Annotated in this window: 196 protein-coding genes and 1 tRNA gene (2 of these 197 only partly in view); 72 read left to right on the top strand and 125 right to left on the bottom strand. The window is 66.3% G+C overall.

Annotation, left to right across the window (positions count from 1 at the left end; all coding sequences use genetic code 11):
• From hisD to hisS, 5 genes are all read right to left on the bottom strand, one after another.
• Positions 1-224, bottom strand: partial view of a histidinol dehydrogenase gene (gene hisD, locus ACZK1G_RS09960; protein ID WP_049444886.1) — the 5' end (the start) only. The gene continues 1,072 nt to the left of window position 1, outside the view; 224 of the gene's 1,296 nt are visible here — the first part of the coding sequence; its start codon is at positions 222-224; its stop codon lies off the left edge, out of view.
• Positions 221-1,132: an ATP phosphoribosyltransferase gene (gene hisG / locus ACZK1G_RS09955; RefSeq protein WP_010482592.1), complete on the bottom strand. Its 912-nt coding sequence runs from the start codon at positions 1,130-1,132 to the stop codon at positions 221-223. Before hisG ends, hisD begins: the two co-directional genes overlap by 4 nt.
• Before the next feature lie 34 nt (positions 1,133-1,166).
• Positions 1,167-1,475, bottom strand: a complete 309-nt coding sequence (locus ACZK1G_RS09950) for a YerC/YecD family TrpR-related protein (RefSeq protein WP_005416326.1) — start codon at positions 1,473-1,475, stop codon at positions 1,167-1,169.
• 410 nt (positions 1,476-1,885) lie between these two features.
• Positions 1,886-2,152 (bottom strand): hypothetical protein, encoded by a 267-nt coding sequence (locus ACZK1G_RS09945; RefSeq protein ID WP_233490858.1) that lies wholly within the window; start codon positions 2,150-2,152, stop codon positions 1,886-1,888.
• Between the two features lie 26 nt (positions 2,153-2,178).
• Positions 2,179-3,576: a histidine--tRNA ligase gene (gene hisS, locus ACZK1G_RS09940; protein ID WP_049444882.1), complete on the bottom strand. Its 1,398-nt coding sequence runs from the start codon at positions 3,574-3,576 to the stop codon at positions 2,179-2,181.
• 127 nt (positions 3,577-3,703) lie between these two features.
• Between hisS and ACZK1G_RS09935 the strand changes: the two genes are divergently transcribed.
• Entirely contained in the window at positions 3,704-4,456 is a 753-nt protein-coding gene (locus ACZK1G_RS09935; protein ID WP_010482595.1) for a Crp/Fnr family transcriptional regulator, read from the top strand.
• A gap of 101 nt (positions 4,457-4,557) precedes the next feature.
• Here ACZK1G_RS09935 and thrC read toward each other — a convergent pair whose 3' ends face one another.
• From thrC to ACZK1G_RS09905, 6 genes are all read right to left on the bottom strand, one after another.
• Positions 4,558-5,844: a threonine synthase gene (thrC, locus tag ACZK1G_RS09930; RefSeq protein ID WP_101765368.1), complete on the bottom strand. Its 1,287-nt coding sequence runs from the start codon at positions 5,842-5,844 to the stop codon at positions 4,558-4,560.
• Between the two features lie 29 nt (positions 5,845-5,873).
• A complete protein-coding gene (locus ACZK1G_RS09925; protein ID WP_101765367.1) occupies positions 5,874-6,788 on the bottom strand; it encodes a homoserine kinase in 915 nt (304 codons plus the stop codon).
• The gene (gene thrA, locus ACZK1G_RS09920; RefSeq protein WP_101765366.1) at positions 6,785-9,289 is read right to left on the bottom strand and encodes a bifunctional aspartate kinase/homoserine dehydrogenase I; all 2,505 of its coding nucleotides are present in this window, start codon (positions 9,287-9,289) and stop codon (positions 6,785-6,787) included. The genes ACZK1G_RS09925 and thrA overlap by 4 nt, the downstream gene beginning before the upstream one ends.
• 84 nt (positions 9,290-9,373) lie before the next feature.
• On the bottom strand, positions 9,374-9,508 hold the full coding sequence (locus ACZK1G_RS09915; RefSeq protein WP_005413160.1) for a hypothetical protein: 135 nt from the start codon (positions 9,506-9,508) through the stop codon (positions 9,374-9,376).
• Positions 9,509-9,646: 138 nt separating this feature from the next.
• Positions 9,647-10,597 (bottom strand): DMT family transporter, encoded by a 951-nt coding sequence (locus tag ACZK1G_RS09910; RefSeq protein WP_101765365.1) that lies wholly within the window; start codon positions 10,595-10,597, stop codon positions 9,647-9,649.
• A gap of 161 nt (positions 10,598-10,758) precedes the next feature.
• Positions 10,759-11,457, bottom strand: a complete 699-nt coding sequence (locus ACZK1G_RS09905; protein WP_014036997.1) for a helix-turn-helix transcriptional regulator — start codon at positions 11,455-11,457, stop codon at positions 10,759-10,761.
• 103 nt (positions 11,458-11,560) lie between these two features.
• On the opposite strand from ACZK1G_RS09905, the gene ACZK1G_RS09900 reads away from it, so the two are divergent.
• Entirely contained in the window at positions 11,561-12,367 is an 807-nt protein-coding gene (locus tag ACZK1G_RS09900) for a DUF6491 family protein (RefSeq protein ID WP_233490857.1), read from the top strand.
• On the opposite strand, the gene ACZK1G_RS09895 is transcribed toward ACZK1G_RS09900, so the two are convergent.
• From ACZK1G_RS09895 to ACZK1G_RS09885, 3 genes are all read right to left on the bottom strand, one after another.
• Positions 12,364-13,416, bottom strand: coding sequence for a linear amide C-N hydrolase (locus tag ACZK1G_RS09895; RefSeq protein ID WP_014036995.1), 1,053 nt, complete (start codon positions 13,414-13,416; stop codon positions 12,364-12,366). The two genes, ACZK1G_RS09900 and ACZK1G_RS09895, sit on opposite strands and share 4 nt — an antisense overlap.
• Positions 13,417-13,483: 67 nt before the next feature.
• A complete protein-coding gene (locus ACZK1G_RS09890) occupies positions 13,484-13,897 on the bottom strand; it encodes a DUF6691 family protein (protein ID WP_101765363.1) in 414 nt (137 codons plus the stop codon).
• Positions 13,894-14,331 (bottom strand): YeeE/YedE family protein, encoded by a 438-nt coding sequence (locus ACZK1G_RS09885; RefSeq protein WP_049445875.1) that lies wholly within the window; start codon positions 14,329-14,331, stop codon positions 13,894-13,896. Before ACZK1G_RS09885 ends, ACZK1G_RS09890 begins: the two co-directional genes overlap by 4 nt.
• An 86-nt stretch (positions 14,332-14,417) precedes the next feature.
• On the opposite strand from ACZK1G_RS09885, the gene ACZK1G_RS09880 reads away from it, so the two are divergent.
• The gene (locus tag ACZK1G_RS09880) at positions 14,418-14,741 is read left to right on the top strand and encodes an ArsR/SmtB family transcription factor (protein WP_049445873.1); all 324 of its coding nucleotides are present in this window, start codon (positions 14,418-14,420) and stop codon (positions 14,739-14,741) included.
• 3 nt (positions 14,742-14,744) lie between these two features.
• Here the strand turns inward: ACZK1G_RS09880 and ACZK1G_RS09875 are convergent, their stop codons facing one another.
• The 5 genes from ACZK1G_RS09875 to ACZK1G_RS09855 form a co-directional block, all read right to left on the bottom strand.
• On the bottom strand, positions 14,745-15,173 hold the full coding sequence (locus ACZK1G_RS09875; RefSeq protein ID WP_049445870.1) for a BLUF domain-containing protein: 429 nt from the start codon (positions 15,171-15,173) through the stop codon (positions 14,745-14,747).
• A gap of 83 nt (positions 15,174-15,256) precedes the next feature.
• Entirely contained in the window at positions 15,257-16,390 is a 1,134-nt protein-coding gene (locus ACZK1G_RS09870; RefSeq protein ID WP_049445868.1) for a hybrid sensor histidine kinase/response regulator, read from the bottom strand.
• Entirely contained in the window at positions 16,387-16,962 is a 576-nt protein-coding gene (locus tag ACZK1G_RS09865) for a chemotaxis protein CheB (RefSeq protein WP_101765362.1), read from the bottom strand. The genes ACZK1G_RS09870 and ACZK1G_RS09865 overlap by 4 nt, the downstream gene beginning before the upstream one ends.
• Entirely contained in the window at positions 16,962-17,786 is an 825-nt protein-coding gene (locus ACZK1G_RS09860) for a CheR family methyltransferase (protein WP_101765361.1), read from the bottom strand. The genes ACZK1G_RS09865 and ACZK1G_RS09860 overlap by 1 nt, the downstream gene beginning before the upstream one ends.
• A complete protein-coding gene (locus tag ACZK1G_RS09855; protein WP_101765360.1) occupies positions 17,783-20,887 on the bottom strand; it encodes a response regulator in 3,105 nt (1,034 codons plus the stop codon). The genes ACZK1G_RS09860 and ACZK1G_RS09855 overlap by 4 nt, the downstream gene beginning before the upstream one ends.
• Positions 20,888-21,038: 151 nt before the next feature.
• Here ACZK1G_RS09855 and ACZK1G_RS09850 point away from each other — a divergent pair, with 151 nt between their 5' ends.
• Positions 21,039-22,202, top strand: a complete 1,164-nt coding sequence (locus ACZK1G_RS09850; RefSeq protein WP_424143697.1) for a two-component system sensor histidine kinase NtrB — start codon at positions 21,039-21,041, stop codon at positions 22,200-22,202.
• Complete coding sequence (locus tag ACZK1G_RS09845; RefSeq protein ID WP_014036985.1) at positions 22,192-22,551, top strand: response regulator; 360 nt, start codon at positions 22,192-22,194, stop codon at positions 22,549-22,551. The genes ACZK1G_RS09850 and ACZK1G_RS09845 overlap by 11 nt, the downstream gene beginning before the upstream one ends.
• A 66-nt stretch (positions 22,552-22,617) precedes the next feature.
• On the opposite strand, the gene ACZK1G_RS09840 is transcribed toward ACZK1G_RS09845, so the two are convergent.
• The 3 genes from ACZK1G_RS09840 to ACZK1G_RS09830 form a co-directional block, all read right to left on the bottom strand.
• Positions 22,618-26,307 carry a TonB-dependent receptor gene (locus ACZK1G_RS09840; protein ID WP_197621922.1) on the bottom strand — a complete coding sequence of 1,230 codons (3,690 nt, stop codon included), beginning with the start codon at positions 26,305-26,307 and terminating at the stop codon, positions 22,618-22,620.
• Positions 26,304-32,387, bottom strand: coding sequence for a CshA/CshB family fibrillar adhesin-related protein (locus tag ACZK1G_RS09835; protein WP_101765358.1), 6,084 nt, complete (start codon positions 32,385-32,387; stop codon positions 26,304-26,306). Before ACZK1G_RS09835 ends, ACZK1G_RS09840 begins: the two co-directional genes overlap by 4 nt.
• 462 nt (positions 32,388-32,849) lie before the next feature.
• Positions 32,850-33,416: a TetR/AcrR family transcriptional regulator gene (locus tag ACZK1G_RS09830; protein ID WP_101765357.1), complete on the bottom strand. Its 567-nt coding sequence runs from the start codon at positions 33,414-33,416 to the stop codon at positions 32,850-32,852.
• A 170-nt stretch (positions 33,417-33,586) separates the two neighbouring features.
• Between ACZK1G_RS09830 and ACZK1G_RS09825 the strand changes: the two genes are divergently transcribed.
• Positions 33,587-34,417 carry a universal stress protein gene (locus ACZK1G_RS09825; protein WP_049445979.1) on the top strand — a complete coding sequence of 277 codons (831 nt, stop codon included), beginning with the start codon at positions 33,587-33,589 and terminating at the stop codon, positions 34,415-34,417.
• Here the strand turns inward: ACZK1G_RS09825 and ACZK1G_RS09820 are convergent.
• Positions 34,365-35,258 (bottom strand): AraC family transcriptional regulator, encoded by an 894-nt coding sequence (locus tag ACZK1G_RS09820; RefSeq protein WP_049445858.1) that lies wholly within the window; start codon positions 35,256-35,258, stop codon positions 34,365-34,367. The genes ACZK1G_RS09825 and ACZK1G_RS09820 overlap by 53 nt on opposite strands.
• A 145-nt stretch (positions 35,259-35,403) precedes the next feature.
• Between ACZK1G_RS09820 and ACZK1G_RS09815 the strand changes: the two genes are divergently transcribed.
• The gene (locus tag ACZK1G_RS09815; protein WP_049445978.1) at positions 35,404-35,964 is read left to right on the top strand and encodes a GNAT family N-acetyltransferase; all 561 of its coding nucleotides are present in this window, start codon (positions 35,404-35,406) and stop codon (positions 35,962-35,964) included.
• A 7-nt stretch (positions 35,965-35,971) separates the two neighbouring features.
• Here ACZK1G_RS09815 and ACZK1G_RS09810 read toward each other — a convergent pair whose 3' ends face one another.
• Positions 35,972-36,436 (bottom strand): GNAT family N-acetyltransferase, encoded by a 465-nt coding sequence (locus ACZK1G_RS09810; RefSeq protein ID WP_049445856.1) that lies wholly within the window; start codon positions 36,434-36,436, stop codon positions 35,972-35,974.
• A 164-nt stretch (positions 36,437-36,600) separates the two neighbouring features.
• On the opposite strand from ACZK1G_RS09810, the gene ACZK1G_RS09805 reads away from it, so the two are divergent.
• Positions 36,601-37,491 (top strand): dihydrodipicolinate synthase family protein, encoded by an 891-nt coding sequence (locus tag ACZK1G_RS09805; protein WP_101765356.1) that lies wholly within the window; start codon positions 36,601-36,603, stop codon positions 37,489-37,491.
• Positions 37,492-37,525: 34 nt separating this feature from the next.
• Here the strand turns inward: ACZK1G_RS09805 and ACZK1G_RS09800 are convergent.
• Positions 37,526-37,602: transfer RNA gene (locus ACZK1G_RS09800), tRNA-Arg, on the bottom strand.
• Between the two features lie 183 nt (positions 37,603-37,785).
• On the opposite strand from ACZK1G_RS09800, the gene amaB reads away from it, so the two are divergent.
• From amaB to ACZK1G_RS09765, 7 genes are all read left to right on the top strand, one after another.
• Positions 37,786-39,318 (top strand): L-piperidine-6-carboxylate dehydrogenase, encoded by a 1,533-nt coding sequence (gene amaB, locus ACZK1G_RS09795; RefSeq protein ID WP_014036960.1) that lies wholly within the window; start codon positions 37,786-37,788, stop codon positions 39,316-39,318.
• A complete protein-coding gene (locus ACZK1G_RS09790) occupies positions 39,318-40,121 on the top strand; it encodes an SDR family NAD(P)-dependent oxidoreductase (protein WP_197621921.1) in 804 nt (267 codons plus the stop codon). Before amaB ends, ACZK1G_RS09790 begins: the two co-directional genes overlap by 1 nt.
• 179 nt (positions 40,122-40,300) lie before the next feature.
• Positions 40,301-40,585 (top strand): DUF4190 domain-containing protein, encoded by a 285-nt coding sequence (locus ACZK1G_RS09785; protein ID WP_010484694.1) that lies wholly within the window; start codon positions 40,301-40,303, stop codon positions 40,583-40,585.
• 5 nt (positions 40,586-40,590) lie between these two features.
• Positions 40,591-41,361 (top strand): class I SAM-dependent methyltransferase, encoded by a 771-nt coding sequence (locus ACZK1G_RS09780; protein ID WP_101765355.1) that lies wholly within the window; start codon positions 40,591-40,593, stop codon positions 41,359-41,361.
• An 8-nt stretch (positions 41,362-41,369) separates the two neighbouring features.
• A complete protein-coding gene (locus ACZK1G_RS09775) occupies positions 41,370-42,425 on the top strand; it encodes a quinone-dependent dihydroorotate dehydrogenase (protein WP_014036956.1) in 1,056 nt (351 codons plus the stop codon).
• A gap of 8 nt (positions 42,426-42,433) precedes the next feature.
• On the top strand, positions 42,434-43,495 hold the full coding sequence (murB, locus tag ACZK1G_RS09770; protein WP_101766398.1) for a UDP-N-acetylmuramate dehydrogenase: 1,062 nt from the start codon (positions 42,434-42,436) through the stop codon (positions 43,493-43,495).
• A 32-nt stretch (positions 43,496-43,527) separates the two neighbouring features.
• A complete protein-coding gene (locus ACZK1G_RS09765; RefSeq protein ID WP_101766399.1) occupies positions 43,528-44,415 on the top strand; it encodes a DMT family transporter in 888 nt (295 codons plus the stop codon).
• A 139-nt stretch (positions 44,416-44,554) separates the two neighbouring features.
• Here ACZK1G_RS09765 and ACZK1G_RS09760 read toward each other — a convergent pair whose 3' ends face one another.
• From ACZK1G_RS09760 to ACZK1G_RS09745, 4 genes are all read right to left on the bottom strand, one after another.
• Positions 44,555-45,559 (bottom strand): aminoglycoside phosphotransferase family protein, encoded by a 1,005-nt coding sequence (locus ACZK1G_RS09760; protein ID WP_101765354.1) that lies wholly within the window; start codon positions 45,557-45,559, stop codon positions 44,555-44,557.
• A 99-nt stretch (positions 45,560-45,658) separates the two neighbouring features.
• The gene (locus tag ACZK1G_RS09755) at positions 45,659-46,693 is read right to left on the bottom strand and encodes a heparan-alpha-glucosaminide N-acetyltransferase domain-containing protein (protein ID WP_049445838.1); all 1,035 of its coding nucleotides are present in this window, start codon (positions 46,691-46,693) and stop codon (positions 45,659-45,661) included.
• Entirely contained in the window at positions 46,690-47,280 is a 591-nt protein-coding gene (locus tag ACZK1G_RS09750; protein WP_101765353.1) for a TetR/AcrR family transcriptional regulator, read from the bottom strand. Before ACZK1G_RS09750 ends, ACZK1G_RS09755 begins: the two co-directional genes overlap by 4 nt.
• A gap of 97 nt (positions 47,281-47,377) precedes the next feature.
• The gene (locus tag ACZK1G_RS09745; protein WP_197621920.1) at positions 47,378-48,181 is read right to left on the bottom strand and encodes an APH(3')-II family aminoglycoside O-phosphotransferase; all 804 of its coding nucleotides are present in this window, start codon (positions 48,179-48,181) and stop codon (positions 47,378-47,380) included.
• A 128-nt stretch (positions 48,182-48,309) separates the two neighbouring features.
• Between ACZK1G_RS09745 and ACZK1G_RS09740 the strand changes: the two genes are divergently transcribed.
• The 4 genes from ACZK1G_RS09740 to ACZK1G_RS09725 all read left to right on the top strand — a co-directional run bounded on the left by ACZK1G_RS09740 (position 48,310) and on the right by ACZK1G_RS09725 (position 52,018).
• The gene (locus ACZK1G_RS09740) at positions 48,310-48,447 is read left to right on the top strand and encodes a hypothetical protein (protein ID WP_233490854.1); all 138 of its coding nucleotides are present in this window, start codon (positions 48,310-48,312) and stop codon (positions 48,445-48,447) included.
• Positions 48,448-48,500: 53 nt separating this feature from the next.
• Entirely contained in the window at positions 48,501-49,229 is a 729-nt protein-coding gene (locus ACZK1G_RS09735) for a GNAT family N-acetyltransferase (protein WP_101765351.1), read from the top strand.
• Positions 49,230-49,258: 29 nt separating this feature from the next.
• A complete protein-coding gene (locus ACZK1G_RS09730; RefSeq protein ID WP_101765350.1) occupies positions 49,259-49,975 on the top strand; it encodes an SDR family NAD(P)-dependent oxidoreductase in 717 nt (238 codons plus the stop codon).
• A 96-nt stretch (positions 49,976-50,071) separates the two neighbouring features.
• Positions 50,072-52,018: an EAL domain-containing protein gene (locus ACZK1G_RS09725; protein WP_101765349.1), complete on the top strand. Its 1,947-nt coding sequence runs from the start codon at positions 50,072-50,074 to the stop codon at positions 52,016-52,018.
• Here ACZK1G_RS09725 and ACZK1G_RS09720 read toward each other — a convergent pair.
• Positions 52,015-52,626 (bottom strand): TetR/AcrR family transcriptional regulator, encoded by a 612-nt coding sequence (locus tag ACZK1G_RS09720; RefSeq protein WP_049445826.1) that lies wholly within the window; start codon positions 52,624-52,626, stop codon positions 52,015-52,017. The two genes, ACZK1G_RS09725 and ACZK1G_RS09720, sit on opposite strands and share 4 nt — an antisense overlap.
• 104 nt (positions 52,627-52,730) lie before the next feature.
• Here ACZK1G_RS09720 and ACZK1G_RS09715 point away from each other — a divergent pair, with 104 nt between their 5' ends.
• Positions 52,731-53,807, top strand: coding sequence for an MBL fold metallo-hydrolase (locus tag ACZK1G_RS09715; protein WP_101765348.1), 1,077 nt, complete (start codon positions 52,731-52,733; stop codon positions 53,805-53,807).
• Between the two features lie 79 nt (positions 53,808-53,886).
• Here the strand turns inward: ACZK1G_RS09715 and ACZK1G_RS09710 are convergent, their stop codons facing one another.
• Positions 53,887-54,183 carry a hypothetical protein gene (locus ACZK1G_RS09710; RefSeq protein ID WP_197621919.1) on the bottom strand — a complete coding sequence of 99 codons (297 nt, stop codon included), beginning with the start codon at positions 54,181-54,183 and terminating at the stop codon, positions 53,887-53,889.
• Between the two features lie 230 nt (positions 54,184-54,413).
• Here ACZK1G_RS09710 and ACZK1G_RS09705 point away from each other — a divergent pair, with 230 nt between their 5' ends.
• Positions 54,414-57,533, top strand: a complete 3,120-nt coding sequence (locus ACZK1G_RS09705) for a discoidin domain-containing protein (protein ID WP_197621918.1) — start codon at positions 54,414-54,416, stop codon at positions 57,531-57,533.
• 59 nt (positions 57,534-57,592) lie between these two features.
• On the opposite strand, the gene ACZK1G_RS09700 is transcribed toward ACZK1G_RS09705, so the two are convergent.
• The 9 genes from ACZK1G_RS09700 to ACZK1G_RS09660 all read right to left on the bottom strand — a co-directional run bounded on the left by ACZK1G_RS09700 (position 57,593) and on the right by ACZK1G_RS09660 (position 68,229).
• Complete coding sequence (locus tag ACZK1G_RS09700) at positions 57,593-58,567, bottom strand: ABC transporter substrate-binding protein (protein ID WP_101765347.1); 975 nt, start codon at positions 58,565-58,567, stop codon at positions 57,593-57,595.
• Positions 58,568-58,583: 16 nt separating this feature from the next.
• Positions 58,584-60,329 (bottom strand): amino acid ABC transporter permease/ATP-binding protein, encoded by a 1,746-nt coding sequence (locus tag ACZK1G_RS09695; protein WP_080347527.1) that lies wholly within the window; start codon positions 60,327-60,329, stop codon positions 58,584-58,586.
• Positions 60,326-60,877, bottom strand: a complete 552-nt coding sequence (locus ACZK1G_RS09690; protein WP_049445818.1) for a GNAT family N-acetyltransferase — start codon at positions 60,875-60,877, stop codon at positions 60,326-60,328. The genes ACZK1G_RS09695 and ACZK1G_RS09690 overlap by 4 nt, the downstream gene beginning before the upstream one ends.
• Positions 60,874-62,094, bottom strand: a complete 1,221-nt coding sequence (locus ACZK1G_RS09685; protein WP_101765346.1) for a M20 aminoacylase family protein — start codon at positions 62,092-62,094, stop codon at positions 60,874-60,876. Before ACZK1G_RS09685 ends, ACZK1G_RS09690 begins: the two co-directional genes overlap by 4 nt.
• A gap of 4 nt (positions 62,095-62,098) precedes the next feature.
• Entirely contained in the window at positions 62,099-63,442 is a 1,344-nt protein-coding gene (locus ACZK1G_RS09680; RefSeq protein WP_101765345.1) for an LLM class flavin-dependent oxidoreductase, read from the bottom strand.
• An 18-nt stretch (positions 63,443-63,460) separates the two neighbouring features.
• Positions 63,461-64,456 (bottom strand): MsnO8 family LLM class oxidoreductase, encoded by a 996-nt coding sequence (locus tag ACZK1G_RS09675; protein WP_101765344.1) that lies wholly within the window; start codon positions 64,454-64,456, stop codon positions 63,461-63,463.
• A 14-nt stretch (positions 64,457-64,470) separates the two neighbouring features.
• Positions 64,471-64,848, bottom strand: coding sequence for a DUF3088 family protein (locus ACZK1G_RS09670; RefSeq protein ID WP_219626372.1), 378 nt, complete (start codon positions 64,846-64,848; stop codon positions 64,471-64,473).
• A gap of 142 nt (positions 64,849-64,990) precedes the next feature.
• Positions 64,991-65,572 (bottom strand): FMN reductase, encoded by a 582-nt coding sequence (gene msuE / locus ACZK1G_RS09665; protein WP_101765343.1) that lies wholly within the window; start codon positions 65,570-65,572, stop codon positions 64,991-64,993.
• 80 nt (positions 65,573-65,652) lie between these two features.
• On the bottom strand, positions 65,653-68,229 hold the full coding sequence (locus ACZK1G_RS09660) for a TonB-dependent receptor plug domain-containing protein (protein WP_101765342.1): 2,577 nt from the start codon (positions 68,227-68,229) through the stop codon (positions 65,653-65,655).
• 316 nt (positions 68,230-68,545) lie between these two features.
• On the opposite strand from ACZK1G_RS09660, the gene ftrA reads away from it, so the two are divergent.
• Positions 68,546-69,547 (top strand): transcriptional regulator FtrA, encoded by a 1,002-nt coding sequence (ftrA, locus tag ACZK1G_RS09655; RefSeq protein ID WP_101765341.1) that lies wholly within the window; start codon positions 68,546-68,548, stop codon positions 69,545-69,547.
• 79 nt (positions 69,548-69,626) lie between these two features.
• On the top strand, positions 69,627-70,871 hold the full coding sequence (locus ACZK1G_RS09650) for a hypothetical protein (RefSeq protein ID WP_101765340.1): 1,245 nt from the start codon (positions 69,627-69,629) through the stop codon (positions 70,869-70,871).
• 18 nt (positions 70,872-70,889) lie between these two features.
• Here the strand turns inward: ACZK1G_RS09650 and ACZK1G_RS09645 are convergent, their stop codons facing one another.
• The 3 genes from ACZK1G_RS09645 to ACZK1G_RS09635 form a co-directional block, all read right to left on the bottom strand.
• Entirely contained in the window at positions 70,890-71,390 is a 501-nt protein-coding gene (locus tag ACZK1G_RS09645) for a hypothetical protein (protein WP_032129310.1), read from the bottom strand.
• A 90-nt stretch (positions 71,391-71,480) separates the two neighbouring features.
• Positions 71,481-72,068: a TetR/AcrR family transcriptional regulator gene (locus ACZK1G_RS09640; protein WP_101765339.1), complete on the bottom strand. Its 588-nt coding sequence runs from the start codon at positions 72,066-72,068 to the stop codon at positions 71,481-71,483.
• Positions 72,069-72,176: 108 nt separating this feature from the next.
• Positions 72,177-73,121 carry an AraC family transcriptional regulator gene (locus ACZK1G_RS09635; protein ID WP_101766397.1) on the bottom strand — a complete coding sequence of 315 codons (945 nt, stop codon included), beginning with the start codon at positions 73,119-73,121 and terminating at the stop codon, positions 72,177-72,179.
• Between the two features lie 108 nt (positions 73,122-73,229).
• Here ACZK1G_RS09635 and ACZK1G_RS09630 point away from each other — a divergent pair, with 108 nt between their 5' ends.
• Positions 73,230-74,069 (top strand): oxidoreductase, encoded by an 840-nt coding sequence (locus ACZK1G_RS09630; protein ID WP_101765338.1) that lies wholly within the window; start codon positions 73,230-73,232, stop codon positions 74,067-74,069.
• A gap of 48 nt (positions 74,070-74,117) precedes the next feature.
• Here ACZK1G_RS09630 and ACZK1G_RS09625 read toward each other — a convergent pair whose 3' ends face one another.
• Together ACZK1G_RS09625 and ACZK1G_RS09620 are read right to left on the bottom strand one after the other, a co-directional pair.
• Positions 74,118-75,887 (bottom strand): oleate hydratase, encoded by a 1,770-nt coding sequence (locus ACZK1G_RS09625; protein ID WP_101765337.1) that lies wholly within the window; start codon positions 75,885-75,887, stop codon positions 74,118-74,120.
• Between the two features lie 141 nt (positions 75,888-76,028).
• The gene (locus ACZK1G_RS09620; RefSeq protein WP_101765336.1) at positions 76,029-76,553 is read right to left on the bottom strand and encodes a GNAT family N-acetyltransferase; all 525 of its coding nucleotides are present in this window, start codon (positions 76,551-76,553) and stop codon (positions 76,029-76,031) included.
• 166 nt (positions 76,554-76,719) lie between these two features.
• Between ACZK1G_RS09620 and ACZK1G_RS09615 the strand changes: the two genes are divergently transcribed.
• From ACZK1G_RS09615 to ACZK1G_RS09585, 7 genes are all read left to right on the top strand, one after another.
• Complete coding sequence (locus ACZK1G_RS09615; RefSeq protein WP_101765335.1) at positions 76,720-77,175, top strand: SRPBCC family protein; 456 nt, start codon at positions 76,720-76,722, stop codon at positions 77,173-77,175.
• 10 nt (positions 77,176-77,185) lie between these two features.
• Positions 77,186-77,518: an ArsR/SmtB family transcription factor gene (locus ACZK1G_RS09610; RefSeq protein ID WP_049445795.1), complete on the top strand. Its 333-nt coding sequence runs from the start codon at positions 77,186-77,188 to the stop codon at positions 77,516-77,518.
• Between the two features lie 2 nt (positions 77,519-77,520).
• Entirely contained in the window at positions 77,521-77,979 is a 459-nt protein-coding gene (locus tag ACZK1G_RS09605; protein WP_101765334.1) for an SRPBCC family protein, read from the top strand.
• Positions 77,980-78,114: 135 nt separating this feature from the next.
• Positions 78,115-78,534 (top strand): helix-turn-helix domain-containing protein, encoded by a 420-nt coding sequence (locus tag ACZK1G_RS09600; RefSeq protein ID WP_049445792.1) that lies wholly within the window; start codon positions 78,115-78,117, stop codon positions 78,532-78,534.
• A complete protein-coding gene (locus tag ACZK1G_RS09595; RefSeq protein WP_049445790.1) occupies positions 78,531-79,397 on the top strand; it encodes an alpha/beta fold hydrolase in 867 nt (288 codons plus the stop codon). The genes ACZK1G_RS09600 and ACZK1G_RS09595 overlap by 4 nt, the downstream gene beginning before the upstream one ends.
• On the top strand, positions 79,390-79,767 hold the full coding sequence (locus tag ACZK1G_RS09590) for a DUF4180 domain-containing protein (RefSeq protein WP_101765333.1): 378 nt from the start codon (positions 79,390-79,392) through the stop codon (positions 79,765-79,767). The genes ACZK1G_RS09595 and ACZK1G_RS09590 overlap by 8 nt, the downstream gene beginning before the upstream one ends.
• Positions 79,768-79,864: 97 nt before the next feature.
• Positions 79,865-80,629 carry a COG4705 family protein gene (locus ACZK1G_RS09585; protein WP_101765332.1) on the top strand — a complete coding sequence of 255 codons (765 nt, stop codon included), beginning with the start codon at positions 79,865-79,867 and terminating at the stop codon, positions 80,627-80,629.
• On the opposite strand, the gene ACZK1G_RS09580 is transcribed toward ACZK1G_RS09585, so the two are convergent.
• On the bottom strand, positions 80,626-81,408 hold the full coding sequence (locus ACZK1G_RS09580; RefSeq protein ID WP_101765331.1) for a 3-hydroxybutyrate dehydrogenase: 783 nt from the start codon (positions 81,406-81,408) through the stop codon (positions 80,626-80,628). The two genes, ACZK1G_RS09585 and ACZK1G_RS09580, sit on opposite strands and share 4 nt — an antisense overlap.
• Before the next feature lie 61 nt (positions 81,409-81,469).
• Positions 81,470-81,949: a tetratricopeptide repeat protein gene (locus ACZK1G_RS09575; RefSeq protein WP_158297993.1), complete on the bottom strand. Its 480-nt coding sequence runs from the start codon at positions 81,947-81,949 to the stop codon at positions 81,470-81,472.
• 229 nt (positions 81,950-82,178) lie between these two features.
• On the opposite strand from ACZK1G_RS09575, the gene ACZK1G_RS09570 reads away from it, so the two are divergent.
• Both ACZK1G_RS09570 and ACZK1G_RS09565 read left to right on the top strand, forming a co-directional pair.
• Positions 82,179-82,520 carry a hypothetical protein gene (locus tag ACZK1G_RS09570; protein ID WP_143572903.1) on the top strand — a complete coding sequence of 114 codons (342 nt, stop codon included), beginning with the start codon at positions 82,179-82,181 and terminating at the stop codon, positions 82,518-82,520.
• Positions 82,517-85,723 carry a zeta toxin family protein gene (locus ACZK1G_RS09565; RefSeq protein WP_080347525.1) on the top strand — a complete coding sequence of 1,069 codons (3,207 nt, stop codon included), beginning with the start codon at positions 82,517-82,519 and terminating at the stop codon, positions 85,721-85,723. The genes ACZK1G_RS09570 and ACZK1G_RS09565 overlap by 4 nt, the downstream gene beginning before the upstream one ends.
• Positions 85,724-85,812: 89 nt before the next feature.
• Here the strand turns inward: ACZK1G_RS09565 and ACZK1G_RS09560 are convergent, their stop codons facing one another.
• Positions 85,813-86,292 (bottom strand): hypothetical protein, encoded by a 480-nt coding sequence (locus ACZK1G_RS09560; protein ID WP_233490849.1) that lies wholly within the window; start codon positions 86,290-86,292, stop codon positions 85,813-85,815.
• Positions 86,293-86,371: 79 nt separating this feature from the next.
• The gene (locus ACZK1G_RS09555; RefSeq protein ID WP_049445776.1) at positions 86,372-87,106 is read right to left on the bottom strand and encodes a hypothetical protein; all 735 of its coding nucleotides are present in this window, start codon (positions 87,104-87,106) and stop codon (positions 86,372-86,374) included.
• A 762-nt stretch (positions 87,107-87,868) separates the two neighbouring features.
• Between ACZK1G_RS09555 and ACZK1G_RS09550 the strand changes: the two genes are divergently transcribed.
• Positions 87,869-88,444 (top strand): 5' nucleotidase, NT5C type, encoded by a 576-nt coding sequence (locus ACZK1G_RS09550; RefSeq protein WP_101765329.1) that lies wholly within the window; start codon positions 87,869-87,871, stop codon positions 88,442-88,444.
• A gap of 98 nt (positions 88,445-88,542) precedes the next feature.
• Here the strand turns inward: ACZK1G_RS09550 and ACZK1G_RS09545 are convergent, their stop codons facing one another.
• Positions 88,543-89,382: a type 1 glutamine amidotransferase domain-containing protein gene (locus ACZK1G_RS09545; RefSeq protein WP_101765328.1), complete on the bottom strand. Its 840-nt coding sequence runs from the start codon at positions 89,380-89,382 to the stop codon at positions 88,543-88,545.
• Between the two features lie 96 nt (positions 89,383-89,478).
• Here ACZK1G_RS09545 and ACZK1G_RS09540 point away from each other — a divergent pair, with 96 nt between their 5' ends.
• Complete coding sequence (locus ACZK1G_RS09540; protein ID WP_101765327.1) at positions 89,479-90,402, top strand: LysR family transcriptional regulator; 924 nt, start codon at positions 89,479-89,481, stop codon at positions 90,400-90,402.
• Positions 90,403-90,949: 547 nt separating this feature from the next.
• Entirely contained in the window at positions 90,950-91,306 is a 357-nt protein-coding gene (locus ACZK1G_RS09535; protein ID WP_101765326.1) for a hypothetical protein, read from the top strand.
• Positions 91,307-91,454: 148 nt separating this feature from the next.
• Here the strand turns inward: ACZK1G_RS09535 and ACZK1G_RS09530 are convergent, their stop codons facing one another.
• Positions 91,455-92,075 (bottom strand): hypothetical protein, encoded by a 621-nt coding sequence (locus ACZK1G_RS09530; RefSeq protein ID WP_158297992.1) that lies wholly within the window; start codon positions 92,073-92,075, stop codon positions 91,455-91,457.
• Between the two features lie 406 nt (positions 92,076-92,481).
• Between ACZK1G_RS09530 and ACZK1G_RS09525 the strand changes: the two genes are divergently transcribed.
• Entirely contained in the window at positions 92,482-92,637 is a 156-nt protein-coding gene (locus tag ACZK1G_RS09525) for a hypothetical protein (protein WP_158297991.1), read from the top strand.
• 230 nt (positions 92,638-92,867) lie between these two features.
• Entirely contained in the window at positions 92,868-96,644 is a 3,777-nt protein-coding gene (locus ACZK1G_RS09520; RefSeq protein ID WP_197621916.1) for a hypothetical protein, read from the top strand.
• Positions 96,645-97,045: 401 nt separating this feature from the next.
• Here ACZK1G_RS09520 and ACZK1G_RS09515 read toward each other — a convergent pair whose 3' ends face one another.
• The 16 genes from ACZK1G_RS09515 to ndk form a co-directional block, all read right to left on the bottom strand.
• Positions 97,046-97,861, bottom strand: a complete 816-nt coding sequence (locus tag ACZK1G_RS09515; protein ID WP_158297990.1) for a hypothetical protein — start codon at positions 97,859-97,861, stop codon at positions 97,046-97,048.
• Positions 97,858-98,292, bottom strand: coding sequence for a hypothetical protein (locus tag ACZK1G_RS09510; protein ID WP_158297989.1), 435 nt, complete (start codon positions 98,290-98,292; stop codon positions 97,858-97,860). The genes ACZK1G_RS09515 and ACZK1G_RS09510 overlap by 4 nt, the downstream gene beginning before the upstream one ends.
• A gap of 527 nt (positions 98,293-98,819) precedes the next feature.
• Positions 98,820-99,863, bottom strand: coding sequence for a restriction endonuclease (locus ACZK1G_RS09505; RefSeq protein ID WP_197621915.1), 1,044 nt, complete (start codon positions 99,861-99,863; stop codon positions 98,820-98,822).
• A 3-nt stretch (positions 99,864-99,866) separates the two neighbouring features.
• A complete protein-coding gene (locus ACZK1G_RS09500) occupies positions 99,867-104,771 on the bottom strand; it encodes a DEAD/DEAH box helicase (protein WP_101765322.1) in 4,905 nt (1,634 codons plus the stop codon).
• Between the two features lie 732 nt (positions 104,772-105,503).
• Positions 105,504-107,069, bottom strand: a complete 1,566-nt coding sequence (guaA, locus tag ACZK1G_RS09495) for a glutamine-hydrolyzing GMP synthase (RefSeq protein WP_005413109.1) — start codon at positions 107,067-107,069, stop codon at positions 105,504-105,506.
• Between the two features lie 111 nt (positions 107,070-107,180).
• Positions 107,181-108,638: an IMP dehydrogenase gene (gene guaB / locus ACZK1G_RS09490; protein ID WP_005409308.1), complete on the bottom strand. Its 1,458-nt coding sequence runs from the start codon at positions 108,636-108,638 to the stop codon at positions 107,181-107,183.
• A 518-nt stretch (positions 108,639-109,156) separates the two neighbouring features.
• Positions 109,157-110,035: a bifunctional methylenetetrahydrofolate dehydrogenase/methenyltetrahydrofolate cyclohydrolase FolD gene (gene folD, locus ACZK1G_RS09485; RefSeq protein WP_014036908.1), complete on the bottom strand. Its 879-nt coding sequence runs from the start codon at positions 110,033-110,035 to the stop codon at positions 109,157-109,159.
• 227 nt (positions 110,036-110,262) lie between these two features.
• Positions 110,263-112,095 carry a monovalent cation:proton antiporter-2 (CPA2) family protein gene (locus tag ACZK1G_RS09480; RefSeq protein WP_101765321.1) on the bottom strand — a complete coding sequence of 611 codons (1,833 nt, stop codon included), beginning with the start codon at positions 112,093-112,095 and terminating at the stop codon, positions 110,263-110,265.
• A gap of 217 nt (positions 112,096-112,312) precedes the next feature.
• Entirely contained in the window at positions 112,313-113,449 is a 1,137-nt protein-coding gene (moeB, locus tag ACZK1G_RS09475; RefSeq protein ID WP_101765320.1) for a molybdopterin-synthase adenylyltransferase MoeB, read from the bottom strand.
• A gap of 116 nt (positions 113,450-113,565) precedes the next feature.
• Positions 113,566-114,963 carry a ribosome biogenesis GTPase Der gene (gene der / locus ACZK1G_RS09470; RefSeq protein WP_014036905.1) on the bottom strand — a complete coding sequence of 466 codons (1,398 nt, stop codon included), beginning with the start codon at positions 114,961-114,963 and terminating at the stop codon, positions 113,566-113,568.
• A gap of 17 nt (positions 114,964-114,980) precedes the next feature.
• Positions 114,981-116,189 carry an outer membrane protein assembly factor BamB gene (gene bamB, locus ACZK1G_RS09465; protein ID WP_101765319.1) on the bottom strand — a complete coding sequence of 403 codons (1,209 nt, stop codon included), beginning with the start codon at positions 116,187-116,189 and terminating at the stop codon, positions 114,981-114,983.
• Positions 116,189-116,827 carry a YfgM family protein gene (locus ACZK1G_RS09460; RefSeq protein WP_032960761.1) on the bottom strand — a complete coding sequence of 213 codons (639 nt, stop codon included), beginning with the start codon at positions 116,825-116,827 and terminating at the stop codon, positions 116,189-116,191. The genes bamB and ACZK1G_RS09460 overlap by 1 nt, the downstream gene beginning before the upstream one ends.
• A 65-nt stretch (positions 116,828-116,892) precedes the next feature.
• Positions 116,893-117,765, bottom strand: a complete 873-nt coding sequence (locus tag ACZK1G_RS09455) for a RodZ domain-containing protein (protein WP_101765318.1) — start codon at positions 117,763-117,765, stop codon at positions 116,893-116,895.
• Between the two features lie 18 nt (positions 117,766-117,783).
• The gene (gene pilW, locus ACZK1G_RS09450) at positions 117,784-118,569 is read right to left on the bottom strand and encodes a type IV pilus biogenesis/stability protein PilW (protein WP_101765317.1); all 786 of its coding nucleotides are present in this window, start codon (positions 118,567-118,569) and stop codon (positions 117,784-117,786) included.
• Positions 118,556-119,761, bottom strand: coding sequence for a dual-specificity RNA methyltransferase RlmN (gene rlmN, locus ACZK1G_RS09445; protein WP_101765316.1), 1,206 nt, complete (start codon positions 119,759-119,761; stop codon positions 118,556-118,558). Before rlmN ends, pilW begins: the two co-directional genes overlap by 14 nt.
• 10 nt (positions 119,762-119,771) lie before the next feature.
• Entirely contained in the window at positions 119,772-120,197 is a 426-nt protein-coding gene (gene ndk, locus ACZK1G_RS09440; protein ID WP_005409295.1) for a nucleoside-diphosphate kinase, read from the bottom strand.
• Positions 120,198-120,518: 321 nt separating this feature from the next.
• Here ndk and ACZK1G_RS09435 point away from each other — a divergent pair, with 321 nt between their 5' ends.
• The 3 genes from ACZK1G_RS09435 to ACZK1G_RS09425 all read left to right on the top strand — a co-directional run bounded on the left by ACZK1G_RS09435 (position 120,519) and on the right by ACZK1G_RS09425 (position 124,892).
• The gene (locus ACZK1G_RS09435; RefSeq protein ID WP_014646856.1) at positions 120,519-121,172 is read left to right on the top strand and encodes a TetR/AcrR family transcriptional regulator; all 654 of its coding nucleotides are present in this window, start codon (positions 120,519-120,521) and stop codon (positions 121,170-121,172) included.
• 39 nt (positions 121,173-121,211) lie between these two features.
• Entirely contained in the window at positions 121,212-123,584 is a 2,373-nt protein-coding gene (locus ACZK1G_RS09430; protein ID WP_014036899.1) for a 3-hydroxyacyl-CoA dehydrogenase/enoyl-CoA hydratase family protein, read from the top strand.
• 99 nt (positions 123,585-123,683) lie between these two features.
• The gene (locus tag ACZK1G_RS09425) at positions 123,684-124,892 is read left to right on the top strand and encodes an acetyl-CoA C-acyltransferase (RefSeq protein WP_101765315.1); all 1,209 of its coding nucleotides are present in this window, start codon (positions 123,684-123,686) and stop codon (positions 124,890-124,892) included.
• Between the two features lie 571 nt (positions 124,893-125,463).
• On the opposite strand, the gene galU is transcribed toward ACZK1G_RS09425, so the two are convergent.
• The 8 genes from galU to cmk all read right to left on the bottom strand — a co-directional run bounded on the left by galU (position 125,464) and on the right by cmk (position 133,750).
• Entirely contained in the window at positions 125,464-126,342 is an 879-nt protein-coding gene (gene galU, locus ACZK1G_RS09420) for a UTP--glucose-1-phosphate uridylyltransferase GalU (RefSeq protein WP_049445751.1), read from the bottom strand.
• The gene (locus ACZK1G_RS09415; protein WP_049445750.1) at positions 126,339-128,252 is read right to left on the bottom strand and encodes a polysaccharide biosynthesis protein; all 1,914 of its coding nucleotides are present in this window, start codon (positions 128,250-128,252) and stop codon (positions 126,339-126,341) included. The genes galU and ACZK1G_RS09415 overlap by 4 nt, the downstream gene beginning before the upstream one ends.
• A gap of 3 nt (positions 128,253-128,255) precedes the next feature.
• On the bottom strand, positions 128,256-129,245 hold the full coding sequence (locus tag ACZK1G_RS09410) for an MraY family glycosyltransferase (RefSeq protein ID WP_049445748.1): 990 nt from the start codon (positions 129,243-129,245) through the stop codon (positions 128,256-128,258).
• A 3-nt stretch (positions 129,246-129,248) separates the two neighbouring features.
• Complete coding sequence (lapB, locus tag ACZK1G_RS09405; RefSeq protein WP_005416232.1) at positions 129,249-130,427, bottom strand: lipopolysaccharide assembly protein LapB; 1,179 nt, start codon at positions 130,425-130,427, stop codon at positions 129,249-129,251.
• A 6-nt stretch (positions 130,428-130,433) separates the two neighbouring features.
• The gene (locus ACZK1G_RS09400; protein ID WP_014036895.1) at positions 130,434-130,718 is read right to left on the bottom strand and encodes a lipopolysaccharide assembly protein LapA domain-containing protein; all 285 of its coding nucleotides are present in this window, start codon (positions 130,716-130,718) and stop codon (positions 130,434-130,436) included.
• A 77-nt stretch (positions 130,719-130,795) separates the two neighbouring features.
• Positions 130,796-131,101, bottom strand: a complete 306-nt coding sequence (locus ACZK1G_RS09395; protein WP_049445746.1) for an integration host factor subunit beta — start codon at positions 131,099-131,101, stop codon at positions 130,796-130,798.
• An 87-nt stretch (positions 131,102-131,188) separates the two neighbouring features.
• A complete protein-coding gene (gene rpsA, locus ACZK1G_RS09390; protein ID WP_005416230.1) occupies positions 131,189-132,874 on the bottom strand; it encodes a 30S ribosomal protein S1 in 1,686 nt (561 codons plus the stop codon).
• A 198-nt stretch (positions 132,875-133,072) separates the two neighbouring features.
• Positions 133,073-133,750: a (d)CMP kinase gene (gene cmk, locus ACZK1G_RS09385; protein ID WP_014036894.1), complete on the bottom strand. Its 678-nt coding sequence runs from the start codon at positions 133,748-133,750 to the stop codon at positions 133,073-133,075.
• A gap of 197 nt (positions 133,751-133,947) precedes the next feature.
• Here cmk and ykgO point away from each other — a divergent pair, with 197 nt between their 5' ends.
• The 6 genes from ykgO to ACZK1G_RS09355 all read left to right on the top strand — a co-directional run bounded on the left by ykgO (position 133,948) and on the right by ACZK1G_RS09355 (position 138,442).
• Positions 133,948-134,073: a type B 50S ribosomal protein L36 gene (gene ykgO, locus ACZK1G_RS09380; protein WP_005409283.1), complete on the top strand. Its 126-nt coding sequence runs from the start codon at positions 133,948-133,950 to the stop codon at positions 134,071-134,073.
• 172 nt (positions 134,074-134,245) lie between these two features.
• Positions 134,246-134,548: a hypothetical protein gene (locus tag ACZK1G_RS09375; RefSeq protein ID WP_424143753.1), complete on the top strand. Its 303-nt coding sequence runs from the start codon at positions 134,246-134,248 to the stop codon at positions 134,546-134,548.
• Between the two features lie 39 nt (positions 134,549-134,587).
• Positions 134,588-135,625, top strand: a complete 1,038-nt coding sequence (locus tag ACZK1G_RS09370) for an agmatine deiminase family protein (protein WP_032130076.1) — start codon at positions 134,588-134,590, stop codon at positions 135,623-135,625.
• Between the two features lie 159 nt (positions 135,626-135,784).
• Complete coding sequence (locus ACZK1G_RS09365; protein ID WP_005409280.1) at positions 135,785-136,672, top strand: carbon-nitrogen hydrolase; 888 nt, start codon at positions 135,785-135,787, stop codon at positions 136,670-136,672.
• Between the two features lie 14 nt (positions 136,673-136,686).
• Complete coding sequence (locus ACZK1G_RS09360) at positions 136,687-137,217, top strand: GNAT family N-acetyltransferase (RefSeq protein ID WP_049442793.1); 531 nt, start codon at positions 136,687-136,689, stop codon at positions 137,215-137,217.
• A 4-nt stretch (positions 137,218-137,221) separates the two neighbouring features.
• Entirely contained in the window at positions 137,222-138,442 is a 1,221-nt protein-coding gene (locus ACZK1G_RS09355) for a TraB/GumN family protein (RefSeq protein ID WP_101765314.1), read from the top strand.
• A gap of 90 nt (positions 138,443-138,532) precedes the next feature.
• On the opposite strand, the gene ACZK1G_RS09350 is transcribed toward ACZK1G_RS09355, so the two are convergent.
• From ACZK1G_RS09350 to ACZK1G_RS09340, 3 genes are read right to left on the bottom strand one after another with little or no spacing between them, the layout of a single operon-like run.
• Positions 138,533-141,616, bottom strand: a complete 3,084-nt coding sequence (locus ACZK1G_RS09350) for an efflux RND transporter permease subunit (protein WP_197622153.1) — start codon at positions 141,614-141,616, stop codon at positions 138,533-138,535.
• Positions 141,613-145,134, bottom strand: coding sequence for an efflux RND transporter permease subunit (locus ACZK1G_RS09345; RefSeq protein WP_197622154.1), 3,522 nt, complete (start codon positions 145,132-145,134; stop codon positions 141,613-141,615). Before ACZK1G_RS09345 ends, ACZK1G_RS09350 begins: the two co-directional genes overlap by 4 nt.
• On the bottom strand, positions 145,131-146,276 hold the full coding sequence (locus tag ACZK1G_RS09340; protein WP_014036886.1) for an efflux RND transporter periplasmic adaptor subunit: 1,146 nt from the start codon (positions 146,274-146,276) through the stop codon (positions 145,131-145,133). The genes ACZK1G_RS09345 and ACZK1G_RS09340 overlap by 4 nt, the downstream gene beginning before the upstream one ends.
• Positions 146,277-146,481: 205 nt before the next feature.
• Between ACZK1G_RS09340 and ACZK1G_RS09335 the strand changes: the two genes are divergently transcribed.
• Both ACZK1G_RS09335 and ACZK1G_RS09330 read left to right on the top strand, forming a co-directional pair.
• The gene (locus ACZK1G_RS09335; RefSeq protein WP_005413034.1) at positions 146,482-146,871 is read left to right on the top strand and encodes a c-type cytochrome; all 390 of its coding nucleotides are present in this window, start codon (positions 146,482-146,484) and stop codon (positions 146,869-146,871) included.
• 9 nt (positions 146,872-146,880) lie between these two features.
• Entirely contained in the window at positions 146,881-147,342 is a 462-nt protein-coding gene (locus ACZK1G_RS09330; protein ID WP_005416218.1) for a c-type cytochrome, read from the top strand.
• Positions 147,343-147,698: 356 nt separating this feature from the next.
• Here the strand turns inward: ACZK1G_RS09330 and ACZK1G_RS09325 are convergent, their stop codons facing one another.
• Positions 147,699-149,579: an ATP-binding cassette domain-containing protein gene (locus tag ACZK1G_RS09325; RefSeq protein WP_101765312.1), complete on the bottom strand. Its 1,881-nt coding sequence runs from the start codon at positions 149,577-149,579 to the stop codon at positions 147,699-147,701.
• A gap of 224 nt (positions 149,580-149,803) precedes the next feature.
• On the bottom strand, positions 149,804-150,679 hold the full coding sequence (locus ACZK1G_RS09320) for a LysR substrate-binding domain-containing protein (protein ID WP_049442799.1): 876 nt from the start codon (positions 150,677-150,679) through the stop codon (positions 149,804-149,806).
• A 102-nt stretch (positions 150,680-150,781) separates the two neighbouring features.
• Between ACZK1G_RS09320 and ACZK1G_RS09315 the strand changes: the two genes are divergently transcribed.
• The 4 genes from ACZK1G_RS09315 to dbpA all read left to right on the top strand — a co-directional run bounded on the left by ACZK1G_RS09315 (position 150,782) and on the right by dbpA (position 154,278).
• A complete protein-coding gene (locus ACZK1G_RS09315; RefSeq protein WP_049442800.1) occupies positions 150,782-151,861 on the top strand; it encodes a YeiH family protein in 1,080 nt (359 codons plus the stop codon).
• Positions 151,862-151,935: 74 nt separating this feature from the next.
• The gene (locus ACZK1G_RS09310) at positions 151,936-152,478 is read left to right on the top strand and encodes a CbrC family protein (protein WP_080347441.1); all 543 of its coding nucleotides are present in this window, start codon (positions 151,936-151,938) and stop codon (positions 152,476-152,478) included.
• Between the two features lie 44 nt (positions 152,479-152,522).
• Positions 152,523-152,795, top strand: a complete 273-nt coding sequence (locus ACZK1G_RS09305; protein ID WP_101765311.1) for a hypothetical protein — start codon at positions 152,523-152,525, stop codon at positions 152,793-152,795.
• A gap of 106 nt (positions 152,796-152,901) precedes the next feature.
• Positions 152,902-154,278 (top strand): ATP-dependent RNA helicase DbpA, encoded by a 1,377-nt coding sequence (dbpA, locus tag ACZK1G_RS09300; protein WP_049442802.1) that lies wholly within the window; start codon positions 152,902-152,904, stop codon positions 154,276-154,278.
• Positions 154,279-154,452: 174 nt separating this feature from the next.
• Here dbpA and ACZK1G_RS09295 read toward each other — a convergent pair whose 3' ends face one another.
• From ACZK1G_RS09295 to ACZK1G_RS09280, 4 genes are all read right to left on the bottom strand, one after another.
• Positions 154,453-154,989, bottom strand: a complete 537-nt coding sequence (locus tag ACZK1G_RS09295; protein WP_014036878.1) for an adenine phosphoribosyltransferase — start codon at positions 154,987-154,989, stop codon at positions 154,453-154,455.
• A 590-nt stretch (positions 154,990-155,579) separates the two neighbouring features.
• The gene (locus ACZK1G_RS09290; protein WP_197622244.1) at positions 155,580-157,145 is read right to left on the bottom strand and encodes a protein adenylyltransferase SelO; all 1,566 of its coding nucleotides are present in this window, start codon (positions 157,143-157,145) and stop codon (positions 155,580-155,582) included.
• A gap of 32 nt (positions 157,146-157,177) precedes the next feature.
• Positions 157,178-157,867: a glutathione S-transferase family protein gene (locus ACZK1G_RS09285; protein ID WP_049442804.1), complete on the bottom strand. Its 690-nt coding sequence runs from the start codon at positions 157,865-157,867 to the stop codon at positions 157,178-157,180.
• Between the two features lie 155 nt (positions 157,868-158,022).
• A complete protein-coding gene (locus tag ACZK1G_RS09280) occupies positions 158,023-158,232 on the bottom strand; it encodes a cold-shock protein (RefSeq protein ID WP_005416210.1) in 210 nt (69 codons plus the stop codon).
• A gap of 302 nt (positions 158,233-158,534) precedes the next feature.
• On the opposite strand from ACZK1G_RS09280, the gene ACZK1G_RS09275 reads away from it, so the two are divergent.
• Positions 158,535-159,023: a YaiI/YqxD family protein gene (locus ACZK1G_RS09275; protein WP_049442805.1), complete on the top strand. Its 489-nt coding sequence runs from the start codon at positions 158,535-158,537 to the stop codon at positions 159,021-159,023.
• A 13-nt stretch (positions 159,024-159,036) separates the two neighbouring features.
• Here the strand turns inward: ACZK1G_RS09275 and ACZK1G_RS09270 are convergent, their stop codons facing one another.
• Positions 159,037-159,906 (bottom strand): pseudouridine synthase, encoded by an 870-nt coding sequence (locus ACZK1G_RS09270; protein ID WP_101765309.1) that lies wholly within the window; start codon positions 159,904-159,906, stop codon positions 159,037-159,039.
• Between the two features lie 124 nt (positions 159,907-160,030).
• Between ACZK1G_RS09270 and ACZK1G_RS09265 the strand changes: the two genes are divergently transcribed.
• The 3 genes from ACZK1G_RS09265 (at position 160,031) to ACZK1G_RS09255 (ending at position 163,921) form a co-directional block, all read left to right on the top strand.
• Complete coding sequence (locus tag ACZK1G_RS09265) at positions 160,031-160,579, top strand: YaeQ family protein (RefSeq protein ID WP_101765308.1); 549 nt, start codon at positions 160,031-160,033, stop codon at positions 160,577-160,579.
• Positions 160,576-161,760, top strand: a complete 1,185-nt coding sequence (locus ACZK1G_RS09260) for a BaiN/RdsA family NAD(P)/FAD-dependent oxidoreductase (protein ID WP_101765307.1) — start codon at positions 160,576-160,578, stop codon at positions 161,758-161,760. The genes ACZK1G_RS09265 and ACZK1G_RS09260 overlap by 4 nt, the downstream gene beginning before the upstream one ends.
• A gap of 91 nt (positions 161,761-161,851) precedes the next feature.
• Complete coding sequence (locus ACZK1G_RS09255; RefSeq protein WP_042359143.1) at positions 161,852-163,921, top strand: EAL domain-containing response regulator; 2,070 nt, start codon at positions 161,852-161,854, stop codon at positions 163,919-163,921.
• Positions 163,922-164,029: 108 nt separating this feature from the next.
• Here the strand turns inward: ACZK1G_RS09255 and fabV are convergent, their stop codons facing one another.
• The 6 genes from fabV to queA all read right to left on the bottom strand — a co-directional run bounded on the left by fabV (position 164,030) and on the right by queA (position 171,771).
• Entirely contained in the window at positions 164,030-165,289 is a 1,260-nt protein-coding gene (gene fabV, locus ACZK1G_RS09250) for an enoyl-ACP reductase FabV (RefSeq protein ID WP_101765306.1), read from the bottom strand.
• Positions 165,290-166,006: 717 nt separating this feature from the next.
• Entirely contained in the window at positions 166,007-166,987 is a 981-nt protein-coding gene (secF, locus tag ACZK1G_RS09245) for a protein translocase subunit SecF (protein WP_101765305.1), read from the bottom strand.
• A 15-nt stretch (positions 166,988-167,002) separates the two neighbouring features.
• On the bottom strand, positions 167,003-168,859 hold the full coding sequence (gene secD / locus ACZK1G_RS09240; protein WP_197622134.1) for a protein translocase subunit SecD: 1,857 nt from the start codon (positions 168,857-168,859) through the stop codon (positions 167,003-167,005).
• 61 nt (positions 168,860-168,920) lie between these two features.
• The gene (gene yajC, locus ACZK1G_RS09235; RefSeq protein ID WP_014036867.1) at positions 168,921-169,265 is read right to left on the bottom strand and encodes a preprotein translocase subunit YajC; all 345 of its coding nucleotides are present in this window, start codon (positions 169,263-169,265) and stop codon (positions 168,921-168,923) included.
• Between the two features lie 134 nt (positions 169,266-169,399).
• Complete coding sequence (tgt, locus tag ACZK1G_RS09230) at positions 169,400-170,530, bottom strand: tRNA guanosine(34) transglycosylase Tgt (protein WP_101765303.1); 1,131 nt, start codon at positions 170,528-170,530, stop codon at positions 169,400-169,402.
• 173 nt (positions 170,531-170,703) lie between these two features.
• The gene (queA, locus tag ACZK1G_RS09225; protein ID WP_049442811.1) at positions 170,704-171,771 is read right to left on the bottom strand and encodes a tRNA preQ1(34) S-adenosylmethionine ribosyltransferase-isomerase QueA; all 1,068 of its coding nucleotides are present in this window, start codon (positions 171,769-171,771) and stop codon (positions 170,704-170,706) included.
• Between the two features lie 211 nt (positions 171,772-171,982).
• Here queA and ACZK1G_RS09220 point away from each other — a divergent pair, with 211 nt between their 5' ends.
• Positions 171,983-173,479: an aminotransferase class III-fold pyridoxal phosphate-dependent enzyme gene (locus ACZK1G_RS09220; protein WP_101765302.1), complete on the top strand. Its 1,497-nt coding sequence runs from the start codon at positions 171,983-171,985 to the stop codon at positions 173,477-173,479.
• A 141-nt stretch (positions 173,480-173,620) separates the two neighbouring features.
• On the top strand, positions 173,621-174,214 hold the full coding sequence (locus ACZK1G_RS09215) for an LOG family protein (RefSeq protein WP_014036864.1): 594 nt from the start codon (positions 173,621-173,623) through the stop codon (positions 174,212-174,214).
• Positions 174,215-174,233: 19 nt separating this feature from the next.
• On the opposite strand, the gene ACZK1G_RS09210 is transcribed toward ACZK1G_RS09215, so the two are convergent.
• Positions 174,234-177,074, bottom strand: a complete 2,841-nt coding sequence (locus ACZK1G_RS09210; RefSeq protein WP_101765301.1) for a bifunctional diguanylate cyclase/phosphodiesterase — start codon at positions 177,072-177,074, stop codon at positions 174,234-174,236.
• A 247-nt stretch (positions 177,075-177,321) separates the two neighbouring features.
• Here ACZK1G_RS09210 and ACZK1G_RS09205 point away from each other — a divergent pair, with 247 nt between their 5' ends.
• The 5 genes from ACZK1G_RS09205 to ACZK1G_RS09185 all read left to right on the top strand — a co-directional run bounded on the left by ACZK1G_RS09205 (position 177,322) and on the right by ACZK1G_RS09185 (position 181,508).
• Positions 177,322-177,840 (top strand): RNA polymerase sigma factor, encoded by a 519-nt coding sequence (locus ACZK1G_RS09205; RefSeq protein WP_229298213.1) that lies wholly within the window; start codon positions 177,322-177,324, stop codon positions 177,838-177,840.
• The gene (locus ACZK1G_RS09200; RefSeq protein ID WP_101765300.1) at positions 177,837-178,841 is read left to right on the top strand and encodes a hypothetical protein; all 1,005 of its coding nucleotides are present in this window, start codon (positions 177,837-177,839) and stop codon (positions 178,839-178,841) included. Before ACZK1G_RS09205 ends, ACZK1G_RS09200 begins: the two co-directional genes overlap by 4 nt.
• 40 nt (positions 178,842-178,881) lie before the next feature.
• The gene (locus ACZK1G_RS09195) at positions 178,882-179,478 is read left to right on the top strand and encodes an IMPACT family protein (RefSeq protein WP_101766394.1); all 597 of its coding nucleotides are present in this window, start codon (positions 178,882-178,884) and stop codon (positions 179,476-179,478) included.
• Positions 179,471-181,243 (top strand): ABC transporter transmembrane domain-containing protein, encoded by a 1,773-nt coding sequence (locus tag ACZK1G_RS09190; RefSeq protein WP_101765299.1) that lies wholly within the window; start codon positions 179,471-179,473, stop codon positions 181,241-181,243. Before ACZK1G_RS09195 ends, ACZK1G_RS09190 begins: the two co-directional genes overlap by 8 nt.
• A gap of 70 nt (positions 181,244-181,313) precedes the next feature.
• Entirely contained in the window at positions 181,314-181,508 is a 195-nt protein-coding gene (locus tag ACZK1G_RS09185; RefSeq protein ID WP_049442817.1) for a hypothetical protein, read from the top strand.
• 218 nt (positions 181,509-181,726) lie between these two features.
• On the opposite strand, the gene ACZK1G_RS09180 is transcribed toward ACZK1G_RS09185, so the two are convergent.
• From ACZK1G_RS09180 to ACZK1G_RS09170, 3 genes are all read right to left on the bottom strand, one after another.
• Positions 181,727-182,851, bottom strand: coding sequence for a prephenate dehydrogenase (locus tag ACZK1G_RS09180; RefSeq protein WP_101765297.1), 1,125 nt, complete (start codon positions 182,849-182,851; stop codon positions 181,727-181,729).
• The gene (gene pdxY, locus ACZK1G_RS09175; protein ID WP_101765296.1) at positions 182,848-183,756 is read right to left on the bottom strand and encodes a pyridoxal kinase; all 909 of its coding nucleotides are present in this window, start codon (positions 183,754-183,756) and stop codon (positions 182,848-182,850) included. Before pdxY ends, ACZK1G_RS09180 begins: the two co-directional genes overlap by 4 nt.
• Before the next feature lie 544 nt (positions 183,757-184,300).
• Positions 184,301-185,500: an MFS transporter gene (locus ACZK1G_RS09170; RefSeq protein ID WP_101765295.1), complete on the bottom strand. Its 1,200-nt coding sequence runs from the start codon at positions 185,498-185,500 to the stop codon at positions 184,301-184,303.
• 72 nt (positions 185,501-185,572) lie between these two features.
• Here ACZK1G_RS09170 and ACZK1G_RS09165 point away from each other — a divergent pair, with 72 nt between their 5' ends.
• Positions 185,573-186,370 (top strand): AraC family transcriptional regulator, encoded by a 798-nt coding sequence (locus ACZK1G_RS09165; protein WP_075674721.1) that lies wholly within the window; start codon positions 185,573-185,575, stop codon positions 186,368-186,370.
• Between the two features lie 100 nt (positions 186,371-186,470).
• On the opposite strand, the gene dnaJ is transcribed toward ACZK1G_RS09165, so the two are convergent.
• The 4 genes from dnaJ to hrcA form a co-directional block, all read right to left on the bottom strand.
• The gene (gene dnaJ, locus ACZK1G_RS09160; RefSeq protein ID WP_014036853.1) at positions 186,471-187,595 is read right to left on the bottom strand and encodes a molecular chaperone DnaJ; all 1,125 of its coding nucleotides are present in this window, start codon (positions 187,593-187,595) and stop codon (positions 186,471-186,473) included.
• Between the two features lie 154 nt (positions 187,596-187,749).
• Entirely contained in the window at positions 187,750-189,672 is a 1,923-nt protein-coding gene (gene dnaK, locus ACZK1G_RS09155; protein ID WP_049446494.1) for a molecular chaperone DnaK, read from the bottom strand.
• A gap of 182 nt (positions 189,673-189,854) precedes the next feature.
• Positions 189,855-190,370: a nucleotide exchange factor GrpE gene (gene grpE, locus ACZK1G_RS09150; RefSeq protein ID WP_014036851.1), complete on the bottom strand. Its 516-nt coding sequence runs from the start codon at positions 190,368-190,370 to the stop codon at positions 189,855-189,857.
• 63 nt (positions 190,371-190,433) lie between these two features.
• Positions 190,434-191,498: a heat-inducible transcriptional repressor HrcA gene (gene hrcA, locus ACZK1G_RS09145; protein WP_008266321.1), complete on the bottom strand. Its 1,065-nt coding sequence runs from the start codon at positions 191,496-191,498 to the stop codon at positions 190,434-190,436.
• 115 nt (positions 191,499-191,613) lie between these two features.
• On the opposite strand from hrcA, the gene recN reads away from it, so the two are divergent.
• The gene (recN, locus tag ACZK1G_RS09140; protein ID WP_101765294.1) at positions 191,614-193,275 is read left to right on the top strand and encodes a DNA repair protein RecN; all 1,662 of its coding nucleotides are present in this window, start codon (positions 191,614-191,616) and stop codon (positions 193,273-193,275) included.
• Between the two features lie 93 nt (positions 193,276-193,368).
• Here recN and ACZK1G_RS09135 read toward each other — a convergent pair whose 3' ends face one another.
• Entirely contained in the window at positions 193,369-194,286 is a 918-nt protein-coding gene (locus tag ACZK1G_RS09135) for a LysR family transcriptional regulator (protein WP_101765293.1), read from the bottom strand.
• A 97-nt stretch (positions 194,287-194,383) separates the two neighbouring features.
• Between ACZK1G_RS09135 and ACZK1G_RS09130 the strand changes: the two genes are divergently transcribed.
• Positions 194,384-195,649 (top strand): SGNH/GDSL hydrolase family protein, encoded by a 1,266-nt coding sequence (locus tag ACZK1G_RS09130; protein WP_101765292.1) that lies wholly within the window; start codon positions 194,384-194,386, stop codon positions 195,647-195,649.
• Positions 195,650-195,713: 64 nt separating this feature from the next.
• Here the strand turns inward: ACZK1G_RS09130 and fur are convergent, their stop codons facing one another.
• Positions 195,714-196,121: a ferric iron uptake transcriptional regulator gene (fur, locus tag ACZK1G_RS09125; protein WP_005409235.1), complete on the bottom strand. Its 408-nt coding sequence runs from the start codon at positions 196,119-196,121 to the stop codon at positions 195,714-195,716.
• Between the two features lie 103 nt (positions 196,122-196,224).
• Here fur and ACZK1G_RS09120 point away from each other — a divergent pair, with 103 nt between their 5' ends.
• Positions 196,225-196,617, top strand: coding sequence for an outer membrane protein assembly factor BamE (locus tag ACZK1G_RS09120; RefSeq protein ID WP_014036847.1), 393 nt, complete (start codon positions 196,225-196,227; stop codon positions 196,615-196,617).
• 35 nt (positions 196,618-196,652) lie between these two features.
• Here ACZK1G_RS09120 and ACZK1G_RS09115 read toward each other — a convergent pair whose 3' ends face one another.
• Both ACZK1G_RS09115 and ACZK1G_RS09110 read right to left on the bottom strand, forming a co-directional pair.
• The gene (locus ACZK1G_RS09115; protein ID WP_049445420.1) at positions 196,653-196,910 is read right to left on the bottom strand and encodes an RnfH family protein; all 258 of its coding nucleotides are present in this window, start codon (positions 196,908-196,910) and stop codon (positions 196,653-196,655) included.
• 3 nt (positions 196,911-196,913) lie between these two features.
• Positions 196,914-197,339, bottom strand: a complete 426-nt coding sequence (locus tag ACZK1G_RS09110; protein WP_032959119.1) for a type II toxin-antitoxin system RatA family toxin — start codon at positions 197,337-197,339, stop codon at positions 196,914-196,916.
• A 57-nt stretch (positions 197,340-197,396) separates the two neighbouring features.
• On the opposite strand from ACZK1G_RS09110, the gene smpB reads away from it, so the two are divergent.
• Positions 197,397-197,900 carry an SsrA-binding protein SmpB gene (smpB, locus tag ACZK1G_RS09105; RefSeq protein ID WP_005409231.1) on the top strand — a complete coding sequence of 168 codons (504 nt, stop codon included), beginning with the start codon at positions 197,397-197,399 and terminating at the stop codon, positions 197,898-197,900.
• Positions 197,897-198,328, top strand: coding sequence for a GNAT family N-acetyltransferase (locus tag ACZK1G_RS09100; protein WP_049445423.1), 432 nt, complete (start codon positions 197,897-197,899; stop codon positions 198,326-198,328). The genes smpB and ACZK1G_RS09100 overlap by 4 nt, the downstream gene beginning before the upstream one ends.
• Before the next feature lie 28 nt (positions 198,329-198,356).
• On the opposite strand, the gene ACZK1G_RS09095 is transcribed toward ACZK1G_RS09100, so the two are convergent.
• Positions 198,357-198,929: a hypothetical protein gene (locus tag ACZK1G_RS09095; RefSeq protein ID WP_049445426.1), complete on the bottom strand. Its 573-nt coding sequence runs from the start codon at positions 198,927-198,929 to the stop codon at positions 198,357-198,359.
• Positions 198,930-199,098: 169 nt separating this feature from the next.
• Positions 199,099-199,560, bottom strand: a complete 462-nt coding sequence (locus ACZK1G_RS09090) for a hypothetical protein (RefSeq protein ID WP_101765291.1) — start codon at positions 199,558-199,560, stop codon at positions 199,099-199,101.
• Between the two features lie 275 nt (positions 199,561-199,835).
• Here ACZK1G_RS09090 and ACZK1G_RS09085 point away from each other — a divergent pair, with 275 nt between their 5' ends.
• Entirely contained in the window at positions 199,836-200,468 is a 633-nt protein-coding gene (locus ACZK1G_RS09085; protein WP_101765290.1) for a DUF4388 domain-containing protein, read from the top strand.
• The gene (locus ACZK1G_RS09080) at positions 200,443-201,144 is read left to right on the top strand and encodes a LuxR C-terminal-related transcriptional regulator (protein WP_158297988.1); all 702 of its coding nucleotides are present in this window, start codon (positions 200,443-200,445) and stop codon (positions 201,142-201,144) included. The genes ACZK1G_RS09085 and ACZK1G_RS09080 overlap by 26 nt, the downstream gene beginning before the upstream one ends.
• Before the next feature lie 848 nt (positions 201,145-201,992).
• On the opposite strand, the gene ACZK1G_RS09075 is transcribed toward ACZK1G_RS09080, so the two are convergent.
• The 20 genes from ACZK1G_RS09075 to ACZK1G_RS08980 form a co-directional block, all read right to left on the bottom strand.
• Complete coding sequence (locus tag ACZK1G_RS09075) at positions 201,993-202,925, bottom strand: SOS response-associated peptidase family protein (RefSeq protein ID WP_478448290.1); 933 nt, start codon at positions 202,923-202,925, stop codon at positions 201,993-201,995.
• Between the two features lie 82 nt (positions 202,926-203,007).
• On the bottom strand, positions 203,008-203,361 hold the full coding sequence (locus ACZK1G_RS09070) for a hypothetical protein (RefSeq protein ID WP_478448288.1): 354 nt from the start codon (positions 203,359-203,361) through the stop codon (positions 203,008-203,010).
• Positions 203,362-203,463: 102 nt separating this feature from the next.
• Positions 203,464-211,881 carry a PLxRFG domain-containing protein gene (locus ACZK1G_RS09065; RefSeq protein ID WP_478448287.1) on the bottom strand — a complete coding sequence of 2,806 codons (8,418 nt, stop codon included), beginning with the start codon at positions 211,879-211,881 and terminating at the stop codon, positions 203,464-203,466.
• 1,151 nt (positions 211,882-213,032) lie between these two features.
• Entirely contained in the window at positions 213,033-214,529 is a 1,497-nt protein-coding gene (locus tag ACZK1G_RS09060; protein ID WP_478448286.1) for a hypothetical protein, read from the bottom strand.
• Between the two features lie 28 nt (positions 214,530-214,557).
• Entirely contained in the window at positions 214,558-216,447 is a 1,890-nt protein-coding gene (locus tag ACZK1G_RS09055) for a hypothetical protein (RefSeq protein WP_478448284.1), read from the bottom strand.
• A 14-nt stretch (positions 216,448-216,461) separates the two neighbouring features.
• The gene (locus ACZK1G_RS09050) at positions 216,462-216,809 is read right to left on the bottom strand and encodes a hypothetical protein (RefSeq protein ID WP_478448282.1); all 348 of its coding nucleotides are present in this window, start codon (positions 216,807-216,809) and stop codon (positions 216,462-216,464) included.
• Positions 216,806-218,287, bottom strand: coding sequence for a hypothetical protein (locus tag ACZK1G_RS09045; RefSeq protein ID WP_478448280.1), 1,482 nt, complete (start codon positions 218,285-218,287; stop codon positions 216,806-216,808). Before ACZK1G_RS09045 ends, ACZK1G_RS09050 begins: the two co-directional genes overlap by 4 nt.
• Positions 218,284-219,024, bottom strand: a complete 741-nt coding sequence (locus ACZK1G_RS09040) for a hypothetical protein (protein WP_478448278.1) — start codon at positions 219,022-219,024, stop codon at positions 218,284-218,286. The genes ACZK1G_RS09045 and ACZK1G_RS09040 overlap by 4 nt, the downstream gene beginning before the upstream one ends.
• 1 nt (position 219,025) lies before the next feature.
• Positions 219,026-219,496 carry a hypothetical protein gene (locus tag ACZK1G_RS09035; RefSeq protein WP_164166164.1) on the bottom strand — a complete coding sequence of 157 codons (471 nt, stop codon included), beginning with the start codon at positions 219,494-219,496 and terminating at the stop codon, positions 219,026-219,028.
• A gap of 15 nt (positions 219,497-219,511) precedes the next feature.
• A complete protein-coding gene (locus ACZK1G_RS09030; protein ID WP_478448276.1) occupies positions 219,512-219,985 on the bottom strand; it encodes a hypothetical protein in 474 nt (157 codons plus the stop codon).
• 8 nt (positions 219,986-219,993) lie between these two features.
• Positions 219,994-221,859: a hypothetical protein gene (locus ACZK1G_RS09025; protein ID WP_478448274.1), complete on the bottom strand. Its 1,866-nt coding sequence runs from the start codon at positions 221,857-221,859 to the stop codon at positions 219,994-219,996.
• 35 nt (positions 221,860-221,894) lie between these two features.
• On the bottom strand, positions 221,895-222,527 hold the full coding sequence (locus tag ACZK1G_RS09020) for a hypothetical protein (RefSeq protein ID WP_478448272.1): 633 nt from the start codon (positions 222,525-222,527) through the stop codon (positions 221,895-221,897).
• Positions 222,528-222,723: 196 nt separating this feature from the next.
• Positions 222,724-224,037 (bottom strand): hypothetical protein, encoded by a 1,314-nt coding sequence (locus ACZK1G_RS09015; protein WP_478448270.1) that lies wholly within the window; start codon positions 224,035-224,037, stop codon positions 222,724-222,726.
• Position 224,038: 1 nt separating this feature from the next.
• Positions 224,039-224,719: a phage adaptor protein gene (locus ACZK1G_RS09010; protein ID WP_100449861.1), complete on the bottom strand. Its 681-nt coding sequence runs from the start codon at positions 224,717-224,719 to the stop codon at positions 224,039-224,041.
• 1 nt (position 224,720) lies between these two features.
• On the bottom strand, positions 224,721-225,278 hold the full coding sequence (locus tag ACZK1G_RS09005; RefSeq protein WP_053504716.1) for a hypothetical protein: 558 nt from the start codon (positions 225,276-225,278) through the stop codon (positions 224,721-224,723).
• A gap of 53 nt (positions 225,279-225,331) precedes the next feature.
• Positions 225,332-225,778 carry a hypothetical protein gene (locus ACZK1G_RS09000; RefSeq protein ID WP_053463307.1) on the bottom strand — a complete coding sequence of 149 codons (447 nt, stop codon included), beginning with the start codon at positions 225,776-225,778 and terminating at the stop codon, positions 225,332-225,334.
• Positions 225,779-225,849: 71 nt separating this feature from the next.
• A complete protein-coding gene (locus tag ACZK1G_RS08995) occupies positions 225,850-226,959 on the bottom strand; it encodes a N4-gp56 family major capsid protein (RefSeq protein WP_046430114.1) in 1,110 nt (369 codons plus the stop codon).
• A 77-nt stretch (positions 226,960-227,036) separates the two neighbouring features.
• Complete coding sequence (locus ACZK1G_RS08990; RefSeq protein ID WP_046430111.1) at positions 227,037-227,252, bottom strand: hypothetical protein; 216 nt, start codon at positions 227,250-227,252, stop codon at positions 227,037-227,039.
• A 5-nt stretch (positions 227,253-227,257) separates the two neighbouring features.
• Positions 227,258-228,244: a hypothetical protein gene (locus ACZK1G_RS08985; protein ID WP_189719641.1), complete on the bottom strand. Its 987-nt coding sequence runs from the start codon at positions 228,242-228,244 to the stop codon at positions 227,258-227,260.
• Positions 228,231-228,500 carry the end of a portal protein gene (locus tag ACZK1G_RS08980; protein ID WP_189719642.1) on the bottom strand. It continues 1,902 nt past the right edge of the window, so 270 of the gene's 2,172 nt are visible here — the last part of the coding sequence; its start codon lies beyond the right edge, outside the window — the gene reads right to left on this strand; it ends in the stop codon at positions 228,231-228,233. The genes ACZK1G_RS08985 and ACZK1G_RS08980 overlap by 14 nt, the downstream gene beginning before the upstream one ends.

Raw genomic sequence — 228,500 nt, 5'->3', positions numbered from 1 at the left:
GCTTCAGCAGCGGCGAATTCGGCTTCGGAAACTTCAAACGAGGCCAGCTCGACACCATCGAAGCGCGCGGTGATCGCACGCAGCGCATCGTCGCCCTGTGCACGCACCTGCGCGATCAGCGCGGCCACGGCATCGCGGGTCTGCTGCGCCACGGTCTGCACCGGGCGGGTCAATGCCGCGCTGCGCGCAGCCTCATCAAGTCGGGACCAGATCAGACGGTTCATGCCAGCGACCGCTCCACGCTCAACACCATCAGGCCCTGCGCACCGGCGCGCTCGAGTTCTTCCATGCGCTGCCAGCTCAGCGGGCCGGGACACATGGTCTGCAGGCGCAGCGCGCCGCCATCGGCCGGCAACCGCACCAGCGGCTCGGCATCGGCCAGCAGCTGCGCCAGCGCGTCGACGCGATCTTCGCTGGCACGGAACATCAGCAGCTTGCGGTCCTGCCGCTGCACCACGCCGTCGAGGCGGCGCAGCAGCATCGCGCGCAGCGATGCACGTGCGTCATCCGGCACGCGCACCGCGCCGGCCAGCACCGCCTCGCTGTCGAGCAGGTTGTGCACCGGGGTCAACTGGTTGGCGCGCAGCGTGGCGCCGCTGGAAACAAGGTCACAGATCAGGTCGGCGGTGCCCAGGCGCGGGGCGATTTCCACCGAACCGGACAGCTCGACCACCTGTGCATCCACGCCCTGCTCGGCCAGCCACTGCTTGAGGATGGCCGGGTAGCTGGTGGCGATGCGGGTGCCGGCCAGCTGCGCCGGACCCTGCCACTGCCATTCCTCGGGCACCGCCAGCATCAGCCGGCACTGGCCGAAGCCCAGCCCGCGCAGCGCCTGGTAGGCGTCAGGCAGGCCGATCTGACGGCGTGCTGCGGCCTGTTCGTCCAGCTCGTTGCGGCCGACGATGCCGAGGTCGCAGACGCCGTCGGCGATCAGGCCGGGGATGTCGTCGTCGCGCACCAGCAGCAGGTCCACCGGCAGCGATTCGCCGTAGCAGAACAGCTTGTCGCGGCTCTCGCGCCAGCTCAGGCCGCAGGCGCTGAGCAGGTTGCGGGCGGGTTCGGCCAGCCGGCCACTCTTCTGGATGGCGATACGCAGCCGGTCTCGTGCCGGCGCTGCCTGGGTTGCACTCATGGGGGAGGTCTCGAAGTTCGGAACGGGGCGCGGATCAGCGCGAAGCAAGGCGGTCGATGGCGGCGGCATAGCCTCGATGGCCATGCTCGAGCGTGCGTGCCACCCGTCCGGTGGTGGTCACGCTGACGCCCGTGCGCTCGTGGATCTCGCGGTACGGCACGCCCTGCTGCAGCAGCGGCACCACCTTCCAGCGGTCAGCCATGGCTTCCAGCTCGGCCGGGGTGCACAGGTCACGCAGGAAGGCCTCGACCTGTTCCGGCTCGCGCAGGGCGGCAAAGGCCCGGGCCAGGGCTTCCAGGTCGGCCTTCGGGTCTTTGGCGGCAATCTCGGGGCGGGCTTTCACGGGGTCGTTTCCATGCATCAATGTAATAGCGCGTTAGTACATTAGCGCATTCTTGCGCAGTGCGTCAAATCGAGGCTTGAGGGGGCGGCAGGGCTGCTGCCCTGCACCCGCCAAGAGCCAGGGCAAAAGCAAATGCTGATTTCCTGAGCGTTGGCGGGGAGCGTCCGGTGGCAGGGGACGCCGTAAACCCATCCATGGGGGCTTGGTCGCGGCATCCATGCCGCTCACACCCCTGCCACCGAACCCTCCCCGCCTTCGACAGTTGGCCGCGATCTGCTGGATCTCGCTGGGAAAGTGATCGAGAACGGCTTTCGTAGAGTCGAGCCATGCTCTACTGCACTTCGTCCAGAAACGCAGAACGCCCACCAAGGGGCGGGCGTTCTGCTTTCAAATCAACGACCTGGCCCGACTCAGGGCGGACAGCGCACCTCGGCCTGCAACGCCCCGCGCCGCAGGCATTCGCCGAACAGGCTGCCCTGCCGACTCGGCAGGGACTGGATGTTCTGCAACGCCCCTGCGCCCGCCGGGCACTTCCGCAAAGCCAAGGCCTGCAGGTCAGCCTCAAGCTGCGCACGGTCGATCACGTGGCAGCGGTCAACCTGCAGCCGGTACTGTGCCGGGCCCATCCGGGCACTGCGCAGCACAGGGTCACTCTGGCAGCCCGCCAGCAGGAGCACGGTGAGTACCCCTGCGGCAGCAGGCTTCACACCATCGCCCTGGACTGCTCCAGCTCCACCAGCAGGGTGCTGGCCAGCTCGTCGCGCGACACTTCGAACTGCTGTTCGCGCAGCAGGTCCTTCACCGCCACCACGCCGCGCACCAGCTCGTCTTCACCGGCCAGCACCACGAAGCGGATGCCGGCCTTGGCCGCGTACTGGAACTGCTTGCCGATCTTCTTCGGCTCCATCTGCACTTCGGTGTTGATGCCACCGGCGCGCAGGCGGCGCGCGATGTCCAGCGACTGCGGCATGCCCTGCTCGTCCATCAGCGCCACCAGCGCCTGCACGCTGCTGGCTTCGATGCCGTCGATCAGGCCGGCCTCGCGCAGCTGCCAGAACAGGCGCGACAGGCCGATGGAGATACCCACACCCGGCAGCTTTGACTTGCTGTAGTGGCTGGCCAGGTCTTCGTAACGGCCGCCCGAGCAGATCGAGCCGATCTGCGGGTGGTCAGTCAGCGTGGTCTCGTAGACGGTGCCGGTGTAGTAGTCCAGGCCGCGCGCGATGGAGAAGTTCAGGCAGTACGCGCTTTCCGGCACGCCCAGCGCCTGCACCAGCTGCAGCACTTCGCGCAGTTCGGCGACGCCGGTACGCAGGATCTCCGAAGAACCGGCGTCGGCTTCCAGCGTGGCCAGCTGCGCCAGCGCATCGGCATGGCCCTGCGAACGCACGGCGACGAACGCCAGGATCTTCTCGACCTGTTCGGCCGGGATGTTGAAGCCCTCGCCCACCAGCGTCTCGCGCACGTAATCGGCGCCGCGCTTGTCCAGCTTGTCCACTTCGCGCAGCACCGCCAGCTGGCGCTCGCCTTCGGCCACGCCCAGGCTCTCGAAGAAGCCGCGCATCAGTTTGCGGTTGTTCAGCTGGATGCTGAAGTCACCGATGCGCAGTTCCGAGAACACCGCGTGGATGACCGCCAGCACTTCGGCGTCGTACCGCACGCTCAGGCTGTCCTTGCCGATCACGTCGATGTCGCACTGGTAGAACTCGCGGAAACGGCCGCGCTGGGCACGCTCGCCACGGTAGACGCGCTGCATCTGGTAGCGGCGGAACGGGAAGGTCAGTTCGTGTTCGTGCTCGGCCACGTAGCGTGCCAGCGGCACGGTCAGGTCGAAGCGCAGCGCCATTTCCGGCAGCGAACGGTCGCCCGATTCGGCCGCGTTCGCCAGCGCGCCGGTGGACTGTACGAAGTACACCTGGCGCTCGGTCTCGCCGCCGGACTTGGTCAGCAGCACGTCGGACAGCTCGAACACCGGCGTCTCCACCGGCAGGAACCCGAAGCGCTCGTAGTTGCGGCGGATGACGTCCAGCATGCGCTGGAACGCAATCTGCTCGCGCGGCAGCAGTTCAAGGGTGCCGGGCGGGGTACGGGGCTTGATCACGGGCGGAACTCCTGCTGGAACGGGACGTGGGAGGGGGCGACATTCTAGCGCCCCCGCCACGGGCAGGGTCGAACGGCCGCTTGAAGTATCATAAGGCCCTCCCCGCCCGCGATACGCCCCCCGCAACATGTCACGGCCTTCCGGCGCTCCGCCCGCCACCAACGATCCCGCCTCGCCGTCCTGCACCACGCTGGACTGCCTGCACTGCTCGGTTCGCCACCTTGCGGTGTGCTCGGCGCTGTCGCCCGATGAAGTGCAGGCGCTGGAACAGGTCACCGTCTCACAGCAGGTCAGCATGGGCAGCACGCTGGCCCGCACCGGCGAAGAGCGTGACCATGTCTATACATTGACTGCCGGCGCACTGCGCCTGGTGCGCACCCTGGCCGACGGCCGCCGCCAGATCAACGGCTTCGTGCTGCCCGGCGACTACCTGGGCCTGAGCGGCAGCGACCACCACCGCTACGACATCGAGGCCATCGCCGACAGCCGCGTATGCCGCGTCGCGCTGCCACAGATGAAGGCCCTGCGCAGCCGTTTCCCGCACCTGGAGCGCAAGCTGCTGCAGCGCGCCTGCCAGGAACTGGATGCCGCACAGGATGCTGCGCTGGCACTGGCTCGCCTGCAGCCGGCCGAGAAGCTGGCCGATTTCCTGTTGCGCCTGGCCGCGCGCGAGGCCAAGCTGGGTGGCGACGGCCTGCGCGTATCGCTGCCGATGGGCCGCGGCGATATCGCCGACCATCTGGGCCTGACCATGGAAACGGTCAGCCGCACCTTCACCAAGCTGCGCCAGCAGGGGCTGATCGCCCTGCCCCACCTGAACGTGGTGGAGATCCTCGACGAGGACGGGCTGCGCACGTTGGCCGGTGAAGGATTGATCTGACTGCATCGCGGTCCGTGGGGTTGCCGGCCAGCGGCCGGCACTACCCGACTGCATTTCCCTGGTAGTGCCGACCGCTGGCCGGCAACCGCGTCCCTCTCCGATCAACGCAGCAGCACGTCGCGCAGCGCCGCATAGTCAGCCGCCAACGGTTCGGCGTGCGCCGGCCGCTGCAGCAACGCATCCAGCGCAGGCGGCACCGCCACCGCTTCGCCGATCAGCGGCTCGACCACGGCCTCGAACTTGGCCGGATGCGCCGTGGCCACCACTGCCCAGTCGCCCTTGGCACCGCGCGCACGCAGGTCCTGCAGCACCTTCACCGCCGTCGCCGTATGCGGGCAGAACAGCTCGTCGCGGCTGGCATGCGCTGCCGCAATCGTCGCGCGGATGGTCACGTCATCCACCGCGAACGCACGGAACGCAGCACGCAGTTCCGCGTCGTCGCCGTGGTAGAGCCAGCGCAGTCGCTCGAAGTTGCTCGGCGCACCCACGTCCATTGCATTGGCCACCGTCGCCACACTGGCCTGCGGCTGGTAGTCGCCACCATTGAAGTACGCCGGCAGCACGGCATTGGCATTGGTGGCCAGCACGATCTGGCCGATCGGCATGCCCAGCGCGCGCGCCAGCACCGCCGCCATCGCGTTGCCCAGGTTGCCGGTCGGCACCACCAGATTGAGCCGGCGACGATGCGCGGCGTAGTGGGTCAACGCTGCATGCGCGTAGTAGCTCATCTGCGGCAGCAGTCGGCCCAGGCTGATGCTGTTGGCCGAGCTCAACGGCACCTGCGCCTGCAGTTCGCGGTCGGCCAGCGCCTGCTTGACCATCGCCTGGCAATCGTCGAACGCACCGGCCACACGCAGGGCCTGGATGTTGTCGCCGAAACAACCGAGCTGGTGTGCCTGGCGCGGAGATACGCGACCATCCGGATACAGCACCACCACGCGCACGCCCGGCTGGCGATGGAAGGCCGCCGCAACGGCGGCACCGGTATCGCCGGACGTGGCGACCACGATCGTCAGATCGCGGTCCTTGCCGGCCTGCAGCCGCGACAGCGTACCGGCCAGGAAGCGCGCGCCGATGTCCTTGAACGCCGCCGTCGGCCCATGGAACAGCTCCAGCACGTGGTCACCATCGCCGAGCGCACGCAGCGGCACCGGGAAGTCGAACGCTTCGCGGCAGATCGCCGGAAGCGCAGCCTCAAGTGCGTCGCCAGCAAAGAACGGTGACAGCAGATCGGCGGCGGTATCGGCCAGGCTCACCCCGGCCTGCAGTTCGCGGGCGGCCGGCAGAAGCGCGGGGACATACAGCCCGCCATCGGGCGCCAATCCGGCGGCGATCGCCGCGCTGAGGCCGACGGCCGGAGACTGGCCGCGGGTCGAAACAAATTGCATGGCTTCGGTATCCAGTAATGGGGAAGGATTCAGCACAAGCGGGCTCCCGGTGCATCCAGCGGCGATACCCAGGCGTCACTGTCGAAGCCGGCCGCAGCGAACGCTGCCTGCACCGGCGCCGCAGCGGCACGCGCCTGGTCGGCATCCTCGAACCAGGCGAACACGCTGGGTCCGGCACCTGAGATGCCCGCGCCCATTGCATGGGACGACAGCGCCGCATCACGGGCGGCTTCGAAGCCGGCAATCAATCCGGCCCGTCGCGGTTCGACCAGCACATCGCGCAGGCCCGCGCGTACCAGCGCCGCGTCACTGCGATGGCAGCCACTGAGCACCAGCGCGAGGTTCGCGCTCTGTGCCACGAACTCGCCCAGCGCATAGCTGCCCTGCAGGGCCTGGCGGGCACGGCGCGTTTCCAGCACCGCGTGCGGATGCACCAGCAGACTGTGCCAGCTGGCGGGCACCGGGATCGGCAACAGGCGATCGCCCGTACACAACGCCAGGCCACCCAGCAGCAGCGGGCCGACGTTGTCACCGTGGCGGCCGCCACTGGCCACCGCCTCACCGTCCAGCGCAAACGGATACAGCGCCTCGCGCGACAGCGGCACATCCAGCAGCGCGTTGGCGGCAATCAGCGCCGCGACACTGGACGCTGCTGAACCGCCCATGCCGGAACCGAACGGGATGCCCTTCTCGATCTCGACCGCGAAACCGAAATCCAGGCCCAGGCCTTCGCGCAGCGACATCAGCGCGGCCCCCGCGGTGTTGCCGGCGGCGTCCAGTGGCAGCGCGACCGCGCTGCCTCGGATCGCGTCGATCCGCACCACCGGTTCCTCGATGCGGCGCACGCTCACGGTATCGCCGACACCGGCAATGGCATGGCCGAGAATGTCGAAGCCCACTGCCACGTTGGCCACCGAGGCGGGCGCGAACGCACGTGCGATCACAGCCGCGCCCCTTCACCGGCGGCGACCCGCAGCAGGTCCGCGAACACACCCGCTGCCGTCACTTCCGGACCCGCACCCGGCCCCTGCACCACCAACGGGTTGTCGCAGTAGCGACGGGTGCGGAACTGCACCACGTTGTCGGTCAGCCGCAGGTTGGCGAAGGCATGATCGGCCGGCAGTTCCTGCAGGCCGACCGAGGCGCCGTCGGCACCCAGCCGTGCCACATAGCGCAGCACCGCCCCCCGTGCCCGCGCATCCTGCAGGCGTTGCAGCAGGCTGGCGTCGGACTCGCCCAGCCGCGCCATGAAGTCATCCACGCTGCCCTCGCGCAGCAGCGCCGGCACCAGGCTTTCCACGTCCACCTGCTCAAGGCTGAGCGCGTGGCCGGCTTCGCGGGCCAGGATCACCAGCTTGCGCGCCACGTCCACGCCCGAAAGATCATCGCGCGGGTCCGGCTCGGTGTAGCCCATCGACCGCGCCTGCGCGACCAGCTGCGAGAACGGCAGGCTGCCATCGAAGCGGTTGAACAGCCAGGCCAGCGTGCCGGAGAAGATGCCTTCGATGGCCAGCACCTCGTCACCGGTATCGACCAGGTCACGCAGCGTGGTGATCACCGGCAGGCCCGCGCCCACCGTGGCCTCGTAGCGGAAGCGCGCACCACTGGCCGCCGCAGCCGCGCGGATGCGCTGGTAGCGTGGCAGCGGCCCGGCGCCGGCCTGTTTGTTCGGGGTCACCACGTGGATGCCGGCTGCCAGCCAACCCTCATAGCGCTCGGCCACCTCGGCACTGCCACTGCAGTCGATCACCACCGCATGCGGCAGGTGCGCGGCCAGCAGGTGTTCGGTGAAGCGATCCAGATCGCTGGACTCGCCCGCTTGCTGAAGGGCTTCGCGCCAGTCGGCATGCAGCCCATCCGCATCCAGGCGCATGCGCGAACGCGAGGCCAGCGCGCGCAGGCGCAGGTCGACATTGGCCTTGGCCAGCAGCTGCGGGCGCGCAGCCAGCAGCTGGTCCAGCAGCGCGGCGCCGACGTTGCCCGGCCCGATCACACCCACCGCGAAGGTCTGCGGCGACAGCCAGAACCCAGCATGCGCGGCGCGCAGGGCGCGGGTGGCATCGGCACTGTCCACCGCCACCGAGATGTTGCGTTCGGACGAACCCTGCGCGATCGCCAGGATGTTCACCTGCGCACGGCCCAGTGCCTCGAACAGGCGCGCCGCCACGCCGGGTTGACCGGCCATGCCGTCACCCACCGCCGCCAGTACGCTGACGCCCTCGCTGACCTGCACGCGCTGCACCTGGCCCACCGACAGCTCGTGCGCGAACGCATGCAGCAGCGCCTCGCGGCCGCGCGCAGCTTCGGCGGCGCGTACCACGCAGCAGATCGAATGTTCCGACGAACCCTGCGAGATCATCACCACTGACACCTGCGCCTGGCGCAGGGCGGCGAATACGCGCTCTGCAGTGCCCGGCACGCCGATCAGACCGGTGCCTTCCAGGTTCAACAGGGCCAAGCCGGGGCTCAGGGTCAGGCCCTTCACCGGCCCGCGCGGCGAGCGCTCGGCACTGATGCGCGTGCCCGGATGCGCCGGCTGGAACGTATTGCGGATGAAGATCGGCAGGCCGAGCCGGATCGCCGGCGACATCGTCTGCGGGTGCACCACCTTGGCGCCGAAGTAGGCCAGTTCGCAGGCCTCGTCGTAGCTGAGCGATTCGAGCTGCACGGCTTCGGGCACCAGCCGCGGGTCGGCTGACAGCACGCCGTCGACGTCGGTCCAGATATGCAGTTCATCGGCGTTGAACAGCGCGGCGAAGATCGCACCGGAGTAGTCGCTGCCGTTGCGGCCCAGGGTGGTGATGCGGTCATCGCGATCACGCGCGACGAAACCGGTGGCGACCAGGCGCGGCTGCGGATGCTGCAGCCGCCACTTGGCGAGGCGGTCGGCGCTGGCTTCCCAGTCGACATCGACGCCCAGTTCGCCATGCCCGACCACCAGCACCTCGCGCGCATCGAGCACAGCGCAGTCTTCGCCCAAGGCACGCAGGTGGGTGCCTAACAGCTGTGCGGAGAACACTTCGCCCAAGCCCTGCACGCGGTCCAGCACCTCGCGCGGCAGCTCGCCGATCACCGCCAGCGCCGCCAATACTTCGGCCAGCTGATCGAAGCGGGCGTCGATCCACTCGACGGTCTCGCCCACCTGCTCGCCCAGCAGCGCCACGGCGGCGCCGCGATGGCGCGCGCGCAGCGCATGCCAGGCCTCGCGCCAGCCTTCATCGCCCTTGGCCGCCAGCTGCGCCAGTTCGATCAACGCGTCGGTGACCCCCTTCATCGCGGAGACGACAGTGACCTGCAGCGATTCGGGGCGGGCCAGCAGCAGGCCGGCAACATGGCGATAGCGTTCGGCATCGGCCACCGAGGTGCCGCCGAACTTGTGCACGACAGTGGACGGCGCAGCCAGATCGGCCGGGGCAACGGGATGGGCGGGGGCGTGGGAAGACATGCAGACCTCGGTAGGAGGCCCCGTCGCATGCAGGTGTCGAGTTTCCCCGCCACCTGGATGGTGCGGGGCCGTGGTTTTCGGGAGTTACACGAAGACGACGGGCCGCACCAGGGCAGTGGTGACGGTGGTGGTGGTAATGGTGGTGGTGGCGACCGGCGCAGTCGAACGGCCCGCGGTGGCGGGGGCGATCAGGCTGGCGTGGGCGGCATCAAGAACCATGACGCACAGAAAACACCGTGCGCCGGGCCGCTGTCAAGTGCTGCGATGCAAAAAATCGTTGCCGCGATCATCGGCCAACGTGCCGGCATTTGGTTGCATCTGAGACCAAGCGACCATCAGTACGCTTGACGGCCGCATTCAGCCGGCACGTTCGGCGATCGCCCGCGGCGTGCGATGGGCATGCGCGCACAGCATCACGCCGGCCACCAGGAACACGATCGCCAGCGCTTCCAGCAGCGAAGGCCAGCGTCGCTGCCAGGCAAACGCGTACAGCAAAGCGAACAGGGTCTCGAACACGATCATCTGCCCGGTCAGGGTCAGCGGCAGCAGGCGGCTGGCGCGGTTCCAGAACGCGTTGCCGAGGATGGAGGCCACCACTGCCACGCCCGCACTGATCGCCCAGAAGCCACCCCACTGTGCCGTCGTGTGGCTGCCGGTATGGCCGATGAAGGCCATCGGCACCAGCAGCAGGGCCAGGCCGCCGGTGGTGACGCCGGTCAGCAACGACCAGTCGTGGCTGGACAGATCCGGCCGGCGTGCCAGCCAACGACTGTTGCCGATCGAGTACAGCGCCCACGAGAACAGCGCACCGAATGCACAGAGCAGGCCGATCAGGCGCTGCCGCCACGGTGTTGCGAGGTGTTCGGACATCAGGGCTTCCCAGCCCACCAGCGCCACGCCGAGCACGCACAGGCCCAGCGCCGGCAGCAGCTGCTTCAACGGCACCGCGCCCTGCTCGCGCACGCCGACCAGGGTGACCACCACCGGAATCAGGCCGACGATCAGCGATGCCGCCGCGCCACCGGCCCACTGCACGGCCGTGGCCAGCAGCAGGAAATACACCAGGTTGCCGGCCAGGCTCAGCCACAGCAGCCCGAACCATTCGGCACGGCCCAGCCGCGGTGCCAACCGCTTCCAGCGGGGCAGCAACAGAGCGACGGCAATCAGGCCATAGACCAGGTAGCGACCGGCCGACAGTTGCAACGCATTGAACGACTGCAGCACGGCGGGCGCGAGAAAGACCACGCCCCACAGCGCGCCAGCGGCAACGCCATTGGCGATGCCCAGGGCCATCGGATTGTTGCGCATTCGGGTTCTTCGGGGGGAGAGAACAGGCCGCGCAGTGTAAGCGCTCGCCAGCGGGCCGCTCTTGACCCAGGCTACTGCCCTCCCGCCTTTGTAGCGTCGAGCCATGCTCGACTGCCGTTCGCGAGGTGGTCGGTGCAGAAGCAGTCGAGCGTGGCTCGACGCTACAGTCCGGCGCTCCTGCGCCAGGCGGCCGGCGTCTGCCCGCACTCACGACGCAGCGCGCGGGTCAGTGCACTCTGCTCGGAATAGCCTGCGGCCAGCGCGATATCGCTGATCGGCGCCGCACTGGTACGCAGCTGGTGCTTGGCCCAACGCAACCGGCTGGCACTGAGCCAAGCCTGAGGACTCAGCCCGAACTCGCGCTGGAACAGCGCATGCAACCGGCTCTCGCTGACACCGACAAAGGCGGCCATGCGTGCTACCGGCCACGCCTGGCCCGGATCGACCTGCACCGCCGCGCACAGGCCCTGCATGCGCGCACCACTGCCCGCCGGTGCGAACACCTGGAGCAGCTGCGGCAGCAGGGGCGGCAACGGTTGGCCCTCACGCACCTGCGCCAGGCGCTGCCGCAGCGCCAGTGGCAGATGCAGCCAGCGCTGGCGGCACAGGTGCTGCTGGGTATCGTCATCGAGCACACCGGGCGCGCAATCGACAATCACGAAACCATTGGGACCGTCGGCCATCTGGTCATGCGCTTCGCCGGCTGCAACGAACGCCCCCTGCAGCAGGTCCAGGCGCCCACCGCGCCCCTCCATCTCGAACTGCAATTCGCCCTGCAGCGGCAGCACCCACTGCGCATAGTCGTGGCGGTCCAGGCCGGTGGCCTGGCCGTAGTGCCGCAGGTGGAAGATCGCGCCCATGTGACGAGTGTGCGCGTGCTGACATTTCCCTGCAACGCGGCCCCGGCACCGGCCATGCTATGTTCCAGACGGTTCCAGACGCAGGGATGGCAGGATGAACAGCATGATCCGATTGCTTCCGCTGGCACTGGCCAGCGTCTTCCCCCTGGCCGTCCTGGCCCAGGCTCCATCCACGCCACCGGCCGCCGAGCGCATCGCACCTGCACCGCACTGCCTGGACGCACGTGACGTACGCCAGGTCGAGCAGGAGACGCCGACCGCCATCGCGGTCCGTGACGGCAAGGGCCAGGCCTACCGCATCGATTTCAGCGCAGCCTGCCCGGGCGTCAACGAAGCCAGCGCACTGCGGCTGGAGGCACCTTCGGGCTGGGCCTGCGGCCGTCCCAGCGAACAGGTGATGGTGGATGGCCGCCGCTGCGGCGTCGGCAGTGTCACCCCCATCGACAACCGAGAGTTCGCCAGCACCGCACGCCAGAGCAGCCGCCTGTACGCGGCCACCCTGCCGCAGGTGAACGTGACCGCCACGGGCAAGTCCAGCCGTGGCGGCAGCAGCCCGCGCCATACCTTCCAGGCCTCGCCAGCATTCTGCTTCGCCACCCGCCATGTGCGCAGCTGGAACGAGGATCCCCAGGGCGTGGTGGTGGAGACCAATCCGCGCCGCAATGGCGGCAACCGCTACTACCGTGTCGAACTGGCCGGCAGCTGCTCGATCCTGGCCGGGGCCACCTCGGTGGAATTCCAGTCCGGGTTCCAGAACGGCCTGATCTGTGGCAACCCGGGCGATCGCATCGTGGAGACGCCGTCCGGAATCCCCGGCGACATGCGCGCCAGCACGCCGCGCTTCGCCCGCCCGGGCTGCAGCGTGCTGGCGGTCTATCCGAAGGACGCGCCGGACCAGGCCTCGCGCTAGCCGTCGACGCCGAGGAAGGCGAACGGTGCACTGGGTACGAAGTGGCCCAGTGCATCGCCGGCGAACGTATTGCGCTGGTCCTTCCCAAGGTCGAGCTTGAGCACCTGGCCGCCGAAATCGACCTTGTTCAGATCGACCCAGAAGGTGTTGGGGGTCAGCGCCGATTCGAAGAAGTACAACCGCCGCTTGTGGTCGGCCACCGTGCGCCAGCGCGTCGATGAGATGTTCGGCTCGCCCGGCGTGGTGATGCCGTACGGCACCGACGCATTGCGGATCACGCTGAACACGCTGGCCAGCGCTTCCACCGGATCCTCGGCCTTGGGAATGGCGTTGATGTAGAACGACGCACGCGCGAAGCGGTCGGACGAGCGGTTGGTACCCGGCAGCATCACCGTGCCACCGATCTGCTGCCAGTAGCTGTTGAGTGCCAGCTGCTGCTCGAAGATCGGCGAGTTGGTCATCACCTGGTAGCGGCGGTCATGGTGGATCACCTGGCGCCCGCCGATGTACTCGACGATGGCACTGTCGCCGGTCGCATCGGACAGCGACAGGTGCAGCGTTGCCTGGCGGTCCTCGCCCGGCACCTTGTCGGTGACGATCGAGTACGGCTCACGCTTCAGCGCCGCCACCGCCTCGTCCACGGTCGCGAAATTGTCCAGCACATACTGCGCCCACAGCGAGATCGCCAGGCCCGGCTTGTTGCCGCGCTGCTGCGGATACTCCGATTCGACCAGCCACAGCAGGTTGGCCACCAGGCCTTTCTCGTTCATACCATCGGTGGTCGATACGTCGTAGCCAGTGGCCACCACCGAACCATAGCGTGCCGTCCAGGCCAGCGACTTCGGCCCGGCCTGGCCGGTGCGCGCGATGCCGCGCGGCAGTACATAGAGGTTGGTCGCCACGTCGACCTTCCAGTCCATCGAGCGCGCGGTGATCACATCGCCGTTGTCGCCCAGGTACACCGCGCGCGTGCAGGCCAGCGCCGGTGCCACCGCAGCGGCCAGTGCGACCGCCAGCATTGCCCTGCCCGTCCACTTCATCCGAACCATGTCGTTGCGCTCCTTTCCCCGTGAACCCTGGATCTGACCGCACGCAGGGTGACACAGGGGTGAAGCCTCAACGGACGACGCGATCGTGCAGCCAGAAACCTGCAAGCATCGCAGGCACGAACCACAGTGCTTCACGCGATGCGACTGCCAGCCCGGCGATGGCCGGTCCCGGGCAGTAGCCCGCCCATCCCCAGCCGATACCGAACAGTGCGGCACCCAGCAGCAGGCGGGCATCGACATCACGCGCACTGGGCAGCTGGAATCGCACCGCGAACCACGGCTGCGCGCGGCGCAGCACCCAGCGCTGCCCGACCGCACTGACCAGCAGCGCCGAGCCCAGCACCCACATCAGGGTGGGATCGAAATCACCCGCGATGTCGAGGAAGCCGAGTACACGGCGCGCGTCGGTCATCCCCGAAAGCGCCAGCCCCGCGCCAAACAGCGCACCCGCCACCACCGCGGCGCCTGTCGCGCGGCTCATGCCAGGCCTCCGCCGTGGCGGATGAGGAACGTCGTCAGCATCGCGCAGGCCATGAACACCAGCACCGCCAGCAGCGAGCGCTTCGAGCCGCGGGCCATGCCACAGACGCCGTGACCACTGGTACAGCCACTGCCCAAGCGGGTGCCGAAGCCCACCAGCAGGCCGGCGCCGATCAACTGCCAGGCAGGCAAGGCGTCGCGCAGCAGTACCCGCGGCGACGCGTCGGGCAGCGATTGCCACCACAGCACCAGCCCGGCCGCTGCAAGCAGGCCGGACAGGAAGGCCCAGCGCCATCCGCGCTCGCCATTCGCTGCGCGCAGGATGCCTGCGGCGATCCCGCTGATACCGGCCACGCGGCCGAGGGTGGCGAGCAACAGCACCGCGGCGGCGCCGATCAGCGCCCCGCCAGCCACCGCAGTCCAAGGCAGGTTCATGCCCTGCCCTCATTCACGCCATTCATGGGATTGCCCTTTTATTTAGATTTATCTAAATTAGACGCTTCTAAACAAAAAGGTCAACCATGCCCGGCACCCCGCTCGACAGCGCCGCGATGGCCGAGCACGCCGCACAGGCTGCTGCGCTGCTCAAGCGCCTGGCCCATCCTGCCCGCCTGCGCGTGCTGTGCCGCCTGGTCGAAGGCGAAGCCCCGGTACCGGAACTGCAGGCGCTGACCGGATTGAGCGCATCCGCGCTGTCGCAGCACCTGGCCGTGCTGCGCGAACTGGACATCGTGGCGACCCGGCGCGAAGCGCAGGCCATCCACTACCGCATGCAGGAAGGGCCCGCATTGGGCGTGCTGCAGGCGCTGCATGCCGCCTATTGCGGCGGCGGTACCTGGCGCTGACGCTCAGCCGGCGTGCAGCGCTGGCTGCACAACGTTGTCGAGCAGATCCACCGGCGTCGGTGCGGAGCGATCGCCCTGCAGGGTACGGGTAAAACCCGACCAGTCACTGGATGACAGCTGGCGCAACAGCGCCTCCTCCACCGGCAGCGCGCGCATCGACCAGTACGGAAACTGGCGCTGTCCCAGGCGGCCGCGCGCCAGTTCAATGATGTCGATATGGCTGCCGGCCTGCAGGATGCGTTCGTAGACCGAGTCGATGCCATCCGGCGGCCCTTCAATGTACTGCAGGAAACGCCTGCCGTCGTGCAGCAGCACGCCGGTCACCCCGGCCATCTTGTTGAAGCGGGCCGCATCGTCCACCAGCGCCTGCAGCCGTCCAGCGGAGAGATCCGGCAGCGCCCGGCTGACATAGGCGATCGCACGCAGTGGCATGGTGCTTCCTTGGCAATATGTACCGCAACGGTAGCAGTTGCGGACGAGCCCGTCTCAGATCCACGCCACGCTTGCTGAAGAATTCAGCTTGCCGCGGTTCCCGGGCTTTCAGAGCGCCGTGGCAGCGTCGCCTCGAACACCACCTGCCCGGCCTCGTTGCGCGCGCCGATGCGGCCGCCGTGGGCGCGGACGAACTGATCAACGATGTACAGGCCCAGCCCCAGGCCATTGCTGGGGTGGAAACTGGCCTTGAACGGCTCGAACAATCGCGGCAGCAGCGCGTCGTCGATCCGCCCGGCGTTGCTCACCCGCAGCAGCACGCTGCGCGGATCGCGGCCGTCCACCTCCACCCTCGCCTCGCTGCCATGGGTGAGCGCATTGCCGACCAGGTTCGCGGCGACCTGGCCGAGCCGATCCAGATCACCCTGCAGGCGGGTATCGCCCTGCATGTCGAGATGGACCCGCGCGTGGCCGTGGGCGCTGCCCGCTTCGGCCACCACTGCACGCGTCACCTCCGCAAGATCGCAGGCACTGGCCTGCAGGCGCAGTCCGCCGCTGCGGATCCGCGAAAAGTCCAGCAGCTGCTCGACCATCCGCGCCATGCGCAGGGTGCTGGCTTCCAGGTACTTCAGGGTCTGCTGCGCACCGGCATTGTCCCCGGGAAGCTCCAGCGCCAGCTTGTCGGCACACAGCAGGATCGCCGACAGCGGCGTGCGCAGGTCATGGGTAAGCACGGCCGCCATCGTCTCGTTGAGCTTGAGCGAACGTTCCAGCGCCTCGTTGCGCGCTTTCAGCAGCTGGCGCTGCTGGTAGAGCTCGATGAAGACGTTGACCTTGCTCAGGATCACCTGCGGGGCGACTGGCTTGTGCAGGAAATCGACCGCGCCGGTTTCGTAGCCCTTGAAGGCACGCACCGGGTCATCCGGCGAGGCGGTCAGGAAGATGATCGGCACATCGCGGCTGCGGTGCGAACCGCGCATCAGCTCGGCCAGGGTGAAGCCGTCGATCTCCGGCATGTGCACGTCCAGCAATGCCAACGCCACCTCGTGCTCCAGCAGCAGCTCCAGCGCCTGCGCACCGGAGCCCGCAAGCAGCAGGTTCACGCCCTCGCGCTGCAGCAGCGCCTGCATGGCTACCAGGTTCTGCGGCACGTCATCGACGATCAGCAGGTTGACCGGGGTCTGCGACTGCGCAGGGTCCGGTGGCAGCAGGTTCATGCAAACAACTCCTTCAGGCGACGGCACATCAGTTCAAGGGGCAGCACGGCATCAGCGCCAGCGTGCTGCAGGGCGGAGGCCGGCATCATCGATGCCTCGGCCTCCTCGGGACATTGCAGCCAGGCGCGGCCGCCAGCGGCGCGCACCGCAGCCACGCCTTCGCTGCCGTCACTGCTGGCACCGGTCAGCAGCAGGGCCAGCACCTGCGCGCCGAACACCGCCGCTGCCGACTCGAACAGCGGATCGATGGCCGGGCGCGAAAACAGCACCGGGGCGTCGACCGACAACGCCAGCGAATCGGCGTCTTCCACCAGCAGGTGATAGTCCGGTGGCGCGAAGGTCACCGTGCCACGCTGCAGCGGCTGCTTGTCCTCCGCCTCGCGCACCGGCAGCGCGCAGTAAGGCGCCAGCACTTCGGCGATGCGGCTGCTGCGGTCCCGCGGCAGGTGCAGCACTGCCAGCACCGGCGCGGGCAGCGCCGCCGGCAGCGCGCCGAGCACCGCCTGCAGGGCCGCGACCCCACCGGCAGAGGCGCCGATCACCAGCACGGCCGGGCGTGTCGGCAACGCCATCAGGCGAACTTCCGGTACAGGCGATGCTCGCGCGAGCAGACTTCGAACGCACCGTGGTGGCGACCGAACTGCAGCGATTCCTTGCTGCCCAGGCCAAGGAAGCCGCGATGCACCAGTGCTTCGCGGAACAGGCCCACCGCGCGATCCTGCAGGTCGCGGTTGAAATAGATCAGCACATTGCGGCACGACACCAGGTGCACTTCGGAGAACACGGTGTCGGTGGCCAGGCTGTGGTCGGCGAACACCACGTTGCGGCGCAGCTGGCGGTCGAACACCGCGCCATCGTAGGCCGTGGCGTAGTAGTCGGAGAGCGAAGCGGTACCGCCGGCCGCCAGGTAGTTGCGACTGAACTGGGCCATGCGGTCGATGCCATAGGCACCGGCTTCGGCGGTGGCCAGCGCTGCCGGATTGATGTCGGTGGCATAGACGATGCTGCGCTCGAGCAGGCCTTCCTCGTGCAGCAGGATCGCCAGCGACCACACTTCTTCGCCCGTACTGCAACCGGCCACCCACAGCTTCACCGACGGATAGGTGCGCAGCACCGGCACCACCTGCTCGCGCAGCTCGCGGAAATAGGCCGGGTCACGGAACATCTCCGACACCTGTACGGTGAAGAACTGCATCGCCTGCGCGAACAGGTCCGGCTCGTGCAGCAGGCGGTGCTGCAGGTCGGCCAGCCGCTCGCACTCGTAGCGCTGCATCGCCTGGCGGATGCGCCGCCGCAGCGACGACACCGCGTAGCTGCGGAAGTCGTAGTGGTAGCGCTGGTACAGCGCTTCCAGCAGCACTTTCAACTCCAGGTCGAACAGGGCCTGCTCGTTCATTGCCGCGAGCACCAGACCCGGCACAGCGAGACCAGCTTGTCGACATCGATGGGCTTGGCGATGTAATCGTTGGCACCGGCCTGCAGGCAACGCTCACGGTCGTCCGGCATCGCCTTGGCGGTCAGCGCGATGATCGGCAGGTCCTGCAGGTGGCGCTGCGCGCGGATCTCGCGCATCGCGGCCAGGCCGTCCTTCTCCGGCATCATGATGTCCATCAGCACCAGATCGACTTCGCGCTCGGCCAGGCGATCAACCGCTTCCTGGCCATTGCGCGCGATCTCCAGCGTCACGCCGAGGGGTTCGAGCACGCTGCACAGCGCGAAGATGTTGCGGACATCGTCTTCTGCCAGCAACACGGTACGGCCGTCGAGCACGGTGTCGCGCCGGCGCGCCTCGCGCAGCAGGCGCTGCTGGTCGGTCGGCAGGCTGGCCTCGACGCTGTGCAGGAACAGGGTCACCTCGTCCAGCAGGCGTTCGGGCGAGCGCGCGCCCTTGATGATGATGCTCTTGGAATAGCGACGCAGGCGCTGCTCTTCCTCGCGGCTGAGCGCGCGGCCGGTGTAGACGATCACCGGCGGGAAGCCGACGTCATCGTTGCCGGCCATGTGCTCGAGCAGGTCGTAGCCACTGCCATCCGGCAGCGACAGGTCCATCACCATGCAGTCGAAGGTAACCGTGCTGAGCTGTTCCAGCGCGCCGGCCAGGGTACCCACTGCAACGATCTGCAGCTGATCGCGGCCCAGCAGCAGTTCCAGGTTGTGGCGCAGCTCGCTGTCGTCCTCGACGATCAACAGGCGCCGCATGTCGCGCTGGCTGGTCTGTTCCAGCTGCTCGATGGCCGTCACCAACCGCTCGCGCGTGGTCGGCTTGATCGCGAAGCCGATCGCACCCAGCTCGCGTGCGACCTGGCCGCGCTCCATCGCCGAAACCACGTGGACCGGGATGTGGCGGGTGTCCGGATTTCGCTTCAGGCGCTCCAGCACGCTCAGGCCGGACACATCGGGCAGGCCGATATCGAGCAGGATGCCGTTCGGGCGCAGCTCGCTGGCCAGTGCCAGCGCTTCTTCCGCCGTGCTGGCCACCACGCAGTCGAAGTCCAGCTCGTGGGCCAGCGCCACCAGCGCTTCGGCGAAGGTGGCATCGTCTTCCACGGCCAGGATCAGCCGGCCTGCACGCTGGCGCCGGCCACGGTCGTCGGCCACGCTGGCCGTCGCCGTGACCGCGCCGGACGCAATCACCGGCGCAGCGGGCGCGGGTACATGCACAGGCGCAACCGCTGGCGCCACGACGGCGGCAGCGGGCGCCGCGTCCGATTCAAGCTTAGGTGCCCCCTGCAGCGGCAGCTCCAGGATGAAGCAGCTGCCACGGCCCGGCTCACTGTCGACCTGGATGGTACCGCCCATGCGCTCGGCCAGATCGCGCGAGATCGACAGGCCCAGGCCGGTGCCACCGTAGCGACGCCGGGTGCTGCCGTCCGCCTGGCGGAAGGCCTCGAAGATCACCTGCAGCTGCTCGTGGGCGATGCCGATACCGGTATCGCAGACTTCGAAGCGGACACGGCCATTGCCCCCTGCACGGACCTGCAGGCTGACCTTGCCGTGTTCGGTGAACTTCAGCGCATTGGCCAGCAGGTTCTTCAGGATCTGCTGCAGGCGCTGGTTGTCGGCCACCAGCTGGCTTGGCGCCAGCGCATCGGCCTCGATCTGCAGGGCCAGGCCCTTCTGCCTCGCCATCGGCTCGAACGTCTCGCGCAGGCGCTGCAGCACGCTGTCCACCACCACGACTTCGTCGGCCAGCTCGACATGGCCGGCCTCGATGCGCGACAGGTCCAGGATGTCGTTGATCAACGCCAGCAGGTCGTTGTTGGACGACAGGATCGCGCGTGCGTACTTCACCTGTTCTGGGGTGAGCGTGCCGTCCTTGTTGTCGGCCAGCAGCTTGGCCAGGATCAACGAGCTGTTCAGCGGCGTGCGCAGCTCGTGCGACATGTTGGCCAGGAATTCGGACTTGTAGCGCGAGGTGGCAGCCAGCTCGTTGCTGTTGCGCACCAGCTGGCCCTGCGCGACCAGCAGCGCCTGCTTCTGCGCTTCCAGCTCGTGGGTGCGCTCTTCCAGCTGCACGTTGCTCTGTTCCAGCTCGGCCTGCTGCTGCTCCAGGTGTCCCTGCGACTGCATCAGGCTGCGGCTCTGCTCTTCCAGCTCCTCGTTGGCCACGCGCAGCTCTTCCTGCTGCGCCTGCAGTTCCTCGCCTTGACGCTGCGATTCCTCCAGCAATACCACCAGCTGCGCGCGCAGCAGCGAGGCGCGCAGCGCCATGCCGATCGTTTCGGTGCAGCGCTCCAGCAGTTCGTCGTCGAGGTCGCGCTGCGCGCCGATGCGCGCGCGACCCAGCTCGATCACACCGACCACGGCGCCGTCGCTGCTGATCGGCGCCAGGATCCGCTCGCGCACCGGCACACGCCCGAGGCTGGTCTGCAGGTCGAGTACCGCGGCGTCATCGCCATACAGGTGGCGGATCCGCTCGTCACGCGCCACCTGCCCGGCCAGGCCTTCCTGCAGGGCCAGCGACGCTGGCGTGCCAGAAGGCAGCGCCATGCCACCGGTCAACTGCAGCCGCCCACCTTCCAGGCGATAGACCGCGCCCACATCGGCATCCAGCTGGCCGGCCAGGTGCGTTGCCGCCGCTTCTGCGATCTGCTCCGGCCCGAGGTCGCCGCGCAGGCTCATCGCCACCGCATTCTCGGCCTCCTGCAGCCAGAGCGCACGCATCGCCTGGCGCCGGGCCTGGATCGCGCGCGAGACGATCAGCGCGATCATCAGGAAGGCGCAGCCACCGATGGTGCGGTTGACGAACGAGAACGACGAGTTGTTGCTGGCTGGCGCCACGTTGAAGCCGATCACCAGCAGGACACAGGCGATCATCGCGACCACGAACGGCGCGCGCGCACTGCGCTGGAACACCGTGACGCCCACGGCGAGGAAGTAGGCCAGCCAGACCGCGTATCCCAGCGGCACCACCAGTTCCAGCGCGATGGTCGCCGACAGCAGTACGGCAGAGGTCATCCAGATCCAGCGGTCACGCGTAGTCGCACCAGGACGCATGCAGGTCGGTTCCAGAAGACAAAGGGTGGGTGATGGTACTCCCTGTCGCATTCAGCCGCACAGGACCAATGGCACGTGCCTGCCGTGCACGCATCCTTCACACTGCACTGCCTAGCTTCACGTCCCTCTCAGGGGTAACACTTATTTCCACGTGGACGCTGCCGCTTCTACGACGTCCGTGCTGACGGACCCTTCCCGACAACTGCGACTGTTGATCGACAGCGTGCGCGACCATGCGCTGTACCTGCTTGATCCCGAAGGCATCGTCTGCAGCTGGAACCCGGGCGCGGAGCGCATCAAGGGCTATTCAGCCGATGAAGTGGTGGGTACGCACTTCGGTCGTTTCTACCTGGCCACCGACCGCGAGGCCGGCGAACCGCAGCGCCTGCTCCGCCTCGCGGCGCAGCAGGGCCATGTTGCCAGTGAAGGCTGGCGGGTACGCCGTGATGGCTCGTCGTTCCGTGCCAGCGTGGTCATCGAGCCGGTCGTCGAAGCCGGCGAACTGCTTGGCTTCGTCAAGATCACCCGCGACATCACCGAGCAATGGCAGGCACAGCGACTGCTGCGGGATGCCCAGCGCGCGCTGCGCAACACCCAGCAGTTCGAGACGGTTGGCCGGCTCAGCCGCGGCCTGTCGCACGAGTTCAACAACCTGCTGACCACCATCGGCAACGCACTGGACCTGCTGTCGCTGCGCGTCAGCGGTGACGATGCCCGCGCCGCCGAGCTGCTGGACGCTGCGCAGGCGGCCACCGACCGCGGCGCCCTGCTGACCCGCCAGCTGCTGGCCTTCAGCACGGGCCAGACCTTGATCCGCGAACCGCTGGACATCAACACGCTGGTACGGCAATGGCTGCCGGGCCTGCAGCGCGCCTGCCCGCCCACGGTGACGCTGGACGCCTGCCTCACGCCGGGCCTGCCGCAGGTGTGCACCGACGCGATGCAGCTGCAGGCTGCCCTGGCCAATCTGGTGGCAAATGCCGTGGAGGCCACCATCGATGGCGGGCGCATCCTGATCGGAACCGCGCTGGAACATCGGCTCGACCCGGATGCGGACACTACGCTGCAACGCGGCTATGTCACCCTCAGCGTCTGTGACGAAGGCCATGGCATGGCCGCTGACATCGCCGAGCGCGCCAGCGAACCCTTCTTCACCACCAAGGACATCGGCAAGGGCAGCGGCCTGGGCCTGAGCCAGGTGTTCGGATTCACTACCCAGAGCGGCGGCTTCGTCGATGTGTCCACCACGCCCGGTGTCGGCACCACGGTCAGCCTGCTGCTACCCGCAACGGAGGACCCAGCCCATGACCGATGAACCGATCCGCGTACTGATGGTGGAGGACCAGAACGATCTGCGCGAGATGATCGGCCTGGCCCTGCGCGATTTCGGCATCGAGGTGGCCACCACCGCCGATGGCCACGAGGCGGCGGAGCTGCTCAAGGGCGAAGCGCGCTTCGACGTGGTGTTCAGCGATATCAGCATGCCCAACGGCATGTCCGGCATCGAACTGAGCGAGCACGTCGCCCGAGAGCAGCCGCAGGCACGCATGATCCTGTCTTCCGGCTATGCGCGCTCGCAGCTGCCGCCGCTGCCGGAGCAGGTGGAGTTCCTGCCCAAGCCCTATCGCCTGCGCCAGCTGGTCGAGCTGTTGAAGCAGGACTGACGGCTCGCCGGGCATCGCCCGGCGGTGCGGTTCCTGTAGAGCCGAGCCTGCGCTCGGCTGCTCTCCTCAATACCGCCCCACCAGGTTCAGGTACCAGCCGCGGTGGGTGTAGTCGAATTTCGTCAGGTCATCGCTGAAGTCGGTGAAGTTGTAGCCCACGCCGACGCGGAAATTGCGCCCGATATCGCGGTCGACACCGGCCAGCCACCCCTGCCGGGCGCCGCCGTCACGCACATCCAGCAGGCGGTACTCCAGCAGGCCATGCCACTGGTAGGACAGGTCGTAGCGCAGCTGCCCCGCAGCGAAGTTCGTGGCTGAATCGAACCACGGTCCGCTGCCGCGCCCGTAGCGCACCTCGCCTTCGCGGCGTGCCAGCTTGCCGGCCACTTCCCAGCGCAGGTCGATGCGGTAGACGCCTTCCAGCGAAAGCACCTGGGTGCGCTGGTCATAGTCCACGCCGTTGACCTGGCCCATGCTCGACAGGTCATACAGATAGCTGTAGCGGCCGAACAACGCCCAGCGATCGTTGTCCCACGGACGGTAGGCGAAGCCCAGGTTGCCCTCGATGAAACGCGCGCCGGCCACCGGATTGATCGCATCATCGGTGTCGGCATAGTTGAAGCGCGCGGCAATACGCCAGCTGTCGTTGAGCCGATGACTCAGGCGATTGGTACTCACCCACTGCGTGCGCCGCTCCGCGCCGGTATCGCGACGCCACTCCAGCTTGCTCTGCCACTCAGTGCCCGGCGAGGTGCGACCACCGGACAGGCTCACCGCCTTGCGGTCGACCTGGCCACTGCTGGCGTCGAGCTTGCCGTTGCTCAGCGTGAAGCCGGCATTCCAGCCCACCGCCGGATAGAAGTCCATGCCGAAGGTGTGCGCCAGCCCGGAGTCCTGCCCGGATTTGAGGAACTGGCTTTCATTGAACACGTTGACCTGGTCGGACAGGCGCCAGCGCTGGCCCAGCGTCCACCCATCCTGCGCATTGGGGCTGAACAGAGGGTCGTACTCGCTGCGGTCGGTGGACTGGGTGAACGCACCATAGAAGCTGTGCTGTGGGGTCAGCCGGTACTCGGCATTGACCTGTGCGGCACTGCCGCGATCGCCGTCACTGACTTCGGCGCCGATCGTGGACAGATTGGCGAAGGTCCAGGTGCCACCCGCCACCACCGCGTCATTGTCGGCATAGCGGCCATGGTCGTCATCCACCGTCAGCTGGCCTCCACCGTACACATCCAGCGAGGTTCCGATGCGATGGGTATAGCGTGCAGCAGCCAGTACACCTGCGACGTTGCTACCGCTGCCCCGGTCCTCCTGCACCCGACGCAGTTCGGCTGACAGGCGATCGTTCTCGCCGATCCGCCATTCGGCGGTGGCCTGCGCCTGGATCAGCGACTCCGCGCCCCGCCGTGCCTCGCTGTAGCGGGCATACACACTGAAATCGTCGGTCATATAGCCGAGCAGTTCGGCACCCTGCTCGCGCACGCGTTGGCCGGTGTCGAAACGCCCGACCGAATAGCCGCCATCAACCTGGCGCCACCAGGCACCGGCACTCCAGTCACGCCGGGTCCAGCCCAGCTCGCGCAGATTGACGCGGGCCTCGACGGCGGTCGCCTCGCCTTCGCGCGGGCCTTCAGGATTGAGGCGACTGAAGCTGAGGCCGCCGTTGTCGGAGAAGAACACGGGTGCACTGGTGGCCTCGCTGCGGCTGTGCTCGACCTTCAGGTAGGTGCCTCGCCCGGCCTGCAGGGTCAGGTCCGCCCCCTTCAGCGAGTAGTCCTGGCCGGCGCGCTGCTCGTCCACATAGGTCGCACCCACTGCCACGTGATCACCGAACCAGTGCTTGCCACGTACGCCTGCAGTGATGTCGTCGCTGTCGAACCCGGTTGGCACCCATTCGTAGTCGACGATCAGGCGCTGCTCGTAACCGTCCAGTGGCACGTCGCGACTGATCCGGCGCAGGTTCTCGCGACTGAGCTGGGCCAGCGGCCGGGTCAGCAGGATGCGGCCCTGCAATGCGTCGATCTCGTAGTCGGCGCCGCGCACCATCGGCACGCGCTGCTCGACGCGGCCGGTGGTACGGTCACGGATCTCCAGCACCACCTGGTCCGAGCCACTGAGGATGCTGGCATGGCGCAGGTAGTACAGGCTGCCGCCGGTACCGATGAACTCGCTATGGCCGGGCGCGGTTTCGGCCTGCGAACCGAACAGGCGCAGCTCGCTGCGCGCATCGCCCCAGGCATTGGCACCACGGGATCGCCACGACAATGCCGCCCCGTACAGCGAACGCACGTACTGCGCGTACTCGGTGCCGCTCAGGCCGGTGTTGTAGTTGCCCCACAGCGCCTGGTTCTTGTCCCAATCCATGCGCAGGTAGAAGCGCCCCATGCTGTCGACATCACGCTGGGTCAGCGAATCATCGCCATAGGTCGGGTAATACAGGTCCGGGTCGAGGCTGCGGAACAGATCGCGCGGATCGGCGGTGGTGAAACCAGTAAACAGGTCGTCCAGCGGACGGTTCTGGGTGTCGGCCTGCGCGGTCAGCAGGTAGCGGCCACGGGTCTTGGCTTTCAGGTAGAAAGCCAGGCGGCCGTCACTGAGCACGTCATCGTTGCGCCCCCCCCTGGCCAGGTCCTGCCCTGCCCCACTGGCCTTGTTCTGGTACACGGTGATATCGGCCAGGCCGACACCGAACAGGTACTGGCCACTGACATCCACCTCCAGCGTGCGCGCGATGGCCGGTGCATCCGGTCGTTCAACGCGCACATCGAAGGCGTGGCGGCCGATCGGCATCAGGTACTCGGCGGCGAACTTGCGGTCCTGGTCCAGCGGATAGCTGTCGCCGTTGATCTTCAGCGCCGCGCCCAGCGGCAGGTCACGTCCGCGCAGGCGCACGCGTGAACCGTACACCGGGATGTTCTGCTGGCGCAGGCCATTGCTGTCGAACACCTGCTGCAGCAGCGACAACGACGCTGCCTGGTTGGCATCCACCGCGGTCCCGCGGCGGTCCTCCAGCGCGTCACGCAACTGCTGGTTGCCGCGCTCGAACTCCGCCGGGGTCACCAGCTGCATCGACTGCGCGGTGGTTTCATCGACATTGCCCTCCGCATCGAAGGCACGCAGCACGTAGACCAGGCGGTCGCCGCGACGCAGTGGCGTCGATGCCGGCAGCGTGCCATCCCAGCTGCCCTGCCCGACCGCAGCCACCGGCAACTCGAACTGCGCCAGTGGCGCGACCCGGTCGGTATCGCTGCCACGGTAGAGGCTCACTTCCAGGCGCTTGATGAAGGCGGTGTAATTGCCACGCACGTAGAACTCGACCGGCCGCACGATCCGGCCTTCGTCAAAGGCAACCATGCCCGGCGCCGACACCGACAGCTCGGGCTCGCCCATCGCCGGGTCTTCAGTGGCCCAGATCGCGCCCCCTTCCGGCAGGCGGATCATGAACTCGCCGCGGACCGTCGCTTTGCCGGGTTCATCGATCGCCAGGCTGACCCGGCGGTCCGGCTGCAGCACCTGCGACGACGACCGCGTCGAGGTGCCTTCGGTCACCGGCTCGTCGTAGCTGCGCGAACGCAGGCGGAACAGCAGTTCGCCTTCAGCGTTGCACTGGCTGCCATCGCAGCGGATCGGTGCCGGCTCGGCGGCAGGCGGCGCGGCCTGGACGGCGCCGGCAAGCCCGAGCAGCATTGCCTGGTACAGGGCCGCACGCGGCAGGCAGGCCGCACGGCGGGCAGCGGTGTGATGCGCGCTCATCGGCGGGCCTCCTGTTGGCGGGCCGCCGCACGGGTGGCGGCGCTCTCCTCGTTGCGGACGCGCAGGCGCTGCTGCACGGCGGGGCTGAGCTGGCTGCGCAATGCCTCGAACACGGCATCGGCACGACGCAGGCCCAGCGCCTGGTTGTAGGCATGGCTGCCGCGCACATCGGTGTGCCCGACCAGGCTGACCTGGCCACCACCCATCTTCTCCAGGCGCGCAGCGATCGCCGCCAGCAGCGGCTTGAATTCCTCACGCACGATCGCCTTGTCGGTGTCGAACAACACGTTGCCCAGCAGCGCGCCACCGGCATCAACACCCGCCAGCAGGGAATGCGGGTCCTGCACATCGGTGCGCAGCTGCACGGTCAGGCCAGCGCGTGCACGCTCGGTCACCTCGGCCTGCAGGGCATCGCGCACCACTGCGGCGCGGGCAAAGGCCAGCACCTGGCTTTCGCCATTGGCGGCAATCACCACGTCACCGCCCTGGTAGCGGTCCACCACTTCGGCCATCTTCACCAGCACCGGGCGATAACTGGCGCGCAGCTCGCTGCTGCCCGGGGCAAACAGCACCTCGCCCAATGCCAGTTCCATGCGTTCGGCCGCTGCCTGTGGCGATGGCGGCAGGCGCACGCCGAAGCTGAAGCGCGTCGGCACACCCTGGGTCACCCGCCGCAACAGCGGATTCTCGGTGGTCAGCTCGGCACCGGCCGGTATCGTGGCCGGGTCCAGCTTGATGATGAAGTTGCGGCCCAGCCGCGCATCGCCGCCGTGCACGTCGGCCAGGTGGTAGCGGCCGAACGGATCGGTCTCCACCAGCAGGCCTTCCACCGTGGCCAGGCGTACCCCGGGAATGCCCTGCTCCTGGATGCCCTCGTTGCCGATCACATAGGCCACCTCGTAGCCGTCGGCCACGCGTGCGACCTCACGGCGCACGGTCGGCGCGGCGGCGGTCAGGCCCTTGCCGGCATCGCCACTGCGCTGCACCCGCGTGGCGCCCTGCGCATCCATCCGCAGGCGATGCCCCTGCGCGCTTTCCAGCACGAAGTCATCGCTGAAGGCCAGCTCGCGCAGGCGCTGGCGCAACACCACCTGGTGCGCTTCGGTGGTATCGGAGGTCGACGCACGTCCATGCACCACGCCGATCTGCACGCCGTGCAGCAGGGGCGCACTGGCATCGGCCAGCGGTTGCGGGCCATCGCCCCGATCCAGCGTGGTCGAGCCCGCCACATATACGGAGGCCGCGAAACCGCCCTGCGCGCGTACACCGGTCAGCTCGGCGCTGTCCTGCCAACCGTCACCATCGCGGTCATCGAACACGGTGCCGAACACCAGGCTGTCTTCCAGCAGCGGGTCGGCATCCATCGCCACTTCGGCAGTCGCCACGTTCGACAACGGGCTGCCGTCATCGGCCGTCGCCACCGCCTGGTTCACATGGTTGCCGGCGCGCACGCCGGCGCCCACCCGCAGCAGGTAGGTGATGGTGGCACTGCGGCCAACCGCGATATCCACCGCACCGATGCGCAGCGGCGACTGGCTGCTGGCCAGCGCGAACGCACCGTCATCGTCGGCCACGCGCATCGAGCCATCCACGTAACTGAAGCCCGGCGGCGGCGTATCGACCACCACGCCATCGCGCCAGTGACTGCCCCCCACGTTCTCCACCACCAGCTGGTAGCGCACCAGGTCGCCCACCTTCACCCGGCGCGGGCTGGCGGTCTTGGTGATGCGCAGCGAGAAATCAGAGATCACCTTGTGGTGCGTTTCGCAGGTCGTGCACTCCGGTGGCGGCGAACCGTCCGGGTACTGACCGCGCAGGCGGTTCAGCACCTGGGTACGCGCCTCCTGGTTGACGATCGCCTGGTAGACATACTCGTGGCGGCCCACTGCGGTACCTGCCGGCACCGTGCATACGATGTCAGTGCCCTGCTGCATGCACCCGGCAGGCAGGCTTTCGATGCTCAACCCTGCATCCGGTGTATCCACCAGCTGCAGCGGCTGCCGCAGGGCGGCGCGTTCAACGGTCGCAACCAGGGTGTAGCGCAGGCGGTCGCCCGGGCGCACGTCGGTGCCGCTGGCCGGGCCGGACTGCTTCTCCAGCACCACGCGCGGGTCGGCCAACGCATGTTCGGTGCTGCAGTCGCCGCTGCAGGTGGGCGTATCACCGCCACTGCCGAGCACCGCATTGCGCACGCTGCCAGTGGCCTGTGCATTGACCCGCGCGCGATAGCCCAGCGTATAGGTGCCCGGCACGGTACCGGCCGGCAGCGTGCACACCAGCGGATTGCTGCTGTTGCAGGTGAACGGACCGGGCTGGGTGATCGACTGCAGGTCCAGGCCGCGGCCCAGGGTGTCGGTCAGGGTCACCACATCCAGCGTCTGCGAATTGGCGACCGTCACCTCGACGGTGTAGTCCACTGCATCGCCGATATCGATCGGCGCCGCCGTGCTGGACTGCTTGTGGTAGGTCACCACCGCCGACAGCACCGGCGTGGTGGTACCGCAGTTGCTGGTACAGGTATTGGTGCCGGTGCCACTGCCCAGCACCGCGTTGCTGACACTGCCCTTGGCCTGTGCGTTCACCTTCGCGGTGTAATCCACCGTATAGGTGCCCGGCGCGGTACCGGCCGGCAAAGTACACACCAGCGGGTTGGCCGCATTGCAGCTGAAACCCTGGCTGGCAGTCACCGCGCCGAAGTCCAGGCCCGGGCCCATGGTATCGGTCAGCGTGAACACCGCAGTGCTGCGCGACCGGCTGACCACGGCAGTCAGCGTGTAGGCGATGCTGTCACCCACTTTCACCGCACCGGCCGCGGCCGAGGTTTTCCGGTAGTCGATCTCACTGCCGGCTACCGGCGTGGTGGTATCGCAGTTGGCCGCGCACGACGGATTGTCACCACCGCTGCCCAGCACCGCGTTGGTGACCTGGCCACTGGCCTGCGCGTTCACCACGGCGGTGTAGGACAGGCTGTAGCTGCCCGGCACGGTGCCGGCAGGCAAGGTGCATACCAGCGGGTTGGCGGCATTGCAGCTGTAGGCACCAGCGCTGGTCACCGCGCCGAAGTCCAGCCCGGTACCCAGGGTGTCGGTCAACTTCACCACGGCGGTGGTGCGCGAATTGGCCACCACCGTGGTCAGGGTATAGGTCAGTCGATCGCCCACGGAAACCGGACCGGTGCTGCTCACCGATTTGGCATAGCTCACCCCCGGCGTTGCGACCGGCGTGGTGGTATCGCAGTTCACGCTGCACGACGGGGTGTCGGTGCCGCTGCCGAGCACCGCATTGCGCACGCTGCCACTGGCCTGTGCGTTGACGGTGGCGCCGTAGGTGAGGCTGTAGGTACCCGGCACGGTGCCCGCTGGCAGCGTGCAGACCAGCGGATTGGCGGCATTGCAGGTGAAGGCTCCCGCACTGCTCACGCCCGCAAAGTCGAGGCCGTTGCCCAGGGTATCGGTGAGGGTGACCACGCCGGTGGTACGCGCACGGCTCACGGTTACGCTCAGTGTGTAATCGATGCGGTCGCCGACCCGCACCGGGCCGCCGGTGGATGCCTGCTTGGCATACACCACCTGCGGCGCCGCCATCGGCGTCGTGGTATCGCAGCTGCCCACGCAGGACGGGTTGTCGGTGCCACTCGGCACCACCGCATTGCGCACCTGGCCGCTGGCCTGCGCATTGACGATGCCGGTATAGGAGAACGCATAGCTGCCCGGCACGGTGCCCGCCGGCAGCGTACACACCAGCGGATTGCCCGGCGTGCAGGTGAACCCACCCGCGTTGGTCACGCTGCCGAAATCCAGGCCGGTGCCCAGCGTATCGGTCAGCGTGGTCACCGCCCGGGTACGCGCATCGGCCACCACCACGGTAACGGTATAGGCGACGCTGTCGCCCACCGCGACCGGACCGGTCGTACTGCTTGCCTTGGATACCGAGATCTTCGGCGCCGCCACCGGCGTGGTGGTGGTGCAGGTGCTGCTGCAGGTCGGCGTATCGGTGCCGGTGCCAACCACGGTGTTGACCACCTGGCCGCTGGCCTGGGCGTTGACGGTAGCCGCATAGCTCAGGCTGTAGGTGCCCGGCACGGTGCCGGCCGGCAGCGTGCACACCAGCGGATTGGCGGCGTTGCAGGTGAACGAACCGGCGTTGCTGACACTGGCGAAATCCAGGCCGGTACCCAGCGTATCGGTCAGGGTCAGCACAGCGCGGGTATTGCCATCGGCCACGGTGACGTCGACGGTGTAGCTCACCGTGGCACCCACCGCGACCGGGCCAGCCGTATTGGAGCGCTTGGCATAGCTGACGCGCGTCACCGGCACGGTCACGTCACTGCGCGTGCAGTGGTCGGCGTCGGTGCAGCTGCTGCCCGGCGTCGGCGGCGTGCCGTTGTTGAACGGATCGTGGCCACCGCCCACGCTGGCGTGGTTGGTCAGCACGCCCGACGCCGAGGCGGTCACGGTGACCGGCAGCGTGAACACCGAGCTCGAACCGGCACTGCCCGCCGCGGCCAGCACCTGGTTGCTGGTGCAGGTGATGTCCTGGCCGCTTGCCGTGCAGCTCCAGTTGCCGCTCACATGCGCGCCCGTCCAGTTCGGCACGATACCCGCCGGCAGCTGGTCGCGCACGATGATCGGGCCGGCGGGCACATTCGGTGGATTGCCGGTCGGCACATCGCTGGTGTTGCTCACCGTCAGCGTGTACTCGGTGCCGGCCTGACCGTAGTTCCAGACACCCCCGGTGGCGTTGTTGGTCTTCACCACCTTCAGTGCGGGTGCGGTGATGGTGATGCGGTGATCTTCCACTTCGCCGTCGTCGGCCACGCCGGTCGGGCTCTGGATCTGCGTCGCGTTGGTGGCGTAGCGCAGCCGCACATAGCTGGTACCTGCGCTGACCGAAGTGGGCACGGTCCAAGCCAGGTTGGCCTGGCCACCACTGCAGGCAGCGGTCGTGCTGCGTTCGCTGGCGTCGAACGTGCCATTGCGGTTGAAGTCGATCCAGCCCGCCACGCTGCCATTGCCCACGCAGGCCACCGGCTGGTTGATCTGGGTACCGGCCTGCATCACCGTCAACCGGTAGCTGGTCGGCCACGCATCTTCTTCGCGGCTTCCCACCTGCGGGAAGTTGTCATCGCCCAGTGCATCAGCGCTGTAGCTGCTTTTCTGCTCGGTATCCGGGCCCAGGCTGCCGAGGAAATCGGTCAGCGGCGGCGCCAGGCCACCCGGCGTATAGGCGGCGGTGTTGATGTTGAAGTTGCTGCTGCCCTGCGGAATACCGTCGGAGCGGAACTGCAGATCGTCCACCACGTGCATGGCGTCGCCGTAGCTCTGCGGTGCATCGCCGAAGTCGGCATACGGCACCAGCAGGCCGATGGCGATGGCGGTGGTGCCGCCGCCGCGCATCGAAAAGCCCATGTTCACTGCCAGGTTGCCTGGCGCATGCGCGGCGTTGTCAAAACTGAGGAAGGTAACCGCGGCCGTGTTGTCGTCGTTGCCCGGACCGAAGCGGATGACCTGGTTGCCGCCGCTGGTCGACTTGTTCACCAGGTAGGGAGTGCTGTTGGCCAGGTTCTTGCGGACCTCCACCACGTTCCACGTGCCCTGCGCGCTGGCTTCGACGAACTCGCCGCTGTTGTTGATCGACTCGGCGTCGGCCATCACCACGCCACGCAGGCGGTACGGCGCACCGCCCATGGTCGAGGTGCAGGTGATGCTGAAGCTGGACGTGCCGGCCGTGCGCGCGATGCCCGCGATCAGCTGGTTGGCGGTGCCGGTGCCACCGATGTTGTACAGGTCGTCGAGGCTGTCGCCACGCCAGTTGCCCGGGCGATAGCTGCGCAGCACGTTGGTCTCGGCGGTATTCAACCGGCAGTCCACGCGCAGGTTCACCCCGGCAGCGATCGGCATGTCGATGGACGAGGTGGCACCGTCGTTGAGCACGATGTTGTCGACGCCATTCGCGCCGCCGCCCCAGGTCAGCCACAGCACCGTATTGCGGTAGGGGCTGCTGCCGCCGGTCGCATAGGCCGCCGCCGACGCCAGCGATGGCAGTGCCATCGCCAGCAGCATCAGCACGACGATCGCCATCCAGCGGCGAGGGTGCAGGTGCTGCAGGTTTTTTTCAGGATGAACGCATCCACCGCCCGCGCGAATGCGCGACGTCGTCGACTGCCACATGGTGATTTCCCCGGTCGGCCCGCACGGGGCCGCAGTTCGGTGGGTAACCTGGGACGAACTCATGCGCCTGGCGACACGCGCGAACGCGCGTTCTGCCGGCTCCATGGCCACTACAACCGTCCCTGTACCCCGTTGGTCAGGTGTAAAGTTCTACGATTACGATACCGCACTGCAACAATAGCGTGATGAACGTCTCATTTAGTTTTGCAAAATCGAGCACGCTTTCACGACCACAGTTGTAGCAACCCGATGGCGGCACGCAGTGCACCATTCCGGCAGTACGAATGCCCTTTCCGGCAAGACGCCACGCAAATTCGGCGCACGTTGCAGTGCCCATCCATCACGACGCGATACGCGCCGCGGGCATCGCACTCAGGCCTTCATCGCCCCATGACGGAACGACGCCAGCAACGTTGATGCCGCCATCGCCGGTGCCAGCCGACCGCGCGCCAGTGACCAGGTGATGCCGTAGAAACAGGTCCAGTAGAAGTCCGCCAACCACACTGCACTGAATCCGACGTTGAACACGCCGGCGTGCTGGCCGCGCAGGAAAAACGCCTCGAAACGCTCGCCGATCGGCGCCCAGCGCTCGGGCAGCAGGTGCAGGTCGCCCTGCCGCTGCTGCTCTTCCATCATGCGCGCGAACAGCAGCGTCACCAGTTCCCAGTCCGCCAGCAGGGCGTGGGTCACCTGCTCCAGCACCTGCATCGCATCGGCATCCCCGTCGAACCACGTGGCTGCGGCTTCCAGGCGCTCGAAGCCCGCAGCAAACAACGCCTCGTCGATCGCTTCGCGGGTGGGTGCGAAGCGATACAGCGTGGCCCGGCTGATACCGGCGCCACTGGCGAGCTCGCTGAGTGTGCAGCGCGGATGGCTGACCAGGGTGGCAGCAAGGGCGTGGTGCAGGTCGCGGCGTGTACGTGCTGCGGCAGGTCGCATGGAGGGGCCTGGAGGCGGGGTCCACTCACGCTAGCATGAATCATCCATTAATAAACTGAATCACAAATGATTCATCCGAATCATGGATGCGCTACAACGAAGGCGCGTCCGGTGCACCCGGGTCGGTGCATGGCAGGGAACGCGTCACAGGCATCGAAGGAGACAACGCCATGCTGCATCCACTACGCGACATCGCTGTGCTGTTCGATGCCAGCGACACCGGGGTGCGCGTATTGAACATCGCCGCCCATCTGGCGCAGGCCCAGCAGGCGCACCTGGTTGCAGTATCCACCGCCCAGCACCCCACCGACATCGCCAACGGTTTCGCCCGTGGCGCAGGCATCGCCGCCGCGCTCGACCACGAAGCACGCACCGACGCCGCCTGCACCGCGCAGCTCATGCAGAACCTGCGCGCAGCCTGCGAGCCACTGCAGATCAGCACCGAACTGCGCATCGTTTCGGACTATCTCGGTGGCGCCGATCTGGCCCTGCAATCGCTGTACTGCGACCTGATCATCGCCGGCTATCCGCACACGCCCGGCGCGCCCTCCGGCTGGCGTCCGCTGGGCACGCTGCGCCAGACCGGCGTGCCGATGCTGCTGGTGCCACCGCACTGGCAAGGCGAACAGGTCGGCAGGCGCATCGTGGTGGCCTGGAATGCCAGCAAACAGGCCCGTCGCGCCGTAGCCGATGCCCTGCCGTTGCTGGCCCGCGCGCAGGCGGTGCACCTGCTGATGGTCGACACGCCCAAGGCCGAGGCCACGCCCGGTGCCGAGATGGCCCAGCACCTGGCCCGGCACGGTGTCGAGGTCGAGATCCAGGCGATCAGTTCCACACAGGGCGGTGTTGCCGCAACCATCCGCCAGCATGTCCTCGATGCCGAGGCCGACCTGCTGGTGCTGGGCCCTTACAGCCGCAGCCGGGTGGTCGAGCGCGTGCTCGGCGGGGTTACCGAGGATCTGCTGTCCGAAGTTCCGGCACCGCTGTTCGTATCCCACTAGCATCGCCCTGCCCCACACGGCGGTAGCCGGTCAGCGACTGCCCAGTGTGCCGCCGGAAGTAGCGGCACAGGTAGGACGCATCTTCGAAACACAACCGCTCGGCGATGCGCCCGATCGGCAGCTCGCTGTAGCTCAGCAGCGCCTTGATCTCCAATACCACCTGGCGGTCGATCAACGCCTTGGGCGTTTCATCGAAGCACTCGCGGGTGAGCTGGGAAAGATAGAACGGCGTGATGCACAGCGCGTCGGCGTAGGACTGCACGTCGCGCTGGCAGGTGCTGCGCTGGCCGACCAGCTCCCAGAAACTCCAGGCCAGGCGCTCGCGCCGGCTGACTGGCGCTGCTGCCACCTTCTGCACCGGCAGCAGCGTGGCGAACTTCAGGAAAAACGTCTGCAACAGGTTGCGCAGCATCACGTGCCGATAGCGGCCCCCCGTGTGCTGCGCGTCCATCAGCTGCTGCAGCCACCCCTGCAGCAGCGGCACCTCCAGCGACGACGGCACGCAATGCGGATGCTCATGCAGGAACTTGAAAAGTGCGTTGGGCAGCACGTAGGCCACCTCCGACGCCAGCGCCTTCGGCATCAGGCAGACCACCGCCAGAAAGCCGCGCGATCGCTGCCGCAGCAGCGCCAGCGTGTCCTCGGCCAGCACCAGCACATCGTGCCGCTGCACCGCCACCTCACGGAAGTTCAACGCGAAACGCGCACGCCCGGACACGCACACCAGAACCGCCAGATACGCGCGCCCGAATGACAGCGGAACACCCTGCCCCTCGGCCAGCGTACTGACCTCCAGGCGCATCGATTCGTCCTGATCCAGAAGCTGGGGTATGCGGTCCATGGGCCGATCCGGCTGGATTCCGGGGCACAGCATACGGGGCAACGCCAGTGAGTTGTGAAAAATACCGAAACCATCAAGATCCCGCCCTGTGCCCTTCGCCCGGCCCGGCCTAGCCTGTGCGCTCTCTTCCTGCCCCTGAATGGCCATGCCCCTGCACACCGAACGCCTGATCCTGCGCCCCTGGCGCGACACCGACGCCGCCGACCTGTACGAATACGCCCGCGACCCGCGCGTCGGGCCCATCGCCGGCTGGCCGGTGCACACCAGCGTGGAGGAAAGTGCCGACATCATCCGCACCGTCTTCAACCGGCCCGAAGTCTACGCACTGCAGAGCCGCGAGGACGGCCACGCCATCGGCTGCGTCGGCATCCTGATCGGTGCCGACAGCAACTTCGAGATCGGCGAGCGCGAAGGCGAGATCGCCTACTGGATCGGCGTGCCGTACTGGGGCCGCGGCCTGGTACCCGAAGCGGTGCGCGAAGTGATGCGGCATGCCTTCCTCGACCTGCACCTGGACGCACTGTGGTGCGGCTACTTCGCCGACAACCTGCAATCACTGAGCGCACAGAGCAAATGCGGTTTCCAGCATCACCATACCGAAGTGAACAAGTTCAACAGCTTCCTCGGCGACTACCGCACCGAACACATCAGCCGCATCACCCGCGAGCAATGGCAGGCGCAACAGGCTGCCGTGCTGCGCGCGTGATCACGACTCAGCCGGCACGGTGCTGCATGAACAGAAGTTCCGGTGTCGAAGCATCTTCCATCGGCTGGAAGCCCAGGTGGCGGTACAGGGTCACCCCCGCGACGTTGTCACGATAGACACGCAGGGTCAGCCGCTCCACCCCGGCCGACTGCAACGCCTGCGCCATCAGCGCCTGCATCAGGACACGTCCCAGTCCACGCCCGCGTGCCTGTGGCGAAACGATGATGCGGCCCAGGTGCAGCGTGCCGGAGGTCGTTGGCCAGTACTGGCCGAAACCAAGGCAGTGGCCATGCGCATCCAGCAGCACCCACCCCGGGCGCTGCTGCAGTTGCAGTGCCTGCGCGAATGCGTCCGGCGCGAGCGGATACGCCACGCCGGGACCGGCCCAGCGCTGGGTTGCGCTGGCCGAATCCAGCCACGCGCCGATGGCGGCGTAGTGCGGAGGCTGCACGGGGCGAAGGTACTCAGTCATGGCGTGCGCGCAAGGAAGGATGGCCGCCATGGTGCGCGATCCTCGCGGCCGAATCACGTTGCAGGGCAGCGCTTGAATTTTGTCCTAGGACAATAAACAATGCCGATCGTCCACGGTCGCCACACCTGGCGACCTCTCCTTTCCTTCTACCCCCGGGGTTCGCCATGATCCACGGCCTCAGCGCCTTTCCTCTTACGCCGATGACCGAATCGAGCATCGACCTGCGCGCCTTCGCCGGGCTGGTCGAGCACCTCGCAACGGCCGGCGTGGACTCCATGGGCGTGCTCGGCTCCACCGGCAGCTACGCCTACCTGGAAAAGGCCGAGCGCATGCGGGTGCTGCGCGAAGCCCTGTCCCACTCGGGCGCCGTCCCGGTCATCGCTGGCATCGGTGCGCTGCGCACCCGCGATGTGCTGACTCTGGCAAAGGATGCTGAGGATGCCGGTGCGGCCGGCCTACTGCTGGCGCCCGTGTCCTACCAGCCATTGAGGGAACACGAGGTCTACACGCTCTTCGAATCGGTGTGCACGGCAGTGCGCACTCCGATCTGCGTCTACGACAATCCCGGCACCACCCACTTCCGTTTCAGCGATGAACTGCATGGGCGGATTGCCGCCCTGCCCAACATCGCCTCGATCAAGCTTCCACGCCTGTCCGGCGATCCTGCCGAAGCCGCAGCGCGCGTCACCGCACTACGCGCCCAACTTCCGGCGCACGTCACGCTGGGCATCAGCGGCGACGCGGCCGCCGTACACGGGCTGGCCGCCGGCTGCGATGGCTGGTATTCGGTAACCGGCGGGCTGTTCCCCGGGGCGGTGCAGCAGATCACCCGCGCGGCCGGCAAAGGCGACATGGCGACGGCCCAGGCCATGTCGGCGAGGCTGGCGCCACTCTGGGCACTGTACGACCGCTTCGGCGGCATCCGCGTGATGGCGTGCGCAGCGGCGCTGATGGGCCTGTGTACCGAGGATTGCCTGCCACGGCCCTTGCTTGGGCTGCACGGTGAAGAGCGGGCGCGTGTGGCGGGGGTGCTGCGCGGCCTGGCGCTGCTGTAGCGCTCGAAGACGGGCGTCCCGGGCGGTGCGTGGGTGGTGACCCCGGCCCGATTCGAACGGGCGACCTTCCCCTTAGGAGGGGGACGCTCTATCCAGCTGAGCTACGGGGCCATGCAGCCGGGAAGTTTACAGGCAACGCACCCTGCCCTCCAAGCATTCATGTCCGGACCGGCTCCGCTGGCGCGTTGCACCATGGCCGGACAGGGCGCTCTGCTACCATCGGCGATTCAGTTCATCGCGTCCCCCACCTGCCCGCGATGGCGCCAAACAACGTAACGAAACACAGGAGTCTGCATGTCTTCCGAGCTGCTCAAGTCCCTTGGCCTGGACGCGATCAACGCTGGCACGTACCTGGGCAACGGGGAGTGGTCGAGCGCGACCAGCGGTGAGCTGATCACCCCGGTCAACCCGACCACCGGCGAGCCGATCGCGCAGGTCCGCGCGACCACCGAGGCCGAGTACGAGACCGTCGTCGCCCGCGCCCAGGAAGCCTTCAAGGCCTGGCGCACCACGCCGGCCCCGCGCCGCGGTGAAGCCGTGCGCCTGTGCGGCGAAGCGCTGCGCAGGCACAAGGACGCCCTGGGTTCGCTGGTTGCCCTGGAAATGGGCAAGAGCAAGCCGGAAGGCGATGGCGAAGTGCAGGAGATGATCGACATCGCCGATTTCGCCGTGGGCCAGAGCCGCATGCTGTACGGCTACACCATGCATTCCGAGCGCCCCGGCCACCGCATGTACGAGCAGTACCACCCGCTGGGCCTGGTCGGCATCATCTCGGCCTTCAACTTCCCGGTTGCGGTGTGGAGCTGGAACTCGTTCCTGGCCGCCATCTGCGGCGACGTGTGCATCTGGAAGCCGTCCAACAAGACGCCGCTGACTGCCATCGCCTCGCTGAAGATCTGCAACGACGCCCTGCGCGAAGCCGGCTTCCCGGACATCTTCTTCCTGATCAACGATGCCGGCACCGCGCTGTCGGAAAAGATGGTCGATGACCGTCGCGTGCCGCTGATCAGCTTCACCGGCTCGACCCAGGTCGGCCGCACCGTCAACGAGAAGGTCGCGCGCCGCCTCGGCCGCTGCCTGCTGGAACTGGGCGGCAACAACGCCATCATCCTGGACGAAACCGCCGACCTGAAGCTGGCCGTGCCGGGCATCGTGTTCGGCGCCGTCGGCACCGCCGGCCAGCGCTGCACCACCACCCGCCGCCTGATCGTGCACCGCTCGATCTACGCCGACGTGCTGGCCACCCTGGTCAAGGCCTACAAGCAGGTGGAAGGCAAGATCGGAGACCCGACCGACGCCGCCAACCTGATGGGCCCGCTCAACAGCGACGGCGCCGTGCAGCAGTTCCTCGATGCGATCGCCCAGGCCAAGGCCGCCGGCGGCACCATCGAAACCGGTGGCACCCGCATCGACCGCGCCGGCAACTTCGTGCTGCCGGCGATCGTCTCCGGCCTGAAGAACAGCGACGCCGTGGTCCAGCACGAAACCTTCGCGCCGATCCTGTACGTGATGCCGTACGACAGCATCGACGAAGCCATCGACATGCAGAACGGCGTGCCGCAGGGCCTGTCGTCCTCGATCTTCACCCAGAACCTGAAGACTGCCGAGAAGTTCCTGTCGGCCGCCGGCAGCGACTGCGGCATCGCCAACATCAACATCGGCACGTCCGGTGCGGAGATCGGTGGTGCCTTCGGTGGCGAGAAGGACACCGGCGGTGGCCGCGAGTCCGGCTCGGATGCATGGAAGGTCTACATGCGCCGCCAGACCAACACCATCAACTATTCGGATTCGCTGCCGCTGGCCCAGGGCATCAAGTTCGACCTGTGATGGCAAACGACGCGGACACGTCCGTGGGTCGGAGCCCCTCCGGGGCTCCGATCCTCGATTTCAGCGGCCGCCGCGTGCTGATCGCCGGCGGCAGCAAGGGCATTGGCCGTGAAATGGCGCTGGCGTTTGCCGGCGCCGGCGCGCAGGTCTCGGTCTGCGCGCGCGGCCAGGCCGGTCTGGATGCCCTGCGCGCCGATGCACGGGCGCAGGGCTTCGAACTGCACGCGTTTTCCGCCGATCTGGCCGACCCCGGCCAGATCCAGGCTTGGCTGCAGGCCGCTGCCGACGCGCTCGGTGGCATCGACGTGCTGGTCAACAACGCCACCGGCTATGGCATGGCCGACGACGAGGACGGCTGGGCCGCCAGCCTGCAGATCGACCTGATGGCCGCCGTGCGCGCCTCGCGCCTGGCACTGCCGTGGCTGCGTGCCTCCAGCGACGCCTGCATCCTCAACCTGTCTTCGATTGCCGCGCAGCAGCCGCGTCCCGATGGCGCGCCCTATGCCGCCGCCAAGGCCGCGCTTTCGCACTACACCACCTCGCAGGCGCTGGCGCTGGCCAAGGACCGGATCCGGGTGAATGCGATCGCGCCGGGCTCGATCGAGTTCGATGACGGCCTCTGGGACCGCCGCCGCACCGATGACCCCGCGCTGTACCACGGCACCCTGGCGAAGATTCCGTTCGGCCGCTTCGGCCACCCGCGCGAGATCGCCGACGCCGCCCTGTTCCTGTGCTCGCCGCTGGCGCGCTGGGTCACCGGCAGCGTGCTCAACGTGGATGGCGGCCAAGTGTTGATGGGCTGACATCGGCACTCCGGTAGCTGCCAACCTTGGTTGGCATGCCTTTCGTCGACCAAGGTCGACGCCTACCGTGGCTGAAATGCCTTTCGTCGACCCAGGTCGACGCCTGCCATCATGTCCGCCGGGCATGGGATTGCCGGGGCAGACGCACTATCATGTGCACACTGCCAAGGAGGACCCCGATGAGCGTGGCACCCCGACAGACAAGCGCCCTGGCCGTGGTCAGCCTGGTCATGGGCATCGCCAGCTGGACCGTCCTGCCCTTCGTGGCCAGCATCGTCGCCATCATCACCGGCCACATGGCCCGCGCCGAAATCCGCCGCCGCCCGCACGAACTGGAAGGCGATGGCCTGGCCGTCACCGGTCTGGTGCTGGGCTGGGTGATGGTCGGCGCCGTGATCGCCGCCATCCTGGTCTTCATCCTGTTCTTCGGCGGCCTGGCCTGGCTCGCTGCGATGTCGAACTGACTGCCATGACCGCCTCCGACAGCACTGAACGCTTCAGCAGCCGCGTCGCCGACTACGTCCGCTACCGGCCCGATTACCCACCCGCGCTGCTGGAGTGGCTGCACGGCCCGATGGGCGTCAGCCGCAAGGCACTGGTCGCCGACATCGGCGCCGGTACCGGCATTTCCAGCCGCCTGTTTCTGGCCAGCGGCCATCCCGTTGTCGCGGTTGAGCCCAACGCCGCCATGCGGGGCGCGGCCGAGCAATGGCTGGCACCGCAGTACCCGCAGTTCCGTGCGGTGGACGGCCGCGCCGAGGCCACCACACTGGACGATGCCAGCGTCGATCTGGTCAGCGTCGCGCAGGCCTTCCACTGGTTCGACACCGTGGCGGTCCGCGCCGAGTGGCAGCGCATCCTGCGTCCCGGCGGCCAGGCATTGATCTACTGGAATTCGCGCCTGCTCGATGCCAGTCCGTTCCTGATCGGCTACGAACAGCTGCTGCTGGACTACGGCAGCGACTACACCGCCGTGGCCGAGCGCTACCAGGACGACGCCACCATGCAGGCCTGGTTCGGCCCCGGCCTGCGCGGCATGGTGGAGTTGCCCAACGTGCAGCACCTGGACTTCGATGCCCTGCGCGGGCGCCTGCTGTCCTCCTCCTATGCCCCTCAATCCGGTCATCCGCGCCACGCGCCGATGATCGACGCTCTGCAGCACCTGTTCGCCGCCCACGCGGTCGACGGCCAGGTTGCTTTTGAATATCGAACCCGAGCCTTCCTCGGCACGCTGGACTGAACCGACGCATGTATTCGCTTGCCCGCCCCTTCCTGTTCTCGCTCGACGCCGAGCGCGCCCACGGCCTCGGCCTGTCCGCACTGGACCTGGCCTATCGCACCGGTACCACGCCGCTGCTGGCCGCACGCATCGCGCCGATGCCCAGCACGGTGTTCGGGCTGACGTTCCCCAACCCGGTCGGCCTGGCCGCCGGCCTGGACAAGAACGGCGAGCACATCGATGCATTGTTCGCGCTGGGCTTCGGCTTCGTTGAAATCGGCACCATCACCCCGCGCCCGCAGGCAGGTAATCCGCAGCCGCGCCTGTTCCGCCTGCCGGAACACAACGCGATCATCAACCGCATGGGCTTCAACAATGCGGGCGTGGACGCACTGGTGCGCAACGTCGAGCGCGCGCGCAACCGCCGCGGCCTGCTCGGCATCAACATCGGCAAGAACAAGGACACCCCGAACGAACAGGCCGTGGACGATTACATCGCCTGCCTGGACAAGGTGTACCCGCTGGCCGACTACATCACTGTCAACATTTCCTCGCCCAACACCGCAGGCCTGCGTGAACTGCAGGAAGAAACCGCGCTGCGCCAGCTGGTCAGCCAGCTGCGCGACCGCCAGGAAGACCTCGCGGCCCAGCATGGCCGCCGCGTGCCGATGCTGGTGAAGGTGGCGCCGGACCTCAGCGAACGCGACATCGATGCCGCCGCCCGCGTGCTGGGCGAACTGCAGGTGGACGGCGTGATCGCCACCAACACCACCATCGACCACAGCAAGGTGGCCGGCGACCCGTTGGCCAACGAGGCCGGTGGCCTGTCCGGTGCGCCGGTGCTGGAGCAGTCCACGCTGGTGCTGCGCCGCCTGCGTTCGCGCCTGCCCGAATCGGTGCCGCTGATCGGCGTCGGCGGCATCCTGTCCGGCGCCGATGCGGTGGCCAAGATGGCGGCCGGTGCCGCGCTGGTGCAGTGCTACAGCGGCCTGATCTTCCGCGGCCCGGCGCTGGTTTCCGAATGCGTGGAAGCGATCCGTCGCCGCCGCGAAGCGCCGAGCCGCGGCGCGGTGGCCCCGCTGTGAGCGCGCCCATGGATACCGTCGACGGCAACGCCCCGCTGCGCTGGACGCTTACCCGCAATGCGCCCCTGCAGGCACTGAACACCTTCCATGTGCAGGCCAGCGCCGCGCAACTGCTGGAACTGCACGATGCCGCGCTGCTGCCGGAGGTGCTGGCACTGCCCGAGGTGGCCAACGGCCCGCTGCTGGTGCTGGGTGCCGGCAGCAACGTGCTGATCGCCGAGGACCTGCCGGGCACCGTGCTGGTGTTCGGCAACCGTGACATCAGTTTCCTTGAACACCGCGCCGACCACGCGGTGGTCCGCGCCGGTGCCGGCGTGCCGTGGCATGGCCTGGTGATGTGGTCGCTGCAGGAAGGCCTGTCCGGCCTGGAAAACCTGGCCCTGATTCCCGGTACTGCCGGTGCCGCGCCGATCCAGAACATCGGCGCCTATGGCGCGCAGGTCGGCGAGTTCATCCAGGCGGTCGAAGCCTGGGACTGCCAGGAACAGGCCTGGGTGCGGCTGGACAACGAACAATGTGGTTTCGCCTACCGCGACAGCGTGTTCAAGCAGCAGCCCGATCGCTACCTGATCACCGCCATCGAACTGAAGCTGCCGCTGCTGCATGACCTGCGCATGGACTACGCCGGCATCCGCGAGGAACTTCAGGCGCAGGGCGTGGAGCTGCCCGGTGCGGTGGACGTGGCCAATGCGGTGATCGCAATCCGCCGCCGCAAGCTGCCCGACCCGGATGTACTGGGCAACGCCGGCAGTTTCTTCAAGAACCCGGTACTGCCGCTGGAACAGGTCGACGTGCTGCTGCAGCACTTCCCCGACCTGCCGGTGTTCCCGTCCGAGCAGGACGACAAGCGCAAGGTCTCGGCGGCCTGGATGATCGAATCCTGCGGCTGGAAGGGCTTCCGCGACGGTGATGCCGGCGTGGCCCCCAGCCATGCACTGGTCCTGGTCAACCACGGCAACGCCACCGGCGCTGAACTGCTGGCACTGGCGCGCCGCATCTCGGCCTCAGTGCTGGAAAAATTTGGCGTGCCGATCGAACCGGAGCCACGCCTGCTCGGCGCGCAGTGGTGAACAACCCCGTCCTTTCCCCCAGCGCCACCCCGATGCGGGCGGCGCTGCTGATGCTCGGCAGCACGATGGCGTTCGGCCTGATGGCGGTAGCGATCCGCTATGCCACGCGCTACGTGCCAACCCAGGAAGTGGCGTTCTTCCGCAATGCCTTCGGCCTGCTGGCGCTGCTGCCGATGCTGGTGCGGCCCGGCCGTGCGCCCTTGAAGACGCAGCAGCTGCCACGCTATTTCGTGCGCAGTGCGATCGGCCTGGGCTCAATGCTGTGCGCATTCTGGGCGCTGGGCCATCTCCCGTTGGCGCAGGCGGTTTCGCTCTCGTACTCCACGCCGCTGTTCGTCACCATTGCCGCCGTGCTGTGGCTGGGCGAAACCGTGCGCGTGCGCCGCTGGGCCGCGGTCGTGGTCGGCTTCATCGGCGTGCTGGTGATCGTGCGCCCCGGCACGGCCGGCTTCACCGCCGGCAGCCTGGTGGCCGTGGGCGCGGCGGTGCTCAGCTCGCTGGTGGCGATCCAGATCAAGCAGCTCACCCGCGTCGACAGTGCCGATACCGTGGTGCTCTATACCTACGTGTTCTGGGTGCCGCTGTCGCTGGTCCCAGCGTTGTTCGTCTGGGTCTGGCCGACCGGATCAGCCTGGCTGTGGCTGCTGGCCACCGGCGTGCTCGGTACCATCGGCCAACTGCTGTGGACCCGCGCGCTACGGCTGGGCGAAGTCTCCGCCCTGACTCCGATCAGCTTCCTGCAGCTGCCGCTGGTGACGCTGTTCGGCTGGTTGCTGTTCCACGAGAGCGTGGACCGCTGGACGATCATGGGTGCCGGCATCATCCTCGCCGCCAACGCCTACATCGCCCACCGCGAAGCCGTGCTGTCGCGCCGCGCCGCGAGCGCGGCCGCCTCTGCAGCGGCCAAGCCCGCCGAGTAGAGCCACGCCCTGCGTGGATGATCCCTGCACCTGATCAACGATGGCGGCCCGAAGAGCCGCCGAGCGCAACTGTAGAGTCGAGCCATGCTCGACTCATCGCGCGCAGCGCGACGCTTCATCGATGGCAGGTGACGAGCATTTACAGCGCGCGATACACCCGCTCTGCCGCGTCGAACACATTGCCCGGTGCGAACTGTTCGCTGAGGAAATGCAGCGACTGCCGGCGCAGCTGCGGCGAACGATCCTCGCCATCGCTGCCCAGCAGAACCTGCTGGAACTCGATCAGGTCCTGCAGGATGCGCCAGTGCCGGTACCAGGCAATCCAGCGCGGGTCGCCGTGGTCGCTGCCATAGCCCTCCTCGAAACCCAGCGGATTCTCGCGGCCCCAGCGCCCGCCCACCGCGGCGCCGATGAACATCAGGTCGCGCTCGCGCGGTGCCAGCGACAGGCCATCCCAGTCGATCACGTGCAGGCCGCCGTCGTTGCCCATCAGCAGATTGCCGGCATGCAGGTCGGTATGGCACAGGTGCAGCGCCACCGGGACCTCCTGCAACGCCGCGTGCAGCTGCACTGCCTGTGCGTGCAGCGCCGCGATGCGCGCGTGCTGCTGGTCCCATACGGAAACGAAGGCACGGCCCAACCCATCCCTGGCGGCGGCCAGGCCCTCGCCGGCCAACCATTGTCCGACCGTATCAAGCGCCGCGGTTTCCATCCGCAGGCTCGGCAGTGCCTCCTGCAGCGCCGGCGGCGGGCGCGCCTCGTGCAGGCGCCGCAGCACCTCGCCCAATCGTTGCCACTGCGTGCGACTCAACGCGGCCTCGAAGCCGGACTGGCCTTCCACGTACGGAAACAGGGTGAACTGCAGGCCCCAGCGCTGCACCGACGCTCCACCGGTCAGGGCCGGCCAGGGCGCGACGATTTCCTCGATACCCAGCGTGCCGCGCAGCCAATGCAGGGTGTCCCAGACGGCGGGGGCAACCTGGTAACTGCGGCATTTCAACCACCATTGCCCGCGCCGTGCATCGATGCGATACACGCTGGCGTTGGCATCGGCGCCAACCGGGCGTGGCACCACGGCGTTGGCGGTGATGCCATAGGACTGCTGAAGGACTTCGCCGAGATGCTGCGCCGAAGCGGATGACATGGATGCAAGCGGAAAGTATTACCTGCCACCACTATCGCAGATGCGCGGGCCGCGACACAGACATGTCCGTCACAACATCGTGCCTGCGCGACCAATGTGCTAGCCGGCAATGCGCCGCATCACCGCTTCCAGCGGCCCCCGCGCGAACCGCCAGGACCACAGCCACGCTGCGCCCGTGGCCAGCATCAGGAACAACAACGCCCACAACAGCACGGCCGGCAGCGAAGCACTGCCATCGAGCAGGCCCAGCCATTCCAGCGTCCCCATTCCCAGCAGGATGTGGCCGACGTACAGGGTCAGGGTCATGCGCCCTGCCGCAGTGAGCGGCCCCAGCCAGTCCCCCGGATACCGGCGGCTGACCCACAGGCACATGGCAATCGCGCTGCAGGCCGCGCCTGCGCCGGTCAGCACGTAGGCCGGTCCCGGCGGCATCGGTTGCGTCCCCAGCCACGCCTGCCAGGGCGTGCCGTGCGCCAGGTGCTGCACCCCCTGGCCCGCGCCGAGCAGCAGCACGCCCAGCAGCAACAACGCATGCTGCACCCGCGGCTGCGACAGCTGCAGGCGTGCCAGCAGCATGCCCAGCAGGAAGAAGCACATCCAGGGCAGCAGGGGATGGAAGCCGTTGAACAGCAGGTTGCGCACGGCACCCGGCCAGTGCCAGAGACCGGCGTATTCCAGCGTCTGCCAGTTCCAGCCCTGGCTGTAGTCCCACTGCAGCAGTGCCCAGAACGAACCGGCCGCGAGGCCGGCGATGCTGGCCAGCAACACCTGCGGCGACGCGCGCAACCACAGCACCGCCAGCGCGAAATACACCGCGTAGTAATGCAGGATGTCGGCCGGGAACAGGGTCAGATTGAGCAGGCCCAGCACAAGCAGGAACAGCGCGCGCCGCCAGGTCTGCACGCTGGCCTGCATCCAGCCAGAGCGCTGCGTGGCCAGTACCAGGCCAAGTCCGGCCAGGGTGACGAAGGTCGCCGAGGCCTTGCCTTCCAGAAGACGGAAGAAGCCTGCCAAGCCACCCGTGCGCTCGGCAGGCACGGCCATCGCCAGGCGGAAATTGACCAGCACCATGCCGGCCAGCGCCAGATACCGCGCCAGATCCAAGCCGTGCAGCCGCCGGTCATCGGCGCTCATGCACGTGATCCCAGCAGCCGTGCCAGCAGTTCGAGGTCCAGCACGGCGTCCTCCACGCTGCCGGCTTCACCCAGGCCCTGGCGCAGCGCATCGCTTTCGATGGCATCCAGCAACACCTGCGCCTGCAGTGCCGGGGCCAGCGCAGGGCGCCGCCGCTCGCGCCGCGCAATGCCCTGCAGCGCATCGCCCAGCACCTGTTGAAGCTGCCTCCGGTTGGCCGCGAAGGCCTCGGCCACGGCGCGGTTGCGTGCACTCTCGGCCAGCACCTCGACCGCGAGCGTTGCCCACTCCGGTTGCCGGCACAACGCGTGGAAGTCCTGCAGGAATGCCAGCACCTGCGCGCGCTCGCCGTCGGCCGCCGCCAGCCGCTGCAGCATCGGGGCCAGTTCCTCGCTTTCGGCCACGGCCACCGCAAGGATGATCGCCTCCTTGCCCGGGAAGTGGTTGTAGAGATTGCCCAGACTGACACCGGCCGCCTGCGCGATGTCGCGCATGCTGGTCTGGTGGAACCCCTTGGCGAGGAAGCACTGCAGGGCCGCCTGCAGGATCAGGGTCACGCGCTGCTCATTGCGGTCGATTCGGCTCATGGCGCAGATAGTGAACGAACGTTCGTCCATTTTAAAGAATGAAGAGGTCCGCCGGCAGGGCAGCGTTCAGCCCCGCCCCAAGCCGGCCTGCGCGGCTTCAGAAGAACTCGTCGAGCAGACGGTAGAACGCCGGCCGCCGTGCGTCGGCCACAACGCCATAGCAGCGGAACAGCGGCGCGACCCACCGGGTGTCGCCGAAGTTGTGGACCAGGCTGCGCGCGGCCAACGCCAGATCCTGGTAGCGATCGGCCACGCCCAGCCGGCCACAGTCAATGAAACCGCTGAAACGGCCTTCGGCTGCCAGCAGGTTCGGCAGGCAGGCGTCGCCATGGCTGACCACCAGATCCTCGTGATCGGGCCGGGTGGCGCGCAGTTCGGCGAACACCTGCTGCGAGCTCTGCCCCAGGCGTTCGTCATCGAAGTCATCGGCGTCGACCAGGCCCGCCTCGACACGTGCCTGTGCGGCCTGCAGGCGCGAGGCCAGCCGCTGGTCGAACGGACAGCTCGCCACCGGCAGGGCATGCAGACCCCGCAGCGCACCGGCCAGCAGCTCCACCAGGTGCTGGGGCGCGAGCGCCAGCGACGAGGCCAGATCGTGGCCAGGCAACGCACTCATCAGCAGCCAGCGGCGCCCCGCCTCCTCGGCGGTAGCGATCACCGTCGGCGCCGGCTGGCCGTGCGCCTGCAGCCAGCGCAGGCGCGCGATCTCATCGCCCAGCTCACTGAAGGTGTCGATCACTTCCGACTTCAGGAAGGCATCGGCCTGCCCTGGACGATGCACGCGGGCAACGTCCGCACGCGATACACCGATCGACTGCCGTTCAATGCGCGCGTCGGCCAGCGCTTCCTGCCAGGCGTGAGGCAGGGGCATGCCATCCATGCGTGCGTGGGTTGCTTCCATGCCGGGGAACGCCTGTTGCCGATGACTGCACGGATTCTCGCTCATCCGGCATGCCCCCCGTCAACAGCAGTGATGATGGAGCTGTGCCTGGCGCGCTGAACATTCCCGTTACGGAACGGCATGCATGGATGGACGAACGGCCACGCACCGTCCACATTGTCGCCGACTGCCACGGGCCCTGCTGCGTGCTGTCCAACGATGCGGTGGCGATGCTGGACGAGGCCGGACTGGCGGCGCAGCATCTCGCTGCCGGCTACCCCGAATGAAAGACGTCCGGCCTGCAGGTGGATCTGCCCCGGCCCTGAGCGAGACCACTGTCATGGATGATGCGTTTGCCCCGATGATTGATGCCAGCTGGCGGCGCATCTGCGCGGGTGAGCGCATGCTGCAGGACGATCCCCTGTTGTACCTGGCCTGCAGCGATGATTTCGACGAGGGTGAGGACGGCATGCTGCTGCAACCGCTTGCTGGTCCTGCGCGCGCGGTGCTGCGCCCAGTCCTGGTCGAACGCCTGCAACTGCACGCACGCGCACATTGGACACTCGCACAGCTGCGGCAGCGGCTGATCGACGTCGGCCAGCGCACGCATGGCGCCGACCGCCTCTTCTATTTCCCTGCTGCAGAACTTGCGGCACTGGCCGAGCACCCTGCACCGCCCCACATCCGCCGCCTCGCTCCAGCCGACACTGCTGTGTTCAACGCGTTCCAGGCCAGCGCCAGCAAGGAGGATCTCGATGCCGCCTGGGTCGAGCTCGACCATTGGCAGGTGTTCGGTGCCTTCGACGGCGAGCAGCTGGTCGCGGCCGGCAGCCTGTACCCGTGGGGCCTGGATCCGGCACTCGCCGACATGGGCGTGCTGACACTGCGCGAAGCCCGTGGTCGTGGTCATGCACGCCGGCTCGTGCAGACGATGGCCGTATCCGCCCAGGCCTCCGGGTTGCAGCCGCAGTACCGCTGCCAGCTCGACAACACGGCCTCCATCACCACTGCCGAACGCAGCGGCCTGCGCGCGTTCGGCGACTGGGACCTCATCCTGGCGGCCTACTGATACCGCCACTGCACAACCAGGGAAGCAACATGAAATTGATGATCATCGGCGCCAGCAGGGGCCTGGGACGCGCGTTCGTGGAAGGCCTCTGTGCCCCGGGTGACACTGTGATTGGTGTCTCGCGCACCCGCCCGCACGGCATCGCCTGCCCTGACGGCGTCACCCTGCAATGGATCGAAGCAGACCTGTCCCAGCCCACCGCAGCGGCCGACCACATCGCAGCACAGGCACCGGCCGATATCGATGTACTGATCCACAACCTGGGTATCTGGGAAGACAAGGCCTTCAGCGACGAGTACGCCTTCCTCGATGAAAGCGATGCAGCACTCACGCAACTGGTCGACGTCAACATCACCGCGACCCTGGTCCTGCTGCAACGCCTGCTGCCCCGCGTACTGGGCGCAGCGCGCCCGCAGCTGGTGCTGACCGGTTCGACCTCGGCCCTGCCGCGCAGCGGCCGCCCGGAAGTGGCGTTCGGCGCCTCGAAGTTCGCCCTCAACGGCATCGCCGATGCGCTGCGCGAGGGCTTCCGCGATCGCCGCCTGGCGGTGACCAGCCTGCAGCTGGGCTACCTCAACACCGACGATGCACTGTCGGTGCCGGTTGCAGAGGCCGCAGCGCGCGGCGACGGTGAGCTGGTGCCGGTCCATGATGTCGTGGCGATGGTGCGCGCACTGCTGCAGCTGTCACCGTCCGGCTTCGTGCGCGAACTGGTGCTTCCGGCCATCGCAGACCCGCGCTACTGACCCGGCCGACCGGCGCAGGGCAGCATCAGTGGCCGCGCGCGCGGCCGTGGTTTACCCTGCTCGTCACTGGCCGTCGGTCACAGGCGGGAACCTGCTATGGATGCGCTTTCACGGGTCTCGGCCCAGGTCCTGGACAGCGCCCTGCCCAGCCTGCCGCTGTACCTGCTGCAGGCCACGGCGGTGATCGGCATGATCGGCGTGCTGCTGATCGCCACCCGTCGCGCCGGGCACGCCATTGAAGGCCGTCGCCTGTATGTCGGCGTGGCACTGGGCCTGATCTACCTGTTCAATTCCTGGTTCGTGGCCCGTTACACCCAGGGCGTGGTCAAGCTGCACCTCGGCTTCGACATCCTGCTGGTCAGTGGCCTGCTCGGCGGATGGCGTGGCGGCCTGGCCTGCCTGGCCGCCGCCCTGCTGGCCCGCTACCAGTTCGTCGGCACCCAGTTCTTCCTGCCTGCCAGCCTTGAGGCCGCGTTGCAGATGATGGCCGGTGTCTGGCTGCGCAGGCGCCTGCACCCACGCATGCTCAACGAGCTCTCGCCGCGCATGATCCTGCAGGCGTGGTCCGTGCGCATCGGAATGACCGCTCTGGGCCTGGCGCTGGGTGTGGCGATCATTGGCGCCGACCAGCTGCCGGTGGCCGAACTGGCGATCCAGCGCCTGTTGGCACTGCCGGTCTCGCTGCTGATGCTCGGCGCGGTGTTCGCGCTGGTCTACAACGATGCCCAGATCGATGCACAGCGCCAGCGCGAACAGGCCTGGCTGCGCGTCGACCCGATCAGCGGCCTGCCCAACATGCGGGCGCTGGGCGAACGGCTGCAGCATTTCTGGCGCGACAACGACGGCCTCGGCAAGGCCTGCCTGGTGGTGGTCGAAATGGGAAACCAGCGCGACCTGCGCCTGCGCTACGGCCCGCTGCAGGACAACGGGCTATGGCATCGCGATACGCCGGCGGAGGTCCACCGTTTGCTGCCATCGCTTCCAGTGGACGATGTGGAGGTCTACCAGTTCGGCGACGCCGCGCTGGCGATCCTGGTACGCGGCATGTCCTTGACCGAGCTGCGCATCCAGGCCCGTATCACCGAGCTGGCCTGCAATCTTGCCGACCGCGTCGGCCGCGACTGGCCGGGCTTCCGACCACTGTTCCGCTGCGCGGTGGTCGAGCTGAAACCACCGACCGCCACCGATGAAGGTCACCTGCCGTTCCGGGCGATCACCCTCGCACTGAGCGCGATCGAGTCGGGCGTGGTGTTCTTCGATGACCCGATCCAGCGCGACAGCGAGATCGATGCGCTGATCGAGGTCGCGCTCGAGCGCTGGCTGCAGCAGGGTGACGCCCCGCTGTGCTACCAGCCCAAGCATCGCCTGCACGATCGCCAGCTGGTTGGCGCCGAAGCACTGCTGCGCATGCGCGATGGCGAAGGCCGGCCGATTGCCCCCATGCGGGTGATCTCGCTGCTGCGCCGGCAGGGCCGGCTGGCAGACCTGGAATGGGCAACGCTGCAGTCGGCGGTGCACTTCCTGCAGCACTGCCGGCAGGACGGCGCGGCGCTGACCGTCGCAGTCAATGTGTCAGCCGAATCCCTGCGCCTGCCCGACTTCGGCCTGCGCCTGCAGGAGCTGCTGCAGCTGCACGACATCCCCGGTGCGATGCTGCGGCTGGAAATCGTCGAGTGGACCGAGATCGTCGAGCGCGACGTGGTCGATGCCAACATCGCACAGCTGCTGGCAGCCGGGACCACCCTGTCGCTGGATGATTTCGGCGCGGGCTATTCGACCCTGATCCTGCTTTCGCAGCTGGCCATCGCCGAGGTCAAGATCGAGCAGGCGTTGATCGCCACGCTGTCCGACGCCAAGTCGCAGTCGATCGTGCGCTTCATCGTCGAAGTCGCGCACCGCTGCGGTGCGATCGTGGTGGCCGAAGGCACTGAAACCCTGGCGCAGGAACAGCAACTGCGCGCACTTGGGGTGGATGTCGGCCAAGGCTATCTGTACTCGGCAGCGCTACCGGCCGACGAGTTCCGTCGCTTCGCCGCCAACTAGACGGCGTAGAAACCCAGGAACATGGCCACCGCCGATTCGGCGACGCGTGCGCGTTCCTGTGCGTTCAACGGCGGCTGCCCCATCGTCACCTGCGGCCAGAACGCGAAGCTCTTCACCAGCCCATGCAGCTGGTGGCCGGCGAATTCCGGATCGACCTTGCGCAGCCGGCCATCGGCGATTGCGGCGCGGATCCATGCGCTCTCGCCACTTTCCTTCTCGCCCATGCGGCAGACGATGGCCTGCGCCCGTTCCGGTGAGTGGATGATCTCGGCCATCGCCACCCGCGCCAGGTCGATGAAATTCCCGTCGCTGAGCAGGTCAAGCTTCTGGCCCAGCAACTGCAGCAGCTGCGCCTGCAAAGGCTGGTCCGCGCGATACGGCAGTGCGTCGCTGGCCACGCTGCGCTCCCACAGCTCCTCGAGGATCATCGAGAACAGCGCTTCCTTGCTCGGGAAGTGGTTGTAGACCGTGCGCTTGGAGACCCCGGCCACCTCGGCGATGCGGTCCATGCTGGTCGCCTCGTAGCCCGATGCACGGAACTCCTCCACCGCCGCGCGCACGATGGCTTCGCGTTTGCGGTCGGTCAGGCGTTGCGGGGCACGGGACATGGCGGAAACCTGGCAGCTGAACGGATACCTCAATTTTACACCCGGCAGTGTACTTTTGAAAAACAAGAAACTACACTGTGCAGTGTACCCAGCGGACGTCACCCATGAAGCGCCTGCTCCTTGTCCTTTTGCTTGGAATCCTCGCCGTGACCGCCTACACCTTCTGCAAGTCCTGGTCCCTCCCCGACTTCCCCGATTCGCCGCAGTACCGCGACGGCAAGTTCCGCAATGCCCTGCCGCGTCCTGCGATGGGCCTGCGCGACGGCGCGGAGATCTGGTGGACGTTCCTGTTCAACAAGCCCAAGGGCACCGTGCCCGCTCACCCGATTCCGGTGAAGCCGCTGGACCGCACCACCCTGGATGTTGCACCGGATCGCAGCCTGTTCCGGCTGGGGCACTCCACGATCCTGCTGAAGCTGCGCGGCCAGTACTGGTTGACCGACCCGGTGTTCTCCGAACGCGCCTCGCCGGTGCAGTGGATGGGGCCGGCGCGCTTCCATGCACCGCCGATCAGCATCGACGAACTGCCACCGATCGCCGGCGTGATCCTCTCGCACAACCACTACGATCATCTCGACCATGCCGCGGTGATGCAGCTGGCCGGCAAGACCGCGCGTTTCATTGCGCCGCTGGGTGTGGGCGACCAGCTCATCGCCTGGGGCGTGGATGCCTCCAAGGTGGAACAGCTGGACTGGTGGCAGTCGACCGAAGCCAGCGGCCTGCGCCTGACCGCTACCCCGGGGCAGCATTTCTCCGGCCGCGGTTTGGGCGACAGTGACCGCAGCCTGTGGGCGTCATGGGTGATCCAGGACGGCGACTTCCGCATCTTCTTCAGCGGCGACACCGGCTACTTCGATGGCTTCAAGGCCATCGGCGAGAAGTACGGCCCGTTCGACCTGACCATGATCGAAACCGGTGCCTACGATCCACGCTGGGCGTTCGTGCACATGCAGCCCGAACAGACCCTGCAGGCGCACCTGGATCTGCGCGGCAGGTGGCTGCTGCCGATCCACAACGGCACCTTCGACCTGGCCCTGCACGAATGGCAGCAGCCATTCGAGCGCATCACCGCCCTGGCGGCCGCAAAGAACGTGCCGGTGGCCACTCCGATGATGGGCGAAGCGCTGGACATGCAGGCGCCGCAGGCGGGTACGCGCTGGTGGGAGATGGTGGAGCTGTAACAGCGGGTGCGCGTGACCTGCCGGAAACCATGTAGAGCCGAGCCATGCTCGGCTGCTTCCGAAGAATGTGCCGTGGACGTCAAACAGGCTCAGCTCTTGAGCCACCGCAAGTGGAGGCGCTGGCAGGATTGCTGACATCGACATGCACGGTTATCAATTTGGCTTCCGGTACCGCACTCTGAACCTGCACGCATGCGGCACGCGCGACATCGTCTGCGGCTGTGCCCTCTCGCTGGAATCGCAACGCCAACACGCCTGGCGAACCACTGCCCAGCAGCGCATCGTCGCATCCCACCTCTGCAAGAGCTCGCTCAAATGCACTGAGATCTTTTCCGGTATCAGGCACTCGGTACATCAGCGTGAAACTGAATTCCATCATCAATCCATTTCAGATCGGTGGTCGTTGCCAATCAGGATAGGGGCCAACCGGCAGCCGTCCAGAGCCACATCCGTCAGCCAACCATCGATGGTGATCGCGCCTTGAACCGGTGAACGAGGCTGCCGGCCCAGTATCCGCGACCTATTGCAGTGCGTCATGTAACCGATTACATCCCTTGCTAGCGTAGCGCTCGCCCGATTCCGGCCGAACCTGCGAGGCTGTCCGTAATGACGTTGCGCGCCGAACGCTCCAAGGTCTCCACGCCGCCTTTTCCGTTGCACCCTGCCGCTGCCCTGCTGTTGGCCGCGCTGGCCTTCAGCGCACAGGCACAGACCCTCCCCTCGCGCAGCCAATGGCAGGCCAGCGCTTCCTCGCAGCAGGTACCGGCGATGGCGATCAGCCACCTGATCGACGGCGACCCGAAGACCGTCACCGGCGGTGCCTTCAGTCCGGGCCACTGGTTCCAGATCGATCTGGGCGCACCGACGCTGCTGGCGGGCGCACGGCTTACCTGGGATGTCTCCAATCCAGAGGGCTATTCACTGCAGACCTCGCTGGACGGCACGCAGTGGCAGACCGCGTACACCATGACCGATTCGCTGGGCGACGTGGAAACGCTGTACTTCGCGCCACGCCAGGCGCGCTACCTGCGGTTGGCCAGCCCGCAGCGCACGTCCGACTGGGGCGTGTCGATCTTCGAGATGGAGCCGCTGGACAGCACGCTCAGCGCACGCATCAGCGGTGTCGATGCAACGCAGGCAGCGGCGCTCTGGCAAGGCGGTGGCACCGTCGCGGTTCCAGCCGGAAAAAGTGGATCCCATACGCTCGAGATCATGCTGCCTCGCGTCCAGTCCACAGCCGGTCTCGCGGTCGACTGGGCCGACGGCGGGCGCGGCGCCGCCCGCTTGCAGGCGCAGGACGCACAGGGCCGCTGGCAGGATCTCGCACACGATGCACAGGCGGCCAGCCATCGGCAGAGTTGGCTGGCCGCTGATACGGCACAACCTCTACGTGCATTCCGCCTGAGCGTGGACGGTGCAGCCCCGCAGATCGCGCGCCTGCGCCTGCTTGGCCCGAAAGCCGTGATGACACCGATGAAGCGCTACCAGATCGCCGCCAGCGGCGCGCAGCGTGCGCTGTTCCCGGCGTCGCTGCAGATGCAGCAGACCTACTGGACCGCCGTTGGCGTGCACGCAGGGCGGCAGAAATCCATCTTCGACGAATACGGCAACCTGGAAGCATTCAAGGGTGCGCCGCTGGTACAGCCACTCTGGCGAAGCGCCGACGGGCGCGCTGCAGGTGCCGCCGGGCAGCCCGTACAGCACGCCCTGCGCGATGGCTGGAAGCCTATGCCTTCGGCCACCTGGTCGCCGCAGCCCGGGCTGGAGTTGCGCAGTGAGGTGTTCGCCATAGAGCGCGATGGCCAGCCGGTGACCTTCCTCCGCCATCGACTGCACAACACCGGCAGTACCCGGATCGACGGCACGCTCAGCCTGGTCGTCCGCCCCATGCAGATGAATCCGCCGTGGCAGAACGGCGGGCTGTCGCCGATCCGCGAGGTGCGCATCGACGGACAGGCCGTGCGCATCAATGGCCGCACGCTGCTGCACTCGCTCACGCCGGTGGCTGCGTCCGGCGTGGCGCCGTTCGGGAAGGACGGCGCAACGGAGATCACCGCGGACATCGCTGCCGGCGAACTGCCTTCCTCGCAGCAGGCACGTGATGACCAGGGTCTTGCCGCCGCCGCGCTCAACTACCGCGTGTCGCTGGCGCCGGGAGCCAGCGATGCCATCGTGGTCGCGTTCCCGCTGGGCACCGCCGCCACCGATGCCAACGGCGTGCTGCCCGAAGCGCCTGCGCTTGGCCTGGCCACGCTGCCCCGTGATGCCAATGCGGCGTTCGATACGCTGGCCACGCAGGCGTCCGCAGATTGGCAGGCGCGGCTGGGCCAGGTCGGCCTGCGCCTGCCCGATCCCTCGCTGGTCGACATGCTGCGCGCACAGGCTGCCTACATGCTGATCAACCAGACCGGCCCGGCCATGCAACCGGGCCCGCGCAACTACAACCGCTCCTTCATCCGCGATGGCATGGCCACGTCGGCGGTGCTGCTGCGCATGGGTGAAGCCCGCGTCGCGCGTGATTACCTGGCCTGGTACAGCGCGCACGGCGTGCATGCCAATGGCCTGGTTTCGCCGATCCTCAACGACGATGGCAGCGTCAACACCGGCTTCGGTTCGGATATCGAGTACGACAGCCAGGGCCAGTATGTGGCGCTGGTTGCCGACGTTGCACGCCTGGATGGTGGGCCCGAGTCGGTGCGTGACTACCTGCCGAAAGTGAAGGCCGCACTGCGCTTCCTGCAGGAACTGCGCGAGCGCACGCTGGTGCCCGGTTACAAGGCCGACCAGCCCGCGCCGGAGCGATTCGCGGGCATTCTTGCGCCGTCGATCAGCCATGAAGGCTATCCGTCGCCCACCCACAGCTACTGGGATGACTACTGGGGCCTGAAGGGGTGGCACGACGGAGCGTGGCTGGCCGAGTCGCTGGGTGACCACGAGACCGCCGCCTGGGCACGTCAGCAGTACAAAGCGCTGTACGACGCATTGCACGCCTCGATCCGCGCCACGATGGCGTGGAAGGGCATCGACTTCATCCCGTCCTCGGCAGATCTGGGCGATGGCGATCCCACGGGCGTGTCGATCGCACTGGACCCGACCGGCGCGCAGAACGTGTTGCCGGCGGATGCGTTGCGGACCACCTTCGCCCGCTACCTGGAAGACGTGCGAAAGCGCAGCCAGCCCGGTGCGCTGTACGCCTACACGCCGTACGAGATCCGCAACGTGCTGAGCTATGTGCATCTTGGCCAGCCGGACGTGGCTGACGAGCTATTGCAGGGCCTGCTTCACGACCGGCGCCCGCGTGAATGGCAGGTGCTGGCCGAAGTAGTGCATTCACGGCTGCGCTTCCCGCGCTACCTCGGCGACATGCCGCATACCTGGATCGGTGCCGAATACGGCCGCACGCTGTTCGGCATGCTGATGCGCGAGGACGATGACGCACTGTCGCTGCTGCCGGGCACACCGCCCTCGTGGGTGGCGGGGGATGGCTTGGCGGTGGAGCGCCTGCCGACCGCGTATGGCACATTGCAGATGCAGGCACGACAGCGCGACGGGCTGCTGACGGTGGCGCTTGGCGAGGGGCTGCGCAAGGACACCGCCGTGCGCATGTGGTGGCCGAACCGGACCGCGCCGAAGTCTGTGCGCGTGGATGGACGCAGCGTTTCCGACTTCGATGCCGAAGGTGTTCGGCTGGCAAAGCCGTTCAAAACGCTGGAGGCGCGTTGGTAGAGCAGCCGAGCATGGCTCGGCTCTACAAAAGCAGCGGTAGCGCCGGGCCATGCCCGGCGTCAGAGCGTCGGTAACCCTGGCGGGTTGGTCTGCGACTGCGGCACGGCCTCCTCGGCCACGTTCCAGCGCGCCAATGCCTGCGCATAGGTACCGCTGCTGATCTGGGTGTTCAATGCCTGCGTCACCGCGTCGGCCAGGCCGCTGCCCTTGCGCGTGGTCACCGAGATCGCTGCGGCGTTCGGCCAGCCTCCGGGGAACAGGCCCACACGCCGCACCTTGCCGTCCCGCGCCGAATAGGCACCAGTAGCATTGGGCTCGAACGAGACATCGGCTCGGCCGGTGATCACCGCCAGCCGCCCAACCACGGCGTCATCGAAGTACTGGTACTCCACCGGCTTCAATCCCGCCGCGATGTTCTGCTGGTCCCACTGCCGCAGGATCTGGTCCTGGTTGGTGCTGGCACCGACCACCACCTTCAGCCCGGCCACGTCAGCCGGCTTTTCGATCTTCTGGATCGGCCCATCAGTGCGCGTGTAGATTCCCAGCAGATCGTAACGGTAGCTGGAGAAATCGAACTTCTTCTTGCGCTCTTCGGTCACCGTCACGTTCGACAGCACGGCATCGTACTTGCCTGATTCCAACCCCAACGGCCAGTCCGCCCACGCCACCGGCACGATCACCAGTTTCAGGCCCAGCCCATCGGCGATCAGCCGTGCGATGTCCGGCTCGATACCGACCACGTCCTTGCTGTCGGCGCCGTAGTCGGCCAGCGGCAGCTGCCCCGGATGCGTGGCCACGGTGAACGTGCCGGGCGTGACGAAGCGGTAGCCGGCGGGAATCAATGCCTGCGCCTTCGGATCGAAGGTGCCCTTGAGCACCGCCGTGTTCGCACCGGCCAGGCTGGTCGCGGCCACGGTGCTCGCGTCCGGTGCCTGCCGCACGCGCGAGTAGACGATGCCGGCGATGCCGATGACCAGCACACCCACGATCAACAGGGTGCTGCGCGAGGGGCGACGCGGTGCTGCAGGGCTCATGGTGTTCCTTTCGAAGTTACAGGGTCTTGGCCAGGAAATCGGCGGTGCGCTGCTGGCGCGGACGTTCGAACAGCGCCTCGGGCGTGCCCTGCTCGATCACCCGCCCCTGGTCCATCATCACCACGTGGTCGGCCACGCGGCGGGCGAAGCTCAGTTCGTGGGTGACGATCACCAGGGTGGTACCGGAGCTGGCCAGCTCCTCGATCACGCTCAGCACCTCGGCCACAAGTTCCGGGTCCAGCGCCGACGTGGGTTCGTCGAACAGCAGTACCTTCGGTTGCAGGGCCAGCGCGCGCGCAATCGCGATGCGCTGCTGCTGGCCGCCGGACAGCTGGCGCGGGAAGGCATCGGCCTTGTCGGCCAGGCCGACCCGTTCCAGCAGCGTGCGCGCCTGCTGCTCGGCCTGCGCGCGCGGCACGCCCCGCACCGCGATCGGTGCCTCGATGATGTTCTCCAGCGCGGTCAGGTGCGGGAACAGGTTGAAGCCCTGGAACACCATGCCCACCTCGGAACGACGGCGGCGGATCTCGCGCTCCGGCAGCTCGTACAGGGTGTCGCCATCGCGGCGGTAGCCGATCAGCTGGCCGCCGACGGTCACATAGCCACTGTCGGCACGTTCCAGATGGTTGATCAGCCGCAGCAGCGTGGACTTGCCGGCACCGGACGGGCCGATCAGTACCGTCACGCTGCCCGCGCGCAGGTCCAGGTTCACGTCCTCCAGCACCGGCTGGTCGCCGAACACCTTGCCTACGCCATGCAGCGACACCGATGCCCCCTCACCCGCTTCAACCTGCGCGGCAATGCGCGGGCGATTGACCACGCGCGGTGCGGAATCACCTGTGGCGCGCGTCGGTGACGAGACACGCGATACCGAGCGCTCGCGCTGCAGCTGGCCGCGCGCGAAGCGCTGCTCCACCCGTCGCTGCAGCAGCGACAGCACGGTCAGGATCACCAGGTACCAGACCGTGGCCACCATCAGCAGCGGCACCACTTCCAGGTTGCGCCGGTAGATCACCTGTACCGTGTAGAACAGCTCCGGCAGCGCCAGCACGTAGACCACCGAGGTGCTCTTGGCCAGGCCGATCACATCGTTGAACGCCGCCGGCAGGATCGAGCGCATCGCCTGCGGCAGGATGATGCGACGCACCTGGCGGCCACGTGGCAGGCCAAGCGCCGCTGCGGCCTCGTACTGGCCATGGTCGACCGACAGAATGCCGCCACGGATCACCTCGGCCGAGAACGCGGCCTGGTTCAAGGTGAGACCCAGCACTGCGGCGGTGAACACGCCGATCAGCTGCGTCGTCGGGTACGAGAATAGACTGATGCCGGTGAACGGAACCCCCAGCTCGATGGTGCTGTACAGGTAGCCCAGGTTGTTCAGCAGCAGCAACAGCACCAGCAGCGGAATCGAACGGAACAGCCACACATAGCCCCACGACACCGCCGACAGCAGGGGCGAGCCGGAGACGCGGGCCAACGCCAGCAAGGTGCCCAGCGCGAAACCGAGGCCGGTACCGAGCGCGGTCAGCAGCAGCGTACGGCCCAGGCCTTCCAGCACCGGGCGTGCGAAGAACCACTCGGCGAACGTGCCCCAGCCCCAGCGCGGGTTGCCCAGCACCGATTGCAGCCCGATCAGGATCAGGGCCAGTGCCAGCACCGTGCCGACCACCTGCAACGGATGCCGGGCCGGCACGATCTTCAACGCCGGTGCTGGCGCCGGGCGTGCGGCAATGCCATCCAGCGCGGTCGAAGGCGTGCTCATGCGTGGGCTCCATGCAACACGGCCTGTGATGGCACAACGACCGGCGCCGATACGCTCAAGTGCTTCTCGAACGGCAGATGCGCGATGGTTTCCGGGTCGGCCTGCAGGTCGAACAGCGCGGTGTAGCCATGGCTGAGGTACAGGCCGACCGCTTCAGGCTGACGGAAGCCGGTCGTCAGGAACACCCGCCGGTACCCTTGCCGCGCCGCCTGGTCTTCCAGCTCCTGCAGCACGCGACGCGCGATGCCCTGGCGGCGCAGCCCCGGCAGCGTCCAGATGCGCTTGAATTCGGCGGTATCCGGATCGCGGTGCGGCATGAAGGCACCGCCGGAGATCGCCACACCCTCGCGCAGCAGCAGCACGAACGCCCCTACCGGCGCCGCGAACGCCTGCGCCGGGTAGCGCTGCAGCTCCTCGCGGGCACTGCCGCCGATGCGCCGGCGCACGTCGGCGTAGCGGCTGTCGTACTCCTGTTCCAGCCCATCGAACAGAGGCCGCGCCAGTGGATCGTCCACCGAGGTATAGAGGAAGCGTTCGTTGCTGCTCATGCCACGTCCTTCACCAGATAGTCTTCGGCCAGCCGCGCCCACAGGCTGGCGGCCGGTGCGATGGCGGTGTCGTTGAACACATAGCGCGGGCTGTGCAACGGTGCGCTGTCGCCGTTGCCGACGAACACGAAACTCCCGGGCCGCGCCTGCAGCAGGAAGGCGAAGTCTTCGCTGGCCGTGCGCGGCGCGAACTCCGGCACCACCTGTTCGCTGCCGAAGCCCTGTACGGCCACGTCGCGGATGTAGGCGGTCTGCCGTGGATGGTTGATCACGCTGGGGAAGCCACGCGGAAACGCGATCTCGGCGCGCGCGCCGAAGGCGGCCGCGGTCTGCTCGGCGATCTCGGTGACCCGGCGCCGCAGCGTGTCGCGCACTTCCGGCAGGTAGGCGCGCACGGTCAGCTTCAGCTCGACGACGTCCGGGATCACATTGGCGGCCTGCCCGCCGTGGATCGAACCGACGGTGACCACGCCCATCTGCCGTGGATCCACATTGCGCGACACCACGCTCTGCAGCGCGGTGACGATGTGCGCTGCCGCCAGGATCGGGTCGACGCTGCCCTGCGGCTCGGCACCGTGGCCGCCCTTGCCGATCACTTTCAGTCGCGCCCAGTCCACCGATGCCATCGCCGGACCGTCGACGAAGCCGAAGTGCCCCACCGGCACACCCGGCCAGTTGTGCAGGCCATAGATCGCATCCACCGGGAAGCGCTCGAACAGGCCATCGGCGATCATCTTCGAAGCGCCCGAACCGGTTTCCTCGGCCGGCTGGAACACCAGCTGCAGGGTGCCGTCGATGCGGCCGTGATGGGCCAGGTAGTGCGCCGCGGACAGCAGGATGGCGGTGTGCCCATCGTGGCCGCAGGCATGCATCAGCCCCTCGGTCTGGCTGGCGTACGCCAATCCGGAATCCTCGTGGATCGGCAGTGCATCGATGTCGGCGCGCAGGCCCAGGCGACGGCTGCCCTGCCCGCGCTGCAACGTACCGACCACGCCGGTGCCGCCGAGGCCGGTGGTGACCTCATAGCCCCACTGCTGCAACAGCTCGGCCACGCGTGCGCTGGTGCGGTGTTCCTCGAAGGCCAGCTCCGGGTGCCGGTGCAGGTCATGGCGGATCGCGATGGCCGCCTCGGCGCGCGCCGCGATGTCGGGCAATATACCCGTCGTTCGGGAATTCCGCTGGGCATGGCCCGGTGCTACCGCGCTTTCTCCGCTCATCGCCTTACCCTGCCTTCCGCGCCGGCTCGGCGTCGGTCGAGTGGCGGCTGGCCTTGTACGGCAGGCCCAGATGCGCGCGCAGAGTCTGCCCTTCCAGCTCACGCTGGTGGTAGCCGCGCACCTGCAGGATCGGCAGCACCTGGGTCACGAAATCGTCCAGGCCTTCGCGCTGTGCCGCGAAACCGAGGATGAAGCCGTCGCTGGCACCGGCATCGAACCACCGGATCAACTCGTCGGCCACATGTTCCGGCGTGCCGATGAAATTCGGTCGCGGGCTCACCGCTTCCAGTGCCACCTGGCGCAGGCTCAGGTCCTTCTCGCGCGCGTCCTGCTTGATGCGATCGGTGGTGGAACGGAACGAGTTGCTGCCGATGTCACCCAGCTCCGGGAACGGTGCGTCCGGATCGTACTGGCTGAAATCGTGGTGGTCGAAGAAGCGCCCCAGGTACGCCAGCGCATCCTCCAGCGTGGCCAGCGCGGCGATCGCCTGGTACTTGGCTTCAGCCTCCTCCGCGGTGCGGCCGATGATGGGGCCGATGCCCGGGAAGATCTTCACGTCGTTGCCGCTGCGGCCGTGCGCGATCGCCGAGTTCTTCACCTTCTGGGTGAACGCGCGGGTTTCTTCCAGCGACGGCGAATGGGTAAACACCGCATCGGCATACTTGCCGGCCAGCGCGATGCCATCGTCGGACGAACCGGCCTGGAAGATCACCGGCTGGCCCTGCGGCGAACGCTGGATGTTGAGCGGCCCTTCCACCTGGAAAAAGCGTCCCCTGTGGTCGAGGCGACGGAATTTTTCCGGCGCGAAGAACGTGCCACTGTCGCGCTCGCGCACGAAGGCATCGTCATCCCAGGAATCCCACAGCCCCTGCACCACCTCCAGGTACTCGTCGGCAATCTGGTAGCGCAGTGCATGCTCGGGGTGTGGGCGGCCGTAGTTGCGGCCAGAGCCCTCCAGTGGCGACGTCACCACGTTCCAGCCGGCGCGGCCGCCGCTGAGCAGGTCCAGCGAAGCAAACTGGCGGGCCACGGTGAACGGGTCGCTGTAGGAGGTCGACAGCGTGCCGGCCAGGCCGATCTTCTTCGTTGCCGTGGCCAGCGCCGACAGCAGCGAGATCGGTTCGAAGCGGTTGAGGAAGTGCGGGATCGACTTCTCGTTGATGTACAGGCCGTCGGCCACGAAGCCGAAGGCGATGCCGTTGTCCTCGGCGGTGCGCGCAATGTCGATGTAGAACTGCAGGTTGACGCTGGCGTCAGCCGGATTGGAGGGGTGCTTCCAGGCATGCATGTGGCTGCCGGGGCCCTGCAGCATGATGCCGAACGGAATGTGGCGCGGGGTCGTGCTCATGGGAATCGCTCCTGCAGGTCAGGCCACCGCCGCGCGCGGCGCGGGCGACAGCAGTTCAAGGGATGTCAGGCGCGCATCGAGGTCGGCCACCGGCGCATCGAGAATGAACTCGCCCACGCCGAAACGCCGGTGCAGAGCGTCCAGTTCGTCACGCACGTGCTGCGCATCACCGGACAGCACGCTCGGGCGCGTTTCCTCGATGCGGAAGTCGGCCACGCCCACCTGGCGCGCGTACTCGGCAGCCGCCTCGGGGCTGGGCAGGTTCACCGTCTGGCCGGGACCAAGGTGCAGCTTGTAGACGCGCAGCGCACCAATATGACGCGCTGCGGCTTCGGCAGTCGGCGCGGCGAAGGCCACCGTGGCCAGCAGCGGTGGCTGCGTGGAAGCGCTGCGGTAGGCATCGAATGCCGCCTCGATGTGTTTCGGGTCACCATCGAAGTGCGCGGCGTAGACGAAACGCCAGCCCAGCTCGGCCGCCTGCTTTGCGCTCTGCGGGCTGGCGCCGAGCAGGAAACGTTCCGGCGCCTGCTGCGGAACCGGCCGTGCCTGTGCGTTGGCATGCGCGTGGTCTTCACTCAGCGTGCCGGACAGGAAACCTTCCAGGTCGCGCAGTTGCTGGTCGAAGTCGGCGAACGCCGGGCGCCCGGCTGCCAGCGCGGCAGTCGAGGCCGGCAGGCCACCCGGGGCCTTGCCAACGCCAAGATCCACACGCCCCGGCGCCAGCGCCGACAGCAGGTTGAAGTTCTCCGCCACTTTATAGGGCGCGTAGTGGCGCAGCATCACCCCACCACTACCGATGCGGATGCGCCGGGTCTGTGCCAGTACCCACGCAGCCAGTACTTCCGGCGCCGGGCTGGCCAGCGTTGGTGCAGCATGGTGTTCGGCAAACCAGTAGCGGTGGTAGCCCAGCTGCTCGGCGCGCTGCGCCAGCTGCAGGCTGTTGCGCAGCGCCTGCTCTGGCGAGGCACCCTCGGCCACTGGGCTCTTGTCCAGCACGCTGATCTGATAGCTCATGGTCACGTCCTCGCTCAGGGGTGGGCCACGGGAATGCCAAGCAAGCCGTTCAGCGCGGCCAGGATCGGCTCGGCACCGGAGATGTACTGGCGGTCCTGGTGCGCGCCACTGGCCAGTTCGCTGCGCACGCCTTGAGGCAGCACCAGCTTCGGCAGCGACTGGTCCTGCTCGCCGATCTCGGCGATCACCTCCCGGCGCGGCCGGGCAAAGCCGATGCGGCGTACGTCCAGCTGCGCGTCCAGGCCATCGATGCTCGACAGCGCGCCCTCCAGCAACAGGCTGTGCCGGCAGAAGAAGCGCTGGCCGGGAATCTGGCCGTCCTCGAACTCACGGTCGAGCAGGAACAGGATGGGTTTGCTTGCTGCGTCGAAAGTCACTGGGGTCGTCCTCATCGGGGCCGGCAATGCGATGCCGCTTCGATATCGATGCTAGAGATGTCGGCGGCCGCGGCAGCGATGCCTGGCGACAATCGGCGGTCAGATCCGGCCATGCAAATGCGGCGTGGCCATAAGCAAAGCGCTGCCGGTTATGGCGTCAGGCGATGCGTCGCAGCGGCGCCGCCACGGCCAGCGCCTGCGTAGCCAGATGGCCGGCTGCGCGCTCGGTCGCCAGCGCGATGCGTGCCTGCAAGGCTGCACTGTTGATGCGCTCGCCCTCGAAGTCGGCGGGCGTGGCATACACGCCGATCGGCAGCGTGTGCGCCTGCAGGAAACTGAACAACGGCCGCAGCTGGTGGTCGATCACCAGCGCATGGCGCTCGCTGCCACCGGTCGCTGCCAGCAGCACCGGCGTATCCACCAGCGCCTCCAGCCCGATGAAGTCGACCAGGTGCTTGAACAACCCAGGATACGAGCCGCGATACACCGGCGCGGCCACCACCAGCAGCTCTGCCGCCTCGATAGCCTGCAGTGCCTGCTCCACTGCCGGCCCCGCCTCATCGCGCGACAACGACTGGCCCAGTGAACGCGCGATCGGCGCCAGCTCCACCAGCTCCACGCTGGCGTGCACCCGCTGCTGCAGCGAGTCCAGCAGATGCCGCACCAGCAACAACGTGCGCGACGTCGCCGAGCTGGTCGGCGACCCGACCAATGCAACCACCCTCAATGCAGAAGACATGAACTGCTCCCGTGTAGAGCCGAGCCATGCTCGGCTGCCTTTCGCTTTTGTAGAGTCGAGCCATGCTCGACTGGTCCAGATCAAAACCGGTAACTGACCCGCCCATACCAGTACGCACCCACATTGCTCAGCACATCGCCGCTGTCCCAGGTGGTCTCGATGCTCGCCACATCGGTGGCACTGCGCGCGTACTCCGGAACCTTGCGCGTGCGCTTGTCGAACACGTTGTTGATGCCCAGCGCCGCACTCCAGCCCGCACCCAGCTCCACGCCGCCGGACAGGTTGGTCACCAGCACCGGCGGCTGCTTGTACTCCACGCCGTTGTTCAGCCGCTTGATCGGGCCGTAGTAGGTGAAGTCCAGGTTCGAACGCCAGCGCCCGTTCTGCCAGCCCAGTCCCGCCACCTGCGTGTAGCTGGGCGTGCGGAAGCGCAGCGCGTACTCGCTGGATCTGGTCAGCAGGTTGATGTTCGGCAGGCCCTGCAACGCCGCTGGAATGTCGCTGACCTTCTGGATCGTGGTACGGCCGACATTGGCCGCGTAGCTCCAGCGCAGCTTGCCCCACGCGGTTTCCTGGTTCGCCTCCAGGGTCAGCTCGACGCCGCGTGTACGGGTATTGCCCACGTTGGTGAAGTAGCTGGCGTAGAACGCATCACCCGGCAGGATGCTGATGCCGGCCGAACCCAGCAGCGCATCGATGGTGTTCTTCTGCGCCGCACTCAGCACCGTCCCGCTGTTGTCGGTGATGCGCGCCGGATCCTGTGCGTTGTAGCCGATCTGGCTGGACTGGCCGAGCTGGCCGCGGATGTCGATCTGATAGGCATCCACTGCCAGGTGGAAGGCCGGGCTCGGGTCCCAGGTCACGCCCAGGCTGTAGTTGGTGGCCTTCTCCGGCTTCAGCGGCGTTGCCCCCAGCGCAAGAGCCGCCGGCGAAGACACCTGCGCCACCAGTGTGGTCCCGCACGGGCAGCTGCCGGTGGCCTGGTAGTACTGCGCGCCCAGGCTGGGCGCGTGGAAGCCATTGCTGACCGTTGCCCGCACACCCAGCGCGTCGGTGAAATCGAAGCGCGTGGTCAGGCGGCCGGTGGAAACGCTGCCGAAATCGGAATGGTCTTCCCAGCGCGCGGCAGCATCCAGGTACCAGCGCGAGGTGATGTTGGTGGCGGCACCCACGTACACCGCCTTGCTGGTGCGGGTCGCCTTCACCGCGTCGGCGGTGGAATAGCCGACGAAGGCTGCCGCACCGAAGCCGGTGTACGACTCCCACTGCCCTGCTCCGCGCTCGTACTGCTCGTGCTGATACTCGGCGCCCGCGCTCACCTCCAGCGGCGAGGCAAATGCCGCCACCTCGAAGCCGCGCCGCAGGTCCAGGTTGGCAATGCCCTGCTGGTAGTCCAGCTTGCCGTCGTAGAAGTCGGTGGGCGAGCCGGGGTACGGCAGCGAGTAGTTCACCGAATTACGGGTATAGGTGCGCACCGTGCTGCGGTTGCCGGTCAGGCTGGCGTCGTAGTCCCAACCCGCGATCTGGCCTTTCACACCGGCCGTACCGGTGTACTGCTTCTCCTTGGTTTCCAGCACCGGCAGGAAGCCATCGGGAAACACGCTCAGCACGCCGGGGGCCTTGTAAGTAGTGAAGATCGTCGCCGGCAGGCGGAAATTCTGGATCGCCTGCGCGGTGCGGTCACTGGCCGTGGCGTTGGCGTAGAACTGCGCGCTCTCACCCAGACCATGGCCCACGTTCACCGCGAAGGCCTTCAACGCATACGACGGCGAGCTGAGGATGGTATTGGCTTCGGCATTGCGGCTGGCCTCGGCCGGGTTCGGCGCAGCACCTGCTGGCAATCGATTGTTCGGCCGCAGCGCCACCAGATTGCCGCTGCCGTCCACCGCCGGGTAGCTCAGGTAGCCATCGATGTAGCGGCGGGTGCGGATCGCATGGTGCTGGCGGGTGGTCTCACCGGACAGGTTGACGAAGCCATCCTCGCCCCACGGCAGGCCGACGTTGGCGCGCACGCTGGTACGCGAACCATCACCATCGATGCTCTGCCCGCTCTCCACCGATACATCGCCACCGTGCGCCTGCGATTTCAGGATCACGTTGACCACGCCGGTGATCGCGTCCGAGCCGTAGATGGCCGAAGCGCCATCGCGCAGCACTTCCACATGGTCGATGGCCGAGACCGGAATCAACGCCAGGTCCGCCCAGGCATGGCCGGGGAACCCGCCCCCATTGGCCCCGCTTACATAGGCGCTGGCATTGCGGCGCTTGCCGTTGACCAGCACCAGCGTGTAGCCCGGCGACAGGTTGCGCAGCTGATAGCCGCGGATGAGGCTTTCCTGATCGCTCTGGTAACCGCCGATCTGGCTCAGCGACGGCAGGCTGCGCTGCAGCGCTTCCAGCAGGTTGCCCTGCCCGGTGGCAGCGAGGTCCTCGGCGGAGATCACGTCAATCGGTGTGGAACTGTTCTTCACCGTGCGCGTGCTGGTGCGTGAGCCGGTCACCACCACCGCATCCAGCGTGGATGCAGCAACGTTGGTCGCCGCCGCGGTGGTGGCAGGATCCGCATCGGCTTCCGCGGCATGGCTGGGCGTCGCAGCGAGGGCGGCAGCGATCAGGACAGCGAGAGTACTCAGGGCTGGGGCGTAGGCGGCAGGCATGGGGGCTCGTGGGGGTGGGCCGGAAACACGCTTCCATTCAAGGGCCTGTTCACCCACCGCGACAGGCGCGATCGCGTCACCCAGCCGTAACATCCGGCCACCCACATGACCGCTGGTAATGACGTTAGGCGGCCTGCACACACGGGGTCGGATCCCTTTCCAAAGGAAAGGGCTCCGACCCCAGGCACGCATCCCTTCACGGGGTCAGAGCCCTTCCTGCGGAAGGGATCCGACCCCAGCCTCCATATGCCCGCCCAGCATCACCTCATGCCCGCGCACCACTCAGCGCCCCGCACCGCCGCCGTAGCATCAAGCCATGCCCAGCCCACCCGCCGATCCCGCCGCGCCGCTCGTCGCCATCGTTGCCTGCCACGGCCAGGGGCTGTTCGAGTTCGGCTGTGCGGTGGGCCTGTTCGCGCCGATAAGGCCCGAGCTGGGCGTGGCCTGGTACCGCACCCAGCTGTGCGCAGGCGAGCCCGGCGCACTGCTCATGCTCGGCAACACCCAGGTGCAGCTGCCCTACGATCTCAGCACCGTTGATGACGCCGACATCATCGTCATCCCCGGTTGGCGCGAACCCAGCGAACGTCCACCGCAGGCCCTGCTCGATGCACTGATCCGCGCCCACGCACGTGGCGCACGCATCGCCTCGATCTGCTCCGGTGCCTTCGTGCTGGCCTGGGCCGGCCTGCTCGATGGCCGCCAGGCCACCACCCACTGGCGCCTCACCGAAGCGCTCGCGCGCGAGTTCCCGCGCATCGACGTGCGCGAGGATGTGCTGTATGTGGACACCGGCAGCATCATCACTTCGGCCGGCTCGGCCACCGGCATGGACATGATGCTGCACATGGTGCGCAAGGATTACGGTGCGCGCGTGGCCAACCTGGTGGCCGAACGGCTGGTGTTGGCACCGTGGCGTGATGCCGGCCGCAGCCAGCGCGTCAGCCGCGCCATTCCTCATGGCGAGCCCACGCGCCTGGCAAAACTGATGGAATGGATGCGCCGCAACCTGCGCGAACCACACTCGCTTGGCAGCCTCGCCGAGCAGGCCGCACTCAGCCAGCGCACCCTGCAACGGCAGTTCCTGGAAGCGACCGGCCTGTCACCCATCGACTGGCTGATCCGCGAGCGCGTGGCCTTCGCCCGTGAGCTGCTGGAAACCACCGACCGGCCCTTGCAGTGGATTGCCGAGCAGGCCGGTTTTGGTTCTCAGGAATCATTCCGTCGGCATTTCCGCAGTCAGGCCGACGCCAGCCCGACCGAATACCGCAGCCAGCATCGCAATGGCATCGGTGTCGACCGCCTGGTTGGCTGCTGAGCGCCCTCGTTCCCGACTTTCCACGCCATCACCACCGCTGCACTATAGGGGCATGCCCCACACTGCCGATGGAACGGTGATGACCAACAGCTCGTACCGGAATTACCGCGTTGGCATCGGCGTGTCGCTGCTGCTGGCCGCGCTGATCGCCACGCTCTCGCTGATCGCGGTGGCTACCCCCAACCTGGGCTGGGGCGTCGTGGCGCTGGCCACCGTCGCGATCTGGGTCGGCCTCCCGCTGCTGCTGGTCCTGCTGCTGGTGTGGCTGCGCTACATGGTGCGGCAGCGCGGGCGCATGCCCGGCCGTGTACACGCGTTGATGTTCGCGCCGACCACCGCGGCCCTGCTCATCGTCCCCGTGTGGCTCTCCCTGCAACGCAGTTGGGACAGCGTTGCAGGTGGCTCGCGTGCGCCCATCGCGGAGATGCATATCAACCTCAGCGGGCACCCCCTGTGGCTGGACACCTCACCGTACGCGTCCACCGGCTCCGGCGCTGGCCCGGATCTGCCCATGCAGGGCGACACGCCCGAGCGCTTCATGGCCTTCCACCGCTACCCCAACACGCAGTCCGACGCAGACCGCGCGTTCCCGTACGAAGACGCACGCCTGAAGCGCTCCGTTGACCACTACCGCTACGCCACGCCGTCCGGAGATCGCGCCGTCACCGATGTGCCACTGGTCCGCCAGGCGTATCCGGACACCACGCCGTTCAACACCGGATGGCGCCGCACGGGCACACCAGAGCTCGTGCACCTCTATTACCACTACAGCGATCATGTGGAGGTCGCGCCCACGCTGGCACGTCTCAGCGGTCTCACCGCCGACGAGCTGGAGCGCAGCCGCTTCGAAGGCCTGGTGCTGTTCAAGATCCACAACTACGGCAGCGCGCCGATCGTGCGGATGGAAGTCAATGGCACCGCACTGGATATCGGCGACAGGGCCATTGCGAGTATCCCGGTCGCGCCCGTCGATTGCACCGCCTACGGCTTTCCTGCCGGTGTCGCGCTGATGTCGCTCGACCTGCCGCTGCAGGTGCGCTGGCAGACCGTCGCTGCGCCCACGCAATGGCACAGCGCGCGCGTGCAGGTGCCCACCTTCCGGCAGCCGCAGCCACTGCAGGGTCAATCAACCTTGCAGCGCGTCCTGCTGTACGTGCTGCCCGATGATGCGCTGGCCGCAGAGCGCTACGCCGAGGTGTTTGACGGCGATTCGCGGCGCGGCATCAAAGCCACCGGCCTGCCGGCCAATGCTGCGGCCCACGCGCGATGTGGCAGCGCCCGCGCCACCTACGGCGAAGGCGCCGACACCGTGCTGGCTGACTGACGCCCGGCGGCGGCGCTGTCAACCACGCGCGCGTACGCTGCGCTCATGAATCATCCAGCACTGCGCCAGAAAGCCGATCGCAAACACCACCGCACACCCCAGCAGCGTCTGCTGTATCACGGGCGCCAGCGGTGCGGCGGCAACAGGGTGGCCCACCGGCAAGCGGGTCAGCGTTTCGTTCACACCCGGCACCAGCGACAGCAGGAAACTGAAGGACAGCGCGAACGTCGACAGATAGCGCGCCGAGCGTCCCAGCCAGCGTAGGCGTGCCGCCAGAACACCGCCGAACGCCACCAGCAGCACGATCACGCCGAAGGCATGGCCTGGATTGAGCCCGCCTGTGCTGGAGACGGTGAACGAGGTCGCCACCGACAGCACCAGGCCAATCAGATAAACCTTGCCCGAGCGCGTGCCGGGATCGATTGCCCGGTGGCGGATGAAGCCGTACAGGCCGGCCAGGATCGGCACCAGGCTGATGGCGGTATGGATCGCTCCGAGAAGGGAAAGGGGATGTGCCATGGGAATCTCCATCAGTGATGTAAACCTACTAGTAGGTAGGCATGCAAATCAATAAAAGGCCCGCGTAACCGCAGGCCCATCACACGAACGTCAGGCGGCCGCGCTCACCCGCGCGATGGCCAGCCGGGCCAGCGTCGCGAACGTGGCCGCATCACCGAAGCCGCGCGCAGCCAGCATGGCGCCATGCACCGCTGACATGAACGCCTTGGCCTCATCGGCCGCCGAGCCCTGCAACTGCAGTTGGCCTATGGCAGCGCCCTTCTCCAGGGTCACCGCCAGCCAGCCACTCAGGTCCTCGAAATGGCCGCGCACTTCCTCGGCGATCTCTGCCGGAATCATCGGCGCTTCGGCGGCCAACATCGCGCAGATGCAGAACGACGACGTGCCACCTGCGATGCAGCTGGACCAGTAATCCACATAGGCGTTGAGCTCCTGCAGCGGGTCATCCAGCTGCCGGTCCAGCAGCGCCAGGCCTTCGCGCGCCTCGGCTCGGTAAAGCTCAACCACCGTGCGCACCAGGTCCGCCTTGCTGGGGAAATGGTGATGGATGCTGGCCTTGCTGATGTTCACCCGTGCCGACACGTCGGCATAGCTGAAACCGTTGTAACCACAGGCTTCCAGCAGCGATCGGGCATGCGCCAGGATCTCCTGGGCCTTTGGCGAGAGCGACTCTTTCATGAGTCTTAACCTACTAGTAGGTAGGCATCCTGTCAACCACTCAGATTCCCTGGTAGTGCCGGCCGCTGGCCGGCATGTCGAGAACGCCGGGGAAACCCCGGCGGCCACTCAATGCGAAGACACGTACAGCGCATCCGCTGGTGGCGGTGGCAGCGCAAAACTCCGCCGCATCCGCGCCACCTCGGCCGCCGGCGGCAACGCGAACAGACGCTTGAACTCGCGGTTGAACTGGGACGGGCTGGCATATCCCACCGCCAGCGATGCAGCCTCGGCGGTCATCGCCTGCCGCAGCATCAGCAGCCGCGCCTGGTGCAGGCGGGTGGACTTCACGTACTGCATCGGCGACGTACCGGTAATCGCGCGGAAGTGGTCGTGGAAGGTCGCCACGCTCATGCCCGCCTCGGCCGCCAGCCGGCCCACGTCCAACGCAGTGGCATATGAGGCGTGGATCGTACGCAGCACCCTGCCGATGCTGCCGAAGCGGCCGCGCATGGCCAGCGCCTCGCGCATTGCGCCGCCCTGTGCCCCGGTCAGCACGCGGAAGTACACCTCACGCACCAACGCCGGCCCGAGCACGGCAGCCTCCAACGGGTCAGCCAGTGCCTCCAGCAGGCGTAGCACCGTGGCCTGCATCGGCGCCTGCATCGGGCTGGACATCATGCTCTGTGCCGGTGCCTCCGATGTGTCCACCTGTTCCCCCAGTTCAATCAGCAGGTCTGCCGCCAACTGCAGATCCAGATGCAGGTAGATCGCCAGCAGCGGCGCCTCTGCAGAAGCATCGGTTTCCATCGTGAACGGGACCGGCACCGAAACTGCCAGGTAGTGCTGCGCGTCGTACTGGTAGACCTGCTCGCCCAGGTAGCCGCGCTTCACGCCCTGGCAGACGATCACGATGCCGGGGTCATACAGCACCGGCGTGCGTGCCAGAGGCCGGTCGGAGCGCAGCAGCCGCACCCCCGGCAGCGGCGTGAGCGTATAGCCCTCCTCCACCGCCAAAGTCTGCAGCAGGCCGACCATGCGCGCCTGCATCTGCCGTCGCAGGGAATCGACCACCGGCACAGGCACCCCAGAGAAATAGGCAAGAATGGCCGAATCCTAGGCCTGTGGTGGGCACCGTTCAAGCACTAACGTGCAAGCCCTGTCCACCATGAGCGCCTCCCCATGTCCCCGTCCCGCCTTCTCCTCATCACCGGCGTCAGCAGCGGCTTCGGCCGTGCCCTCGCCCAGCAGGCACTGCTGGCCGGCGATCGCGTGGTCGGCACCGTGCGCAACGAAACCGACCGCCAGGCGTTCGAAACGCTGGCGCCCGGCCGCGCATTCGGCCGCCTGCTGGACGTCACCGATGCCGATGCCATCAATGCGCTCGTCACCGATATCGAAACCAACGTTGGCAGCATCGACGTGCTCGTCAACAACGCAGGCTACGGACACGAAGGCATCCTCGAAGAATCGACGCTGGCCGAGCTGCGGCACCAGTTCGAGGTGAACGTGTTCGGCCCGGCCGCGCTGATCAAGGCCGTGCTGCCGCACATGCGCGCGCGCCGCCGTGGCCACATCCTCAACATCACCTCCATGGGCGGCTTCATCACGATGCCCGGTATCGCCTGGTACTGCGGCAGCAAGTTTGCACTGGAAGGCATCAGCGAAGTGCTTGGCAAGGAGGTTGCGCCGTTCGGTATCCATGTCACCGCCGTCGCGCCGGGCTCCTTCCGCACCGACTGGGCAGGCCGTTCGATGGCGCGGGCACCGCGCAGCATTGAAGACTACGACGCGCTGTTCGATCCCATCCGCAGCGCGCGTGAGGCAAAGAGCGGCCACCAGCTCGGTGATCCGGTGAAGGCTGCGCAGGCCATGCTGCAGGTCATCGACAGCGACGCGCCGCCCAGCCACCTGCTGCTGGGCAGTGATGCACTGCAGCTGGTACGGGCGAAGCTGGCGTCGATGGCCGGCAGCATCGATACCTGGGAACATCTGAGCCGTTCGACCGACGGCGCGGTTTGAGGCCCGGAGGCAGCTGATGTCTTCATCAACTGCCTTCATTCCACCCGCTCAGTCCTCCTGCACCAGCTTGAACTCGCGAAGCAGGCCACCGATCTGGGTCTTGTCCAGCTTGTTCATCAGCAGGTTGCGCAGGAACGCCGGGCCAGGAATATCCAGCTCCTTGCCATCGCGCAGGCGACCGGTCGCCGCCAGCAACGAGCGCACGTCATAGGTGGAATTGAACACCTCCGGCACGCCGCGTTCGATCCCCAGCAGGGTGTACACCGCTTCCATCGGCGTGCGCACCGAATACTCGGTGGTAAAGATGCAGTCGCGCTGCTTCGATTCGGCAAACTGGCCGATGAAGGCGAAGTTCACCGCCCCCTCCGGCACCACGTCCGGGCGGTCACCGGCCTGGCGCGGCATGAAGAACGCGGTGATGTACGGCATCATCACCGGCACCGTCTTCGCGCCGGTCGCCGCCAGTTCATCGATTTCTTCCACCGGCACGCCGAGGTGATACAGCCACTCGCGGGTGATCTCCTCGCCGGTGCAGTCCTGCATCGGCTTCTTTACGTAATCGCCAGGCGTATCGACGAACAGTGAGTACACCCAGACCACGATCTGGTCCTTGGGCTGATTCTTGAAATGCGGCTGGCGGTTCACTGTCCAACTCATCAGCCAGCGCGAATCGCGCACGCTGACGATGCCGCCGGTCACCACCTTGCCACTGAACGGGTCGCGCTTGGCGATCTTCTGGATGTAGGCCGGAATGCGTGCATCCAGCGTGGTGACCGTCGCCGACTCCCACTTGGTCTGCGGAATGTGCGCACCGAACACGTCCGGGCGCCCGAACGCTGGATCCCTGGCAGCAATGCGACGCCACAGGTCCCAGGCAGGCGCCGGCCCCTCATTCAATCGCGCAGCCGTGTGGTGATCGCCATTGTCCGAGTTCTCGGTCAACGAACCGATCGTCATGAACACAAGGTCATCCGCGCCCAGATCCACGTCACCGGCTACACCGTCACGCGTCCAGTGGATGCGCGTGGCCTGCTTGCGGCCAGCCGCCAGATCGAAGTCGACATCGGTCACCTCGGTCCCGTACTGGAACACCACGCCCTGGTCCTGCAACCACTTCACCAGCGGCAGCACCAGCGATTCGTACTGGTTGTACTTGGTGAACTTCAGCGCCGAGAAATCCGGCAGGCCACCGATGTGGTGGATGAAGCGATGCAGGTACAGCTTCATCTCCAACGCCGAATGCCACTCCTCGAACGCGAACATGGTGCGCCAGTACAGCCAGAAGTTGCTGTCCAGGAAATCACGGCCCAGCACCTCGTCGATGCGCTTGTTCTCCATCTCCTGCCGGGTGGCCAGGAACAGCGCGATGATGTCCTTCTGCGCCTGCTCGGTCAGGGTGAACAGGCCGTCGGTGTGCGCATCCTCGCCGCGATTGATCGTGGCGCGCTGCAGGGAGTAGTTCGGGTCGTCCTTGTTCAACCAGTAGAACTCGTCCAGCACGCTGGCATCTTCAATCTCCAGCGACGGAATCGAGCGGAACAGATCCCACAGGCACTCGAAGTGGTCTTCCATCTCGCGGCCGCCGCGGATCACGAAGCCCTTTTCCGGCACCTTCAGGCCATCCAGCGCGCCGCCGGGAATCTGCTGCTGCTCAAGGAGGGTGATGCGCTCACCGGCCATGCGGCCATCGCGCACCAGGAACGCGGCACCGGCCAGCGAGGCCAGGCCCGAACCGACAAACCATGCCCGCTTGCCATCGACACCGGCGGGCTTGCGCGGGCGCGCGAAGGCTTCGTAGTTACCACTGCTGTAGTACATGCGCTGCTCCTTCCTGGAGGGGGTCATCAGGAACCCGCAGTGGAATGACACAGCCATTCCATGCAGGTCATGGCCCTACTCTAGCGCCGAACCGATGTACCGTTTCCTGCACGCACGCTGCGACCGAATGACGCAGCCACTTCAGAGCTGTCGCCCCAGCAGCATGCCCGGCCAGCCATCCACGTTGAACGGCGCGATGCGCGTATAGCCGCAGGACTCATAGAAGCGCACCAGATCACCGTTACCACCGCCGTAGCAGTCCACGCGCAGATGGTCGAGCCCGGCAGCGCGCGCCTGCTCATCGGCAAAGGCCATCAGGCGCCGGCCGATGCCACGCACGCGCACGTCACGCGATGCCACCAGTACCCGCACATACAGTTCCGGGCCGGTGGGCGCAGGCACATACGGCATCGACTCGCCCAGCGCCAGGAATGCGCGCACCACGCCGTGCTCGTTCCGGGCAACCCATGCACCGGGCAGCGCGCAGGCTTCGGTCACCTGGGTGATCCGGCGCGGCATCATCGACCACGGCTCACTGCCCCATTGCTGCAGGTTGCCGATCGACACGAACCATTCGATCACCTCATCGAACAGCGCCAGCACCGCGGGGGCATCGGCCTCGCTGGCACGGTGGATGTTCAAGATGTCCTTTCCAGCTTCAGTCATGCATGCACTCCCTGACGTTCCGTAGATCCAGTAGTGCCAGGCCATGCCTGGCAGGTGCCCAGTGTATTGATCCAGTCCACCGTTCACCGGATTTGACATGCAGGTATTTACCTGCATATAGTCCAATCAAGGGCGGCGCCTGCCGGCCCATCGCGAGGAACCCGCAGTGGTGGATATCGCACACAGGGTCGGCATCAAGGCCCCCGCAAGACAGGTGTACCAGGCCCTGGCAACCCCCCAAGGCGTCGCCGCCTGGTGGGCCGAAGACACCCAGGGCGACCGCGAGGTCGGCGGCACGGTCAAGGCGCGCTTCACGAACAACGGCCAGGAAATCGGCGCGATGGAAATGAAGCTGGAACAGCTCATTCCAGGCGAGCTCGTGCTCTGGCGGTTCCTCGCCGGTCCCGCCGAATGGATCGGCACCCACGCGCGCTTCGTGCTGAAGCAGGAGGGCGACTATTGCATCGTCCTGTTCACCCACGAGGGCTGGAAAGAGCGCGTCGAGTTCACCTCCCACTGCAGCACCAAGTGGGCGGTGTTCCTGATGAGCCTGAAGGCCCTGCTGGAAACCGGCAAGGGCCAGCCCAATCCACACGACGTCAGGATCGACAACTGGAACTGAAGACATCCCCATGGCGGTAGACAACGTGCGCGACGCAGACAAGGTCTTCAAGGCACTGGCCGATCCCACGCGCCGGACGCTGCTGGACCTGCTCTGCGAGCACAACGGCCAGACCCTGGGCCAGCTGTGCGACCACCTGGACATGGCCCGGCAATCGGTCACCCAGCACCTGGGCCTGCTGGAAGACGCCAATCTGATCAGCACCGTGCGCCGTGGCCGCGAGAAGCTGCACTTCATCAACCCGGTGCCCCTGCATGAAGTCTACGAGCGCTGGGTACGCAAGTTCGAGCAGCAGCGCCTGAGCCTGCTGCATGACCTGAAACGAGAACTGGAAGGAGAATGACGATGTCCGCAGAGTCCACCCGCTTCATCCACGTGATCTACATCGCTTCCACCCCGCAGAAGGTGTTCGAGGCCATCACCCGCCCCGAGATCGCCAGCCGTTACTGGGGCCACGAAAACGTCTCGGACTGGAAACCCGGCTCGCGCTGGCAGCATGTACGTGCCAACGAAACACGCTCGGTCGAACTGGTGGGAGAAGTGGTGGAAAGCACTCCACCCTCGCGGCTGGTCATCACCTGGGCCGCCGCCTCGCAGGCCGAGAACCCGGACGCCTACAGCCGCGTCACCTTCGATATCGTGCCCTACCAGGACATGGTGCGCCTGACCGTCACCCACGACGAACTGGAACCGGGCAGCGGCATGGATACCGGCATCCGCCAGGGCTGGCCGATCGTGCTTTCCAGCCTGAAGTCGCTGCTGGAGACGGGCAAGGGCTTGGATGTGTTTGCGAAGCCAGCGTAGTCGTCGGGATGGTTGGCCCGCGCGAGCGGCACCGGGCAGATGGCCCCCCGGTCGCCGCCGCCGCGCAATACCAAATCGCTCCCACAAATTGCATTTCATGGAACAATAGGGAGCACATGGTTCTCGAGTTCCGATATGTCCCCCGCGTTGCTAACTGTCGAACAGGCTGCCCAGCAGCTCAGCCTGCACCCCAAAACCGTCCTGCGGCATATCCGTAGCGGCCAACTGCGCGCGACCCGCATCGGTAAGTCCTATCGCATCACCGCTGAAGACCTCGACGTGTTCACCGGCACCGTGCGTGAGCCCTCCGCTGCGCGCCCACAGCTGACCACGGTAGTGGATATTCCCGGATGCGGTGCGGCACGTGCCGCCGACTTGGTCCGTGCCCTGCATGCGCGCGTCACCGGCCGCGAGGCCGACGATGAGCCGCTGCGCATGGAGACGATCTATTCGCCTGAGCACGATGTGCTCAAGCTGATCGTGATCGGTGGCCTGGCAGGTTCCACGGCGCTGCTGGTCAGCCTGCAGCGTCTGCTGCAGGACCACAGCGCATGAAGCGGCAGCGCCCCGGCATTCCCACGCAGCGCGTACTTGCCGCCTACCGCCAGGTGCTTTCGGACTGGCCGGTACCACACGAATCGCACCATCTCGCCACCCGCGCCGGTTCGACATTTGTGGTCAGCTGCGGCTCCGAACACGGCCCTGCCCTGGTGCTGCTGCATGGCACCCTCAGCAATGCCGCCAGCTGGATGTTCGATGCCGCACGTTGGAGCGAGTACTACCGCGTGCATGCCGTCGACATCATTGGCGAACCAGGTCTCAGCGAAGGCACGCAACCAGCGCTGGACAGCGATGCGCATGCGCAATGGCTGGATGATGTCCTCGACGCACTCGGCGTGCAAAGCGCTGCATTCGTGGGCCTGTCGTTCGGCGGTTTCCTGGCAATGGATTACGCGTTGCGAAGGCCTGCCCGGGTCAACGCACTGGTCCTGGTCAGCCCCTCGGGTATCGGGCGCCAGCGTGCATTCCTGCTCAAGGCGCTCCCATTGTTGCTGCTTGGCCGATGGGGGCGCGAGCGCCTGCGCCGTGCGGTCATGGGCCCCGCGCCACTGCATGCACCTGCACGTGCGCAGCCGCTGCTCGACCTGCTGGCATTGATCCGTGCCGAGGTCCGGCCACGTCCGCTGCGCATTCCCCGCATCAGCGACGAGCGCTTGGCTACGTTGCATCCACCGGCAGCCCTTGTCATGGGCGCGCGTGATGCCCTCATCGACACCCCTGCCGCCGCCGAACGCATGAAACGGCTCGTCCCGACGGCGGACGTCACCCTGCTGGCAGACGCCTACCACTACATCCCCGGCCTGCGCGAAGACATCCTCGCCCGGCTGCGTCGACTGCAGAGCCTCCAGCATGAATGATTCCATTGAGTACATCGGCACCACCCGTATCCTGCGCACCGAGACGCAGGGCCCCGCACTGGACGGCAACGGCCTGCGTGATCTGGTCGGCGACGCCCTCGGGCACCAGGCCGAGTGGATTGCCGTGCCGGTGCAGCGCCTATCGCCGGACTTCTTCGAACTGCGCTCCGGCATGGCCGGTCAGTGGCTGCAGATGCTGGTGAACTACCGCCTGCACTTCGCCGTCCTGGGCGATGTCAGCGGCTACCGCGCACAGAGCGAATCGCTGGACGCGTGGATCACCGAATGCAACCGCGGCCGCGACGGCTGCTTCGTGGCCGACTGGGGCGCCCTGCTGGCGCGCCTTTCGGCCCCCGCCTGCGCCGGCTGAACGCCGCCCCCACGCTCACCCTCGCCAAACCTGGTTCCGACTGCACTCCGACGCCGCCCGCCACAGCATCACCCGCGGGCTCCCCAGGCGACGTTCGATGAGTGCTTCAGACGCAGATTCCCTGCACAGCAAAGTGGCGGCGGTTACCCTCGGCTTCTGGGTGATGAAGATCGCCGCCACCACCCTCGGCGAGACCGCGGGCGACCTGCTGTCGATGACGCTCAACCTGGGCTACGTGGCCAGCTCGGCCATCCTGCTGGCGATGTTCGCCGTCCTGCTGGCCGTGCAATTGTCCGCGCGGCGCTTCCATCCGGTGCTGTTCTGGTCGGTAGTGCTGGCCACCAGCACCGCCGGCACGACGATGTCCGACCTGATCGACCGCACGCTGGGGCTGGGCTACGCCACTGGCGCCAGCCTGCTCGCCGGCTGCCTGGCGCTGGTGCTGCTGGCCTGGCGCCTGTCTGAAAAGTCGATCTCGGTCAGCAACATCGCATCGCGCCGCGCCGAAGGCTTCTACTGGACCGCCGTGCTGTTCTCCAACACGCTCGGCACCGCCTTGGGCGATTTCCTCGCTGACGATTCCGGGCTGGGCTTCACCGGCGGCGCGCTACTGATCGGCAGCCTCATCGCGCTCACCGCGCTGGCCACCCGCATCAAAGGCATCAACCGGGTCATCCTGTTCTGGATCGCCTTCGTGCTCACCCGCCCGTTCGGTGCCACCTTCGGCGACCTGCTCACCAAGCCGCTGGAAAAGGGCGGCCTCGGCTTCGGCACGGTGGGCTCGTCGCTGGTGCTGTTCACCATTCTCGCCACGCTGGTCGCGCTGCCGATGCTGCAGCGGCGCGCGCAACCCGCCAATTAGCGGGCCGTCCAGCCCCCATCCACCGGCAGCGCCGCGCCGGTGATCTGGGCCGCAGCATCCGAGGCCAGGAACACCACCATCTCGCCCAGTTGCTCGGGCGTCACGAACTGCAGCGAGGGCTGTTTCTCGGCCAGCAACGCGCGCGCGGCGGTCTCTTGATCCGTACCCTCGCGCTCGGCCAACGCAGTGATCTGCTGCTCGACCAGCGCGGTACGCACCCAACCCGGGCAGATCGCATTGGCGGTGATGCCGGTGCCCGCGTTCTCCAGCGCGGTCACCTTGGTGAACCCCACCACGCCGTGCTTGGCCGCCACATAGGCCGACTTGTTCACCGAGCCGACCAGCCCGTGCACGGATGCGATGTTGATGATGCGACCGGCGCCCTGCTGCTTCATATGGGGCAAGGTCGCCGCCGTTGCATGGAACACCGCCGAGAGATTCAGCGCCAGGATCGCATCCCACTTCTCTACGGGAAACTCGTCGATCGATGCGGTGTGCTGGATACCCGCGTTGTTCACCAGGATGTCGATGCGCCCCATCGTCGTAACAGCGTGGGCGATCATGTTCCGCACCGCCTCACCACGGGACAGGTCTGCGCCATCATGCGCCACCCGTACGCCGAACTCGGTTTCCAGTTTGGTACGGATACGTTCGATCTCCGCCGCATCGCCGAAGCCATTCAGCACAATGTCGGCGCCCTGCCGCGCCAGCGCCGTGGCGATGCCAAGACCGATACCGCTGGTGGAGCCGGTGACCACCGCAACCTTTCCACTGAACATGGGCAAGCTTCCATCGGGCGTAGGCAGCCAGTGTAACGTCACCGGCCCCCGCACCCACGTTCTACGCGTCCACGCCCAATGAATACGCCAACAGGAACTCCCTGGCGTACTCATTCCCACCCTGCGCCGAAGCGCGGATCAGGTACACCGCACGTGGTACGTCCCTGGCCACACCCTTGCCATGGAACAGCGCCAGGCCAAACTCGTACATGGCCGACGGATAGCCGGCCTCCGATGCCCGCTCAAAATGCGCGGCCGCCCGCGTGACGTCCTGCTCAACGCCGTCACCCATCAGCAGGCACAGCCCCATCGAGTAGATGGCCGGGATGTAACCCTTCTCTGCGGCTCGCTTGAGGGTCGCCAAGCTGTCCGCCTCGGCGTGTGCGTCGTCCTTGCCAGCAGGTATCGAAGAAGAAAGGAACAACGCTTCGGCACAGCCACGCGCAAGAGGCGGAGCGAGCAGCCGCCGCGCCGCCGCAATGTCACCACGGTCGAGCACCGCATCGAAGTCAGTCGTGAGCTGGGTGGGCATGTTCGTCATGGCGCAGGCTTCCTTCCTGTTTGCGGGCATCCATTCGCCCCATTGGGATTATGCATGCGCAATGCCGTGCATTCCTCCAGCCCACGAGGAATGGCGACCCAATGATCTGACTCGTGGGCCAAATCGACACAACCCATTTGCCTATACGTTGTCGCAAATAGCATTGGACCCACCAAGGCATGTGGGGATATTCTCGAATCTACGTGGATCTGCCCAAAAGGTGACAATCTTGACCCTTTCCTCTCCGCCCGTTCCAGCCAAACTCCGGGAAATGCTCAAGGACTATCCGGAACATATCGAACGACTGCAGGAAGTACTGAATCGATCAGCCGAACGATCACGACAGATTCCTTTAATGCCGTTCGACGACGCGATCTCTGCATTGGAAGGCAGGCTCGGAACGTTCATCATGGAGGCACGGAGTGAGCTTGCCGCTGCCGAAGCGGCTGGGAATCCCCAGGATATTGCCAATGCACTTGAAAAAGAACGGTTAATGCTTAGGGCGCGCCTACAAAGCCAATGGATAGGAGATGAGTCGATGTATTCCTATTTTCAGGAGCTAGAGCGTTGAGTTCAGCCGATTGGAGCCTCGCGCCCCAGGCGCATGCGCAGGTGTTTGCGGACAAGGTGCTTCCCCATAGTGGTCTGGACAGTACCACTCCTCAGGAGCACCCCAAGGCAATTGTACTCGCTGGACAGCCAGGCGCAGGTAAGAGCGGGGTTGCCGGTGCTGCGATTCGAGAGCTTGCTGGTGATGCCATTCCCATCGATCCCGACGCGCTGCGGGAGATGCACCGTGACGCTCCGCAGCTTGTCCAGCAGCACCCATACACCTGGTCAGGGCATACTCACAGCGATGCCAGCCAATGGGCCAAAGAGCTGCGATCCCTGGCAGTCGAGGGCCACAGGAATCTCATCCTCGATACGACACTAGGAAATGGCGACGCCGCAGTTAATCTGATCAAGAATCTCCAGGCCAAGGGCTACGAAGTGGAGATTCGGGGAGTTGTCGCACATCGGTTGGAAAGCGAGCTTGGTGTCGACCGAAGGTTTACTGACAAGCTGGACGACGAAGGCTTCGGCCGCTACGTCCCCGAAGACGTGCGCAAACACGTTTACGAAGCCTTGCCCGGAAATCTGGACAAAGTCCAGGCCGAGACCGGCATCCAGATTCGACTCTACAGTCGCGAAGGCGCTCAGGTTTATGACAGCCATAGCGATACCCGCCTACCGGGCGCAGCGCTGGAAGCCGAACGCGAAGCTCGACTGAAAGACCCTCGAATCACCCAATCATTGCGCGATGGCTGGCGCGCACAAGGCCGCTGGCACGCCGAGCTTGGGGATACCCTGCCCCACAACACAAAGGTCAGCCCACCAACAGCGGCAGCCGTTCTCGATGAGCGCGCAACGCTCAAGGTTGTTGAAGGCATAACGCCCAACATCCAGGAAGCACGCGGCATCGACCACACCATCCGCGTGCGTCCAAACATGGTGCGGGGTGCCGTCATCGGTGGCGCCGCAGCGACGGTCCTTGAAGCCGCCACGGAAGGAACAAGGATTGCCGACCTGTACGCGCGCGACAACCGGACGGGCGCGGAAGCCGCGCTGTTGGACTTCGGGGCACGCAGCGTCGGCGGTTGGACCGGCGCGGTGGTGGGCGCCAAGGTTGGTACGCTGCTGGGCATCGAGTCCGGCCCCGGCGCTATTGTCACCGGCATCATCGGTGGCGGGTTGGGCGCGTGGGGTAGCAGTGAGATCGTCGACTGGATCGAGAAATACCAGATCAATAACCAAGCCGACAGCACCGGCAGAATCTGGACGTTTGACCCGGCGCATCCTGAAAAGGGCTGGACGCACAGCGAGCGGGAAATCATAGGCACCGTCGGCACCCTTGCGGATCGCCCGATATACGGCGCAACCACGTTGCTCACGGCCGATGCCGAACTGACCCAGCAACTGAACTACCAGGCGTCAAGCCGGGCTGTCGGGCTGCGGCTGTCCGAGCCGGATCAACCGATCAATCCCTTCAGCATTGCAGGCGACGCCAGCGATACACCCAGCTCCCTTCCGCGTTCCTGGGAGCGCAACCCGGAGAACGGCGAATGGCGGCGCGAGGTCGTCCATCAGGTCCTCGAGCACGGCATCAAGAACACCACAGTAGAAGTGGCCGATGCCACCAAGGCCGCCCAGCTTGATGAAGCCGCACAGGGCATCATGGCCTTCAACGCCGCCCGCAGCTCGGCGGCCTTTGCCAAGCAGTTTGAGGAGGCCTACTCCGCACAAGGGTGGTCCCAGTACGGACCGATTCCGGATGAAGTGATGTGGGCCCGCGAGCATCCCGATCACGTACTCGCCTCCGACGGGCGCACCTATCAGCGCCAAGGCGATGGTGAGTGGCTGCATGACGGCTGGATCTACGACTCGCTGGCCGAGGGCAACATCCGCGACGAGTTGAACCGAACCTATCCGCAGATTCACGCCATCCAACAGATGGAGGCGCCCGTACCCGGCGCCCACGAACGTAGTATCGAGGCATTGACCGCCAACGAGCGCGATGCCCACGACCAGGCCATGCAGGAAGCCAATCGACTGGGTGTCGCTGCACCGCAGGCGCAGCAGATGGCCGCCGCTTCCGTGGCTGAGGTTCGCGGCGAGCACGCCGAAGAGCGCCTGACCCCGCAAGCGGTGATCAATGCGCACACTGATGGGCATACTGCACCGCCACCCAGCGCGCCGCCTCTAGCGCAGGAACACCGCACCTCTACGCCTGCAGCTCCAATGCCATCGGATCGTACGGAAGCCGTACAGGAACCTGCTCGCCGTGAAGCACCACGACCGGAGCCGACCGCAGTCGCAACGCCGCCGGCATCGAAAGAGTCAAGCGAGCGGCAAGCGCATACCGAGGCAAATCCTCCCGCGCCCCCGATGCCGGCTGTACCTGTGCCATCACCCGGCACTCCCTCCGCTGAGCGATCTCCCGCCCAGCCGGAAGTGAGTACATTACCTCCGCCGGATGTCGAGCACCCCGATCCCAAGCAGGAGGCCGTTGCGACTCACACCCACTCCTCGGTCTCGTCGATCCAGACCGAAGTAGCTGACGCCGCGCCGGTTACTGCTCGCCTCCACGAATTGGAAGCAACGCCCGCGCCGATCCATTCGGAGTCAGACGTTCCAGCCAACCCCGCAGCAGCCGAGCCCGCTGCACCCGAGCTGGCAACAGACGCCGCGCCCAAGGTCTCGGAGCACGAGCCTCCTTACACGTCGCCACCCGTGGAAGCACCGGTAGCACCGCCCCCGAGCGCAACGGCCCAGCGAGAACCCGAAGCACCGCCCGCGCCCCTGCTACCCACCCAGCCTGAGCATCCCGATCACGCCCTCTACCAACAGGTACGCGAAGGCGTGGCGACGCTGGATGCAAAGCACGGTCGCACCTTCGACGAAGCCAGCGAGCGCATGACCGCCAGCCTGCTGGTGCTGGCCAAGGACAACGACTTGGACCGCGTCGACCACGTGCTGCTGAGTAACGCCACAGCAGACAAGCCCGCCGGTCATACGCTGTTTGTGGTCCAGGGCGAGCCCAGCGATCCCGCACACCAGCGCGCCGCAATGCCGACCGAGCTGGCCGCGCAGACCTCAGTCGAAGAATCAATGCAGCAGTACGACGCCGTCAGCCGCGAAGCGCAGCAGCGCGCCATCGCCAACCAGCTTGAGCAGCAGCTGGAAGACCAGCGCGTGCAGCAGGATATCCAGATCCGCGCCGCCAGCATGGGCTGATAGGGTGAAACACTGCCGAAATCATTCACAACAACCCGCCCTCCTGGCCCCTCTGTTTGCCAATCAGCGCCGCTGATATCGCCGCACAATCAGAAGAACAGACTCGCTCGCTCAACGGTCGCGAGCGGATTGGCCTTCCGCAGCGCCTCCAGAAAGAGCAGAAAGTCGCGGTTGAACAGCGTCAGGTTGTTGGTGAACGTCACGCACTTTCTGCCCGACGCTTTGCTGAAGCACACCTGCCAGACATAGCGCCCGTAGATCCTGTCAGAGGTGCGTGTGACCGAGGTGATCTGCGAGAGCGGAACGGCCGTAGGCACCGGACCACGCCGCAGGTAGAAGGACTCCGCATCAAAGAAGTAGTGCTCGCGATCCTCTTTTCCATCCACCATCACCAGGGTCATGGACCTACCGGAAATCCGGCGAGGTGGATTCAAACGCAGCGCTGATCCCAATGCAGAACGCGCGGTCGCTGACATTCGCCGAAGGGTGAACCAGAGGATCACCAACGGAAGTGCCGCGAGGACAATGAAGCCTACGGTCTTCAAAACAGTTTCCAGCGTGCTGGGCACACAGATCTCCAGGATGAACTTTCAGGCGATGCCCAAGTAGATCCACGCCACGCGTGGATGGCTGTCCCTCAACGCCCCATCACTTCCAATGATCCGGCCCCAAAAACGGCAGGCTCAACACAAACACCGGAACCGCCACCGGCACCAGAGCCGCGCCCAGCACCTTCCCAGCCGCCGTCCCCACACCCGGCTTGTCCTCCCTCTCCGGCAGGATCCGCTGCGCCCGCGCACTGATCGGTTGCGCCAGCTTCCCCTTCTCCGCCAGCGCAGCAGCATCCGGCAACCTCACCCGCTCGCCGTCGCCCTCGAACAGCGCGCTGTAATAGCTGCCGCCCTTCTTTGAAAGATTGCAGGCACGGTCAAACGCCAACGCGTAGCGGCTCCGGTCCTGCGGCAGGTAGTAGCGCGCACGCTCATCCACATACTTCGCCTCGCGCGGGAGCACTTCAATCCGCTCCAGCTTGAACTGCGCGGCCTGTTCCGGCGTCACCTGCTCCGGCCGCAGCAGCAGCGCATAGCTGCCGTGCACCTTGGCCTTGTTGGCCGGGTCGCGCCAGTCCTCATGGAAGTACATCTGCGCGCAGGCCACTGCCTCGCGCAGCGGGCTGTCCATCAGCGCCCGGTACTCACGGAACGGCGCGGCATTGAAGCGCATGGGCTCCTCAAAGCGCGGCAGCAGGTACAGCTGGCCGTCGTCGGCCACGAATGCGCCGGTGATTTCGCGGCTTGAGGCGTGCTCCTCCGGGCCACTGGCACAGCCGGACAGCAAGCCAAGGCACAGGGCGGAGAGAATGAAGTGGATGGACGTTCGCATGTCGTGTTCGAGGGCTTCCCTGGGAAAACGGCCCCGCCCGGAAGGACGAGGCCAGTCCGCCATGGTGCCACGGCAGCCCCGCCATGCCCAATCGAACGACTGGAGATCGAGCGGCTTCAGGCCGCTCGCGCTGATCAGCCGCAACCAAGGGCATGTACAGCACACACGCGCTCCGGCATGATGATCGCGCGGGTCGGCGTGCTATATTGAGTCTGCCTGAGCATCCATCTTCTGTGGCGTCCTTGGATTGAGTCCGGACCGAGCGCAACAGGTATATCCCCGTTCGGCCTATCCGTAGCACTCGGGGATTATCCAATCACCAGCGCGCCAGATTGCTCCTTGGTTGGCGAAATGAGCCAGTGAGTGCGGGCCGTGCGTCTTGGCCAGGAGCCAGAGCAGCCACTCGGCAGGCATTTGAAGAAGCGCCGCGATATATGCCGCATTTCAAGCTTGCCGATTACGGCATCAGCCGGGCGGCGTCGCCGTGATGCGATGCCCATCTCGGTTTCAATTCCGGCCGGTAGTGTCCGTAGTGTGTGGTTACGGCGCGGCGCACTGTCCCGCTGCAGCAGCGCCTGATGGACCCAAAAGGCACTCTGGCGTTCCGCGTTGGCGGGGGTTGCAGGCCATCACCCTTTCGCCCTGGACCGACGCCAGCGGCATCGCAATTGCTGCCATGTCTGTCGCAATCACCAAGCACTTTGCCCCGCTACTGGGGAACCGATGAAGAAGAAAGCCCACTCTTGAGAGGAGAACGCTGTAATGAACGCTGATGATGTGAAGTCAATACCGATGATGGACCCACTCGCGAAGCAGCGCACAGATGGATCGAGTGCATCCAGACGCACCATCTACGTAGATCTTGATGGCGTAATGGCCGACTTCGACGCGGCATTCCCCGCTCTGTTTGGCTTGGACCACCGCGTGCTTGCCGACGATGAAATGTGGGGGCACATCAACAACCACCCGTCATTCTTCCGCGACCTTCCGCCGATGCACGGTGCAGTGGAGTTCTTCCACAGCATCCACCACTTGAACCCGGTGATTCTCACGGCCTGCCCGAAATCGAACTATCCACTCGCTGCCATGCAGAAGCGGCAGTGGGTTCGCGAACACCTGTCAGCGACCTGCCTGGTGTTGCCTGTGCTTGGCGGAAGGCATAAGCCTCTCTTCATGCACCAACCGGGCGATGTTCTGATCGATGATTTCGAAGCGAACTGTGATGCCTGGACAGCGGCGGGAGGCGTGGCGATCAGGCACTCCGGCGATTGGGCCGTAACGCGTCACGCGCTTTCCGAGATTGAAGATCTGTCAGGGGCAGCGCTCGCGAAGGGTTGACGCCCTCTCTGCCGACCACGTTGGCACTTCCATAGTCAGTCCGAGGAGCTGCCCCCCCTCGGCCCACAAGGCTGACAGCCTTCTTTCTAGAACCCGCCTTACTTCAACCGCTCCACCAACCGCTGCCCCACCTCCAGCGCCGAAGCCGGGTTCTGCCCGGTGATCAGCTCGCGGTCCACCACCACATGCCCCGTCCACGGCGTGGTGTTGCTAGTGAACTTCGCACCCGCCCGCTGCAACGCGGTCTGCGGGTAGAACTTCATCTCACCGCCGCCCAGCAGCGGCTTGGCCTGCTCCTCTTCCTGGTTGCTGATCACCGTCATCTGGTAGCCGCGGTAGATCCACTTCGGCGTAGCCGGCGTCGTACCCGCTTCCAGCTTCGCCACGAAACCCGCCGCATCCGGCAGCGTGGACAGCAGCGCGATCGGCCCATGGCAGACCAGCGCGGTGGTCTTGTTGCGCTGGTGGAAGTCGGCCAGCAGCCGGCCCAGCGCCGGGCTCTTCAGCAGGTCCTGCATCGGCGCGTGGCCACCGGGAATGTAGACCGCATCGAACCGCGCGTAGCCCTGCTGCTCGATGCGCGCCAGGCTGACCACCGGCGAGGCGGTGGGCGAGGTCAGCGCCAGTTTCTCCAGCAGCTCCTTGTGCAGCTTCAGCTGCGCGGCATCGTTGCCGAAGTACGCCGCCGTCACCGAGGATGCATCCACCGTCGGCGCCCGCCCCTGCGGCGTGGCGAACGTCACCTCGTGGCCCGCGTCCAGCAGCAGCTTGACCGGCTGCATCAGCTCGTTGAGATAGAAGCCGGTGGGCAGCACCTTGCCGTCCTTCAGGTCCAAGTGGTTTTCGTCGGACAGCACCACCAGCACGTTGGCGGCCTGCGCGCCGGTTGCGGCCAGGGTCAGGGCCAGCGCTGCGGCCAGCCGGGTCATCAGGTTCATGGGGAGCTCCTATCGGGGAATGGCCGCCACTTTATTCATCGCCCCAGCGGCGATAAATTGGCCCCATCGCAAAACATCTGTTCCCCGGAGAGCCAAATGAGCCGCAAGTTCGACTACCTGGGCGATGTGGAGGTGTTCCTGGCGGTGGTCGAGCACGGCTCTTTCACGGCCGGCGCGGTGGCGCTGTCCACCACGCCCTCGGTGCTGAGCCGCGCGGTCACCCGCCTGGAAGCGAGGCTGGGCCGCCAGCTGCTGCAGCGGACCACCCGCCGCATGGGCCTGACCGATGCTGGGCGGCTCTATCTGGAACAGGTGCGCACCGCCTTCGGCCTACTGGACGACGCCGAGCGCGACGTACTGGCCCAGGACGGTGCGCTGGCCGGCCGCGTGCGCCTGAGCGTGCCCACCACCTATGGCCACTACCGGCTGCCGCCCGTGCTGGCGCGCTTTGCGCAGCAGTACCCGCAGGTGCAGGTGGAACTGAACATCACCAACCGCAACGTGGACCTGGTGGCCGAAGGCTTCGACCTGGCCATCCGCCTGGGCCAGCTGCCGGACAGCGGGCTGGTGGGGCGGAAGCTGGAAGATGCGCCACTGCTGTTGGTGGCTTCGCCGGACTACCTGCAGCGCCGTGGCACGCCGCAGACGCTGGACGACCTGCAGCAGCACCTGTGCCTGCCCTTCGTGATGCCGCGCACCGGGCGGCTTGCCCCGTGGATCTTCCGCGACGGCGAGCGCGACGTGGACTGGCTGCCGCGTTCGTCCATCGAGACTTCCGACGATGTGCTGGGCGTGGTGTCGCTGGCCGAACAGGGCATCGGTATTTGCCAGAGCTACGAGTTCATCGTGCGGGAGCGGTTGCTGCGAGGGGAACTGGTCGAGGTGTTGCCGGAGTTGCGCGGGCGGTCGAGGCCCTTTTCGGTCATCTATGCGCCGCATCGGCGTCAGTCGGCGGCGGCGCGGGCGATGATTGAGTTGCTGGTGGGGGATGCGGGGCATGCTGACGATGCCGTTGATTGAAGCTATGAGCTTGCTAACGGTGTCGGCTTTGAACCGCTTTTCGGGGTGTGCGGTCGGTCAGGTGCCACTACCTGCCGAAGCGGACTAAGAACTGTTGCAAAGCAAGCTGTCGCGGTATTCGCTTATGGCATGGGCGATTGCGCCACTTTGATTCGCCATCAGCAAAGCAGCTGCGCGAATGCGTCTGCTGGCGTCGCGTGCTGCACGAATGGTGCGTGCAACAATAGTTCTTCGCTCTCGGATTCCGCGATTCCTTCGCGAATTTCTATTGGCATTCGAAGCGGCGGCGTAAACACCATGACGTGCCACCGACAACGGGTGGCTCCGGGTCTGCAAACCCGCGATGAGCAACGACTGTTGTTTACGCTTGCCCGTCGGCACCGTCCTTAACCGGTGCCGGCGGGCAATCCGTCGGCCTATCTGGCGGGCGGTGCGTGGGGGTCTTCGGACCCACCGGTCATTCGTTGCTTCGTCCCGGTTTGCAGCCACGCATCGTCCGCCACCCTTCGCGGTGGCGCTGTTAAGCACAGCCACGGAAGCCGACGCCATGAACGAATCCGACACCTTCTCCTCGTACACCGTTGTTGAGCCCATCAACGACGACACTCCCCTGCCCGACCTGAACTCCCTCCTCGGCATCCTCAAGCGCATGCGCGGCTGCGAGGGGGCGGATGGGCATCCCTGGCCAGAAGCGGATGTTTCACCCGGTCGCCGCGTCAGCCTGGCCCGGAGCGAGCGCGCGATGGTAGGAGCGTTGACGGTGCTGGAGCTGCTGCACGCAGCGGACCGTTGCCGGGTCGCTGCGGACCCGGAGCGGCACTTGGATGAGGGGGTGGTGGATGGGTTGTTTTTGGCTTGCCGGGGATTGGTTGAGTGGGCATGTCGGGAGGTTCGGCCGGAGTGACCTACTTCCCGGTGATCTACTTCCCGCAGCATGCCAACGGCAGACTTCGTCGGGCGCCACATCGAACAACGTACGCGTCGCACCAGTAGCTGACGTTAAACGATTGAGTTACGTCCCGCCGCGAAGCGGCGCCGGCTTTAATTAGTTCTTAGGACGCGTACTTTGATAAGAATGGAAATTCATGAGCGCAAACCTTAACGTGATTGGCGATGTTCTCATCTCCGCTCGCATGGGGAGAGATGCAAAGGTAGTAGTTCATTCCATCCTCCTTAGCAAAGATGATCCACTCGCCGGTCAGTTTTTCGGCAGCGCCACGATCAACAATTGATTCTTCCACGACACGATGAGATAGCTCATCAATCATTTCTCGTGTGACCGTACTGCTCTTTACAGGGTCGAAAACCTCCTCTACCAACTTAGCCAGGCCGTCTTTACCAAAGTGATTCAGTATGTTGTGTGCGAATGCACTTGGAAGAGCAGGAAGGAAGTGCTTGTGCCAAAGCCCCTTCAAGAGAGAGCCCCTGAACTCAGTAGCGGGCTTTGTTTGCTGCGATGGGGCCAGACCCTCAAGGCTCTTGATTTCGTTGATTACCTGCTCTGGACTTATCCCGCTAACTTTGTCGAGCAGATAGAGGTTAACGACCAGGAGCGATGTGTACCTGTGAGGAATCAACGTGTCGAGCTCATAAAACGCCGCAAGCCCCTTGATCTTCTCCGGACTCAGGTGTTCAGTCTCATTGCCGTTGTGAACTCGAATTCCGATTTCCACGATGTGATTTCCCTCGAATAGCGCAGTAATAGACGGACCCGTGATTCCGGCCATACGACTTACCCACAAAGCGCCGTATAGCGGACTTTCCCCTAGATGCAACTCGATCTTAGGACGGCCGGATCCAGCTCACAAGCAAACGTACAACCGGACCCAGTATTAGAGCTCAGCGGACGCATCAATTTCTGCTTTTGGTCGGCAGCCGAAATTAACATACTTCCCAACGGTCGGCCTGGGCCAGGTGTCTGCTTTCGGCCAATAGCATACATTCGGCTATCACGACCCACGGGAAAAGGCAAAACTGGGCTGGAACCACACTGGCTGCTTCTGAGTCGCAAATTGGGCTGAATGGACATTCGTTCAGGATGGCCCTTTCGACGCCGCCGATCATTGCCGAGGAAACAGCATGGGCAGCACAACCGGCGAAGCCGATGCCAACGTCACCGCCAATCGGCTCAAGAAGTTCTTCGGCGACGTGAAAAGCAAACGCTTCTTCTTCACGAACGGACTGGATAACGCGGCGCTAAAGCATCTCGGGACGATTCAGGTGCTCCGCACCTAGAAGAAATCGCGCAGATGGCGACCCAACAGCCTCTCCGCCGGATCGCGCGAGTTCGCGCTCGTGCCGTGGCCACCGGCGCTGGAGCACCAGCTGAGCAAGCCAGTCGCAGGCATCATGCGTGGCGATGGAACAACTGGAAGTTCGTCGCGGCCGTGGCGGACCTGCTATCGCTTGACCACTCTCTATTCTCCCGCATGCTCTCCTATACTTGATGAAAGGGGGGAAGAACGATGTTCGAAATTACTGGCGCACAAGTCGCCGACCTCAATGACGCCGATCTACGGACACTCGTCGCACGTCTCGCTTTGGCAGAATTGCGGGCGCAGGGTTGCCCCAGTTCGTCGGTGACCGCTGGCGGCAATCAGGATGCGGCCGATGGCGGGCTTGATGTCCGGGTCGAGTGCCCGTCCGCACTGCCGATGCCGGATTTCGTGCCGAGCCAGCACACAGGGTTTCAGGTAAAGAAGCCCGACATGCCGGCGAGTGCAATCCGCAATGAGATGCGTCCTGGCGGCGTACTACGGCCGGTCATCGCCGAACTCGCCGCTCGCTCGGGCGCCTACATCATCGTCAGCGCGCAAGGGTCGGTCGCAGACAAGCCGCTGAGCGATCGTCGCCATGCGATCCGGGCGCAGCTCGATGATCTGCCTGAGGCCGGGCAGTTGCATAGCGACTTCTACGATCGCGACCGGCTGGCTACATGGGTCAATCACTATCCTGGGATTGCCGCCTGGGTCCGCATGCGACTCGGCATCGGTATGTCGGGCTGGAGCAGCATCGGCGATTGGTGCGGCGTCGGCGTGAGCGAGGAGACACCCTATCTCTTCAATGACAAGGCTTGCCTAACTGATGAGCGAACGAGCGACCGCGAGCACCTCACCATCGGCGAGGGTCTCGCCCGGCTTCGCGTCTCTCTGACCCAAGCTCGCCAATGTGTCCGGTTGATCGGCTTGTCCGGTCTCGGAAAGACTCGTCTCGTGCAGGCACTGTTCGAGGATGGTGTCGGTGTGGCGCCGCTGGACCCGGGGCTTGCCGTTTATACCGACTATTCGGTCGAGACTGACCCGACCGCCCGGGACATGGCGCGCCAGCTAGTTATCGCACGGCAACGTGCGATCCTGATCGTCGATAACTGCAATCCGGCGACGCACAGCGAACTTGCCCGCATCTGTTCGGAAGCGGGGAGCCAGGTCAGCCTCCTCACGGTCGAATATGATGTTCGCGACGATGAGCCCGAGCGTACCGAAGTCTTTCGCCTGCAATCAGCACCGCCCGAAATGGTGGAACTGTGGCTGGAAAAGACCTTCCCCAATGTGACGCAGGTGGACCGGCGCACGATATCGGAGTTCAGCGACGGCAATTTCCGCGTGGCGCGCGCCCTCGGCGAAACCCTCGGGAAAGGCGAGACCCTGGGAAAGCTCAAGAGCCGTGACCTCTTCGAGCGGATTTTTCACCAGCGCAACGAGCCCGACCGGGATCTCCTTTCCGCCGCCGAAGACCTTGCGCTGCTCTATTCGATCGATGGCGAAGACACGTCGGAAAGCGGCGAACTTGCGCGGGTTGCTGCTATTCGCGGCGCTTCCGTGGCGACGATGTATGCGGCGTTGAACACGCTTCGTCAGCGCGGGATCGCGCAGCTGCGCGGACGGTGGCGTGCGATCCTGCCGCACGCGATCGCCAACCCGCTCGCCGGGTTCGCCCTCGAACGCATGCCCCCGGCCGATTTCGACCGCTTCTGCGCGTCGCTCACGGCACGGATGCAGAAGTCCCTTTCACGCCGCCTCGGCTATCTGCACGACAGCGCCGAGGCACGCGCCGCGGTCGTGCGCTGGCTCGGTGCCGACGGTCTTCTTGGCGATCTCCCGGCGTTGGGCGAAGACGGCCTCCAGATCATCACGAATATCGCTCCGGTCGCACCCGACGCCGTGCTCGCAAGGATCGAGCGAGACGTAACTGGGACGCGCGGCGCTGAGATACTCGATCCGCAGTCGAGCGACCGGTGGCAGTGGATACGGTTGATCAAGCTCCTCGCTTACGATCCACCGCTATTCGACCGCGCGGCGACATTGCTTGCCCGGTTCCTTTCCGCCGAACCGCCCAATCACAACAAGAACTCGGCATCGGACATGTTCGCCGAGCTGTTTCACCTGCACCTATCCGGCACCAAGGCTTTGCCGGACCAGCGGCGATCGCTTGTGCGCCGGTTTGCGCAATCTGGTGATCCGGCTTTGATGCGCTGCGCCGGCGTCGCCCTCGATGCGCTGCTGAAGGCGCACTATTTCAGTTCATCCAGCGACTTCGACTTCGGCGCCCGGTCACGCGACTATGGCTGGCACCCGCTGACCAATGGCGACATCTGGGCCTGGTACAACGGCGCGGTCGACTTGGCGGTCGAGCTTTCGCCAATCATCGAAAATACCCGGGACCACCTTGCCCATAGCGTAAGGGAGCTGTGGCATTTCGGCGCCTGTCACGATGCGCTCGAACGGGCAGCGATCCACTTCTCTTCCGAGCGGCCCTGGATCGAGGGGTGGAGCGGCTTCCGCACAGCGCTGCGCCTCGAGGGCGACGCTATGCCTGATGAGGTGCGCGCGCGTCTCACCGCGCTCATTGACCGCCTGAAACCCACCGATCTTCTCCATCAGGCCCGTGCGGTGGTACTGGGGCGCAGCAGTTTCGGCTGGGATGTCGCTGACGGTGATGTCGACGACGGCGATGTCATGAAGCCGCGTGAGCGCGCCTCCCAGCTCGCGAAGGAGATAGGAACCGCGCTCGCGCACGACCCGGAGACGCGCGCTGCCTTCATCGCCGAACTGCTCGTCGAACGACATCCGCAGCGCGCCTACGAGTGCGGCACCGGCCTGTCGGATGGCGCCGCCGATCTTGATGCGATGTGGCGGGAACTGCTCGGCCTCTTTTCTGCCGCCGATGTGGAAAGCCGGAATGCGACGGTGCTGGGCGGGTTCATCCATGGCGCACACGCCAGGGATTCGGCCTTCGCCGACGCCGCGCTGGAGGATGTGATCGAGAATCCCGATCTCGCCGCGAGCTTGCCATATCTTCAGGCACGTGTTGCTATCGACACTCAGGGCATTGCGCGGCTTCGGCGCGCGATTGAACGTGGCGTCCTGTCGGCGCGGACTTTTCACAGCATCGCCAATGGCAGCGTCGGCGAGTCTCCACCCGACGCGCTTGGCCCGCTGCTCACCAACATCGCCAGTCTCGCCGACGGCGTGGAGATCGCGCTCGATATCCTTCACATGCACTTCTACCGCGATCGGGAGGAGGGCCGACAACGCGCTCCATCCTTGATTGCCGTCGGCCGTGAGCTGCTGCTGCGCGCCGAATTCGGGAAGAAGAAGTCGCTTCGCGATTTCGGGCTGCATACCGTCATACGGGTCTGCTGTGCCGGACCTGATGGTGCGGCGACGCTGCGCGAGATCTGTGCGCGGGTCCGGGTCGGGCTGGAGACCGTCTATCTCTCGTCCTACGATATCGGTTATATCCTGAAGTCGCTCTTCGAAACGCACCCCCTCATCGCTCTCGACGAATTCCTGCTTCCTGAGCTCCGACCGAGCAATCGGGGACTGTTTGAGGGGGACTTCGGGTCTGGCACGCCGGTGGAGGATGTCGGTGCCGAGACCCTTGTTCAGTGGGCGAATATCGATCCGGATCGGCGCTATCCGCTGCTTGGCAAAAGCATCTCCATGTTCAAGCGGCGGCAGGGCGAAGAGGAGAATGATGTCTCCACGCTTTTCCTGGAAATACTGGGCCACGCGCGAGACAAGCGGGCGTTTCTCGGTGATACGTGGTCGCGGCTGCATCCGCGCAGCTGGTGTGGCTCGCTCGCCGATATTCTGGTTCGGCGTCGCACAGCTATCTCAACGCTGGGTGACGATGTCGGAGGCGAGGTTCGGCAATGGGTCACCGACATTCTGCCCGAACTGGAACGCTGGATCGAACATGAGAGCAAGCGCGATCGGGAAGGCGAGCAGAGTTTCGAATAGCTGCTGGTCCGAGCCTCCTCAGCGGGGTTCGGACGCCGATCGCGGCTCCCGCGGAGTATTAGGCCGGACCCGCCGCCATTTGAATTTCTACTCGACGGCCTTCGCGCTGGGCGAATGGCCGGTTCTGGCACACCGCTGCCGAACGGCTGCTCAGGGTCGCATCACGCCCAGCTTCTCGAGCTAGGCGAACGCGTTGGCCGATTCCCCTACCAGGAGTTGGCCATGGCAATTTTTCACACACCTCAACCCTTCGAGCCCTGCAACAAAGGAAATTTAGTCGACCAGAAGGCCCCACTGAATAGGCGCGCCGCATCCGACAAAGCGTCCGCTTCCGTCCCGTAGCGGACGTTCAACACCGAAGCTAAGCCGAGGCGCGAAACGGCTTAAGCCTTGCCAAAATTTTAGTTGCCGTTCTCGCCATTGATGATCGGGTCCATAATAGACCTATATCTGCTTTCAGGAAGTTCGCGATCAATTGTTAGGATGGCTTCACTCTTTATCCAGCGCATGAGCTTGCGAGGTGATAGATTTTCGGACGCGACTGCAGCCCTTTGAGGAAGGTCCTCAAGACTATGAAGTTCCCCTACAGAGTTGCGTGCCACATCAGAAATTATGAGTAGACGAGACACCAAGAGTGACCAGGCAGCCAGCTCTTCCTGCCTTGCAAGATTACCTGCGACGGAGTATCGAAAGTCAGACGCGACGAAAGTGGGTTCGTTTGGGAGTTGTTTCTTAACCCACCATAGGATGTTTAGACCTGACGTCCATGCACCGCCGCGAACCTTGCAGCGATAAACATATGACCTGCCTAGGTTGAGGCATGCAAATTCCTTCCTCGACGGAATCGGCCTCCTTAGCTCTGAAAGGGTCGAGATTTTTCCGTCGAATTGCCCGTAGTCAGCCGCCAGTTCCCCGACCTCATCCGTTCTGAGGAGCTTTGTATCTTTAGTGACTTGAAGCGGGTCTTCGGCAGCTTCTTTACGCAAAATATCTTGAACGCAGGATTCATTAGGAAAGACTACTCGATGCTTGCTCGCATAGTTCTCAGCACTAGCCAAAGAAAGATCTTTCCGAAAATGCCTTCCGCATGTCGTTGCAGAGGAATCCCGAAGTGTCACGCGATGTTCCGTGCAGTAGCCGAGTGACAGCCCTACGGATCCATTCTGAAGTGGATTGAACCAACAGTTTTCGCAGGAAGTTAGACGGCGCGTGGTCATGGGACGATTTCGGCAGTGACAGAGTCGACGGCATTTTGGTCTGACAATTCGCTGAAATCAGCCAAATGTTCTAGATGTTCCTCAACATAGCGTCGGGCTTGCGCAACCTCGAGAGAGTCCGGCCAAGCGGCATCTCCCTTGCCAGAACCCTTAAGTAGATCTTGAAGTTCTTTCCTCGAACGATGCTTGACGCCTTGATCCTGCCACTCTCGAGGCAAGGTCTCATAAGTTTTGCCAGTCTTCCCTGCAAAAATCCCGGCAATTTCTTTAGATTCCGTGAAGGAGAGGTAGGGCGTCAGCCTTCCCGGGCCATCTAGGAATAGAATATGCCTTACAAGCGACTTGGCTGAGCCGTGAGACGCCGGCCTTACGCCGTCCTTCGCGTCGCCGCGAAACAGAGGATCCTTCGATATTTTCCACTTCTTCGACATGTCTATATCTATCCTGCGACGCCCAACTGCCTAATAGATGGGCCTCGGGTCCGGAGAATCGAGTTTCCCACAATGCACAGGGATGGGCGGGCTTCCCCTTGATATAGGGTGATCTTAGGGCAGCGGGGGGCGGCTAACAAGCAGCCGTATTGCCCAACCTAGCGCTAGGCCCGGCGGCCAGCGCAGGCAGACGTATAGATGTCCGCACGGGGCCAAGAGCGAACTCTAGCATTCTTGGTCGCGCTGTCTGGAGTCGGCATATCTGCATTCCGCCAGAAGCGGACGCGTGCCGCCGACAAGCAGCCCCTAGCCAAGTGCGAAATCACCATCACCATACTACAGAGCGTAACGACGCCCATGCGAATCTTCTGACAAAGCTGTGCCGTCGAACTGATGCCGCAAGTTAGGCATGCGTGTGCCGCGTGGTGAGCCAGATACGGCTGGGTGACTCATGCGACCAGAGCATCACGATCTTCCCGCCTGAAGAGGATCGACCATGCTGCGAAACGGCGCGACAGCAGGATCGCTCAGCCCCTTAGGGGGAGCGACAGTGAAGGGTCATAATACCCGCTAATCTGCCCCAGCAACTGCGGCACATAGATGCGACGCAAGGGTAGAAGACCCTTGTGGCGCGAATCGAACTGCTCGTAGTGGGCAAAGATGAGCTCCACGAGCTCGTCGCCGTCAATCAACCGCAAGTTCGGCTTGCTCTGCTCGAAGTTGCGGGACGATGGGCTAAACGTGCCCAAGGTCACGAACAAGCCGTACTCGCCACTGGACAGCTTTCCGTAAAGCGCAGAAACATCTTTGTCCGTCACAGTTCCAGGGCTGCTTTTGACCTGCCCCTTGATAATTGGCGGTTCGATGCCTAGGTGATCCTTGTGGGCAATGACGTCCACGCTAGGCTCATTCGTCCTCGTCTGGCGCGCGTGGTAGCCCATGCACTGCAGCAGGTGGACGACAAAGCCCTCAAGAGGCAATCCTTTCAGCTCCTGGGCCAGACGCTTGAGGACGAAATCCCGAGTAGTGTCCTCAATATCCTCAGTCACGGCGGAGACCGTCGCGTCCTGATCCACTTCAATCATCGCGGGCGGTTTTCCTTCAGCGATTGCGCGGAACTCATCTGCATAGTTCTTGACCTGGAACAAGCTCAGAGCTGAACCTATTTCGTATAGCGCGCCCTGGGTAAACTCAAGACGAGGGACATGTTTGAGCCACTTCACTTTCCGCCGATGCGGATAGCCCTTCTCACCGTTCGGGTCGAACTTATAGTCGCCTTCGATCCGGCCGACATGAACGTACTTGTCCTGCTTGGAGGGATAGACCACCAAGTCGCCCACCTTCATTTCGTGAAGGAACCGATAGGGCACCCCAGCGACCGTTGCAATGCCGCCTTTCTTAGTACTGGGGTAGGCTTCCACCAGTCGCAACTTGAATGACTCTCGATCGGCGGCCAACGTAGACAGATCCCCCATGCGCTCCCAGCCGATGGCAATGCAGTTTTGCTCGAGGAAAAGCAGGCCGGCATCGCCGGTACGTCCGGCGTGGATGCCCCAGACGGTATCACCCATCAGTCAGTTCTCCAGAATTTCCAAGGCGGGCAAGGAAGCGACGATTTTTTGAGTTTCCAAGCTGACGGTGACGACCCGCTGGAAGATTTCCAGCGGGTAGCGAGGGTTGCTCATGGTTTCGATGGCCCAGTCGTTGGCGTCGTTGACGATTCCACTGGCCTTGTCCACGCGCACGGCTTGACGCTCCATGACCCATTCCAGCGCGGCCTTGCCGTTGACCACGTAATCCCAAGCAGCCTCAGGGATGCCAGCTAGAGTGATCTTGCTATTGTAGATCACAGCGCTACGGTCATTAACAGATTTCCCAGTTTCCGGGTCCCTCATCTTCGCGAACCTCATCTTCTCGACGCGGTAATCGGCTTCCGTCAGCACCCCCTTGGCTTCGATGGTCAGCGGGTAAATTTCCACCGTTTCGTAGCCCAAGTGCAGCGCAGCAAGCTCACGACCGGCCTTACTGAAACGCCAGAAATCTCCAGCGGCTCGTACACGCGGGATACGCGGCAACTCCTTGCTCAGGTTATCGGCGTATCGCTCACGATAGTCGGGTGAGTGCAGCAGGCCATAAATGTAATAGAAAAGGTCTTCTTTGCTAATCGATTCACCGAGATAGACGGATTGGAAGTGCGCGAGGCCGGAGTTGGTGATGGCGTCACGGCGCTGCGGGCGCGCGGTGGACTCACCGGAGAACAGGCCGTCATCGGACCCCTGAACTGCTTCGTCGTAGAGGTAGAGAGGGAACGCCTGACCATTGAAGTGAAGCTGCACGTCATTCCATGCATTTGTAGCAATACAGCTGAAGGACTTGGCACCATTCCCAGAGATGCTGATTGCAATATTCTCAGCATCTGACTGAGGGAAGAAGCGCAACATTTGTCCAACGCCCTCATTGAACCTGCGGCTGTAGTAAGCCCATTGCTTTGTGAATGGGCGATAGAGACATGTCGCAACAGAGCTAGCGTCATACTCAACCGCGCGCAGATTCACGAGCTCGTTCTTCAGCGAGCGCGACCAGCTGATCTTTGATGGCGATGTTTCAATGAAGGAATCAACCAGCGACTCCCGCCTGGCCTTTTCAACCCCACCATGAGCAGCCAAGAACTCTTCAACTTGACTATTGTAGAAGCCAATCATCCCAGCCATATTCTGACGAACCGAGCTAAGGCTTGAGTTGTAGCACCATGCGTCTCTGTTCGTCTTCAAGCCGAATGATTGGGACGAAAAGAGCTTTGAATCGTCAGTGTACTTCCCACCCATAGGAATGAATTTGTCGAACCTGCTGTCCCTTTGTTTTAGCCAGTCTCCGTGATCATCCGGGGTAATTTGCTGCCACTCAAGAACCCCGGCCACACTAACATAGGCTTCGATTTTCTCCAGCTTTTCTTCGCGGCTTAGATAGTCACCAATATCGTGAACATAGATGCGACCGCGTTCGCCAGCGTTCGGGTTCTTAACCAACAGAGAGATAGCGATTGGAGCGCGACTGCCGCTACCGAAAATTTTTCCACCTTCCCTGCGCGATGCCTCGCCACTGGTGCGCTGGTTGCCGCGCAGGTGAAACACGTAGAGACAGGAGAACTCGTCAGCCAGACATTTGCGCAGGCCGTCCGCAGTACTCGCTTCCAGAAACCCCGCATTGGTAACAAAGCCGATGACGCCGGCATCGCCAACACGATCACTGCCCCAGCGAAGCGCGCGAATATAGCTATCGTAGAGGGAGTTCTTCAGGGTTGCGACAGAGCGAGCAGCATAGGTGTCGCGAATGCGTGCATCGAGAGCTGGATAGTCAATGTTGGCGTTATTATCGTTGGCGCTTGACTGCCCTACCGAATACGGCGGATTTCCCACGATCACGCGAATGTTCAGCGTCTTCTGCCGCTTGCGTCGCCTGCTGTTATCCACCAGCAACCTATCTACCAAATCCTCCTTTTCGTACATTTGGAAGGTGTCGGTCAGGCAGATTCCCTCGAATGGCACGTAATCGCCGCCCACCAGACTGTGATAGGTCGCCTCTATATTGATGGCTGCGATGTAGTAGGCCAACAGCACCAACTCATTGGCGTGGATTTCGTGCCGATACTTGTGCGCCAGCTCCTCTGGTTTGATCAAGCCGGACTGCAGCAAGCGGGTGATGAAGGTGCCGGTTCCGGTGAACGGATCCAGAATGTGCACCCCCTTGCTGCCCAGGGTCTGGCCGAACTCCTGTTGCAAGAGGTGGTTGACACTGTGCAGGATGAAGTCAACAACCTCCACTGGGGTGTACACGATGCCCAGGCGCTCGGTCATCTTCGGGAACGCGTTGCGGAAGAACTTGTCGTAAAGCTCCACCACAATTTTCTGCTTACCGGTTGCGCTGTCGATGCCCTCAGCCCGTAGCTTCACGCTGTCGTAGAACTCCTGCAGGGTGCTGGCTTCCTTGCCCAGGTTTTGGGCGTCAAGCACGTCCAGCACCGCCTGCATGGCCTTGGACATCGGATTGTGGCTGGCAAAGCAGTAGTCTGCGAACAACGCGTCGAACACAGGTTTGGTGATCAGGTGCTGAGCCAGCATTTCGATAATGTCGCCATCGCTAACCTTGTCATTGAGGTCGTCACGTAGCTCAGCCGCGAACGCACCGAACGCCTTGCAGGCCTCGACCTGGGCTTCGTCTTCCAACAGAGCTTTGATGCGGTCAATGTGGGTCTGAGCAATTCTGGCGATATCATTTGCCCAGTCCTCCCAGTGGTGGCGGTTGCCGCACTTATCCACCACTTTGGCGTAAAGCGCGCGCTCGATCTCGCCGACCTCGAACTCGAATTCACCTTGGACTTCAGCGATGTAGTCAATCCCGGCCTCGCCGATGCTGTGCTTACCCTTAGCATTCGAGGCCTTACTGGTTGTCAGGCGAGCTCCCTTCTTCTGCACCGTGTCCGCAATGGCGATGACTTCCATCTTGTTGCGGTCCGGGCCGACCAAGTCCAGTTTGTTGACCATCGCATCGAAACGGTCGTCATGACTGCGCAGCGCCTGCAGTACCTGCCATACCACGGCATAGGTCTTGTTGTCGTTGAGCGCCTCGTGCGGCTCGATCCCTGCCGGGATCACCACCGGTAGGACCACATAGCCGCGCTGCTTGCCGGGTGCGTTACGCATCACGCGACCAACGGACTGGACCACATCCACCTGGGAGTTGCGCGGGGTCAGGAACAACACAGCGTCTAGCGCAGGCACGTCCACACCCTCGGACAGGCAGCGTACATTGGATAGTACGCGACAGGTGCCGGCGGGGGTCTCGGCCTTCAGCCAGTCCAGCTTGGCTTCCTTCTCGCTAGCATTCATTCCGCCGTCGACGTGGTCGGCTTGGCAGATCAGGCGGGCGCCTTCCTCAATGTCCTCAGCCTTCTGATAGGCCTCCACCACGGCCTGGAACATCCCGGAGATTTCCTTGGAGCTGACTTTGTGGGTCTTGCCGCCCTTGCCCGGCTCAATGACTTGGCAAAAGGCAACGGCTCGCTTCATCGGCTCAGACTTGTCGTTCCTATCCTCGACCATGTCCAGCTTAGCCAAAGCCTTCCAGCAGCCGACGATCTTTGCCGCGTCATCCACCCGCAAACTGTTGTTCTCATCCTTCAGCAGGGCCTGCAGCTTGCGGTTGATGTGGCCCTCCTCCACCGCCAGCACGATGACCTTGTAGTCCACCAGTAGGCCGCGCTTGACCGCCTCGGAGAAGTTGATGGTGAACAGCGCCTTGCCGTACCACTCTTCGTTGTCCATCGAGTACAGGGCAACGTTGTCGCGCTCGGCGATGGCCTTAGCCTCGTTGCCGTAGATGCGAGGGGTGGCGGTCATGTACAGACGCTTAGCCGCATGTAGGTAGTCGGCGTCGTGGACGCGCACAAACGCACTCTCAGCATCACCATCGAACGTAGCACCGGTGGTGCGGTGGGCTTCGTCGCAGATGATCAGATCGAAGTTGGCCAGGCCGTGATCGTGCTGGGCATGATGGATCACATCGATCGAGTGGTACGTACTGAAGACGACCGTCATGTGCTCGTCGTCCTGGCGCTGCGCCACACTCAAGGCGAGCCTGCGGGCGTCGGTGGTGGCCGGATAACGCAGCTCATGGGCGAAGGTTTGGACTGCGTCGTCCTCCTTCCGGGCCTTCTTCTTGCCGACCTCGGCATCGGAGCACACGGCAAAGCTGTGCAGCGGCGTGACGCTTTCCTGCGTCCATTCGGTCAGTGACTGGGACAGCAGGGACAGGCTGGGCACTAGGAACAACACCCGCTTGCCTTTACCGGCGAGGCTTTCGGCAATCTTGAGACTGGTGAAGGTCTTACCCGTGCCACAAGCCATGATGAGCTTGCCCCGGTCCGCCGCCTGCAATCCAGCAACTACCGCCCTCACTGCGGTTTCCTGGTGCGGGCGCAGGGACTTCTTTGCCTTGAGCGCCTGGATGGCGACCTTGGGCTGGTAGCACGACCAGTCGATCTGGCTGGCTTCCAGGTCGTGTAGGTCAATCTTGCTAACCGGTGGCTGTTGGTCCACCAGTGCGTTCTCTGCGTGCTCGGACCAGTGATTGGTGGTGCTGACGATGACGCGATGCGCGAACGGCTTGCGTCCCGACGCGGTAAAGAAGCTGTCAATGTCCTCCTTGCGCAGCTTGTAGTTGGCGTCGTAGAACTTGCACTGGATCGCGTGAATTTCGCCGCTGCCGGCGGCCTGGGCAACTAAGTCAATGCCGTCGTCTTTGGCGCTCAAGCCGTTGGCCGGCGCCCACTCTGCCCAAGTCCAGACGTTGCTATAGAGATCCCGGTAAGTGGCCTCGGTCCGGAGATAGGCCAAGATGACCTCCTCGAAGTAGGTCCCCTTCTCGCGCTCGCTAACTGCGGTGCGGCGGAAGGTGTCGAGGAGTTTGGAAAGTGCGGTCACAGATTGCGTTCCTAGTGCGGACTATTCGGCTTGGCCAGGGGCTATCACAGCGCTCCGTGCAACCGCCAAGCACTTGTGCACCAGCCCCCTCGCTCAAGGATTCTAGGGCATATGTTCCCGCAACTGGGTGATCTTCTGGTTTCTCGATGAAACCTGCACGGCTAGTTCCAGCATGGCCGACGGTTGGGTTACCTCGCTACGACGGGACTATGCAAATCCACGCAGTGGATCAGTCCGGAAGCGACGCGACAATGATCCACTACCTGAACGCATTAGGATATCGGGAGCCCAGCATGTCGGCGATCTCTGGGAGGCTGAATCCTGCCGACCGCAAGGCGGAAGCAAGGCGCCCTAGGGAAAGCGGCATGGCGCAAGTCAAGATTAGAAAGCGACTTGGTGTATCTCAGAAGACGATCTCTGACGACCTCAGAGACTGAATCGCCTAGGCCGCAGTAGGCAGGCACCATCCTCACTGGATGTCCGCTATCGGCAAAATGCGGACGTTGAGAAGTTTTAGCGACGGTCAACCTCAGACTGGTTTCTGCCCCTCGCCAAAAAACGCTAAGCGGCGACTTCCCATTGCGCGATTCCGAGGAATCGGTGGCTTGTGCAAACTGCGCCCAGGGCACGACCGCTCAATACTGAGTCTAGGCCCTTGCAGTGTCGACGGGGAACGCGTGAGCACGCACGGCAAACAACAAGGGCGCCTCTCGGCGCCCTCGTTCTTTCAACTCACTCCCACTCAATAGTCGCCGGCGGCTTCCCCGAGATGTCATAAACCACCCGCGACACCCCCCGCAACTCATTGATGATCCGGTTGCTCACCGTACCCAGGAACTCATACGGCAGATGCGCCCAATGCGCGGTCATGAAGTCAATCGTCTCCACTGCCCGCAGCGCAATCACCCACTCATAAGCACGCGCGTCACCCACCACGCCCACCGACTTCACCGGCAGGAACACGGCAAACGCCTGGCTGGTCTTGTCGTACAGGTCCGCCTTGCGCAGCTCGTCAATGAAGATGGCATCGGCCTTGGCCAGCAGCTCGGCGTATTCGCGCTTCACTTCACCCAGAATGCGCACGCCCAGGCCCGGACCCGGGAACGGGTGGCGGTAGACCATGGTGCGCGGCAGGCCCAGCTCGACGCCCAGGCGGCGCACTTCGTCCTTGAACAGCTCGCGCAGCGGCTCCACCAGGCCCAGCTTCATGTGCTCCGGCAGGCCGCCCACGTTGTGGTGGCTCTTGATCACATGCGCCTTGCCAGTCTTGCTGCCGGCCGACTCGATCACGTCCGGGTAGATGGTGCCCTGCGCCAGCCACTTGGCATTCTTCAGCTTGTTCGACTCTTCGTCGAAGATCTCAACGAACAGGTTGCCGATGATCTTGCGCTTGGCTTCCGGGTCGCTCACGCCTTCCAGCGCAGCGAAGTAACGGTCGGCGGCATTCACGCGCACCACCTTCACGCCCATGTGCTCGGCGAACATCGCCATCACCTGGTCGCCTTCCTGCCAGCGCAGCAGGCCAGTATCCACGAACACGCAGGTCAGCTTCTCGCCGATGGCCTTGTGCAGCAGCGCGGCCACGACGGACGAATCGACGCCGCCGGACAGGCCCAGGATCACTTCGTCATCGCCCACCTGTTCGCGCACGCGGGCGATCTGGTCGTCGATGATGTTGGCGGCGGTCCACAGGGTCTGGCAGCCGCACACATCCACCACGAAGCGGCGCAGCAGCGCCTGGCCCTGCAGGGTGTGGGTCACTTCCGGGTGGAACTGCACGCCGTACCAGCGCTTTTCTTCGTTGGCCATGGCGGCCACCGGAATGCGGTCGGTGGTGGCGGTGATGGTGAAGCCCGGCGGCGCAACAGAGACGTGGTCGCCGTGGCTCATCCAGACATTCAGCTTCGGCTCGCCGCCGTGGTCGCTCAGGCCCTTGAACAGTGCATCCGGGTTGATCACGTTCACTTCGGCGTGCCCGAACTCGCGCTGGTCAGCGGCTTCGGTGGCACCGCCCAGCTGCGCGGCCAGGGTCTGCATGCCGTAGCAGATGCCGAAGATCGGCAGGCCGCTGTCGAACACTTCCTGCGGCGCGGCCGGGGCACCCGGCAGCGTGGTCGATTCCGGGCCACCGGACAGGATGATGCCCTTGGCGCCAAACGCGGCGATCTCGGCCGGGTTGTGGTCCCACGCCCAGATTTCGCAGTAGACGCCCAGCTCGCGGATGCGGCGGGCGATCAGCTGCGTGTACTGCGCGCCGAAATCGAGGATGAGGATCTTGTCGTTATGGATGTTGGTCATGGCGCCCCGGCAATGCAGTAGGGAAAACGAGAATCTGAAAGAGAAAATGCGGCGGCAGATAGAGAAAGAGGAACGGGAAGTGCTTCCTCGTTCCTCTTTGCTCGGCCCGCGTCAGGCGCGGTAGTTCGGCGGCTCTTTGGTGATCGTCACGTCGTGGACGTGGCTCTCACGCTGGCCGGCGCCGCTGATCTTCACGAACTTGGGCTTGCTGCGCATGTCTTCGATGGTCGCGCAGCCCACGTAGCCCATGGTGGCGCGCAGGCCGCCCATCAGCTGGTGGATGATGCCGCCCACCGGGCCGCGGTACGGCACGCGGCCTTCGATGCCTTCCGGCACCAGCTTGTCGGCGGTGGCGGCGTCCTGGAAGTAGCGGTCCTTCGACCCCTTCTCCATGGCAGCCAGCGAACCCATGCCGCGGTAGCTCTTGTACGAACGGCCCTGATACAGCTCGGTCTCGCCCGGCGATTCCTCGGTACCGGCCAGCAGGCCGCCGACCATGATGGTCGAAGCACCGGCGGCCAGCGCCTTGCCGATGTCGCCCGAGTAGCGGATGCCACCGTCGGCGATCAGCGGGATGCGGTCCTGCAGCGCTTCGGCCACCAGGTCGATGGCGGTGACCTGCGGCACGCCGACGCCGGCAACGACGCGGGTGGTGCAGATCGAGCCCGGGCCGATGCCGACCTTCACTGCGTCCGCGCCACTGTCCAGCAGCGCCAGTGCGGCTTCGCCGGTGCAGATGTTGCCACCGATGACCTGCACGTTCGGGAAGTTCTTCTTGACCCAGCTGACGCGGTCCAGCACGCCCTGCGAGTGGCCGTGCGCGGTATCGACCACGATCACGTCCACGCCGGCGGCAACCAGCGCTTCCACGCGGCGATCGGTATCGCCACCCACGCCGACGGCAGCGCCGACCAGCAGGCGGGTCGACAGATCCTTGGCAGCGTTCGGGAAGTCGGTGTTCTTCTGGATGTCCTTGACGGTGATCAGGCCACGCAGTTCGAACGAATCATTGACCACCAGCACCTTTTCGATGCGGTTGCGGTGCAGCAGCTGCAGCACTTCGTCGGACGCGGCGCCTTCCTTGACCGTGATCAGGCGATCCTTCTTGGTCATGATGTGGCGGACCGGATCGTCCAGCTCGGTCTCGAAGCGCATATCGCGGTGGGTCACGATGCCGGCCAGCAGGCCGTCGCTGCCCACCACCGGCACGCCGGAGATGTTGTGCGCCTGGGTCAGGGCCAGCACGTCGCGGATGGTGGTTTCCGGGCCGACGGTGATCGGGTCGCGGATGACACCGGCCTCGAACTTCTTGACCTTGGCCACTTCCGCGGCCTGCTGTTCCAGGCTGAGATTCTTGTGGATGATGCCCATGCCACCGAGCTGTGCCATGGCGATGGCCAGGCGGGCTTCGGTGACGGTATCCATGGCTGCGGACAGGATCGGAAGCTTCAGCTTCAGGTCGCGAGTCAACCGCGTTTCGAGGTTGACGTCCTTGGGCAGGATGGTCGAATGGGCGGGGACGAGCGAGACGTCGTCGTAAGTGAGTGCTTCAGCCTGGATGCGCAGCATCGGCATACCCGAGATGTGGGGAAGCGCGACATTTTACCCTGTTTTCGCGCCCTGTGGCAGGGGGTAGATGCGACGCAGTGTCGCGCGGGCGGTGATTGGTTCAGGGGGGCCGCAACCTGCTCTCAGGGCATGGAACCTGCTCTCGGTGGGTGCGGACCGTTGGTCCGCACTGGAACCGCCTTTGGTAGGTGCCAACCTTGGTTGGCACAAACAGGGAGAGGCCTTCACCCCATCTGGAGTCCAGCGCCGGACGGATCGTGCCAACCAAGGTTGGCACCTACCAACAGCCGGTCGTCGGCCTGCCTGTGGTGGGTGCGGACCGTTGGTCCGCACTCTCTCTCAGACACCAGTGCCCCAGCAGGAGCCCCAGCCCTCTGGCATTGTGCCGACCAACGGTCGGCACCCACCAGCAGCACATCTCGCGAGCAGACCCAAGGGCCAGATCCAGCCGCTTTAGGTGGGTGCGGACCGTTGGTCCGCACTATCCCTCAGACATCTGAGACCAGCCCCAGCCGCCGTCAGCTAAGCGCTTCCGCCGCTTCCAACGTGTTCTGCATCAACGTGGCCACGGTCATCGGGCCGACACCACCCGGCACCGGGGTGATCCAGCTCGCCCGCTGGGCAGCCGCTTCAAACCCGACGTCGCCCACCAGGCGGCCGTCATCCAACCGGTTGATACCGACGTCGATCACCACCGCGCCCGGCTTCACCCACTCGCCCGGCACGATGCCCGGGCGGCCCACCGCCACCACCAGGATGTCGGCGTTGCGCACGGCCTGTTCCAGCACGTCCTTGGGGGTGAACTTGTGGCAGCTGGTCACGGTACAGCCGGCAATCAGCAGCTCCAGGCCCATCGGGCGGCCGACGTGGTTGCTCACGCCCACGATGGTGGCGTTGCGGCCACGCACCGGTTGGTCGGTGTGGCCCAGCAGCGTGGTGATGCCGCGCGGGGTGCACGGGCGCAGGCCGAACTCGCGCAGGGCCAGGTGGCCGACGTTTTCCGGGTGGAAACCGTCCACGTCCTTGCGCGGGTCGATGCGCTGGATCAGCCGGCGCGCGTCCGGAATGCCCGGCAGCGGCAGCTGGATCAGGATGCCGTTGATCTTCGGATCGGCGTTGAGCTGGTCGATCAGGTCGAGCAGTTCGGCTTCGGTGGTACCGGCCGGCAGATCGTAGTCATGCGCTTCGATGCCGACCTTCTCGGCGGCACGGCGCTTGTTGCGCACGTACACGGTCGAGGCCGGGTCGCCACCGACCAGCACCACGGCCAGGCCCGGGCGGCTGCCACCGGCGGCCACGCGCGCGTCGACGCGCACCTTCAGGCTGTCGAGCAGGTCCTCGGCGATGCGGCGGCCATCAAGGATGCGGGCAGGAAGCTGGGGGGCGGAATCGGTCATCGGGAGCGGGCGTGGGGCGGCGGGGACGCTATTGTCCCCGATTCAGGCCCCCTCGCCCACCGCGGAATGGGGTCCTGATGGGGTCGGATCCCTTTGCCGCAGGCAAAGGGCTCTGACCCCGGGGTGACGCAAATTGCCGCCCGCCGGTAGTGCCGGCCGCTGGCCGGCAACCTCATGACGTCGGAACGTTGCCGTATCTGCCGCCCAGCGGCCGGCACTACCGGGCTTTATTCTTCCTCTTCCGGCACATCCTGCGGGTTCAGCGTCTTGCTCTCCCGCTTCGGCGCAGTGAACGGCGTCGGCGTCGGTACGCCCTGCGGGCTGTTGCCGTAGATCATCCGCGCCCCGGCATTCAAACCACCGCCGGCAATCTCCAGCTCGAAACGCTCGGCATCGCGGCGACGGATCTGCTCGGCAATCTCCACCGCGTCGTCTTCATCCGCCCCCAGTTCCACCAGCGCGGCCTGGCCAAACAGCACTGCCGATTCAAAGGTCTCGCGAATCTGGAAATCGACACCGGCATGGATCAGCCGCAGCGAATGCTCGCGGTCGAACGAGCGCACCATCAACTTGGCCTGCGGGAATTCATGCGCCACCAGTTCAACGATGCGGTCGGCCGCCTCGGCCTTGTCCACGCACACCGCAATCGCACGCGCGGTCGCGGCACCTGAGGCATGCAATACATCCAGACGCGTGCCATCGCCGTAATAGATCTTGAAGCCGAAGCGCGCCGCGCTCTGGATCATCTCCACATCGTTGTCGATGATGGTCACGTCCACGTCGCGCGCCAGCAGCGACTGGCTGGCGACCTGGCCGAAGCGGCCGAAGCCGATCAGCAGCACGCTGCCGGACAGGCCATCGGCCTCGTCCACGCCATCCATGTTCACCGTCGGCTTCGGTGCGATGCGCTTGTAGACCAGCACCACCAGCGGCGTCAGTGCCATCGACAGCACCACCACGGCGGTGAAGTTGGCATTGATCTCCAGGTCGATCACGCCGGCCGAAGCCGCAGCCGAGAACAGCACGAAGGCGAACTCGCCGCCCTGCGCCATCAGCACGCCGCGATCCAGCGCCTGCGCGTGGTCGCTGCCCATCACGCGCGCCACCACGTAGATGCACAGCGCCTTGGCCGCCATCAACGCCAGCACCAGGCCTAGGATCAGCTGCCAGTGCGCGGCCACCACGCTCAGGTCCAGCGCCATGCCCACGCTGAGGAAGAACAGGCCGAGCAGGATGCCGCGGAACGGCTCGATGTCCGCCTCGATCTGGTGGCGGAAGGTCGACTCGCTCAGCAGCACGCCGGCCAGGAACGCGCCCATCGCCATCGACAGGCCGGACAGCTGCATCAGCAGTGCCGCACCCAGCACCACCAGCAGCGCGGCGGCGGTCATCACCTCGCGCGCCTTCGACTCGGCCAGCACGCGGAACAGCGGGTTGAGCAGGAAGCGGCCGACCAGCACCAGGCCGACGATGGCACCCACACCGATCGCCACCGACAGCCAGCGCGAACCCTCGCCATCGGCGCTGCCTGCGCTCGGACCCATCCACGCCACCAAGGCCAGCAACGGCACGATCAGCAGGTCTTCGAACAGCAGGATGGAGACGATCTTCTGCCCCGACGGCAGCGCGATGTCACCGCGCTCGGCCAGCAGCTGCATCACCACTGCGGTGGAGGTGAGCACGAAGCCGGTGGCGCCGATGAAGGCCACCTGCCACGGCAGGCCGAACAGCTTGGCGATGCTGGTCAGCACCACCGCACAGGTGACGATCTGCAGCGTGCCCAGCCCGAAGATTTCCTTGCGCAGGCTCCACAGGTGTGAGGGCCGCATCTCCAGACCGATCACGAACAGGAACATCACCACGCCGAGCTCGGCGGTATGCAGGATCGCCTGCGGGTCGGAGAACCAGCCCAGCCCGAACGGTCCGATCGCCAGGCCAGCGGCGAAGTAGCCCAGCACCGAGCCCAGGCCGGCCCGGCGGAACAAAGGCACCATCACCACCGCCGCGCCCAACAGGGCGACGACCTTGACCAGCTCGCTGGTCGCTGCTTCTACCGCCATGCGGTGTTTTCCCCAAGATCCAGAATCGGGTTCAACAATAGAGCAATGCCGATGACGGCAATAGCACGCATGTTGCGCCGGATTGTCTTGGATGTGGAACGATGCTGGGAGCGACCCCCAGCATCATCCCGAAACCCGATACATCCATCCACGCATGGCGTGGATCTACCGACGCATTAGTAGATCCACGCCATGCGTGGATGACGCCCGGCTAGGCTCATCCACCCCGACAGAACGCGGCGTAATCGATATACCCCGGGAACGGCACGCCCGGCGCGCACACCGGGCAGTACGGGTCCGGCCGGATGCCGGTCTCGCGGAAGCGCATGCCCAGCGCATCGAAGCGCAGCAGGCGCCCCACCAGCGGCTCGCCGATGCCCAGCAGCAGCTTCAGCACCTCGGTAGCCTGCAGCACGCCGGCCAATCCCGGCAGCACACCCAGCACACCGGCCTCGGAACAGTTCGGTGCGAACTCCGGCGGCGGCGGCTCGGGGAACAGGCAGCGGTAGCACGGCGCCACGCCGCGCTGGCGGCCGGCGTCAAACACGCTTACCTGGCCATCAAAGCGCTCGATGGCGGCATACACCAGCGGCTTGGCGTGCTTGATGCAGGCGTCGTTGAGCAGGTAGCGCAGCGGGAAGTTGTCCGACCCATCCAGCACCACATCCACGCCGGCCAACAGCGCATCCACGTTCTCGGAAGTGACCCGCTCGGGCACCGCCTCGACCTCGATCGACGGGTTCAGCGCCAGCAGCCGCTCGCGCGCGGAATCAACCTTGAGCTGGCCGACGCTGGCTTCGGTATGCACGATCTGCCGGTGCAGGTTGCTGCGCTCCACCCGGTCGTGGTCGGCGAAACGCAGGTGCCCTACCCCTGCGGCGACCAGGTAGAAGCCAGCCGGCGCGCCCAATCCACCCGCGCCCAACACCAGCACGCGCGACTGCTGCAATCGGCGCTGGCCGGCCTCGCCCACCTGCGGCAGCAGCAGGTGGCGCGAGTAGCGATCAAAGAAGTCGCGGTCGGCGGCGCTGGCCAGCGGCTGCACCAGCGGCAGCGCCTGCTCGCGCCAGGCCACGGTACCGCCCGTCACGGAAGCCACGTTCGAGTAACCCGCCGCGATCAGCACCTGGGCCGCATCGGCCGAGCGCTTGCCGCTCTGGCAGATCAGCAGGATCTCCTGGTCGTGCCGCGGCAGATGCACGGCCGGGTCGGCCTGCAGCTCGCCCTTGGCCACGCCGCGCGCGCCCTCGGCCATGCCGCCGGCCCGTTCGTGCGCCTCGCGCACATCGATCAGCACGGCGCCGTGGGCCAGGCGCTCACGTGCCCGTGCGGGGGAAAGCTCGTGGATGCTCATGGCCGCATTATCGCGCAGACCCTGCACCCGGGGTCAGATCCCTTTTCCGGAGGAAAAGGGATCTGACCCCATTCCCCACAACGAAAAAGGCGGCCCTGCGGCCGCCTTTCTCTGAATCACTTGCCCTTGACGTGCTTCATCAAGCGCCGCTTGGCCTTGACCTGCCGCTCGGTGAGGACGTTCTTCTTGCCCTCATACGGGTTGGTACCCTCGCGGAAGATGAAGCTCACCGGCGTGCCAATCAGCTTGAAGCGCTTGCGGAAGAAGTTCTCCAGGTAGCGCTTGTACGATTCCTGCAGCTCCTTCAGGCGCGTGCCGTGCACGATGAAGGTCGGCGGGTTGGCCCCGGCCGGGTGCACGTAACGCAGCTTGGAGACATGGCCGCGGATGGTCGGCGGCGGGTTGGTCTCGTAGGCCACTTCCAGCGCCTTGTTCACTTCGCTGGTGGTGAAGGTCTTGTTCGCCGATTCGTGCGCGCGGTGCACCGCACGGAACAGCTCACGCAGGCCCGAGCCATGCTTGGCCGAGATGCGCACGGACTCGGCCCACGGCACGAAGCCCAGCTTCAGCGACAGCATGGTTTCCGCCTGCTCGCGCTGGTACTCGGTCAGGCCATCCCACTTGTTGATGGCGATCACCAGCGCGCGGCCGGCGTCGAGCACGGCACCGAGCACGGTGGCGTCCTGGTCGGTCACGCCTTCGGTGGCGTCGAGCATCAGCACGGCCACCTGGCACTGCTCGATCGACTGCATGGTCTTGACCACCGAGAACTTCTCGACGACCTCGTCCACGCGCGAACGACGGCGCAGGCCGGCGGTATCAATCAGGCGGTATTCTCGGCCGTCACGCTCCAGGTCCACGGCGATCGAGTCGCGGGTGGTGCCCGGCACGTCGGAGGCGATCATGCGCTCCTCGCCGAGGATGCGGTTGACCAGCGTCGACTTGCCCACGTTGGGGCGGCCGACGAAGGCGATGCGGATGCGGTTCGGATCGTTGTCCAGCTCTTCGCCGCTGCCTTCTTCCGGCAGGCGCTGGATCACTTCGTCCAGCAGGTCGTCCAGACCCTGGCGATGCGCGGCCGACACGGTCAGCATCTCGCCGAAGCCGTAACGGGCGAACTCCGAACGCACGGTGTCCTCGTCGGTGCCGTCGATCTTGTTGATCAGCAGCAGCGTCGGGCGCGACAGCTTGCGCAGCCAGGCCAGGATCTCGTCGTCCATCGCCGACGTTCCCTCACGGGCATCGACCACGAACAGGATCAGGTCGGCTTCCGCCGCAGCGGCGCGGGCCTGGCGGGTGGTAGCCCCTGCCAGTCCCTCTTCCTCTTCCGCGATACCGCCGGTGTCGACGACGAGGAAATGATTGTCCTCGTCCAGACGACAGACACCGTAATTGCGGTCGCGGGTGACGCCGGGCTGGTCATGGACCAGCGCGTCACGGGTGCGCGTAAGCGCATTGAAAATAGTCGACTTGCCGACATTCGGCCGTCCAACCAGGGCGACCAAAGGCAGCATCGCGATTACTCCAATTTTTAATTTGCCAACCGGAAGGCGGTCAGCTTGCCATCAACGTTCTGCACCAGCAGCACCCCGTCTGCGACGACCGGCTGGGCCAGCAGGGCGTCGCCGCCACTTTTTGCCCGTGCCGCCATCGCACCATCGGACGCCTGCAACCAGTGCACGTATCCCTTGTAGTCGCCGACCACCACGTAGTCGCCGTGCAGCGCCGGGCCGGTCAGCGAACGACGGGCCAGTGCGGTCTGCGACCACATGGCAGCGCCGCTGGCCTTGTCCAGGCCGAACACGCCGCCCTTGTTGTCGGTGACGAACACATTGCCCGACGACACTGCCACGCCACCGGCACCGCCATGGTCGCGCGCCCACAGCGGGCGACCGGTCGGGCCTTCGATGGCCATGGTCTGGTTCTTGAAGCTGCTCACGTAGAGGGTGTTGCCCTCCAGCACCGGAGCGCCGTCGACGTCCGCCATGCGCTCCAGCTCGGTGCGGCCTTCGCCGTTGCCGAGGCTCTGTTCCCACAGGGTGCGGCCATCCTGCTGGGCCAGGGCCGCAACCGCGCCCTCGTCCTTGCCGATGAACAGCACGCCCGGGCCGGTCACCACCGGCGCATTGCCGCGCACGGTCAGCGCCGGCAGTTCGCTCGGGTTGAACCACTTCTGGGTGCCGTTGCCGGCATCGAAGGCGGTGACGCGGCCGTCGTTGCTGCGCACGTAGACCATGCCCTGGGCAACGGCCGGCGCGGCGATGACTTCACCCGGAACACGGGCGCGCCACTTCTCGCTGCCATCGTTGATGTCCAGCGCGATGACCTGGCCATCCAGCGTGCCGATCACGACCAGGTTCTCACCGACACCCGGGCCGCCGGACAGGCGCAGCTTGGCCTTCTTCTTTTCCTTCTTCGGCTCCCAGGTCCAGACCTTCTTGCCGGTCTGCAGGTCGATGGCGTGCACACCACCGGTGATCGCCGCAGCGAACACGTGGCCGTTGGCCACCGCCGGGCCCTGGCGCACGCCGATGCGGCGCTCGCCCTTGCCGAGGTTGACCGACCAGGCCTTGCTGACCTTCAGGGTCGGCTCGAACTTGACCAGCTCAGCCGGTTCCTGTGCCTTCTTCGCGGCCGCGTCCTTGCCAGCGAACCAGCCCTTCATGGTGCTGCAGCCGGTCAGGGCCATGCCCATCAGGAGCACGGTGGCGACGCGGGTGATCATGACCTTCTGACTCATCAAACCGACTCCGCAGGGGCGGCGACGGTGCCGCCGGCGTCCATAACCTTGGTTTCCAGCAGGCGCCGCTGCGGCGCTGCCACGTCCAGCGTCTTCAGCGCCTTCTCATACTGTGCACGGGCGTCATCGCGCTTGCCCTGCGCCATCAGCGCATCGCCATGGATTTCCAGGCTGCTGCTGTCGGTGGCGCTGCCCAGCAGCTTGATCGCCTCGTCGCTCTTGCCGGTAGCCACCAGCAGGCGGGCCACACGCTGGTCGACCACGCGCTGCAGGTCACCCTCGACCTTCACATTGCGCAGGGTGGCCAGTGCTTCTTCGTTCTTGCCGGCGTCGACCTGGGCCTTGGCCAGCTGCAGCGCCGCGAGGTCGCCGTAGATGCTGGACGGGCCGGCTTCGAGCGCCTTGACCGCCTTGGCGGCGTCGTCAAGCTTGTTCTGCTGCAGGCCCTGCAGGGCCTTCTGGTACTCGACATTGGCCGAGGCCAGCTTGCCGCCCTGATCCTTCTGGTACCACTGCCAGCCGGCAATGGCACCGATGGCGATGACTACGCCACCGAGGATGCTGGCGCCATTCTTCCGCAGCCAGCTGCGGACGCGTTCACTTTGTTCGTGCTCGTCGAGCAGATCGTCGATCGCCATGCGTACTCTCGCCCCGCCCGTCGGGAGGGACCATTGGGATTAATCGAAGGTGGTGAAACCGCGCCTCAGTGCGAAACCGGGACTACGGAGCCTTCAGAGGATACCTGAAAGCGTGCCACGTTGGCTCGCTGGTAGGGGGTCAGATCGACGATAGCGCCGTTCTGCTGAACCTGGACCGCCGAGGCGTTGCCCAGGGTCACCCGGGTCACCTGGCCCGGCGTGAAGCTGCGGGTCTCGCCGGACTTGATCAGCGCCTTCTCGACGGTGCTGCCGTCCGGGCCGCCGATGTCGACCCAGCTGTCGCCGCTGAACTGCATTTCCAGCGCGTTGCCGGCAGCCGCCGGGGCCGGCGCCGGGCGCGGCACCGGGGCCAGCGAGGCCACGTACGGGGTCGCCGCCGGCTTGCTGGCCGGGGCAATGGTCGCTTCGGCCGGCGCGACAGCCTCGGCACCGGCTGCGGACGGGGTGACCGGCACGGCGGCCGGGATCACGTCCAGCGAGGCGGTGCTCGGCGACGGGGTCGCGCTGCCGTCGAAGTGGCCACGGGTGGCGAACCACACCGGCACCGCCAGCACGGCGGTGATGCCGACGTACAGCACGCGCCGGCCGAGGTTCTCGGCGATGCGGCGCGCACGCGGGGTATGGGTATGGCTGACCAGGGTGGGCGGAACCACCGGGCCGACCTGGGCCTGTTCCAGCAGCTGGCCCACGTCCACGTCCAGCAGGCGCGCGTAGCTGCGCAGCTGGCCGCGCACGAACACCGGCGCCCCCAGCTTCTGCCATTGTTCCTCTTCCAGCGACTTGACCACCTGGACCGGCATGCGCAGGCGCGAGCCGACATCTTCGAGAGTCAGTCCGGCCGCTTCGCGGGCCTGGCGCAGGCGGGTGCCGCAGCCGGCCGCAGTCTCGAGAGCGCTCACAGTCTGGTCATCAATCACAATGCATCAACCCTGGAGTTAGGAGCCCGCTTCCTGCGGAAATTCCTGTCGAATCCGCTGCAGATAACGATCAGATGCCGCCCGATCGCCCAGCCTCGCTTCGATTTGAGACGCAAGTTGTAACACGGAACGCGTTGCGGGTGCAGCCGCAATCCTACGTTCGGCGAAGGCCCGGGCCTCCATGTAGCGGCCCTGGCGGAAGCTCAGCTGGGCCATCGACTCCAGCGCGACCGGGTTGGCCGGCGCCGCGACGAGGGCCGCACGCAGGTCGCGTTCGGCTCGTTCGAGCTGGCCCGCGTCCAGCGCGCAGCTGCCGGCATTGGCCTGCGCCTCGCCCGGAGTGGCATAGCCCGGCGCCTGCAGCGCCCGGTCGAACCAGGCCAGCGATTCGGCCGGCTGGCCCTGCTGGCACAGCCAGGCGCCATAGTTGTTGAGCACGTCTCCGCGCTGCGGCGCCAGTTCGGCGGCCTTGCGGAAATTCTCGCCCGCCTGGCGGGTGCGGCCACGACGGTCATCGATGCCGGCCTGCAGCACCAGCGCATCGGGAGCCTCGGGCGCCAGCTTCAGTGCTTCGCGCACCTTGCGCTCGGCGGCGTCGAGATTGCCGACCTGCATGTCGCGGGTCGCCAGGGTCAACAGGTCGCGCCAGCGCACTTCGCGCCGCACGCTTTCCGGGTCACCCACCGAGTAGACCGGCGCCTGGCTCGGCCCGAGCTTGGCCTTGGGATGGGATTTGCAGCCGCCGACCGCAACGGCCAGCGCGCCTGCGAGAAGCACCAGCCAGAGGCGGTCAGGCCGCGGCATCACTCCCCTTCCCCGCCTGCAGCGTCTTGTTGAACTCCGCCTGGCGGCGGGTGCGGTCCATCACCTGGCCCTTGAGCTGGCCACAGGCGGCGTCGATGTCGTCGCCACGGGTGCGGCGGACCATGGTCAGCACGTTGCTGTCGAGCAGGATCTTCTGGAAGGCACGGATGTGCGCTTCTTCCGAACGCTCGTAGCGGGTACCCGGGAACGGGTTGAACGGGATCAGGTTGACCTTGCCCGAATCCTTGGCCTGCACCGCGTTGTCGAACTGGCGCATCAGGCGGGCCAATTCGCGGGCATGCTCGGGCTTGTCGTTGATACCCTTCATCAGGGTGTATTCGAAGGTGACCGATTCGCGGCGCTTGTTGGCGCGCAGGTAGCGTGCGCACGAGGCCATCAGCTCGGCGATCGGGTACTTCTTGTTGAGCGGCACCAGGGTCTCGCGCAGCGCATCGTTCGGCGCATGCAGCGACACCGCCAGCGACACGTCGCTTTCGGCAGACAGGCGATCGATCTGCGGCACCAGGCCGGAGGTCGACAGGGTCACGCGCTTGTTGGCCAGGCCGTAGCCCAGGTCGTCGCGCATCACGTTCATGGCGCGCACGACGTTGTCGAAATTCATCAGCGGCTCGCCCATGCCCATCATCACCACGTTGGTGAGGCGGCGCATCTGGTGCGGCACGTTGCCCAGGTGGCGTGCGGCAACCCACACCTGGCCGATGATCTCGGCGGTGGTCAGGTTGCGGTTGAAGCCCTGGGTGGCGGTGGAGCAGAACGTGCAGTTCAGGCCGCAACCGACCTGCGAGGACACGCACAGCGTGCCGCGGGTCTTGTCCGGGATGTACACGGTCTCGATGGCGTTCTTGCCATCCACACCCATCGCCAGCAGCCACTTGTGGGTGCCGTCGGCGGAGGGCTTGTCGAACACGATGTTGGGAACCAGCACCTCGGCATGGGCCTGCAGCTTGGCGCGCAGGACCTTGCCGAGGTCGGTCATTTCATCGAAGTCGGTGACGTAGCGATGGTGGATCCACTTCATCACCTGATGGGCACGGAACTTCTTCTCGCCGAGAACCTCGACGAAGAACTTCTCCAGGCCCGCGCGATCGAGGTCGAGCAGGTTCTGCTTGCCAGCCGTGGGTGCCGACTTCGGCAGCGGCTGGATGGCGGGGGACTGTACGACCTCGTTCACGGCATTACTCTCAGCGCGAAACGACTTCGGTGGCGGCGAAGAAGTAGGCGATTTCAATCGCGGCATTCTCGACCGAGTCCGAGCCGTGGGCGGCGTTGGCATCGATGGATTCGGCGAAGTCGGCGCGGATGGTGCCCGGCGCGGCTTCCTTCGGGTTGGTGGCGCCCAGCAGGTCGCGGTGGGCCAGGACGGCGTTCTCGCCTTCCAGGGCCTGGATCATCACCGGGCCGGAGATCATGAACTCGACCAGCGCGTTGAAGAACGGACGCTCGCGGTGCACGGCGTAGAAGCCTTCGGCTTCACGGCGCGACAGCTGCTTGTACTTGGCGGCCACGACCTTCAGGCCGGCCTTCTCGAAGCGGGCGTAGATTTCGCCGATGACGTTCTTGGCAACGGCGTCCGGCTTGATGATCGAAAGGGTGCGCTCCAGCGCCATGGGATGTCTCCAATGGAATCGGGCCGCTGATGGCCCGAAGGGTAACATGAAAAAAACCCGCGTCGGGACGCGGGCTTAGCCTGATAAACGTAGGCGAATTGTAAAAGATCCCGTGCAGTAGTGCCAGCCCATGGCTGGCAGGCAGGATGCGGGATATCGAGCGCCGGAGCCTGCCCATTCAGGATCATGCGTTGCCAGCCATGGGCTGGCACTACTGAATCCCTTGTAACCGGGCGACAGGATTTTGCTGCACTGCAAAATGCCATACGGTACCGTCTGGTCCTAGTATCAAACAATCGTTTGATTAAGGTCTGCCCGCCGATGGCCAAACCCGCCCACTTCTCGACCAAGGACCGCATTCTCGGCGCGGCCGAGGAGCTGTTCGCACAGCACGGCTTCGCCGGCACTTCGCTGCGCCAGGTGACCAGCCAGGCCGACGTCAACATCGCTGCGGTCAACTACCACTTCGGCTCCAAGGAAAACCTGGTCAACGAGGTGTTCCGCCGCCGCATGGACGAGATGACCGGCGCCCGCCTGTCGCAGCTCGAGCGCGCCCGCAGCGAACACCCCGGGCAGCTGCGCCCGGTGCTGGCCGCCTTCGTCGAACCGGCACTGGCGCTGGCCCAGGACCGCCAGAACGGCGGCGCCTTCGTGCGCGTGATCGCCCGCGCCTACGCCGAGAAGAACGACAACCTGCGCAAATTCCTGTCCGACCACTACGGCCACGTGCTGCGCGCGTTCGGCAAAGCCATCGGCGAGTGCGTGCCCGACCTGAGCAAGGAAGAGCTGTACTGGCGCCTGGACTTCCTGGCCGGCTCGCTCACCTATGCCATGGCCGACTTCGGGCTGATCAAGCGTCCCGCCGGTGTCACCGAAGCGGCGCATCGTGCCCATGCCGCCCACGAACTGATCCATTTCGCCGAAGCCGGGTTCCGCGCCGCCGCTCGCGCCAGCGCCCTGCCCGCTTCCCTTTGATTCCACCCAGTAACTGCTGACCAACAAAGGCCCTACACCATGTCCAATTCCCTGCTAGTCCGCCGCGCCGCCGTGCTGGGTGCCGGCGTCATGGGTGCCCAGATCGCTGCCCACCTCACCAACGCTGGCGTCGACACCGTGCTGTTCGACCTGCCCGCCAAGGAAGGTCCGGCCGACGGCATCGTGCTGAAGGCGATCGCCAACCTGGGCAAGCTGAGCCCGGCACCGCTGGCCAGCAAGTCGCTGGCCGAAGCCATCACCCCGGCCAACTACGAGTCCGGCCTGGAGCAGCTGAAGGACTGCGACCTGATCATCGAGGCCATCGCCGAGCGCATGGACTGGAAGCAGGACCTGTACAAGAAGATCGCGCCGTTCGTGGCCGACCACGCGGTGCTGGCCTCCAACACCTCGGGCCTGGGCATCAACAAGCTGGCCGACGTGCTGCCCGAGCAGCTGCGCCATCGCTTCTGCGGCGTGCACTTCTTCAACCCGCCGCGCTACATGCACCTGGCCGAGCTGATCCCGGCCACCACCACCGACGCCGCCGTGCTGGAAGGCCTGGAAGAATTCCTGGTCACCACCCTGGGCAAGGGCGTGGTGTACGCCAAGGACACCCCGAACTTCATCGGCAACCGCATCGGCGTGTTCTCGATCCTGTCCACCATCCACCACACCCAGCAGTTCGGCCTGGGCTTCGATGAAGTGGACGGCCTGACCGGCCCGCTGGTCGGCCGCCCGAAGTCGGCCACCTACCGCACCTCCGACGTGGTCGGCCTGGACACCATGGCCCACGTCATCAAGACCATGGGCGACACCCTGCCGAATGACCCGTGGCATGAATTCTTCAAGTCGCCGAAGTGGCTGGACGCGCTGATTTCCAAGGGCGCGCTGGGCCAGAAGACCGGCGCCGGCATCTTCCGCAAGGTCGGCAAGGACATCGTGGTGCTGGACCTGGAGAAGCAGGACTACCGCCCGGCTGACCGCGCTGCCGCGCCGGAAGTGGTCGAGATCCTGAAGATCAAGAACCCGGCCGAGAAGTTCGCCAAGCTGCGCGAGAGCCAGCACCCGCAGGCACAGTTCCTGTGGGCAACCTTCCGCGACCTGTTCCACTACAGCGCCTACCACCTGGCCGACATCGCCGAGACCGCGCGCGACGTCGACCTGGCCATCCGCTGGGGCTACGGCTGGTCGCTGGGCCCGTTCGAAACCTGGCAGGCCGCCGGCTGGAAGCAGGTCGCGCAGTGGATCGCCGATGACATCGTCGCCGGCAAGAGCATGAGCAACGCCCCGCTGCCGGACTGGGTGTTCGATGGCCGCGACGGCGTGCATGCCGCCGAAGGCAGCTACAGCCCGTCGCGCAACGCCAAGCTGCCGCGCTCGTCGCTGCCGGTGTACCAGCGCCAGCGTTTCCCGGATCCGCTGCTGGGCGAGAAGTTCGCGCCGGGCGAGACCGTGTTCGAGAACGACGGCCTGCGCATGTGGCACGACGGTGATGGCATCGCCGTGGTCAGCTTCAAGACCAAGATGAACACCGTGTCCGACCAGGTGCTGGACGGCCTGCAGGAATGCGTCAGCCGCGCCGAGAAGGACTTCCAGGGCCTGGTGATCTGGCAGCAGAAGGAACCCTTCTCCGCCGGTGCCGACCTGGCCGGCGCGCTGGGCCTGCTGCAGGCCGGCAAGGTCGACCAGTTCGAGGAAATGGTCGCCAACTTCCAGCGCACCAGCCAGCGCATCAAGTACTCGCTGGTGCCGGTGGTGGCTGCCGTGCGCGGCCTGGCCCTGGGTGGTGGCTGCGAGTTCCAGATGCACAGCGCCAAGACCGTGGCCTTCCTGGAAAGCTACATCGGCCTGGTCGAAGCTGGCGTCGGCCTGCTGCCGGCCGGTGGTGGCCTGAAGGAACTGGCCGTGCGGGCCTCGCAGGCCGCGGGCCCGGGCGGCGACGTGTTCGCCGAACTGAAGAAGACCTTCGAGACCGTGGCGATGGCCAAGGTGTCCAACTCGGCGGTCAACGCCAAGGAACTGGGCCTGCTGCGCAGCACCGACAAGGTGGTATTCAACAGCTACGAGGCGCTGCACATCGCCAAGGCCGAAGCGCGCGCCCTGGCCGAAGCGGGCTACCGTCCGCCGCTGCCGGCACGCCGCATCCAGGTCGCCGGTGACGTCGGTATTGCCACCTTCAAGATGATGCTGGTCAACATGCTGGAAGGCCGTTTCATCAGCCCGTACGACTACGAGATCGCCGAGCGCATCGCCACCGTGCTGTGCGGCGGCAAGGTCGACCGCGGCACCCTGGTCGACGAAGAGTGGCTGCTGACCCTGGAGCGCAAGCACTTCGTCGAACTGGCCCAGCAGGAAAAGACCCAGGCCCGCATCGCGCACATGCTGAAGACCGGCAAGCCGCTGCGTAACTGATTGATGGCGGGTGCCGACCCCTGGTCGGCATCCCTCTGCCTCTGGAGGGTGCCGACCGTTGGTCGGCACTCCGGCTAAAAAATTCGAGAGATCACTGCAATGACCAAGCAAATCCAGGACGCCTACATCGTCGCCGCCACCCGTACCCCGGTCGGCAAGGCGCCCAAGGGCATGTTCCGCAACACCCGCCCCGATGACATGCTTGCGCACGTGCTGCGCAGCGTCGTTGCCCAGGCCCCGGGCGTGGACGTCAACCGCATCGATGACGCGATCATCGGCTGCGCCATGCCGGAAGCCGAGCAGGGCATGAACGTGGCGCGCATCGGCGTGCTGCTGGCCGGCCTGCCGAACACCATCGCGGCGCAGACCGTGAACCGCTTCTGCTCTTCCGGCCTGCAGGCCGTGGCGCAGGCCGCCGACGCGATCCGCCTGGGCAACGCCGACCTGATGCTGGCCGGTGGCACCGAGTCGATGTCGATGGTGCCGATGATGGGCAACAAGATCGCCATGGCGCCGAGCGTGTTTGACAACGACCACGTCGCCATCGCCTACGGCATGGGCATCACCGCCGAGAAAGTGGCTGAAGAGTGGAAGGTCTCGCGCGAAGACCAGGACGCCTTCGCCCTGGCCTCGCACCAGAAGGCCATGGCCGCGATCCAGAGCGGCGAGTTCAAGGACGAGATCAGCCCGTACGAGATCGTCTCGCACCTGCCGGACCTGGCCGACGGCCAGCGCATCATCACCCGCAACAAGATCGCCGACACCGACGAAGGCCCGCGCCCGGACTCCTCGGCTGAAGGCTTGGCCAAGCTGCGGCCGGTGTTCCGCAACGGCCAGTTCGGCGGCACCGTCACCGCCGGCAACTCGTCGCAGATGAGCGATGGCGCCGGCGCCGTGCTGCTGGCCTCGGAGCAGGCGATCAAGGATTACGGCCTGACCCCGCTGGCCCGTTTCGTCAGCTTCTCGGTGGCCGGCGTGCGCCCGGAAGTGATGGGCATCGGCCCAATTGCCGCGATTCCGAAGGCACTGAAGCAGGCCGGCCTGACCCAGGACCAGCTGGACTGGATTGAACTGAACGAAGCGTTCGCCGCGCAGTCGCTGGCCGTGATCCGCGATTGCGGCCTGGACCCGGGCAAGGTGAACCCGCTGGGCGGCGCGATTGCCCTGGGCCACCCGCTGGGCGCGACCGGCGCAATCCGTACCGCGACCCTGCTGCACGGCCTGCGTCGTCGCCAGCAGAAGTACGGCATGGTGACGATGTGCATCGGCACCGGCATGGGCGCGGCGGGTATTTTCGAAGCGCTGTAAGGTTCAAGGCTTTGCCGGCTGATTGCTGGTTGGCTGTGGGGCCCGGGTGGGTGAGGCTGCCCGGGATACGCCGTGAACCCGTCCCTGGGGGCTTGGCAGCGGCATCCATGCCGCTGACAGTCCCGGTCAGCCTCACCCCCACCCGCGCCATCCATCATTCCGCGCGGCGGAGGGGTGAGCAAAGGCAGGATCAAGAGCTGGGGTCAGAGCCCTTTGCTACGCAAAGGGATCCGACCCCGACTCGACGCTCGCGGAAACAAAAAAGGCAGCCACCGGCTGCCTTTTTGCTTTTGCTCTTGACCTTGATTCCGCCCTTCCCGTCCGCGCCCGCAGGAAACTGTCGAGAGGCGTGGGCAGGCCGCTGCAGGACCGTTGGCGCCATGGATGGCGCCATCGAGCCCCCATGGGTGAGGGCGCTTTGCTTGCGAAGCACTGCTTCGCAAGCGCCCGAACGCACAGCCGCCAGCGGCTGGGCCGGACCCCAGAGGGGGGTTTACGGCGTGTCCTGCAGCGGCCTGCCCGCGCCTCCCCCACTTTGGCAGGAAGGCGCTGGCGGAGCGCTTGATAAACCTTACTCCGCCAACATCGCCGCCAGCTTCTCCCGCGCCGGGCCCGCCAGCTTCGGGTTGTCCAGCGCGAAGCGGATCGTCGCCTCCACCAGCCCCAGATGCGTGCCGCAGTCGAAGCGGGTGCCCTCGAAGCGGTAGGCATCGACCTCTTCGGTCTTCAGCAGCTGCGCGATCGCATCGGTCAACTGGATCTCGCCGCCGGCACCGCTGCCGGTCTGCTCCAGCAGCTCGAAGATCTTCGGGCTGAGCACGTAACGGCCGACCACGGCCAGGTCGCTCGGCGCGTCCTCCGGCTTCGGCTTCTCGACGATCTGCGAAATACGGCCCTTGCGGCCATCGAATGCCTCGGTGGCGACGATGCCGTAGCTGGCAGTCTTCTCGTGCGGCACGTCTTCAACCGCGATCACGCTGGCGCCACTGGCTTCGTTGAGGTCGGCCATCTGCTTCAGCGCGCCGGCACCGCGGTTCCAGATCAGGTCGTCGGGCAGCAGCACGGCGAAGGGCTCGTCGCCGATCACCGCCTTGGCACACAGCACCGCGTGCCCCAGGCCCAGGGCCTCGGCCTGCGTGACAAAGATCGCGCGGACGCCGTTGGGCAGCACGTGCCGGATCAACTCCAGCTGTTCCTGCTTGCCAGCGCGCTCGAGCTTCTGCTCCAGCTCGTAGGCCTTGTCGAAATAGTCGGCGACCGCGTGCTTGTAGCGGTTGGTGATGAACACCAGCGTGTCGCAGCCGGCTTCGATCGCCTCATCCACGGCGTACTGGATCAGCGGCCGATCAATGATCGGCAGCATCTCCTTCGGCACAGTCTTGGTTGCTGGCAAAAAACGCGTCCCCAGCCCTGCCACCGGGAAAACTGCTTTGCGAATTCGCTTGCTCATTGGTGCCTGTTGGCCTCACGTGCCGGAAAAGGCACGACTTTAGCGGATGAAATGTAAGCATCCTGTTCGATTGGCGAGAACTCCGGCATCGTCGCAAACAGGATTTCCTGGATGCTGGCGGTGTCGTAGCTGGCAATCGCCTCACGCAGGCGTGGGACGTTGCCCAGCACCATATCCCGAGAGAATGTACGCACGCCGGCCTCGAGAATCTTCGGGTGCGCGGTCGAGCGGTAGTCTTCGTCCGAATAGAACAGCGTCTCGTGCAGCTTCTCGCCCGGACGCAGGCCGGTATAGATGATCTGGATATCCTTGTACGGCTGCTTGCCGGTCAGGCGGATCATCTGTTCGGCCAGCACGCGGATCGGCACCGGCTCGCCCATGTCGAGGGTGTAGATCGCGCCATGCGACGCCGAGGCGGCCGCCTGCAGAATCAGCTGACAGGCCTCGGGGATGGTCATGAAGTAACGGCTGACTTCCGGGTCGGTGACAGTGACCGGCCCGCCACGCAGGATCTGCTCGCGGAACAGCGGCACCACGCTGCCAGCCGACGCCAGCACGTTGCCGAAGCGCACCGTGACGAAACGGGTATGCGTGGACTTCTGGTCCAGGCTCTGGCAGATCATCTCGGCGTAGCGCTTGCTGGCACCCAGCGCATTGACCGGGTCGACCGCCTTGTCGGTGGAGATGAACACGAAATGCTCCACGCGCGCTTCCAGGCAGGCGCGGGCCACATTCTCGGTCGCCAGGATGTTGTTGCGCACCGCTTCGCGCAGCTGGCGCTCCAGCACCGGTACATGCTTGTAGGCGGCCGCATGGAAAGCCGTATCGACCGGGTGCAGCGACAGCGCATGGCGGATCACCGCCGGGTCACCACAATCGCCCAGCACTGCCTCGATCTCGACATCGGGGAAGCTGCGACGCAGCTCGCCTTCGATGGTCAGCAACAGCAGTTCACTGATCTCCAGCAGGATGATGCGACCGGCGCCATGCCGCGCGCACTGGCGACACAGCTCCGAGCCGATCGAACCACCGGCACCGGTGACCATCACGGTGCGCCCGCCCAACCAGCCGCGGATCAGGTTCCAGTCCGGCATGATCGGCTTGCGGCCCAGCAGATCCTCGATCGCCACTTCCTTCAACTGGCCCGGCAGCGACTGGCCCTGCAGGATGTCACTGAGCTTGGGCACGGTACGGAACGGCACGCCGGTGCTTTCGCAAATCGCGACGACACGCTGCATGCCCGCGGCGTCCAGCGACGGCATGGCAATGACCAGCAGCTTTGCAGCAGTCTCGCGGACCACCGTCGGCGCGTCATCCAGGGTGCCGAGGATCGGCAGGCCCTGCAGCTTGGCACCACGCAGGTGCGGTGCATCGTCGAGCAGGCCGACCGGCTCGAAGTTGCCGGAACGGCGCAGGTCGCGCACCAGGGTTTCGGCAGCCTGGCCGGCGCCGAGGATCAGCACGCGGCGGGCGCTGGAATCGGACTGCAGTGCCTGGTAGTCCTTCCAGGCGCGGTACAGCAGGCGCGGCGCGCCGAGCAGTGCCGACAGCGCGAACGGATAGATCACCAGCACCGACATCGGCACGCCGTCGAAGCGCTTCCACATCAGCACCAGGACGATCGCCACCATGCCGATGAAGCTGGCCTTGAAGATGTTCAGCAGGTCGCTGACGCTGGCGAACCGCCACAGGCCGCGGTACAGGCCCACGCGCCAGAACACCAGGCCCTGCAGCAACAGGACCAGGGTGGTATCGACGTTCCACAGGGGCAGTGCCGGGGCGTTGGGCAGGATCGAGTAGCGCCCTGCATGGAGCAACTGCCAGCATGCCCAGACCATGAAGAGGTCGTGGCAGACGATGGCCGAACGCGGCATCAGGCCGAGGATTCTGTCCCGCCAGGGTGAAGCCATAAGTCAGGTATTTCCTTGTCGGTGGCGCATTCCATTGCGCAGGAGGAGCCAGAGGACGCTCAACGCGATGAACCACGTGATCGCCACGGCAGCCTCCCACCTCGGCTGCAAATTGGAGCAGACATTGAACACTGTAATACTGAACAGGCCCAAAGCAAAGTACATCCCTGTCACCTGGGGGTGACTGGCTCCTGCCTGCACCGCGCGCTGGTAGACGTGCTGGGTATGGGGTTCCATCCAGCGTTGTCCGGAAATGATGCGCGCCAGCAGTGTGAAGCCGGCGTCCACGAGGAACGGCGAAACCGGCACCAGCAGCAGGATCCAGTTGATATCGGTGCGCACGCTGGCGAGCGCCAGCACGGCGGCGACCGCATACCCCAGCGCGCCGCTTCCGACATCGCCCATGAAGATCCGGGCCCGAGGGAAGTTGAACGGCAGGAATCCAAGGCAGGCCAGGCCCAGGGCCACGGCGGCCAGCGAGTACGGCCACGGCAGCACCGGCGCCAGCCCCAGCATCGCCACGACGGCCTGGCTGGCAGCAATGCCATTGATGCCGTCCATGAAATTCCAGATGTTGATCAGCGAGGCGGTGAACAGCAGCACCAGCACCGCCAGCAGCCAGCTGCCACCATTCATCTTGACCAGGCCGGCCAGCAGCGCTGCGGCGATGAAATGCACCAGCAGGCGACGCATCGCCGGCAGGGGCCTGTGATCGTCCCACCAGCCGATGCCGGCCACCAGCACCAGCCCAAGGCTGGCCACCAGCACCGTCGGCGTGCTTTCGGGCCAGGCCCAGATGGCCACGCCGGCAGTCACCAGCAGGCTGATGACGATGGCGATGCCGCCACCGCGTGGGGTGGCGACGCTATGGCTGCGGCGTTCGCCGGGCTGGTCCATCAACTGCTGGCGCAGCGCATAGCCGCGTGCAGCCCAGGTCAGCAACGCACTCAGCAGGGCGAGCCCCAGCAGCGCGCCCATTACAAGCCAGGGCATGGATCAGAGCACCGCGTAGTTCAGCAGCGGCTTGACCGTCCCCCACTCCTTGCAGCTCGGACACTGCCAGTGGTGGGTACGCGCACCGAAGCCGCAGCGCGTGCAGCGATAGGCCGGGTTGCGCACCAGCAGCTGGTCGGTGATGTGCTTGAGGTCATGCAGGGTGGCGGTGGAATCGGCTCCCTCGGCGAGGGTCAGGTCGATCAGCGCGGATTCGCCACGGACCGACGGGCGATCCTTGAGCTGGCGGCCGAGGTAGGCACGGGCCGGCGCCACGCCTTCCTGCTCTTCCATCAGCCGGGTCAGCGCCAGTACCGGGGCGATTCCGCGGTAGTGCTCGGTCATCTCCGACAGGAACGCGCGTGCGCCTGCCAGATCGCCAACCTTGCGATAGTTCTGCATCAGCGCCGGCAGCAGTTCCGGCAGGTATTCGGGGTCGTTGCGCGCGGCACGCTCGAAGGCGCGGACGGCGGCCTCGGGATTGCCCGCGTCGGTTTCCAGCCGGCCCTCGATGATGCCGGCGCGCACCGACATCGCGTCGGCCTGGTAGGCCCGGGCGATCGCCGCCCTCGCCTCTTCCAGCTTGCCGGCGCCACGGAAACGTTCGGCCAGTTCGCATTCGAACTGCCCGATCAGCTTGCCCATCGGCTCGCCGGTGACGTCCTCGAAACGGGTCGCGTTGTCGATCGCCTTTTCCCAGTCGCGCTCGGCCTGGTAGATGCCGATCAGGTGCTTGAGCGCCTGCGGTGCGCGCTGATCCAGCTGCGCCAGCTCGGTGAACACGGTCTCGGCGCGATCCAGCAGGCCGGACTTCATGTAGTCCTCGCCCAGGGCCAGCAGGGCCTGCACGCGCTGCGCATCACTCAGGTCATGGCGATTGACCAGCCCCTGGTGCAGGCGGATGGCGCGGTCGACTTCACCACGGCGGCGGAACAGATGGCCCAGCGCGACCTGGGTCTCGAAGGTTTCCTTGTCCAGCTCGGCGATGTGCAGGAACAGTTCGATGGCCTTGTCCGGCTGCTCGTTGAGCAGGTAGTTCAGGCCACGGAAATAGGTGCTCGACAGGCGGCTGACCTGGCTGTCACCGTGGCGTTGACCACCACGCCGTCCGATCACCCACCCGGCCAGGGCGGCCAGCGGAACGAACAGGAAGAACCAGAACCACTCGGTGACGAAATCCATCTTCGATCAACGTCCATCAAAAGATTGGGGGGAAGCAACCGGTGCCGGCGAGGCGACAGCGGACTTGTTGGCGCGGCGCAGCTGGCCATAGAGCGGAATGACCACGCTCACCAGCACCAGCCCGGCACCGACCACGACACCGACCAGCAGCGCGGCGATCAGGGCCACGCCCACCGAGGTGTGCAGCTGGGTAAACAGCAGGTTGATCGACATCGCGGTCATGTTGACCGCACCGATGATCAATCCAAGGATCAGCACCGCCAGCAGGACCAGCAGACGAAAAACCTTCATGCGACAGCTCCAGTGGCAGGAGTCCGTAGCTTATCCGACTCGCGGCTGGATTCGCACGCGGTGGCGCGACGGAAGGCTCAGGCCGGATCTGCGTCCAGCGGCAGCACACTGCTGACCCGCTCGCGCAATTCCTTGCCCGGCTTGAAATGGGGGACATGCTTGCCCGGCAGGGCAACCGATTCGCCGGTCTTCGGGTTGCGGCCCAGGCGCGGCGGACGATAGTGCAGCGAGAAGCTGCCAAAACCGCGGATTTCGATGCGATCCCCGGCGGCCAGCGATCCGCCCATCATTTCCAGCAACGACTTCACCGCCAGATCGACATCATCGGCCTTCAGGTGCGCCTGGCGGCGCGCAAGGATTTCGATCAGTTCGGATTTGGTCATTACCGGCTCACATCAGGGGCATCTCAGCCTGAAACGGCCCGGGCAATGCCCGGGCCGTCCAGGAAACAACGAACAGCGTAAGGCCGATTACTCGGACTTGTTGCCGTTCAGCTGTGCACGCAGCAGCGCGCCCAGCTGGGTGGTGCCGCTGGAAGCCGAAGAGGACTGGTATTCCTCCAGCACTTCGCGCATTTCCGCGTCGTCCTTGGCCTTGATCGACAGCTGCAGGGTACGGCCCTTGCGGTCCATGCCCACGAACTTGGCTTCGACCTTGTCGCCGACCTTCAGGTGCTGGGTGGCGTCGTCAACGCGCTCGTTGGCGATGTCGCGGGCCGAGACGTAACCTTCGATGCCGTCAGCCAGCTCGATGATCGCGCCCTTGGCGTCGACTTCCTTCACCACGCCTTCGACCTTGGAGCCCTTCGGATTGGCAGCCATGTACTGGCCGAACGGATCCTGCTCCAGCTGCTTCACGCCCAGGGAGATGCGCTCGCGCTCCGGATCGACAGCCAGGACGACGGCGTCCAGGGTATCGCCCTTCTTGAAGTTGCGAACGACGTCTTCGCCGGTGGTGTTCCAGCTGATGTCGGACAGGTGGACCAGGCCGTCGATGCCGCCGTCCAGGCCGATGAAGATGCCGAAGTCGGTGATCGACTTGATCTGGCCCGACACCTTGTCACCCTTCTTGTGGGTGGCAGCGAAGGTTTCCCACGGATTGGCGGCAACCTGCTTCATGCCCAGCGAGATACGGCGACGCTCTTCATCGACGTCCAGCACCATCACTTCGACTTCATCACCAACCTGGACAACCTTGGACGGGTTGACGTTCTTGTTGGTCCAATCCATCTCGGAGACGTGCACCAGGCCTTCGACGCCCGGCTCGATCTCAACGAACGCACCGTAATCGGTGACGTTGGAGACCTTGCCGAAGACGCGGCTGTTGGCCGGGTAACGACGGCCGATGTTGTCCCACGGATCCTCGCCCAGCTGCTTCAGGCCCAGCGAAACGCGGTTGCGCTCGCGGTCGAACTTCAGCACGCGGACGTCCAGCTCGTCGCCGACGTTCACGACTTCCGACGGGTGACGCACGCGCTTCCATGCCATGTCGGTGATGTGCAGCAGGCCGTCGATACCGCCCAGGTCCACGAACGCGCCGTAATCGGTCAGGTTCTTGACGACACCCTTCAGGATCGCGCCTTCCTGCAGCTTGTCCATCAGCTGCTCGCGCTCTTCCGAGTGCTCGCTTTCGACGACAGCGCGGCGCGAGACCACGACGTTGTTACGCTTGCGGTCCAGCTTGATGAGCTTGAACTCGAGTTCCTTGCCTTCCAGGTAGGCCGGATCGCGCACCGGGCGCACATCGACCAGGGAACCCGGCAGGAAGGCGCGGACATCCTTGATGTCCACGGTGAAACCACCCTTGACCTTGCCGCTGATGCGGCCGGTGATGGTTTCGTTCTTTTCCAACGCTTCTTCCAGCTCGTCCCACACCATCGCGCGCTTGGCCTTCTCGCGCGACAGGACGGTTTCGCCGAAGCCGTTCTCGATCGAGTCGAGGGCGACCTTGACGATGTCGCCTTCGGCGACGTCGATTTCGCCAGCGTCGTTACGGAACTGTTCGATCGGCACGATGCCTTCGGACTTCAGGCCAGCGTTGATCACCACGACGTCGCCGCGGACTTCAACAACGGTACCGCTGACGATGGCGCCCGGCTTCAGCTTGGCCAGGTTGGCCTGGCTGGCTTCAAACAGTTCGGCAAATGATTCGGTCATTAGATTTACTCTGTTGGACACATGGGTCGGTGGCGTCCCCTTCAGGGGAATGGCGACCGCCCGCCTGTTGGTCGACCCCGGAAAAGCAGGTCGTGTGTAGTAGGAAAACCGCCACGCATCATTGCGCGACGGAGCTGGTACAGCACTGCTATGCGCGACCACCGCCGATGCTGCTGGCAGCGCTCCCGCGCGAACGGATCAGGCAGCCGGAACCGGAAGCAGATCCATCACTCTGGCAACGACATCATCGATGCCGATGCCTGTGGTGTCGATGAGGACAGCATCGTCTGCCGGCTTCAGGGGCGCCACGGTACGCTGAGCATCACGGGCGTCGCGGGCCATGATCTCGCGCAGGAGGTCATCAAAGTTAACAGAAACCCCCTTGTCTTTCAACTGCTTATGCCGGCGCTCGGCGCGCTCCTCGGCACTGGCGGTCAGGAAGACCTTGTAGGAGGCGTCCGGGAAGATCACCGTGCCCATGTCGCGGCCATCGGCGACCAGCCCGGGCAGCTCCCTGAATGCGCGCTGGCGCTCCTTCAGGGCAGCCCGGACCTCCGGAATGGCGGCAATGGCCGAGGCCAGCGCACCGGTGGTCTCCAGGCGCAGTTCGTCGGTGGCATCGGTGCCGTTGACCATGACCCGCATGGCATCACCCTGCTCGACAAACTGAACGTGGGTGTCGAAGGTGCAGCGGACCAGCGCCGAGGCGTCGGAGGTATCGATGTCGGCCCAGCTTGCGGCGACGCCCACTGCCCGGTACAGCGCGCCCGAATCCAGGTAATGCCAGCCCATCCTGCGCGCGATGATGCGGCTGATGGTACCCTTGCCGGCCCCGGATGGGCCGTCGATGGTCAGGACGGGAGCGAGTGGATTCATGGGGGTCCCAGAGCGTGTGAAGAGGCCATTCTAGCCCCTGCCAGACGCCCCCAGCGGGATCTTTTGTGCAACCACTTGAAACCATGAGGAAAAGCCCGGTAGAATGGCGGGCTTGAACGAGCGTCAACTGCCGATTGTCTTTCGCATATCGCGGCCACGCTCCACCCGAACAACTACTGTTTACGCCGAGGTATGCCATGAAAGTCCTGTCCTCCCTGAAGTCGGCGAAGGCCCGTCACCGTGACTGCAAGGTCGTGCGTCGTCGTGGCAAGATCTTCGTCATCTGCAAGTCGAACCCGCGTTTCAAGGCGCGTCAGCGCTAAGCCTCACAGCCTTCCGGCTGCGGCTGGCCCTACGCGGGGCCGACCCGATGCAAGAAACCGCCTTCGGGCGGTTTTTTGTTTATGCGGCTTTTTCCTGCCGTTTTTGCTGTAATCGCCTTTCTTGACCACTGGGGAGTAGATCGAGATGAAGCGTTACCTGTCCGCCCTGGCCATGATGGCCACCCTGGCCGCCGCCACACCGGCACTGGCCGATACCCTGCTTGTCGATCGTGCCCGCGAGAAGCCGGCCGGTGCCGTGCCCGTGCGCGGCCAGAGCATGCAGCAGGTGCAGGCGCAGTTCGGCGCGCCCAACGAGCAGCTGCAGCCGCGTGGCGGGCAGAAGCGGCAGTGGCCGACCATCAACCGCTGGGTGTACCCGCAGTTCACCGTCTACTTCGAGAAGCAGAAGGTGATCAACGTGGTGGCCAACCAGGCGGACCCGAACGAAATCGGCCCGAAACCGCCGATCCGTTGATCCCTTTACCCGCCGTGGGCGGGCCTGTGTAGCGAGACCATGAACCAGACCCTTCGTTTTCCTGCCGAGTGGGAAGCCCAGAGCGGCGTCCTGATTGCCTGGCCCACCGCCGACACCGACTGGGCCGACCGCCTGGGCCAGGTGGAAGAGACCTACATCGCCCTGGTCGCGGCCATCACCCGCTTCCAGCCGGTGCTGATCTGCGTGGCCGACGATGATGTGGAGACCTATGCGGAGATGCGGCTGCGTTCCAACCGCATCGACATGGACAAGGTCCACTTCACCACGGCGGCCTACGACGATACCTGGCTGCGCGACTCCGGCCCGATCACCCTGCGCCGTGCCGACGGCGGTTTCCAGCTGCTGGATTTCCGCTTCACCGGCTGGGGCGGCAAGTTCGATGCCACCCTGGATGACCAGCTGGTGGGCGTGCTCGACCAGGCCGGCGTGTTCAATGACGCACCGGTGCGCAGCATTCCGTTCGCGCTGGAAGGCGGCGGCATCGAGACCGACGGCGAAGGCACCCTGCTGACCACCTGGAAGTGCCTGCACGAGCGCCACCCGGACCGCGACCGCGCCAGCCTGAGCGCCGACCTGGCCGACTGGCTGCAGCAGGACCGCGTGCTGTGGCTGGACCACGGCTACCTGGAAGGCGACGACACCGACGCCCACATCGATACCCTCGCCCGCTTCGCCTCGGCTGACAGCATCGTCTACCAGGCCTGCGACGACGAGAGCGACTCGCACTACGCCGAACTGCAGGCGATGGGCAATGAGCTGGCCGCGCTGCGCACCAAGGATGGCCAGCCGTACCGCCTGTTCCCGCTGCCGTGGGCACAGCCGGTGATCGACGAAGGCCGCCGGCTGGCTGCGTCGTACGCCAACTACCTGATCGTCAATGGCGCGGTGCTGATGCCGGCCTACGGCGACCCGGCCGACGACCTGGCCCGCGATGTACTGGCCCAGGCACACCCGGGCCGCGAGATCGTGCAGGTACCCTGCCGCTCGCTGATCTGGCAGAACGGCAGCCTGCACTGCATCACCATGCAGCTGCCGGCCGGGCTGTTGAAGGCGTAAGCGGTAGTGCCGGCCGCTGGCCGGCAACCATGCAATGCCTGATGGATCCACGGGATTGCCGGCCAGCGGCCGGCACTACCAGCACCCATTCAGCGCGCAACACGCCGTCGCCGTCCATCCGCGCTAACATGCAGGTTTTCCCCCGCAGGAACGCCCCGCATGAACTCGCGCAGCCCCCTTACCGTCGCCCTGATCCAGGAGCGCAACCACGGTGATGCCGCCGCCAACCTGGCGGTGATCGAAGCACGCGTGGCCGAGGCGGCTGCCCAGGGTGCCAAGCTGGTGCTGCTGCAGGAACTGCACAACGGCCCGTACTTCTGCCAGCACGAGTCGGTGGACGAGTTCGACCTGGCCGAGCCGATTCCGGGCCCGAGCACCGAGCGCCTGGGCGCGCTGGCGAAGAAGCATGGCGTGGTGCTGGTCGGCTCGCTGTTCGAGCGCCGCGCTGCCGGCCTGTACCACAACACCGCCGTGGTGTTCGAGAAGGACGGTACCCTGCTCGGCAAGTACCGCAAGATGCACATCCCGGATGATCCGGGCTTCTACGAGAAGTTCTACTTCACGCCGGGCGACATCGGCTTCAAGCCGATCGACACTTCGGTGGGCCGCCTTGGCGTGCTGGTGTGCTGGGACCAGTGGTACCCGGAAGCGGCACGCCTGATGGCGCTGGCCGGCGCCGAACTGCTGCTGTACCCGACCGCGATCGGCTGGGACCCGGACGATGTGCAGGACGAGAAGACCCGCCAGCGCGACGCCTGGGTGCTGAGCCACCGTGGCCACGCCGTGGCCAACGGCCTGCCGGTGCTGAGCTGCAACCGCGTCGGCCACGAAGCCTCGCCGCTGGGCGCTTCGGGCATCCAGTTCTGGGGCAACAGCCACGTGCTGGGCCCGCAGGGCGAATTCCTGGCCGAGGCCGGCACCGACGCCACCGTGCTGCTGTGCGACGTCGACCTGCAGCGCAGCGAGCATGTGCGCCGCATCTGGCCGTTCCTGCGTGATCGCCGCATCGATGCCTACGGCGACCTGCTCAAGCGCTACATCGACTGAGCCGGAGCCCGCGCATGGCCGTCCTCATCCGTGATGCCGGCCCGGCCGACATCGACGCGATCACCGCGATCTATGCGGTGGAAGTGACCGACTTCGTCAACACCTACGAGTACGACATCCCGGACGCGACCGAGATGCTGCGCCGCATGCGCGACATCGTCGATCGCGGCTTCCCCTACCTGGTCGCCGAGATCGACGGCCAGGTCGCCGGCTATGCCTACGCCAATACCTACCGCACCCGCGTCGCCTACCAGTGGACCGTGGAGAACTCGGTCTACGTCGATGCCGCATTCCAGGGCAAAGGCGTCGGCACTGGCCTGCTGCAGGCCTTGATTGATGCCTGCGTGACGCGTGGCTACCGGCAGATGGTGGCGGTGATCGGCGAACCGACCAACACCGCGTCGATCAAGCTGCACGAACGCTTCGGCTTCGAGCTGGTGGGCGTGTTCCGTGGCCTTGGCCGCAAGCACGGCCGCTGGCTGGATACCGTGCAGATGCAGCGCGCGCTCGGCGATGGCGCCGACACCGCACCTTCCAATGAATGAACCCATGACTGAAACCCTTCCCGAAACCGGCGACGACCTGTTCGCCGGCCAGCCGGTGCGCGTGGTCGAACGCGACGGCGTGCGTTACACCCTGCTGGGCACCGCCCACGTCTCACGCGCCAGCGTCGAGGCCGTTGAAAAGGCCATCGACAGCGGCCGCTTCGATGCGGTGGCCGTCGAGCTGGACCCGCAGCGCCTGCAGGCGCTGAGCGACCCGGACACACTGGCCAAGCTCGACCTGGTCGAGGTGATCCGCAAGGGCCGCGTCGCCCTGTTCGCCGCCAACCTGGCTCTGTCCGCCTACCAGCGCCGCCTGGCCGAGCAGCTCGACATCGAGCCCGGTGCCGAACTGAAGCGTGCGGTGGAACTGGCGCGCGAGCGCAACCTGCCCGTGCACCTGATCGACCGCGAGGTCGGCCTGACCTTCCGCCGTGCCTCGCAGCGGCTGGGGTTCTTCGGCAAGCTGAAGCTGGTCGCCGGGCTTGGCGCCGGCCTGTTCTCGTCCGAGGAAGTGGGCGAGAACGAGATCGAGAAGCTCAAGCAGGGCGACATGCTGGAATCGAGCTTCGGCGAGTTCGCCAGCGAGAGCCCGGCGCTGTACGAGACCATCATCGGCGAGCGTGACCGCTACATGGCCACGCGCCTGCGCGAAGAACACGATCCGCAGCAGCGTGAAGTGCTGGCGGTGGTCGGCGCCGGTCACCTGGCCGGGCTGGCCCGCTACCTGGAAACCGACACCGAGGCACCGGCACCGCTGCGTGCCGAGCTGGAGGCGGTGCCGAAGAAGCGCAACATTCCGTGGTTCACGCTCGGCATCCTGGCGATCGTGGCGACCGGCATCGGCGTAGGCTTCTACCGCGGCGGTCTGGGCGTGGGCACCGAGCTGCTGGCAACCTGGGCGATGTATACCGGCGGCCTGGCGGGCCTGGGCTGCCTGCTGGCCGGCGGCCATCCCCTGAGCATCCTCACCGCGATCGCGGTGGCCCCGTTCAAGCCGTTCCGCCTGAGCATCCCGACCGGCGCGTTCTCGGCACTGGTGGAAGCGCGGCTGCGCAAGCCAGCGTATGAGGACTTCCTGAAGCTGCGCGACGATGCGCAGAGCCTGAAGGGCTGGTACCGCAACCGTGTCACCCGCGTGGTGCTGACCTTCATGCTGACCAACCTGGGCAGCATGCTGGGCCTGTGGCTGACCACGTTCAAGGTCTGGGGCAAGGTGGCGGGCTGATGGTCCCCCCGGGCATGGCCCGGCGAAAAAAAAGGGGGAGGCCGCCCCACTACGACCGGCCTCCCCCACACCACAACACGTTGTCGCGCATTACAGCCGGGCAGCGCCCGGCGCTACCATTTCCAGGCCGCGCGCACGGCGGATCAGCCGCGTCACGGCAGTGCGCAGGTCATCGAGCACCGCGTAGATCGTCGGCAGGAACAGCAGGCTGACCACCGTCGAGAACGCCAGGCCGCCGGCAATCGCACGCGCCATCGGCGAATACTCCGGGCCATTGCCGAACATCTGCGTATCGGTCAGCGAGATCGGGATCATCGCCAGGATTGCCGTGCCCATGGTCATCATGATCGGGCGCAGGCGTTCGCGTGAGCCTTCCACCAACGCCTGGGTGCGGCCCATGCCGCTGCGCCGCAGGTTGTTGATGTGCTCGATCATCACGATTCCGTTATTCACCACCACGCCCATCAGCACCAGGATGCCGATGAAGGACATGATCCCGAACGAGGTACCCGTGATCCAGAACAGCCAGAACACGCCGAAGATCGAGAACAGCACGCCGCTCATGATCGCCGCCGGGAACAGCAGCGACTCGAACACCGCCGCCATCACCACGTAGATCATCACCAGCGCGATCAGCAGGTTGAACACCATCTGCTGCATGGCTTCGTCATCATTGCCGTAGTCGCCACCGTCGAAGGTGAAACCGTAACCAGCCGGGAAGTTCATCGGCTTGAGCACGGCTTCGATCGCCTTGCGCCCGTCCGGTGCGGTGACCTTCTCGGCCAGGTTGGCCTTGATGGTCAGCGTGGTCTGGCGGTTGGTGCGTCCGATCTGGGTGGCCGACGAACCGACGTCCACGGTGACCAGACTCAGCAGCGGCACGCTGCGGCCATCGCCGGTGCGCACGCTGAAACCGGCCAGGTCTTCCGGGCTGCTCTGCTCGGCGCCGGCGAAGCGCACCCACACCGGCACTTCATTGTCACCGCGGCGGAACTCGCGCATCGGTGCGCCGCGCAGCGCCAACCCGACGAAGCTGGCCACCTGCTCGGCGTTGAAGCCGAATGCCGCGGCACGCTCGCGGTCGACACGCACCTTCAGCTCGCCGCCCTTCTCGCCGTTGTCGATGCGCACGTCGCGCAGTTCGGCACGCTGCGCCAGCAACGGCACCACTTCCTGGCCGATCTCCTGCAGCATCGAGCTGGAATCACCCACCAGCTGCACCTGCACGCCCTGGTTGCTGCCGCCGCCATCGCCGCCCTGGTTGCCGACGAAGTAATCGGTGCGGGCCGACTTCGGCAGGCCCTTGCGCAGTTCCTCCTGCAGCGCCTTGATGTCCTTGGCGTACTTTTCGTCCAGGGTGACGACCGTGGAGCTGCCTTCCTGCTCGCTGTACCAGGAGTACACCTGCTTCACGTGCAGGCGTTCGCGGTTCTGGTCGATCCAGTTCTCCACCCGCGCCACTTCCTCGGACATCTGGCGGTAGGTGTAGGCACCCTTCCACATGTAGCCGATGAAGATGTCCTTGCCACCCTCGCCACCGAACATGTCGATCTTGGTCAGCTTCATCGGCACCAGGCTGACCAGCACCACCAGCAGGATGCCGAACAGGCTCCAACCGCGGTGATGCAGCGACCAGTCCAGCAGCTGCGCGTAGCGCCGCTGCAGGCGCGCGATCAGGCCGGTCTGCGAGTGCACCAGCTTGGGCGTGGCCATGCGTGCGGACAGCATCGGGATCAGGCTGACCGCCACCAGCCACGAGGCCAGCAGCGAGACCGAGATGGTGATCGCGATCTGCGCCATGAAAATGCTGATGTTGTTGGTCTCGCCGAACAGGTTCGGCACGAACACGATGCAGTGGCACAGCGTACCGGCGCTGAGCGCGATGGCCACGTTGCGGGTGCCGATGATCGAGGCCAGCCGTGGCTGCCCCGGCATGCGCTCGCGCTCCTGGTAGATGCTCTCCACCACCACCACGGCATTGTCGACCAGCATGCCCACCGCCAGCAGCAGGCCCATCATGGTCAGGATGTTCAGTGTCACCCCGACGAAGTACATGAAGCCGAGGGTGATGGTGAAGCAGATCGGAATGGCCAGGGTCACCATCAGCGTCGACGGCCAATGGCGCAGGAAGAAGAACAGCACCGTGATCGACAGGATCAGGCCGACCGCGCCGGCCTCGGCCAGTTCCAGCAGCGAGGACGTCACCGCCTTGCCCTGGTTGTCGATCACCTTGATCTGCACGTCGCGCATGGACGGCTGCGCGCGGATCGCCTCGACTTCGGCCAGCGCCGCACGCGAGACGTCCACCAGGTTGGCACTGCGCTCCTTGAAGATATCCAGGCCCACCGCCGGGTTGCCGTCCAGGCGGCGCCCGTAGTTCATCCGCGCCGGCTTCAGGCGGACATCGGCGATATCACCCAGGCGCAGGCCCTTGGCGTTGATCACCAGGTCGCGCATTTCCTGCAGGTCGGTGATCTCGCCCACCGGCTGCACGCGCACGCGCTGGCCGTTGTCGTCGATCTGCCCGGCCGAGATCGAGAAATTCAGCGTGCGCAGGCGCTCGCTCAGCTCGTTGATGCTCAACCCATGCGCGTTGAGCCGGTTCGGATCGATGGCGATCTCGACCTCGTTCGGCGGCGCACCGGTGATGTCGACCCTTGCCACACCCGGGATGCGCTCGATGCGCCGCTTGAACTCACGGTCGAGCATGTCATAGGCGGTGGTCAGGTCGGTGGTGCTGGCCAGGCGCACCTTCAACACGGGCTGGTCACTGCTGGACCACTTGAACACGTTGTAGCGCTGCAGGTCGTCGGGCAGGTCGCTGCGGATCGCGTCGATACGCTCGCGCGCGTCGGACGCGGCAATGGCGATGTCGCGGTCCCAGTCGCTGAACTCGATGTAGATCAGCGCCGCCTCGGAGGTGGCCGACGAGCGCATGCGCTTGATGCCGGTCATCGTCGCCAGCGATTCCTCGACCGGGCGGATGATGGTTCGTTCCACTTCTTCCGGGGTCGAGCCGGTGTACGGAATCTGCACGAACAGGAACGGCGCGGAGATGTCCGGCAGCGCCTCCAGCGGCAGCCGGAACGAAGCGATCAGGCCGATCACCACCAGCGACACGAAGCACATGATGGTGGTGACCGGGCGGCGGATGGAGAACTCGGCAAAACTCATGCCGGTTCCTCCACACCTGCCGTGCCGCCCTCGTCGCCGTGCAGGCCCTCGCCGGCATGCTTGCGGCCACGTTCGCGGTAATACGCATCGCCACGACGGTCCATCAGGTCGTACACCACCGGGATCACCAGCAGCGTCAGCAGCGTCGACACCAGCAGGCCACCGATCACGGTGATCGCCATCGGCGCACGCACTTCGGCGCCCTCGCCCATCGCCACCGCCAGCGGCAGGAAGCCGAACAGCGTGCACAGGGTGGTCATGATGATCGGGCGCAGGCGCGAGCGCGCACCTTCCACCAGCGCCTCGTGCTTGGCCACGCCGGCCTCGCGCAGCTGGTTGACCTTGTCGATCAGGATGATCGCGTTCTTGGTCACCAGGCCGACCAGCAGGATCAGGCCAATGAACACCACCACCGAGATGGGCTTGCCGGTCAGCATCAGCGCCAGGATCGCGCCGACCAGCGCCAGCGGGATGGTGAACAGGATCACGAACGGGTGCAGCAGCGATTCGAACTGCGAGGCCATCACCAGGTAGACCAGGAAGATCGCCAGGCCGAAGGCGAAGATCAGCGACTTCGCCGCCTGCGCCAGCTCTTCGCCCTGGCCGCCGATATGCAGGCCGACGCCCGCGCCCAGCGGCTGCTCGGCCACCATCTGCTGCACTTCACGCATGGCCGCGCCGAGGTCGATGTCGCGCAGGTTGGCCGACACCACCGCCACCCGGGTCTGGTCGGCCCGGTGGATCTCGCTGGGGCCAGTGGTGGCGACCACGTCGGCTACCGCGTCCAACGTGACCGGGCGGGTGCTGCCCGGGTTGACGATCAGCCGGCGGATGCTCTCCACGCTGGCGCGGTCGCCTTCCTGCGCACGCACCAGCACGTCGATCTTGCGGTCGCGGAAGCTGTAGCGGGTGGCGACGTCGCCGCGCACCTTCTTCACCACCACGTCGGCGATCTGGCGGGTGGTCAGGCCCAGCGCACCGGCACGCTCCTGGTCGAAGCGGATCTGGATTTCCGGGAAGCCCTCTTCCACCGTCGACTTCACGTCGGCGTAGTGGGCATTGCCGCGCAGCATCGCTGCCAGGCGCTGGCCGGCCACTTCCAGGGTGGCCATGTCCTGCCCGCGCAGCTCGATTTCCAGCGGCGTGGAGAAACTGAACAATGCCGGCCGCGCGAAGTCGACCTGGGCACCCGGGTGCTGGCTCATGGTACCGCGCAGGCGCTCGGTGATCGCCGCTTCCGTGTGCGCATTGCCGCCGCCTTCCATCACCACGGTCAGCTTGCCGATGTTCTCACCGCTTTCGGTCGGGCTGGCATCCAGCCGGGTGCCACTGCCGCTTACGCCATACAGCGAGGCCACGCCTTCGCCCTTGCCGTGTGCCAGCTGCAGCTCGCGCACCAGCGCATCGGTCTGCTTGAGCGGCGTACCGGCCGGCAGCTTCACCGTCATTTCGAAACGGTCCTGCGCCAGCTGCGGGATCAGGTCCGCACCAAGCATCGGCACCAGCGCCATGGTCGCTACGAAAATGATGGCGGCCACGCCCAGCACCTTGCCCGGATGCGCGAGCGCACTCGGCAGCAGGCGCAGGTAGCCACGCTCGGCGCCGGCATAGGGCTTCATCGCCAGGTCGCTGGCCTTGCGCATCACCGGGCCGATCACCGCGACCACGCCGCGCCACAGGCGCACCACCAGCCAGGCCAGCGCATAGAAGCTCCAGCGCACGCTGGCGACCACGCCACGGAGACCCAGCGCCACCGGCTTCTGCCAGCGCTTCTGCGGCTGCCACGCTGCGTTCGGCGCTTCTTCCGGGAACGCCAGCGGCGGCCGTCCCTTCAGAGAGCTCAACATCGGGATCAGGGTCATCGACACCAGCAGCGAGATCGCGATGGCGATCGCGACGGTCAGCGCCTGGTCGCGGAACAGCTGCCCGGCGATGCCGTCGACGAACACCAGCGGCAGGAACACCGCGATGGTGGTCAGGGTCGAGGCGACCACGGCCATGCTCACTTCGCGGGTGCCGGCAATCGCCGCCTGCAGGATGCCCAGGCCACGCTCGCGGGCCTTGGCGATGCTCTCCAGCACCACGATCGAGTCATCCACGACCAGGCCGGTGGCCAATGCCAGGCCACCCAGCGACATCACGTTCAAGCTGAGGCCGAGCTGGCCCATGAAGAAGAACGTGGCGATGATCGAGACCGGCAACGACAGGCTGATCACGAACGTGCTCCAGCCATCGCGCAGGAACAGGAAGATGATCAGGATCGCCAGCAGGCCACCGATCACGGCATCCTTCTTGACGTCGGCGATGGCGTGCTCGATGAAGCGCGACTGGTCCTCGATGGTTGTCAGCTCGACGTCCGACGGGAACGTGCCCTTGATCTGCTCCAGGCGCTTGCGCAGCGCTTCGGCGGTGGACACGGTGTTGGCGTCGCCTTCCTTGTAGATGGCCAGCTCGACCGATTCCTTGCCGCCCAGGCGGATGATCGCTTCACGCTCCTTGTAGCCCTGGCGCACCGTGGCCACGTCCTTCAGGCGCACCGGCACGCCGTTGGCAACCACGCTGGAGCCACCACCGGACGATGCGCTCTGTGCCGCCGACGCCGCCGCGATGGCGGCCGCCGAACCGGTCGACGCGGCGATGTTGAACATCTGCTGCAGCGCCGAGTCCGCCGCGCTGCCATTGGCGGCCTGGGTGGTGACCAGCAGGTTGCGGATTTCCTCCAGGTCGGCGAACTGATTGACGGTACGCACCAGGAAGCGCTGCGAACCCTCCTCCAGGCGGCCACCGGAAATATTGATGTTCTCGTCCTTCAGGCGCTTGATGACGGTGTCGATCGGCAGGTTCAGCTGGGCCAGCTTCTGCTGGTCGATGTCGACCTGGATCTCGTCCTCCAGGCCACCGCCGACCTTCACTGCTGCCACGCCAGTGACCGGCTCCAGTTTCTTCTTCAGGTCTTCATCGGCATAGCGGCGCAGGCCGGTCAGCTCGCGCACCGCATCGGCATCGCTGGTCGGCGCCGCCTTGTTCGACAACACCAGGCGCATGATCGGCTCGGTGGACGGATTGAAGCGCAGCAGCACCGGGGCCTTGGCCTCCAGCGGCAGGTTCAGCGCTTCCATCTTGTCGCGCACCTCCAGGCTGGCCTGGTCCATGTTGGTGCCCCAGGCGAATTCCAGCACCACATCGCTCTGGCCGGTGCGCGAGACCGACTTCAGCTTGCGCAGGTTCTTGACCACGCCAACCGCCTCTTCGACCGGCTGGGTGATCAGGGTTTCGATTTCAGTCGGCGCTGCACCGGTGTATTCGGTGCGCACGGTCAGCGTCGGATAGCTCAGGTCGGGCAGCAGGTTGACCTTGAGGTTGCCCAGCGCGATCAGGCCGAACAGCAGCAGCGTGACCGTGCACATGGCGATGGTCACGCGGCGGCGGGTGGCGAATTCCACCAGGCCGCCGCGCATGCTGGCGGCGGCGCCGTCGCTCGCCGGCGAGGCACCGTGGTCGTGGCCCGGCGCGGTCATTGCTTGCTCCCGGCCTTGTCTGCCGGCTTGGCGGCCGCAGCGACCGTCTTCGCCTTCGGGTCGGCAATCACCTGCACCGTGGTGCCGTCGCGCAGGGCGACCTTGCCGGCGGTGACCACCTGATCACCGGCCGCCAGGCCATCACGGATCTCCACCCACGGGCCCTCGGCGTAACCCAGCTTGACCGGAACGCGTGCGACCTTGCCTTCGCGCACGCGGAACACCGCCGGCTCACCGTCGTCGAGCAACGCCAGGCGCGGTACGACCAGCGCATCGGCACGCTGGTCGTAGTCGATGCGGATGCGACCGAACATGCCGGGCTGTAGCGCGTGTGCAGCGCCATCGAAGGCGCTGACCACGCGAAACGTGCCGCTGCCCGAATCCACCACCGGCGCGATGCGATCGACGGTGCCGGTGAAGCTCTGCCCCGGCAGCGCATCGGCCGCCAGCGTCACCGGCTGGCCGGCGCGCAGGGTGGCCAGCTCGCGCTCGGGCACGTTGAGGGTGGCTTCCAGCCGCGAGTTGTCGACGATGCGGAAGATCGGCGTGTTGATCTGCACGAAGTTGCCGGTCTTGATCGAGCGCGAGGCGATCACGCCGGAGATCGGCGCCACCACCGTGGTGTAGGACAGCTCCAGCGTGGCCAGGCGGTACTGCGCGCGGACGTTTTCCAGGTCGTAGCGCAGCTGGTCGACATCGGCGGCGCTGACCATCTGCTGGCCAACCAGCTTCTGTGCGCGCTGGTAGTTGTTTTCCAGCTTGCGCATCTGCGCTTCGCTCTGCGCAACGGCCAGGCGTGCGCGATCCGGGTCCAGCCGCACCAGCGGTTGGCCGGCGGTGACCCGCTGCCCTTCCTCGACCAGCACCGCCAGGGCTACGCCGGAGGTCTTGGCGACCACCTGCGACTCGGCGCGTGGCTCCAGCGCCGCAGTACCGGTGTAGCTGGCCGCGACGGCACGATGGCTGGCCACCGCGACTTCGACCGGGACGGCGTCGACCTTCTTCTCCTCCTTGGTCTCGGCAGCCTTGGCTTCGGAATTGGGCCCTGCGGCGCAACCGCCCAGCAGCAGGGAGGTGGAGATCAGCAGTGCGGCAGCGCAGATTCCGCTGCGACGGCCGGACAGGAAGGTTGGGTGCGACATCGTCAGATCCCTGGAGGATGCGTGGACAGGTGTGGTAGCAAAGTAATGCACCACTTCACGGCAACACCATATCCCAAAGGTCATGGTGCCTTCACGCCGCTGGTCGGCCTCCCCCCATTTCAGCTAGATGAAACCTGAGGCTATACTCGGGGCGTTCCGTACCCCACGCCGGAACGACCAGACCCGAATCCCCGGAAACGACACCATGCGCCCGCAGCCGCTCGCCGCTTGTCTCGCTCTGGCCGTCCTCCTGCCCCTTGGGGCCGCCGCACAGCCCGCTCCTGCTCCTGCCACACCCGCTCCGGCCCCGGCTCCCGCCGCTGCGCCGGCGCCCGCCGCACCCACCGGCAACTTCGATAATGGCCGCGTGCTGGCCTACACCTGCCAGGGCTGCCACGGCATCACCGGCTACAAGAACGCCTACCCCAGTTACCGGGTGCCGAAGATCGGCGGCCAGACCCAGCAGTACCTGGCCCAGGCCCTGACCGAGTACCGCCAGGGCAAGCGCCGGCATCCGACGATGCAGGCGCAGTCGATGAGTTTCAGCGAACAGGAGATCGCCGATCTCTCTGTTTACCTGTCCACCGTCAAGTAAGGCCCGCCCATGTCGAAAGCCGCGCATCCGATGCGTCACGCCATCGCCCTGTCCGTTGCCCTGCTGCTGGCCGCCTGTTCGCAGTCGCAGGTGGAAAACAGCGAGAAATCCGCCGCCGACCCGGGCCATGCCAGCGGCGAACACGGTTCTTCGTCCTCCGCCGGCCTGCCGGCAGGCCGCGAGGCCGCCGGTGAAGCCCGCGCCAAGGTGAAAGGCAAGGCCACCAACCAGAGCTGCATCGACTGCCACGGGGCCGACGGCAATGCGCCGATTGATCCGACCTATCCGAAACTGGGTGGCCAGTACGGTGACTACCTGGCGCACGCGCTGCAGGCCTACCGCGCCGGTGACCGCCAGCATGCGCTGATGACGCCGCAGGCGAAGGACCTGAGTGATCAGGACATTGCCGATCTGGCCGCATATTTCGGCAGCCGGCCGAGCCAGCTGCGGGATCTGCACGGGGTTAAATGACCGCTCTGCGCGGATCATGACTTCTGCAATCTGATGCGTTCATGGGCGTTACTTTTCTTGATGACGCACATCCTTGTGCGTCACCCTGCGGGCCGGCTATGCCGTTCCACCCTGCTCCTGCAGTGCGGTGCGCGCAAAGAAAAGTAACCAAAAGAAACGCTCCGCCGCCCGCGAGCCGATGCTACGCACCGGTACCCTGCGCTCCTCGGCCCACCGAGGGACGCCGCGGGAACTCGCTGCGCTCAGACACCCGCGCCTCTTCGCCCTCGCCGGACCTGCGGTGCTCGGCTCGCTTCAAGGCGGAATCAGATCAAAAGCCACAGCCGCCCGCCGGGCGAGACGGCCGTGGCAGACGCTCAGCCTTCCAGTTCTTCCCAGCGCGCGTACGCGGCATCCAGCTCGGCCTGCACCTTGGCCAGCTGCTGGGTGTGCGCGGTCACTTCGGCACTGCTGCGGGTGTAGAACGACGGGTCGTTCATCGCCGAGGTCAGCCCTTCGACATCGCCTTCCAGCTTCTCGATGGTCTTCGGCAGCTGCTCCAGTTCGCGCGCTTCCTTGTAGGCCAGCTTGCGCTTGGGCGCAGCCGGAGCAGCGGCCGTGGCGGCCGGTGCAGCAGCCGCCGGCTTGGCTGCCGGGGCCGCGGCAGGCGCAGCCACGCTGGCTGCATAGCGCTGCCAGTCGCTGTAGCCACCGACGTACTCACCGATCACGCCGTCGCCTTCCATCACCAGCGTGGACGTCACCACGTTGTCGATGAAGTCACGGTCGTGGCTGACCAGCAGCAGGGTGCCGGTGTACTCGCCCAGCAGCTCTTCCAGCAGCTCCAGGGTTTCCACGTCGAGGTCGTTGGTCGGTTCGTCCATCACCAGCAGGTTGGACGGCTGCGCGAACAGCTTGGCCAGCAGCAGGCGGTTGCGCTCGCCGCCGGACAGGCGGGTGATCGGCGCGCGCGCGCGCTCGGGGGTGAACATGAAGTCCTGCAGGTAGGCATGCACGTGCTTGCGCTTGCCGTTGAACTCGAGGAAATCACGGCCTTCGGCGACGTTCTCGATCGCGCTCCAGTCTTCGCGCAGCACCGCGCGGTACTGATCGAAATACGCGATTTGCAGGTTGGTACCGGCGTTGACCTCACCCTTGGCCGGCTGCAGTTCGCCCAGCAGCAGCTTCAGCAGCGTGGTCTTGCCACTGCCGTTGGGACCGATCAGGCCGATGCGGTCGCCACGCAGGATGGTGGTAGTGAAATCGCGGACCATGGTGCGCTCGCCGAAGGCGAACGAAATGTCCTTGACGTCGATGACCTTCTTGCCGGAGCTGACGCCCTGCGCGGCTTCCATCTTGACGTTGCCGCTGAGGTCACGGCGCTGCGAACGTTCAGTGCGCATCGCCTTCAGGCGACGTACGCGGCCTTCGTCGCGGGTACGGCGCGCCTTGATGCCCTGGCGGATCCAGACTTCTTCCTGCGCCAGCAGCTTGTCGAAGCGGGCGTTTTCCTGCGCCTGCGCATTGAGGCGTTCCTCGCGGCGGCGCTCGTAGTTGGCCCAGTCGCCCGGCCAGCTGGTGACCTGGCCGCGGTCGATCTCGACGATGCGGGTGGCCAGTGCACGCAGGAAGCGACGGTCGTGGGTGACGAACACCACGCTGCCGCTCCAGCCCTTCAGGAACGCCTCGAGCCAGTCGATGGCCTCGATGTCCAGGTGGTTGGTCGGTTCGTCCAGCAGCAGCACGTCGGGGCTGGACACCAGCGCACGGGCCAGCAGCACGCGGCGCTTCATGCCGCCGGACAGGCGGCCGAACTCGGCCTCGCCGTCGAGGTCGAGCTTGGTCAGGGTTTCGCTGACGCGCTGGTCCAGGCCCCAGCCGTTGGCGGCGTCGATCTTGGCCTGCACGTTGCCGAGCGCTTCGCCGTCGAAGACCTCGGCATGGCTGAGGTGGTGGAACTCGGCCAGCCACTGGCCCAGTTCGCCGAGGCCATCGGCGACGACGTCGAACACCGAGCCGGCGGCGCCGTGTGGCACTTCCTGCTCCAGGCGGGTGACGCGCACGCCCTGCTGCACGCGGACTTCGCCGTCATCGGGCTTGTGGTCGCCGGACAGCAGCTTGAGCAGGGTGGATTTGCCGGCGCCGTTGCGGCCGATCAGGGCGATGCGTTCGCCCGGCTCGATCGACAGTTCGGCCTTTTCCAGCAACAACGGGCCGCCGACGCTGAAGTCGACGTTCTGTAGGGTAATCAGAGGCATCCGGATATTGTACGGGTTGGGGGCGTCGGCCGGGTTGCACCCGGCACCCGCGGTAGTGCCGGCCGCTGGCCGGCAACCTCAACGGCAACGGCAGAAGCTGGTCTGTCGGAACGGCATTCTGCTCTGGTGGGTGTCGACCTTGGTCGACACGGTAGATCCACGCCATGCGTGGATGAGCGCTACAAGAAGGGTCGATGGAGGGAATCGACTGGGAATCTGATGGCTTACCCCACCTCCCCCAGCAACGCCTGCAACCCCGGCAGCCATTGCTTGCCGGGGTGGCGTACCAGCCACAGGGTGCGCTGCAGGGCGGGCAGCGGGGTCTCCAACACGCGCAGGCGGCCGAGGGCCAGGGGCTCTTCCAGCGCGTGGCGGGAGAGGCAGGCCAGGCCGAGGCCGGCGATGGCGGCCTGCTTGATCGCTTCGGTATTGCCCAGCTGCAGGGTCTGGGCGAAGCCGCGCAGGTGCGGCAACAGCGCCTGCTCCACGGCTTCGCGGGTGCCGGAGCCGGGCTCGCGCAGCAGCCAGCGGGCGCGGCGCAGTTCGTCCAGCGACCAGCGCGCGGCAGCGTCGGCGGCGCCGACGATCACCAGAGGATCCTGCTGCCAGGCGGTCACCTGCAGGCCACGTTCATGGCACGGGCCTTCGATCAGGCCGGCGTCGACGTCCAGGCGCTGCACGGCGGCAACCACGCCGGCACTGTTGTCGATGCGCAGGTCGACTTCGGCCTGCGGCGCCTGCCGCAGCAGATCGGCGATGCGCGGCGGCAACAGGTAGTTGCCGATGGTGGTACTGGCCGCCAGCACCAGCCGCAGCGGTGCACCCTGCGACGGGTCGCCGCCAGCGGCCAGCTGCCGCTCCAGGTCGGCAGCATTGACCAGCAACGTGCGCGCCGGTTCCAGCAGCGCGCGGCCGTGGCCGTTCAGGGCCAGGCGGCGACCGATGCGGTCGAACAACGGCGTGCCGAAGTGCGCTTCCAGCTCCTGCAGGGCGGCGCTGCTGGCCGACTGCGAAAGTGCGATGGCCTGACCGGCGGCAGTGGTGCTGCCGTGGTCGGCGATAGCGACGAAGACCTGCAACTGGCGCAAGGTCAGGCGCATGGCGCTTACCTTCTTGATGGGTAGGTTTCACCCATATTATTCGTTTTACAGGTCATCGTCCCAGGTGCACGCTTGCCCTATCACTCCAGCCCTACCCTTGCCATGAACGCCCCCGCTCTCTCCTCCTGGTCCCTGCCCGCCCTGCGCCAACGCTGGCAGCCGCGCCTGCCCGGCCTGCTGCTGGTGGGCCTGATCGCCGCGGCGTCGCTGTACCTGGCCGAGCTTCCCTGGCTTCAGGCGCACGGCCTGAGCGCGCTGACCGTGGCCATCGTCGCCGGCATCGTGGTCGGCAACACCTTCTACCCGCGGCTGGCACCGAGCAGCGCGGCCGGTGTCGGCTTCTCCAAGCACTGGCTGCTGCGCGCCGGCATCGTGCTGTACGGCCTGCGCCTGACCTTCCAGGACATCGGCCATGTCGGCGTCACAGGCGTGCTGATGGACGTATTGGTGGTCGCCAGCACCTTCGGCCTGGCCTGCTGGCTGGGCATGCGCGTGTTCAAGATGGAGCGCGAAGCGGCCATGCTGATCGGCGCCGGCAGTGCGATCTGCGGCGCGGCGGCGGTGATGGCCGCCGAACCGGTGGTGCGCGGCCGCGCTGCGCAGGTCACCGTCGCGGTCTCTACGGTAGTGGTGTTCGGCACGCTGGCGATGTTCCTGTACCCCGCCTTGTATGCGCTGGTGCAATCGCACGGCTGGCTGGCGATGGACGCGCAGCAGTACGGCCTGTTCACCGGTGCGACGGTGCATGAAGTGGCACAGGTGGTGGCGGCCGGCCGCGCGGTCAACGAAACGGCGGCCGATACCGCGGTGATCACCAAGATGGTGCGGGTGATGCTGCTGGCGCCGTTCCTGGTCGCGCTGTCGCTGTGGCTGGCGCGTGGCGGCAAGGCCAGTGCCGATGGCAGCAAGGCGCGCATCGTGGTGCCGTGGTTCGCGTTCGGTTTCGTGGCGGTGGCCGGGTTCAACTCGCTGCACCTGCTGCCGGCCGGCCTGCAGGCGGGGCTGGTGCAGCTGGATACCGTGCTGCTGGCGATGGCGATGGCCGCGCTGGGCCTGACCACCCACGTCTCGGCGCTGCGCCAGGCCGGGCTGAAGCCGCTGCTGCTGGCGCTGATCCTGTTCGCCTGGCTGCTGTTCGGTGGCCTGGCGATCCATCAGGGTGTGTTGGCGGTGCTTGGCTGATCGCCACTCCCCGCTTGCCGAATCCATCCGCAGATCGTAAAAGAACGCACCCTGCGCTGGTCGACACGGACGACATGACCATCCATCACCTTCCGAGCTTCCGTTACCATCCGGACCCGGTTGCGACGGGCAACGTGGCGCCCTCCACTACCACCTGCAGGGTCTGCCAGCAGGCGCGTGGGTATGTGTATCTGCACGATGCCATCCACGCAGGGCGCGTAGATTACTCAGAGCAGATCTGCCCTTGGTGCATTGCCGATGGCCGCGCCGCGTCGGCGTTGCATGTGGCGTTTGCCTGCCGCCTGGATATCGACGAAAGCGTCCCTGAAGCCGCGCTGGAAGAGCTGTCCCTGCGCACGCCGGGCTATGCCAGTTTCCAGGGGGAAACGTGGCTGGCACATTGCAGCGATGTCTGCCGATTCCTGGGCGACGCCACCCTGGAGCAGGTGACTCAGGCCTCGGCAGCGAGCATCGCGGCATGGTGCGCGATCAACGACGCCGACGAGGCGGCCTGGTGGGATCTGGCCAGCGACTACACGCCCGGTGCAGATATCGGCTTCTATATGTTCGAGTGCCTGCACTGTGGCCTGGTTCAGTTCCATGTTGACTCGGCCTGAACCTTCTCCTGCGCAGGCCCGACATGGGCCGCTAGACTTGAGGCATGCCCGCCTCCGCCGCCCTGCTGCAGATCCCCTTGCGCCTGCTGGATGACCGCTACGGGCCAGGCAATGTCGATGAAGCCGAAGACATGCTGATCGGGATCGTGCAGGCGGAGATGGGCGAGCAGGCAACCTGTTCGTTCGACTTCGACACGCGGCACGCCAACCCGTGGTTCCATCAGCTGCTGCTGGAACCCCGGGTCGCCGGAAAACCGGCCACCCAGGAGCAGCTGCAGGCGATGGCCGTACGGCTGATGGCCCTCGGGCTGCACTGAAGGATGGACAGTGTCATCCACGCATGGCGTGGATCTACTGGATCGCACGCCCTGAGCGGGTGAAAAAGGCCGAGGGGACCAGCCTTCCGGACGGGTACAATGCGCCATGACTGACTTCTCGACCCTGCCGCTGAGCCCGGCCCTGCAGCCCGGCCTGGATGCCCTCGGCTACACCACCCTCACCCCCGTGCAGGCGCAGAGCCTGCCGGCCATCCTCGATGGCCGCGATGTGATCGCACAGGCGCCGACCGGCAGCGGCAAGACCGCCGCCTTCGGCCTGGGCCTGCTGCAGGCCATCGACCCCAGCCTGATCCGCGTGCAGGCGCTGGTGCTGTGCCCGACCCGCGAACTGGCCGACCAGGTCGGCAAGCAGATCCGCAAGCTGGCCACCGGCATTCCCAACCTGAAGCTGCTGCTGCTGGTTGGCGGCGTGCCGCTGGGCCCGCAGCTGGCGTCGCTGGAAGGCCACGATCCGCATGTGGTGGTCGGCACGCCCGGCCGCGTGCAGGAACTGGCACGCAAGCGCGCGCTGAACCTGGGCGCGGTGCGCACGCTGGTGCTGGATGAGGCCGACCGCATGCTCGACATGGGCTTCGAAGAGCCGATCCGCGAGATCGCCGGCCGCACCCACAAGGATCGCCAGAGCCTGCTGTTCTCCGCCACCTTCCCCGACAGCATCCGCGCCATGGCGCGTGACCTGCTGCGCGACGCAGTGGAAGTGACCGTGGAGGGTGCCGACCAGGCCCCGGCCATCCGCCATCTGTTCTGCGAGGTGGAACCGGCGCACCGCCAGAAGGCGCTGGCTGGCCTGCTGCTGAAGTACACGCCGGAATCGGCGGTGGTGTTCTGCAACACCCGCAAGGACGTGGACGAAGTGGCCAACTCGCTGCAGCAGTTCGGCTTCTCGGCACTGGCCCTGCATGGCGACATGGAACAGCGCGACCGCGAGGAAGTGCTGTTGCTGCTGGCCAACCGCAGCTGCAACGTGCTGGTGGCCAGCGACGTCGCCGCACGCGGCCTGGACGTGGAAGAGCTGGCGGCGGTGATCAACTACGAGCTGCCGACCGATGTGGAGAGCTACCAGCACCGCGTCGGCCGTACCGGTCGTGCCGGTGCCAGTGGCCTGGCGATCAGCCTGGTGGCCGGCCGCGAGAAGACCCGCGCCGAAGCCATCGAAGCGCAGATGGGGCAGCCGCTGGACTGGCAGAAGACGCCGCTGGCGACCTCGCGCCCGGCCGAGCTGCCGCAGGCGGCGATGCGCACCCTGCGCATCGACGGCGGCAAGACCGACAAGCTGCGCCCGGGCGACATCCTCGGCGCACTGACCGGCGACGCCGGGCTGTCGAGCAAGTTCATCGGCAAGATCGCGATCTTCCCGACCCGCTCCTATGTGGCGATCGCGCGTGAGCAGGCCAACAAGGCCGTGGCGAAACTGGAAGCCGGCAAGATCAAGGGCCGTCGTTTCCGCGTGCGGATGATGTGATTGAAGCAGCGTTGCCAGCCACGGCTGGCAACGACCTGGCCTGGTAGCGGCCAACCTTGGCTGGCCCGTCCATGGCGTCGGTTGCGAAAGGCGATGCCAACCAAGGTTGGCAACCACCGGCTCCCGGCCATTCGCTCTGGTAGATGCCAACCTTGGTTGGCACCCGCCCTTCGATCAGAACACCAGTTCGGTATGCAGCGGCAGTTCCGCTTCCCAGCGGGCGCGGCCGCCGAGGCCGTCGAGCTCGACCAGCACGCCGGCACCGACCACCTCAACGCCCAGGCGGCGCACCAGCGACAGCGCAGCGACCAGCGTGCCGCCAGTGGCCAGCACGTCGTCGATGATCGCGACGCGGGCGCCGGCCGGCAGCGCATCGGCATGCACTTCGATGCAGTCGCTGCGGTATTCCAGCGTGTATTCCTCGCGCAGCACCTGGCCCGGCAGCTTGCCCGGCTTGCGCACCGGCACGAAGCCCACGCCCAGCTCCAGCGCCATCGCGGCACCGAGGATGAACCCACGCGATTCGATGCCGACCACGGCGTCCAGCTTCTGGTCGCGCCAGCGGTCGGCCATCGCGGTGATCGCGCCGCGGAAGTCCTCGCCGTGGGCGAGCAGCGGCATGATGTCCTTGAACAGGATGCCGGGCTTGGGGAAGTCGGCGATGTCGCGCAGGCGGGAGGCCCACTGCGGAGCGACGATGGCGTCGGTCATGTCACATTGGCTATCTGATGGCGGCATAGGGTACCTGTTCCGGGCGCCGCCTGCCTGATGGGGGTGTCGGCCGGGCTGCGCCCGGCACCTGCAGAGGCCACCGCGCAAGCAAAGGCGAAAGCAAAAGCCGCATTCCGAGGGATGGCGGGGTGGGTCCGGTTGCGGGGGACGCCGTAAATACATCCATGTAGGCTCGGTCGCCGCATCCATGCGGCTCACGCCCCCGCAACCGGACCCACCCCGCCTTCGACAGTTTTCTGCGATCTGTCGTAGATCCACGCCATGCGTGGATGGGTCTCTATCGAAATCAAATATTTCGAGAATTGAACGAAAAGCATCCACGCATGGCGTGGATCTACCGTGTCGACCAAGGTCGACACCCACCCACAGCAGCGGGAATCTGTCGGAGGTGGGGTGGTGTCGGAGTGCGGGGTGTCAGCCGCATGGATGCGGCTGCCAAGCCTACAGGGACGTACTTGCGGCGTCCCCGCACTCCGACACCGCCCCGCCAAACCACGGAATCCAGCTTTTGCTCTGGTCGTTGACCTGGCCTCTGCGGGTGCAGGGCGCAGCCCTGCCGAAACCCACCCTCAGGAGCTGCAGGACAGCATCGAGCAACCGGCCCGATTGTCCGCCCACGCCGGGCGCTTGCCGGCGAAGTGCTCCAGCCCGGCGCGCTCGGTGTACGGGTCGCGCAGCACGTCCTGCAGTGCGTGAACGCCATCGAGGTCGCCCTGCTCTGCACGATCGATGGCTTCCTGCGCCAGCCAGTTGCGCAACACATACAGCGGATTGGCCGCGGCCATCTTCGCCTGGCGTTCGCTGGCCGACAGCGGATCGCGGCGCAGGCGCGCCGCGTAATCCTGCAGCCAGTGCTGCAACGGCGCCTGCACCGCCTGCTGGCGCGCCTGGTCGTAGTACACCGCGTCCAGCAGCGCCGCATCCGGTGCCGCCGGATCGATACGCATCAGCGCGCGCCAGGCCAGGGTCATGTCCATCGCACCCTCCTGCATCAGCTGCTGCCAGCGCTGGTAGAGCTGCAGGTCGTCATCGTCGGCCGCACCCAGCCCCAGCTTCGCTGCAGCGTCGCGGCGCGTGCAGGCCACGAAGGTGGACTGGTACGCCGCCAGGCCCGCCTGCAGCGGTGCGACATCGGCAAACAATGGCGACAACGCCTGCGCCAGTCGGCTCAGGTTCCAGTACGCCACCTGCGGCTGGGTACCGAAGCGGTAGCGACGACCTTGTGCGTCGGTGGTGTTCGGTGTCCAGTCCGGATCGAAGTCCTCGACCCAGCCATAGGGGCCGTAATCCAGCGTCAGGCCGAGCACGGACAGGTTGTCGGTGTTCATCACGCCATGCACGAAGCCGACGCGCATCCAGTGCGCGATCATCTCGGCCGTGCGCACCGCGACCTGCGCAAACCAGTCGCCGTACAGCGCCTCGCCCTGACCCTCCAGCTCGGGGAAATCACGGGCGATGCAGGTGTCCACCAGCTGTTGCAGCAGGGCGGTTTCACCGCGCGAGGCCGGCAGTTCAAACGAACCGAAACGCAGGAACGACGGCGAGACCCGGCACACGATGGCACCAGGCTCGGCACGCGGGTGGCCGTCATAGAACATGTCACGCACGACGTCCTCGCCGGTACCGACCAGCGACAACGCGCGGGTTGTTGGCACACCCAGGTGGTGCATCGCCTCGCTGCACAGGAATTCGCGGATCGACGAGCGCAGCACTGCGCGCCCATCGGCGCCGCGTGAATACGGCGTCGGTCCGGCCCCCTTCAGCTGCAGCTCCCAGTGGTGGCCATCCGGTGCGACCAGCTCGCCCAGCGAGATCGCGCGGCCATCGCCGAGCTGCCCGGCCCAGTGGCCGAACTGATGGCCACCGTAGTTGGCGGCCCATGGCTGCATGCCTGCATACAGTGCGTTGCCACCGAATACACGCGCGAAACCTTCGCTTTCGACGTCAGCGGCATCGAAACCCAGCAGCGTGGCCACCTCCGGCGACCAGGCCAGCAGCGTGGGCGCCGCCACCGGGGTCGGCATCACCGGTGACCAGGCCACGCCCAGCACGTCGCGGCAACGCGGGCCGGACTCGGGGTCGCCCGGGAGGGTATGCAGCAGGCGGTTGTCGAAACGGGGGCTGTCGGTATCCATGGTGCTGAAGATGGGGGCGACGGCCGCCCGCCTCAATTGCCGCTGAGCGCCTGCAGGTGGCCGCCGTGGGCCTCGGCACGCTGGTAGGCCGGGCGCTCACCGATACGCTTGAGGAAGCCGCGCAGCGCCGGCTTGTCGTCGAGACCACCGCCACGCGCGGCAGCGGCCTGGATCGGGAAGCTCATCTGGATGTCGGCCGCACTGAAGCGCTCGCCGGCGAACCACGGGCTTTCGGCCAGACGGCGCTCCATCCACTCCAGGTGCAGCCGCCGCTGTGGACCGATGAAGCCGCGCTCGGCCTTGTCGGCAATGCTGCGTGCGATCGGGCGCGCGAAGAACGGCATCGGCGCGTTGCGGATGCGGCCCATCACCAGGGTCAGCAGCAACGGCGGCATCGCCGAGCCTTCGGCGTAGTGCAGCCAGTAACGGTAAGCGATGCGTTCAGCCCCGTCGGCCGGCATCGGTGACGGCGACAGCTGGCGTTGCGTGTCGTAACGGTCAGCGAGGTAGTCGAGGATCGCGCCGGACTCGGCCAGTACCAGCTCACCATCCTGCAGTACCGGCGACTTGCCGAGCGGATGCACGTTGCGCAGTTCCGGCGGCGCCAGCAGCGTCTTCGGATCCCGCGGATAGCGGCGCAGTTCGTAGTCCAACCCCAGCTCCTCCAGCATCCACAGCACGCGCAGCGAACGGGAGTTTTCCAGGTGGTGGACGATGCGCATGGGGGGTGATCCCTTGGGGAGACGCGCATCGTACCGCGCCGGCTGCATGTCCTTTGTAGAGTCGCGCCATGCTCGACTCTACAGAACGGCGGGCAATAAAAAACGCCGGAAGCTTTCGCTTCCGGCGTTCTGGCTACCCAACGGTAGCAGACGGATTAGACCGCCTGCACCTGGTCAGCCTGCATACCCTTCTGACCCTGGACGGCGATGAAGGTAACCTTCTGGCCTTCCTGCAGGGTCTTGAAGCCGGTGCCCTGGATCGCGCGGAAGTGCACGAACAGGTCCGGGCCGCTTTCCGGGGTGATGAAGCCGAAGCCCTTGGCGTCGTTGAACCACTTGACGGTGCCGGTCTGACGTTCAGACATTTTACTAACTCCTGAAACACATGTTGAAAAAAATCGCAGCCACCGGGTATCGGGGCCGAGACTGAGTTGCAGGCGTTGGTAAAGCGGATCGATGAGCGGATCGTGAGATCAACTGCACCAGGCCACGATTCACGGTGACCCTAGCAAACACAGTGGGTCGCACGATACGCGTGTTTTCTGCAAAAAGCGATAGTCCCGACGTTCATGGGAATACGTCACCCGCTAGGCGTGACAAGGGTTGGCAGCCTTTCGCGCCTAACTCCGAGTCCCCATTCAGGTTTTTCCTACCCTACACTGGGTAAATGACTGAAGCTGAAACCCCCGCTGAACACGCCTCCCCCCGCATCTGGGTGGATGCCGACGCCTGTCCCACCGTCATTCGCGACATCCTGTTCCGTGCAGCTGAACGGGTCGGGATCGAACTGACCCTGGTCGCCAACCAGTGGATCCGTACCCCGCCCTCGCGCTGGCTGCGCTCGATCCAGGTGCCGCAGGGGCTGGACGTGGCCGACAGCACCATCGTCGAGCGGGTCGCCGCGGGCGACCTGGTGGTCACCCAGGACATCCCGCTGGCCGCGCTGGTGCTGGAGAAGAAGGCCGTCGCGCTGAACCCGCGCGGCCAGTTGTACACACCTAACAACATGGCCGAGCGGCTGTCGATGCGTAATTTCATGGAGGAACTGCGCGGCGCCGGGGTCCAGACCGGTGGACCGCCGCCGCTGGGACCCCGCGACCGGCAGCTGTTCGCCGCCGAGCTGGACCGCTGGCTGGCGCGACGCCCGGCCCGCTGAGCGCCTGGCCGGCCTAAGCCAGCAGGCTCAGGCTGCGGCCGCTGCTGAACACCCGTCGTTCGCCGCTCAATGGGTCGTCGAAGGCCAGGGCCCGCGCCAGCAGCTGCAGCGGCGCCTCGGCGACGTTCGGCGGACGCTGCCGAAGCTGCGGGTACAGATCGTCACCCACGATCGGCGCCCCCAGCATCGCCATGTGCACGCGCAACTGATGCTTGCGGCCGGTCTCCGGCAGCAGCCGGTAGCGCCAGATCGGCCCTTCGGCCTCGATCAGCTCGATCCGGCTGCGCGCATTGGGCTCGCCGGACACTTCGGCCATGCGGAAGAACGGCTCGCCCGGCACCAGGCGGCTGTCCCGCTGCAACGGGAACTCCCGCGCGGGCAGCGCCGGTGCCAGGGCTTCATAGGTCTTTTCGATGCGCCGCTCACGGAACAGGCGCTGGTAAGCATCGCGCGACGCACGCTGGGTCGAGAACAGCACCAACCCGGCCGTCAGCCGATCCAGCCGGTGCAGCGGCACCAGATCGGCATTGCCGGTGCGGGCGACCAGCCGCGCCAGCAGCGTCTCGCGCACATGCCCACCCGCGGGTGTCACCGGCAGGAAGTGCGGCTTGTCGGCGACCAGCAGGTGCGCATCCAGATGGACGAGGGTTTCGGTGAAGGGGATCACCGGCTCGTCGGCCACCTCGCGGAAGTACTGGATTTCCAGCCCCACCTGCCAGGGCATGTCCGGCGCCAGTGCCCTGCCCTGCGCATCCTGCACGCGGCCACGGGCGAAACGGTCCTGCCATTGCACGCGGTCGATGCGCGGGAAACGCGCGCACAGGCCATCGAGCAGGCTGGGCCAGTGGCCGGGCGGCAGCTGCAGGCGGCTGGGCAAGCTCATGGCGTCCACTCCGGCCACGGAAAAGAGCGCAAGAGTGCCACCGTTGACGGCATGCAGACAGCCCAGCCACGGACACCCCCGGAGCAAACCTCTATCATTGTCGTCTTTAGTCCACGGATCCCCCATGGCTCTTACCGCCACCATCCGCAAGGCCGAACTGCAGATCAGCGACATGGATCGCGGCTATTACGCGACCCACAACCTGACCCTGGCCCAGCATCCGTCCGAGACCGACGAGCGCCTGATGGTGCGCCTGCTCGCCTTCGCGCTGAACGCCGGCGACCGCCTGGAGTTCGGCCGCGGCCTGAGCACCGATGACGAACCCGATCTGTGGGAACACGACTACACCGGCGACATCCTGCAGTGGATCGACCTGGGCCATCCGGACGAATCGCGCATCCGCAAGGCCTGCAACCGCAGCCGCCAGGTGCAGGTGGTCAACTACGGCGGCAACGCCTCGGAGATCTGGTGGGGCAAGCAGGGCAAGGGCCTGGCGCGCTTCGACAACCTCTCGGTGGTCGATCTGGACGGCGAATTCGTCGAGCGCTGGGGCCAGCAGATCCAGCGCGCCATGCGTTGGAGCGTGCTGATCCAGGACGGCGAAGTGCAGCTGCTCAACGACCAGATCCAGCTCGATGTGATCCCGAACTGGCGCAAGCGCGCCAAGGCATGAGCACCATCCGTTGCGATGTGGTGGTCATCGGTGCCGGCGCAGCCGGGCTGATGACCGCGATCACTGCCGGCCAGCGCGGCCGCCAGGTGCAGGTGATCGACCATGCCAACAAGGTCGGCAAGAAGATCCTGATGTCCGGCGGTGGCCGCTGCAACTTCACCAACACCGGCACCACGCCGGCCAACTTCCTGTCGGCCAACCCGCACTTCTGCAAGTCGGCACTGGCCCGCTACACGCCCTGGCACTTCATCGAGCTGGTGCACAAGCACCGCATCGCCTATCACGAAAAGGAACTGGGGCAGCTGTTCTGCGATGTCTCGTCCAAGCAGATCGTGAAGATGCTGGTGGACGAATGCCAGGCGGCGGGCGTGCAGATCCGTACCGACTGCAGCGTGCAGCGCATCGAGCATGGCAGCGATGGCTTCCGCGTGCACACCACGCAGGGCCTGTTCCACTGCGCCTCGCTGGTGGTTGCCAGCGGTGGCCTGTCGATTCCCAGCATGGGTGCCAGCGGCTTTGGTTATGAAGTGGCCCGCCAGTTCGGCCATCAGGTATTGCCGACCCGCGCCGGCCTGGTGCCGCTGACCCTCAGCGGCAAGCACCAGGAGCGGCTGGCCGACCTCAGCGGCGTGGCGCTGCCGATCGAGGCACGCTGCAACGGCAAGAGCTTCCAGAACTTCATGCTGCTGACCCACCGTGGCGTAAGCGGCCCGGCCATCCTGCAGATTTCTTCGTTCTGGCAGCCCGGCGATGCGCTGGAGCTGGACCTGCTGCCCGGCCAGGATGCCGGCGAGTGGCTGCGCCAGATGAAGCGCGACCGCCCCGCCGCCGAGCTGCGCACCGTGTTGGGCGAGGTACTGCCGAAGCGGCTGGCGCAGCGCCTGTGCGAGCACTGGCTGCCCGACCGCCCGGTGCGCCAGCTGGACGAGCCGGTGCTGCGCCAGGCCGCGCAGCTGCTGGGCGCATTCCCGCTGGTGGCCAGCGGCACCGAAGGCTACCGCACCGCCGAGGTCACCCTGGGCGGCGTGGACACCGCCGAAGTGTCATCCTCGACGATGGAATCCAAGCGCGTACCCGGCCTGCACTTCGTTGGCGAGGTGCTGGACGTGACCGGCTGGCTGGGCGGCTACAACTTCCAATGGGCCTGGGCCAGCGGCCATGCAGCGGGCGGCGTGGTGTGAACCACTTCGCCGTTCGACGCGCGCAAGGGGTGCGCGCATGGACGGTTCGCCGCGCATCGTGTATCTAGATTCGCAGATTGGGGAGCAGTGCATGCAGAACGCGAACGACATCACCATCCGCCTGCTGATCGTCGATGACAGCGGCGAGAATGCCGAAGCCATCGTCAGCACCCTGCGCAACAGCGGCATCGCGGTACGCCCGTGGCGCCCGCAGGACGCGGCTGAGCTGGCCCAGGTGCTGACCAGCCAGGCCATCGACCTGGTGCTGGCCTCGCCTTCGCAGGGCATCCCGCTGCAGCTGGCGGCCCAGCACATCGCCGCCAGCGGCAAGGACATCCCGCTGGTGCTGCTGGCCGAGCGCATCGACGAGGACGAACTGGTGCAGGCCAGCAGCCATGGCATCCGCGCCCTCGCCCTGCGCCAGCGCCCCGAGCACCTGCTCGCCGTGGTCCGCGACCAGTGGGTGGACCTGCAGGCGCGTCGCGGCCTGCGCCGCATCGAGGCGCAGATGCGCGAGACCGAGCGCCGCTGCGACGCGCTGATCGCCTCCTCGCGCGACCCCATCGCCTACGTGCATGAAGGCATGCACATCCGCGCCAACGACGCCTACCTGGAGATGTTCGGCTACGAGCATTTCGACGACATCGAAGGCATTTCGCTGCTGGACATGGTCGCCGCCCAGCACGTGGAGGGCTTCAAGCAGCTGCTGAAGGGCCTCAGCCGTGGCGAGGCGCCGCCGCCGCAGTACCAGCTCGACGCGCGCCACGAGGACGGCAGTGCGTTCCCGGCGACGATGGAGTTTGCCGCTGCCACCTACGAAGGCGAGTCCTGCCTGCAGGTGGTGCTCCGCCGCCGCATGGAGTTCGACCCCGAGCTGGCACGCGAGGTCGAGGACCTGCGCCAGCGCGACCAGGTCACCGGCCTGCTCAATCGCCCGACTTTCATGCTGCAGCTGGAAAGCGCGGTGGCCCAGGCCGGGCGCAGCGAGGGCCAGTTCGGCCTGCTGCTGATCGAGCCGGACCACTACGCGCGCCTGCTGCCGGACATCGGCCTGGCGTCGGCCGACACCCTGATCGGCGCGCTCGCTGGCCTGCTGGCCGAGGTGGTCGGCGAGGACGCACAGCTGGCCCGCTTCGGCGAGCACAATTTCGCTGTACTGCAGGCCGGGCCCTACGCGCAGACCGTGGCGCTGGCCGAGCGCATCCGCGAAGCCTACGCGGCACACGTCTTCAGCATCGGCGCACGCTCGGCCACGGTGACGGTCAGCATCGGTGGCGTGCAGGTGGGCGAGAAGATCGCCAGCATCGGCCAGGTGCTGGCGCGCGCCAGCGAGTGCACCCAGGCCGCCGCGGAGCTGGGCAACACCTGCCGCATCTTCGACCCGGCTGCCGCCGACCGCGTCGAGGAGGAACGTGTGCAGCGCTGGGTTGCGCGCATCCGCGAGGCGCTGGCCGGCGACGGCTTCCAGCTGCACTACCAGCCGGTGCTGAACCTGCAGGGCGAGCCGCTGGAGCTGTACGAGGCCTACCTGCGCCTGGAGAACAACGGCGAGCTGCTGAGCCCGACCGCGTTCCTGGGCATCGCCGAGGAACACGGCCTGCTGGCCGACATCAACCGCTGGGTGGTTTCGCAGGCCATCGCGGTGCTTGGCCAGCGCGCACGCGAAGGCAACGCCACCCAGGTGCTGGTGAAGGTGACGCCGGAGTCGTTCGACGATCCGCAGATGATCGCCACCCTGCGCCGCGAACTGCAGGCACAGGGCGTGCCCGGCGAACGGCTTTGGCTGCATGCGCCGGAGGCGAAGGTATTCACCCACCTGCGCAGTGCGCAGCAGTTCCTTGCCGAAGTGGCACCGCTGGGCTGCCGCATCGGCCTGGAGCAGTTCGGTTCGGGACTGGATTCGTTCCAGCTGCTGGCCCACTTCCAGCCGCAGTTCCTCAAGCTGGACCGCGGTTTCACCAGCGACCTGGCGGCCACGCGTGAGAACATCGACCGCATCAGCCAGATCACCGCGCGCGCGCAGGAAGCCGGCATCCGCACCATTGCCGAGTTCGTCAGCGATGCCAATTCGATGACGCTGCTGTTCAGTGCCGGCGTGGATTACGTGCAGGGCGACTTCGTCGGCCCCGCGCTGCCGGAGATGGGCTTCGAGTTCGGGTGACCGAGGGTAGTGCCGGCCGCTGGCCGGCAGCCTCTGGTACCCGGGGTTGCCGGCCAGCGGCCGGCACTACCAAACGAGAAGGCCGGCATTCGCCGGCCTTTTCGTTGATCAGGTCATGTCGACCAGATTTTCGATCTTCACGTCCGGATTGACGTCGGCCTCGTAGTCGACGCCTTCCACGCCAAAGCCGAACAGGCGCAGGAAGTCAGCCTTGTAGCCGGCCAGGTCGCTGATCTCGTACAGGTTCTCGTTGGTGACCTGCGGCCACAGCGCCACCACCTTGCCCTGCACGTCCGCAGCCATTTCCTTGTAGTCGGCACGCAGGCGGCCTTCCTCGTCGACCAGCGCGACGGTATGGCCCTCGCCGTCAACCAGATCGTGACGCAGGCGATCGACCGCCACGCCCTCGGCCTTGCCGCCGTAGAGGATGTCGTACAGCACGTCGAGCTGTTCAATGCAGCCTTCGTGAGTGCCCTTTTCCTTCATCACCTTGAACAGCAGCGACAGGTACAGCGGCATGGTCGGAATCGCCGAGCTGGCCTGGGTGACTACCGCCTTCAGCACCGATACGCGTGCGTCGCCGCCGATCCTGGCCAGCTTCTCGCGCAGGCCCAGCACCTTGGTGTCCAGGTCCTTCTTGGCGGCACCGATCGAGCCATTCCAGTAGATCGCCTGGGTGATCTCTTCGCCCACGTAGGTGAAGGCAGTGGTGGTGCAGCCGTTGGCCAGCACGCCGGCATCGGCCAGCGCATCGATCCACATCTGCCAGTCCTCGCCCCCCATCACCGCGACGGTGCCGGCGATTTCTTCCGGGGTCGCCGGCTGCAGGTGGGTCTCGGTCAGCACTTCCTTGTCGGTATCCAGGCCACGCAGGGTGATCGGCTCGCCGATCGGCTTCAGCGTGGAGCTGATGATCTCGCCGGTCTTCGGGTGCTTGCGGCGCGGCGCCGCCAGGCTGTAGACGACCTGGTCGACCTGGCCGAGATCGGCCTTGATCATTTCGATGGTCTTCGCCTTCACTTCATCGGAGAAGGCATCGCCGTTGATGCTCTTGGCGTACAGGCCGGCTTCCTCGGCGTACTTGTGGAACGCAGCCGAGTTGTACCAACCCGCAGTACCCGGCTTGGTCTCGCTGCCCGGGCGTTCGAAGAAGATGCCGAGGGTAGCGGCGCCGCTGCCGAAGGCGGCAGTGATGCGTGCAGCCAGGCCGTAGCCGGTGGAGGCGCCGATCACCAGCACGCGCTTCGGGCCGTTCTGGATCGGCGGGCGCGCGCGGATGTAGTCGATCTGCTGCTTGACCGCGGCCTCGCAGCCGGTCGGGTGGGTGGTGACGCAGATGAAGCCGCGGACGCGCGGTTTGATGACCATGGATACCTCGGGTTGGCAGATGCGGCGCACGGGGCGCTCAGCAGGAATACGGGTGCGCGCCTGCGCGCGCGAACCGCAGGATCGTAGTGCGCGGGGCACGAATGCACAACCGACGGCGGCGTAGGGTGGAGTTTGTTTTGCAGGGTTGCACCCTGCACCGGCCGAAGCAACGGCCAGGGCGGAAGCAACGTCAAAAGCTGGATTCCTGAGGATCGGCGGGGTGGGTCCGGTTGCGGGGGACGCCGTGAACCCATCCATGGGGGCTTGGCCGCGGCATCCATGCCGCGGACACCCCCGCAACCGGACCCACCCCGCCTTCGACAGTTTTCCGCGATCTGTCAGGACAGTTCTTGGGGTCAGATCCGTTTTCCTCTGGAAAACGGATCTGACCCCATCTGGATTGCTCGATATCTGACCGATGTGTCGACCAAGGTCGACACCTACCGACAGCACACGGAATCTGTCAGAGGTGGGGCGGTGTCGGAGTGCGGGGTGTCAGCCGCATGGATGCGGCTGCCAAGCCTACAGGGACGTACTTGCGGCGTCCCCGCACTCCGGCACCGCCCCGCCATCCCACGGAATGCACGCTGTTGCTGTTGCTGTTGCTGTTGCTGCCGGCCAGCGGCCGGCACTACCGCAGGTGCAGGGCTGCAAGCCCTGCCAACAAAAAACCCCGCTTGCGCGGGGTTCTCTGTGTGTTGCGTGCAGCGCGAATGCTTACGGGCGACGGGCCAGGGCCTCGACGTCCTTGGCCTTCGGCAGCAGGTCCTGCTTGCTGACGCGCAGGAAACCGATCGTCAGCATCGGCACCGCCACCAGGATCGAGGACAGCACCACGATCACCGCACCGATCATGTGCGTCTCGGCCAGGCCTTCCATCGAGCTGCCGCCGTACATGTACAGGGCAAGTGCCGACAGGAAGAACATCACCGCGGTGATCACCGTACGCGACAGCGTCTGGTTGATCGAACGGTTCAGCACTTCCATCGAGTCCACGCGCAGGCTGCGGAAGTTCTCACGGACGCGGTCGAAGACCACGATCAGATCGTTGATCGCAAAGCCCATCACCGACAGCAGGCCGGCCAGCACGGTCAGGTCGAACTCACGGCCCAGCAGGGACACGTAAGCCACCGTCACGATCAGGTCGAACATCGCCACGATGCTGGCGGTGACCGCGAACTTCCATTCGAAGCGCACCGCGATGTAGATCAGGAAGCCGGCCAGCATGAAGATGGTGGCATACAGGCCATTCATCGCCAGGTCCTTGCCGATCTGCGGACCCACGAACTCGTTGCGGAGCACGGTGGCCTGATTGTCGGCGGTGGACAGTGCCTTTACCACGGCGGCGGCGGTGGCCTTGTCCTCGTGCGCGGCGTCGCCGGTACCGGCAGCGTGCTCGCCATGCGGGGCCAGGCGGATCAGCAGGTCGGTGTTGCCACCGACGCTCTGCACCTGCGCGCCCTCAAAGCCGCTCTGCTCGAGCTTGGTGCGGACCTGCTCGACGTCCACGGCCTTGTCGAAGCGGGCTTCGATCAGGGTGCCGCCGGTGAAGTCCAGGGCGTAGTTGAAGCCCTTGACGCCGATGATGGCGACCGAGGCCAGGAACACGATGACCGTGACGACCATCGCGACATGGCGCCAGCGCATGAAGTCGATCTTGGTGTCGTTCGGGAGGATGTGCAGCGGAAACAGTTTCATGTGCGTGTCGTCCCGTCAGATGGCCACGTTCTGGAGCTTCTTGCGGCGGCCGTAGATCAGCGTCGCCAGCGCACGCGACACGGTGATCGCGGTGAACATGGAGGCGAAAATACCGATGATCATGGTCAGCGCGAAGCCCTTCAGCGGACCGGTACCGAATGCGAACAGCGCCACACCGACGATCAGGCCGGTCAGGTTGGCGTCGAGGATGGTGCCCGAGGCACGCTCGTAACCGGTCACGATCGCGGTCTTGCCCGGCACGCCGGCACGCAGCTCCTCACGGATACGCTCGTTGATCAGCACGTTGGCGTCCACCGACAGGCCGACCGACAACGCCAGGCCAGCGAAGCCCGGCAGGGTCATGGTCGCGCCGAACAGCGACATCACCGCCACCACGATCAGCAGGTTGAACAGCATCGCGATCGAGGTGATCACACCGAACATGCGGTAGTAGACGCTGAAGAACACCAGGGTGAACAGGAACGCGAACACCACCGCGCGCATACCGTTCTTGACGTTCTCGGCACCCAGGCTCGGGCCGACCACGCGCTCTTCGACGAAGTCCATCGGCGCGGCCAGCGAGCCCGACTTCAGCAGCTTGGCCAGGTCTTCGGCTTCCTTCTTCTGCAGGCCGGTGGTCTGGAAGTTCTTGCCGAACACGCCGTTGATGTTGGCCACCGAGATCACTTCCTCGTTGACCTTGAAGCCACGCACTTCCTGGCCGTCGACGACGGTCACGGTCGGCACGCGCTCGGTGTAGACCACCGCCATCGGCTTGTTCACGTTGGCGCTGGTGAAGTCGAACATGCGCTGGCCACCGACGTTGTTCAGCGTCACGCTGACGGCCGGGGAGCCACTGTTCGAATCCGTCACCGCCTGCGCGCCGACCATCTGGTCACCGGTGACGATCACGCGCTTGTTCAGCAGGATCGGACCACCGCCGTCACGACGCTGGTAGACCTTCGCTTCCGGCGGGATGCGGCCGGCGGTGATGGCGTCCTGTGCGTTGCCTTCAACCACCGCACGGTATTCCAGGGTGGCGGTGGCGCCGATCATGCGCTTGGCTTCGGCAGTGTCCTGCACGCCCGGCAGCTGCACGACCACGCGGTCGGCACCCTGGCGCTGGATGATCGGCTCGGCCACGCCGAGCTGGTTCACGCGGTTGCGCAGGGTGTTGATGTTCTGCTCGATGGCGCCATTGGAGATCTGCGCGATCTCGGTATCCGGCACGGTCACCGTGATGCGGTTGCCGCTGACGTCGTAGCCGAGGGTCGGCTGCGCCTTGACCAGGGCGGTACGCGCACGCTGCGCGGCGTCATCGCCGGCGGACGGGCTCAGGTTGGCGACGATGCTGTTGTCAGCGCGGCGTTCCACCGACTGGTAGGCGATGCGCGCGTCACGCAGGGTGCTGCGCACGTCTTCGGTGTAGGCGTCCAGGCGCTTGTCGAGGGCGGCCTTCTGGTCGACCTGCAGCACGAAGTGCACGCCGCCCTGCAGGTCCAGGCCCAGCACCATCGGGCGGCCACCGAGTTTGGCCAGCCAGTCCGGCACGGTCGAGGCCAGGTTCAGGGCCACGGTGTACTTCTCGCCGACGGTGTCACGCAGGACGTCGCTGGCAGCGGACTGCGCCTTCAGGTCCGGCAGGCGGACGATCAGGCTCTCCCCTTCCTTCTCGACACCGATGGTGGTGATACCGGCCGTCTTCAGGTCGGCCAGCACACGGTCGCGCAGCGCATCGTCGATCTGGCCGCCACGGTTGGCGGTGATCTGGAGGGCCGGGTCCTTCTGGTAGATGTTGGGCAGCGCGTACAGCGCACTGAGCGCCAGTACGATCAGGATGACGACGTACTTCCAGCGTGGAAATTCGAGCATTGCTTGGGTCCCGCGCGGCGCCATCCCCGGCGCCGCGGTTGTGCTTCGGAAAGGGAGTGGCTTACTTGGCCGAATCCAGGGTGCCGGTCGGCAGCACGCTGCCGACAGCGCCCTTCTGCACGCGGATGCGCACGTTCTCGGCCACTTCGATGGTGATGAAGTTGTCGCCGATGTCGGTGACCTTGCCGGCGATGCCACCGTTGGTCAGCACTTCGTCACCACGCTTGATCTTCTCCAGCATGGACTTGTGCTCCTTCTGCCGCTTCATCTGCGGGCGGATCATCAGGAAGTACATGATGGCGATCAGGATGATCGGGAACAGCAGCGTGGTCAGGCCCATGCCCTGCGGTTGGCCGCCGGCGGCCTGGGCGTGGGCGGCGGGAATCAGGAAGGCAAGCAGGTTCATCGTTGGTCCTTTGGTTGGGCGGCGCTCCGGCCCTTTCACGGGCACGGGGTGTCGACCGCGGATCTGGGTCAGCCTTGAAGTATGCCACGGCCCCGGGCGTTCGTCCTTGGGCCGTTTGGCAGGGGGCACTCGGGTTACAGCGGCGGGGCCACCGCCCCACGTACCGCGTAGAAGGACTCACGGAAGGCCAGGAAGGTTCCCGCCTCGATCGCCGCGCGAATGTCGGCCATGAGCTTTTCGTAATAGAACAGGTTGTGCAGGGTGCCCAGCATCGGCGCCAGCATCTCGTTGCAGCGGTCCAGGTGGCGCAGATAGGACCGGGTGTAGCCGCCGGTGCAGGCCACGCAGCCGCAGCCCGGCTCGATCGGGTCCATGTCGCGCGCGTACTGGGAGTTGCGGATGCGGACGGTGCCGAACGAGGTGAAATAGTGGCCGTTGCGGGCGTTGCGGGTGGGCATCACGCAGTCGAACATGTCCACGCCACGTGCGACACCCTCGACCAGGTCCTCCGGCCGGCCCACGCCCATCAGGTAGCGCGGGCGGTCGCCCGGCAGTTCCGGGTCCAGGTGGTCGAGCATGGCGTTGCGCTCGTGCTCCGGCTCGCCCACGGCCAGGCCGCCGATGGCGTAGCCGTCGAAGCCGATCGCCTGCAGGGCCTCGGCCGAGCGGCTGCGCAGGTCGGTGTGCACCCCGCCCTGGACGATGCCGAACAGGGCCGCGTCGTTGCCCAGCTCGTCATGCGCATTGCGGCTGCGCTGGGCCCAGCGCAGGCTCAGCTCCATCGAACGGCGGGCGACATCCTCGGTGGCCGGGTACGGGGTGCACTCGTCGAAGATCATCACCACGTCCGAATCGAGCACCTTCTGGATCTTCATGCTCTCTTCCGGGCCCAGGAACACACGGGCACCGTCGGTGGGCGAGGCGAAGGTCACGCCCTGCTCGGTGATCTTGCGGCGGTGAGCCAGCGAGAACACCTGGAAACCACCCGAATCGGTCAGGATCGGGCCATCCCAACGGCAGAAGCCGTGCAGGCCGCCGTGGTCGGCGATGATGTCCAGGCCCGGGCGCAGGTACAGGTGGAAGGTATTGCCGAGGATGATCTCGGCGCCCAGCGCACGCACCTGGTCCGGCAGGATGCCCTTGACCGAGCCATAGGTTCCCACCGGCATGAAGGCCGGCGTTTCCACCGTGCCACGCGGGAAGGTCAGGCGGCCACGGCGGGCACGGCCGTCGCGGGTCTTGAGCTGGAACTGCAGTCGGGACATGGAGCGGTCATTCAGGCAAATAGTCGCTCATTGTCTCCCAAAACCAGGGCGACCGCCCATTCAGGCCTGAACGGACCGGCAGTAGAGCCATGCCATGCGTGGCTTTCCTGCCACCCAGGTTCCGGCAAGTGCGCACCAACGGTGCGCACCCACCACAACCGGATGCAGGTGCCCTACCCCGCCTGCGGGAACAGCAGCATGGCGTCGCCGTAGCTGAAGAAGCGGTAGCGCTGTTCGATCGCGTGCTGGTAAGCCTCGAACACGCGCTCCTTGCCGGCAAACGCGGAGATCATCATCAGCAGGGTGCTTTCCGGCAGGTGGAAGTTGGTCACCATCGCGTCCACGCTGCGGATGCGGTAGCCCGGGGTGATGAAGATCTGCGTTTCACCCGCGAACGGCAGCAGCTCGCCATCGCGCATTGCACTTTCCAGCGCGCGCACCACGGTGGTGCCGACGCCGATCACCCGGCCGCCGGCGGCGCGCGTGCGCCGTACCTGCTGCACCAGTTCGGCACCGACGTTCAGCCACTCGCGGTGCATCACGTGGTCCTTCAGGTCGTCCGCGCGCACCGGCTGGAAGGTGCCCGCACCCACGTGCAGGGTGACGTGGCCGAAGTCCACGCCCTTGTCCTTCAGCGCGGCCAGCAGCGGTTCGTCGAAATGCAGGCCGGCGGTCGGCGCAGCCACCGCACCCACTTCACGCGCGAACACGGTCTGGTAGCGCTCGCGGTCGTCCACGCCCGGCTCGCGCTGGATATAGGGCGGCAGCGGCAGGCGGCCGGCGTGCAGCAACCACTGCTCCAGCGACTCGGGCACATGGAACTGCAGCACGTAGAACTCGCCGTCACGACCCAGCACCTCGGCTTCACCACCGGCATCCAGCGCAATGCGGCTGCCGGCCTTCGGCGACTTGCTGGCGCCGACCTGCGCGCGTGCCTGCTGGGCGCCGAGCAGGCGCTCGATCAGGATCTCGACGCGGCCGCCACTGGCCTTCTGCCCGAACAGGCGCGCCGGGATCACCCGGGTGTCGTTGAACACCAGCAGATCGCCCGGCTGCAGCAGCGACGGCAGGTCACGCACCTGCAGATCGGTGAAGGCATCGGGCGCGGGAGGCACCAGCAGCAGGCGGCTTGCGGAACGTTCGGCCAGGGGCGCCTGCGCGATCAGTTCAGCCGGCAGGTCGTAGTTGAAATCGGACTTCTTCAAGGCAGTGGGCGGCAACAGGTCGACAATGGCGCGCATTGTACGTCCAGCGTCTGCGAGCCGGCGTGCTTCGCGGCGAACGTCGCGCAAAATGCTGCTATGCAGCAGGTTTTTGCGGGGTTATCGCGCAAAAAAACAAGTGCTAGCATCGAGTCGGAAGTCCGCTGCACGAGCCTGCCCCCAAGCGCGCGTGATGACGCGCGTTTTGCTTTTGAAGGCCCGTGCGACCCATCGTTTCAGGAGATCTGCAATGAGCTTCATCGAACGCCTCGCCCCCCTGCGCACCCAGCCCGGCACCCGCCTCACCTCCGGCCTGGACGATGCCACCCTGACCGCCCTGTCCGCCAACCACCCGCAGCTGATCGCCGCGGTGGACGCCGCCGCCGAGGAATTCGCGCGCGTGCAGGCCGACCTGGGGCCGCTGCTGGCGCAGGACGAACAGGCGCAGATCGACGCGATGCAGGACGGCTTCGTCAATTTCTATGCCGATGATGCAGTGACTCCGTACGTGGCGCTGGCCGCGCGCGGCCCCTGGGTGGTCACCCTGAAGGGTGCGGTGCTGTACGACGCCGGCGGCTACGGCATGCTCGGCTTCGGGCACACCCCGGACGCCGTGCTGGAGGCGATGGCCCGCCCAAAGGTGATGGCCAACATCATGACCCCCAGCCTGTCGCAGCAGCGCTTCATCACCGCCCTGCGCGCCGAGATCGGCCACCGCCGTGGCGGCTGCCCGTTCGCCCGCTTCATGTGCCTGAACTCCGGCTCCGAGGCCGTTGGCCTGGCCGCGCGCATCGCCGACGTCAACGCCAAGCTGCAGACCGACCCGGGCGCGCGCCACGCCGGCGCCACGATCAAGCGCGTGGTGGTCAAGGGCAGCTTCCATGGCCGTACCGACCGCCCTGCCCTGTATTCCGATTCCAGCCGCAAGAGCTACATGCAGCACCTGGCCAGCTACCGCGGCGAGGATTCGGTGATCACCGTGGCGCCGTACGATGAGGCCGGCCTGCGCAAGGTGTTCGAGGACGCTGCACGCAACCAGTGGTTCATCGAGGCGGTGTTCCTGGAACCGGTAATGGGCGAAGGCGACCCGGGCCGCTCGGTGCCGCCGTCGTTCTATGCCGTGGCCCGTGAACTGACCCGTGCGCACGGCAGCCTGCTGCTGCTGGACTCGATCCAGGCTGGCCTGCGCGCGCATGGCGTGCTGTCGGTGGTCGATTACCCGGGCTTCGAAGGCCTGGATCCGCCGGACATGGAGACCTACTCCAAGGCGCTCAACGCCGCGCAGTACCCGCTGTCGGTGCTGGCGGTGACCGAGCATGCCGCGCAGCTGTACCGCAAGGGCATCTATGGCAACACGATGACCAGCAACCCGCGTGCGCTGGACGTGGCCTGCGCCACCCTGGCGCAGCTGACCCCGCAGGTGCGCGCCAACATCGCCGAACGCGGTGCTGAGGCCGTGCGCAAGCTGGAACAGCTCAAGAGCGAGCTGGGCGGCCTGATCACCAAGGTGCAGGGCACCGGCCTGCTGTTCTCGTGCGAGCTGGCCCCGCAGTTCAAGTGCTACGGCGCCAACTCCACCGAGGAATGGCTGCGCCAGCACGGCATCAACGTGATCCATGGCGGCGAGAACTCGCTGCGTTTCACCCCGCACTTCGGCATGGACAGCGACGAGCTGGACCTGCTGGTGGGCATGGTCGGCCGCGCCCTGCGTGAAGGCCCGCGCCGCGAGCAGGCCGCTGCGGCGTAAGCAGTTTCTGTAGGGCCGAGCCATGCCCGGCCCTACAGACAGCAACCGCAAAGGTCCATAATTGAGAGACACCCCGTCCCCTGACCGCTCTGCGGTCGGCGACGGGGCGTTTTCGTTTCCGGCCAAGAGACAGGAAGATCCATGAAGTCGATCTGTGTGTACTGTGGTTCCAACGCTGGCAGCAAGCCTGCCTACACTGAACGCGCCATTGCCCTGGGCGACCGCATCGCCCGCGACGGCCTGCGCCTGGTGTATGGCGGCGGCAACGTCGGCCTGATGGGAACCGTGGCCAATGCCGTGCTCGCCGCCGGCGGCGAGGTGACCGGCGTGATCCCGCGCCAGCTGGCCGACTGGGAAGTGGCCCACCGTGGCCTGACCGAACTGGAGATCGTCGGTTCGATGCATGAGCGCAAGTCGCGCATGTTCGACCTCGCCGATGGCTTCGTCGCCCTGCCCGGCGGCTTCGGCACCATGGAAGAGATCTTCGAGATGCTGACCTGGCGCCAGCTCGGCATCGGCAACAAGCCGTGCGCCTTCCTTGACGTGGAAGGCTTCTACGCCCCGCTGATCGGCATGATCGATCGCATGGTGGAAGAGCGCTTCCTGCATCCGGACCAGCGCCAGGACCTGTGGTACGGCTCGGACATCGAGGAAATGCTGGAGTGGATGCAGAACTACCAGCCGGCCCAGGCCTCGAAGTGGATCGACGAGAAGCGTCGCTCCGCCCTGCGCTGAGGCGCCCCGGCGCGGTGGCTCAGGCCACCGCGCGCTCCCACGGTGCCGGACGGCCCAGCAGGTAGCCCTGGCCGTAGTCGCAACCGAGTTCGCGCAGCGTCTGCCGCTGCGCCTCGGTCTCGATGCCTTCGCCGATGGTTTCGATGCCCAGGGTGCGGGCCAGCGACAGCACGCCCTCCACCAGCGCGCGCGTGCTCTGCACTTCCGGCCCATGCAGGCCGGCGATGAAACTCTGGTCGATCTTCAACGTGCTGATCGGGAAACGGTGCAGGTAGGACAGCGCCGAGAAGCCAGTACCGAAATCGTCCAGCTGTACCTGGATGCCACGTTCGCGCAGGCCCTGCAGGATGCGCAGCGTGTGCGGGCCATCGTCCAGCAGCGCCACCTCGGTGATCTCCAGGCGCAGCCGGCGCGGATCGGCGCCGCATGCATCGAGCAGACCGAACAGGCGGCCACTGAATTCGGCCGAACGGAAATGGCGTGGCGATACGTTCACCGAGACATAGCCGTGGCCGCCTTCGGCCAGTCCCGCGATGACCTGTTCGTAGATCAGCCAGTCGACCTGTTCGATCAGGCCGCTCTCCTCACCCAGTTCCAGGAACGCGCCCGGCAACAGCAGGCCACGACGCTCGTGCTGCCAGCGCAGCAAGGCCTCATGCCCCACCACCTCGCCATCGGACAGGCGCACGATCGGCTGGTAGAACGGGACGAAGTCGCGGTTGTTGATCGCACGGCGCAGGTCGGCTTCCAGATCGAGGCTGCGCATGGCCTGCTCGCGCATGTCCTCGTCGAAGATCGCGCAGCGGTCATGGCCCTGCGCCTTGGCCCGGTACATCGCCGCGTCGGCGTCGCGCAGCAGTTCTTCTCCGGTCCGGTAGCGCGGGTTCCACAAGGCGATGCCCAGGCTGCCGGAAGGGAACAGCTCGCGCCCGGCGATCCACATCGATTCCTGCAATGCCAGCAACAGCCGCTGGCCGAAATCCAGCGCCTGTGCCAACCCCTGCGGACACTGCAGCAGCACCGCGAACTCATCGCCGCCCAGCCGCGCCACCACGTCCTCGGTGCCGGCCATCGATACGATGCGCTTGGCCACCTCCACCAGCATGCGATCGCCGGCGGCATGGCCGATGCTGTCGTTGACCAGCTTGAAGCGGTCCAGGTCAAGGAACAGCACGGCGAACACCGGCCCACCCTCACGCTTGGCCAACGCCAGTGAATCCTGCAGGCGATCGAGCAGGTGCAGGCGGTTGGGCAGGCCGGTCAGTGCATCGTGCATGGCCTGATGGGTCAGGCGCTGCTCGGCACGCAGGCGCTCACCGATCTGCCCAAGCAGCTTTTCGTTGACCTCGGCCAGCTCGCGGGTGCGTTCCTCCACGCGCTTCTCCAGCTCTGCATGCGCCGAACGCAGCCGCTGCTGGTCGCGCTGGCGCGCCAGCCCGGTTCCGATGTTCTGCGCAACGAAAGTCAGCAGCCGCTGATCGTGCACGCTGAACGTACTGTTCTCGCTGTAGCTCTGCACCACGATCGCACCGACCACCTCGTCGTCGCGCAGCAGCGGCACGCCCAGCCAGCAATGCGAACGTGCGCCCGATTCGCGTACTTCGCCGCTGGCCAGCAGTGCGTCGATCTGTTGCCGCGAAGCCAGCAACGGGCGCCGGTTGCGCACGACATACTCGGTCAGGCCGCGGCTGAACGGGCGTGGCGCGCGGCTGGCGTTGTGTTCGTCCACCGAATAGACGAAGTCCAGGCCATTGCCGGCCCCGTTCACCAGCGCGATATAGAAATTGCGCGCGTCAAGCAGGCGCCCGACCACGCCATGCACCTGCCCGTAGAACTGGGCCAGGCTGTCGGCCGACATCGCCATCTCGGCGATGTTGTACAGCGCGGTCTGCAACTGTTCGGCGCGGCGGCGCTCGGCCACTTCATCCTGCAGGCTGCGATTGGCGCGCTGCAGCTCCAGCGTGCGCCGCTCCACCTGTTGTTCCAGCCGGACCTGCGCCTGGCGCCGGTCCATCGCGGTCTGCACATGCTGCGCGACAAAGCCCAGCAGCGCCCGCTCGGCCTCGCCATAGCGGGCCGCCAGCTCATAGCTCTGCACCACGATGGCACCGCAGACCCGGCCATCGCGCAGCATCGGCACGCCCAGCCAGTCCAGACTTTCAGGGCCACGCTGCGGGTCGTGCTCCTGCTCGACCACGCGCGCCAGCAGCTCGCGCGAGGGGCCACTGAGCGGCTTGCCGTGGCGCAGCAACGCCACGGTCAGGCTGCGCGGCATCTCGCCGGCATCATGGCTCTGCGACGGATCGGCGACGAAGTCGTCGACCTGGTCGGCGAAGTACAGGAAGCGGATCTGGTCGCGGACATCGTCGTATTCGACGATGTAGCAGTTTTCCGCGTACATCAGCGTGCCAAGCACGCCGTGCACGTGGCGCAGCATCTCCGACATCTCCAGGTCGGCGCCGGCCAGATCGGCGATCTGGAACAGCGCCTGCTGCAGCCGCTCAGCCTCTTCCAGCGCCTTGATCTGCCCGGCCTGGCGACCGCGCTGCAGCGCCAGCTCCATGGCCTGCCGGGCCAGCCCCCACCACGCCGCGGAAGGCACGGCACCTTCCACCGACAACTGCAGGCGGGCACCGTCGTATTCCCAGCCATGGCAACCGTCGCCAGCGCCCGGCGCCGTGACCGCCCCAGCCACCACGACAGCCGGCCAGCCGCCCTGGCCGCGGCCCAGCTGCGGGTCGTCCCAGCCAACGCGGACCACGGCCGAATCCGGCAGCAGCGCATGCAATGCGCGCACCAGCGCCGTGCTCAGCACGGCCTCGTGTGGTGGCTCTTCCGCCGATTCAACGTGCGTGGACAAATGACAATCTCTTGGCGCCGTCTGTGCGTCGCCTCCCCTGAGCCGCCGAGCATAGCGCGCCACCCGGGGGGCAATGGAAGCCCGTAAACCCCGAATCGTGCGCCCGTACGTTTTTCCTGCTGTCCGTAGCCGCTTCCACGCCATGAACCTCGCCCTGCCCGCCCCCGTCACCGGCTATGCGCCACCGCCTGCAGGCCTTACCCTGTACGCCGTGGAAGCCAGCGCACTGCCAACCGATGAAGCCTTGATGCTGGCCTGGGCCGGTGGCGACCTGCGCGCGTTCGAAAGCCTGTATGCGCGCCATCGCAAGCGCCTGTTCGGCTTCCTGCTGCGGCAACTGCGCGACAACGCGCTGGCCGAGGAGATCTTCCAGGATGTCTGGCAACGGGTGATCAGCGCCCGCGCGGGATGGCAGCCTGAAGCTGCATTCAGCACCTGGCTGTTCCGCATCGCCCACAACCGCCTGAACGACCACTGGCGGGCCGCCCGCCATCGCCCTGCCGCACCGGCCGACGCCGACCTGCGCCTGGCCGCGATCGAGGACGGGCAGACCCCGGAAGCCGAGCTTTCCGAATTCGAACAACGTCGCCGCATCCAGCTGGCGATGGAGCAACTGCCGCCCGAGCAGCGCGAAGTGCTGCAGTTGCGGCTGGATCAGGAACTGAGCCTGGAGGAGATCGGCCAGATCACCGGCGTAGGCCGGGAAACCGTGAAATCGCGGCTGCGCTATGCGATGGACAAGCTGCGTGCGGGACTGAACGCATGAACCGAGACGAACCGCTGACGCCGGAAGAACGCGAGCTGGCGCGCCTGCTCGGCCGCCGCGTCGAACAGGCCCCACCGGCTGCACTGGACGCCACCATCCTGGCCGCGGCGCGCGCTGCCGTGGACGCACCGGCTGCCGAGGCCGTCGCCTCGCCGGACGCGCCACGCACGCAGCGCAGACGTCCGCGTTGGCCGGCGGTGTTCGGCATCGCCGCCTCGATGGTGTTCGCCATCGGCATTGCCTGGCAGCTGCGCCCGGAACCGCCACCGGTTCCGGCAGGCGAGGCCGCTGTTGCTGCGGCACCGGCTGCGGCAGACGTCGCGGCCGCCAATCAGGTCGCTGAGAGCAGTGCAGCTGACAGCGCGGTTGCCGCTTCGCAAACCGCCGCCGAACCCGCAGTACCGCAGGCAGCCCCTGTTGCCGCCCCTCCGGCACCGTCCGCCGCGCGCGCACCCAAGCCTGCGCCGGCCGAAATCGCTGAAGCACCCGCCCAGGCTGCTCGTTCGATGGCGGCGGATGCGGCCACCGATACGTCCTTTGCCGCGCTCCCGCCCGCTCCGGCCGCAGCGCCGGCAGCAGCACCGCCCGCGCCACCCGCACCCGCCGCTTACTCGGTACCTGCACCTGCACCGGCATTGGCGCCAGCCCCGGCAGGGGCGCTGAAAGCACGCACTGCCGAGGCGCCAGTGGCCAACGCTGCCGATGCCGAACGGGCGCAGGCGCTGGATCGGGTAGAGATCACCTCGATGAAGCGCCAGGCCCCGAGCCGCTCCGCACCCGGCGTCATGCGCCGCGGCGCCGACGCGGGGCTCAGTGCGGATGCCGTGCAGGCCGAAGTGGACGCGGATGCACAGCTGCCGCGACGGCAGTGGCTGCAGAAGATCCGCGCGCGGCGCGACGACGGCCAGCGCGACCTGGCCCGCGCCAGCCTGGAGCGCTATGTGCAGCAGTATCCGGAAGCGCGCCTGCCGCGCGACCTGCGCCCGCTGCTGGACGACTGAAGCGGACAGTGACCTCCGGCAACCCCGTAGAATGGCGGGAATGCCCGATACCCTCGCCCAGCCGGTCAGCCACACGCTGGAAGTCAAACACAGCCGCTTCATTGCCCATGCCGCGCCGATCGATGGCGCCGCGGCAGCATTGGCGTTCCTGCAACAGGTGGCGGTAGCCGACGCGACCCACAACTGCTGGGCCTACCGGCACGGCCAGGACTACCGTTCCAGCGATGATGGCGAGCCCGCCGGCACCGCTGGGCGGCCGATCCTGGCTGCGATCGACGGCCAGGGCTTCGACCGGGTGATGGTGGTGGTCACGCGCTGGTTCGGCGGTATCAAGCTCGGCGCCGGTGGACTGGTGCGCGCCTACGGTGGCGCTGCCGCCGAATGCCTGCGCACCGCCCCGCGCGTGCCGCTGGTGGCGATGGCCCGGCTGCAGCTGCTGGCCGGCTTCGAGGATCTGGGCACCCTGCACGCCACCCTGCCCACCTTCGGCGCCGAAAAGCGCGATGAACAGTTCGATGCCAACGGCGTGTGCCTGCGGGTCGAATTGCCGGCCGATCAGGTCGATGCATTGAAAATCCGCCTGCGCGACGCCACCCGTGACCGTATCCGCATACAAGACGACGACCAGGATGACTGACAAGGACGACGCCCCCGCCTCGACCCCACCGCTGCGCCGCCTCGGCAGCCTGCGGACGTTGTGGCCGTTCGTGCGCCGCCACAGCGGGCTGTTCACCGCCTGGCTGCTGGCGCTGGCGGTGTCTTCGGCCGCCACGCTGAGCCTGCCCCCCGCCGTGAAGCAGATGATCGACCACGGCTTCACCAGCGGTGGCCAGATCAACCGCGCCTTCGCCCTGCTGATGCTGGTGGCGGTGGTGCTGGCACTGGCCACGGCCGCACGGTTCTTCTTCGTGTCGCTGCTGGGCGAAAAGGTCGTCGCCGACCTGCGCAGCCGCCTGTATGCACACCTGATCCAGCTCGGTGCCGGATTCCATGACCGCAGCCGCAGCGGCGAACTGGTCTCCCGCCTGACCGCTGACAGCGAACTGCTGCGCAGCGTGGTCGGCTCGACCATGTCGGTCGCGCTGCGCAGCAGCGTCACCGTGGTCGGCAGCCTGGCCATGCTGTTCGTCACCAGCCCGCGGCTGGCGGCATGGTCGCTGCTCGGCATCCCGCTGGCGGTGCTGCCGATCATCATCGGTGCGCGCAAGCTGCGCACGGTTGCACGCAGCAGCCAGGACCGCATCGCCGATGCCAACAGCCTGGCCAGCGAGACGCTGGGCGCCGTACGCACGGTGCAGGCGCATGCACGCGAGCCCTATGAACGCGGGCGCTTCGACAAGGCACTCGGCGATGCCATCGGTGCCGCGCGCCGCCGCATCGGTGCGCAGTCACTGGTCACCGCCAGCGCTATCCTGCTGGTGTTTGGCGCCATCGTTGGCGTGCTGTGGCTGGGCGCGCACGATGTCATCGACGGACGCCTCAGTGCTGGCACGCTGGGCCAGTTCGTGCTGTACGCGCTGATCGGCGGCGGCTCGGTGGGTGCGCTGGCCGAAGTGTGGAACGAACTGCAGCGTGCAGCCGGTGGCATGGGCCGCATTGGCGAGCTGCTGCAGGAAGACATCGAGATCCGCGCGCCAGCGCAGCCCCACGTTCTGCCGCAACCATTGCGCGGCGAAATCCAGTTTGACGACGTGGTGTTCCACTACCCGCAACGTCCGGACCAGGCCGCGCTGGACCACTTCAACCTGCATGTGCGCCCGGGCGAGACCGTGGCGCTGGTCGGCCCGTCGGGCGCGGGCAAGAGCACGGTTCTGTCGATGCTGCTGCGCTTCCACGATCCGGCCAGCGGCCACATCTGCGTCGATGGCATCGACGTGCGCCAGGTCGATCCGGCCGAGCTGCGCGCGCAGCTGGCGCTGGTGCCGCAACAGCCGACGCTGTTCGCGGCCAGTGCGCGCGACAACATCCGCTACGGCCGCCTGCAGGCCAGTGACGCCGAGGTCGAAGCTGCCGCGCGTGCGGCCGAGGCCGATGGCTTCCTGCGTGCGTTGCCGCAGGGCTACGACAGTGAGCTGGGCGAACGCGGTGCGCGCCTGTCCGGTGGCCAGCAGCAGCGCGTGGCGATTGCCCGCGCACTGCTGAAGGATGCGCCGATCCTGCTGCTGGATGAAGCCACCAGCGCGCTGGATGCGCAGAGCGAGCATGGTGTGCAGCAGGCGCTTGAGCGTCTGATGGCTGGCCGCACCACGCTGGTCATCGCCCACCGCCTGGCCACCGTGCTCAAGGCCGACCGCATCGTGGTGATGGACCAGGGCCGTATCGTCGCCGAAGGCACCCATGCCCAGCTTCTGGCCGAAGGCGGACTGTACGCTGAACTGGCACGACTGCAGTTCATCGATTGATGACGGCCGGCTAACATCGGCCGGACCAAGCTGGCCTCGCATCAGCAGCATCCGCTGAAGGAGGTACGTGATGTCATTCCGTCAGTTCCCTGCAGTCGACAGCAACGGCGAAAGCCACATCATCATCGAGTTCAAGCCAGAGGCGAATGGCAGCGGGCATCACTCTGAAGCCACGCCGCGTTACGAGCTGGATGACGGGCGTCATCTGGTACGCAATGGCCGGGAATTCACTACCAGCGGCGGCGAACTGCGGTTGATGATCTAGCGCTGCCACCCTGCCTGGTGGGTGCCCACCGTGGTGGGCGCTGGGTTTATCGTTGCGCCTGACGGGCGCGGCTGCGAAAAGCAGTCGAGCACGGCTCGACGCTACAAAAAGGCGTGATCAATTTTTCGCCAAGCATCTTGACAGCCTTGCCTGACAAGGGCTGCGCAGGGTTATCCACACGTTTGCTCAGAAACCATCCACACCGCCTGTGGATGAATTCAGCCCAGCACCCGCCCGATGCCGCTGGCGTCCACGTCGGCTGCCGCCCGGGTGATCGCCGCCGGGTCGCTGCCGGCCACGAATCCGATGCGGAAGTGCACTTCACCGCCGGGCGTACGCGAGGAATGGATCGAAGCCAGGCTGATGCCATGCTGCTCGAACACGTTCAGCAGCTCGCGCAGCGAGCCAGGCCGGTCCTCCGGCAGGTGCACCGACAGCGCGTTGCGCTCGGTCAGGTCGGCCAGCAGGTACCCCACGCGTTCGAACGTGTAGTTGCCGTCCGCCAGCGCCTGCTCGCCGAAGGCAGCGTGATTGGCCGACAGCAGGTGCTGACGGAATGCAGCACGTGCGCGGTCGTCGCCCTGCCCGACCTGCACCTGCAGAGCCTGCAGCTGCCCCACCAGCCGCTCCAGCATCGGTGCCACGTACGGGTTGCCGAACTGGATGTCTTCGTAGATCGCCGGATTCAGCGACAGGATGCGCGAGATGATCGCCGTATCCAGCTCGAACGACGCCGAACGGTACGGCATCATCGCGGCCAGATCGCCCAGCTGCGGCTGGTACTGGCGCAGCACGCCGGCCTGGGCCAGGTGGGTGGCATGCACCATCGCCTGCACCAGCGCCATCATCTGGTCGTGGTGCTGCGGCGTGGCGCGCGCGCACTCGGCCTGCAGCGCCGTGCACAGCGTATCGACCCACGGCTGCCAGTGCTGCAGGCGCGCTTCGCAGACCACCATCACCCGGCCCTTCAGGGTCGGCGCCTTCGGCGGCGCGGTCATCGGGTGCAGGCCGACCACTTCGGCCTGCGAGGCCAGCATCGCCTGCACCGGTGCCTCCTTTACCGAGGTCACATCCAGCCACAGCCTGCCCTGCTCGCGGCCCGCCGATTGCCGCACGTACTCGGCGATCAACGCCGGCGTGTGCCGGATCGGTGCCGAGAACACCAGTACATCGGCCTGCGCCAGCAGCTGTTCCGGCGTGTGCGAATCCGGGTCGGCCGGGTCGTGGCCGATCACCTGCAGCTGCAGGTGCTGCTGGAAGAAGCGGGTCAGCCAGCGCCCATAGGCACCGGCGCTGCCGATGATGCCGACCGTGCGCGGCGTGCGTGGATCCAGGCCGCTCATGCCACGCGTTCAGCGCGGAAGCGCGTTCCTTCGGCCAGCGCCGCCGGCGCAGCAGCGATCACGTCGAACTCCTCGAAACCGTTGTCCAGGGTCGCCTCCAGCGCCGCATGGGTGCCAGCGATGGCACGCGAAATCGCCTGCTGCATCGACTCACCGCGCAGCAGGAACGACACCACCAGCGACATCAGCACGTCACCGGTGCCGGCCACATCCACCGGCAGCAGCGGTGAGGTCCAGCGCCAGGTTTCCTCGCGACCGACCGCCAGGGTCACCAGTTCACCCGGGTTGCCGCCCACGCTGTGCGCGATCACCCAATGCGGGCCACGGTCCAGCAGCGTGCGCGCGGCGGCAATGGCATCGGCCTCGGCCAGTGCCGGCATGCCGGTCAGGCGATTCAGCTCGAAGGCGTTCGGCGTCACCAGCCAGGCATGCGGCAGCAGGCGCTCGGCGAAGATCGCTTCCAGGCCCGGTTCCACGTAGGGGCCGGTATGGGTGTCACCGATCACCGGGTCCAGGCAGTAACGCAGCTGCGGGCAGGCCGGCAGGATGTTGTCCAGCCAGTCGGCGAAGGCGGCACCGTTGGCGGTGCTGCCGAAGTAGCCGGAGACGAGCATCTTCGCCCGCTGCGGCAGGCCGCGTTCGCGGGCGCCGAGCAGCAGGTCGGCGAACCAGTCGGCGGGCAGCACGCGGCCGCGGGTGGTGTCGTAGAACGGCGCATTGCTCAGCAACACGGTCGGGATTTCCGCGACGCGCACGCCGAGTGCACGCATCGGCGGCACGGCGGCGCTGTTGCCGGCGTGGCCGTAGACAAGTTGCGACTGGACCGAGATGACATCGATCGGCGACGGGCCGTCGGGCCGCTGGCGGCGGCCGTGGACCAGGTGGTTATCGAGGGATTCGCTCATGCCCGCATTCTACGCCCAAGGGGGTTTTCGGCAGGGCTTGCAGCCCTGCACCTGCAGAATCAACGTCAACGTCAACGTCAAAAGCCAAAGCGGCATTCCGTGAGTTGGCGGGACGGTGTGGGTGGGCAGGACACGCCGTAAACCCATCCATGGGGGCTCGATGGCGCCATCCATGGCGCCAACGGTCCTGCCCACCCACACCGCCCCACCTCTGACAGACTCCGGATGTCTGTTGGTAGGTGTCGACCTTGGTCGACACATCTTTCAGATATCGATATACAAAAATGGGGTCAGATCCGTTTTCCTTCGGAAAACGGATCTGACCCCCAAGAGCTGTTCCGACAGATCACGGAAAACTGTCGAAGGCGGGGTGGGTGCGGTTGAGGGGGCGTGAGCCGCATGGATGCGGCGACCGAGCTTACATGGACGTACTTGCAGCGTCCCCCTCAACCGGACCCACCCCGCCAATCCACGGATAGCCAGCTTTTGCCGTTGCCTTGGCTTCAGCAGGTGCAGGGCTGCAAGCCCTGCAAACCCAAACCCCTCAGTGAGCAGCAGGCCGCGACGGCGGCAGCCACGCCGCCACGATGCCCAGCAGCGGCAGGAACGCGGTCAGCTGATAGACGTACTCGATGCTGGTCTTGTCCGCCAGCAGGCCCAGCACGGCCGCACCCAGCCCGCCCATGCCGAACGCGAAGCCGAAGAACAGGCCCGACACCATGCCGATGCGGTGCGGCATCATTTCCTGTGCATACACCACGATCGCCGAGAACGCCGAGGACAGCACGAAGCCGATCAGCACCGCCAGCACCGTGGTCCACAGCAGGTCCGCATGCGGCAGCATCAGCGCGAACGGGGCCACGCCGAGGATCGAGGTCCAGATGATCGGCTTGCGGCCGATGCGGTCACCCAGCGGGCCGCCGAGGAAGCCGCCAGCGGCGGACGCCACCAGGAACGCGAACAGGTGCAACTGGGCCTGTGCCACCGGAATGCCGAAATGGTGGATCAGGTAGAAGGTGAAGTAGCTGCCGATGCTGGCCATGTAGAAGTATTTGCTGAAGATCAGCACCAGCAGGATCGCCAGCACCTTGGCCACGGTGCGCGGCGGATGCCGCGGCACCATCGCAGCCGTGCTGACCGGTCGTGGCGTGCCCAGATGCAACGCGTACCAGCGGCCGACATAGGTCAGTAGAGCGATGCCGATCAGGGCGGCGCCGGCAAACCACGATGCGGCATGCTGGCCATACGGCACGATCACCGCCGCTGCAATCAGCGGGCCCAACGCCGTACCGAAATTGCCGCCGACCTGGAACACCGACTGCGCGAAGCCGTGACGGCCGCCCGAAGCCAACCGCGCAATGCGCGAGGCCTCGGGATGGAAGATGGCCGAACCGATGCCGACCATTGCCGCCGCCATCAGCACCACCGCGTAGTTCGGCGCGAAGCCGAGCAGCAGCATGCCGCACAGGGTCGAGGCCATGCCGATCGGCAGCGAATAGGGTGCCGGGCGACGGTCGGTGGCCATGCCGATCAACGGCTGGAAGATCGACGCGGTGAGCTGGTAGGTCAGCGTGATCAGGCCGATCTGGGTGAAGCTGAGGTTGAAGCCGCCCTTGATCACCGGATAGATGGCCAGGATCAGCGACTGCATCATGTCGTTGACGACATGCGAGGTGGAGATGGCGGCCAGCACGCCGGGAGCCACCGGGCGTGAGGTCGTTGCGGGAGAAGCCAGGGTCGACATGGACACAGTCAGGTTGGGGGCGAGCCACGCATGCTACGGTGGGCCCCCACTCCCTTCTGCCGCGTTCGGGTCATGGCATATCGCAAAAAGGACACTCCCTGCCCGATCCGCGAGACCGCGCCGTGGAACGAGGTGCCGGTACATCGCCCGGTGACCAGCCGCGCCCGCCACTACCCGCCCGGCACCCACATCGCGCCCCACCGGCATCGCCGTCACCAACTGGTCTTCGCCATGTCCGGTCTGATGGTGGTGCGCGCGGACGGCGGCCGCTGGGTCGTGCCCTCCACCCGCGCGATCTGGGTTCCGGCCGGCATGGCGCATGCGGTGGACTGCATCGCCGAAGTGCACATGCGCAGCCTGTACGTGGAACCGGACTTTGCACCGCAACTGCCGGATGGGGCGTTCGCAGTGCAGGTGGCGCCGCTGCTGCGCGAACTGCTGCTGGCCGCCAGCCTGATCGAGTCCGCGCACGTGGACGACAGCCGCGACGGCCGCGTGGTGCGCCTGCTGCTGGACGAACTGCACCGCATGGACGTGCTGCCGCTGCACCTGCCCTCGCCCACCGACCCGCGCCTGCAGCGGATCTGCCAGCACATCCAGAAGCATCCTGGCGACGATGCCACGCTGCAGGACTGGGCGCAGGCGCTGCAGGTGGACGTGAAGACCATCCAGCGCCATTTCGCCAGCGAACTGGGCATGACCTTCGGGCAGTGGCGGCAGCAGGCGCGGCTTCTGGCCGCCCTGGAGCGACTGGCGGTCGGCGACAAGGTCATCGATGTGGCGCTGGCGATGGGCTACGACAGCCCGAGCGCGTTCACCAGCATGTTCAAGCGGCAGCTGGGGCAGACGCCGGCGGCATTTTTCCGATGATCCCTTGAACGGCATCCACGCATGGCGTGGATCTACTGCACCACAAACGACAACGCCGGGCATGGCCCGGCGCTATCGTTCATCGCTTCCGTCGAAAAACTCAGGACGTCATCCGGTCCCAGAAGCCCTTAACGCCATCCATGAAGGTGGCCGACTTCGGCGAATGCTTGCGCGCTTCCTCGCCGACGAAGGTGGCTTCGAACTGTTCCAGCAGCTTGCGCTGTTCGTTGGTGAGGTTGACCGGGGTCTCCACCACCACGCGGCAGTACAGGTCGCCCTCGCTGCGGCTGCGCACCGAACGTACGCCCTTGCCACGCAGGCGGAACAGCTTGCCGGTCTGGGTCTCGGCCGGGATGCGGATTTCCGCTTCGCCGCCGAGGGTCGCCACGCGTACGGTGTCACCCAGCGCCGCCTGCGAGATGCGGATCGGCACCTCGCAGTGCAGGTCGTCGCCATCGCGCTGGAAGATCGCATGCTCGCGCACGCGCACTTCCACGTACAGGTCACCCGGCGGCGTACCGGCCGGACCGGCCTCGCCTTCGCCCTGCAGGCGGATACGGTCGCCCGTATCGACGCCCGCCGGCACCTTCACCGACAGCACCTTGTCTTCCTCGACACGGCCGTTGCCGTGGCAGGTCTTGCAGGGCTTGGCGATGATCTGGCCACGGCCACCGCAGTTGTGGCAGGCCTGCTGCATGGCGAAGATGCCGCGCTGGATGCGCACCTGCCCACGGCCATGGCAGACGTTGCAGGTCTCGACCTTGCCATCTTCGGAGCCACTGCCATCGCAGTCGCCGCACTCGGCCAGGGTCGGGATCTCGATGCGGCGCTCGACGCCGCGCACGGCCTCTTCCAGGTCCAGCTCCATCACGTAGCCGATGTCGGCACCGCGACGGGCCTGGCGCGGACCACCGCCGCCACCGCCAAAGATGTTGCCGAAGATATCGCCGAAGATATCGTTCATGTCCGGGCCGCCCGGACCACCGCCGCCCATGCCGTGCTCGAACGCGGCGTGGCCGTGGCTGTCGTACATGCGGCGCTTGTTGCCGTCGGACAGCACTTCGTAGGCTTCCTTGCACTCCTTGAAGGAGGCTTCGGCCGCCGCATCACCCGGGTTGCGGTCAGGGTGGAACTTCATCGCGCAGCGACGGTAGGCCTTCTTCAGCTCGTCGTCGGTGGCGGTGCGGGCAACGCCCAGCACTTCGTAGTAATCGCGCTTGCTCATATCGTGAATCGGGTTCCGGAAAGTCGGGATTCGTCAAAGCGGAAGAGCGGAACCAGGTCCGCTCTTGCGTCGGGCGCCCCGACACGCCGGTGGGCGGTCAGGACCCTGATGCGACAACGGGACGCTGATGGCCAGCGTCCCGTGTCGGTCCGGATCAGGACTTCTTGTCGTCCTTGACTTCGGTGAACTCGGCGTCGACCACGTCGTCCTGCGCCTTGCCGGCGTTGCCGGCGTCGGCACCCGGGGCACCGCCCTGGTCGGCCGAAGCAGCGGCGAACAGCGACTGGCCAGCTTCCTCCAGCACCTTCGACTTGGCTTCGATCTGCGCCTTGTCGTCACCCTTCATCGCGGTTTCCAGGTCGGCCAGGGCCGCCTCGACCTTGCCGATCACTTCGCCGCCGACCTTGCTGCCGTGCTCGGTGATGGCACTGCGGGTGCCGTGGATCAGGGCGTCGGCCTGGTTGCGGGCCTGCACCAGCTCCTGGAACTTCTTGTCTTCTTCGCGGTTGGCTTCCGCGTCGGCGACCATGCGCGCGATCTCTTCCTCGGACAGGCCCGAACCGGCCTTGATCTCGACCTTCTGTTCCTTGTTGGTCTTCTTGTCCTTGGCCGACACGTGCAGGATGCCGTTGGCGTCGATGTCGAAGGACACTTCCACCTGCGGCAGGCCGCGCGGGGCCGGCTCGATGCCGGACAGGTCGAACTTGGCCAGCGACTTGTTGAAGCGGGCCTGTTCGCGCTCACCCTGCAGCACGTGCACGGTCACGGCCGACTGGTTGTCCTCGGCGGTGGAGAACACCTGCGAGGCCTTGGTCGGGATGGTGGTGTTCTTCTCGATGATCTTGGTGAACACGCCACCCATGGTCTCGATGCCCAGCGACAGCGGGGTCACGTCCAGCAGCAGCACGTCCTTGACGTCGCCGCCCAGCACGCCGCCCTGGATCGCAGCACCCAGTGCCACGGCTTCGTCCGGGTTGACGTCCTTGCGCGGTTCCTTACCGAAGAACTCGGTCACCGCCTGCTGCACCTTCGGCATGCGGGTCTGGCCACCGACCAGGATCACTTCGCTGATGTCGCTCGAACGCAGGCCGGCATCGTTCAGGGCGACGCGGCACGGCTCGATCGACTTCTTGATCAGGTCTTCCACCAGTGCTTCCAGCTTGGCGCGGGTCAGCTTGATGTTCAGGTGCTTCGGGCCCGAGGCGTCAGCGGTGACGTACGGCAGGTTCACTTCGGTCTGCTGGGCGCTGGACAGCTCGATCTTGGCGCGCTCGGCAGCATCCTTCAGGCGCTGCAGGGCCAGCGGATCCTTGCGCAGGTCGATGCCCTGGTCCTTGTTGAACTCTTCAACCAGGTACTCGATGACGCGGTTGTCGAAGTCTTCGCCGCCCAGGAAGGTGTCGCCGTTGGTGGCCAGCACTTCGAACTGCTTCTCGCCGTCGACGTTGGCGATCTCGATCACCGAGACGTCGAAGGTGCCGCCGCCGAGGTCGTACACCACGATCTTGCGATCCTTGTTGTCGCCCTTGTCCAGGCCATAGGCCAGCGCGGCCGCGGTCGGCTCGTTGATGATGCGCTTGACGTCCAGGCCGGCAATGCGGCCGGCGTCCTTGGTCGCCTGGCGCTGGCTGTCGTTGAAGTAGGCCGGCACGGTGATGACCGCTTCGGTGACCTTCTCACCGAGGAAGTCCTCGGCGGTCTTCTTCATCTTTTCCAGCACCTTGGCCGAGATTTCCTGCGGGGCCATCTTCTTGCCATCGCTGGTCGACACCCAGGCGTCGCCATTGTCATGGGCCAGGATGCCGTACGGGACGTGGGCGATGTCCTTCTGCACTTCGGCATCGGTGAACTTGCGGCCGATCAGGCGCTTCACCGCGTAGAAGGTGTTCTTCGGGTTGGTGACGGCCTGGCGCTTGGCCGAGGCGCCCACCAGGACTTCGCCGTCCTTGGTGTAGGCGACGATCGACGGGGTGGTGCGATCGCCTTCCGAATTCTCGATGACGCGGGCCTTGCCGCCGTCCATGATCGCCACGCACGAGTTGGTGGTGCCGAGGTCGATACCAATGATCTTGCCCATGGGGGAGACTCCTGAGGATGCTTGTTGGGGTCAGTCCGGCCGTTCGGCCGGTGGATGAATACGATGTGGGGGAGGCTCGTGGAACATTCAAGCCATCTCCCGAACGCTGTGTTCAGCGCCTGGAAAACCTTGCCGGGCATGGCCCGGCACGATCGGGACCGGGCATCGCCCGGCCCGATCGATCAGTCGGCGGCCACCACCACCAGCGCCGGCCGCAGCAGGCGCTCGTTGAGCAGGTAGCCCTTCTGGAACACGGTCACCACGGTGCCGGGAGCGGCACCCGGCGCCGGCACCTGGCTGATCGCCTGGTGGTGCTCCGGGTTGAACGGCTGGCCGGTCGGGTCCAGCAGGACCAGGCCATTGTCGGCGGCAACCTTCAGCAGCTGCTTGTAGGTCAACTCCAGGCCCTCCCGCAGCGGATGCGGGTCATCGCCGGCAGCCTTCAGGCCGGCATCCAGGCTGTCGAATACCGGCAGCAGCTCGCCCAGCAGCTTCTCGTTGGCGAACTTGCGGGCCTGCTCGATGTCACGGGCAACGCGCTTGCGCTGGTTCTCGAGGTCGGCGCGCTCACGCAGCGCATCGGCCTTGATCTGCTCGACTTCGGCGCGCAGGCGCTCCACTTCGTCGTTGACGCCGGCGGCGGCGGCCGCATCGGCGGCAGTCTGCTGGGATTCGATATCTGGATGTTCGTGGTTCATGTCTGGGTCCCTGGCGGTCAGTCTCCGCCTCCACCCACCCTAGTGTGGGCGGGATGCTGCGTTTCAAGCGTCGGATGTTCCGGGAGTGCGCCCGGCCGGCGAAAAGGCCGCGCCAAGCACATCGGCGGTGGCCTGGACCAGCGGGATCATGCGGTCGTAGGCCATCCGCTTGGGGCCGATCACGCCCAGCACGCCCAGCACCTGGCCATTGGCGGTGTACGGGGCGGTGACCAGCGAGACCCCCTGCAACGGCATCATCCCGGTCTCTTCGCCAATGAAGATGCGCACCCCCGGGGCCTGGATGGTGCGCTCCAGCAACTGCAGGATCTCGCGCTTGCTGGAGAACAGCTCGAACAGCTCGCGCAGGCGTTCCAGGTCGGACAGGTCCTGCACCCCCATCAGGCGGGTCTGGCCGGCCACCAGCATGTCGTCGGCCGCCGGCTGCAGGGCCTGCTCGGCCAGCTCGATGCTGTGCGCCAGCAGCTGCTCCAGCTCGGAGCGGGCATCGCGCAGCTCCAGCAGCAGGCGGGTGCGGATCTCGGCCATCGGCAGGCCGGCGAAGTGCGCATTGAGGTAGTTGGCGACCTGCTCCAACTGGCCCGGCGCGAACTCCTGGCGGGTCTCGATGACGCGGTTCTGCACCTCGTTGTCGGCGAACACCAGGATCGCCAGCACCCGGCGCCCATCCAGCGCCACGAAATCGATCTGGCGGAAGGCGAACTGCTCGCGCCGCGGCGCGCTGACCACGCCGACGAAGTGGCTCATCGCCGACAGCAGCTCCGAGGCGCTGCCGAGCAGGGCCTGGGTGCTGCCGCCGCCGGCCAGCTCCTGCCGCAACCGGGCCAGCTCACCCTCGCCCGGCGGCTGCATCTGCAGCAGGCTGTCGACGAACACCCGGTAACCATGCGCGGTCGGGATGCGCCCGGCCGAGGTGTGTGGCGAGGCCAGCAGCCCCAGGTCTTCCAGGTCGCCGAGGATGTTGCGGATGGTGGCCGGGCTGACCTCCAGGCCGGCCACGCGCGCCAGCGTCTGCGAGCCGACCGGCTCACCGTCCTGGATGTAACGCGCGATCAGCGTGCGCAGCAGATGGCGCGCACGCGGGGCAAGCTGGTCGGGAGAACCGTGCATGGAATCAACCTGTGAGACACGGACACTAGATAATGGCGGCGGATCACCTTGGCAAGTCATTGGACCTCCCTCGCCCGCGTGCTAGCGTTGCGCGGCTGCTGACACCCCCTTACCCATGCTCAGACATCTTTCGATCAAGGATTTCGCCGTCGTCCGCGCCACCGAACTGGAGTTCGGGCCAGGCATGACCGTGGTTTCAGGCGAGACCGGCGCCGGCAAGTCGCTGATGGTCGACGCGCTGGGCTTCCTGTCCGGCCTGCGCGCCGACAGCGGCGTGGTCCGCCATGGCGCCGCGCGTGCCGAGCTTTCGGCCGAGTTCGCGCTGGACCAGCTGCAGGCCGCGCGCCAGTGGCTGGCCGACAACGAGCTGGACGACGAGGAACAATGCCAGCTGCGCCGCGTGATCCGCGCCGATGGCGGCTCGCGGGCGTGGATCAATGGCCGCCCGGTGACCCTGGCACAGCTGGGCGACCTGGCCGCGCTGCTGGTGGAGATCCATGGCCAGCACGAGCAGCAGGCCCTGCTGGCACGCCCATCACAGCTGGCCCTGCTGGACGCCTATGCCGGCAACGAGGACGAGCGCCGCCAGGTGCGCCGCGCCGCTGCGGCCTGGCAGGCCCTGGTCGATGAATCGCTGGCGCTGTCGCAACAGGGCGACGTCAGTGACCGGATCGGCTTCCTGGAACACCAGCTGCGCGAACTGGACCGCGAAGACCTGGAACCGGAGTCGATCGTCGCACTCGGTGCCAGCCACCGCCGCCAGGCCCATGCCAGCGCCCTGCTGAGCGCCTGCCAGGCGGCCAGCAACCAGCTCAACGGCGACGACGGCAGTTCCGCGCTGGACCTGCTGCAGCAGGTGCGCCACGAACTGTCGCGCCTGATCGAACACGACCCGCGCCTGGGCGAGGTGGACGGCCTGATCGAGAACGCCTCGATCCAGCTGCACGAAGCCCTGTCGCTGCTGGACCGCGTGCATGACGACCTCGACGCCGACCCGGAGCAGTTCGAGGAGAACGAGCGTCGCCTCGGCCGCCTTCACGACCTAGCCCGCAAGCACCGCGTGCCGATGGACGAGCTGGGCGCGCAGCGCGAGCGCATGCATGCCGAAGTGGAACAGCTGCGCGGCGCCGACGAACGCTTGCAGCGCCTGGCCGGCGAGATCGACAAGGCCGCCGCCGCCTGGCGCGTACAGGCCGAGGTGCTGACCGCCAGCCGTCGCAGCGCCGCTGCCGAACTGTCGGCCACCACCACCGGCATCATCGCCGAGCTCGGCATGGGCGGTGGCCAGTTCCTGATCGAGCTGGAGCCACAGGACGCCGGCAAGCCCGACCCGCAGGGTGCCGAACGCGTGGAGTTCCTGGTGGCGGCCAACGCCGGCCAGCCGCCGCGCGCCCTGCGCAAGGTGGCCTCGGGCGGTGAACTGTCACGTATCTCGCTGGCCATTGAAGTGGCTGCGCTGGACCTGGATGCGGTGCCGACCATGGTGTTCGACGAGGTCGACTCCGGCATCGGCGGTGCAGTGGCTGACATTGTTGGCCAGAAGCTGCGCGCCCTCGGCGAAAAGCGCCAGGTGCTGTGCGTGACCCACCTGCCACAGGTCGCCTCCAAGGGTCATGCCCATTACCGGGTCAGCAAGGCCCCGGTGGAAGGCATGACCCAGAGCGCAGTGGAAAAGCTGGACAGCAAGGCGCGCGAGGAAGAACTGGCGCGCATGCTCGGTGGCGTGGAAGTGAGCAAGGAAGCGCGCGCCGCCGCCCGCAAGCTGCTGCAGGTGTAACGCGGGCCGGCTTCCGCGCGGTAGTGCCGGCCGCTGGCCGGCAACCCGATGGGGGTCGGCGAAGATCGTGAGGTTGCCGGCCAGCGGCCGGCACTACCCCCGTGGCTGCGTCAGATCGACGTTCTCCACCAGGAAATCGAGGAAGGCGCGCACCCGCAGCGGCAGGTAGCCGCCCTGCCCCAGGAACACGGCGTGCACCTCTTCAAGGTCACCGGGGTTGGCTTCCTCCAGCACCGGCAACAAGCGCCCGGCGGCAATATCCTGCTGCACCTGGAACGCTGCCAGCCGCGCCATGCCCAGCCCACCCAGCACCAGCTGGCGCAGTGCATCGCCGTTGCTGGCGCGCGCATTGCCACTGGGCAGCAGCATGCGTTCGCGACCGTCCTGCAACAGCGGCCAGCCCTGCATCGCCCGCGCATGGCCGATATCCAGCCGGTTATGCGACTGCAGCTCCTCAGCCGTGCGTGGCAGCCCGTGCTGCAGCGCGTAGGCGGGCGCAGCCACGATCATCATCCGCGTCGCACCCAGCCGCCGCGCCACCAGGCTGGAGCTCTTCAGGGGACCGGCCCGCACCGCCACGTCGGTGCGCTGCTCAAGCAGGTCGATCACCTCGTCGTTGAGGGTCAGGTCCACGCCTACCTGCGGGTTGCGTTCGAGGAACGCCGGCAGCAGCGGCAACAGGAAATGCTGGCCGAATGGCACGTTGGAATTGACCCGCAACCGCCCACGCGGCTCGGCATGGGCGCTGGCACAGCGCTCGGCCTCCTCCAGGTCGGCCAGCACGCGCAGGCCGCGCTCGTAGAACGCGCAGCCTTCCGGGGTCAGCTGCAACTGGCGGGTGGAGCGTTGCAGCAGGCGCGTACCCAGCCGCTGCTCCAGCCGGGCCACCAGCTTGCTCACCGCTGACGGCGTCATGTCCAGGGTGCGTGCGGCGGCGGAGAAGCCACCGGTCTCGATCACCCGCACGAACACTTCCAGTTCGCCGGATCGGTTGATGTCGGGTCGCGCCATGGCGATGAATCCAGTTCACAGATGATTATCCATGCGCAGTCTAGTTCACAGATCGATGGAGAATCACCATGGCCGTCCCTCCTCCCGGGATTGCCCGATGAACCGCTTCAGCCAGCTCACCGCGACCGCCTTGATCGCCCTGTCCAGCGCAGCCAGCGCCGCCCCGGACCCGCACTGGGTCGCCAGCTGGCAGGCCAGTCCGCAACCGGTCTGGGGCGCCGATTTCCTGTTCCCGACCCTGGTTCCGGCCACGCTGCAGGACCAGACCTTCCGCCAGACCGCGCGCATCAGCCTGGGCGGGCCCCGGCTGCGGGTGCGGCTGAGCAATGCCTACGGCACCGAGCCGCTGCGGATCGGGGCGGCCAGCGTGGCCGCACACGCGGGTGTCACCCCGCAGCCGCTCAGCTTCGACGGCCAGCCCGGCGTATCGATCGAGCCCGGTCAGGAACGGCTGAGCGATCCACTGGCGGTGGCCACGGAAGACCGCCAGGCGTTGCAGGTCAATGTCTTTGTGCCGGGGCCGACGCCACTGCAGACCTTCCATTGGGAGGGGCGCCAGACCAGCTGGATCGCCGGCGGCAACCAGACCCTGGCGCGCGACCTGCAGGGTGCCAGTTCCACTACCGCCCGCCTGTTCCTGACCGGTATCGAGGTCGAGGCCAGCGCCAGCGCGCGCAGCGTGGTGGTGATCGGCGATTCGATCACCGATGGCGCCACCGCCAGCCTCGACCAGGACCAGCGCTGGACCGACCACCTGGCCGCACGCCTGGCACCGCGGGGCGTGGCGGTGGTCAACGCCGGCATCTCCGGCGGCCGGCTGCTGCGTGACGGCATGGGCGAGTCGATTCTGGCCCGCCTGCAGCGCGACGCACTGGATCAGCCCGGCGTGGACAGTGTGATCGTGCTGATCGGCATCAACGACATCAGCTGGCCCGGCACCGCCTTTGCCCGCGCGCAGCCCCGGCCCAGCCTGGCCGAACTGCAGGCCGGCTATCGCGCCCTGGCCGAACAGGCCCATCGGCGGGGTCTACGCATCCTCGTCGCCACCCTGACGCCGTTCGCCGACGCCCTGCCCGGCACGCCGCTGGACGACTACTACCAGCCGGACAAGGAGGCCCTGCGCCAACAGCTCAATGCCTGGCTGCGCAGCGACAGCCCGTTCGATGCGGTGATCGACCTGGATGCGGCGCTGCGCGACCCGGCCGATCCATCACGGATGGCCGCCGCCTACGACTCCGGCGACCACCTGCATCCGGGCGATGCAGGTAACCGGGCCATGGCCGAGGCGGTGGATCTGGAGGTGTTGCTGGGCGCATCCGAAACCCCTGGGGTCAGATCCCTTTCCCAGGGGAAAGGGATCTGACCCCACCCAACGAAAAACCCCGGGCAAGCCCGGGGTTTCGTCGCATCCAGCTGGCCGGATCGGCTTACTTGCGCTTCTTGCGCACGTACAGCACCAGCGAGTGCTCTTCCAGCTCGTAGCCGTGGTCGGCCGCGATCTTGCGCTGCAGCTCCTCGATCTCGTGGCTTTCGAACTCGATGATCTTGCCGCTGTCCACGTCGACCATGTGGTCGTGGTGGCCGCCACGGTCCAGCTCGTAGACGGCCTGGCCGCCCTCGAAATTGTGCTTGAGCACGAGGCCGGCGGCCTCGAACTGGGTCAGCACCCGGTAGACCGTGGCCAGGCCGATCTCGTCGCCATGCTCCAGCAGCTGGCGGTAGATGTCTTCGGCGGTCATGTGGTGCTGGGCATTGCGCTGCTCGAGCAGCGCCAGGATCCGCATCCGCGGATGGGTCACCTTCAGGCCGACTTTACGCAGGTCGTGGGTTTCCATAGGTCTCCGTTCATTGGCGATTTAGCGCCAGCTGCCTCGGATTGGGTCGCGGTGGCACGCCGGGAGTGTATCATCGGTTTGATTTCCCCAACCGCCAGTCCCGATGCGCAATCTCCTGTTGGTCGCCGCCGTCGCCCTGTCCACCACCGGGTGCGGCATCATCTACAAGCAACCCATCTATCAGGGCAACCTGATCCGGGAAGATGCCGTGGCCAAGCTGCAGGTCGGGCAAAGCAAGCAGCAGGTCACCGCGCTGCTGGGCACCCCGTCCATTCCCGACCCGTTCCACGCCCAGCGCTGGGACTACACCTCCAGCCAGCGCGTGAACCGCCTCGGCCGTACCGAAGTGAAGAACTTCGTGGTGTTCTTCGAGAATGACGCCGTGACCCGTTGGGAAGGCGACTACTTCCCGGGCAACGACAAGGCCCTGGCCCAGCAGACCGTGCGCCAGTTCGGCCGCAACCTGCCGAAGGACAAGAAGAAGAAGGGCCGCTGAGGCCCCTGCCCGTCCGCAAGGACGGGTTGCCGGGATCAACCGCCGAGCGCGCGACGCCGGCGGTTGTCCTTGGGGTCGGCCAGCAGCGGGCGCAGCAGCTCGATGCGGTCCCCGTCCAGCAGCGCCTGCTGTGGACGTGCCAGCACGCCATGCACGGCGGCGGCCGGACAATCGGCACTGCCTTCAAACGCGGCGGCGGCGATGGCGTCGGCCACGGTCGCCCCCTCTTCCAGCTGCAAGTGGCGCGACAGTACGCGCTGCGGCCAGGCCAGCACCACCTCGACCTCGATCATCGCTCAGCCCTCGTCGGCGACGCGGACGAAATCGTTGACCATGCGATCGGCCAGCCCCTGGAAGCCGATCGCCAGTGCCGGACCGAGCAGGCGTGAGCTGGGTTCGAACTCCAGGGTCAGGGTGACCTTGCAGGCATCCTCGGCCAGTGCATGGAATTCCCAGCGGCCGTGCAGCTGCTTGAACGGGCCATCGCGCAGCTGCATGTCGATGCTGTGCGGGCGCTGCAGGGTGTTCTCGGTCTGGAACCAGGTACTGAACGAGCCCAGGCCCAGGTCCAGGCGCGCCACCAGGCGGTCCTCGCCCTGCTCCAGGATCTGGGCAGCCGAGCACCAGCGGAAACGGCGCGGATAGGCCTGGACGTCGTTGACCAGGTCGAACATGCGCGCGGCCGAATGTTCGACCAGGGCGCTGCGGCGGATAGTAGGCATGAATACAGGACGTTTCGGCAATCGACCGGGCGGGCCCGAATCGGAGACAATACGAAAATGAGCAAGAACAGCGGCAAGGATAAAGCAAAGAGCGCGACGGCCAACAAAACCATCGCGTTGAACAAGCGTGCCCGCCACGAGTACCACATCGAAGAGCGCTTCGAGGCCGGCCTGGCCCTGCAGGGCTGGGAGGTGAAGTCGATCCGCGCGGGCCGCGGCAACATCATCGACGCCTACGCCTATGTGAAACACGGCGAGATCTTCCTGATCGGCGCGCAGATCACCCCGTTGATCCAGGCCTCCACCCACGTGGTGGCCAATGATCGGCGCGAGCGCAAGCTGCTGCTGCACCGGAGCGAGATCGACAAGCTGGTCGGCAAGGTCGAGCGCGATGGCTACACGATCGTGCCCACCGCGATGTACTGGAGCAAGAACAAGATCAAGCTCGAAGTCGCGCTGGCCAAGGGCAAGCAGACCCACGACAAGCGCGATGCTGCCAAGGACCGCGACTGGGCGATCGAGAAACAGCGTGTGATGCGTCGCGGCAACCGTGACGCATGACCGCCCCCATCGGCGCCATGGTGACCGCCAGCGCCGATGAATCGCGCACGTTGTGCGCGCGCCTGTTGGCCTTCAACCAGGCCAACGGCGGCGATGCGTTCGATGAGATTCCGGTCCGCCTGGCCTGGCATGACCAGCACGGCGCGCTGCGCGGTGGCGTGCTGGCCGACGTCTGTGCCGGCTGGCTGCAGGTGCACGTGTTGTGGGTGGATCCAGAACTGCGCGGGCAAGGCATCGGCCAGCGCCTGCTGGCAGAGGCAGAAACCGCCGCGCGCCACCATGGCGCCCGCAACGTGATGCTGGATACCTTCGACTGGCAGGCTGAAGCCTTCTACCTGCGGCAGGGCTACACCGTCTATGGGCGGCTCCCCGATTGCCCGCCCGGGCACGAGCGGATCTACCTGCGCAAACAGCTGTCGGGCACGTAGTCGCGTCGGCGCTGGAGCCGCCGGCCGCTCAACCTGCCAGCAGGCCCCGCCCGCGCATACGTGGTGCCAGCGCCGCGTGCATCACGGCCAGGTGCATCACCACTGCCAGTTCCGGCGCATGACGGTCATCGCCCGCGCGCCACTGCTGCGCCATCCGGGCCGCGTCGGCCGGCAACAGGGCCAGCAGCTGGGCGTCATCCAGCGAATCGGCCGCGCCCTGCAATTGGCGCGCCAGCTGCCGCGACTGCCAGACATGCACGCCAATGCTGAGACTGGCCAGCGACATCAGGACCACGGCCAGGCCATGTTCGAACCACTGCGACAGCACCTCCGGCCCCCACAGCAGGGCCGCCATCACCGCCAGCGCCGGCAGGCGCCAGCCCAGCCAGTGGGTGCGGTCGCGCTGCGGCCAATGCACCACCACCGCGCTGGCCACCAGGGCCGCTGCCGCCGTGGCCGGCAGCTCGGTCAACCAGGTCGCCGCCAGCAGTGCGCCCAGCACGGCCCAGACCCAGCCGGGGGGCAAGGCCCGCCGCTGGTAGTCGGCCCCGACGGGTCCGACCAGCTGTCGCAGGCTGCGTTGTTGGCTTGCCTCGGTCACCCACAGTCTCCGTGTCTGTCCTGGCTCGGATGGTGGTCTTCAGTGTGTCGCAAATTCGTGCCAATGAAGTTACCAATCCGCTATGACCCCCGCAGTGCAACTTATTGCAGATTGACAACGCTGCGCGCGCGCCGCCAATCCCAACGCTCGTACCAGGCGCCGGATCAGCTCAAGCAGGGAGCGAGGGCTGCGCCACGATGGGCGGCTCCTGGCAGCGTTCATGCACAGAGTCGACCGATACAGCGCAGACAAGCTCACCGACGAACCGGCGGTACTCCCGGTTGCTATCCCCAGGCTGATCCAGCCCGGGAACCTTCAGCAGGCACAGCCCCCGCGACTGGGAAATCAGCTCTGCAGCCTTCACCATCGCCGTGGACCTGCCACCGAAGAAGGCGATACGCGATTCGCGCGAGTGCTCGGAGAACGTGTTGATCAGGTCCACGAGCGACCGCCCCAGGCCGACGACGTTCACCACCAGCAGGCTGTAGTGCCGCCATTCCACCAGCGTCGCCGCGCTGCACGCGTCACCGACCACTTCAACGCTGACCCGCGCATCGATCGACAGGCGCGACTCCATCGCAAGCCGCTCCATTGTTCGCTCTCCCACCAGCAGGACCCTGATCGAGGCCATCACGCACTCCTTCCCTATGTGTGCCCGCCGCCGAAAGCAGGGACTCCAGTGAAGGAGAAAATGGTAGGGAGGCGCATGCCGGCACCCAATAAGACAACCCCGAAAACAGCGGTGATTCCAGGTACTCCAGGCCTTGCAGCAGGGTGCGGCACGCCAGAATCGGAATGGTCTCATGCGGGCCAACGTGCTCCCCGCATTATTCTCGCCACCTCACAGTCGCGGCGTTCCTGCAGTGTCCGGGACCGCAACATGGAATGGATCGGGAGGGCAGAGGCATGGCGTTTCATGGCGACCTGGACGGCATCGACCTGGAAGACATCATCGTGCTGATTGGCGCACGGTCGGGCGTGCTTTCGCTCGGCCCGGTCCAGGGAAAAACCCTGAACCTGCATGTGGCCGCGGGACTGGTCGCATCGTTCTCCATCGAGCAGAACATCGAGGGCAAGGACCGGATCTTCAAACTTGCCCGGTGGTTCTCCAGGCACCGATGCAGTTTCAGTTTCGAACAGAAGCCGATCTACGCGACGCAGGCCCTGCACCTGGACCTGCTGCAGCTGTTTCCGCGCCGACAGCCGACCGTCTCAGCGACAGACCCGGCGACGGGCCCGCTATCGGATCCGGACACGGTGTTCATGCTGATCAAGGCCAAGAAGGCCGCGCTTCCACTGGAGCTCCAACGTTTCCTGGACCGGGTCGCGCCGATGCTGGAAAAGGGCGCCAGTGCGCACGACATCGCCCGGCGCACGCAGATGCGGCTGCAGGATGTACAGCTCGCACTGCACGGCCTGAAACAAGCCAGGAAAGCGTGGCCGGCGTTTGTCGGCACAACGCCACCGGCCCGCCCTGCCGGATATGGCGTGTTCTCGTGGCTGCTGCGCCCCCGTGCTGCGCGCGCTGCATCGGGGTGAACGGTTGCAGGATACGGGCTCCCAGACCGCTGCGACCGGCAAGACCGTGGTGGTGGCGGACGAGCATGCCATCTTCGTGCTCGGCATGGTGAGCTCGCTGCGGGTGCTTCCGCAGGTTGTGGTGACCGGCCAGACCACCCGTCACACCGTGCTGCTGGAACTGGTGGAACAGCAGCAGCCCGACGTGGTCATCACCGGCTACACCCTGCAGGTGGAAGGCAGCACGCACCCCGGCCACGCACCGATCACGGATATCGGTCGCTTGTCGCCGAGCACCCGCATCATCGTCATTACATCGCAACCGAGCGACGCGCTGCACCGGCGCATTCTGCGTGCAGGCGCCCACCTTGTGCAGGACAAGACCTGCCCCATCAACACCCTCATCCGGGACGTGATCGACACGCTCAAGGGCGGTGCTCCCGCTGCTGCCCACAACCAGCGTCCAGTGATCGTCGGCACCGGTACCCTGTCCACCTGCGAGCAGCAGGTCCTTCGGCTCTATCTTTCCGGCATGAACGTCACCGCCATCGCAACGCTGCTGCAGCGGAGCAAGAAGACCATCAGCGCGCAGAAGATCAGCGCCATGAAAAAGCTCGGGGTATCGAGCAACCAGGAGCTGGTTCTTCTGGCCACGACCTTCCCCGCGCCCGAATGGCCGGAGGCGGGCGGGCGTTGAGCTGGGCCCAGCCCTGCCGGCCGCCTGGCGTGGCAGATGGCTGCGTGGCTGCGTTCAGGCGGATCCACGTGCCGGGCGTGACTGTTCAGGAAGATTGCCGTAACATTCGCGTCGTTGGGCAGGCCCTGCCCGTGGCGACACGGAATCGGCCCTGTACCTTGCAGCACTGTAGAAACCGGGGGTGCATTGTCCCCGTGACGCCATCGGCGCCGGTTTTTAAAATGCAGAAATAATGATGCCCATCAATGTCTTAGCTTGATGGGCTTTTTCGTTCATAACTGCCGAATGGTCAGGAATGGGCATAGATTGGCAGCAAGTTGCCAGCTTTCTTGCCAGCTTTTGAAGCTGGCAAATCTGTCTGAACGATTTGACGAATTGATCAAATCGGCGATTTCTGCAAACCACCGGTGCAGCTGTCGGCATTCACTACATCCAACCGAACGGTGGATCAGTGTTCGCCCTGGCCAACCTGTTCGCGCGCACCGCTCTCTGCCAGCTCAGGATCTTGGCCACATCCTCCCGCAACCGAGCTTCGTGCCTGATGACCCAGAGCTCGGCGCCGGCCCGCCCCTGCTCGTAGCTGGTGCACTGCCGGCATGGTCCGCCACCAGGACCATGCCGATGGCGATCGAGGTGAGCCACCCAGATGTCGTCATCGACACGCTGGGTCATCGAGACGAGCCAGACGCCTTGGCAGGCGATCACGGTCAGCGGATCGCCCGGCCAGCTCGCAGAGCGTGTGGTCCAGTAGAAGGAATCGGGAAGCGGCATGGCCGGCAGGATACGAATGGCGGTCGCAGCGGCTGCGATTGTGAGCACTCTATTGCCACGCCGCAGTCGCTCCCCTCCTATGCTGCGAGCTGGTGCTCGTAGAAGGGGTGCCGCTTGTCGTCGAAGATCCGATACAGCGCGGCCAGGTCGGCCGGATCCGGATTGAGCCAGGCGTCGACGTGCTCAGGCTTGATGTTGATGATCGTCCGATCATGGCCAGCCGCGGCGACTTCAGGCTCGGGATCGTCGGTGATCGCGGCGAACGACAACAGGTCCGGCTCTTTCCCTGCGGGGTCCGTCCAGTGCGACCACAGGCAGGCCACCAGCATCGGTTCGCCCGTGCGCGGGGTGAACTGCACCACCTGGTTCTTGCCGTCCGGACCTTCCACGTTCTCGTAGAACGTCTCCACGACCATCAGCCCGTGGGTGTGGCCGAATGCCGGCGCCCAGAATTTCTCCAGGCTATCCCGGCGTGCGTTGTAGGTGCCCGGGAAGCGCTGGTCGTAGTTGGCCGGCTTCCCGGCCAGGCGGCACTGATAGCGCATGGGCTTGATGACCAGCTTCCCGCCCTCGGAAATGATCACCGGGGCATAGACCCCAGGGAAGATCCGGCTGTCGCGGTCCTTCGGTTCAGATCGCTTGAGGTCGGCCAGCTTGGCCAGGGCGCGTTCGATCTTGTTGCCGGCGATCCGCACGTCCTCCCGGGCTTTCTTGGTCTCCTTCACCTGCAGCGCGCGCTCTGCATCCGCCAGGCGCTTCCGGTTCGCGAACAGCTCCTGCTCCAGAATGGCCGCCTCGGCACGGTTCCACTGTTCGATCTCAGCCCATACCGCGAGCTCGGCCGGGCTTGCGCCGGCGCGGAACGCGTCATCCATCGCCTTCGGCGTCTTTGGCCGCTTCTTGCCCGGGTCATGGGCGTACAAAGCAGCGAACTCCTGCAGGGAGATCGTGGCGCCGGTCATGCGGACCAGCTTCTGATAGGCGGCGGTGATCTGGGCGGAGTAGCACATGGCCGGATTACAGCACGCCGGCCTTACGGCGCCGTGAGCATCCAGCCCCTCTGAAGGGGCCGCCGCGGCGGCCCCATGGACCTTAGAGGTCCGGCAGGCCCAGCCGCCTCCGCAGCGCCGCCACGAGCACCATCGAGGTCCGCACCAGCGCGTGCTGGTCACGGGTCAGCTGGTCGTACATCTCCAGCAACTCAGAGGGGATCTGCCCCACCCGGCCTGCCTTGAAGGCCTCCATCGAGACCACCTGAGCCTTATGGCGCTCATCTTCCATGCCCTTCTCCAGCGTCTGGCGGCGAGAGTGCCGCCCCCTGGATGCCTTGGGCCCCACATCCAAGCCTGTTGCAGGGGAAAGAAAACCAGCACCACCGTCCATCGGCTGGCCTTTCTCCTGCTTTCCTTCTCCAATGGCCACCAACTGCGAGTCCTTCTTGTCCATCGGTTACTGACCCCTGTTTCGGTAACGCCGGCATCATCACCGGCGTCTTCACATTGCTTTCATTCGGGCGGCCCGGATTGGGGATCAGCTTTTTTTCTGCAGTTACTCCGTCACTGCTTTGTTCAGCCGCGCGGCAAGCTTCGGGTTGAGCACGATGCCGGCCTCAGCCCTGGCGCTGTAGCGGGCCCGGTTCTTGATGGACTGCTGCAGACCGCTCGAGGTGATCGCCAGCTCGGGATTGGCCTTGTTGAAGGCGCCGATCTTGCTTAGCACCGAAGCCCGGTCGCTGGCGTCGCCGTTGCGCAGGGCCATGGCGAAGGCATTCACCAGCGACTTGCGACGGTCGAGGATGTGCTGCTCGTAGTTCTTCAGCGCGCGGGTGGTCTCGTACTGCCTGGACACCTTCTCCGGAGCGAAGCCGTTGGCCTGCAGCAGGATCTCCCAGGGCGACAGGTCCTCGACGACCGGGTCGCCGCGCAGGGTATTGACGCCCTGGGTGGCGTAACGGCCGGCCTTGATCATGTCCTTGAGCCCCTTGGGCAGCATGGTCTCCACGCCGCGCATGATGTGACCCTCGTCGACCTGCTGCTTGCCGACCAGCACGTTCTTCAGGACGCCGCCCATTGGCCCCGCGGCCTGCTCGAGCAGGTTGTTGAACATGCCGCGGCCGTCGAGCTCCCGATCGGCGTCGCGGATCCACAGGCTGTCCAGGCCGACACGGCCGGAAATGTTCGCGCCGGTCAGCTTGTCGGCCGGTCCGTGCAGCAGCAGATCCGCCCCGCCCTGCCCCAGCATGCCGGTGAGGAAAGCCCGCAGCTCGGTCTCGGCATCCCACGGCTCGTCGTCATCCCCGAAGGTGGCCTGGATGCCATTGAGCGCCCCCATGATCATGCCCATCATCGGCAGGCCCATGGCGCCGGAGAACAGTGCGCTCATGCCCAGCAGGCCGGTCAGGTTGCGACGTGCCACCCGGCGCACCTCGGGGTCCTGCCCCTTGGTGGCCTGCCATACCATCCGCCCGAGCGCCCAGGTCATGTTCAAGCTGTACTGCCGGAACATCAGCAGCACCTTGGCGGTACCGCTCTGCATGAAGCGGGCGCGGTTGGCGTTGCTGTAGTCGAAGTGGGTGTCGAAGATGGCGTCCCGGGCGAACTTCACCGCCTCGTCGAACGACTTGCCGTCGGCGCGGGCCAGGCGGTAGGCGGCCATGCCGGTCGCCTCACGGTTGACCACCTCGGTCTTGTGGAAGCCCCAGCCGATGATCTCCATGGCCTTGCTCCAGGCTGGGTTGTAGCCCGTCATGCCACCTTCGGCGATGCCGGCGAGATTGTGGGCCTGCGTCTTCTCGATGGCACCGGAGGCTTCAAGCGCCTGGTAGGCGCGGAGCTCGTCGGGGTCGGTCAGCGTCCTCTGGATGTTGCCCACGGTGCGCACGGCGTCGCGGCTGGCGGCCAACAGGTAGTTCATGGCCTTGACCCCGCCGTGCCGTGCGGCCAGGTAGGGGTAGCTGACCAGGGCGGTCTGGGTCACGTTCACCAGCGCCGCCGCCGGCGTGGCGCCCAGGTAGTAGGTAAAGCCGAACGACGAGATCAGGTTGGTCAGCGCCGAGTCGGTCGGATTCATGATCCATTCGTGCCGCTTGCCCAGCTCTTCCAGGAGGGCGTCGCCCGCCACGATCTTTCGCGTGTCGACGCTGGGGGTTGCCTGAATCTTCTTCTGCGCGTCCTTCAGGTCGGTCAGCACCCCCTGCAGCTTGTGGGCGTATCGCAGTCGGGCCAGCTGGTGCGACCCGTGCTGCATGTTGTAGGCGAAGGCACGCACGGCATCAGGGTCGAAGCCAGGCACCGACTTACGGTGGATCTGGTGCTTGCGCATCGACAGCTCCGGCATGGTCTGCAGATACAGCTGGTACACCTGGTCCTGGACCGCGTCGGACACATGCGCCGTACGCAGTTGGTCGATCACATCGGCAACGAAGGAACCGCTCGGTGCGTCCGTCGCCTTGCCCTCCGTCTTCATACCTCGGGCGGTAATAGCCCACTCCCTGCGCTCCAGGTCATTTACAGCCCGATCCAGCTCGTTCTGCGATTCGAACATCAGGAAGGTGTTGGTCCCGTCCTTCTCCGCCGCAACGAAGAACCTGCCGAAGCGCTGCAGGGGGAAGTAGACGCCCTGCAGGCGTGCGGATTCGAACTGTTCGCGAACCTTGTGCACCAACATGCGGCGACTGCTATCGCTTAGGGCCGTTCCTCCCACCATGTCGCCGCCCTTCAGGTCCTCAATGCGCTGGACCAAAGCCTCCTCCACCGCGTCGGACCTGGCTCGATAGGCATCCCGGAACTGGCTGTAGAACCTCCGCGCTTCGGGCGACAGCTGTGACCACTGCTCAACCAACGGAGCGTACTGCCGTTGCCGCCGTGGCTCTGCCTTCAGCATGGCCTTCAGCGCCTTGACCTCGTTCATGATGTTCGCCTTGGTGTCGCCGCTGCGCTCCCGCATCTGCTGCTGTTTCACCTTGATGGCGTGCAACACGTTCTTACGGTTGACCACCTGCAGGCCCTTCTCGCCGGGCATCCGGAACTGCAGGGGCTGGTACTCGCGCGACGGATCTACACCGTCCATGGTGGCCTGGTGCATGAGGTCGAACAGACGCCGGCTTTCCGCCTTGTTCTTGCTGGCCCACTGGCGCGCCGCCTCGGCAATCGTGTCGGCCTCCGCCTGCAGCTTGTTCCGATCGGCCTGCATTTCGGCCAGGTAGTCCGAATAGCGATCGATGGTCGGGAAGTAGTCGCGCCCCAGCTCCGTCAGGTGCCGGGTGGCCAGCGCACCGAGCCAGCTGGGGCGCAACGTGTCTTTCACCTTGCTCAGGCTGAGGTCCTCGAGCTTCAGCCGGGCACGCGCCAGTACGTCGTCGCCTTGGATGCCCTGCTGGATAGCATCAATGTCCGCGAGCGCGTCTGCCGGCGGCATGCTGAAGAGGCGGCCGCGGGCCGCCCGCGTCACCTCGGCACCGTTGGGCAGCACCACGCTCCAGGTGCGCGGCCCACGCTCAACCGGATCGGCCAGCACCTGGCCACCGGTGCGCTCGGCCTCAGCGTGCGCAGCGCCGAGGGTCAGGAAGTCAGCCGGGCGGCCCCGCTCGTCGGCGAGGTACCACTGATCGTCGCGGCGGAGAAATCGACCACCGTTCTGCTCGAGGAATGCCTCGCCGCGGCCGTCGATCTGCGGTTGTGCGAACGAGTAGGACCGCACCATTTCCCGCTGCGCCTGGGCCGACATGCCGGCACGCAGGAATCCATCGGCCTGGCTCAACAGGTCCCGAACCTCGGTCTCGGACCACTTCAGCGACGGCATGACGCGGCGCAGGAAGCGGCGGACCGCGGCGGCGACGCGGCTGGTGAAGCTGTTGCGGATGCCCCGTTCTGCCATGACGGCGATCGCTTCCTTGGCGAAGGTCTCGCGATCGACAGTGCCGTAGCGCCTGGTCACATCGGCCAGCACCGACTTCAGTGCGGCGGTGCCGGATCCGTCCGCTGCCAGCTTGTCGATCGCGTCTACGATCTGGGTCCAGTCCTTGGCACCCACCACGGACTCAACGCCGTAGTGCCCGATTGCCTCGTGCGCCAGCACCTGCGCGAAGCGCTGCTCGGTGGCGATGTTGCCAGCGTTGATCCAGACCGTAGGCCGCCCGTCGTACACACCCTCGGCGCGGCGATAGCCCGGATCTACCTTGGCGCTGGCCGGGAAGTCCTCGGCCGAGCGCACCACGACCACGCTGGGCGCGTTCTCGCCCCAATGTTGGGTCAGGTCGGTTTTGAGCTGCAGCGCGCGGTCGAAGTCCAGGCTGCCGCTGGCGGCAGGCGCAGCGGATCGGTTTACCCGCCCGCTGGGCCCAGGTGCTTCAGCTCCGGATCCTTGGCCAGCTGCTCCTTCGCCCACTTGCCGGAGGCCCGGTACTCGGCCTTCAGCGACTCGATCTCGGAGGGCGTCAGCATCGAGACGTCCCTTGTCGAGGGTGAGGATGGTGCGCGCTTCGGATTCGGTGAGGCCTTCGAAGCCGTAGCCGAACTGGTCGCGCCACCAGGGTTCGATTGATCCGAAACGTTCACGGACGTCGGCCAGGCTCTGGGAGTTGAGGGCGATTTTCCGCGAATAGTCCTTGCCGGTCAAAGCCGTGGCCAGCACCACCTTGCCGCCGTTGTCCTCGATGTGGGTCTTCAGCTGGGCCAGGGTGCCGCCCTGGGTCAGCGTGTCATCGATCAGGACGTAGTCGCGGCCCTTCTCCACCTTGCCGGTGAACGGGGGCTGGTTGGCCAGCCGGTGCAGGGCATCGCCGGCACTACGATTGACCTTGGCGGCCTGGACGATGTCTTCGGATACCTGCAGTCCCAGGCGCTGGGCCAGCACCTCGGCGGCCATGCGCGGGATGCGGTTGTTTCCCGTGGCTTCCTGGGACTGCACGGCCACCACCAGCGGCTTGCTGCCCTCCGGCAGTGCAGCACGCACGTCCTCGACAAACGCCGGGGTGATGACGTCGCGCGCCACGCGCAGGGCCGCCGCGTCGTCGCCAGCTTTGGCTGCAGCGTAATCCGCGTGCGCACTCAGGCGACCGGGACGGTGAGCCGTCACGACGTCGGGGAAGTCGGCCTCCCAGCCACGGCGGGAGAAGAGTCGGACACCACCGGTCGGGCTCTCTTCGTGCTTGACCTCGGCGAAGAAGCGGTCGAACGCGGCATTCATTGCCTGGCGCTCGGCGCCGCCGGGGAACGGCCGAGCGAGCTCGGTACCGACCGGCACCGCGAAGCGCGGGTCCGAACCGAAGGACATGAAAGCGCTGGCCCGGCCGGCATCCTGCAGGCGGTCCTCAACGTAGGAACTGAAGGCACGTGCCAGGAGCTCGTGCGGCGCGGTCCAGTAATTGCCCACGCGGCCATCGTCCAGCTTTCGGGCCTCGGTCATGAACGAGGTCGGCACGTTCTTGGTCTTCGCCTCGCCGGCGTCTGCCGACTGCCACAGCTCTACCCGGCGCTGATACATGCCCATCGCATCGCGCAATCGATCCAGCGAGCCGGTGCGCTCGGAGTTGAAGCCGGTACGGTTGGTAACGGCCTTCAATACGCCATCCAGCGCGTCCAGTTCTTCGTTGGTGAACCGTACCCCGCCACCCTTGGTCGGCTTCGCATCGGTGCTGAACGTCTCGCCGTTGAGCAGCCGATCCGCCGCGGCGTCGAACGTGGCCAGCTCCTGCTGTGTTGCCGGTCGCTTCCGCGATCCCCAGGCCCGCTCCTTCGCGATGTGGGCACGCAGGTCGCCCAGTTGCTTCTGCACCTGGTCACGGGCTTTGCCCAGGAAAGATTCGGCGCGCGCCGTGTCTTCGACATACTGCTCGGCACGGGTTCGCATGGTGTCCATCAGCTCCTGGAACGCCGCACGCAGCTCCGGACGCACGTTCCCCCGGAATCGGTTTGCATTGCTCAGGTAGTCGTCAACACCCGACGCCTTCATGACCTTGTCGCCGCGACTGTTGGTGATCTGTTCCGACCCCCGGCCGTCCTGCCGGCCGAGATAGTGGTCCAGGGCGTGCATCCACTCGTGGGCCAGCGACCCGGCACCCTTGAGCTTGGTCAGGTTGATCACCGCATAGTCCCGCTCGTAGTGCGCGCGGGCGCCGCTGAGGCCGTGGCCACGTGCACCGAACGCCAGGCCGATCTGGCCGTCCAGGCTCATCGCGCGCGGGGGCAGGTTCAGCAGCTCGGACAGGTCGACCAGCGCGTCGAAGGCGTGATTCATCACCTCCTGGCGCTCGTCCTGGTTGTTCCACTTGCCGAACTCGACACCTCGGAAGCCGAAGGTGTCCATGAACTGCTGGCCCTGGACATCACCTTCCCGCCGCGCCTCACCAATGCGCATGACCTTGTCCGGCCGCGGCAGAGCCTCCTCGCCCACGGTGGTCTTGGTGTCGATCAGTGCTGGCGCGTTCTCGGCCATGTACTGCAGCGCCGCCGCGCGGGTGTCGAACCCGTCCTTGAGATAGACGCGCTTGCGGTCGGTGACGTCGCGCGCGATCGCCCAGTTGCCGGGCTCACGCTCCACGGCGCGGTGATTGCGAGCCAGCTCGACCATCGGGATTGCCGCGTCGGCCTCGGCCTGGCTAGCAAAGGTCTGCCGGCTGGCCAGCGGGTTACCCAAGCGACCCTTTTTCGCCTTGAACAGGCGCCAGGTTCCCGGGTTGCGCGTGTCTTCCATCGCGACGTACTTCTTTGACCAGGCTGCACCGGTGTTCTGGTCACCGTCGGGGTCTGCCCGACGCTGCAGCCGGGAACCGGTCGGCTTGGCCAGGTCCTTGCGCGCACCGCCCAGCTTCTCACCCAGGTCTTCGATCACCGCCGGGCTGGCGGCCCCCTTCTGCGGCAGCGCAGGCACAACGTCGGCCGCTGCGGTGCTGTCCTGTGCGGGGGCGGCAGCCTTGCGCGCCTTTGCGATCGGCTTGCCGAGCACTTGCTCCAGGTCGTTCGGCGACGGGGTGGTGCTGTGCCAGCGCGGCTTCTCGCCAGGCAGCGGGTTGCCGGCGGAATCGACCTGCTGAACTTTCACCTGCCAGCGCTGATCCTTCTCCGGCGGTCGAAACTCGATCACTCGATCCCGGGTGTTGCCATAGGCTTTCACGACGCGTCCGGGCGTGAAGTAGGCGCCGAGCGTGCCAATGTCGCCGCGGTCGTACTGCGGAGAACCACCGATGCGTCGCACCTTGGGCGTATAGGCCGGGGGCTGGTCGGTCGTTGCCGGCGCTGCAGCTGCTGCAGCTGCTGCAGCTGCAGGTTCACTTTCGATCTTGGCCAACCCACCACCGGTTTCCGACGGCGCACCGACGCTTTCGGCTGCTGCGCTTACGCCCTGCCCCGTTCCACCTGCGGGCGCAGCGGCCTGCGGCGCCGGCGCGGGCTCCGCCTCCGCCTGCTGGGCCCGGGTGACGCGGCGCGTGGTCTTCTTCGGATCGCGCACCCAGGCCTTGAACTGCTCCTGTGACATTTCCTTGATGCCGCCGAGGCCCGTCCAGCCCTTCGAGTAGTTGGCCAGGTAGGTCTCGCGGGCTTCCTGCTCCGACGCGGTGCCCATGATGACCTTGTGCTCATCGAAGGAGCCGTCCTTGTTGACCTGGTCGACCACGTACACCGGCAGCGCCGGATCCTCAGCGCGGTCGGTCATGAAGACGTCGACGTGGTCCTTGTCCTTGCCGACGGTGCCCTTGAAGTAGCCGTAGTGGTTCTTCAGCGCGGGCCAGCGTGGATCCCGCTGGCTGCCGGCAGGGTTCTCGATGCTGATGTCGTGGCCGTTGATGCGGACGTGACCCTTCTTGTAGTTGCCGGCTTCCTTCTGTGCATCCGTGGGCGCAGGCAGATCGTTCTGCGGGTTCGTCGCCGCCTCAGCAGCCGCGGTGGCCACCTTTGGCACTTCGGCCTGCGCGGGCACGTTGGCCTGGCCAGCGCTCGCCTCGGCCACGGAATGCTCCGGAGCGGTCCCGGCCACACCGGTTGTCTCCGTCGCGCCGGCTGCACGCGGCTCGGCGACCGGTGCGCGAGACGAACCGGTGTCCAACTGCGCCGCCGCATCACCGGGCGCGCGCTGCAATTCGCTGGCCAGTGGCTCCGGGGCGGATCGATTGGTCGGCGCGGCACCATTCAGCTGCAGATCTGCAGACGGTGCGGCCTCCCTCAGCGACTGCTGCGCCGGCGATGCCGCGCCGGCGGCCTCACTCGCTGCCAGGTTGCCGGCAGCGGCTGGCGGCTCAGTGAGGCCGCGCCGACGCTCGCCCTTTACCTCGTCCAGCAGCGGGCGCACACGGGCGCTGGGCAGGCCGTACTGGTCACGCATGGAGCGCAGCAGGGTCGGCGTATTGATTCCGCCATGCGTCTCGACCTGGTACTGCAGGCCGCTGTGCAGCAGCTGCTTGATGTCCGTCGTGGTCGGCTCTCGGAGCGCTTCACCGGTCTGGGCATCTACCCACGGCGGCGCGACCGCAGGCGCCGGAGGCGCCGCCGCGGCCGGAACTTCCGGTGTTGCCAGAGCCGCCTGGCCTCCCTGGGCTTGCGGAGCGACCGGTTCTGCCTGCGCTGCCGCAGCTGTTGCGGTATCCGCAGGCTCAGTGGGCCGCCTGGCCTGGGACACCAGGTTGGCGATGCCGGCGATCGAGTCGGGAGTTGCATCAGGGAACGGTACCGTCGGCTGCGGACGCGCAGCGACGCGAGTCCCGTCGAAGGGAGCGGACATGCCGCGGCCCTGCGGAAAGCGCATCTCAGGTTCGGCCATGACCTCCGGGCGGACCCTGCCAGGCGTGATAGTGCCGTCCGGTGCAGCAGTCATCACTTCCGGCGGCGGAAGCGCCAGCATCTGGGGGATCGGCGGCGGTGGCAGCGGAGGTGGCGTCGGCGTCGGCCGGCGTGCCAGACGTTCCCGCTCCGCATCAGCTGCCACTGCGGCCTGGTTGTCGCCGCGGCTGGCGATCGCGCCGCCGGCGGCCATGCCGCCACCGAGCAGGCCGCCGATCGCCGCACCGGTACCGGCCGCTTCAGGGACACCTTCCCACGCTGCCTGGGTCGGATCGACCTGGCGCTGGCCAAGGTTGCCGGCCAGCTGCGAGCCGCCCTCCTGGATGCCTTCCTCCACGGTCTCACGCGCAGCACCTGCGAGCATCGCCTTCGGCTTGCGCGCCAGGCCCCGGGTGAAGACGTCGGCCTCGAACGGCGCCGCAATGCGGCCGGCGATCGCCGCGATCGGTGCGGTGATCGCCTGCGCTTCCATCGATGCGCCACGCGCGATGGTTTCCTTGACCGTCTGCGGGTCACCGCCGGCGGCGACCATGCGCTTGTATTCTGGATTGGCATCCCAGACCGACTGCGGCTGCGCCATAGCTTGCTGGTAGGTTTGCTGGCCAGCCGATCCGGTCTCCATGATCGTCGTCAGGCCGGTGGCAGCGGCAGTCGCCGCTCGATGACCAGCGGCGGTGGCTGCCGTTTCAGCGGCCTCAGTACCGAGACCCTTGGCCAAGGCACCCGCCAAGGCTCGTTCTCCCGCCCGCGCAGCCGCGAGGCGCGTGCCGGCGCCCATCGCGGCAACGTTTGGCACCTGCTCCGCCAGGAAGTTGCCGATCAGTCGGGGCGAGGACAGCACCTTGCCGGCACTGGCGAAGAAGCCCTTGGTGTCCTGCAGGTCCTGCTTTTCCTGCTTGAGCGCATCAGACTGGCTCTCGCCGAGGTAGTCGGTGGCCAGCTGCGTTGCCTTCGACAAGCCCGCGCTATCCGAGCCAGCCCGGCGCCCGCCGAAGATCTCGGATGGCGTGCCTGGTACCAGCGCGGCGGTCTCGGATGCGCCCTTGACCCCCAACCTGTCCAGCGCGCGCAGGCCCTGCCGCACGATGTTGGTCGGCTCCATGGAGTTCCGCTGCTCCACAGCGCCACCGAGGATGTTGGCGGCGCCGGAAGCAATGCCGAGCCCGGTGTCCTTGATCGCCTCACCCCAGGATCGCTCCGGGCGCTTGGCCACCTTCTGGAACGGGTCGCCCTGCACGGGGGACAGCGTCGGTCGGCGCGCAACCTTGTCGGTGGCTGTGGGGGTTGGCGCTGGCGCGGCGGCTGCGCCAAAGGGATTCCCATCGACCTTTTCGAACGTTGCCATCAGAGATTCACCTTCGAGTAGCTTCCGTCTTTGTTCTGCACGTACCAGTTCCCGTCTGGCGCCTTACGCGCTCCATCCACGGGCGGGGCTTCCTTCGGGCGCAGGCCCGCATACAGTGGATCCGCATCGAGCTGGGCCAGGGCGGCCGTCTTCGCGGCTTCGTCCATCGTGACGTTCCCGGAAATGGCGTTGAATCGATCGGTGTAGGACTTCAGCCGCTCGGCATCGGTAAGCTCCCCGGTCTGACGCGGCGCCTGGGCGGCGCGCACGTTCTTGCCGTCGGCGCCTGTTACCGCCCGCCAACTACCGTCGCCACCTACAACACCCATGCTGCCGTCGGCCGCCACCGAGATCTCCGGCCGGCGAGCGATGCGGGCGGTTTCCAGCGACGCCTGCCGGTTGGCGGCGTTGTCTTGCATCTGTGCGTTGAACTGACCGGCCTGCAGCGCGCGGTTGGCGTCGCCCTGTGCCGCGACCGCGTTGACCTGGCCAGCGGCAAGATCGGCCTCATCCTGGGTGCGGAGCGCAGATGCGCGCTCGGCCTGGCGCGCGCCGGCCTCGCCCAGGATTGCCTGCGCTACTGCGGCGCGGCCGCTCGGGCTGCCTTTCAGACTGGCGCTGCCCATAGCTCGGGTGAGCTTGTCCACCGTGGTGTCGGCGGGGTTCTCAATGATCCCGCCCTGGCGACCACGCTGCACGATCTGCGGCGTTGGCCGCGGAGCCGCCACCGTCGGCGCTGCAGGTGCAGCCGCGAGGGGGGACACCATGAGAGCCAGCGTGCCGCCGGCCGGTGCGACCGCAGCACCGCCGCTGGCTGCGATGGTTGCGGCGGACCCGGTGAACACCGAATTGCCGTTGGCATCTACGGTGCGGGTAATGCCTGCTGGCAACGTGGCAGTGCGGCCGTCCTGCGTCGTGTAGGTGCTCGGAGCAGGTGCTGCGGGGGCGGGGGACGCCCGGGGCGCTGCGGCACCTGCAGCGCCCGCCAGGGGCGCCGTGGAACTCACGCTGGAACTGACCCCGGTGAAGTCTGCCCCGATCGACGGCCGCGCAGCCACGCGCGAACCAGCGAGGCCTGCAGTCGAGTCAACGCTCGAGCTCACACCCCCGAACGTTGGTTTCGGCTTCGCGGCACCGCCGAACCGCAGCGGCGTCAGCCGGCTCACGGCCGCGGCTGCACTGCCGACGGGGTTGAGCTGAGTGGGTGCCCGCAACGGCTGGCCCTGCTCCGGCGAGGGAGAGGCGCCCGCGACTGCCCTGCCTGCATCGCGCACGAAGCCCGCCGCGTTGCGTCCAGGTGCCGTCACCGCGTCTGCAACGATGCCCGCACCACGAAGGCCTGCATTTCCAAAGTTCTTGGCCAGCGTGGCCGCCCGCTCGGCTCCGCCACGCACTGCCGAGCCAAAGGCTGTGCCAGCGCTCGGCCGGGTGGCAATGCGGGGCTGCACGGGCGCGGCGCCGGCAGGGTTCAGTTCGTCTCGATCGTTGATGGCCATGCGATTCCCCTTATGAAGTTGAGGCGGATCAGGCGTCCGCGATCTCGCCCTGGAAGCTGTAGTTCTGCGCGCAGGAGTTGGATTTGCTGCGGCCGCTGGAAACGCTGGCCCCGTAGTTGACGGCGCTCATCGTGCTGGCGGCGAGCTGGCTGGAGATCTGCGCCTTTGCCCGCTGGATCTCCGCCGACTGCGCCAGCAGGCCGAGCATTTGCTGGATGCGCATCTGGGCCTGCTGCAGCTGTACGTCGACGTCGGCGCGTTCCCGTGCCAGTCCGAGCTCGAAACTGCGATCGGCTGCGGCCGAGGCCGCCTGCTCCACGCCGGCGTCGGCGCTGTAGATCCGCGCCTTCGCGTCGAACGCCTGGCCGACAGCAGCCAGTCGAGCGCGCTCGCCGCTCAGCGTCGCGTCCCAACGAGTGATGCCGGCGCGCCACACGTCCAGGTCAACCCCGTGCTGAGCCATGCGCAGGCGCTCGGCCTCGAATTGCATGTTGTTGCTGGCCGCCCAGGCATCGACACGCTTTGCATTGGCATCGACCAGCGTGCGATACAGATCCGCCCGTTTGCCCTCGCCCTCCACACTGGCCGTGTAGCCCTGCCACTCGGCGACGTGGGCACGCCAGCGCGCCTCATAGGCGTCGACCTGCGCGCGGTACTTGTCGATGCCGAAACGGTTGATGTCCGCCTGCACCTTCACCGCCTCGACGCGGGTGCGGTAGAAGTCGGCCAGAGTGGTTACACCGCGCAGCTGCGACTCGTAGAGGCGCACCCGCTGTTCATTGATCTCACCCCGTGCCCGCTCCCCCTCGATCTGGGCCCGGAACACCTCGACCTTGGCCAGCTCCGCTTGGATGCGATCGCGCAGCACCTGGGCGTCCGTCTGGTAGGCCTGCAGGCGAGCGTTGAAGACCGAGATTCTGGCGTTCAGCACGGCGATCACGGTTTCGCGCTGGAACGTCGCCGCCTGCAGCATCAGCTTCTGCTCGTCGGTGTGCAGCTGCGCCAGCGTCCCTTCCAGCGCAGCGCCCTGAGCAATGGCCATGCGCTGGTTGGCCAGCGATTCTTCGAACTGCTTGATCGCCGCATCACGAGAGGCCTCGGCCACGGCACCCTGCCCGGTTTGCCGGACCTCCAGGATCCTCCCGGCCAGCATGCCCTGCGGCTCGGCAAAGCCACGGGCGGCGAACTCCGAAACCGCCTGGTCCACGTTCCGCTGGGTGTCCAGCTCGATGCGGCTGCGGGCGCGCTGGAAGATCGCGTCCTCGATGATCCTTGGCAGGGCCTGGCTGCCGACTATCATCGGCTTCAGCGTGGCGGTGAGCGTGTCCACCAGCGTGCTGACATACGGGGTGGCCTCGAACTGCCAGGTTTCGTTGAACGGCGGCTCGATGAAGATCGGTTTCTCCGCCTCGAACTCCGGCAAGACAATGTTCGGCACGTCGGGCAGGTTCAGTGCCTCGAACGTCGGCACCTGCGGCAAGACGTAGGTCGGCTCCGCCGGCAGCACAATCGGCGCCGGATCCACAGGAAGCGTCGGCTCGACCACGTTCGGCGTGGTCGGCTTCGCTCCGAAAGCGAGTGTCGGTGGTTGAGCGTCGAGCTCGGGCGCTTCGCTGATCGAGATCGGAGCAGCCACGAAGCCGGGCGCGCTGGGCAGCGGTACATCAGGAGCGCGGAATTCCAGCGCGCCTTCATCCAGGTCGGGGCGGCGCGGCCGCTGGAACGTGGCCTGCGGATCGGCGAAGCGGAAGTCGACGTTGAAGTCGATTGGGTCCAGCCGAACGCTGTTGAGACCCTGCAGGTTGGACACGGCCATGTTGTACGTGGTCGAGCCGAGCTCCATGAACTTGTCATGCGCGCTTCCAACCAACGTGATCGCGGCATCAGCCGACAGGTCAGGACACCAGGTAGTTGCCATTCATGCTTCTCCGGTCAGCTCCACAGGACGTAGACCGTTACGTCCCAACGATTTGCACCTTGTGTCGCCACGGCGGCAGCCCCATCGGGGCCGTTGTAGCTGGTCTGTTCGCCCATGTAGTAGGGCGCATAGCGGTCGCTGTCGATGCGATAGCGCATCTGGAGGGTGCGCCCGTCCACGTCGCCCTCGATCTTCAGCAGGAAGTCGGTGCCTACGGCGAATGCGGGGAGCTCGGATGCCTCTTCGGCTTCGACCATTCCGTTGTTGAAGGTGAGCATCCAGTCGCTGGGCTGCGGATCTTCGCCGCAGTCCTGAACAAGGTTGAATGGCTCGCGCCAGAAACAAGGTCCTGCCATGGTCATCCCCTGGTCCGGCGATCAAGATAGATCGGCCTGAAGTCGATGGCTGCGAGCTCGAAGTCGGCGCCGTCCACGTTCTCGATCACGAAGTCGAAGTCGACGGCCTTGATCCCCTTCCCCAGCTTCCAGCGGGTTTCCCGCTCACTCGACGCCGGCCGCTCCAGGATCCGGTAGATGGCCGCTTCCTTCTGGCCGCTCTGCTCGTTGACCGTGATCACATGCAGCAGCAGCGCGCCGGTGGCGGTGTAGCCGACAAACGCCTCGGGCAGCCGCTTCAGGCGGCGCGTGCCCAGTGCGGAAAGGCCCAGCCGCAGCCGCGCGGCAATTGGTGTGCCGTCGTCGTCATCGCCATCAAGCCGGTGCAGGCCGTCCGCAGCCGCGGCGTAGTAGCGACCGCCGATCTTGGCGAAGCTGTTGAACGGGTACTGGGTGTAGCGGCTCAGCGCGCGGCTTTCGGTGTTCATGACCCATGCCACGTACTCGCCGGTGTCCAGCGCCAGGCGGGTCACGAATCCCAGCCCGTCCTTCAGCAGCTCGGCCAGCTCGGCCGTCGCGCCGCCGGCGGCGCCGACGAGCAGCTGCTCATCCACCATCACCACGCCGGTACCGGCTTCGAATGCCGCGGCATCAGCCAGCATGCCGTCCACCACGCGCTCTGCGGCGCGCTGCAGGCTGGCCACCAGGTCCGAGCCCAGCAGTCCATCGGTGACCGTCTCCGTGCGCAGCGCCTCGGTCAGGGCGCCGAACCACAGGCCGCCGACCAGGGCGTTCAACGCATCGGCGTAAGACGTGGCCACCCCCAGCATCAGCAGGCGGTCGATGACGCGCTCCAGCCTGATCGAGTCAGCGCGAATATCCGGGCTGAAGGCAATCCCTTCTTCGACCAGCAGCATGAACACCACCGCTGCCGCATCTTCCAGGCTCAGCGTGTCCGCCGTCCTGCAGCTGGCCAGCAGCGCGCTGCGCCGGGTCTCGTCGATGGAGAGCACTTCGTTCAGCACGTGCGTTGGCAGGCTGCTTCGGGTCTCGCCGATAGCCAGCGATGAACGCGGCGACGCAAACCAGCGCCCACCGAACGCAGAGATCATGCGCGGTCGGGCAGACAGGCCTGCATAGGCAAGCGGCGTGGTGACCTGTCGACCGCTGCCATAAAGCGCCAGACGCGCGCCGCCCGCTCCACGGCCGGGGGCAGTCTGGAAGCCTGCAGCGCGCACGCTGATCGCCGCGGCACCGCCGCCGATGTCTCGGCCGTAGCCCTGCCCGGATGTGACCAGGTTCAATGCGGCGGCACCGTTGGCGGGTACCACCGGGTCTACGCCGCCGCCGAAGTAGATCTGCCCCTGTCCAGACGAGCCCAGGCGCAGCACGGCACTGCCGGCGGCACCGAGCCCTGAGCCAACCCCCACGGCCCTCAGTGACAACGTGACCTGGCCACGCCCCTCGATCTCCGCATGCTGCAGCGGCAGGAACTCGATGGTCATTCGATGAAATCTCCGGTCGCGTAGATCGCACAACCCACGACCACGAGCCCGTGGCTGGCTTGCTGCGACATGTAGAAGCGCTGTCCGTTGTGCAGGTAGTGGACAGTGCCGCCGATGCGCCTTACCTCCCAGAGGTCCTGGGGGTCATAGAGCCGGATCGGCGACACGCGGCGGCCGCGTTCCAGCACGCAGGCCTGCAGGCGGCCACCCTCGCTCTGATGGAAGTACAGCCCATGTCGGACCCGGGCCGGGTCAGACAGCTCCGCCTCGTCCAGGATCGCGAGCCCGACCACCACACCCACGGCGCGACTCATCGTCAGCCGCATCGCGACATCACCGTCGAGCTCGTCCGCGCTATCTGCGCCGGCGTCCCACTCGAAGACCGAGAGGTATTCCCTGCGCGGCGGAACGGCCGGCACGGCAGGCTCCGCCTTCTGCTCCGGATACGTCGTACAGGTGACGGGGCCAGGCGGCGAGGTCTGAACGAACACACTCCTGCAGAGCATGTAGCGCACGTAGGTGACCCCGTTCTGCTCTTCATAGCCGAGGATCGTTGCGCCCTTCGGCAACTGCACAGCGCCGTTGCTCGGCGCCGGCATCCGGCCTTCGCTGCACTCCTGCCGCCAGTAGCCCTTGGCCGGCGAGGCGCCGCAGACGGTATAGGAAGCCCGGTACGGCACCGCAGGTTTCGCGGGCTGGGGCGGGACGTACCTGGACACTGGCGGCTTGGACAACATGTCAGCTGGCCTGGTCGGCAACCACGTTGAAGATACTCACGCCGGTGCTGTTGCTGCCGTTGGCCGTCATCACGTCGCTGCTGAACAGCACGGCCGCATTGGAGGCAGGCCCGCCCGCAGTGCCCTGCAGGCGAACGCCGGTCGTGGAACCACGGCCATCGTCGGCTGCAGCGCAGAAGCGATAGAACGAGGGGGAAAGGCTCGTGGCGCCGGCATTGGCACCCTCAAACTGGATCAGGCCTTCCCATTCTTCGCTCGGTGCCTTCGGCAGAACATTGCCGACGGGAGCGGAGAAGGTCAGGCCGCCGCCGCTGACCGAGAGTTTCGCCAGCTGCGTGTGACTGCCGACCATATCCAGGGCATCGTCGGCCGATGCCGGTACCGGCCCAGCGAACACGTAGAGGAAGCCGCCGTCGAGGGCATTCTTGACCTGCCCAAGCAGGGCCTGTGCGAGCGGGATGGAGATCATCATGGTGCTGTTCCTTCGTCAGAGTGGGGGGATCGCAAACCACCATTCACCGATCTCGATGCTGGTGTCGGTGGCCATGGCCAGGGTGGGCAGGCGCATCTGGAAGTCGCCCGGGCTGTCGTCGTCCAGACCGATCGCGCCATCGATGCGGGGAGATTCGAAGGAGACTGCGCCGGCGTCGGGCGCATTACCGACCAGGCGGAACCAGCCCGCGGTGCCCGCGGCGAGCCCGCGAAGTACCCAGCGTTGGGCAGCATCCTTGTAGACGTATCGGCCGTTGCGCACGAAGCCCAGGCCATAGGCCGAAACGCCTGGCTGCCAGATGCCGCCGTCAACGGTGATTCGCGCCAGCAAGGCACCGGTGGCGGGCATATCTGCGGTGTCCGGCTGGGGTCCGGTGCGGATCTCGATGCTACCGGCGCGGAAGATCCCCTCGAATGCCGACGGGCCAAGGATCGACGCCTCGAACCCCGTGGAAGTGTTCACGGCCATGAAGGCTCCTAGATGGGCTTGGGTAGGACGGTCAGCGGGTAGAAGCGCCTGTCCTCGGCGGTAACGCCAAGCAACGCCCCCAGGTCATGACCCGTCAGGTAGTTCAGTGCACCGGTGTAGGCGCCAGGTATCGAGACGCAGTAGCGCCCCTTGTTGTAGTTCCAGCCCCCGGCCCAATCGAAGCCGAGGAAGTCCCTCACGCCCTGTCGATCCATCATCAGCGGCACCAGCATCGATGAACCGCTGAACGCGATCAGGCCCTCACGGGGGTGTTTGTTCCAGATCACACCCGTCTGGTTCGGTGTGCGTGGGCCCCATCCGGATCCGCTGGCGCCGACCCAGTAGCTGCCGAACACCAGGCCATCGGTGACGGTGCCCGGGGCACGGGTATCCAGGCCCGGGAAAGGCGCGCCGGTGCCGGAACTCGGATCCCATGCCACAGGCTCGGACTGGCCATACACCATCCGGCCGGCCATGTAGGCAAACGGCTGGATCGTGTGAGCGCCATTGAAGCCCTGGATCCGCCACCCGGAGAACAGGTTGTGGCGCACGTCCATGTACGCCAGCAGGTGATAGTCCTGGCGGTCATTGCCCACCGCGAAGTCTCGATCGATCAGAGAGATCTCGCCGCCATCGAACTCCAGCACCACGGAGACGCGCACCATTCCCTGGTAGTTGTTGGCCTCCACAGCAAACCGCCCCTCGCTCCGCCGCAGCGCCAGGTAGGCGTCTTTCCGCTCCATGCCGGCGAAGTCGGACACGACCAGGCCACGCGTGGGTGCGACCAAGGCGAAGTTGCCGCCGCTCCCCGCGTAGTTGCCCTGCAGGTAGGCAGCCTGGACCGCGGTGTGGGTGATGCTGCTGTCGGAGATCTCCACCTCTTGGGTCATAGTGTTGACCAACGCGACAGCGGCCGTCTGCTCGCTGTTGACGGTCCGAATCGCTCGGGTGCCATCGCCATTGAAGAACCAGGCCATGGCCGAATCGGTGAACGTGTTTCCCGACGTGCTGCCTTCGGGGTTGATCTGGCCAGGTGTCATTCCCAGCAGTCGATGGCTGCCGGGCTCGATGACCCAGTCACCCTTCTGCGGCGTCCCCTCGTTCCTATGCAACCTGAAGGCCACAAACGCCGACTGCGCGGTGGTGGGCTGGCCCTGGGTGTAGTTGGTGAACGCCACCACCAGCTCCTGGGCTCCGGCCGACGTCTTGCGCACGCAGGCGGAGTTGATCCGCCACGACAGGTATTCCGGGGGATCCTGCTGCAGCTCGTCGCGGTAGGAGATCCGGTCGAACAGGGCCTGGCCCTGCTGCAGCACCCAGCGCGCGCCGATGTCGAGCAAGGCAACGTCGTGCACGTACCTCGAGCAGAATCCGTAGAACGACAGCGCCAGGTCCTCGCCGTCCTTCCAATCGATGTTCCCGAAGAAGTACAGCCCATCGGGATACAGATCCGGCCGGTTGTAGCTCTCGTAGCGTGCGCCCTGGATCTGGTCGACCACGTCCCATCGGCGCCAGTAGCGGGTGACGACACGACTGCCGGCGAACTCCAGCCACCCGGTGGGGTCATTGCCTGTCGGATCCACCTGCGACCCGCGCTGCGCGGGGTCGCCGGTGGGCACGTCCCATCGTGGCCAGACGATGAAGCCGCCGCGGGGCTCTGGCGGTTCCTCCACCGGCGGTGGCCCAGGGGCAATGATGGTGACGCGTGGCAGTTCGCCGATCTTCTCGGCCAGCAGTACCGTGCCGTCCTGCAGCTCCCGGCGCAGGTTCGCGATCCCGAGGCCATTCCGTTTGGCCTCTTCGAGCACGAAGCCCAGCAGCTTCCTTGCTTCCGGGACGTGCTGGTCCGCAGCCACCCGATCGCCAACGACCACGATCGGTGTCCATCCGCTGTACCGCGGCCCGCTCATCAGGTGACGTCGCCCTCGTCCTTGGCCGACAGCACGTATTCCAGCGCCAGCTTGTCGCCGGCGAGCTGGTTGGTGCGCGGCGTTGCGAAGCGGGTGGCGGCGATCAGGATGTTCGCCGTAGCGCCCTTGGCCGAGCCCGTCAGCAGGCCGATGCCGTAGAGGTTGTAGGGCCCGCCTGCCGAGTAGACCAGCGTCGCGGCGGCAAGGGCGGCGCTATTGCCAATCGCCTCAGCCGTCGAGGGTGCGGTGGTCCAGGGCAGACGGCTGTTGTTGGTGTACCCCGTGAACTCGGTGGCCACGTCCTTGAAGGTTGATCCCTTCCAGTCCGCTGCCGGCGTCACGTTGCCCGCGAATGGCGCCAGGTAGAAGGCTGTCTGCTGGCTGGTGCCCCCGAGTGCGGTGTTGAGGATGTAGTTCAGGCCCTCCTTGACCAGTCGATTCGGGTCCACCTGCCACGGACCGAACTCCCCGCCTGCAGTGGCGTGGGCATGCCGGAACGTGCCGCCGATGGTCGCGCGCGCCGCGGGAATGTAGATGCCCGCCTCGGACAGCTCGTACTTGTGCCGGCGGATTGCGCGAATGGCGTCGCGCCCCACCGTGCCCAGGTTCTGCAGGGCCTTCATGATCTTCATCGGTTTGCTCCTTCGGTGGTTACCATTTGCCCGCGGGGCAGGAAGCCCCTTGGAATCGGGTCTTGCTTGCCAGGGGACAGCTGCAGAGGCTGCAGCGCAGGAAAAGGCGGCGTCCGAGCCGTTCGACGTTCGGACACGCACGGCAGATCTCCAGGCGACGCTTCACGTCGTCTGGCTTGGCCAACACAGCCATGGCTCAGGGGTCTCGGTGGATGACGTGGGCGACTGCCCGGTCGGTGACGGCCAGCGCCTGGCCCTTGGGTGCCCGCAGCGCGGCCACGAGCTGGCTCAGTCCGTCCTGCTGACGCAGCAGCAGCGCTGCATGATCGGCATCGTCGACGACTGCCTCACCCTTCTTCAGCACCTGCACCTGGCCGCCCGGCAGTCCAATGCAGAAGTAGCCGTCGCGGGCAAGCCAGACCAGCACCGGTGCCGCCGACTGCAGCCCCACCACGTCGCCATTGACGACCATGGCCGAGCCAGGCACCGCGCCGCTACCGCGCGCCACTGCCTGGCTGAAGTCCTTCGGGTCGGCGCCTGCGTACCAGTAGGTCCGCGCGCCGGCAGCGACGTAGAGGCCGGCGCCATCCTGCAGTCCGTCGCCGATGGGTTCCATCAGGTCGATCGGTGCGTTGAAGCGCATGCGGTTGGTCGACGGCCGGAACATGCCGTATCGCAGCGGCTCCGACCACAGCACCTCCTGGCCACTGGCTACGAACTGCCGGCCGTGCGCACCACGCACGATGTGGCCCGGCGGCAGCGGGCGGAGGAACTGAGTGGTCAGGGCCCTGCCCTCGCCGGCAGACAGCACCGGCGCCGAGCGGGTGCCGGCCGGCAGGATGACGTACTGCCGCAGCACCTGGTCGTTCGGCCCGGAGACGTACACCGCGACCGAAGCCGTGTCCGGCGCCACTGGCAGCGGAATGTCGCTCAGCTCGAACCCGCCGCCCTCGGCAATGTCGATCACTGCGGCCAGCGTGCTACCCGACTCACGGCCGAGCCGATCCATAAACGTCACCGCGACCTGGTACTGCCCAGGCGCCAGTGCACTTGCTGCGGACGGCGCCAGTACCGGCTGGCCCGCTGGGTGCTCAGGCGACCAGGAATGCACCTGCAGGTCGATGTCGAGCACACCGCAGGAACTGCTGTTGCTGTAGAAGACGCGATCGCCAATCAGCGTGTAGCTCAGCGGGTCCAGGCCGACGTCGATGCCAAGCGCTTCCACGCGTTCGTCCTCATGCAGGGCATGAAGCTGACCGCCATCGACGAAGAACCCGTACTGCAGGTGGTCATGGCTCCACAGCGAATGGGTCAGGGCACCGGGCCGGAAACGCTGATGCCCGCGCCGGCGTTGCGGCCGACCGGCTGCGTCCAGGTCGACGTTGTCCGCCTCACGCAGCGCGCGCGGGATCCCGTTCTCATCGGTCGGCAGCGCCCCTTCTCCGGCCACGTTGTTGATGCCCAGGGGCCAGGGGCCTGCTGGGCGGAGGTCGTCATCGCGAACGGGCATGTCAGAACCACATGGGTTGGGTGCCGGTGGCGGGATCGATCGATAGCTGCTGCAGCGCGCGCGCGGTGGGCCGCTCGCCGAAGTAGCTCTCGAACAGTGCGAGGTGTCGGTCGGCGTCCGCGGTGCTGCGCTGCTCCGAATCGCGCTTGTTCAGGGCCCGCCAGCAGGCCCAGTGCACCAGCTTCCGGTGGTGGATGGCATCGATTACCGGCTCGTCCTCGCTGTCTTCCATCGCCTCGGCGGCCTCCGGCACGCGCCAGAGCGTGAGCTGCAGGACATCGACTTCCGCAGGCACCGGGCTCACCGACACCTCGCGCGCCTGTCGATCGCGCACCAGGTATTCCGGGCGCCCTGCCTCGGTACGCCAGTGGTGGTGCCGTCCGTCCAGGGCGGCGCTGGTGGTCCTGCAGAGCGGGTCGGACAGGTTGCTGGCCAGCACCGCGCGCCGGACCACGTACACGGTCGGATGAAGCGGGTAGTCGGCCCGGCCCGGCTCCAGATTGATGTGGCAAATATCGGGGCGGCCACTCTCCACGAGCAGCCGCGCCCGAATGCACGCCTCTTCCACAGCTTCGTTGAGGTGCCGGGTCAGCACGGCGTCACTCCACAGGTAGGGAGCCACGTCGTCGTCGAGCTCTTCCCGGCATTCCTCGATCAACTGGCTGAGGGTGCGCGCCTCCACGTCAGGCTTCCTCGAGCGCCTGGCTCAGCACCTTCAGGGTGGTGCTGCGCTGGTCGGGCTCCGGCTTGGCCAGCTCCAGGTCGAGGGCAGCCTTGATCACAACCTTGGCGATGCCGCCCTTGGCCAACTCGGCCTTCAGCTTCTGCCAGCTCAGGCCGTTCAGTTGGGCCGCGGCCTCAACGATCTCCGGCGGCAGGGTGGCGGCCACGCTGGCGCCGGCCGGCGGTTCGTTGCTGCCGGCGTCGGTGCCGGTCGTGGTGTCCGATCCGCCGGCGTCGGTACCGGCACCGGTGCTGCCGCCAGCCGGCGGCGGCGGCGAATCCTGCTCTGCAACGGGGGCGACCGGCGGTACCGGCTTGGTGGCGGTCTGCAGGCTCTGGGCCCGGGCGATGTAGTAGGCCTCCGGGATGCCCAGCAACCGCTGGATGTGGTCGGAGTTCTCGACGTCGGCGACGTGCTCCGAATCGGCATTGGCGGGATCGATCGGCACGAAGAAGTACACGTTGCCGTCCAGTTCAACGGGTGCTTTCGGGCGCTTGAACTTGCATGCAATCAGCATGGGATGCTCCTGGTAGGCGGGGCTGCAGGCGCAGCCCCGCTACGGTTGGGGGCTCAGGCCGGGAAGGCAGCCAGGCGCAGGATCAGCTCGCCCTGCTGAGCTCCGGGGGCGGTATTGAGCTTCACGTAAACCGGGCGGTTCACCGGCTTCGAGCCCAAGCCCTCGGCGATCAGGTGCAGGGACATCGGGATGAAGGCCGCGGTATCGGCAACCACTGCGGTCGGCGCAATGACGGTATTGCCGGCCGCAGAGGCGCCGTCGATCGCGTCAGGGATGAAGACCGTGACGTTCTGCGCGGCCAGCTTGCCGCCGGCGTCCAGCTTGGCGAACAGGCCCGAGCCCTGGCTGTGCAGCTTGTGGTTGGCCGGCAGCTCACCGACCAACACCAGATCGCCATCCGCACCGGCTTCAACCGGCCAGCTGTAGTCGTTGACCACCAGCAGGCCGGCGGCCGGCGACGATGCGCCGCTGTTGCGGCCAATTGCGAGTTTCGTGGACATGGATTTCTCCTGCGAAGGATGTGAGTTCTGAACGCAAGAGCCCCGGCATGCCGGGGCTCTTGGTGTGAGGCTTACTGCGGGTTCGGATCGGCCGCGGCGGTATCCAGGGCGATCGTGCCGAAGTCCTTGCCGTTGAAGCGCGTCTTCTTGATGCCGAAGATGGCGCCGGCGCAGATCTCGATGTCGTTGCCGTGGTCGAGCGGAACCTCGGACCAGTCGAAGCGCAGGCCGTTGCCCGGCGAACCGAAGGCCAGCACCAGGGCCTGACGGCCCAGATACAGCGCGCGAGCCGCTGCAACGTTGCCACCGGCGCCGTAGTCCCCGAAGCGCACCACGGACTTGTGCTTGTGCAGGATCGTGTTGCCGATCATGCCCAGGTTGTCCTTGAAGATCGGGTTGCTGGCACCTTCGGCAGCTGCAGCCGCCTTCTGGATGTCCAGCCAGTTGCCCGGATCCGTGGAGGTCTTCAGGTCATGCGCCTGGAACGGGTGCATGACGGTGACGAAGTGCTCGCCGCCGGCAATGGTGATCGGCTGGATCTCCGCCACCTGGGTCGAGCCGCCGCCCTGCGAAGCGGCCTTGGTGTTGGCGCGCTCGATCAGGACACGGCTCATCTTGCCGGCCGCGGTCAGCGATGCCTTGCTGGCGCCGTCGCCGAACAAGATGTGCGAGCTGTCAGGCGTCTCGAACGGGTTGCCTGCGCGACCGGCGTAGTTCAGCGGGACGTTGTAATCCTCGTTGATGCCGCGGGCGCCCGAGCCGTACATGAAGAAGAGCTCGTCGTAGAAGCGCGCCCAGAATTCGGTCAGGCGGTTGCGGCCGACCTTGCGCAGGTCGTGGACGGTGCGCTTGCGGCTCATACGACCACCGCAGCTGACCGGCTTACGGGCCTGGTCGATGAAGACCTTGTCGGTGAAGAAGTCGAGCTTCTCGCCCTTGCCCTCGGCCTTCTGGTCGCCTTCGATGACGCCACCGGACAGCTGCACGGACAGGTCGTAGCTGATGGTGTCGCCCGCTTCCTGTTCCAGGTCGGTCTGCAGCATGACCGGCATCGAGGTCTCCGACCCCTTGCCCATCATCTTGCGCGTCCAGTAGGACTGTTTGGATACCGAAACCATGAGGTCCGCAGACCACAGCTTCCGGGCCTTGGGGTCGTTCAGACCCACGATCGTCTGTGCCATGTTGCTTCTCCAGGGAGATCACGGCACTTCTGCGCCTCTGTCGTTGACCCGCACTACTGCGCAGGTTTTGAGGATGTTCAGCCCGTAGTGGGCGTAGGCCGGCGCGCCACGCGCTGCAGCACGCCGCCAGTAGGTTGCTGCTCACCGGCTCGGGTGATGGTCACCGGGGTGTTGGATTCGATGATCACGCGCGAGCGCTTGCCGCTCTTCTCGGTGAAGGTGATCGACGCGCCTGACCCCGACGGGATCAGGACCACGTCGCCAGGCTCCAGGGTGGTGTGCAGCTTGGGCATGGGGCTCAGTTGTCCGCCACGAAGGAGCCCGGCACATCACGCAGGATGCGATCGCGCTCACTCTCCGACTTTCCGGCCAGGAACGACTCGATGTCCTCGATGTTGTCCATGCCAGCAGCAGCATCGGCGGTCGATCGGGAGGTCGGGTCAGCCGCCGCGGGCACGGTGCTCAGCGTGGCCGGCACATCGGCCAGCGGTGCGCTGCGGTCCGGCTTTGCCGGCGCCTGCGCCACCGGCGGGGCGGTCGCGGCAGTGGAAGCCTGCAGCAGGCCCTCGGTCACCAGCAGATCGCGCGCACCAGCCAGGATGTCCCAGTCGGTGAGCTGGCGACCAGAAGCTGCGGCGTCGTTGACCACCGACTGCATCGCCTGCTCCCACGCGGCGAAGCGGATCGGGCTTGCGGCGATCGCGGCATTCTCCGGGCGGGACAGGAACTGGCGCTGCAGGTACGCCCAGGACTGGTCGGCATTCTGCTGACTGAGCTGCTGCTGCAGGGCGGCGATGTCCTGGGCGCGCTCGACGCGGCTGCGCTCGTCGCGCAGATCCTCGTACTGCTGCTCGTAGGCCTCATCCTCCACGTCGCCGGCCTTGTACTTCTCCTTCAGGGCCTGCAGCTTGCCGTTGATGTCGCCGATTTCCTTGCCATAGTCGCGCTCGTCGGCTGCATACGTCGGCACGAAGGGGGTGGCCGGCGGCGGCTCGGCCGCTGCCGGCGCCGCAGCGACCGCCCCTTCCGCAGCGGCTGCCGCGGCAGCGGCGGCGTCAGGCTGCGCCGCACCGTCCGCTGGAGCGGCTGCTGGGGCAGCTGAGGCTTCGGCCGCCGGCGCGGCGGTTGCGGCAGCGGCGGCCGGCGCATCGGGGGTGCCCGTTGCGGCGGCGGCATCGCCAGGGGCGGCACCATCAGCGCTGGCCAGCGCCGCACGCTCGCCCTCCGTCATTTCCAGTTCGTTCGCGGCCAGCGACTGCTGGCCCGCGTTGTCAGGCTGCTGCATGAGAGGTTTCCTCGGGGGTCTGTTGGGTGCTCAGGAGGCGATCGGCCGCCGGAGCGAGTGGGAGCAGGATCTCGATCAACTCGGCAACGTTGAGCGCGTCACCCTTGGTCTTGATCTGCAAAGCCTTGGCCTTGGCCATGATCTCTTCGCGCTTGGCCTCGTCCAGTCCGACCTTGGCCATGCGCTCGCGCAGGGCGACCTCGCGGTCCTGTGCTTCCTGCTGCTGGCGGGCCTGCGCCTCGGGACTGTCGACGTC

This window comes from Stenotrophomonas sp. 109824_Sma, from assembly GCF_056480025.1.
Note: the sequence above shows the minus strand (reverse complement) of the source record. Positions and strands in the feature narration are given on the sequence as shown.

Excerpts from the sequence above, each read along its gene's own strand:
- ACZK1G_RS09430 (WP_014036899.1), top strand. The coding sequence starts at position 121,212 with ATGTCCAATTCCCTGCTAGTCCGCCGCGCCGCCGTGCTGGGTGCCGGC.
- moeB (WP_101765320.1), bottom strand. The coding sequence starts at position 113,449 with ATGAGCATCCACGAGCTTTCCCCCGCACGGGCACGTGAGCGCCTGGCC.
- ACZK1G_RS09620 (WP_101765336.1), bottom strand. The coding sequence starts at position 76,553 with ATGACTGAAGCTGGAAAGGACATCTTGAACATCCACCGTGCCAGCGAG.
- guaB (WP_005409308.1), bottom strand. The coding sequence starts at position 108,638 with ATGCTGCGCATCCAGGCTGAAGCACTCACTTACGACGACGTCTCGCTC.
- ACZK1G_RS09840 (WP_197621922.1), bottom strand. The coding sequence starts at position 26,307 with ATGAGCGCGCATCACACCGCTGCCCGCCGTGCGGCCTGCCTGCCGCGT.
- ACZK1G_RS09685 (WP_101765346.1), bottom strand. The coding sequence starts at position 62,094 with ATGAGCGGAGAAAGCGCGGTAGCACCGGGCCATGCCCAGCGGAATTCC.
- ACZK1G_RS09030 (WP_478448276.1), bottom strand. The coding sequence starts at position 219,985 with ATGGCCGTGAACACTTCCACGGGGTTCGAGGCGTCGATCCTTGGCCCG.
- ACZK1G_RS09340 (WP_014036886.1), bottom strand. The coding sequence starts at position 146,276 with ATGTCGCACCCAACCTTCCTGTCCGGCCGTCGCAGCGGAATCTGCGCT.
- ACZK1G_RS09575 (WP_158297993.1), bottom strand. The coding sequence starts at position 81,949 with ATGACGAACATGCCCACCCAGCTCACGACTGACTTCGATGCGGTGCTC.
- fur (WP_005409235.1), bottom strand. The coding sequence starts at position 196,121 with ATGGAAACCCACGACCTGCGTAAAGTCGGCCTGAAGGTGACCCATCCG.
- ACZK1G_RS09205 (WP_229298213.1), top strand. The coding sequence starts at position 177,322 with ATGCTGGCCTGGGCCGGTGGCGACCTGCGCGCGTTCGAAAGCCTGTAT.
- ACZK1G_RS09780 (WP_101765355.1), top strand. The coding sequence starts at position 40,591 with ATGACCGCCTCCGACAGCACTGAACGCTTCAGCAGCCGCGTCGCCGAC.
- ACZK1G_RS09435 (WP_014646856.1), top strand. The coding sequence starts at position 120,519 with ATGGCCAAACCCGCCCACTTCTCGACCAAGGACCGCATTCTCGGCGCG.
- ACZK1G_RS09365 (WP_005409280.1), top strand. The coding sequence starts at position 135,785 with ATGAACTCGCGCAGCCCCCTTACCGTCGCCCTGATCCAGGAGCGCAAC.
- ACZK1G_RS09550 (WP_101765329.1), top strand. The coding sequence starts at position 87,869 with ATGAACGCTGATGATGTGAAGTCAATACCGATGATGGACCCACTCGCG.
- ACZK1G_RS09525 (WP_158297991.1), top strand. The coding sequence starts at position 92,482 with ATGGGCAGCACAACCGGCGAAGCCGATGCCAACGTCACCGCCAATCGG.
- ACZK1G_RS09820 (WP_049445858.1), bottom strand. The coding sequence starts at position 35,258 with ATGGACCGCATACCCCAGCTTCTGGATCAGGACGAATCGATGCGCCTG.
- ACZK1G_RS09285 (WP_049442804.1), bottom strand. The coding sequence starts at position 157,867 with ATGCGCATCGTCCACCACCTGGAAAACTCCCGTTCGCTGCGCGTGCTG.
- ACZK1G_RS09065 (WP_478448287.1), bottom strand. The coding sequence starts at position 211,881 with ATGGCCGCCGGCGGCGCGATCGCCAGCCGCGGCGACAACCAGGCCGCA.
- cmk (WP_014036894.1), bottom strand. The coding sequence starts at position 133,750 with ATGAATCCACTCGCTCCCGTCCTGACCATCGACGGCCCATCCGGGGCC.
- ACZK1G_RS09935 (WP_010482595.1), top strand. The coding sequence starts at position 3,704 with ATGTCACGGCCTTCCGGCGCTCCGCCCGCCACCAACGATCCCGCCTCG.
- ACZK1G_RS09735 (WP_101765351.1), top strand. The coding sequence starts at position 48,501 with ATGGATGATGCGTTTGCCCCGATGATTGATGCCAGCTGGCGGCGCATC.
- ACZK1G_RS09825 (WP_049445979.1), top strand. The coding sequence starts at position 33,587 with ATGCTGCATCCACTACGCGACATCGCTGTGCTGTTCGATGCCAGCGAC.
- ACZK1G_RS09295 (WP_014036878.1), bottom strand. The coding sequence starts at position 154,989 with ATGACCGACGCCATCGTCGCTCCGCAGTGGGCCTCCCGCCTGCGCGAC.
- ACZK1G_RS09675 (WP_101765344.1), bottom strand. The coding sequence starts at position 64,456 with ATGAGCTATCAGATCAGCGTGCTGGACAAGAGCCCAGTGGCCGAGGGT.
- ACZK1G_RS09170 (WP_101765295.1), bottom strand. The coding sequence starts at position 185,500 with ATGTCGACCCTGGCTTCTCCCGCAACGACCTCACGCCCGGTGGCTCCC.
- ACZK1G_RS09815 (WP_049445978.1), top strand. The coding sequence starts at position 35,404 with ATGCCCCTGCACACCGAACGCCTGATCCTGCGCCCCTGGCGCGACACC.
- ACZK1G_RS09280 (WP_005416210.1), bottom strand. The coding sequence starts at position 158,232 with ATGTCTGAACGTCAGACCGGCACCGTCAAGTGGTTCAACGACGCCAAG.
- ACZK1G_RS09050 (WP_478448282.1), bottom strand. The coding sequence starts at position 216,809 with ATGACCATGGCAGGACCTTGTTTCTGGCGCGAGCCATTCAACCTTGTT.
- ACZK1G_RS09220 (WP_101765302.1), top strand. The coding sequence starts at position 171,983 with ATGAGCTTCATCGAACGCCTCGCCCCCCTGCGCACCCAGCCCGGCACC.
- ACZK1G_RS09195 (WP_101766394.1), top strand. The coding sequence starts at position 178,882 with ATGCCCGATACCCTCGCCCAGCCGGTCAGCCACACGCTGGAAGTCAAA.
- ACZK1G_RS09325 (WP_101765312.1), bottom strand. The coding sequence starts at position 149,579 with ATGCCTCTGATTACCCTACAGAACGTCGACTTCAGCGTCGGCGGCCCG.
- ACZK1G_RS09755 (WP_049445838.1), bottom strand. The coding sequence starts at position 46,693 with ATGAGCGCCGATGACCGGCGGCTGCACGGCTTGGATCTGGCGCGGTAT.
- dnaK (WP_049446494.1), bottom strand. The coding sequence starts at position 189,672 with ATGGGCAAGATCATTGGTATCGACCTCGGCACCACCAACTCGTGCGTG.
- ACZK1G_RS09595 (WP_049445790.1), top strand. The coding sequence starts at position 78,531 with ATGAAGCGGCAGCGCCCCGGCATTCCCACGCAGCGCGTACTTGCCGCC.
- ACZK1G_RS09660 (WP_101765342.1), bottom strand. The coding sequence starts at position 68,229 with ATGCCTGCCGCCTACGCCCCAGCCCTGAGTACTCTCGCTGTCCTGATC.
- ACZK1G_RS09760 (WP_101765354.1), bottom strand. The coding sequence starts at position 45,559 with ATGTCATCCGCTTCGGCGCAGCATCTCGGCGAAGTCCTTCAGCAGTCC.
- ACZK1G_RS09805 (WP_101765356.1), top strand. The coding sequence starts at position 36,601 with ATGATCCACGGCCTCAGCGCCTTTCCTCTTACGCCGATGACCGAATCG.
- ndk (WP_005409295.1), bottom strand. The coding sequence starts at position 120,197 with ATGGCGCTGGAGCGCACCCTTTCGATCATCAAGCCGGACGCCGTTGCC.
- ACZK1G_RS09185 (WP_049442817.1), top strand. The coding sequence starts at position 181,314 with ATGTCATTCCGTCAGTTCCCTGCAGTCGACAGCAACGGCGAAAGCCAC.
- ACZK1G_RS09720 (WP_049445826.1), bottom strand. The coding sequence starts at position 52,626 with ATGTCCCGTGCCCCGCAACGCCTGACCGACCGCAAACGCGAAGCCATC.
- ACZK1G_RS09395 (WP_049445746.1), bottom strand. The coding sequence starts at position 131,101 with ATGACCAAATCCGAACTGATCGAAATCCTTGCGCGCCGCCAGGCGCAC.
- murB (WP_101766398.1), top strand. The coding sequence starts at position 42,434 with ATGGATACCGTCGACGGCAACGCCCCGCTGCGCTGGACGCTTACCCGC.
- ACZK1G_RS09260 (WP_101765307.1), top strand. The coding sequence starts at position 160,576 with ATGAGCACCATCCGTTGCGATGTGGTGGTCATCGGTGCCGGCGCAGCC.
- secF (WP_101765305.1), bottom strand. The coding sequence starts at position 166,987 with ATGAAACTGTTTCCGCTGCACATCCTCCCGAACGACACCAAGATCGAC.
- ACZK1G_RS09415 (WP_049445750.1), bottom strand. The coding sequence starts at position 128,252 with ATGGCTTCACCCTGGCGGGACAGAATCCTCGGCCTGATGCCGCGTTCG.
- ACZK1G_RS09890 (WP_101765363.1), bottom strand. The coding sequence starts at position 13,897 with ATGAGCCGCGCGACAGGCGCCGCGGTGGTGGCGGGTGCGCTGTTTGGC.
- ACZK1G_RS09765 (WP_101766399.1), top strand. The coding sequence starts at position 43,528 with ATGCGGGCGGCGCTGCTGATGCTCGGCAGCACGATGGCGTTCGGCCTG.
- ACZK1G_RS08985 (WP_189719641.1), bottom strand. The coding sequence starts at position 228,244 with ATGCAGCAGCCTGACAACGCGGGCCAGCAGTCGCTGGCCGCGAACGAA.
- ACZK1G_RS09255 (WP_042359143.1), top strand. The coding sequence starts at position 161,852 with ATGCAGAACGCGAACGACATCACCATCCGCCTGCTGATCGTCGATGAC.
- ACZK1G_RS09610 (WP_049445795.1), top strand. The coding sequence starts at position 77,186 with ATGGCGGTAGACAACGTGCGCGACGCAGACAAGGTCTTCAAGGCACTG.
- ACZK1G_RS09835 (WP_101765358.1), bottom strand. The coding sequence starts at position 32,387 with ATGGCGATCGTCGTGCTGATGCTGCTGGCGATGGCACTGCCATCGCTG.
- ACZK1G_RS09510 (WP_158297989.1), bottom strand. The coding sequence starts at position 98,292 with ATGTCGAAGAAGTGGAAAATATCGAAGGATCCTCTGTTTCGCGGCGAC.
- ACZK1G_RS09700 (WP_101765347.1), bottom strand. The coding sequence starts at position 58,567 with ATGAGCCCTGCAGCACCGCGTCGCCCCTCGCGCAGCACCCTGTTGATC.
- ACZK1G_RS08990 (WP_046430111.1), bottom strand. The coding sequence starts at position 227,252 with ATGCCCAAGCTGCACACCACCCTGGAGCCTGGCGACGTGGTCCTGATC.
- yajC (WP_014036867.1), bottom strand. The coding sequence starts at position 169,265 with ATGAACCTGCTTGCCTTCCTGATTCCCGCCGCCCACGCCCAGGCCGCC.
- ACZK1G_RS09290 (WP_197622244.1), bottom strand. The coding sequence starts at position 157,145 with ATGGATACCGACAGCCCCCGTTTCGACAACCGCCTGCTGCATACCCTC.
- ACZK1G_RS09750 (WP_101765353.1), bottom strand. The coding sequence starts at position 47,280 with ATGAGCCGAATCGACCGCAATGAGCAGCGCGTGACCCTGATCCTGCAG.
- ACZK1G_RS09020 (WP_478448272.1), bottom strand. The coding sequence starts at position 222,527 with ATGAAGATCATGAAGGCCCTGCAGAACCTGGGCACGGTGGGGCGCGAC.
- fabV (WP_101765306.1), bottom strand. The coding sequence starts at position 165,289 with ATGGTCATCAAACCGCGCGTCCGCGGCTTCATCTGCGTCACCACCCAC.
- ACZK1G_RS09875 (WP_049445870.1), bottom strand. The coding sequence starts at position 15,173 with ATGCCACTGCGTGCGATCGCCTATGTCAGCCGGGCGCTGCCGGATCTC.
- ACZK1G_RS09480 (WP_101765321.1), bottom strand. The coding sequence starts at position 112,095 with ATGGCGGTAGAAGCAGCGACCAGCGAGCTGGTCAAGGTCGTCGCCCTG.
- ACZK1G_RS09670 (WP_219626372.1), bottom strand. The coding sequence starts at position 64,848 with ATGAGGACGACCCCAGTGACTTTCGACGCAGCAAGCAAACCCATCCTG.
- ACZK1G_RS09870 (WP_049445868.1), bottom strand. The coding sequence starts at position 16,390 with ATGAACCTGCTGCCACCGGACCCTGCGCAGTCGCAGACCCCGGTCAAC.
- guaA (WP_005413109.1), bottom strand. The coding sequence starts at position 107,069 with ATGACCAACATCCATAACGACAAGATCCTCATCCTCGATTTCGGCGCG.
- ACZK1G_RS09730 (WP_101765350.1), top strand. The coding sequence starts at position 49,259 with ATGAAATTGATGATCATCGGCGCCAGCAGGGGCCTGGGACGCGCGTTC.
- ACZK1G_RS09425 (WP_101765315.1), top strand. The coding sequence starts at position 123,684 with ATGACCAAGCAAATCCAGGACGCCTACATCGTCGCCGCCACCCGTACC.
- ACZK1G_RS09190 (WP_101765299.1), top strand. The coding sequence starts at position 179,471 with ATGACTGACAAGGACGACGCCCCCGCCTCGACCCCACCGCTGCGCCGC.
- hrcA (WP_008266321.1), bottom strand. The coding sequence starts at position 191,498 with ATGCACGGTTCTCCCGACCAGCTTGCCCCGCGTGCGCGCCATCTGCTG.
- ACZK1G_RS08995 (WP_046430114.1), bottom strand. The coding sequence starts at position 226,959 with ATGGCACAGACGATCGTGGGTCTGAACGACCCCAAGGCCCGGAAGCTG.
- ACZK1G_RS09605 (WP_101765334.1), top strand. The coding sequence starts at position 77,521 with ATGTCCGCAGAGTCCACCCGCTTCATCCACGTGATCTACATCGCTTCC.
- ACZK1G_RS09045 (WP_478448280.1), bottom strand. The coding sequence starts at position 218,287 with ATGACCATCGAGTTCCTGCCGCTGCAGCATGCGGAGATCGAGGGGCGT.
- ACZK1G_RS09345 (WP_197622154.1), bottom strand. The coding sequence starts at position 145,134 with ATGACCGCGCCGGGCCACGACCACGGTGCCTCGCCGGCGAGCGACGGC.
- ACZK1G_RS09900 (WP_233490857.1), top strand. The coding sequence starts at position 11,561 with ATGATCCGATTGCTTCCGCTGGCACTGGCCAGCGTCTTCCCCCTGGCC.
- ACZK1G_RS09915 (WP_005413160.1), bottom strand. The coding sequence starts at position 9,508 with ATGGTTCTTGATGCCGCCCACGCCAGCCTGATCGCCCCCGCCACCGCG.
- ACZK1G_RS09335 (WP_005413034.1), top strand. The coding sequence starts at position 146,482 with ATGCGCCCGCAGCCGCTCGCCGCTTGTCTCGCTCTGGCCGTCCTCCTG.
- ACZK1G_RS09885 (WP_049445875.1), bottom strand. The coding sequence starts at position 14,331 with ATGAACCTGCCTTGGACTGCGGTGGCTGGCGGGGCGCTGATCGGCGCC.
- ACZK1G_RS09745 (WP_197621920.1), bottom strand. The coding sequence starts at position 48,181 with ATGGAAGCAACCCACGCACGCATGGATGGCATGCCCCTGCCTCACGCC.
- ACZK1G_RS09005 (WP_053504716.1), bottom strand. The coding sequence starts at position 225,278 with ATGCTGATTGCATGCAAGTTCAAGCGCCCGAAAGCACCCGTTGAACTG.
- smpB (WP_005409231.1), top strand. The coding sequence starts at position 197,397 with ATGAGCAAGAACAGCGGCAAGGATAAAGCAAAGAGCGCGACGGCCAAC.
- ACZK1G_RS09090 (WP_101765291.1), bottom strand. The coding sequence starts at position 199,560 with ATGGCCTCGATCAGGGTCCTGCTGGTGGGAGAGCGAACAATGGAGCGG.
- ftrA (WP_101765341.1), top strand. The coding sequence starts at position 68,546 with ATGCCCAGCCCACCCGCCGATCCCGCCGCGCCGCTCGTCGCCATCGTT.
- ACZK1G_RS09410 (WP_049445748.1), bottom strand. The coding sequence starts at position 129,245 with ATGCCCTGGCTTGTAATGGGCGCGCTGCTGGGGCTCGCCCTGCTGAGT.
- ACZK1G_RS09790 (WP_197621921.1), top strand. The coding sequence starts at position 39,318 with ATGGCAAACGACGCGGACACGTCCGTGGGTCGGAGCCCCTCCGGGGCT.
- ACZK1G_RS09180 (WP_101765297.1), bottom strand. The coding sequence starts at position 182,851 with ATGAGCGGCCTGGATCCACGCACGCCGCGCACGGTCGGCATCATCGGC.
- ACZK1G_RS09520 (WP_197621916.1), top strand. The coding sequence starts at position 92,868 with ATGTTCGAAATTACTGGCGCACAAGTCGCCGACCTCAATGACGCCGAT.
- thrC (WP_101765368.1), bottom strand. The coding sequence starts at position 5,844 with ATGCAATTTGTTTCGACCCGCGGCCAGTCTCCGGCCGTCGGCCTCAGC.
- ACZK1G_RS09165 (WP_075674721.1), top strand. The coding sequence starts at position 185,573 with ATGGCATATCGCAAAAAGGACACTCCCTGCCCGATCCGCGAGACCGCG.
- ACZK1G_RS09865 (WP_101765362.1), bottom strand. The coding sequence starts at position 16,962 with ATGGCGTTGCCGACACGCCCGGCCGTGCTGGTGATCGGCGCCTCTGCC.
- dbpA (WP_049442802.1), top strand. The coding sequence starts at position 152,902 with ATGACTGACTTCTCGACCCTGCCGCTGAGCCCGGCCCTGCAGCCCGGC.
- ACZK1G_RS09645 (WP_032129310.1), bottom strand. The coding sequence starts at position 71,390 with ATGGCACATCCCCTTTCCCTTCTCGGAGCGATCCATACCGCCATCAGC.
- ACZK1G_RS09375 (WP_424143753.1), top strand. The coding sequence starts at position 134,246 with ATGATGGCCACCCTGGCCGCCGCCACACCGGCACTGGCCGATACCCTG.
- ACZK1G_RS09845 (WP_014036985.1), top strand. The coding sequence starts at position 22,192 with ATGACCGATGAACCGATCCGCGTACTGATGGTGGAGGACCAGAACGAT.
- ACZK1G_RS09355 (WP_101765314.1), top strand. The coding sequence starts at position 137,222 with ATGACTGAAACCCTTCCCGAAACCGGCGACGACCTGTTCGCCGGCCAG.
- der (WP_014036905.1), bottom strand. The coding sequence starts at position 114,963 with ATGCTGCCTTTGGTCGCCCTGGTTGGACGGCCGAATGTCGGCAAGTCG.
- pilW (WP_101765317.1), bottom strand. The coding sequence starts at position 118,569 with ATGCCGCGGCCTGACCGCCTCTGGCTGGTGCTTCTCGCAGGCGCGCTG.
- ACZK1G_RS09060 (WP_478448286.1), bottom strand. The coding sequence starts at position 214,529 with ATGGCCATCAACGATCGAGACGAACTGAACCCTGCCGGCGCCGCGCCC.
- ACZK1G_RS09075 (WP_478448290.1), bottom strand. The coding sequence starts at position 202,925 with ATGTGCTACTCCGCCCAGATCACCGCCGCCTATCAGAAGCTGGTCCGC.
- ACZK1G_RS09625 (WP_101765337.1), bottom strand. The coding sequence starts at position 75,887 with ATGTACTACAGCAGTGGTAACTACGAAGCCTTCGCGCGCCCGCGCAAG.
- ACZK1G_RS09100 (WP_049445423.1), top strand. The coding sequence starts at position 197,897 with ATGACCGCCCCCATCGGCGCCATGGTGACCGCCAGCGCCGATGAATCG.
- ACZK1G_RS09350 (WP_197622153.1), bottom strand. The coding sequence starts at position 141,616 with ATGAGTTTTGCCGAGTTCTCCATCCGCCGCCCGGTCACCACCATCATG.
- thrA (WP_101765366.1), bottom strand. The coding sequence starts at position 9,289 with ATGTCTTCCCACGCCCCCGCCCATCCCGTTGCCCCGGCCGATCTGGCT.
- ACZK1G_RS09515 (WP_158297990.1), bottom strand. The coding sequence starts at position 97,861 with ATGACCACGCGCCGTCTAACTTCCTGCGAAAACTGTTGGTTCAATCCA.
- ACZK1G_RS09600 (WP_049445792.1), top strand. The coding sequence starts at position 78,115 with ATGTCCCCCGCGTTGCTAACTGTCGAACAGGCTGCCCAGCAGCTCAGC.
- ACZK1G_RS09370 (WP_032130076.1), top strand. The coding sequence starts at position 134,588 with ATGAACCAGACCCTTCGTTTTCCTGCCGAGTGGGAAGCCCAGAGCGGC.
- ACZK1G_RS09200 (WP_101765300.1), top strand. The coding sequence starts at position 177,837 with ATGAACCGAGACGAACCGCTGACGCCGGAAGAACGCGAGCTGGCGCGC.
- folD (WP_014036908.1), bottom strand. The coding sequence starts at position 110,035 with ATGACCGATTCCGCCCCCCAGCTTCCTGCCCGCATCCTTGATGGCCGC.
- lapB (WP_005416232.1), bottom strand. The coding sequence starts at position 130,427 with ATGGATTTCGTCACCGAGTGGTTCTGGTTCTTCCTGTTCGTTCCGCTG.
- ACZK1G_RS09360 (WP_049442793.1), top strand. The coding sequence starts at position 136,687 with ATGGCCGTCCTCATCCGTGATGCCGGCCCGGCCGACATCGACGCGATC.
- ACZK1G_RS09680 (WP_101765345.1), bottom strand. The coding sequence starts at position 63,442 with ATGAGCACGACCCCGCGCCACATTCCGTTCGGCATCATGCTGCAGGGC.
- ACZK1G_RS09855 (WP_101765360.1), bottom strand. The coding sequence starts at position 20,887 with ATGCGTCCTGGTGCGACTACGCGTGACCGCTGGATCTGGATGACCTCT.
- ACZK1G_RS09880 (WP_049445873.1), top strand. The coding sequence starts at position 14,418 with ATGCCCGGCACCCCGCTCGACAGCGCCGCGATGGCCGAGCACGCCGCA.
- ACZK1G_RS09580 (WP_101765331.1), bottom strand. The coding sequence starts at position 81,408 with ATGTTCAGTGGAAAGGTTGCGGTGGTCACCGGCTCCACCAGCGGTATC.
- ACZK1G_RS09215 (WP_014036864.1), top strand. The coding sequence starts at position 173,621 with ATGAAGTCGATCTGTGTGTACTGTGGTTCCAACGCTGGCAGCAAGCCT.
- ACZK1G_RS09910 (WP_101765365.1), bottom strand. The coding sequence starts at position 10,597 with ATGCGCAACAATCCGATGGCCCTGGGCATCGCCAATGGCGTTGCCGCT.
- ACZK1G_RS09015 (WP_478448270.1), bottom strand. The coding sequence starts at position 224,037 with ATGCCCGTTCGCGATGACGACCTCCGCCCAGCAGGCCCCTGGCCCCTG.
- grpE (WP_014036851.1), bottom strand. The coding sequence starts at position 190,370 with ATGAACCACGAACATCCAGATATCGAATCCCAGCAGACTGCCGCCGAT.
- ACZK1G_RS09055 (WP_478448284.1), bottom strand. The coding sequence starts at position 216,447 with ATGGCAACTACCTGGTGTCCTGACCTGTCGGCTGATGCCGCGATCACG.
- ACZK1G_RS09630 (WP_101765338.1), top strand. The coding sequence starts at position 73,230 with ATGTCCCCGTCCCGCCTTCTCCTCATCACCGGCGTCAGCAGCGGCTTC.
- ACZK1G_RS09785 (WP_010484694.1), top strand. The coding sequence starts at position 40,301 with ATGAGCGTGGCACCCCGACAGACAAGCGCCCTGGCCGTGGTCAGCCTG.
- ACZK1G_RS09275 (WP_049442805.1), top strand. The coding sequence starts at position 158,535 with ATGACTGAAGCTGAAACCCCCGCTGAACACGCCTCCCCCCGCATCTGG.
- queA (WP_049442811.1), bottom strand. The coding sequence starts at position 171,771 with ATGCGCGCCATTGTCGACCTGTTGCCGCCCACTGCCTTGAAGAAGTCC.
- ACZK1G_RS09710 (WP_197621919.1), bottom strand. The coding sequence starts at position 54,183 with ATGGAATTCAGTTTCACGCTGATGTACCGAGTGCCTGATACCGGAAAA.
- ACZK1G_RS09130 (WP_101765292.1), top strand. The coding sequence starts at position 194,384 with ATGAACCGCTTCAGCCAGCTCACCGCGACCGCCTTGATCGCCCTGTCC.
- ACZK1G_RS09545 (WP_101765328.1), bottom strand. The coding sequence starts at position 89,382 with ATGAACCTGATGACCCGGCTGGCCGCAGCGCTGGCCCTGACCCTGGCC.
- ACZK1G_RS09110 (WP_032959119.1), bottom strand. The coding sequence starts at position 197,339 with ATGCCTACTATCCGCCGCAGCGCCCTGGTCGAACATTCGGCCGCGCGC.
- bamB (WP_101765319.1), bottom strand. The coding sequence starts at position 116,189 with ATGAGTCAGAAGGTCATGATCACCCGCGTCGCCACCGTGCTCCTGATG.
- ACZK1G_RS09715 (WP_101765348.1), top strand. The coding sequence starts at position 52,731 with ATGAAGCGCCTGCTCCTTGTCCTTTTGCTTGGAATCCTCGCCGTGACC.
- rpsA (WP_005416230.1), bottom strand. The coding sequence starts at position 132,874 with ATGACCGAATCATTTGCCGAACTGTTTGAAGCCAGCCAGGCCAACCTG.
- ACZK1G_RS09310 (WP_080347441.1), top strand. The coding sequence starts at position 151,936 with ATGACCATCCATCACCTTCCGAGCTTCCGTTACCATCCGGACCCGGTT.
- ACZK1G_RS09740 (WP_233490854.1), top strand. The coding sequence starts at position 48,310 with ATGGACGAACGGCCACGCACCGTCCACATTGTCGCCGACTGCCACGGG.
- pdxY (WP_101765296.1), bottom strand. The coding sequence starts at position 183,756 with ATGAGCGAATCCCTCGATAACCACCTGGTCCACGGCCGCCGCCAGCGG.
- ACZK1G_RS09265 (WP_101765308.1), top strand. The coding sequence starts at position 160,031 with ATGGCTCTTACCGCCACCATCCGCAAGGCCGAACTGCAGATCAGCGAC.
- ACZK1G_RS09590 (WP_101765333.1), top strand. The coding sequence starts at position 79,390 with ATGAATGATTCCATTGAGTACATCGGCACCACCCGTATCCTGCGCACC.
- hisG (WP_010482592.1), bottom strand. The coding sequence starts at position 1,132 with ATGAGTGCAACCCAGGCAGCGCCGGCACGAGACCGGCTGCGTATCGCC.
- dnaJ (WP_014036853.1), bottom strand. The coding sequence starts at position 187,595 with ATGAGCAAGCGCGATTACTACGAAGTGCTGGGCGTTGCCCGCACCGCC.
- ACZK1G_RS09555 (WP_049445776.1), bottom strand. The coding sequence starts at position 87,106 with ATGCGAACGTCCATCCACTTCATTCTCTCCGCCCTGTGCCTTGGCTTG.
- ACZK1G_RS09070 (WP_478448288.1), bottom strand. The coding sequence starts at position 203,361 with ATGGACAAGAAGGACTCGCAGTTGGTGGCCATTGGAGAAGGAAAGCAG.
- ACZK1G_RS09905 (WP_014036997.1), bottom strand. The coding sequence starts at position 11,457 with ATGGGCGCGATCTTCCACCTGCGGCACTACGGCCAGGCCACCGGCCTG.
- ykgO (WP_005409283.1), top strand. The coding sequence starts at position 133,948 with ATGAAAGTCCTGTCCTCCCTGAAGTCGGCGAAGGCCCGTCACCGTGAC.
- ACZK1G_RS09585 (WP_101765332.1), top strand. The coding sequence starts at position 79,865 with ATGAGTGCTTCAGACGCAGATTCCCTGCACAGCAAAGTGGCGGCGGTT.
- ACZK1G_RS09705 (WP_197621918.1), top strand. The coding sequence starts at position 54,414 with ATGACGTTGCGCGCCGAACGCTCCAAGGTCTCCACGCCGCCTTTTCCG.
- ACZK1G_RS09650 (WP_101765340.1), top strand. The coding sequence starts at position 69,627 with ATGACCAACAGCTCGTACCGGAATTACCGCGTTGGCATCGGCGTGTCG.
- ACZK1G_RS09810 (WP_049445856.1), bottom strand. The coding sequence starts at position 36,436 with ATGACTGAGTACCTTCGCCCCGTGCAGCCTCCGCACTACGCCGCCATC.
- msuE (WP_101765343.1), bottom strand. The coding sequence starts at position 65,572 with ATGTCTTCTGCATTGAGGGTGGTTGCATTGGTCGGGTCGCCGACCAGC.
- ACZK1G_RS09830 (WP_101765357.1), bottom strand. The coding sequence starts at position 33,416 with ATGCGACCTGCCGCAGCACGTACACGCCGCGACCTGCACCACGCCCTT.
- ACZK1G_RS09305 (WP_101765311.1), top strand. The coding sequence starts at position 152,523 with ATGCCCGCCTCCGCCGCCCTGCTGCAGATCCCCTTGCGCCTGCTGGAT.
- ACZK1G_RS09695 (WP_080347527.1), bottom strand. The coding sequence starts at position 60,329 with ATGAGCACGCCTTCGACCGCGCTGGATGGCATTGCCGCACGCCCGGCG.
- ACZK1G_RS09505 (WP_197621915.1), bottom strand. The coding sequence starts at position 99,863 with ATGGGTGATACCGTCTGGGGCATCCACGCCGGACGTACCGGCGATGCC.
- ACZK1G_RS09775 (WP_014036956.1), top strand. The coding sequence starts at position 41,370 with ATGTATTCGCTTGCCCGCCCCTTCCTGTTCTCGCTCGACGCCGAGCGC.
- ACZK1G_RS09860 (WP_101765361.1), bottom strand. The coding sequence starts at position 17,786 with ATGAACGAGCAGGCCCTGTTCGACCTGGAGTTGAAAGTGCTGCTGGAA.
- ACZK1G_RS09315 (WP_049442800.1), top strand. The coding sequence starts at position 150,782 with ATGAACGCCCCCGCTCTCTCCTCCTGGTCCCTGCCCGCCCTGCGCCAA.
- ACZK1G_RS09895 (WP_014036995.1), bottom strand. The coding sequence starts at position 13,416 with ATGGTTCGGATGAAGTGGACGGGCAGGGCAATGCTGGCGGTCGCACTG.
- ACZK1G_RS09725 (WP_101765349.1), top strand. The coding sequence starts at position 50,072 with ATGGATGCGCTTTCACGGGTCTCGGCCCAGGTCCTGGACAGCGCCCTG.
- secD (WP_197622134.1), bottom strand. The coding sequence starts at position 168,859 with ATGCTCGAATTTCCACGCTGGAAGTACGTCGTCATCCTGATCGTACTG.
- tgt (WP_101765303.1), bottom strand. The coding sequence starts at position 170,530 with ATGTCCCGACTGCAGTTCCAGCTCAAGACCCGCGACGGCCGTGCCCGC.
- ACZK1G_RS09320 (WP_049442799.1), bottom strand. The coding sequence starts at position 150,679 with ATGCGCCTGACCTTGCGCCAGTTGCAGGTCTTCGTCGCTATCGCCGAC.
- ACZK1G_RS09135 (WP_101765293.1), bottom strand. The coding sequence starts at position 194,286 with ATGGCGCGACCCGACATCAACCGATCCGGCGAACTGGAAGTGTTCGTG.
- ACZK1G_RS09270 (WP_101765309.1), bottom strand. The coding sequence starts at position 159,906 with ATGAGCTTGCCCAGCCGCCTGCAGCTGCCGCCCGGCCACTGGCCCAGC.
- ACZK1G_RS09085 (WP_101765290.1), top strand. The coding sequence starts at position 199,836 with ATGGCGTTTCATGGCGACCTGGACGGCATCGACCTGGAAGACATCATC.
- ACZK1G_RS09115 (WP_049445420.1), bottom strand. The coding sequence starts at position 196,910 with ATGATCGAGGTCGAGGTGGTGCTGGCCTGGCCGCAGCGCGTACTGTCG.
- recN (WP_101765294.1), top strand. The coding sequence starts at position 191,614 with ATGCTCAGACATCTTTCGATCAAGGATTTCGCCGTCGTCCGCGCCACC.
- ACZK1G_RS09540 (WP_101765327.1), top strand. The coding sequence starts at position 89,479 with ATGAGCCGCAAGTTCGACTACCTGGGCGATGTGGAGGTGTTCCTGGCG.
- ACZK1G_RS09000 (WP_053463307.1), bottom strand. The coding sequence starts at position 225,778 with ATGTCCACGAAACTCGCAATTGGCCGCAACAGCGGCGCATCGTCGCCG.
- ACZK1G_RS09120 (WP_014036847.1), top strand. The coding sequence starts at position 196,225 with ATGCGCAATCTCCTGTTGGTCGCCGCCGTCGCCCTGTCCACCACCGGG.
- ACZK1G_RS09640 (WP_101765339.1), bottom strand. The coding sequence starts at position 72,068 with ATGAAAGAGTCGCTCTCGCCAAAGGCCCAGGAGATCCTGGCGCATGCC.
- ACZK1G_RS09535 (WP_101765326.1), top strand. The coding sequence starts at position 90,950 with ATGAACGAATCCGACACCTTCTCCTCGTACACCGTTGTTGAGCCCATC.
- amaB (WP_014036960.1), top strand. The coding sequence starts at position 37,786 with ATGTCTTCCGAGCTGCTCAAGTCCCTTGGCCTGGACGCGATCAACGCT.
- galU (WP_049445751.1), bottom strand. The coding sequence starts at position 126,342 with ATGAGCAAGCGAATTCGCAAAGCAGTTTTCCCGGTGGCAGGGCTGGGG.
- ACZK1G_RS09400 (WP_014036895.1), bottom strand. The coding sequence starts at position 130,718 with ATGAAGGTTTTTCGTCTGCTGGTCCTGCTGGCGGTGCTGATCCTTGGA.
- ACZK1G_RS09040 (WP_478448278.1), bottom strand. The coding sequence starts at position 219,024 with ATGTTGTCCAAGCCGCCAGTGTCCAGGTACGTCCCGCCCCAGCCCGCG.
- ACZK1G_RS09460 (WP_032960761.1), bottom strand. The coding sequence starts at position 116,827 with ATGGCGATCGACGATCTGCTCGACGAGCACGAACAAAGTGAACGCGTC.
- ACZK1G_RS09690 (WP_049445818.1), bottom strand. The coding sequence starts at position 60,877 with ATGAGCAGCAACGAACGCTTCCTCTATACCTCGGTGGACGATCCACTG.
- ACZK1G_RS09035 (WP_164166164.1), bottom strand. The coding sequence starts at position 219,496 with ATGATGATCTCCATCCCGCTCGCACAGGCCCTGCTTGGGCAGGTCAAG.
- ACZK1G_RS09330 (WP_005416218.1), top strand. The coding sequence starts at position 146,881 with ATGTCGAAAGCCGCGCATCCGATGCGTCACGCCATCGCCCTGTCCGTT.